Origin of the sequence: Serratia sp. 3ACOL1 (assembly GCF_003668775.1) — a bacterium.
GTDB classification, from domain to species: Bacteria; Pseudomonadota; Gammaproteobacteria; order Enterobacterales; family Enterobacteriaceae; genus Chania; species Chania fonticola.
In genome coordinates this window covers 5,128,595-5,359,280 of record NZ_CP033055.1, presented here as the reverse complement: position 1 = coordinate 5,359,280, position 230,686 = coordinate 5,128,595, and the positions used below count along the sequence as shown (strand labels likewise).

The window sequence follows — 230,686 nt, the reverse complement described above, 5'->3', positions numbered from 1 at the left end:
CGCTGAAACCCTGGTTTGATCTGCCGCGCCTGGTCGATCCCGAGTACAGCATCATCTTCGGCCACTGGGCATCACTGGAAGGCAGAGGCACGCCGGAAGGGATCATCGGTCTGGATACCGGCTGCTGTTGGGGCGGGGATTTGACCCTGCTACGTTGGGAAGACAAGCGCTACTTTACCCAGCCAAGCAACCGCCGTGATGCGATAGACGGCGCGGATACGTTGGCCGCTTCTTAAAACGACAATGGGCACCCAAGGGTGCCCATTTGATAACTAGCCCGCCTTAGCGACGTTCCAAAATCTCAAAACAGTAACCGTGCGAGTTCAGCGCGTCCGCATCGTGGAAGGCACTGAAAGAGGTTTCCCATTCGTCTGGCTCGTAATCGGGGAAGTAGGTATCTCCGCCCACTTCGGCATCGATATGGGTCAGATACATACGGGAAGCCCGTGGCAGGAACTGGCTATAAATGCTGCCACCGCCCATCACCATCACTTCTTCCACCTCGCCAGCCGCAGCCAAGGCCTCCTCCAGCGAAGTCACCCAAGTCACGCCAGGTTCTTTACCCGGCTGGCTGCTTAACACGATATTATGGCGGCCCGGCAAGGGGCGGCCAATCGACTCAAAGGTCTTGCGGCCCATAATCACCGGTTTATTTAACGTGTTACGTTTAAACCACGCCAAATCCTCCGGCAGGTGCCACGGCATGGCATTTTCCATACCAATAACACGATCCGCCGCCAAAGCAGCAATCAGGCTGATAATCATTGTTTAACCCTGTATAGGCAGCAAAATTGTTCACACTATACGTAAAGCCCCGGCCACCGTCGATAGACGAATCGAGCGATAGTCATATATCGGACGGCTCTGAAGATAAACTCCAATAATCCCAGATCCTTAGAAAAATCCCTAAACGCCGGGACGTTTACGATACAGCCACAGACCCGGTACCGACAGGCCGATCGACAAGGCTCCCACGATAAAACAGGCTTTGAGGAAGTTGGAGATCATCACCGACATCAGGGCTTCGCTGTAGCCCAAATGTGAAATCTCCACCACGCTGATCATTGCGGTATAGGCTGAAATACCGGGGAACATCGGGATCACCGCCGCAACGGTAAACACCTTGGGATGCGCCAGCAGCCAGCGTGACCAGTAAATACCGATGATACCGATCAGGATAGCGGCCAGGAACGAGCCCCACTCGATATTCATGCCGAAATGCATCATCAGCATTCGTGAACCGTGCCCCAGCGCCCCGAGCAGGGCACAGTAGCGCAGCGCTCGCACCGGCACATTGAACACCATGGCAAAGCCGAGCGCGGGTACCGCCGCCAACAGCATGTCCTGTAACAGCGCCCACAGCAGGCTCATGACCACCCCCGTAAATCCCACAGCGACATCGCCATCACCACGCCGATGCAGGTTGCCAACGTCAGCAAACTGGCCATCGCCCAACGGGCCAGGCCGGTATTCACGTGGCCTTTAAACATATCGGCTACCGCGTTGATCAGCGGGAAACCGGGCACCAGCAACAGCACGCTGGCCGCCATCGCCACGCTGGAGGTTTGATGGAAAAACGGCACGCGTAACAGCAGGCCGGAGACCGACGTGGCAACAAAGGCCGTCAGGCAAAAGTTGATCAGCGGATTCATATGGCGAGCGGTCAACATCTGGCGCACAAACATCGCCAGGCCGCTGGCCATAAAGGTGACCGCAAAAGCATCTGGCCCGCCGCCGTTGAGCATGCTGAAACAGCCACAGGACAACCCCACCATCAGCACCACCAGCCACCGCGGATAGCGCAGCGGACGGATCTTTTCAAAACGCCGAGCCACGTCATGGACATCGGCCAAATGGTGTTCCGCCAGGATCACAATGTGCTGCACCTCAGTCACCATTTGCATGTTGATCCCGCGATCGACGTTCTTCCGTGTGGTGGTCAGGCAGGCATCATTGCTGATGGTGGTCAGCACCACCGCGTTGGCCGAGATGGAGCTTTCTACACTATCCATGCCAAGCGCCAGGCCCAAGCGAGTCGAGAGTTGTTCCACCACCATGCTTTCCGCCCCGTGCTGTAGCAGCAGCAACGCACACTGAATACACAGACGGGTGATTTCACGCTGTTGCTGGTTTACACCGGGTATCTCTGCGGTTAATTCCTTTTTCATGTTGCTCAGTCACTTCCTCTTAATGAAGACCCATCATATAACCAGAGATTAGTGTAATAGGTTGATGCACGTCAGGAGGAGTGGCGTTATTATCAGCAGAATTAGGCCTTTTTCAGAGACTCGCTCATGCTTGAAACCTCATTGTTTGTCGCCGGTATTGCCACGCTCGGCATGCTTTCCCCCGGGCCAGACTTTTTTCTGGTGATTAAAAACGCGGCGCGCTATCCGCGCCTGGCAGCAATGATGACTGCGTTCGGCGTGATCTGCGGCGTGGCAACTCATATGTCTTACTGTGTCGCGGGTCTGGCGGTAGTGATCACCACCACGCCGTGGTTGTTCAACGTGCTGAAATACGCCGGTGCGGTGTACCTGATTTGGGTCGGCATTCAAGCCCTGTTGTCACGCGGGGGCAGCAAGATGAACGTCAGCAGCCTGCCGCAACAACAGGTCAGCCTGAAAAGCGCCTTTGTACAAGGTTACCTGTGCAATCTGCTCAACCCGAAAGCCACGCTGTTCTTCCTCGCGGTGTTTACCCAGGTATTGCAAATCAACTCCGGCCTGGGTGAAAAGCTGTGGTATGCCGGGATTATTTTCGGCCTTTCCGCCGTTTGGTGGCCGGTGCTGGTGTTTTTAATCCAAAGCGGGCCGGTGCGCCGTGGGCTGGAGAAAACCCAGAAGGTGGTCGATAAGCTGTTGGGCGGGATGTTAATCGCCTTGGGCATCAAAGTCGCGCTGAGCTGAAAAACCGGCGAGGGGTAACCCTCGTCAGGCAATTACCCTTTCGCTTCCACCACCTCTTCCTCCGGCGCTTTGCCATCAATACTGCCGCGCCAACCGGTTTGCGGCACCCGCGACAACCGCGTCTGATCCTGCTCGATAGCGGACGAAAGCATCTCTTTGGCCCGCTGCATGCTGGCGATGCGGAACTCGGTATCTTCGTAGTTCTCCAACGTATCTTCCAGCATCTTCACGTTATACCGCCGGAAGGTATCCGCTTTTTCACGGGCTTCGTAGGCGTCCAGCCCCAGCAGCTCGAGGGTTTCTCTGCCGATCAGTAACGAGCTTTCAAAGGTTTCCCGCGCAGGTTTTTCCACCCCCAACTGGCGCAGTTGATACCAGTGGTCCACATCGCGGGCACGCGCCACCACTTTCAGGTGTGGGAAATGGCGTTTGACCAGCGCCGTCAGTTGCAGGTTCGCCTCCACGTCGTCGATGGCGTTAATCAGGATTTTGGCATGTTCCGCTCCTGCCGCTTCCAACAGATCGGCCCGCGTCGCATCACCATAGAACACCTTGGTGCCAAATTTGCGCAGCGTTTCGATGTGGTCCGGATCGTGATCCAGTACTACGGTATGCACGCCGTTGGCCAGCAACATACGGCCCGCGATCTGGCCGAAACGGCCAAAACCGGCGATGATCACGCTGGCGTTCTCTTCGTCGATCACGTCTGCCGGGCGTTCGTCCTGCGGGGCATTCTTGGCCAGACGAGCGGCAACCACCAGCAGCAGCGGCGTGGCGGCCATCGAAAGTGCAACGGCCAACGTCAGCGATTTAGCCCATTCGAGTGGTAACACGCCCGCCATCTGCGCCGCACCAAAGATCACAAAGGCAAACTCACTGCCCTGCCCCAGCAAAATGGCGAACAGCCCGCGCTGACGCTTGGGTACCCCAAGCATTGGCGCAACCAGCCACAGCAACGCCGCCTTCAGCAGCATAAAGCCCAGCAGCAGCGAGGCAATCAGCAACGGGTGATGGAACAGCGTGCCAAAGTCGATCGACATCCCCACGCCGATAAAGAACAACCCAAGCAGCAGGCCTTTAAATGGCTGAATATCGCTTTCCAGCGCATGGCGGTATTCGGAACTGGCCAGCAACACGCCAGCCAGAAAAGCCCCCATCGCCATCGACAACCCGGCCATTTCCAACAGAATGCCAAAACCAAACACCAGGAACAGCGCCACGGCGCTGAAGACTTCACGCATGCCGGAACGCGCCACAAAGTGCAGCAAGGGTCGGGTCACATAGCGCCCCAACAGCACCACGACCGCCAGTGCTCCCACCACCTTGGCGGCAGAAAACACGAAGGCTCCCAGCGTGGTAGCCGCACCGCTACTGGCTAGCAGTGGGATCATCGCCACCAAAGGAATAGCGGCAATATCCTGGAACAACAGCACCGCAAACGAGCTGCGGCCAATCGGCGAAGGCGTCAGGTTACGCTCACTCATCGCCTGCATGGCAATTGCGGTGGAGGAAAGTGCCAACGTCAAGCCAATCAGCAAGGCGACCTGCCAATTCAGGCCGAGGAAATAGCAGAAGGCGCTCAGCACCAGGCCGCATCCCACCATCTGGATGCTCCCCCCGCCAAATACCGCTGCCCGCAGAGTCCACAACCGCCGGGGATCCAGTTCCAGCCCGATGATAAACAACATCAATACCACGCCGATTTCGGCAAAGGTCAGTATCGACTCCGGATCCGAAACCAGTTTCAGCCCCCAAGGGCCAATGACGCAACCCGCAATCAGGTAACCGAGTACCGATCCCAACCCCAGGCGTACGGCAATCGGCACCAACAGCCCGGCCGATCCCAGATAGATCAGCCCTTCAATCATCATCGAGTGATTATCCATTCACGGACTCCTGCTCTACTGCTTGCTCGCTGTGTTCCATCAGATACTGCACCAGCCGCTGGCGATAGGCTTCCCCGGCGGCGATCAAGGCCGGTTCGTTACAGGTGAAGGTGTTGTGCACGGCAAAATATGGCTGCCACTTCATACCGCAGTAAATCGCCGTGGCCTGTAGCGGCTGGCCCAGCGCGGCAAAGTTGGGGTAATCGCCCAAAACGAAATGCTGCTCATCTCCGCCACTAGTGACCGCCCACAGGCAGTCTTTCCCTACCAGGGCGTTGCCCTCGTGGCCATAGGCCCAGCCATGCTCCAGCACTTTGTCGATCCACAGTTTCAGCAGCGGCGGCAGGCTGTACCACTGCATCGGATGCTGTAAAACCACCATATCGGCCCGTTCCAGCGCCCTCTGCTCGGCATCGATATCGATATTAAAATCCGGATACAGTTCGTACAGCGCACGGACCTCCACGCCGGCAATGTCTTTTACCGCCTGTAGTAAACAGTGATTGGCATGGGAATGCCGGGGATAGGGATGGGCGTAAATAATCAGGATCATGCGGTTCTCACCGTGCTGTGTGGTCTATCAAGCATATATCTTGACGCTTTACGCAGGGATTAATAGCGGAAATTTTTATCGGGCCTATACAAATTGGCTGATGGAAATCGCGAAAACAACCTTGCTATCATGTGACCAACTCAACATTAGGAGGAAACGATTATGGCCAAAGGGAAATCCGTTAAAAAAAACGCCGCCAAAAAGCAGGGGCCGAAAAACCCGCGCCAACAGTTCAATTTCCACTGTCAGGCAATTAAGCAACAGCATTTACGGCTGGATACCTTACACCGACAGCAGACAGAACTGGTCACCCGTTTCCAGCAAGAACAGTTGCCTTTGGAAAAACAATTTGTCGATGCCGTTTATCAAAAGGCCGAGCGGTTACTTTCTTTTGTCGATAAAAAATCACTCTCAGCCTTGCAACGCGACAATCTCCTCAACTGGATCGGCGAAGATTTGATGTACCTGGAGGAATACCCGTTCGCGGATCATCTGGATATCCAGCCACTCCGGGAAAAATACCTCAACGCCTGTGCCACAATGGTGAACGATAAAGATCTGGATGAAGACGAACTCCAGCTTATGCGTAGCATGTTAGAGAGTCAGCTTCCCTTTGTGCAGGATATCTCAGACGAGGAGCTGCGGGATTTAGTCCGTGAGCCGCATAAATTCAAAGCCAAAACCGAGGAAGCGTTCGCCAATTCGGCCGCCAATGAAGACGAAGAATTTGCAGATGACAGAGACCCTTTCATTGACGAGATTGAAGAAGAAGCGCTTGCTGCCAGAGAGCAAAGGCAACAAGAAATCACCACCCTGTTCAGCGCTTCGGCAGCCAACCGCATGTATAAACAGCTCGCTAAGGTATTTCATCCTGACCGCGAAATGGATGAAACCATCAAGCAAGAAAAACATCATTTGATGGTGCAACTGGCGCAGGCCAAGCAAAACCACGATATCTGGACCATCATCAATCTGTATCAACAACATATTGATCCCAACGGCGGCTTCGAAGAGAAGGATCTGCCAGAAGTCAATCGGCTACTTGCCGAGCAGGTGATTACCCTGAAGTTCGATTATCGCCAAAAAGAGTATGGGAGCGATCCTATGACCGCACTGCTGTGGTCGAAATTTGGCGATGCCAAAACGCCTCAAGCACTGGATAAAAAACTGATCCGTCATGCCAATGAACTCAAAGCATTGCTGGCTGAAGAAAGTGAGGCGCTGGAAGAGCTGACTTCTCTGAAAGTGTTGAAGCAGCATCTGGCAAAGCGTGAGCAGGAAATGGAAGAGGACGAGATGAGCTTTATGGCACAGCTGTTCAAATAGCCGCAAAAATACCCGCCCTGGACCATCCAAGGCGGGCCGGCGTGGGTTAATCCCCGCTTCGCCCAGCACCACGGCGGTGCCGTGAGTCGCATCCAGCTCAAAGCCCTGCTTGAGCAGGCTGGCAGCTAAATCCACTACGCGAGCCTTATCCCCACCGCGCACCGACAGCAGCGTACGGCCTTTCTTCATGCCGGAGTTACTGCCCAGCATCGCCTTGGAGAAGGCTCCTGCTCTGTTGCTGGCTCGCTGTGTTCCATCAGATACTGCACCAGCCGCTGGCGATAGGCTTCCCCGGCGGCGATCAAGGCCGGTTCGTTACAGGTGAAGGTGTTGTGCACGGCAAAATATGGCTGCCACTTCACACCGCAGTAAATCGCCGTGGCCTGTAGCGGCTGGCCCACGATGCCCCCATCCCCTGTTCATCAGGATATGGGGGCAATATGGCATCACCGGCTTATGGTCATGATTGACTCAACGTGTTGATAATCTCAAACAAGCGGTCAATTTCCTGGCGGGTGTTGTAATGCATCAATCCGATCCGCACAACACCACCACGTTGCTCCAGACCCAGTTGGCGGATAAGCCCCAGCGCATAAAAATGCCCGTTGCCGACACAAATATTGTGCTCGCCCAGCGCTCTAGCAACCGATTCAGGCAGCACGTGCGCAAACGTCACGGCGAAAGTCGGGGTCCGGCTGTTGGCATCGGGCCGATCGATACCGTACAAACGCGCACCTTTGACTTGCCGTAGTTTATCCAGGAAATAAGCGCTGAGCGCTTCTTCATGTTGGCTGAGTTGGCTAAAGCTGTCTTGCAAGCGCTGCCGCAATGGCGCGCCCGCTTCTCCCCACTGAGCCAGGTATTCGATCGCAGCAGTCACCCCCGCGAGTCCCTCAAAACTCTGAGTCCCCGTCTCAAAACGCCCAGGGCCAAGATCGGTGGCCGGCTCGACCTTGTAAGGACGTAACGTTTGCAACCACGGCGCAGCCAGATAGGCAATCCCGACGTGTGGGCCAAAAAATTTATACGCGGAACACAGGAGTATGTCGCAACCCAGCGCCTGAACATCAATAAGGCGGTGTGGGGCATAGTGCACAGCATCTACATACACCAAAGCGCCAACCTGGTGCGCCGCCTCAACGATACGCTTTATATCCACGATCGAGCCTGTGGTATTTGACGCATAGGTGACAGCCACCAACCGGGTTTTGGCGTTAATGAGCGCACAAAGTTTATCGACGTCTAACGTACAATCCTGAGCGTTAACTGGAGCCTGATGGACAACGACCTGTTTATCGGCAGCGGCCTGTTGCCAGCTCGAAACGTTCGCATAGTGATCCAGAGCGGTGACGATCACCTCATCCCCCGCTTGCCAGTCCCGGCTGATAGCGCGGCTCAGTTGAAAAGTCAGTGAGGTCATGTTGGCGCCAAAGACAATATTGTCAGCCGAACCGGCATTCAAGAAGGCCCGAACAGACTCTCTGGCTTGTAACATCACTTGCTCAGTGGCTTTGCTGGAAAAGTAGTGTCCCCCCAGGTTGGCATTATGGTGACCCAAATAATCGACCATCTTGTCTAACACCGTGCGCGGAACCTGTGAGCCACCAGGGCCATCAAAGAACACCACGCTTTTTCCTTGATGCAGCTGATCCAGAGCGCTGAATTGCGCCCGGCTTTGTTCAGGCGTAAATGTCATACCACCCTCGCTGTCAGAACAAAAACATCCATATGCCCTTCTTTATCGGTCTCGACGGCACGGATTGGGCAGGCGTTATGCCACAACTTACTATCAGCAATCATGGCAACTTCACCATTTTCCAACACCTTACGGAAAAATGGCTCTTCGCGATTGCTGTTATAGAGCAGGATATCCCCTCCGACAATGTTATGCCTGTCGATACCGACTATCGCGATATGATCAAAACCATCACGATGGATGCCTTCCGGCGCCACCTGAGTTTCATCATAGGTGGTGGTAATGCGGATTTGGTGGATCTCTATTTCCTGGTTGTTCGGTAGAGCATTGCTTTCAACAAAGACCCCACACATTTCACGCATCCCCTCATTTTGCCAGGTTGTGGTCAGGAGCGGTTCGAACTGGCGGACAATATTGCCCTGAAAGCGGTTGATATCCTCAGATTGTACAAACTCATGTTTGCCCGTCTCTACGACCTTTCCATCCTGAAAACGCATGACAGAATAACGCCGCAGGCGGTACTTGCCATCTGCATGTTGGGTGTGGGGAAGCGTGTTGAATGAAGGAGCCAGTTGAGCAATCCCTTCCCGGCTAAGATGGGTGATCTGCAGGATGTTCTCGTGTTTGTTTAGCATGATGACACCTTATTGAACAGGTCCGTTTTACAACAGAAAATAACAGTAATCATCATTAAAAGTAGATAAAGATAATGGGATATCAAATTTGTCACCCCAAAAATATGACCTACCCCCATAAAATCAGCACAAGCCGCAAATCATCACTATTGGGTTGCTCCAGCAATAAAAAAGGCGCTGCAAAAGCAGCGCCTCAGTGGTAGCCAAGTTATTAACTTACTTGGTGATACGTGCGTGCAGTTCCTGTACCGAAGTCACCTGCTCGGTTGGATCTGCCTTCATCGCCATCGAGGTAGCAAAGCCACCGTTCATCGTGGTGTCGTAGTGCACTTTATACTGCAGCGCACTGCGGCGGATCAGCTTGGAGTCTTCAATCGCCTGACGCCCCGCCGTGGTATTAACGATGTAGGTGTACTCGCCGTTCTTGATGCGGTCCTGAATGTGCGGACGCCCTTCATGCACCTTGTTGACCAGGCGTGGGTTAATCCCCGCTTCGCCCAGCACCACTGCGGTGCCGTGGGTGGCATCCAGTTCAAAGCCCTGCTTGAGCAAGCTGGCAGCCAAATCCACTACGCGAGCCTTGTCCCCACTGCGAACCGACAGCAGCGCACGGCCTTTCTTCATGCCGGAGTTACTGCCTAACATCGCCTTGGAGAAGGCTTCGGCGAAGGTGCGGCCAACGCCCATCACTTCACCGGTCGAGCGCATTTCTGGCCCGAGGATCGGGTCAACGCCTGGGAATTTGTTGAACGGCAGCACCACTTCCTTGACCGAGTAGTACGGCGGGATAACCTCTTCGGTCACGCCCTGTTCGGCCAGCGATTTACCGGCCATCACGCGCGCCGCCACTTTCGCCAGCGGTACGCCGGTCGCCTTGGAAACGAACGGCACGGTACGTGCGGCGCGTGGGTTCACTTCGATCAGGTAGACTTCGTTGTTCTTCACCGCAAACTGCACGTTCATCAGACCACGGACCTGCAGTTCAAACGCCAGTTTTTCTACCTGCTGGCGCATCACGTCCTGGATCTCTTTGCTCAGCGTGTAGGCTGGCAGTGAACAAGCGGAGTCACCGGAGTGGACGCCAGCCTGTTCGATATGCTCCATGATGCCACCGATCAGCACGCGCTCGCCGTCACAGATAGCATCCACATCCACTTCTACCGCGTCGTCCAGGAAGCGGTCCAGCAGCACTGGCGCATCATTGGACACGCTAACCGCGTTCTGGAAGTAACGACGCAGGTCGATGTCGTCGTAAACGATCTCCATCGCACGGCCACCCAGTACGTAGGATGGGCGCACCACCAGCGGATAACCGATACCGGCCGCTTTCTCAACCGCCTGTTCGATGGTTGCCACAGTGGCGTTGGCCGGTTGCTTCAGGCCCAAGCGGTTAACCGCCTGCTGGAAACGTTCACGGTCTTCGGCACGGTCAATCGCATCCGGGCTGGTGCCGATAATCGGCACGCCTGCCGCTTCCAGCTCACGCGCCAGTTTCAACGGGGTTTGCCCGCCGTACTGCACGATCACGCCTTTTGGCTTCTCGATGCGCACGATTTCCAGCACATCTTCCAACGTCACCGGTTCGAAGTACAGGCGATCCGAGGTGTCGTAGTCGGTAGAGACGGTTTCCGGGTTACAGTTGACCATGATGGTCTCGTAGCCGTCTTCGCGCAGCGCCAACGAGGCGTGTACGCAGCAATAGTCGAACTCGATGCCCTGGCCGATACGGTTCGGGCCACCGCCCAAGATCATGATTTTCGGGCGATCGTTGGTCGGGTTGGATTCACACTCGTCTTCATAGGTGGAATACATGTAGGCGGTGTCGGTCGCAAATTCTGCCGCACAGGTGTCCACACGCTTGTAGACCGGGTGCATGTTGAAGCTGTGGCGCAGCTTGCGGATTTCGCTTTCCGCCACGCCAGCCAGCTTGGCCAGGCGCGCATCGGCAAAGCCTTTACGCTTGAGCGTGCGCAGGAAATCAGCGTTCAGGCCGTTGATGCCCGCTTCGGCAACCTGCTCTTCCAGACGCACCAGCTCTTCAATCTGCACCAGGAACCAGCGGTCGATGTTAGTCAGGTTGAACACGCCATCGACGGACAGACCGGCGCGGAAAGCATCGGCGATGTACCAGATGCGATCGGAACCCGCATCCTTCAGCTCACGGCGGATCTTGGTCAAGGCTTCCGGATCGTCCAGGCTCACTTTCGGATCAAACCCGGTCGCGCCCACTTCCAGGCCGCGCAGCGCTTTCTGCAATGACTCCTGCTGAGTGCGGCCAATCGCCATCACTTCGCCGACCGACTTCATCTGGGTGGTCAGGCGATCGTTGGCACCGGCAAACTTCTCGAAGTTGAAGCGCGGGATCTTGGTGACGACATAGTCGATGGACGGTTCAAAGGAGGCTGGCGTACGGCCACCGGTGATGTCATTCATCAGCTCATCGAGGGTGTAACCCACCGCCAGCTTGGCGGCGATCTTGGCAATCGGGAAGCCGGTCGCTTTCGAGGCCAGCGCCGATGAACGGGATACGCGTGGGTTCATTTCAATCACGATCAGGCGGCCGGTTTTCGGGTTCACCGAGAACTGCACGTTGGAGCCGCCGGTTTCCACCCCGATCTCACGCAGCACCGCCATCGAGGCGTTACGCATGATTTGGTATTCTTTGTCGGTCAGCGTTTGCGCTGGAGCCACCGTGATAGAGTCACCGGTATGGATACCCATCGCATCGATGTTTTCGATCGAGCAGACGATGATGCAGTTGTCATTCTTATCGCGCACCACCTCCATCTCGTACTCTTTCCAGCCGATCAGCGATTCGTCAATCAGCAGCTCTTTGGTCGGGGACAGATCCAGACCGCGCTCGCAGATCTCTTCGAACTCTTCGCGGTTATAGGCGATACCGCCACCGGTGCCGCCCATGGTAAATGACGGGCGGATAATGCATGGGAAGCCCACATCGGCAGCCACCGCCAATGCTTCTTCCATATTATGGGCGATGCCGGAACGCGCCGTGTCCAGGCCAATTTTCTTCATGGCGATATCGAAACGGCGGCGGTCTTCGGCTTTGTCGATGGCATCGGCGGTAGCGCCGATCATGGTGACGCCGAACTCGGCCAGTACGCCCTGACGTTCCAGCTCCAACGCACAGTTCAACGCGGTTTGCCCACCCATGGTTGGCAGCACCGCATCCGGGCGCTCTTTCTCGATGATTTTACGCACCACTTCCCAATGGATCGGCTCGATGTAGGTGGCATCGGCCATTTCCGGGTCGGTCATGATGGTGGCCGGGTTCGAGTTGACCAGTACGACGCGGTAACCTTCTTCACGCAGCGCCTTACACGCCTGGGCACCAGAGTAGTCAAATTCACACGCCTGGCCGATAACGATCGGGCCAGCGCCGAGGATCAGGATGCTTTTTATATCTGTACGTTTTGGCATGGCTTTTCTGGCTCCTGATTATTTGGCGTTGGTACGGTAAGTCTCAATCAGTTCGATAAAGTGATCGAACAGCGGCGCGGCATCGTGCGGGCCTGGGCTGGCTTCTGGGTGGCCCTGGAAGCTGAACGCGGCTTTATCGGTACGATGGATGCCCTGCACCGTGTGGTCGAACAGGGATTTATGCGTGACGCGCAACGTGCTCGGCAGATTATTTTCATCTACGGCAAAGCCATGGTTCTGCGCGGTGATCATCACGGTATTGTTATCCAGATCCTTCACCGGGTGGTTACCGCCGTGGTGGCCAAGCTTCATCTTCATGGTTTTGGCACCGCTGGCCAGCGCCAACAGTTGGTGGCCCAGGCAAATACCAAATACCGGGATATCGGTTTCCAGGAAGCGTTTGATGGCGGTAATGGCGTAATCGCATGGCTCCGGATCTCCAGGGCCGTTGGACAGGAAGATGCCGTCCGGATTCATTTTCAGCACGTCTTCCGCAGGGGTTTGCGCTGGCACCACGGTGAGGCGGCAGCCGCGATCCACCAGCATGCGCAGAATGTTACGCTTGGCGCCGTAATCGTAGGCCACTACATGGTAAGGCAGTTCGCCCGCAGGTTTAGCCTCCGGCAAATCGCCTTCCAGCGTCCAGCTCCCCTGTTGCCAGGCGTAAGCCTCTTTGGTGGTGACCTCTTTCGCCAGATCCATGCCTTTCAGGCCAGGGAAAGCCTTGGCTTTTTGCAGCGCCAGCTCGGCATCGGTGAGGTCGCCCGCGATGATGCAGCCGTTCTGTGCGCCTTTCTCACGCAGCAGGCGGGTCAGCTTGCGGGTATCGATATCGGCAATCGCCACAATGTTGTGACGCTTGAGGTAATCGGCCAGGCCCATTTCGTTGCGGTAGTTGCTGGCAATCAGTGGCAGGTCGCGGATGACAAGGCCTTGAGCATGAACAGCGGAGGATTCTGCGTCGGAATCATTGGTGCCGACATTGCCGATATGAGGATAAGTAAGAGTAACGATCTGGCGGGAGTAGGAAGGATCAGTGAGGATTTCTTGATAGCCGGTCATCGAGGTATTGAAGACCACTTCCCCCACTGCCGTACCTTCTGCCCCGATGGCCCGACCGTGGAATTGGGTTCCGTCTTCCAGAACCAATAGCGCTGACTTAATCAAAACACCCTCCGAGGAATAATCAATCACAATATTTGCATATTAATTCAGACTTCACGCCCTAAATCAATGCAAAAACCGCCCTCAAGGCCAATTTTTGGCAAATTGGGCGCATTTTAATGATGAGCGTCCCGCTTGTCTAGATAAAGCGCCATTTTTTCCATTATTTTTGCTGCCCTCAGGGTTTAAAGGGGGTCACAGGCACAAAAACACCAGCAAACTTGACCGAGTAAACGGTTGCGAGACACAGTGACAGAAAAAATGGCTTAAAACAGCTAAAATCGATGCGGGGAGCAATAAAGATGGCAGTAAAAACAGGAAATAGACCGGATAACATATAAAAATAATAGCCACACAATTAAAATCAATCGTAAGCTTCATTTTTGATGTTAAAAAAAAGGACAATAAAATTATTGTCCGATTATCATATCATTATGATCAACACAACCACATCACGATGGTGTTCATTAAAATTATAACTGGTCTAAACCGAGCACGTCACGCATATCAAACAGCCCATTATGCTGGTTTGAGATCCAGGATGCGGCACGCACCGCGCCATTGGCAAACGTCATCCGGCTTGAGGCTTTATGAGTGATCTCTACCCGCTCGCCAATATCGGCAAACATGGCGGTATGTTCACCCACAATATCCCCGGCACGAATGGTGGCAAAGCCGATGCTCTTTGGATCGCGCTCGCCGGTATAGCCCACGCGCTCGTAAACCGCGCACTCTTTCAAATCACGTCCCAAGGCACCGGCAATCGCCTCGCCCATGGCTAACGCCGTTCCTGAAGGGGCATCTACCTTGTGGCGGTGGTGAGCTTCCACAATTTCAATATCGGTATAATCGCCCATGACCTTGGCCGCTTTTTCCAGCAGCTTGAGCACCACGTTGACGCCCACGCTAAAGTTGGCGGCAAACACGATGCCAATCTGCTGTGCCGCGTCCTGGATCGCCGCTTTACCTGCATCATCAAAACCGGTGGTGCCGATCACCATGGCTTTGCCGTGGGCCACGCAAAACACCAGATGGGCCAGGGTGCCTTCCGGGCGGGTGAAGTCGATCAGGATATCGAAATCGCTGACAACCTTTTCCAGGTTATCGCTGACGGTGACGCCCAATGCACCAACGCCAGCCAGTTCGCCGGCATCGGTGCCAACCAGGCTAGAACCCGGGCGCTCCAACGCAGCCCCCAATACCACACCTTGTGCCTGCTGCACGGCCTGGATCAATTGGCGCCCCATGCGGCCACCGGAACCCGCAATCGCGATGCGGATTTGTGAATCAGTCATACTTCGCTCTCTTTTATGGTCAAAAGCCACTCCTCGGCTATGGATTCAGGGTAACTTCCCTACCCTATCACTACCAGAGGATTTGCTTACGGATTAGAAAATTATGATATGCCCGGTATGTTATCAGTAACGCTGTCAATTGATTAACAATCACCCGATTAGCGTCAACCTTCTGGTTTTACATAATCATGCACTATTTATGCATTACGATGAATGGCGTAAAGGGGGTTTCTGCAAGTTAAATAGCGGCTGTTATTATCGCGACACATAAAGCCCGAAGCAGAAGGTTAGCCGACCGTTGAGCGCATGGATGCGCGATTCGAGCCCCCAGGGACGGGTTTACGGCGTGTCGGCGTTCTGTATGGCTCCCACCTGTTACACCATTAATTACAGCTAGTTAAAATGCAAAACGGGGAACATGAAAGCTCCCCGTTCAAATAGATGACAAAGTGGTAATGTTGCAGGCTCTTAACGGGCGCAGCATGCAGCGCCCCTACGTAGCAACACTCAAGCCTGGGGTAAGAAAAACCATCAGTCGATCTGCTTGATATCCATGCGCAGTTCTTTCGGCACTTCAAACACGATGTTCTCTTCACGGCCGCTGAGCTCATGCACGTCCTTGCCGCCCAAAGCTTTCAAGCGGCTGATGACGTCCTGAACCAGCACGTCCGGCGCAGAGGCTCCAGCGGTGACGCCAATGTTGCTCGCATCTTTCAACCAGGATTCCTGAATGTCCGCCGCCGAGTCAATCAGATAGGCCGGTTTCCCCACACGCTGGGCAAGCTCGGCCAGGCGGTTGGAGTTGGAGGAGTTCTTCGACCCCACCACCAGCACCACATCGGCATCACCTGCCAAGCTGCGCACCGCTTCCTGACGGTTGGTGGTGGCATAGCAGATATCGTCCTTGCGCGGCCCGATAATGTCCGGGAAGCGCTTACGCAACGCATCGATCACGTCGGAAGTATCGTCTACCGATAAGGTAGTCTGGGTCATAAAGCACAGGTTATGCTCGTTCTTTACCTGCAATTGCCAGACATCTTCCGGCGACTCAACCAGGTACATGCCCCCCTGAGGGTTACTGTACTGACCCATGGTGCCTTCCACTTCCGGATGCCCGGCGTGGCCAATCAGGATCGCTTCGGTGCCCTTACGGCTGGCACGGGCCACTTCCATATGCACCTTGGTCACCAACGGACAGGTAGCATCGAACAACATGGTCAGATCGCGGGCTTTGGCCTCGGCACGAACTGCCTGTGAAACACCGTGGGCAGAGAAGATCAGGATCGAGCCATCCGGCACTTCCGAGATCTCTTCGATAAATACCGCACCGCGCTCACGCAGGCTTTCGACCACGTAGCGGTTATGTACCACTTCGTGACGGACGTAAATCGGCGCGCCATAAATCTCCAGCGCACGCTCTACGATGCTGATCGCACGATCAACCCCGGCGCAGAAGCCACGCGGGTTAGCCAGCAATATTTGCATGCGCTTCCTCCTGCTGCGGGTCGATCTCCAGCACTTCGATATCGAAGGTCACCGGATGCCCCGCCAACGGATGGTTGAAATCAACGGTGATCGAATCTTCAGCGACTTCACGCACCACTCCAGGCATTTCACTGCCGTCGATGGCGGTAAACAACATGATGGTGCCGACATCCGGTACGCCGGTTTCGTTGAAGTCGCGGCGTGAGAAGAACTGGATGAGATCCGGGTTCTCCGCACCGAACGCGGCTTCCGGTTGCAGGGTAAACGCACACTTGTCCCCAGCCCGCAGACCGATCAGTTGCTGTTCCAGCGGAGCAGACAGGCTGCCATCGCCCAGGCGGAACAGCGCTGGTTTGCCGTTGCCCTGGGTGGATTCCGCCGTCGTTCCATCTGCCAGTTTCAGCGTAAAATGCACCAGCACTGCGCTGTTGCCGTTAACCTGAGCCGTCATATTACTTACCTTCGCTGTTGACGCTTTTCTTCGCTGGCAAGAACCCTTCCAGCACGATCATGGCGGCACCGACGCAGATAAAGCTGTCCGCCAGATTGAAGGTCGGGTAATGCCAGTTGCCGATATAAAAGTCGATGAAATCGACCACAAAGCCATGCCACAGACGATCAAACAGGTTGCCGAGCGCACCGCCGATAATAAAGGCATAGGCGATATTGTTCAGCTTCTGCTGGGCACTGCTGCGATACATCATCACCAGCAGCACCACCACGATGGCGACCGCAATACCGGCAAAGAACCAGCGCTGCCAGCCACCGTGATCCGCCAGGAAACTGAACGCCGCGCCGTAGTTACGCGCGTAGTACAGGTTGATTGACGGGAACAACGGCTGGGTCTGGCCCAGCACGAAGTTACTCAGGATCCACTGTTTGCTGAAAAAATCCAGCGCCAGCACCACCACTACCAGCCATAACCAGCGCAAGCCGGTCGAACTTATCGGTCTACTCATCAGGCGCGTGTTCTCAAGCAAAGTTACGTTTTTCGCCGTCACCGGCTACGTTGGTCACACAGCGGCCGCAAAGTTCTGCGTGCTCCGCCACCTGGCCGACATCGGTGGTGTAATGCCAGCAGCGCGGGCACTTCTCACCATCCGCTTTGCTGAACGCAATTTTCAGCCCTTTCAACAGTTCGCTTTGCTGCGCATCTGCCGGAGCATCCGCAAACGGTGCTACGCTGGCCGAAGAGGTCAGCAACACAAAGCGCAGCTCGTCTTGCAGGCTGTTCAGACGCGCTGCCAGATCGCTATCGGCGTACAGCGTAACCGCCGCCTCCAACGAACCACCAATGTGCTTGTCTGCACGCGCCTGCTCCAGCACCTTGTTCACTTCGCCACGCACTTTCAGCAGATCGGCCCAGAACGCATCGTTCATGCCTTCACCTGCCGCCAGCCCGAACAGACCGTCATACCACTCTTCGGTAAACACGTACTGCGTACGCTCACCTGGCAGGAAGGCCCAGATTTCATCGGCGGTAAACGACATGATCGGCGCCATCCAACGTACCAGCGCTTCTGCAATGTGGAACAGAGCGGTCTGGCAGCTGCGGCGGGCAACGCTGTCGCTTTTCGCGGTGTACTGACGGTCTTTAATGATGTCCAGATAGAAGGAACCCATTTCTACCGAGCAGAACTGCATCAGGCGTTGCACCACTTCGTGGAAATCGTAGTTGGCATAGGCCTGCTCGATATCCTGCTGCGCGGCCATTGCACGACCTACGGCCCAGCGATCCAGCACCACCATCTCTTCCGGGGCCACGCAGTCAGTGCTCGGATCAAACCCGTTCAGGTTGGCCAGCAGGAAACGCGCGGTATTACGGATGCGGCGATAAGAATCGGCAGCACGCTTGAGGATTTCGTCGGAAACCGCAATCTCGCCGGTGTAGTCGGTAGACGCGACCCACAGACGCAGAATGTCGCCACCCAGCTTGTTCATCACGTCCTGCGGGCTGACGGTGTTGCCGATTGACTTGGACATTTTGCGGCCCTGACCATCGACGGTAAAGCCGTGGGTCAGCACTTCTTTGTAAGGCGCTTTGCCCTTCATGGCGGTCGAAATCATCAGCGATGACATGAACCAGCCACGATGTTGGTCGGAACCTTCCAGATACATGTCTGCAGAGTGGCCATTGAATTCTGGACGCACGTCAACCACGGAAGAATGGGTTGAACCTGAGTCGAACCAAACGTCCAGCGTATCTGGCACTTTCACATAATCGGCCGCTTCGGCACCGAGGATATCGGCAGCGTCCAGATCCCACCAGGCCTGGATCCCGTCCTGTTCAACACGCTTGGCCACTTCTTCCATTAGCTCTACGCTGCGTGGGTGAAGCTGCTCAGTGTCTTTGTGCACGAACAGGGACATTGGAACACCCCAGGTACGCTGACGTGAGATACACCAGTCTGGGCGGTTAGCCACCATGGTTTCGATACGCGCCTGGCCCCAATCCGGGATCCACTGTACGCCCTTGATCTCTTCCAGCGACTGCTTGCGCAGGCCCTTTTGATCCATGCTGATAAACCATTGCGGCGTGGCACGGAAGATGATCGGCGTTTTGTGGCGCCAGCAGCACGGGTAGCTGTGTTGCAGTTTTTCTACGTGCAGCAGAGCGCCCTTTTCACGCAGCAGCTCAACGATCAGATCGTTGGCCTTGAACACGAACTTGCCGTCCAGCGTTGGATAGGTGCCAGTCAGGTAGCAGCCGTTCGGGCCAACCGGATTGGCGACTTCCAGGCCGTATTTCTGGCCGATCACGAAGTCATCCGGGCCGTGGCCAGGTGCGGTATGTACGGCACCGGTACCGGCATCCAGCGTAACGTGATCGCCCAGGATCGCCGGCACGTCAAAACCCATAAACGGATGGGTAAAGCGCATCAGTTCCAGATCGCTGCCCTTGCAACTGCCCAGCACTTCCCAATGGGTGATGCCTGCGCGTTTCATCACGCTTTCTACCAGATCCGCTGCCAGGATCAGGCATTGGCCTTCAACCTGTACCAGATGGTAGCTGAATTCTGCATTCAGCGAGATCGCACGGTTGGCAGGCAGCGTCCACGGTGTGGTCGTCCAGATCACCAGTGACACCGGGCCATTCACGCTGGTTACGCCAAACTTGCTGGCCACCGCCGCCGCATCAACCGCGTGGAACGCAACGTCGATGGATGGCGAGGTTTTGTCGTAATATTCAACTTCAGCTTCCGCCAGGGAAGAACCGCAGTCCGTACACCAGTGCACCGGCTTGGCGCCTTTGAGCAGATGACCATTGCTGATGATCTTGCCCAACGCACGGATGATGTTGGCTTCGGTTTTAAAATTCATGGTCAGGTACGGATGATCCCAGTCACCCAGAACCCCCAGACGGATAAAGTCTTTCTTCTGGCCTTCAACCTGCTCGGCAGCATATTCACGGCATTTCTGGCGGAACTCTGCCGGTGTCAGTTTCTCACCCGGTTTGCCATACAGTTGCTCAACCTTCAGTTCGATAGGCAGACCGTGACAGTCCCAGCCTGGAACATAAGGCGAATCAAAGCCAGCCATCCCTTTTGACTTGATAATAATGTCTTTGAGGATCTTGTTTACCGAGTGACCAATGTGAATGCTGCCATTCGCATACGGAGGGCCGTCATGCAGAATGAAGGATTTCTTGCCCTTTTTGGCGGCACGAATGATCCCGTACAGATCCTGTTCATACCAACGTGCGAGCATGCCAGGTTCACGCTTGGCGAGATCGCCACGCATCGGGAACCCTGTTTCCGGCAAGTTCAGGGTATTCTTGTAGTCACTCATTAGATTCTCGATCTCGTTTCGGTTCGTAGATTAAGCCGGTGTCTGTAGCCCGAAGAACGTCCGGGCCGTCACCACATCATTGGCGATTTGCTGCTTTAGCGCATCGAGCGAAGCAAAACGCTGTTCATTGCGCAATTTTGCGCGCAGCACCACATCCAGGTGGCGCCCGTAAAGATCCATGGTTACGTCCAGCAGGTGCACTTCCAACTGCTGACGTACGCCTGCCACCGTAGGGCGGGTGCCGATATTGGCCACGCCCGGCAAAGGCTCGGGGCCCAGGCCATACACATCGACGGCATACACCCCTTTCACCGGGGCAACCAGGCGTTTGAGCGGCAGGTTGGCGGTTGGGAAACCAATGGTTCGCCCCAGTTCATCGCCATGCACTACGCGCCCGGAAATACTGTAAGGATGCCCCAGCAGGGTTTCTGCCAGTGGCAAATCATCATCACGCAGCGCATTGCGGATGGCGGTGCTGCTGATGCGCAGGTCGCCTTCACGGAAGCTTGGCGTGCTGACCACCTCAAAGCCGAATTCTTGCCCGGCAAGCTCTAACAGCGGGAAGTCCCCCTGGCGACCAGCACCAAAGCGGAAATCATCGCCCACCATCAGGAATTTTACGCCCAGCTTTTCGACCAGCAGCTCGGCAACGAATGCCTGAGCGGTATGGGCGGCAAAACGGGGATCAAACTTGACGCACAACAGGTAATCAACCCCGGCCTGCGTCAGGTATTTGGCTTTGTCACGTAAACGCGTGAGGCGGGCCGGAGCCTTATCCGCGGCAAACAGTTCCAGCGGCTGTGGCTCAAAGATCATGACGATGACGGGTAACCCCAGGCGCCGCCCTTCCTGCTTCAACTGCCCCAACAGCGCCTTGTGACCGCGATGGACGCCGTCAAAGTTGCCGATGGTGAGCACACAGCCACGGTGGCGTGCCCGGATATTATGGATGCCGCGAATTAGCTGCATAGCTGGCCCAACACAGTGGAAATCGGCGGATTATACCTTGTACAGCGGTCAAGGTTAACCCGCGATTGGTTCCTTTGATGTAATAGTCATACCATACCGGAGGATAATCGCCTTAACCACCGTTTATCTGGCCCAATGCGTGCTATATTAGCGCGCTGATAGCGAGCTTGGCTTCTGGCCGACGCTTGAAAGACGGGGGATAACCCACCAGGACCAACAGCTTGCAGACTGTGATGCAAATCACATGGCGATTTTTCTCGTGAAACACTGTATTCCCATGGCTGAAGCTGGTAAAATCCTGCGCCATCACAACGTAGCAAGTGCCGCCCGTACAAACGGCGCTTATTTGCACAAATCCATTGACAAACGAAGGCTAAAAGGGCATATTCCTCGGCCTTTGAATTGTCCTCAATATATATATTTGGGAGTTGGACCTTGGCTAATATCAAATCAGCTAAGAAACGCGCCATACAGTCTGAGAAACGTCGCAAGCATAACGCTAGCCGTCGCTCAATGGTGCGTACCTTCATTAAGAAGGTTGACGCAGCTATCGCAGCTGGCGACAAAGACGCAGCACAAAACGCATTCCTCGTAATGCAACCACTTGTGGATCGCCAGGCTGCTAAAGGCCTGATCCACAAAAACAAAGCAGCGCGTCATAAGTCAAACCTGACGGCGCGTATCAACGCAATGCAATAAGCATTACGTTGTGTGCTTGTTAAAAAAACCGGCCTCGGCCGGTTTTTTTACGCCTGGCGTTCAAGCCTACAGCGCGAACAACGCCGAGAAGTCCTTGTTGCATACCCGCTGTACCGCCGGGTGCTGGATCATTCGCTCGGCAAAAATGATGTAATACTCTTCCTGCACGCTATCGACACGCCCGATCTCCACCACGTCATCATCGCTATAGGTATCCAGCGCATACAGCGTTGGCGCCACGAAGATCGCATTATGGTACAGGCCGAAAGCCTTCATCAGGGCCGCATCGTCAAACTCCCCCAGTATTTCGACCTTGATACCTTGCGTGTTGAACCAGTTGAGCAGCTTGCGCCCCAGCATTGAACGCCTTCCCGGGATCAGCAAGCGGCGCTGTTCCAGACAGGCCGGAAACGGTAAATCGGGTATCGGCTGACGACAGAAGAAACTGACCCCACACTCGCCCAGCTTAAGCGAAAACAAGCCTTCCTGCTGGCTGGAGTCGACCGGGCAATCCGACAGGATCATATCCAGCTTATGCTGGCTCAGTTGCTCCAACAGCATCTCATGGGTTGATTCAAAACAGCGCAGGTGGATCTGCTCGTTGTCCACCACCGCCGTTTCCAAGACCTGGCTGACCAGACGTTTGGATAGCGCATCCGCGACGCCCACGTCAAACAGCAGGTTGGACTCCTTGCGGTAGTTGACGATATCCAGCATTTCCTGGCTGAGCATAAACATCTTGTCGGCATAGCGGAACACCAGTTGGCCTAGCTCGGAGGGTACCAGCCCGCGCCCCTGGCGTTTGAACAACTTACCGTTGAGCCGTTCTTCCAGTGCCTTGATTTGGCCGGTGATGGTCTGCGGCGTGAGGAACAGGGCTTCTGCCGCTCCCACGACCGACCCCTCCTTGCAGACCTGCCAGAAGTAATACAGATGGTTAAAGTTGATATGAGACATTCTCAAAACGTTCTCTCCTTAGGTTTCTCATCGGCAAACGGTCTGCCGTGATGAGCGACAAACTCCCTATCGTTAATTTCGGACAACGCAAAGTTATCTTTAATCCCAAGTGCAGCGTGGCTGACGAAGCCACGCTGCCGCTACTATTGTAATAGCCCTTCAGCAACGAGGGGTAAACACAAAGGTCATCGGCTGCGAGGCAAGCTCAAACGCAACAGGCCGTAACCTACTACCGCAGCGCTGGTCGATCCCAATAGTATGCCTAATTTGGCATAGGTACTGAGAGCCACATCCGCATCGGCGAAGGCCAATGAGGCAATAAAAATCGACATGGTGAAACCAATACCACAGAGCACGGCCACGGCAAACACCTGTTTAAAGCCGATATCCTGCGGCAAACGGGCAATCCCCAGCTTCACCGCCAGCCAGCAGAAGACGAAAATCCCCAGCGGCTTGCCAATAAACAGCCCGGCAGCAATCCCCAGCGGCAGCAGTGAAGTCAACCCGCTCAAAGACACCCCTTGCAACGAGACACCCGCGTTGGCAAAGGCGAACAGCGGCAGGATCAGGAAGGCGACCCAAGGGTGCAGCTCATGCTCCAGGGTTTCAGAGGGCGAAGGTTCACTCTTGGCGTTCAGCGGGATCATAAAGCCGACAATCACCCCCGCCAGCGTAGCGTGAACGCCTGACTTGAGGATCGCTACCCACAGCACCAATCCGACCATCATATAAAGCGAGGTCTTACCCACTCCCCGCCAGTTCATTAGCGCCAATACCGCAATCGCGGCAGCCGCAACACCCAGCGCCACCATCGAGACTTGATGGGTGTAGAACAACGCGATAATGATGATGACCCCAAGGTCATCGATAATCGCCAAGGCCAGCAGGAATACTTTCAGGCTGGTCGGCACCCGGTTGCCCAGTAAGGCCATCACCCCCAAGGCAAAGGCAATATCCGTTGCCGCCGGGATCGCCCAGCCCTGACGGGTCACTTCATCGGCACCGTTGAACAACAGATAGATCAGCGCCGGAGCCAGCATGCCGCCTAACGCGGCAATCGCCGGGAAGATAGCCTTCTCACGCCCAGCCAGGGAGCCTTGCAGCAGTTCACGTTTGACTTCAAGCCCCACCACCAGGAAGAAGATGGCCATTAAACCGTCGTTAATCCACAGCAGCAGCGGTTTGGCAATTTCCAGCGAGGCGATGCTGACCGCCACCGGTAAATTAAGGAAGGCCTGATACAGCCCCTGTACGGGGGTATTGGCCATGATCAAAGCCACCACGGCGGCAGCGATCAGAATAATGCCCCCAGCGGCTTCTTGACGCAGAAATTGACGAATAATAGTAGTCACAGTAAGTCGCTCCAAAATGCCCATCGTCTTTCAAGCTGCAACTCGAAATCCATAGGGCATAGATAATGGGGGCAAAGCGCCCCGGTTTCCAGACAATGAAACGAGTATAGTCGAGTAATCACCTCGAAAAAATCAGTTTATAAATGCAAAATAACTCGATAAAACCGATCTGTTTGAGCTGTATATCACACTTTTCATAGGGGCATTCAGGCAGCAAAAGATAAAAAAACCCCGGTTTGCTTAAACCGGGGTTTGAGGATTGATGCGCGGGGAACGTTGATTAACGAGTCAGGTCGTCAAAAAACTTTTTCACGCCGTCGAAGAAGCTTTTCGAACGCGGGCTGTTTTTATCCCCAGAAGGGCCACCCAGGCTCTCTTCCAGCTCTTTGAGCAGCTGCTTCTGCTTCTCGTTCAGACTCACCGGCGTTTCTACCACCACGCGGCACAGCAGGTCACCCTGGCTGCCACCCCGTACCGATTTCACCCCTTTGCCACGCATACGGAACAGTTTACCGGTCTGAGTTTCCGCCGGGACTTTCAGCTTGACGCGGCCATCCAGCGTTGGCACTTCAATCTCGCCACCCAAAGCAGCCATAGCAAAGTTGATCGGCACTTCACAGTAGAGGTTATTGCCTTCACGCTCAAAGATCGGGTGAGCACTCACCTGAACCTGAACGTACAGATCCCCTGCTGGCGCACCGTGTTCACCGGCTTCACCTTCACCCGACAGGCGGATGCGGTCGCCAGTATCTACGCCCGCCGGGATTTTCACCGACAGGGTTTTGGATTTCTCTACGCGACCGTGGCCGTGACATTTATTGCACGGATCCTTGATGATCTGACCACGCCCGTGGCAGTGCGGACAAGCCTGCTGCACGGTGAAGAACCCTTGGCGCATCTGCACCTGGCCCTGACCATGACAGGTCGGACAGGTTGCCGGCGAACTGCCCGGCTTGGCACCGTTGCCATGGCAGACATCACACTCTTCCAGCGTTGGAATACGGATCTCTTTGGTCACGCCACGCACGGCTTCTTCGAGCGTCAGATCCATGTTGTAACGCAAATCGGATCCACGGCTGGCACGTTGACGGCGTCCGCCACCAAAGATATCGCCAAACACGTCGCCAAAGATATCGCTGAAGTCGGCACCGCCGCCACCAAAGCCACCACCACCGCCCATACCACCTTGCTCAAAGGCCGCATGGCCGTATTGATCGTAGGCAGCACGTTTTTGATCGTCGGTCAGGATCTCGTAGGCTTCCTTGACCTCTTTAAACTGGCTTTCGGCGTCTTTTTCCTGATTACGATCAGGGTGATACTTCATCGCCAGGCGCTTATACGCCTTTTTGATTTCGCGCTCGTCTGCCGTCTTGGCAACGCCGAGCACCTCGTAATAATCTCTCTTCGCCATTATTTCTCTTACCCTTAACATGCGTGCACGGGCGTAGAGTTGCCTCGACGCCCGTGCTGGTTTCCGGTTACGGCCTGTGACCGCACCGTGCCCGCTTAAGGGCGATTATTTTTTGTCTTTAACTTCTTCAAACTCGGCGTCAACCACGTCGTCGTCTTTCTGCGCCGCGTTGTCTGCACCGGCATCAGCACCCTGTGCCTGCTGCGCTTGAGCCTGGGCCATTTCCATCAGTTTGCCGGAAACCTGCACCAGAGCCTGGGTTTTCGCTTCGATTTCGGCTTTATCTTCGCCTTTCACCGCCGCTTCCAGATCTTTCAGCGCGCTCTCGATAGCGGTTTTGTCTTCAGCTGGCAATTGCTCGCCCGCTTCTTCCAACTGCTTACGAGTACCGTGGATCAGGTGATCCGCCTGGTTACGAGTTTGCACCAGTTCTTCGAACTTACGGTCAGCTTCAGCGTTCACTTCGGCATCGCGTACCATTTTCTGGATTTCTTCTTCGTTCAGACCTGAAGACGCCTTGATGGTGATCTTCTGCTCACGGCCGGTGTTCTTGTCTTTCGCAGACACGTGCAGAATACCGTCGGCATCGATATCGAAGGTCACTTCGATCTGTGCCATACCGCGTGGTGCCGGCTGGATGCCGTCCAGGTTGAACTGGCCCAGTGACTTGTTGTCATTGGCACGTTTACGCTCACCCTGCAGCACATGGATGGTCACCGCTGCCTGGTTGTCTTCGGCAGTAGAGAACACCTGGCTGTGCTTGGTCGGGATAGTGGTGTTTTTGGTGATCAGCGGCGTCATTACGCTGCCCATGGTTTCGATACCCAGTGACAGTGGGGTAACGTCCAGCAGCAATACGTCTTTCACATCACCGGCCAACACACCGCCCTGAACCGCAGCACCAACGGCAACCGCTTCGTCCGGGTTAACGTCTTTACGTGGTTCTTTACCGAAGAAGTCAGCAACTTTCTTCTGAACCATAGGCATACGGGTCTGGCCACCGACCAGGATCACGTCCTGAATGTCAGAAACCGACAGGCCTGCATCTTTCAGTGCCACTTTCAGCGGCTCGATAGAACGAGCAACCAGATCTTCTACCAGCGACTCGAGTTTTGCACGGGTCACTTTGATGTTCATGTGTTTTGGACCGCTGCCATCTGCAGTGATGTACGGCAGGTTGACGTCGGTCTGTTGAGCGGAGGACAGCTCGATCTTGGCTTTTTCAGCGGCTTCTTTCAGACGCTGCATCGCCAACGGATCGTTGCGCAGATCCATGCCCTGCTCTTTCTTGAACTCTTCCACCAGATAGTTGATCAGGCGGCTGTCGAAGTCTTCACCACCCAGGTGGGTATCACCGTTGGTCGCCAGAACTTCGAAGGTTTTTTCACCGTCAACGTCGTCGATCTCAATGATTGAGATATCGAAAGTACCGCCACCCAGGTCATAAACCGCGATGGTACGGTTGCCCACTTCTTTGTCCAGGCCATAAGCCAGGGCCGCAGCAGTCGGTTCGTTGATGATACGTTTCACTTCCAGACCTGCGATACGGCCAGCATCTTTGGTCGCCTGACGCTGAGCATCGTTGAAGTAGGCAGGAACGGTGATAACCGCTTCAGTTACCGGCTCACCCAGGTAATCTTCCGCCGTTTTCTTCATTTTCTTCAGGACTTCCGCAGAGATCTGCGGAGGTGCCATTCTCTGGCCCTTCACTTCCAGCCAGGCGTCACCGTTATCGGCAGCGACGATGTTGTAAGGCATGATAGCCTTGTCACGCTGTGCTTCTTCATCCTGGAAGCGACGGCCAATCAGGCGCTTGATCGCAAACAGGGTGTTTTGTGGGTTGGTAACAGCCTGACGCTTAGCAGGCTGGCCAACCAGAATTTCACCATCCTGGGTATATGCGATGATTGAAGGAGTGGTGCGATCGCCTTCGGCATTCTCCAGCACGCGCGCCTTGCCACCATCCATAATTGCTACACAAGAGTTGGTTGTACCCAGGTCGATACCAATAATTTTGCCCATCTAAACATCTCCACTAATAAATTCATAATCGGTCAGGTTGCTAACTATATGCGGGCGTTTTTTTGCTTTTCAACTGCCCGGCATCTCAGTGTTACCCGCGGTCAGCAACTGCGGTTGCCAATAAGATGGGGCCATCCACACCAGCATCAAGGGGCAGGGCAAAAAAAATTTCGTTTTTATCCGCAGCAAGATCATTGTTTCCTGACGTGGGGATCATTATGATGCCGCGCGCTCTGATGGAAGTTATGGTTTTTTCGGCCATTCAGACCATTTATTAAATTACCTATCCATTTTCGTTACAATTCTGTTATCGCAGAGGACATATGCACTCCAACAAGTTGGCAAATCCCGGCCCCCTGGGTCTGATGGGCTTCGGGATGACTACCGTCTTGCTGAACCTGCACAACGCGGGCTTTTTCCCACTGACTTCCGTCATCATCAGTATGGGGATTTTCTTCGGTGGCATGGCTCAGATTTTTGCCGGTATTCTTGAGTTCAAGAAAGGCAACACCTTCGGCTTGACCGCCTTCACCTCTTACGGCTGCTTCTGGCTGAGTCTGGTAGGCATCCTGCTGCTGCCACGCATGGGCCTGGCAGAACCGACCGACGCGAACGTCCTCGGCATCTACCTTGCTCTGTGGGGCATCTTCACCCTGTTCATGTTCTTCGGCACGCTGCGCACCAACCGTGGGTTGCAGTTCGTGTTTGCCAGCCTGACCGTGCTGTTCGCACTGCTGGCCGTCGGCAACATCACCGGTAACCACGCGATCCTGACGTTCGCCGGTTACGAAGGCATCATCTGTGGCGCCAGCGCAATCTATCTGGCGATGGCTGAGGTGATCAACGAACAGTTGGGCCGCACCGTACTGCCAATTGGTCCGGTGGAAGCTCAGCAGGCAACGCCAGCTGCTGTCACTGCCTGATACCCGTCGTCTTTCAAACTGCAGCGTTGTTACCTGCACTTACTCACCCCAGTCACTTACCCAAAAGTAAGCTCCTGGGGATGAGTAAGCTTGTCGCCTAGCCGCAGCTTGAAATCCATAGGGTATATGATGAAAATAAAAAACCCCTGCGATGCTTAATCGCAGAGTTTTTTATTGGGCGAAAATCGCTTAGTTCAAGAGCGGTTTTTCACTGTTCAGGTCGCGACGCAGGTAGATCCCCAGCAGCAGGCCAAGCGTCGATAACGCCAGCATATAGTAAGCGGGCGCTAACGGGGTTAACTTCATGATCAGCGTGACAAATACCGGAGTTAAACCCCCAAAAATCGCGTATGCCACGTTGTAGGAGAACGAAATCCCGCTAAATCGCACTTCCGCCGGGAAAGCCCGCACCAGTACGTAAGGAACCGCGCCGACGATCCCCACGCTGAAGCCAACCAGCGCATAGGTGGCAAACAGCATTTCTGGATGTGTTGCCACCGACTGATAGAACAGCCAACTGCACCCTGCCAACAGCACACTGCCGACGATAAAGGTTTTGCTGGCGCCAAAGCGGTCCGCCGCCGAACCAGAAACGATGCAGCCAGCAAACAGCATGATGATCGCGATGCTGTTGGCTTGCAGTGACAACGCCGGGGCTATGGCAAACTGTTTTTGCAGGTAGGTTGGCGTCATCAGGATCACCACCACAATGCCTGCCGACAACAGCCAGGTCAGCAGCATCGAGACTGCGATCTCTTTGCGGTGATTCATCACCACCGATTTCAGCGGCAACTCTTCTGCCAGCGCCTTACGCGCCTGCATCTCGATAAAGATTGGGGTTTCCTGCAACCAGCGGCGTAGATACATGGCAAACAGGCCAAAAATACCGCCCAGGAAGAACGGAATACGCCAGCCACCGTCATGAATGGCCTGTTGGCTGAGCGTGGTATTGATAATCGTGGCCACCAGCGAGCCGAGCAGGATACCGGCTGTCAGGCCAGCAGTGAGCGTGCCACAGGCAAAACCAACGCGTTTGCGCGGCACATGCTCCGCCACAAATACCCAGGCACCAGGGACTTCACCACCGATCGCCGCGCCTTGCAGAACCCGCATCAACAGCAGCAGCAACGGTGCGGCGATGCCGATACTGGCGTAGGTGGGCAGCATCCCCATCGCCAGCGTCGGTAACGCCATCAGCAGGATGCTCAGGCTGAACATCTTTTTACGGCCCACCAGATCGCCGAAGTGCGCCATGATAATGCCGCCCAGTGGCCGAGCCAGATAGCCCGCCGCAAAGATACCGAAGGTCTGCACCTGGCGCAGCCACTCAGGCATATCCGCCGGGAAGAACAGATCGCCCATTACCGCGGCAAAGAAAACAAAAATGATGAAGTCATAAAACTCCAACGCACCGCCCAGGGCAGCCAACGTCAGAGTCTTATAATCTTGCCGGTTGAGCCGACGATTATTATCGTGATGCATAAGATACCGTTAGAGGAAACAGGAAAGACACAGAAAGCATAATGGCTGACTGTAAAAAGTTTCTTACTATAACGGCAAAATACTTTCACACCAGATGCGCTGAAGGTTATCCCGCAGATTGCTGAAATTTAGAGATTTATCTCGCGCCGCGCATTCTTGGGACGAAATGCTGCTACCACGGCCTCGTGGGTCTCTACATAAGGGCCTTCGAGCAGTTGGATGCAATAAGGCACGCTGGCAAAAATACCGTGCACCACCACCTTGCCTGCCTCGTCCTTCACCCCTTCCAGCGTTTCTTTAATCGATTTGGGTTGCCCCGGCAGGTTGATGATCAACGCCTGTTTACGGATCGCCCCAACCTGGCGTGAAAGAATTGCCGTTGGCACATAGTGTAGGCTGATTTGGCGCATTTGCTCGCCAAAACCAGGCATCACGCGATCGGCAATCGCCAACGTAGCATCGGGAGTGACGTCACGCCGGGACGGGCCGGTACCGCCGGTAGTCAGCACCAGATGGCAGCCCATTTCATCAACCAGCTCACACAACGTATGCTCAATCAACGTCTGCTCGTCTGGGATCAGCCGGGTCTCCAGGGTGAACGGCGTCGCCAAAGCGCTGCCCAACCACTCTTCCAGCGCCGGGATCCCTTTATCCTGATAAACGCCCCCTGAAGCGCGGTCCGAAATAGAAACCAAACCAATGCGTAATGTATCCATGTTTTACCTCTGTCTTTTGCCCCGGTTACCGAAGGGATATTAATGACGGGAGTATAGGGGGTTTGTCCGATGAGGTGGATATTCAGATATAAAAAAAGGTGGCCGAGGCCACCTTCTGCACGACTTTTCGTAATTACAGCAAGTCGGCGATCATTTTTTCCAGCTTGCCCTGGTCTACGGCAAACTTGCGGATACCGTCGGTCAGTTTCTCAACCGCCATTGGATCCTGGTTGTGCTGCCAGTAGAACTCAGGCTCGGTCAGCGGTGCCGGACGCGCTTTCACTTCGCCGGTATAAGACAGTTTACGCTCCAGTGCGCCTTCGCTCTCTGCCAGCTCTTTCAGCAGTGCAGGTGCGATAGTCAGACGATCGCAGCCCGCCAGTTCGATGATTTCACCGACGTTACGGAAGCTGGCGCCCATCACCACGGTTTCATAGCCGTGCTGCTTGTAGTACTGATAAATTTCGGACACCGAAACCACGCCCGGATCTTCGTGCGGGGCAAACTCTTTCTTGTCGCCATTGGCTTTGTACCAGTCAAGGATACGGCCAACGAACGGCGAGATCAGGTACACGCCAGCTTCGGCGCAGGCACGTGCCTGAGCGAAGGAGAACAGCAACGTCAGGTTACAGTTGATGCCTTCTTTTTCCAGACGCTTGGCAGCACGGATACCCTGCCAGGTGGAGGCCAGCTTGATCAGGATGCGATCGTTACTGATGCCCGCTTCGTTATACAGTTTGATCAGGCGCTTGGCTTTGGCAACGCTGGCTTCGGTATCATAAGACAGACGCGCGTCCACTTCGGTGGAAATGCGGCCCGGGACCAGTTTCAGGATCTCCAGACCAATGTTGACGGCCAGCTTGTCTGCGGCATCGGCAACCTGCTGATCGCGATCGCTGCTCTGCTCGCGCGCCCAGGCAATGGCTTCATCGATCAGTTTACGGTATTCAGGAATTTGCGCTGCGTTGAGGATCAGCGAAGGGTTGGTGGTGGCATCTTGCGGTTGATATAGCTTCATTGCAGCGATATCACCCGTATCCGCAACTACCGTAGTCAGCTGGCGTAGGGACGTTAATTTATCGGTCATGTTGGCATTATCTCATCGTTTGTGCATGAACTTTTGGCATCGTTCAACCATGCCTTGTCCTGATAATAACATGCACGTAGCCCGGCGCAAGGCAGGAAAATCACGCGCTGGCGGCGGTTGTTTTATCCTTGCACGAGCAACCGGTTACGCACCGATAATTCGCAATTACCGAAGCAATGCCACGGCATTAACGCGCTATCCCGCCTGGAAATTATGTTAAATTCCCGCCAGCTGTTTTATTCACCTAAAACCCAAAAGAAGGCTGTAATTCCCGTCAATGGGATGATTTTAGCCAAGTTCTTGTCGAGAACTGACTCAAGTTTTCCGAACCAAGGTCGAAGACCCTGAGGAGCAGTAATCTTAACAAGGAGAAACACGTGACGGATCTGATTAACTTTATCAATAACATCCTGTGGAGTTCAGTACTGATCTATTTGCTGTTGGGTGCCGGCATCTACTTCACCTTACGTACCCGCTTTATTCAAATTCGTCACTTCAACCATATGTTTTCCGTGCTGAAGAACAGCACCAAAAGCGACGGTGTGGGTATTTCATCCTTCCAGGCACTATGTACTTCTCTAGCCGCTCGTGTCGGCACCAACAACCTTACCGGCGTGGCGATAGCGCTTACGGCTGGCGGCCCCGGCGCCATCTTCTGGATGTGGGTGATCGCGTTTATCGGCATGGCGACCTCTTTCATTGAGAGCACCCTGGCGCAGCTCTACAAAACCAAAGACGATAACGGCCACTACCGTGGCGGCCCTGCTTACTATATGGAAAAAGGGTTGGGCATGCGCTGGATGGGTGTGATGTTCTCCATTTTCCTGCTGATCGCTTTCGGCCTGGTGTTCAATGCGGTACAGGCCAACTCCATCGCCCTGGCCAGCTCGGTGGCCTTCAACATCGACCCCATGTACGTCGGCATAGTGTTGGTGGTGCTGAGCGCCATGGTGATCTTCGGCGGTATCCGTTCCATCGCCCGCGTCGCAGAAAAAATCGTGCCGTTTATGGCCTTGGCTTACCTGCTACTGACGCTGTGGATCATCGGCCTGAATATCGAGCATATGCCAGCTATCCTGGCGTTGATCTTCAAAAGCGCTTTTGGCCTGCAGGAAGTCGCTGCCGGTACCCTGGGTTACGGGATCTCGCAGGCCATGACTCAGGGTATACAACGCGGGCTATTTTCTAACGAAGGCGGGATGGGGTCGGCCCCCAACGTGGCAGCTTCCGCTACCCCTTATCCGCCACACCCTGCCTCGCAGGGCTATGTGCAGATGCTTGGCGCATTTGTCGATACCATCGTCATCTGTAGCGCAACGGCAGCGATAATCTTGGCCTCTGGTGCACTGGATAGCCCCCCATCCGACATCAGCGGCATCGATCTGACCCAGCGGGCCATGGCCAGCGCCGTCGGTTCCTGGGGCGCGCCCTTTGTCGTGATTGCCGTATTCCTGTTTGCCTTTACCACTATCATTGCCAATTATGCCTATGCCGAGAACAACCTGATCTTCCTCAAGCACCACCATCCGACCAAACTGACGATTTTTCGCTGCTTTGCCTTGGGTATGGTGATGTTTGGCTCAATGGCAGAATTATCCACGGTGTGGAAAATGGCGGATATCTCGATGGCGCTGATGGCGATCACCAATCTGACCGCTATCTTGTTACTGTCCGACGTGGCCTTCAAATTGGCCAGGGATTACAACCACCAACGTTCACTCGGCAAGCTGCCCACCTTTGACATCAACCATTACCCGGAGCTGGGGTCGCAACTCGAACCGGGGATCTGGAAGCCGAGCAGGCAGCGTTAAACCTCCAGGGCGTGCGTAAAGTGCGCCCTATCACAGCCATACCTCCTGGTCTTGCGCGCTTTTTGCTACAGTAGCCACATGTTGATAAACAGGATGTGACCATGCTTATTATTATTTCACCTGCCAAAACCCTGGATTATGCAAGCCCGTTAGCCACCGAACGCTTTACCCAGCCCGAATTGTTGGATCAGTCGCAAAAGCTGATCAAAATCTGCCGTAAGCTGACCCCGGCGCAAATTTCCGGCCTGATGAGCATCAGCGATAAGCTCGCGGGCCTGAATGCCGCACGCTTTGGAGAATGGCAGCCTGACTTCACCCCGGACAATGCTCGTCAGGCGCTGTTGGCGTTTAAAGGCGACGTTTATACCGGCTTACAGGCGCAAGACTTCAGCGAAGAGGATTTCGACTTCGCACAGCAGCATCTGCGGATGCTCTCTGGCCTGTACGGGGTGCTGCGTCCGCTGGACCTGATGATGCCTTACCGGCTGGAGATGGGGATCAAGCTGGAGAACCCGAAGGGCAAAGACTTGTACAGCTTCTGGGGCGATCGGATCACCGCAAAACTGAATCAGGCCCTGGAGCAGCAAGGCGATGATGTGGTGGTGAACCTGGCTTCGGATGAATACTTCAAATCGGTAAAACCAGCCAAGCTGCACGGTTCGCTGATCAAACCGGTATTCCTGGACGAGAAAAACGGCAAGTACAAAGTCATCAGTTTCTACGCCAAGAAAGCGCGTGGGCTGATGAGCCGCTTTATCATCAAAAATCGCTTGGAGCGCAGAGAACAGCTGGTTGATTTCAATCTGGAAGGGTATGCCTTCGATGAGGCGGCTTCGGCGGGTAATGAGCTGGTGTTCAAACGCCCGGAGCAGTGAGAAATCCGTTCCCTCTCCCGACAAGGAGAGGGAACGGGTTTTGTCAGACTGGCAACGTCATCATGAATTGACGCAGCGCGGCAAAGTCCGCTGCCATGTTATGCGACAACAGCGGCAACTGTGCACGCACCGCCAAGGCCTGTGGCAGCGGTAACTCCTGGCCGAGGATCTCTTCGACGCTTTCCTTGAACTTGGCCGGATGTGCCGTGCCCAGGAACAGGCCAAACTCCCCTGCTTGCAGTTGATCGCGCAGAACGCGGTAGGCGATCGCCGCATGAGGCTCTGAAAGGTAGCCCAAAGCAGCCAACTCTTTCATGGTTTCCTTGGTGGTTTCATCACTCACCGCGCCATGAGCCAACTCCTTCAACTGCCAGATTTTACGGCGGAACAACTCTTCCACACGCGGCCAGTTATTCGGCTGGCTGACGTCCATCGCGTTGGATAACGTCGCCACAGTGGTGTTTGGTTCCCATTGGCCAGTAGTCAGGAAGCGTGGCACGGTGTCGTTAGCGTTGGTAGCGGCAATAAAGCGTTTCACCGGCAGCCCCAGGGATTTCGCCAGCAACCCGGCGGTCAAGTCACCAAAGTTGCCGCTTGGCACGGAAACCACCAACTGATTGCGGGCTTCCTGCGGCAGTTGCGCCACCGCTTCAAAGTAGTAGCAGATTTGCGCCAGCAGGCGGCTGATATTGATCGAGTTGGCCGAGTTAAGGTGTACCGCCTCTTTCAGCTCCTGATCGTCAAACGCCTGCTTGACCAACGCCTGGCAGGCGTCAAAGTCGCCATCGATAGCGATGGTGTGGATGTTGCCACCCAACGTGCAGAACAGCTTTTCCTGCAGCAAACTGATCTTGCCCTGTGGATAGAGGATCACCACGCGCACGTTTTTCAGGCCGTAGAAGGCATGAGCAACGGCAGCGCCGGTATCACCGGAGGTTGCAGTCAAGATGGTTACTGGCTGGTCGCCCGCGACTTCCGCCAGCATCTGCGCCATAAAGCGGCCGCCGAAGTCTTTGAACGCCAGCGTCGGGCCGTGGAACAGCTCCAGGCAGGCTACATCGCTCTCCACCTGCGCCACCGGGGCCGGGAACTCAAACGCGGCCTTCACTCGCTTGTACAGCGCCTCTTCGCCGATCTCGTCGCCAATAAAAGCGGACAGGATCTTGCTGCTACGAGTGACAAAGTCCATCTCCAGCAGCTTATCAATCTCGGTCAGTTCGAATTCTGGCAGTTCCAGCGGGAAAAACAGCCCTTGCTGCTTACCCAGGCCCTGTTTGATAGCCTGCGCGAAGCTGACCTGTTCGTTATGATCTTTCAGATTGTACAGTTTCATGCGTTATCCCAATAGTCGAGCGCCAGCGGTATCCAGGCGGCAAATATGAACAAAACCTTCGTCGTTTTGCAGGTAATGGTTGGTCAGCCAATCGGCCATGCGTTGCGCCGTTGCGCCGTCATCACAGACCGCAAACAGCGTCGGGCCGGAGCCGGAAATGCCGCAGGCCAAGGCACCGATATCCTGTGATGCTTTACGCGCTTCGGCAAAACCTGGCAACAGGCGGGTGCGATAAGGCTCGGCAATCACATCCTGCATCAGCTTGGCCGCCAGACGCGGTTGCTGAGTGTGGCAAGCGTGAATAAAGCCCGCCAGATAGCGGCCATGGCTGATACAGTCCTGGCGGCGGTATTGCGCGGGCAGAATGGCACGCGCCTCAGCGGTGGACACTTTGATGCCCGGATAGGCCATCACCCACAGCCAGTCTTTAAAGCCAGGCACTTCCTGGCTGATGATCCCTTCTTCTTCCAGCATCAGCTGCAAGCCGCCCAGATAGCACGGCGCAACGTTATCGTAATGCACGCTGCCGGAAATACGCCCTTCCAGCTCGCCCATCAGGGCCAGCAATTGCGTCTCGTTGAGCGGGCGATCGCAAAATTCGTTCATCGCCATCAGACCGGCCACCACCGAGCAAGCGCTGGAGCCTAGCCCGGAACCGATCGGCATGTTCTTCTCCAGCCGCATCGCTACCGGCACTTCACGGCCAATCGCCTGGCAGAAACGCTCCCAACACTGGTAAACAATGTTCTCTTTTGGATCGCTCGGCAGCTTGCTGACAAAACGCCCACCATTCTCCAGGCTGAAGCGGCTGGCCGCTTCTACGCTGACGCAATCCCCCAGCAGCGTGCCATCGATAGGGGAAACCGCAGCTCCCAGCACATCGAACCCGACGCTGACGTTACCAATTGAGGCCGGTGCATACACCTTAACCATATTAGACTCCCAACTTCCATGACAGTGTGCGCAACAGATCGGCAAATACCCCGGCCGCCGTCACATCATTACCGGCACCATAACCGCGCAGCACCAGCGGCAATGGCTGATAGTAACGGCTGTAGAAGGCCAGGGCGTTCTCACCATTCTTCACTTTATACAACGGATCGTTGCCATCTACCGCATCAATACGTACCAGGCAGCGGCCTTCTTCGATAGCCCCCACATAGCGCAGCACCTTACCTTCCGCGGCAGCAGCCGCCACACGGCGGTTAAATTCGGCATCCAACTCCGGCAGGCGGGCAATAAAGTTCTCCACATCACCGCTGGCATCGAACGACGGTGGTAACACCGATTCGACTTCAATATCGCTCAGTTCGAGCGCATAACCCGCTTCACGCGCCAGGATCAACAGCTTGCGAGCGACATCCATCCCCGAGAGATCGTCACGCGGATCTGGCTCGGTGTAACCAAGGGCCTTGGCCTGCAAGGTGGCCTCTGACAGCGACATTCCCTCATCCAGTTTACCGAAGATAAAGGACAGTGACCCCGACAGGATACCGGTGAAGCGCACCAGCTCATCGCCCGCATTGAGCAGGTTCTGCAGGTTTTCGATCACCGGCAGGCCCGCACCCACGTTGGTGTCATACAGGAATTTGCGGCGAGAACCGGCTGCGGCGGTGCGCAGTTGCTGGTAATAATTCATCGACGAGGTGTTGGCCTTCTTGTTTGGCGTTACCACGTGGAAACCATCGGCCAGGAAATCGGCATACTGATCGGCCACCGCCTGGCTGGAGGTACAGTCGACAATCACCGGATTGAGCAGGTGGCACTCTTTCACCAGGCGGATCAGGCGGCCCAGATTGAAAGGCTCTTTGGCTTCGGCCAGTTCGTCCCTCCAGCTTTCCAGCGAGATGCCGTGCACGTTGGTCAACATCGCCCTTGAGTTGGCAATGCCACAGATGCGCAGATCGATGTGTTTTTGCTTCAGCCAAGGCTGCTGACGATAAACCTGCTCGATCAGCGCCCCGCCGACGCCACCCACGCCAATCACAAACACTTCGATCACCTGATCGGTGTTGAACAGCATCTGATGGCTGACGCGCACGCCAGTGGTGGCGGAATCATTATCGACCACCACGGAGATTGAACGCTCGGAAGAGCCTTGAGCAATCGCCACGATATTGATGTTGGCGCGTGCCAGAGCAGAGAAGAAACGCGCAGAGATGCCACGCAGGGTGCGCATACCGTCGCCGACGACCGAGATGATTGCCAGGCGCTCCATAACGTCCAGCGGCTCCAGCACGCCGTCTTTCAGCTCCAGGTAGAATTCGTCTTCCAGGGCGCGACGAGCGCGTTGCAGCTCGCTCTGCGGCACACAGAAGCTGATGCTGTATTCGGAAGAGGACTGGGTGATCAATACCACCGAGATCCCGGCGCGTGACATCACGGCAAACACACGTGCCGCCATGCCAACCATGCCTTTCATACCTGGGCCGGACACGTTGATCATCGCCATATTGTTCAGATTGGTGATGCCTTTTACCGGCGTATCATCAGCCACGCTTTCGCCACCGATCAAGGTGCCGGGAGCTTGTGGGTTGGCGGTGTTTTTAATCAGGCAAGGGATTTGGAACTGGGCAATCGGGGTGATGGTACGCGGGTGGAGAACTTTAGCGCCGAAGTAAGAGAGCTCCATCGCCTCGCGGTAGGACATCGACTTCAATAATCGAGCATCCGGCACGGTACGCGGGTCGCAGGTATAAACCCCGTCCACATCGGTCCAGATCTCGCAGCAGTCGGCACGCAGGCAAGCGGCCAGCACGGCGGCGGAATAATCGGAGCCGTTGCGCCCCAGCACGACCAGTTCGCCTTTGTCGTTACCGGCAGTAAAGCCCGCCATCAGGACGATATGGTCAGAAGGAATAGCCGCTGCAGCGATACGCAGAGTGGACTCGGCAATATCTACGGTCGACTCCAGATAGTGGCCCTGAGCCAGCAGCTTCTCTACCGGGTTAATCACCGTCACCGGGTAGCCCTTGGCTTTGAAGACGCCTTCCATGATGGCAATAGAGAGCTTTTCACCCCGGCAGATGATGGCCGCATTGACGCTATCCGGGCATTGCCCCAACAACGCCACGCCATGCAGTACCTGTTTGAGCTGCGCGAACTCCTGCTCGACCAGTGCCTTCAGGCGATCGTACTCAAAGCCCGGCAGCTCCTTGGCCAAACCGCTGAGCAGGTCGGCAAAGATGCGCTCAGCGTCGCTCATGGTTGGCAGAATATCCTGGCCGGCTACCGTTTTTTCAATCATCGCCACCAGGTGATTGGTGATCTTGGCCGGTGCGGACAATACCGTGGCTACCTGTCCCTGGCGTGCATTGTTCTCCACGATATCGGCAACGCGCAGAAAACGTTCCGCATTCGCTACCGAGGTTCCACCAAATTTAAGCACTCGCATTTCTGTTATCTCCTGAATTTATGCCGAAAAAAAAGCCCGCACTGGTTAGGTGCGGGCTTTTTTCTTCTGTTTCCTGTACGCGTCAGCCCGCCCCGTTACCTGTGGTATCGGTGGTGGTAATAATTGTCGTATTCAGGCTGATGTTTCGCATTTTGTCTGTCTGTCTCTTTAGAATCTCTGTCCCCTCTATTGGTTAAAGCAATCGTCTGGCCAAGTCAAATTATTTCTTTGTTTTGCCTATTTACTGGACACAGTGGGATCTGCGCGATGAAGCCGATAAAAAAACAGAATTGCAGAACAAAAAATCATAAGAAAGCCGATCAAACAGTGAATAACACCAGCCAAACAACAGAAAACGCCTACATCACTTCGTCAGTTTTTTTTCAATATCATGCAGCAACCGGTGCAGCATGACGGTATCGCGCTGCTGCAAGACCCCGAGCCGCTGGTGTAACCAATCGCGCAATTTTTGGTCATTCGCCACGTCCAACGCCTGTAACAGACGATCTGCCCGTTGCCGCAACGCGTTGAGCTGCCCGGCATCGGCCAGAGGTTCCTGCACCGAGCTGACAGCCATTAACTGCGCCAGTTGATAGCAATACACCATCACCGCCTGGCCGAGGTTCAGCGAAGGATAATCGGCCACCATCGGGACGCCGGTCAGCAGATCGGCCAACTCCAGCTCTTCATTGGTCAAGCCCGAGTCTTCACGGCCAAACACCAGTGCAGCCTGATGCACCCATTGCTGGCGTTCCGCCAACTGCTCCGTCAGTTGCTGAGGGGTACAGTAATAATGGAAGCGTGCGCGGCTACGAGCGGTGGTCGCAACGGTAAAGTCCACATCTGCCAATGCCTGTTCCAGGGTAGAAAACGTCTGCACCGCATCCAGAATATCGCCAGCGCCGTGGGCGACCCAGCGGGCGGCGGGCTGCAGATGGGCCTCGCTGTCGACGATGCGCAACGAGGTGAAGCCCATGGTTTTCATAGCCCGCGCCGCTGCGCCAACATTTTCCGCCCGAGCGGGCGCGACTAACACGATATGAAGCTGCATCAAGACTCCGGAAAAATAAAGAGAATAGTTCTTTGACTGTTGGGATTTGTCTGATTATATTTACAAACGATTAACATCGCAAATAGTCTCTTGCTATAATATTATTAAATAGGCACTTCAACCTATAAAGCAGACGAAACAATCATAACTACAGGTTAACTTTTAATTTTCATTAAAAACAAAGCACTATATTTTCAAGCCAAACAGTTAGCTTTCAATTGTAACGCATCAGCCCCAACAAAGCTGAATCGTTCACAGAATTTGACGATCTGTGACTTAACTTGGCAGTTCTGTAAGTGTTTTTCACAAAACTGTTAACGTGCTACAATTGAATTTGATATATGTCAACAAAGCGTAGTTTTGTTAGGTGATGAATTCGGCACACACTGTTATATTGCTGTTAATAGGGTTAGGATATGCGCCGTTTTGGCATCATTCGGGGTGGTAAAATATAGCCCCCCCACCCAGCTAGCGATCTTGTTGACATTGATGGAAAGCGCATCAAGAACGAGTTTACGTACTGTAGTCGTTTGGTAATTGAGGGAACGTGAGCGGTATCTCTGCCCTCCATGGAAGAACACCGAGACTGCTGTACTTCCTATTTTCTATTTTGTTGGCAATTTTAGGTAGCAAATATGCAGACCCCGCACATTCTGATTGTCGAAGACGAGTTAGTCACTCGTAACACCCTGAAGAGCATTTTCGAGGCGGAAGGCTACATTGTTCATGAAGCCAATGACGGTGCAGAAATGCACAACATCCTGTCCGAAAATGATATCAATCTGGTTATCATGGATATCAACCTGCCAGGCAAGAACGGCCTGCTGCTGGCGCGTGAACTACGCGAACAAGCCAGCGTCGCGCTGATGTTCCTGACCGGTCGTGATAATGAAGTCGATAAAATCCTCGGCCTGGAAATCGGCGCCGATGACTATATCACCAAACCGTTCAACCCACGCGAACTGACCATCCGTGCGCGCAACCTGCTGTCACGCACCATGAATCTGGGTAGCGTCGGCGAAGAACGCAAACTGGTTGAGAGCTACAAGTTCAACGGTTGGGAGCTGGACATCAACAGCCGCTCTCTGATCGGCCCTGCTGGCGAGCAGTACAAACTGCCACGCAGCGAATTCCGCGCCATGCTGCACTTCTGTGAAAACCCGGGCAAGATCCAGTCCCGTGGTGAGTTGCTGAAGAAAATGACTGGCCGTGAGTTGAAGCCGCATGACCGTACCGTAGACGTGACCATCCGCCGTATTCGTAAACACTTCGAATCTACGCCGGACACGCCGGAAATCATTGCCACCATTCATGGTGAAGGTTACCGCTTCTGCGGCGATCTGGAAGAATAAGCCTGTCTTAACGTCACAGGTTAAAAAGGGTTCAGCTTGCTGAACCCTTTCAGACTGATGACGAACCCCATTATTTTGATGGGGTTCGTTGTTTTTAGCGACCGTAGGTCGCGATCGCGATATTTTCACACCACACTGCTTTTTGCTTTTTCTGAGTGCCTCTATGGGGCTCCTGTCCTTCCATAAGCCCTTTCAGCCACTTATAAACAGCATTAAGAAGCGCCAGCAGCGCCATCTTCTTCATATTTTGCGCTGTCGCCGCAAGCAGACACTGCATCTGCACTTTCGACAGACCGCGGAACCGCGCATATCGATGCCCATGGTGCTGTTTCGCATCCGCGAAGCTTCTTTCAACCGTTTCTTTGCGCCGCGCATACACCTTCTTGCCCCATTTCGTCAGTCGCAACCTGTTCGCTTCCTCTTTCGCCCCTTCCCATACGTGCCGCGTTATCGTTTTCTGTGCTTTGCTGTTCTGCGTGCATTGCCCTCTCTGCTCGCACCGCTGGCACACTGCCGGCTCTGAACGATAATGCCGATAGCCGTTGCGGTCCGTTGTGCCGTATATCAGGAGTTCCTCCGCCGGACACACATACACATCACGCGCCTCGTCATACCTGAAGTGCTTTTTCTGGAAGTCATTCAGCCCTTTGTGTGGCCTGCGATAACCCGGTACCAACGCGATACTCATCTCCTGCGTCAGATGGCACACCGCCGAGGTAAAATAACCCGCATCCACACCCACGGCGACCGTATCAAGGTTGAACCGCTCCACCTGCCGTGCCAGCCTGCCAATGAACGGCTGGCTATCGTGCACATTGCCCGGCGTGACATGGGTATCCATGATGATGCCGTGCTTGCCGTCCACCGTGCGGTGGTCCAGATAGAAGAAGCCCTTTGGCTTGTTGTCCCGGTGCATAAAGCCGCTTTCTGGGTCGGTGATGCTGACTTTGGTGTTTTTAACGGCGTCGTTTTTGGTTGTTTTTCTTGCGGCGGGCAGCGGCTTTTTTTCGCGTTTCTTCCTGTCGGCCTCCACGGCATCATTCAACTGTGTGAAGTATTCACTGACGCCTTCAGGGCGCAGTTCATTCACGGCCTTGCGCGGGTTGGCATCGGCTTTCAGGTGGGTGCTGTCGGTGTAGAGCACACGTCCGTTTGCCATCCCCTGACCCAGAGCCTGTAACACGATATGGTCAAAAATCTGCTGGAAGACATCGCTGTTGTTGAAGCGACGAATGCGGTTCTGGCTCAGGGTTGAGGCGTCGGGGACCTTCTCGGTCAGCCCCATACGCAGGAACCAGCGGTAAGCGACATTGACCTGGATTTCCTTGACCAGACGGCGCTCTGAGGGGACACCGAAGAGGTAGCCCAACAGCATCATTTTAATCAGGCGAACGGGGTCGATTGCGGGTCTGCCATTATCGGGGCAATAAAGGTGAGCAACGGCATCGCGGATAAATTCAAAATCAATGGCGGCATCGATTTTACGGACCAGATGGTCTTCGGGAACCAGTTCATCAAGGGTAATGGTTTCAAACTGGTACTGATGGGGAGAAGGTTCTTTGAGCATGGCAGTCAGTCCGTTTTTTGCACTGACCTTATTAGATCAAAGTCCTGGCCTCACGGCCAGGACTTTGTCATCAATCTGAAAGGGTTCAGCTTGCTGAACCCTTTTTTATTGAGACCAGACACGATGCCATCTGCGGCTCACAAAGTAGGGGCGCTGCTACGCCCGTCTGAATTATTTGGCTTCACCCCAAGGGATGATTGGCACCGCGCTCAGGGCATTTTTCGGTGAACCATCTACTACCCGATCGGAATAGCTCAAGTAGATCAGCGCATTGCGATTGGCATCATAAAAACGCACTACCTGCAGCTTTTTGAACACCAAAGAAGTGCGCTTCTGGAACACCACTGTTCCCTCCGTCTTGCCCTTTTTAATCTTGTCGCTCAGCTCGATCGGCCCAACCTGCTGGCAAGAAATGGCGGCATCCGAAGTATCCTCTGCCAGCCCTAACCCACCCTTTATCCCACCGGTTTTAGCACGGCTGATATAACAAGTTACATTTTTCACGTCGGGATCGTCGAACGCTTCAACCACAATTTTATGATCTGGACCAAACAGTTTGAATACCGTATCGACCGATCCTACCTGTTCCGCCTGCGCGCTATTAACCGTTGCGCAAACCAGACCGAACAAAAATATCCATCCTTTTTTCATTCACTTAACTCCAATAGAACAGCGTGTTAAATCACAGGGCTGCTAATAAGAACGCCGATGCTTCAGGTCACAGAAATGGGTTTTCCTCGGCCCAGGAAGCTCTTTTTAGCACAGAGAGCGAAAAAAATCTTTGGGAGTCGTGGAGGAAAAAAGTTGCTATTATGCGGCATCGTCATCGCTTAATGCCTGTTAACACCAGTTTCCCCCGCTTCCCGCAACGCATATCGCAAAAGCGCCGTATGTAATGCAACTGATTGATCAATAAGTCAGTGAGCATCAGGTATCAGCATGACAAATCAAACAGTTCGGGTTCCGAACCTGAAGCTCTACGAGGAAGATCTATGGATCAAGCCGGTATCATTCGTGATCTGCTTAGCTGGCTGGAAAGCCATTTGGACCAACCTTTGTCACTGGATAACGTGGCGGCAAAAGCGGGTTACTCTAAATGGCATCTGCAACGGATGTTTAAGGATATCACTGGGAACGCCATCGGGGCCTATATTCGGGCAAGAAGATTGTCCAAAGCCGCCGTCGCATTGCGCCTCACCAGTCGGCCTATTCTGGATATTGCTTTGCAGTATCGTTTCGACTCACAGCAGACCTTCACTCGCGCATTCAAAAAACAGTTTGCGCAAACCCCGGCGCTGTATCGCCGTTCAGAAGACTGGAACGCCTTCGGCATGTGCCCGCCAATACGTCTGGGCGCCTTTACGCTGCCACATCCAGAGTTTATCACGCTACCAGAGCTGGACCTGATCGGCCTGACGCAGAGTTACTCCTGTACGTTAGAGCAGATCTCCAACTTCCGCTCCGAGCTGCGTACCCAATTCTGGCAACAGTACCTGGGGCAGATAGAAACCCTGCCACCGGTGCTTTACGGCCTGCACCACTCGCGGCCAAGCCAGGAAAAAGACGACGAGCAGGAGGTGCTGTACACCACTGCCCTGGAGGCGCAACACATTCCGACCAAGGTGCAGGAAGGCCAGCCGATCACGCTGCAGGGCGGTGAATATGCCATGTTCAGCTATCAGGGGCCAGCATCCGGCCTGCAGGACTTTATCCTGATACTGTACGGCACTTGCCTGCCAGCATTGGAACTGACCCGCCGCAAAGGGCACGATATTGAGCGCTTCTATCCGCAAGGTGACCGGCGTCCGCCTCAGCCACCCAGCGAGATCCGTTGCGACTATCTGATCCCGATCCGCCGTTAGCGCTGTAGCTCATCCAACGCGGGCATGTCCAGATGCGAGATATCGCCCGCGCTTTCCACAATCCAGCCCGGAGCCAACCAGGGGCTTTGTTGATAGTCGACGCGTGACAACGAGCAGTTGCGCAAACGCAGACGGCGCTCGGCATAGGCCGGTAACCCTAATACCGTCCCGATCAGGCACCCCAGCGCAATGCCGTGGCTGACAATCAACGGCTTGCTGCCCTGCGGCAGTTTCAGGCACTCTGTCAGCGCCGCATGCATCCGCGTGGCCAACTCCGTCATAGATTCACCTTGAGGGATACGGCCGTCAGCAGTACCATCGACCATCTGTTTACGCCACAGCTCTTCCTGCGGTGTCAGGCTGTCGATCAAACGTTCTTCCAGAACGCCCATATGCAGCTCACGCAGCCGGGCATCTACCATAACGTCGCAACCGCAAGCGTCCGCAATGATTTGCGCGGTCTGACGGGTGCGGCCCAGATCGCTGGAAATCACGTGCGTCACGCCCTCACGGCTAACGCGTTTGCCAACCAGATGAGCCTGGTGAACGCCAGTGGCGGTTAATGGGCTGTCGGATTGGCCCTGAATGCGACGTGCTGCGTTCCATTCCGTTTCGCCGTGGCGAACGAGGTATACCTGTAACATTATGCTTTTCCGTTATACTGCGTGAAACTTGAGTTTATCTGTGGCTCGTGCCTTGCACTTCGCATAACTTGCCGCCATCAAAAATCATGGCAAGACACAGCCCCACTTTAAGGAAGCTAAAGCCGTTATGTATCATGTTATCGCTGCAACTACCAACCCGGCAAAGATCAGGGCTATTCAACTGGCTTTTGAAGATACCTTTGGCGCAGACCAATGCCGCATAGAATCGGTTGACGTCGCCAGCGGAGTTTCACTGCAACCCATTGGCAATACCGAAACCCGTACCGGCGCACGCCAGCGCGTGATGGAAGCGCGGCAGGTGCGGCCAGAAGCCGACTTTTGGGTCGGAGTCGAAGCCGGGATCGAAGAAAACATGACGTTCGCCTGGATGACGGTAGAAAACCCGACGACCCGTGGCGAATCGCGTTCTGCCAGCCTGATGCTGCCAGAATCAATTTTACAGGGTATTCGAGCTGGTCGCGAGTTAGGCGATGAAATGACCTTGATCACCGGCAATAGCGAAGTCAAACGTCAGGGGGGAGCGATCGGTATCTTTACTGACGGTCGGCTGAGCCGCACCAGCGTTTACCATCAGGCGCTGCTGCTGGCACTGGTGCCGTTCCACAATCCGATTTACCGCAGCCACAACAGCAATAATACGCCACAGCAATAAGCCACCGGGGTGATGGCTTCACCCCAGTAGTTGCTGTTCCAGCCACTGTTTCAGCGCTGGCGTTGCCATCTTCAGGCTGTTTGACCCTCTGGTGATGGTTGCGATACCTGCCCCGAGCTCATTCTTCAGCTCGCGCTGGCTCATTTCGCCACGCATCAGTTCCTGAATAATCCGCACCCGTGTGCCCAGCGCAGTACGCTCATCCGGCGTCAGCAGCAGTTGCATCAACGGTTGGTGTAAATCCTGATCGAACGAGCTTTGCAGCAGTTCGACAAAGCGCAGCCAATCTTCATTGCCTTGTTCTGAAAGAGCGGGGTCGTTTAGCGATAATTGCGTCATGCCAGCCACCATACTATTTAACTAGTACAGCAGCATAGCATACCGCGGGTAAGCGTCAAAATAGCTCTAGACGGGCGCAGCATGTGAACTGACCCCCAAATGTTGGACAAACATCTGACATTTGGAGGAGCAGTTCTGATGAAGTATTCACTTCAGTTCAAACTTGACGCGGTCCGGCACTATCTTGCCGGACTCGGCAGTCAAAAACAGACCGCCAAGACGTTTTCTATTGCCCATGTTCAACTTCGCAGATGGATTGCCGCTTATCAGCATCATGGGGAACAAGGGCTGCGGGTAGGACGCAAGCCACATTACACGCCTGACTTCAGGCTCTCTGTCGTTGAGTTCGCGCTTTCAAATCCACTCTCTTCAGCGACGATCGCCGCCAAATTCGATATTCCCTGTTACCTTACTGTGGAGCGTTGGATTAAACTCTATCAGGAGAACGGGGCTGAAGCCCTCAACCTGAATAAGCGAAGTCGCCAAATGCGTCAGCATCCCAAAACCCCCCATGCCGATAAATCGCCTGATGAGTTGACACCCGAAGAGATGCGGGAGGAAATCGAGTTTTTACGTGCACAGAATGCTTACATAAAAAAGTTGAGAGCCTTGATGCAACAGAAAGAAGCCCAGACTCGTCGAAAAGGGCAAAAATAATCAGTGCATTGAGGTCAGAACACCGTTTGGATGCTTTGCTGTGGGCCGGAAAACTGCCGCGCAGTACGTATTACTATTGTTGTAAAAGCCATCAAGCACCGGATAAGTATGGTGAAACCAAGCAGCAAATAATGGCTGTTTTTAACGAGCATAAAGGCCGTTACGGCTATCGCCGGGTGACCAGTGTTCTTCGAAAGATGGGGGCTGTGCTAAATCATAAAACCGTGCAAAAACTGATGGTTGAACTGCAATTGAAATCGCCCGTTCGCCGTAAAAAGTACCGTTCGTACAAGGGACATGTCGGTAAAGTGGCCCCGAATACCTTGCAGCGCGATTTTACCGCGCAAGGGCCTAACCAAAAGTGGGTGACCGATATCACGGAGTTCCGGGTCGCGGATGAAAAGCTGTATTTATCGCCGGTACTCGACTTGTTTAACGGTGAAATCATTGCCTATGAGATGTCCCGTAAACCGGTGTTCAGCCTGGTAAAAACGATGTTGAACAAGGCGCTGAGTACGCTAAAAACGGAAGAAAAGCCGTTGCTGCACAGTGACCAAGGTTGGCACTATCAGATGGCGGCTTATCAGCATCAGTTGCAGGAAAATGGGATAGAACAGAGCATGTCTCGCAAGGGGAACTGCCTGGATAATGCGGTAATGGAAAACTTCTTTGGCCATCTGAAAGCTGAACTGTATTATTTACACCGCTTTGAGAGTGTGGAACAGCTGTCTGAAGAGATAGACATGTACATAGATTACTACAATAACCGACGTATCAAGCAGAAGCTCAAAGGCCTGAGCCCTGTGGAATACAGAACGCAGGCCTTGATGGTTGCTTAATTTTAAACCGTCCAACTTCTTGGGGTCAGTTCACATGCAGCGCCCCTACGGCGAACTATTCAGCAACATTGCTACCTAGGTCCGATGTCGTTAACAAGCAATCACAACTGGCCGACAAGGTAGGGGCGCTGCATGCTGCGCCCGTTCAGATGGTCAATGTTAACAACAACGACTCTATTAAATTCAATAGCGTCTTTGCCACTCGGCATCCGTCAGCACCTTCGCTGGTCGATGCATGAAGTAACGATAAAACGCGTCATAGGCCAGCACGTTCTTCACGTAAGAACGGGTTTCCGAGAACGGAATGCTTTCCACAAACGCCACGGCATCCACCCGGCCATCGGTATTGCCTAACCAGGTATTCACCCGTGATGGGCCAGCGTTATAAGCCGCAGACGCAAGAATACGGTTGCGACCAAATTGCTGATACACCGACTCCAGATAGCTGGTGCCAATGGTGATATTGGTTTGCGGATCAAACAGCTGGCTCGGGCTGCTGTAGCCTGGGATGCCGAACAGATCCACCGTATGTTTCGCGGTGCGCGGCATGACCTGCATCAAACCTGCAGCCCCGACCGGCGACTGCGCTTTCGGGTTCCAGGCGCTCTCCTGGCGGGCTATCGCCATGGCATAGCTCGGCGTAATGCCTTTATCTTCGGTAGCACGGCGGAATTCCTGTGGCCAGGCCATCGGGAAACGTTCTTCAAGATGATCCCACAGTTTGCCAACAATGGTCGCCTGTACGCTCAGGTCGGCCCATTTCTGCTCAAAGGCATAGCGGGCCAGCGCTTCCTGCTCCGGACGGCTGCGGCTGGCAACAAATGAGCTCCACTCGCTGCGCGCCAGATTATCCATATTCCAGTACATCAGTTCACGCACCCGGGCAATCTCCGGGCCACTCACCAGATCGGTGCGCGGTTTTGCCGCCACGGCGACCATCACCGGATAAGGCACCTGCAGTTTTTGCGCCGCCACCATCGGGTAGAAACCGCGTTCGTTCATCAGGCTACGCAGTATCGCTTCCCCTTCGCTGCGTTTACCTTCATCGATCATGACACTGGCACGCCAGAAGCGCCATTCATCCTTGTTCCGCGATTCTTCAGGCAGGCGTGCCAGCCAGGTTTTCAGCCCCTGACGATCGCCCACGCCCAGCGCCATACGCACGCGGCGCTCCAGCAAGGCTGGCTGTTGGCTTCGCAGGATCACCTGATCGCGCCATTGGGTCTGCTCAAAGGTGGCATCATTACCCATCAACCGCCAGGCCACCTCTTCCTCCATTGCCAACTTCTCGCTTTCGCTCATTTTCTGCAGGCGGGCTAGCGTTGGGATCATGGCTCGAGCATTTTCTACGTCCTGACGAGCAAGACGGGCGAATACGATGGTGGTAGCCGAACGGGTAAAATCTGTCGGGCCGACGCTACGGGCGAAGGCTTCCAACGTGGCGGGATCGTTTTGCAACCGTACCAGCGCATCCCCCATGGTCTGATAATCGCTTGGCAGTTGGCGGTACAGGTAGTTCACCAGGCCGCTGTTGCCCTCTTTCAGCGCCAGCTTCATCCGCGCCAGCGTGTTCAACGGCGTTTGCTTACCGGCAGCCTGCCAGACGCTGAATAGCTTATCGCAGGAGCCTGGCAAGGTTTTACCGCTCATCCAGATATCATCGGCACCAGCCCAGGCAGCCTGCTGATCGCCGGTGGCCCACTTGGCGTAATAGAAATTACAGCGCGCCGCGACCGGTTTAGGCTCTTGCGGGCTGAAGGCCAGCAAGGTAGTCCAGTCTTGACGGCTCGCCAGCTCGTTCACAAAACGGGCAGAGAGCGATTTTGCGGGTGGCAACGTAGGATGCAACCGCAAAAATTGCTGGACCTGAGCCGCACTGGCCGTGCTGAGATCCTGCGTCAACTGGCGATATTCCAGATAAGGATACAGGGGGTAATCCTGCAGCGTTGGCATCAACTGCGCCACCACGTCCATCTGTTTACTGTCCCAGGCCTGCTTGATTTGCAGATAACGCTGGCGTTCGGCATCCAAAGAGTCTGCCAATGTTGCACCAGAAAATGCCGTCAGGCACAGGCCCACAGCCCACAACCGCCATTTGTCCACCTTGACCATACTTACTCTTTCCTCGCTGGGTTAGCTTGCCAGAACCGATCCACCCCGCTGCCGCGCCGCGTCAGCAGCCAACGGGCCAGTGGATCCTGCTCTGCGAGTGTCTCACACCCACCGTGGGAAACCACGCCGGGAACAAAACCGTGCCGCCACCATGGGCTGGCATCAGGTATTAATCATAGACAGCAAAAACGCGTATCCATTCATTACTTTATAACAAGTTTATCGACGGAGATGAAAACCACGCTGTCAGGCTATCGCGACAGACGGAAGAACAAGACGATGTTTTGAAAAATCACAGGATTATGGGGAATTTTTTCATCACACAATAACGCCGGTGTTCTATAGTTTTCTATGTAGGAGAGCGTTTTCCTATACAAAAAATGACATTACAGAGACATTAATACAGAAACATTTCCATACGGATTAAAACAATTCCTATTACTTTGTTTTTATTATCTCAGATCAAAAACTCAAGTTTGCGATTATTTACTATCACGCGGCAGATAATTGGCCAGCAGCTAACTGAAAATTATTACCATTCACGTCTGTGTGACAGAAAACAATGGAATATCAACCCGGCAAAAGGGCTGCCGACACAGATGGGGACTTAGATTCGAACGACTTTAAGGAGAGGCACTCAATGCCAAAACATTCCCCCACTGAATACCAAGAGCCGCCCAAGCCGGAAAAAGCCTGGTATCAATATGATATTGAACAAACGCTTCAGCATTTGAACGGCCAGCAACAAGGCCTGAGCGAGCAGGAAGCCGCCGAGCGGCTGAAGAAGTTTGGCCCCAACGCCCTGCCGGAGCAGGCAGGCAAAAGCGCCTTTATGCGCTTTATTGCCCACTTTAACGATGTGCTGATTTATATTCTGCTGGCCGCCGCCTTCCTCAAAGGCATTATGGGGCATTGGATTGATACGGTGGTTATTCTCGGCGTGGCCGTGATCAATGCCCTTATCGGCTTTGTGCAGGAAAACAGCGCAGAGAAATCGCTGAAAGGCATTAAGAATATGCTTTCCAGCCAAGCTATTGTGGTACGTGACGGAATTAACCACACCGTGAATGCGGAAGATTTGGTCCCGGGGGATATCGTATTATTGCGCCCTGGCGATAAAATTCCCGCCGACCTGCGGTTATTGGAATCTCACAACCTTCAGGTTGAAGAAGCCATCTTGACCGGCGAATCTACCGTGGTCTCGAAGCAAACCGACGCAATCCCTGATGAAGTGATGATTGGCGATCGTACCAATCTGTTGTTCTCCGGGACCACCATCAGCGCTGGGAATGCCAAGGGCGTGGTTATCGCAACTGGCGGCTATACCGAACTCGGCCACATCAGCGAGATGATCTCGACCGTTAAGACCCAGCGTACCCCGTTACTGCAACAGATGGATCGCCTGGGTAAAAACATCTTCATCCTGATCCTGGTGATGATGGTGTTGCTGTTCGTGTTTGCCTTCACGATGCGGGATATGCCGCTTGGTGAGCTGCTGGTAGCGCTGATCAGCCTGGCGGTGGCCTCAGTACCCGAAGGTCTGCCTGCCATCATTTCCATTATCCTGTCCCTGGGCGTGCAGTCGATGGCACGTAACCGCGCGATTATCCGCAAACTGCCTACGGTAGAAACCTTGGGCTCGATGACAGTGATCTGCTCGGACAAGACCGGCACGCTGACCATGAACGAAATGACGGCAAAAAACGTCATCATGGCTGACCATGCCTACCGTGTGGAAGGGGAAAGCTATGAACCGGTTGGTGGCATTTTCTTTGCCGACAGTAACAAACCAGCGCAAGTTCAAGATATCCCACCGTTAGCGCAGTTCATTACCGCGATCACCCTGTGTAACGACAGCCAGGTAAAGCAGGATGACAGCGGCCGCTGGGCGATCACAGGCAGCCCGACGGAAGGCGCACTGAAAGTGCTGGCGATGAAGGCAGGATTGGAGATCGGTGAAGCTCGCCAACTGGCTAAAATCCCGTTCGACTCCAGTTACAAATATATGGCGGTACGTAGCCAGGTAGCAGGCAAGAATCAGGTGTTCCTTACCGGCGCACCGGACGTGCTGTTCTCACTGTGCGAATTCGAACTGACCGATTCTGGCATCAAGCCCTTCCGCCGCGGCTACTGGGAAGCGGAGATGTCACGCTTTGCCGAGCAAGGTTTACGTATGGTGGCCGCCGCCAGTAAAACCACGCCAGACGGCGAAGTGGAGCTGGATCATGGCGATATCCGCCAGCAGATGGTGTTTATCGGCATCGCTGGCGTGATGGACCCACCGCGTCCTGAAGCGGTCGCCGCCATCGCCGAATGCCAGCAAGCGGGGATCCGCGTGAAGATGATCACCGGCGACCACCAAAAAACGGCCATGGCCATCGGGGCTATGCTGGGTATTGGTAATAGCCAGGATTCCATTACCGGCTCCCAGCTGGAACATATGGATGACCAGGCGTTGGCAGAAGCCGCCGTACGTTACGATATCTTTGCCCGTACCAGCCCGGAACATAAGCTGCGTCTGGTAAAAGCGCTGCAGGATAAAGGCGGCGTGGTAGGGATGACCGGCGACGGCGTCAACGATGCACCAGCGTTGAAACAGGCCGACGTCGGTATCGCCATGGGGATCAAAGGCACTGAGGTCACTAAAGAAGCCGCCGATATGGTGCTGACCGACGATAACTTCGCCACCATCGCCAGCGCGGTAAAAGAAGGCCGCCGCGTTTACGACAACCTGAAGAAAACCATCCTGTTCGTGCTGCCGACCAACCTGGCACAGGGCCTGCTGATCATCATCGCCATTCTGGCCGGTGCCATGCTGCCGCTGACGCCCATCCAGATCCTGTGGATGAACATGGCCACCTCCACCACCCTGTCCTTCGGCCTGGCCTACGAACCTGCCGAAAAAGGGCTGATGCACCGTAAACCGAGGGTGCCGGGCAGCAACGTGTTGGATCTGCACGCTATCTGGCGCATTGGCTTCGTCGGCGTGCTGATCGCTATCAGCGCCTTCGCACTGGAAGCTTGGATGGCACCACGCGGCTACAGCAGCGAGCTGATCCGTACCGTGTTACTGCAAACCCTGGTCACCGCACAGTGGGTTTACATGTTCAACTGCCGCACCGCAGACCGCTTCCCGCTCAACCGCCAGCTGTTCCTCAATAAGGGCCTGTGGTTGGTGAGTGGCGTACTGTTGCTGCTGCAGATGGCCATCATTTATCTGCCGTTTATGAACTCGCTGTTTGGCACCGCGCCGCTGCCGCTGTTCTATTGGGGAGTGACGCTGATGATAGCCATTGGGCTATTTCTTATCGTAGAAGTAGAAAAATGGGTGATTAACCGCATCAAAGCGAGCCGAAAAACGCTATTATAAGCGTGTAAGGAAACGCAACTTTCGCTAAAACGCCCGGCAAAATCTGCCGGGCGTTTTATAACGTTAAAAACACCTAGGAAAAATCTCATAAAACCGAGCATAAAGCGCACAACAAACGGCTCTTATAATACAATCCGCCTCCAAGACGGTCAGGTTATGCTTTTTGGGTAGTGCGATTGATTGTACGTGGCAAAGTTTTACCCTTTTCGACTAGGCTCAATTATTTAGTATCAGACTGCCGCGCCACCAAGCCGGCCGTAGGCAGGAATGGCAAATGAAGATGTCGATACAGGCCAGAAGGTTGGCTGCCAGGATACAGGGTTTATGTAGCAACCCGGTCCGATCGCGTCGCATGTTACCGATCCTGCTGCTGGCTATGTTGACGTTTCCCAGCTTGGCCGGGGCTGATACACAAGATCCCTACCAAAAACGTATTCATACCGTCACCACCGTGGTGGTGGGGATTATCAGCTATGCTCGCTGGCCCGCCAAACCTGATCCGATCCGCTTGTGCGTGACTGCGCCTGTGCAGTATGCCGAAGGTCTGTTCGACCCGGTATTGCTGACGGCACCGCAGCCAATCAAAACCCTGCGGATCGAGATAGATAATCCGCAATTGGCAACTAGCTGCGATGTAGTGTATTTGGGCGACGTTAATGCCGTTCAGAAACAAGATTTTTTCCACCGGATTTCGGGTCACTCGATCCTCAGCATCAGCGAAAAGGATATGGAATGTGCTGTTGGCAGTGCCTTTTGTTTGCAAATCAGCAACGATCAGGCGGGTTTTAAAGTGAATCTGGACTCACTGGCGCGCAGTGGCGTGCGAGTTCACCCTAACGTGCTGCAGTTGGCGCGTAAAAAGGGGCCGCCGCAATGAAACTGTTAGGTCAAAAAGGTTCGGCTACCTCTCGCCCTACGCTGGGCCAAGTACTGCAACGGATGAACCTGGGGCTGGCGCTGATCGCCGTCAGCGCTGCGGGGATCTTCCTGACGTTGTTAGCACTGTTTGCCCTGCGAGCCTATGCCAACCATAACCTGCATCTGATTGCCCGCTCGATCAGTTATACCGCTGAAGCCGCCGTGGTGTTTGAAGACCGCCCCGCCGCTCGCGAAGCGTTGATGCTGATCGCTTCCAACGAAGAAGTGTCGGAGGCCAAGATCCTGGATATGCAGGGGATCGCCTTGGCCAGTTGGAGCCACCCAGCGGATAGCCCATTACATGGCTTGGAACAGATGGTGGCCCGCTGGATCTTGCCGGAAGCGGTGGTTTTGCCCATCGCCCGTGAAGGCAAACAGATCGGCCTGGTCTGGCTGACCGGCAACGGCAGCAGTCTGCTGAAATTCTTGCTGCGCGGCATGGTAGGCATGATTGCCTGCCTGATGCTCAGTACGTTGTGCGCCCTGGTGCTTTCCCGCAGAATGCTCAGAGGGATCGTGACCTCCTTGGACGATATTACCAACGTTGCCCATACGGTACGCCGCGATCGGACTTTCGAACTGCGGGTGCCTTCAGCACCGATTGCCGAACTGCACGAACTGAGCTGTGATTTTAACGGCCTGCTGGATGAAATCGAAGCCTGGCAACAGCACCTGCAACAAGAAAATGACGCATTAACCCACCAAGCCACCCACGACAGCCTGACCGGGTTGCCAAACCGGGCCTTCTTTGAAGCTCAGTTGGGCCGCGCGCTGTCAGAGCTCGAACCCGATGAAAAGCTGGCGGTACTGTTTATCGACGGCAATCGTTTCAAGGAGGTGAACGATAACCATGGCCATGCTGCCGGTGATACCGTCTTGATCACCATCGCAGAGCGCCTGCGTAGCAGATTGCGCAAGCACGATCTGGTCGCCCGGATGGGGGGCGATGAATTCGCCATCCTGCTGGCACCGCTCAAAGACACCAACGATGTGCTGCCGATTGCCGACATCATCATCGAGTGTATGCAACAACCCATTGTGTTACCCAACAAGGAAAGAGTGATCGCCGCACTGAGTATCGGCATCGCGTTTTACCCTGAACATGCCTCTACCACTCAGGAACTGCTCAACGAAGCGGATGACGCCATGTACCGGGCAAAACACCTGTCCCACGGAGGCTGGCGGTTAGCGATGCGCAAATAGCGCCAGCACCGAGCCTCAAACAACCATAAAGAGAAAAATCAATGTTACAGCAAAATTTTAAACGGTCTTATTCCCTACTGGCGTTAGTGTTTATCACCTTGCTCACGCTGGCAGGCTGCCAGAGCAAACCACAGGGGCTGACGGCGGAACAGATCGCCTTACTGCAGGCGCAAGGGTTCAAACTGACCGATAACGGTTGGGAATTTGGCTTTTCCGACAAAGTGCTGTTCGGTAACAACGTCGGTAAATTGAGCCCGCAAAGTACCGAAATCGTCGAGAAGATGGGCAAGGCGCTGAAGAGCGTTGACATCGTGCAATTCCGCCTGGACGGCCATACCGATAACTACGGTGAGGACAGCTACAACGACCAGCTTTCACTGCGCCGCGCCAACGCCGTGGCCGATGTCCTGGCCGGTATCGGCATCCCGCGTGCCAATATAGAAACTCGCGGCATGGGTAAACGCCAACCGGTAGCCAGTAACGCCACCTCCAGCGGCCGCGCTGAAAACCGTCGCGTGGCGATCGTCGTCACCCCTTAAGAAACAGCAAAGTTCACCTAATGGTGGGCATTAGCGGTTATACTTGGCGATCGTCATAGGGGATCTGGGAACCGGTGCTGAAACGGGCTACACTCAGGCCGCCAGACAACCTATAAAAACTGATAGAGAGGCTCGGAGCAACGTGGCTCAATACGTCTATACCATGCACCGCGTCGGCAAAGTGGTTCCGCCGAAGCGTCATATTCTGAAAAACATTTCCCTGAGTTTCTTCCCTGGGGCCAAAATTGGCGTACTGGGCCTGAACGGTTCCGGTAAGTCTACCCTGCTGCGCATTATGGCCGGCATCGATACTGATATCGAAGGGGAAGCTCGCCCGCAACCGGGCATCAAGATCGGCTATCTGCCGCAGGAACCGCAGCTCAATATGGAGCACAGCGTCCGCGAATCGGTTGAAGAAGCGATGGCAGAAGTGGTCGGTGCCCTTAAGCGCCTTGATGAAGTGTACGCGCTGTACGCTGAAGAAGGGGCCGACTTCGACAAGCTGGCCGCTGAACAGGGTCGTCTGGAAGAGATCATTCAGGCTCACGATGGTCACAACCTCAACACCCAGTTGGAGCGTGCCGCCGATGCACTGCGCCTGCCGGAGTGGGATGCAAAAATCGCCAACCTGTCCGGTGGTGAGCGCCGCCGCGTAGCGCTGTGCCGCCTGCTGCTGGAAAAGCCAGACATGCTGCTGCTGGACGAACCGACCAACCACCTGGATGCCGAATCCGTGGCTTGGCTGGAACGCTTCCTGCACGACTTCGAAGGCACCGTAGTGGCGATCACCCACGACCGTTACTTCCTCGATAACGTGGCTGGCTGGATCCTGGAGCTGGACCGTGGTGAAGGTATTCCATGGGAAGGTAACTACTCTTCCTGGCTGGAGCAGAAAGACGCTCGTCTGGCACAAGAAGCCTCAACCGAAGCCGCTCGCCGCAAGTCGATCGAGAAAGAGCTGGAGTGGGTACGTCAGGGTGCCAAAGGCCGTCAGTCCAAGGGCAAAGCCCGTCTGGCACGCTTTGAAGAGCTTAACAGTACCGAATACCAGAAACGTAACGAAACCAACGAACTGTTTATCCCACCAGGCACTCGCTTGGGCGATAAAGTGGTTGAAGTTAACAATCTGCGTAAATCCTACGGCGACCGTCTGCTGATCGAAGATCTCACCTTCGCGGTACCTAAGGGGGCTATCGTTGGCATCATCGGCCCGAACGGCGCGGGTAAATCCACGCTGTTCCGTATGATGTCCGGCCAGGAACAGCCTGATTCCGGCAGCATCGTGCTGGGTGATACCGTCAAGCTGGCTTCGGTCGATCAGTTCCGCGACAGCATGGATAACTCCAAAACCGTGTGGGAAGAAGTTTCCGGCGGCCAGGACATCATGCGCGTGGGCAACACCGAAATGCCAAGCCGTGCCTACGTTGGCCGCTTTAACTTCAAGGGCGTCGATCAGGGCAAACGCGTGGGCGAACTGTCCGGTGGTGAGCGTGGCCGTCTGCATCTGGCCAAGCTGCTGCAGGTTGGCGGCAACGTGCTGCTGCTCGACGAACCTACCAACGACCTGGATATCGAAACCCTACGCGCGTTAGAAAACGCCCTGCTGGAGTTCCCGGGCTGTGCGATGGTGATCTCGCACGACCGTTGGTTCCTCGACCGTATTGCCACCCACATTCTGGACTACCAGGATGAAGGCAAGGTGGAGTTCTTCGAAGGCAACTTTACCGAATACGAAGAGTACAAAAAACGTACTCTTGGTGCCGATGCGCTGGAACCTCGTCGTATCAAGTACAAGAAAGTCACCAAGTAACATCAGGTTGGCTATCTCTCTCAAGCCCGCATTTTGCGGGCTTTTTGTTATCCCCAATCCAGTGCCTGCGCATAATCCACAAAGACCGGATGCTGGATCACCACATCAATAAAGCAGGCCAGAGCCGGAGAATTAAGCTTGCGGCTCGGGTAAACCAGATACAGTTCATTGCCTTCGGCCTGCCACTGCGGCAACACTTCCACCAATTGCTTTTGTGCGACCACTTCGCGGCTGAGAAACGCGGGCAGCAGCGTAATACCCGCCCCCAAAATGGCACATTCGCGCGCATATAACAGATTATCGGTGGTATGCCGCAGCGGCAATTGCCAACGGTAGTACTCTTCACCCCGGCGCAATATCCAGGCGGGCCAGGCGCGGTGAGCGATGCAAAGATGCTGCTGCAACTGCTGCGGATGCAGCAATGGCGGGTGTTGAGCCAGATACTCCGGTGCAGCCAACAAATAACGGGGAGCATGCCCCAGACGACGGCCAATCAACGAAGAATCCTGCGGCCTGCCGGTACGCAATGCCGCATCAAAGCCCTCCTGCACCATATCCACCATGGCATCCGATACTGACACTTCCAACGAGACATCCGGATATTGGCGCTGGAAATCTGCCGCCAGACGCGGAAGCAACGTCGCCCCCAGCCCGGCTGGCGTAGAGATGCGTAGACGGCCACTGGGGTTATCGCGTAAGCGCTGCAAGGCCAGATCGGCCCGTTCAGCAGCAGAGAGCATCTCCTGGCAATGTTCAAGATAGCGCTCACCGGCAAAGGTCAAATTTAACTGCCGGGTGGTACGGTTGAGCAAGCGCAGGCCAAGCTTCAACTCCAACTGGCTGACACGCTGGCTGACGCTGGATTTAGGCAGACCGGCACGTTTGGCTGCCGCAGTAAAACTGCCGCACTCTGCCACCAGCGCAAACAACGCCATATCCTGCAACTGCTTGAACATAATTGTTCACCTCAGACGAACACTTAGTTAGTTATTGTCCATCTTATCACTCTACTCCTCAGGGTCTACACTGGGACTATTCATGCGAAGGAGCACAATTATGTTAATCAAAGCCATTGCCGTCGATCCGAAAAATCCAGCCGGTTTTATCGAGATCGCTCCAGAAAAACCCGCACCGGGTCAATACGATCTGCTGGTGGAAGTGAAAGCCGTTTCCGTCAACCCGGTCGATACCAAGGTTCATGCTGGCCTGCAAAAGAATGGTTTGCAGCAGCCACGCATTCTCGGCTGGGATGCCAGCGGCGTGGTGCTCGAAGTGGGCAGCAGCGTCAGCGGGTTCAAACCCGGCGATGAGGTATGGTATGCCGGGGATATTACCCGTCCGGGCAGCAACAGCACCCATCAGCTGATTGACTCACGTATCGTGGCACATAAACCAGCCAGCCTGGACTGGGCACAAGCCGCCGCGATGCCGCTGACCGCGCTCACCGCGTGGGAAGCCCTGTTTGAACACCTGAATATTCAGCATGCGGCTGCCGGTAAAACGCTGTTGATCATCGGCGGTGCCGGTGGCGTGGGCTCGCTGGCGATCCCCCTGGCGGCACAGCGTAGCAAGGTGAAAGTCATCGCTACGGCCTCTCGCCCGGAATCAGCTGCATGGTGCCGCGAACGGGGTGCTGAACTGGTGGTGGATTACCGCGACCTGAAAGGCAACCTGGCTAAAGAAGGGATTGAGAGCGTGGATTATATCCTGTGCTTGAACGATACCGACGGCCACTGGCAAGCCATCAGCGATCTGGTCGCCCCGCTCGGCCATATCTGCACCATCGTCGAGAACAGCCAACCACTGGATCAAAATGCGCTGAAGCTGAAAAGCGCGGCGCTGCATTGGGAATTCATGTTTACCCGCAGCATGTTCACCACGCCGGATATTGCCCAGCAGGGAGAGATCCTCAAGCAGGTAGCGCAGTTGCTTGATGCAGGCAAGCTGACCACCACGCTGAGCGAAACGCTACAGGGGCTGACGGTGGACACGTTGACCGCCGCGCACGCCAAACTGTTGGATGGGCATATGCAGGGCAAGCTGGTGATAACTTACTAAGTTAGTGGGAGCGTCGATTTATCAGGTATTAATAAATTGCTATGGCCCCCTCACCCCAACCCTCTCCCACAGGGAGAGGGAGCTGATAGCCTCTGCTCGTTTGGAAGTGAAGAGAACATCTTGGCAAACTCGATCGCCTCCCCATCAAAGGTGAGCCACGACAATTTCAAACACACTCGATCGGTCCCCTCTCCCTGTGGGCTGTCTCTTATACACATCTCAAGTTGCGGTCAAATGGCCGTAATTTGAGAAACATAGCAGGCTGATTTTAAAGAGAATTTTTCCGAGCGCCCTATTGATGCGCTTGAAATAATTCCCATAAAAAACAGTAAGATGCCGAGTTGTGTATAAGAGACAGCCCTGTGGGAGGGGGAGTTATTAGCCCCCTGCTCTTTTGGAAGTAAAAAGATCATATCAGCAAATTCGATCGTCCCCTCGTCCAAGGTGAGTCACTACAATTTCAAACACACTCGATCGGTTCCCTCTCCCTTTGGGAGCTGTCTCTTATACACATCTCAAGTTGCGGTCAAATGGCCGTAATTTGAGAAACATAGCAGGCTGATTTTAAAGAGAATTTTTCCGAGTGCCCTATTGATTCGCTTGAAATAATTCCCATAAAAAACAGTAAGATGCCGAGTTGTGTATAAGAGACAGCTTTGGGAGGGGGAGTTATTAGCCCCTGCTCTTTTGAAAGTAAAAAGAACATCTCAGCAAATTCGATCGTCCCCTCGTCCAAGGTGAGTCACTACAATTTCAAACACACTCGATCGGTTCCCTCTCCCTTTGGGAGAGGGTTAGGGTGAGGGGCACAACATTAACCAATCTAAAACTTCACCAAGCGGCTGGCGTCCGCCGCTAGCAGTTGCTGAACCAGCTCGACACAGCGCAAGAAGCGCTCCTCGTAATCGCTCGACTCTACGTGAACATATTCGATGTTATTGGCGTGCAGCATCTCTTCCAACAAATACTGAAACGCCTTTCGATCGACCGGGCTACCCAAGCTACGCAAGCCGTCGGCCACCCAAGGAGTATTGTTCTCCAGCAGGATCACCAGATCGAAACGGTATTCGTCGATCAACGCCTGAACGAACGGATGCTCCCGCCCTTCATACTTTTTACAGAACGCCTGCGTAGTGACAAAGTCGGTGTCGATAAACGCCACTTTATTGGCGTATTTCACCGCAAAATCCACGTACTGGGCCTGCCCAAGCGCGATCTTGTCATAATCGGAATACTGCAACGCCATCTCGTCACCGCCCAGGTGGGAGAAGACGTAGTCACGGCCATATTCCCAGGCGCTGGTGGTGTTGAAGATGTTCGCCAGCTTGTTGACCAGCGTTGACTTACCGCTGGACTCACCGCCCAGGATCGCCACCGTGCGCACAAAGAACGGCTTCACTTCGGTCGGGATGTAGTCCCAATAGCGGAACGGATCCTGACGGATTTGGCTGCCGCTGATATTCATAAAGGAGCGTTCCGGATCCACCAGGATGGTTTCAATCCCCAGATGTTCGCGGTAACGGGGGGCATCCAGCTCTTCGCTGGAATAGATAAAGCTCGGGACGATGCCCTTTTGCTCCATAAAGCTCTTCATGCCGTTACTCCACACGTCCCAGCCGTGCGGGTAAGGCTCGATGCCCTTCTCGTCGAAAGAGTGAATATGGATATTTTTCTGGTATTTAAAGGTCTGCAACAGCCAGCGCAGACGATCGCTGACCGTCGGCTGCTGTGACATGGAGCTGTTCTCGAACAGCAACAGATCGCGCGGTTCATCGTGGCACAGGATCACATGCAGCTCGTCAACCTGGCTACAGGCGCGCTGGATCAGATAGATATGCCCGGTATGCAGCGGGTAAAATTTACCAAACACCACGCCAACTTTCTTCTCACGGCGCGGGAATTCCAGCCCCAGGAAACGGTGCAGGGCTTCCAGCTTCTGCGCGCTCGGGCTTTTGATTTTGTCGTTCAACAGCTGGCTGAGGTAGCCTTTGGTCATGCTACTGGCATCAGCCACCTGCTGTAAGGTACATCCCTGTTGCTTAATCGCTGCCTTGAGGTAATCGAACTGCCGCATAAACCCTCCCGTTTATTATGCTAAACAAAATAGCATATTCCGCGCAGCGGGCGGCAATTAATAAAACTGTTCCAGCACGTCCAGCGCATCCGCCAGCTTCTTGACACCGAACACCTGCATATTGGCCGGTGGTTTCTTCGGCACGTTGGCATGTGGCACGATCGCCCGCTTGAAACCGTGTTTGGCCGCTTCGGAAATACGCTCCTGGCCGCTAGGCACCGGGCGGATTTCCCCTGCCAGCCCCACTTCGCCAAACACCACCAGATCGTTCGGCAATGGGCGGTCTCGTAGGCTGGACACCAACGCCAGCAGCAACGCTAGATCGGCACTGGTTTCGCTAACCTTGACGCCGCCCACCACGTTGACAAAAACGTCTTGGTCGGACATCTGCAAGCCACCGTGACGATGCAGCACCGCCAGCAGGATCGCCAAACGATTCTGTTCCAGGCCCACCGCAACGCGGCGTGGGTTAGACATCATCGAGTGATCCACCAGCGCCTGGATCTCGACCAGCAGCGGCCTGGTGCCTTCCCAGACCACCATCACCGAACTGCCGGAGGTCACTTCATCACCCCGGCTGAGGAAGATGGCGGAAGGATTACTCACCTCACGCAGCCCCTGCTCGGTCATGGCGAACACGCCCAGCTCGTTGACCGCACCAAAACGGTTTTTATGGCTGCGCAGCGTACGGAAACGGGAATCGGCATCGCCATCCAGCAACACGGAACAGTCGATACAGTGTTCAAGGACTTTCGGCCCGGCCAGTGAACCATCTTTAGTGACGTGGCCAACCATCACGATCGCCACACCGCGAGTTTTGGCAAAGCGGGTGAGATAGGCCGCCGTTTCCCGCACCTGCGCCACGCTGCCTGGCGATGACTGGATATCCGCCATATGCATGACCTGGATCGAGTCGATCACCATCAGCCGCGGCTGCTCCTGCTCGGCGATCAGGCAGATCTGCTCGATGCTGGTTTCCGACAGCATGTTCAGGCCGCCAGTGGGCAATCCAAGACGATGGGCTCGCATCGCGACCTGTTGCAGCGACTCTTCACCCGTGACGTACAGGGTTTTCATCTGCTCGGCGAGTTTGCACAGCACCTGCAACAGTAGCGTACTTTTCCCCGCGCCGGGGTTGCCGCCAATCAGGATCGCACTGCCCGGCACCACGCCGCCGCCCAGTACGCGGTCAAACTCCAGAAAGCCGGTAGAGAAACGCGGCAACTCTTGCAGACTGATGTCCGAAAGCTTCTGCACCTTGCTGATACCGGCATCGCCCGCATAGCCGCTTAAACGCTCGCTACGGGCAGCGGAAGAGGAGACTGAAGCCAGGCGCACTTCTGTAATGGTGTTCCAGGCCTGACAGGCACTGCATTGCCCCTGCCAGCGAGGATAGTCAGCGCCGCATTCATTACAGACAAACGCCCGTTTTACTGCTTTTGCCACAACTTACCTCACATCGTGTTTCAAACTGCCGCAGAGCACACAGAGCACTCCCAGCAGATCGGCATGGCGGATCGAGACCTGCGCCTTCTCATAGACCTTAGGCTTCGCGTGATAGGCAATACCCAGCCCAGCCACCTGCATCATTTTCAAATCGTTGGCACCGTCGCCGATCGCCACGGTTTGCTGCGGTGGGATCCCCAGCTTCTCTGCCAGCGCCACCAAAGTATCGGCCTTGAATTGCGCATCCACGATCGGCCCCAGCACCTCACCGGTCAGTTTACCGTCGCGGATCTCCAGCTCATTGGCGGCCACGGCCACCAGCTTGAGCTTGTCACGCAGGTATTCGGCATAATAGGTAAAGCCGCCGGAGGCAATGGCGACGTGCCAGTCCAGCGCCTGCAGCTTGCGCACCAGGCTGGTCAACCCAGGCATCAACGGCAATTCGTCACGCACCTGTTTGAGGATATTGGCATCGGCCCCTTTCAGCGTACCCACGCGTTGGCGCAGGCTGGCGGTAAAATCGAGTTCGCCGCGCATCGCGCGTTCGGTCACTTCACTGACCTGCTCGCCTACCCCGGCCAACTTGGCGATTTCGTCGATGCACTCAATCTGGATCGCCGTCGAGTCCATATCCATCACCAACAGGCCCGGCTTGCGCAGGTTAGGGATTTTGCCCAATGGGGCAACGTCTAGCCCACTTTCGTTCGCCAACAGTTTGGCGCGCGCAGATAGCGTCCCCGCCAGGCGAACCACCTGATAATCTTCCACCGCCCAGGCCGTCACGATCACCATCGCGGCCCCTAGCTTGCGCTGGAACTGAGTAATACGCTCTTTATCCAGTTCTCTGCCATATAGTAGCCAACCGGTGTGGCCTGCCCGATAGTCCAGCGGCATGACTTCGTCACCGCTCAACGAAAGGGGCAACCCCGGCCATTGAGAGATCTCTGCGGGGAGATCGCAATAGGTCAGACTATTTGGCATCCTTAACTCCTGAATAACACTGCATGATAAAACGACGCATCAAGCTATCCTATCGCCATTGCTTCTGGCAACATATTACCCTATGAATCTCTAGTTGGCCGCTCTAGCGCATCCATGCGCTCGCGGTATTGGTACATCCCGGTACCGCACAGCCAGGTGGTCAATCGTGACTCCCGGATGACCGCCCTAAAGGAAGCCTAATGGCTAAAGCTAAACTGAAATTCCGCCTGCATCGCACCGCTATTATCCTGATTTGCCTGGCGTTGCTGGTGCTGTTGATGCAAGGTGCCTCCTATTTTAGCCTGAGCCACCAAATGGCGCGATCGGAACAGGTGGAAGAATTGGCACAAACCTTGACCAAGCAGGTGGCTTTTAGCCTGACTCCGCTGATGGATGGCGACAGCGACATAGACAATCAGCAGGTTGAGCGCATTCTCACGCAGCTGACCGATCACAGCCGTATTCTGGACGCCAGCGTCTACCAGTTGGACGGCACCCTGATCGCCCATTCCGGCGAGCAGATTAGCGTGCGCGATCGCCTGGCGCTGGATGGCAAACGTGCAGGCAGCTACTTCAACCACCAGCTCGTCGAGTCAATCCAGGGCAAAGATGGCCCGCTGGGCTTTATCCGCGTAACGCTGGATACTCACGTGCTGGCCACCGAATCCAAACAGGTGGATAACACCACCAACCTGCTGCGCCTGATGATCCTGCTGGCGCTGGCCATCGGCATTATTTTGGCCCGTACCCTATTGCAAGGCCGCCGCAGCCGCTGGCAGCAGTCGCCATACCTGCTAACCGCCAACACGCCGCTGGCAGAAGGCAACACGGTAGATGATGGTGATGACGAGAAACCGGCAGAGCAGGAAGAGACAAAGAAAGATTAAGCCAAGCGCTGAATACGATCGTTCAGCGCCTGAAGCTGTACCAGCATTTGAGCAGCAATGGCCCGGAACGATTCGCTGATTTGCGGATGTTGTGCCGTACGCTGCCAGAATTCAACCGCCATCAACTCGGCCTGCCGCCAAATGGGGCCGTTGACCTCATTGCCCAATCTGATTTCCACCGCTGTTTCTCGCATATTACCGCTATTGGCAGGGGCAAACGCCATCGGCAACATGTCATACAACGGAGCCAATACCATCGGCCACTGCTCCGTACGCAGGAACGATAGATTCCCCTGGTGCATATCGCTATTGGCGATCAGCCTGCCAAATGCCCAATACAGACCGATTGTTTTCCAGGTTTGATGATCGATGATCCCCTGCTGCAATAGCTTTTCCGCTGCGGTGACCCAGTTAGCCCCGCCGCTGCCGCTAAACTCGGCATCCAACGCCTCCAGTGAAACCAGAGCGACTCGCCCATGTTCACCAATACGGTCAAATCGTTCGATCTCCAAAAAACACTGTTGGTTATCGCCAAACAGCACCTTTGTCGGTGCGGAACACAATCCGGCCTCTGCAACCACTTGCAATGCCAATGACTCAGCGATCAGCAAATCGCTCCAGCGTTGCGCAATGGAGTTGTCCGGTACCGCACTGAACTTCACCAGCACATGACTACGGCGATTTCCCGACAGTTCGGCATAGGCAGTAAACTTGGGCTGCTCGCCACCTGCAGAAGAACCAATCAGTTCCCCCGCTAATGCGCGCGCAGACAGCGTAGCGTAATACTTGGCCTTGCCCGCCATCGGTACCGGGATTTCAGCCGCGCGCGTTAACCAACGCTGATAACTCTCTGCGCCCGGCAACAGATCGCCACTCATATCCTCACCATAATGACAAAGCGCTACCAGGCGCTGTTCTTCATTCCATTGCAGAACGTCTTCCGGCAACTTTAGCTGCCGTGCAACAGCTTTCCCCCAGGCGCGGCCAAGAAAACCTACCGGGCGCAGATCGTTCAGATACCAAGGCAAACCATCATACAACTGCCACTCACCGCTTTGTTCATCGAACACCGCGCAGCTGTCTGCCGGATATAGGGAATAGAGCGTGGCAAACAGATGCGCCTTACCCAGCTTATCGATTTGATACAGTGGGAAATACGACTCACCAGCCACCTCCCGCCTGAGCGCATAACGCGTGGATCTGCCTTTGTCGATGACCAGAACCGATCTTGCCAAATCGCGGATACGGCGCGACAGCGTGGGTTGGCTGATCCCCAATGCGGCAGTCAGTTCCCGGGAAGAAGCGGGTCCATTACGCAGGATTTTTTCGACTGTGCTCATCGCTGAATAGATTAGTGAATAGATAGATGAATAGAGTAATAGCGCTAATTAGCGGAAAGGTAAAGAATTAGCTAGAAAGGTTGGTATAAGGGTGAATAGATAAAATGGGGCGCAGCGTGCTGCGCCCGCGAGGTCATTACGCTTTGTCGCCCAGCAGGACAGATTCCAGCGCGATAACGATCATCTCGTTAAAGGTGGTCTGACGCTCGGCAGCGGTGGTCTGCTCGTGACGCAGGATATGGTCGGAAACGGTGCAGATGGTCAACGCCGTGCTACCGAACTCTTCATACAGCTCTGCGGCTACGCCGTAGATGCCTGCCGCTTCCATCTCTACGCCCAGGATGCCGTACTTCTTCATCACCTGGAACATATCCGGATCTGGCGTGTAGAACAGATCGGCGGAGAAGATGTTACCCACGCGTGCAGGGATGCCCTGAGCAGCCGCAGCGTCTACCGCATTACGCACCATGTCAAAATCCGCAATGGCCGCATAGTCGTGGCCTTTGAAGCGCATACGGTTAACCTGGGAATCGGTACAAGCCCCCATGCCGATCACCACATCACGCAGTTTGACGTCATCACGCACCGCGCCACAAGAGCCGACACGGATGATTTTCTTCACGCCAAACTCGGCAATCAGTTCACGCGCATAGATAGAGCAGGATGGGATGCCCATGCCGTGGCCCATTACCGAGATTTTACGACCTTTGTAGGTGCCGGTGAAACCCAACATGCCACGCACGTTGTTCACTTCCACCGCGCCTTCCAGGAAGGTTTCTGCGATATATTTTGCCCGCAGCGGATCCCCCGGCATCAGCACTACGTCAGCGAAATCACCCATCTCAGCATTAATATGTGGCGTTGCCATATTCACTTCCCTCAATTCATGGAAAAAAAAGACGCTGGCGTGAAGGCCAGCGTCATTAAAAGCGGTATTAAAGCATGGATTTGCCGTAATCCATCGGCGACACGCCAAAATAGCTGGCGACGGTCTGGCCGATGTCGGCGAAGGTTTCGCGATGCCCCAGAGAACCTGGTTTGACTTTCGGGCCATAGACCAAGACCGGGATATGCTCACGGGTGTGGTCGGTGCCTGGCCAGGTCGGGTCGCAGCCGTGGTCAGCGGTGAAGATGATGATGTCATCCCCTTTCACCAGCTTCAGCAGCTCTGGCAGGCGGCGGTCGAACAGCTCCAGCGCAGCAGCATAGCCAGCCACGTCACGGCGGTGGCCGTAGGAGGAGTCGAAATCAACAAAGTTGGTGAACACGATGGTGTTGTCACCGGCTTTTTCCATCTCGACCAGAGTGGCGTCGAACAGGGCGTCGATCCCGGTAGCTTTCACCTTCTTGGTGATCCCCACGTTGGCATAGATATCGGCAATCTTACCGATGGAAACCACTTCGCCACCCTTCTCATCAACCAGCTTTTTCAGCACGGTTGGAGCAGGGGGTTCCACGGCCAGATCGTGACGGTTACCGGTACGCTGGAACTCACCCGGCTTATTCCCCAGGAACGGACGGGCAATCACACGGCCGATGTTGTAGCCACCTTCGGTCAACTCTTCACGAGCGATCTCACACAGCTCGTACAGGCGATCCAGGCCGAAAGTTTCTTCATGGCAGGCAATCTGGAACACCGAGTCCGCAGAGGTGTAGAAAATCGGCTTGCCGGTTTTCATATGCTCTTCGCCCAGTTGATCCAGGATCACGGTACCGGATGAATGGCAGTTACCGAGGTAGCCCGGCAGGTTGGCACGCGCCACCAGCTTGTCCAGCAGTTCCTGCGGGAAGCTGTTGTGCTCGTCTGAGAAGTAGCCCCAGTCGAACAAGACTGGCACACCAGCAATTTCCCAGTGGCCTGATGGCGTATCTTTACCGGAGGAAAGCTCGCTGGCATGGGCGTAAGCACCAATGATTTCAGCGTCTTTATCCAACCCTTCCGGGAACTTGCCGGTCGATTCTTCCGCCGCTTTTCCCAGGCCCAGACGGCTCAGGTTTGGCAGGGTCAGCGGGCCGCTACGGCCCACGTTGGCTTCGCCACGCGCACAGGCAGCAGCAATATGGCCAAGGGTATCGGAACCTTCATCGCCAAAGCTTTTGGCATCTTCACTCGCGCCAATGCCGAATGAGTCTAATACCATAATAAACGTACGTTTCATCATACTCTCCTGCGTATTCACGCTGATACCCTGCGTCTTTCAAGCTACAGCGTTGTTGGCTGCGTGCGCTCACCCCAGTCACTTACTTAAGTAAGCTCCTGGGGATTCACGCACTTGCCGCCTAGCTGTAGCTCGAAATCCATTGGGTATAAACAGTCACAAAATTCAAAACTGCCATTGAACGTTTAAAAAATGTTATTGAGAGATGCGTTTGTAAACCACCGGCGTGACTTCTGGCGCTTTGTCGCCCAGAGCCATCGCGCTGCGTACCGCATCCGCCGCCTGCTGCCAGCTCTCTTCGTCGTTGGCATGGATCACCGCCAATGGACGCTGGGTATCGACAGTGTCGCCCAGACGGGCCACATCGGTCAGGCCCACGCTGTAGTCGATGCTGTCGGTCGCGCGACGACGGCCACCGCCCAGTGACACCACAGCCATACCCAGTGCACGGGTATCCATCGCAGTAATGATACCTGGTTTCTCGGCATAAACCGGCTTGGTTAACGTCGCGGCTGGCAGATAGCTGTCGTAACGCTCGATAAAATCGCTTGGGCCTTTCTGCGCCGCCACCATGCGGCCAAAGATTTCCGCCGCTTTGCCGTTATCCAGCACCGCCTGCAGTTTGGCACGCGCATCAGCATCGTCGGTGGCCAGGCCGCCAGACAGCAGCATTTCCACGCTCAACGCCATGGTCACTTCCAGCAGACGCGGATTGCGATATTCCCCGGTCAGGAAGCGTACCGCTTCACGCACTTCGACCGCATTACCAGCGCTGGAAGCCAGCACCTGGTTCATATCAGTCAGCAGCGCGGTAGTCTTGCAACCGGCACCATTCGCAACGCCCACGATCGCCTGCGCCAGATCGTCAGAAAGCTGGTAGGTCGGCATAAAGGCACCGCTGCCAACTTTCACGTCCATAACCAACGCATCCAGCCCTTCGGCCAGTTTCTTCGCCAGAATAGAGCCGGTGATCAGCGGAATGGAGTCGACGGTGGCAGTGATATCACGCGTCGCGTAGAAACGCTTGTCTGCCGGAGCCAGTGAACTGGTCTGGCCGATAATCGCCACGCCAACGTCTTTGATAATCTTACGGAACGCGTTGTCATCAGGGAAAATATCAAAGCCTGGGATCGCTTCCAGCTTGTCCAGCGTACCGCCAGTGTGACCCAGGCCACGGCCTGAAATCATCGGCACGTAGCCGCCACAGGCTGCCACCATCGGGCCAAGCATCAGCGAAGTCACGTCGCCCACGCCACCGGTGGAGTGTTTATCCACAATCGGGCCGTTCAGCGACAGGCTTTTCCAGTCCAGTACCGTGCCGGAATCACGCATTGCCATGGTCAGCGCAACGCGCTCAGGCATGGTCATGTCATGGAAATAGATGGTCATCGCCAGCGCAGCAATCTGCCCTTCTGACACCACGTTGTCACGAATGCCATTAATGAAGAAGCGGATTTCGGCTTCGCTCAACGGTTGCCCGTCACGTTTTTTACGGATTATTTCTTGTGCCAAGAACAAAGTAGCCCCCTGTTTTAGCTAAATAGAGTCATTCGATACGCCTGCGCGCTGCGTTAACGGGGCCGCTTGGCAGCCCCAACGCAACAAGACGTGAGAGAAAATCAGTAACCGTTACCAGCGGCTTGGGTGCTATGCCCCAGCGTGGTCAGCAGGCTGGCTAACAGGCTCGACGCGCCAAAGCGGAAGTGGCGCGCATCGGCCCAGTCTTCGCCCAGCAGACGCCCGGCAAGTTGCAGATACTGTTGAGCATCTTCTGCGGTACGCACGCCACCGGCTGGCTTGAAGCCAACGGTTTTGCCTACGCCCATATCACGGATCACGGTCATCATCAGCTCAGCGCTTTCCAGCGTGGCGTTGACCGGCACTTTACCGGTAGAGGTCTTGATAAAATCAGCCCCGGCCTTGATGGAGATCTCGGAGGCTTTACGGATCAGTTCCGCCTGCTTCAGCTCACCGGTTTCGATGATCACTTTCAGCAGCACGTTGGCAGCGGCGCAGGCCTGCTTGCACTGTTTGACCAGCTCAAACCCGACTTCCTCGTTACCGGCCATCAGGGCACGGTAAGGGAATACCACGTCAACTTCATCGGCACCGTAGGCGATGGCCGCACGGGTTTCTGCCACGGCGATGTCGATATCATCATTGCCATGCGGGAAGTTGGTGACGGTGGCGATACGGATATCTGGCGTCCCCTGCTCACGCAGCGTTTTGCGGGCAATCGGGATAAAACGCGGATAGATACAGATGGCGGCAGTATGGCCTGCCGGGCTGTTCGCCTGACGACACAACGCGATCACTTTCTCGTCGGTGTCATCTTCGTTCAGCGTGGTTAAATCCATCAGGTTCAGCGCACGTTGCGCTGCTGCGGTTAATTCGGTCATAAAACTCTCCAACTGAGCATTCTGATGTTGGCGAGCGGACTTGGTTCCTTGAAGATAGCGCGCGGGATAGTCTTCCCACGCCAGCAACTGAGATCCTTCTCACCGCACATAGCCCTTCGATTTTCGAATAGCCAGCCATCGCTATTTCAACACGATCACTCTGGCATATTTGTGTTCTGATTCACACTACACAGGATAGCACTGTAACAGGACTGAATTATATGTGAAGATCATCACAAAATAACGCGATATTGTTCACAAATTCACTAAAGAGACGGCGGTCATCAGGCGAATGCCCTTTTTGCAGGCAACCAGGCCCCTTCAGGAGCCTGGTTGTTGATACCAAGTATAGCTTACAACGCCAGGAAGAATCCGGCGATGGTGGCGCTCATCAGGTTAGATAAGGTACCGGCTGCCACCGCTTTCAACCCGAAGCGGGCAATATCGTGACGACGGCCTGGTGCCATGCTGCCTAGACCACCCAGCAGGATAGCTACGGAAGAGAGGTTGGCAAACCCGCACAGCGCAAAGGAGATGATCGCCTTGGTGTGCTGTGACAGCACCTGTAGCCCCTCAGCGGCCACCACGTCATCCGGACGCAGGTAAGCCCCAAAGTTCATGTAGGCCACGAATTCGTTAACGATCACCTTCTGGCCGATAAACGAACCCGCCACCATCGCCTCACTCCAAGGTACACCGATCAGGAAGGCGATTGGTGAGAACACCCAGCCCAGGATCAGCTCCAGTGACAGTTGCGGGAAATCGAACCAGCCACCAATACCGCCAAGAATACCGTTAAGCAGCGCGATCAGAGCGATAAATGCCAACAGCATCGCCCCCACGTTCAGCGCCAACTGCATACCGGATGCCGCACCAGAGGCAGCAGCGTCGATGACGTTGGCCGGGCGCTCGTCTTCGGCGATCAGCTTCATCGCATCGGCTCGGTCTTGGGTATTTTCGGTTTCCGGCACCATCAGTTTGGCAAATAACAGCCCACCCGGTGCAGCCATAAAGGAAGCGGCGATCAGGTATTCCAACGGTACGCCCATCTGGGCATAGCCCGCCAGCACGGAACCGGCTACCGAAGCCAGGCCGCCGCACATCACGGCAAACAGCTCCGACTGAGTCATGGTGGCGATATAAGGGCGCACCACCAGCGGCGCTTCGGTCTGCCCCACAAAAATATTGGCCGTGGCTGATAGCGACTCAGTCCGCGAAGTACCCAACAGCTTATGTAAACCACCGCCGAGGAGCTTGATCACCACCTGCATGATGCCCAGGTAATAGAGCACCGCAATCAGCGAGGAGAAGAACACAATCACCGGTAACACACGCAGGGCGAACACGAAGCCGCCACCGCCGAACACTTCAAACATTTTGTCGGAAACCAGGCCACCAAAGATGAAAGAGATACCCTCGTTACCGTAAGCGATGACGTTTGCCACCCCTTCCGACATGCCACCAAGAATACGTCGCCCGATCGGGACATAGAGCACCAGCGCGCCAATGCCAATCTGGATGATAAACGCGCCGAGTACGGTACGCAGTTTAATAGCGCGCCGGTTGCTGGAAAGCAGCACCGCAATGGCGATCAAGACCACCATACCGACCAGGCTCATGAAGAGTTGCATACGAGTATGTCCCTGTTGCGAAGAAGAAATGCCCCCGGCCCGCTGGATGAAGCGGGTTGCCCAAGGGCGATAATGGGACGCAATTATACTGAGCCAGGCGGGATGAGACTCGTTTTATGTCACAAATATATACAAGTGGAAGTAACTGAAAATCACACAGCGTGACTCAAGTCACATTTAAAGTGGAAGGGGGGATCCAATGCAAACAGGGATTGGCTATTTTGTTGTAGCTGTCCGGCAATGTCGTCGGCAGATTCAGGCCGCAGTTGGCAAAGTACCTGAAACACCTCCGCAGCCCGTTCGGGCCGGTTCGGCTGCCCTTGATAGCCCGCCAACGGCATGTCCGGCGCATCGGTTTCCAGCAGCAGCGAGGTCAACGGCAACTGCGCCATCACCTGGCGGGTCTTCTGCGCCCGTTCGTAGCTGATCGTGCCGCCAACGCCAATGTAATAACCCAGGCGAATAAAGGCCTGCGCCTGAGCCAGACTGCCAGCAAAGCCATGCACCACACCACGGCGCGGTACCTCGGTACGACGCAATGCGGCAGCTAACTGATCGTGGCTACGGCGGGAGTGCAGGATCACCGGCAGATCATACTGCTTTGCCAGCTTCAGCTGTGCCTTGAGCAACGCCTGTTGGCGTTCAAACTGCGGCTCGGCCATATACAGATCCAACCCAATCTCCCCCACCGCCACCAGCTTATGCGGCTTGCTTGCCAGGCAACCTGCCAGTTGTTCAAGCTGCTCATCATGGTGCTGGGCGATATACAGCGGGTGTAACCCCAGCGCGGCAAACAACGGAGTATGTTCGCGCGCCAGCTTGAGAATACGCACAAAGCGATCGGCCGTTACCGCTGGCACAATAATTTGCTGCACCCCGGCTTGCGCGGCCAATGCCAGGCTCGCCTGCTCATCCCCGCTGAAAGGCGGGAAATCAAAGTGGCAATGGGTATCCGTAAAGGCGTAACTCACAGCACATCTCCGTCACCTGGCAGGATGATTTTTGGTGGCGCTTCAGGCTGCACGGCATGGCCCTGCGGGTTAAGCACATCGGTAATAATCGGCGAAGGCATCCGTACGGTTTCCGGCTGGATCAGACGACGGGAAAGTGATGTTGTTACCGTCATGCCATCGTTCTTTTCCTGCTCCAGCAGCCAGTGGCCAACCGTCGCCAGGAAATAGCGTCCACAACGGCGGCCCAGATGATAATCGCGATTCAGCGCGGGCAAACGGCTGCCGAGCGCATTGCTCGCCAGCGGCTTAGGCGGGAATATTTCGAAGATGCGCAGTTTACCGGGGGGTTTTTCAATAAATTGCTGGATGCGCAAATAGCTCTGCTCATGATGCTGCAACACCCGCACCATTTGCTGCAGGCTGCTTTCACCCAGCCATTGCTCCATGCGTTTCATCCACTTCGGCGTATACACCATCTGTGAAGGCACGGTGCGGATCACCACAATGGTATCCGCCCCACGGCGATAGGCCTCTTCCACCGGGATGGCATCGCTGATGCCGCCATCCTGATAGCTGATGCCATCCAGCTCTACGCCCATACGGTAAAAACCGGGGATGGCGCTGGAGGCCTTGATGGCCGGTAACCAGCTATCCCGTGCAGCAGGCAGATAAACCGGCGTAAAGTCATCGCTGCGACAGGCACACATCAGAAATTCACGGCCATCAATCAGCTGCTTTTCCGCCACGTCAAAAGCCAGCGGCAGCTGTTGTGAGGTAATATCCAATAACCAGTCGAGATCGATAAGGTGTCCACCACGTACAAAGCGCAGCGGGTTAAAGAAATTGGCAGAGGTGGTGTAGCGGGTGATCACCCGCCGTGCGTATCCCATCTGGCCACAAACAAATGCCGAGAGGTTCTGCGCACCGGCAGAGGTGCCAATCATCAGATCAAAAGGGTTAAAGCGGGCGCGCTGGAATTCATCCAGTACGCCGGCGGTAAAGATACCGCGCTGTCCGCCGCCCTCACACACCAGCGCCATTTTACCGGGCCGGAATGGTTTATACGCCAGGGGTTCTATATTACCGAGCGTGATGGGTATTCTGTATCCCAACCCCGTATCCTCAATGTGGCCGTTTTCCCGAGGATACCTCTTCTTGCTCTCTTCCGTAATCTTCTTGTAATACGCCAGAGAGGCAGTCATTGCTCCCTGCCAGCCACAGGCCGTCATTGCCGGAAAACTCCGCCCATGCCTGCCAAACCTGGCCTTTCAGCTGTTTCCAACGGCCAACAATGATGTCGCTGTTCATGAACTGCCTCCTGGCGTTAAGGAAAGGAATCAAGCTTTGTTACAGTTTAGAGTGACGCTAAGGGCGCCGACGGCCGGTAAACAGGCTGACCAGGAACAGAATGATCCCTACCACGAACACTACTTTGGCGGCCCAGGCAGCAGTACCTGCCAATGAACCAAAACCCAGTGCTGCGGCGATCAATGCAATAACTAAAAATATAATGCCCCATCGAAACATAAGCCTCTCCTTACCATGGTGATAAAAATTTCGCGTTTGGCTCGCCCCTGCTGGGTGCGGCTTGAAACTGCGGATTATTCTATTTCTGGTAGTACATCCCAGGCGTTAGCCTGGGAGTTAACGCTTACTGTTACTGACGATTAAGGTTTTACCGCCAGATCGTTCTTGACGCTTTTCACGCCATCAATGGCTTTGGCAATACTTTCTGCACGGTCAGACTGCGCCTGGGTTTTCACCTCACCGGAAAGCTGTACCACACCATCGGTGGTTTCTACTTTCACGTTGCGTGAAGGCACGATGTCATCGGCCAGCAGTTTAGCTTTCAGTTCGCTGGTAGTCGCGGTGTCACCGGCATAGGATTTCACCGACTGGGTCGCTTGATCTTTCACGTGCAGCTTATCGCTGACGGATTTAACCCCTTCCACCCGGCCTGCAACGCTAACCGCTTGCTCAGCCTGAGCCTGAGTGGCGACAAAACCGCTCAACGTCACCACACCTTTTTCGGTTTCCACCGAGATGTCGGTACTTTTGATGGCTTTCTCGTCAACCAGCGCACTTTTAACTTTAGCCGTTATGCCGCTGTCATCCATATAGTTGTCGACTTTTTTCATGGAGCTATCGATTTTGGCACCAGTACTATCAACGACGCCTGATGCTTTGTTCATCATGGTCTCTTCAGCCAGGGCCGAACCACTAACCAGTACTGAACCCAAAACGACTGCCATCAGCGAATGTGCAAACTTGGTATTTTTCATCGATCTCTTCCTTCTTGTTGTAGAACCCCAAAATGCTGTGGGCTCTGGTGCCGCCAGAGTGCGGCTAACTCAAATGAATACTTCACGATCTCTATACAATCAAACGTTCACGACCGGACTATTGCTCTACGGTAAGTATACATGCAATGCCCGTGCCAAGTTAAAAACGCCGTTAAAAATCAACAACAAAAAAACAAATGAGCAACAATTAAGCGCAAAACCGTCGTCTATTGGAGACACATGGCCGTTGATTTGCGATCCACATCACTATCTTGTTGATATTACTAAGGTAGGACTGTCTCCGATCGGCAACACCACCGAATAACTCTCTAAAATATGTGGATACAATAGTGTTTTACGCTCAGATGCCGCTATGCACCCTGATAAATATAGACCATAGGCGAAAATTTGCCGCCAGATCGCGGAAAAATCTTGTTCGGTTTAGACGAAAGAATTAGTGAGAAGGGTTTAATAATTAGCAGGATGGGGGCTGAAGAAGGAAAACACAGGGCGCTTAGAAGCGCCCTGTTGACGAGATTAATGCTCGCGAGTTTTGCGGAACACCACTTCTGGGTAGCGTTCTTGCGTCAGATTGAGGTTAACCATGGTTGGTGCGATATACGACAGGTTGTTGCCACCGTCCAGCGCCAGGTTCAGCTCGCTCTTACGCTTGAACTCTTCGAATTTCTTCACGTCGTCGCACTCTACCCAACGGGCAGTGGAGACGTTCACCGATTCATACAGCGCTTCCACGTTGTATTCGCTCTTCAGACGGGCAACCACTACGTCAAACTGCAGCACACCCACCGCACCGACGATCAGATCGTTGTTGGCGATTGGGCGGAACACCTGCACCGCGCCCTCTTCCGACAACTGGACCAGCCCCTTCAGCAGCTGTTTCTGCTTGAGCGGATCGCGCAGGCGAATACGGCGGAACAGTTCTGGCGCAAAGTTCGGAATACCGGTGAACTTCATATCCTCACCCTGGGTGAAGGTATCGCCGATCTGAATGGTACCGTGGTTATGCAAGCCAATGATGTCGCCCGGGTAGGCTTCTTCAACGTGCGAGCGGTCACCGGCCATAAAGGTCAGCGCATCGGAGATCACCACGTCTTTGCCGGTACGAACCTGGCGCAGTTTCATGCCTTTCTCATAGCGGCCAGACACCACGCGCATAAACGCCACACGGTCGCGGTGTTTAGGATCCATGTTCGCCTGGATCTTGAACACGAAGCCGGTGAATTTCTCTTCGGCGGCGACCACTTCACGGGTATCGGTTTTACGCGGCATTGGCGCAGGCGCCCAGGCCACCAGCCCATCAAGCATATGATCGACACCGAAGTTACCCAAAGCGGTACCGAAGAACACCGGAGTCAGCTCGCCTGCCAGGAAGGCTTCCTGCTCAAATTCATGGGAAGCCCCTTGCACCAGTTCCAGCTCATCACGCAGCTGGGCGGCCAGATCTTCGCCTACGGCAGCATCGAGCTCCGGGTTGTTCAACCCTTTAACGATGCGCACTTCCTGAATGGTGTGGCCTTTACCGGTCTGGTACAGATAGGTTTCATCTTTATAGAGATGGTAAACCCCTTTGAACAACTTGCCGCAGCCGATCGGCCAGGTGATCGGCGAGCAGGCGATTTTCAGTTCGCGCTCAACTTCATCCATCACTTCCATCGGATCGCGGATGTCACGGTCAAGTTTGTTCATGAAGGTCAGGATCGGCGTATCACGCAGGCGGGTAACTTCCATCAGCTTGCGGGTACGATCTTCAACGCCTTTTGCGGCGTCGATGACCATCAGGCAGCAGTCCACCGCCGTCAGGGTACGGTAGGTATCTTCGGAGAAGTCTTCGTGCCCCGGGGTATCGAGCAGGTTAACCAGGCAGTCACGGTACGGGAACTGCATCACAGAGGTGGTGATCGAGATACCACGTTGTTTTTCCATCTCCATCCAGTCGGATTTGGCGTGCTGGCTGGAGCCACGGCCCTTTACCGTACCGGCGGTCTGGATAGCGTGTCCGAATAACAGCACCTTCTCGGTGATGGTGGTTTTACCCGCATCGGGGTGCGAGATAATGGCGAAAGTTCTTCTTTTCGCAACTTCGCGGGCGAATTCACTAGGAGACATGTTTTTCACGTTTCTATGGTTAGTCCGCCCTGCTCATCATCACAACGCGCCAATCGCGGCGCCAGGCAAAGCGGTAATAAAAAGATAGTAGCCGAGTATTTTCGCTGATTTACCAACCGGTGACAATCAATGGTTTCTTCGGCATAAGATAATGGCAGGCCAAATCGGCTGCACAAGGGAACTATAAGTCGCTACCCCAGCGGCAGCGCCATAACGATCGCGTCTTCGCGGCCACTGGCTGCGGGGTAATAATTGCGACGCACCGTGACTTCATTGAAGCCAAGGTCTTCGTAGAGTGCTATCGCACCGCTGTTGGAGGCTCGAACCTCCAGCCACAGAGTGACCACACCACGTGCTTCTAATTGCTCGATCACGGCAGTCAGCAAAGTGCGGCCAAAGCCCCGGCGCTGCCAGCTTGGATGGATGGCAATATTAAACAGCGTGGCTTCGTCCAGCACGATTTGGGTAATGGCAAAACCCGCCATTTGCCCTTCAGCTTCCAGTTTCAGGTTAAGGTAACGTTCGCCCTGATTGCTGGCTAGTGTCGCCTCGGTCCAGGGAAACGCATGGCTGGCTTGTTCAATCTTGAAGGCTGTGGCCAGATCGGCCGCTGTCAGGGTAGAAATGCTGTTCATGATGACAAATCTGCTGCCAGAGTGCGCGTTTCGCACTCGCATCTTGAGAAAGCTCGGCCAGCGCCGGGCTATGTAGCTGCGCGCCGGCCACCGCTAACGGCTCCGTGACGCCCAACCGCCAACTGTTGCACTCGGTATCTTGTGGCAGCATCGCTACCTGATCCGGTGTCAGGCCATAGGTTTGTGCCGCTGTCAGCCCCAGGCTGCGCAGAACGTCACAAAACAGCGGGTCGTTCTGGTCTGGCAATGCCTGCGCCACCACCAGCAGGCGCACGTTTGGGGGCACGCTTACCGCCACCTCCCCCTGCAACACTCCAGGGCGGCGTAATGTCCACTGCGTAATTCCCAGCTGTTGTAACAACCAGTCGCGTTTTGATGCCATGCCGATCCCCGTGTGTGACGCACCCTACCTGCCCTATGCCGCGCTATGCTAACAAACCCGCGCAGCCTGCGCTATTAACCGTTAACTATTCAAATTATCACCGCGGCCTATCCCCAATAGATTTCAAGCTGCGGCTAGGCGACAAGCGCCCTTATCCCCAGGAGCTTAGATTAACTAAGTGACTGGGGTAAGGGCGCGCAGGTAACAACGCTGCGGCTTGAAAGATGAAGGGGATAAAACCCGTCGAACATCTGGCCACAAACCTCTATAATCCCCAGCTAAATCTTGAGGAGCCGAAAACTGATGTCTGCATTAACCCCCGCCAGTGAAGTCATGCTGCGCCACAGTGATGAATTTATGGAACGCCGCGTGCTGTTTGCTGGCGATCTGCAGGATACCCTGCCGGCCCAATTCGAGGCCGCGGATGTGCGTGTCCACACCCAGCAATACCATCACTGGCAGTTACTGAACCGGACGATGGGAGAGCATGCACAGTTCGGCCTGACGGTCGATCCTGCCTTCGTCGCCGAGTGCGATACGCTGGTGTATTACTGGCCAAAGAGCAAGCAGGAAGCACAGTTCCAACTGTGCAATATCCTGGCCCTGCTGCCGGTTGGCGCAGAAATTTTTGTGGTCGGTGAAAACCGCAGCGGCGTGCGCAGCGCGGAACAAACCCTGGAAGGCCACGCCACGCTTGCCAAAATCGACAGCGCTCGCCGCTGTGGGTTGTATCATGGCCGCATTGATGTGCAGACCCAGTTTGATCTGGCCGACTGGTGGGAAAGCTATCAGTTGCACGATCTGGAAGTGAAGACGCTGCCGGGCGTGTTCAGCCGTGACGGCCTGGACGTTGGCAGTTCACTGCTGCTCTCCACGCTGGAAAAACACATGAAAGGCAAAGTGCTGGACGTGGGTTGTGGCGCTGGCGTAATGGCTTCGGTGCTGTCTAAACTGTCGCCGAAAATGAAGCTGACCCTCAGCGACGTCAACGCCGCTGCCGTAGAATCCAGCCGAGCAACACTGGCTGCCAACGGTATCGAAGGGGAAGTGATCGTCAGTAACGTCTACTCCGACATTACCGGCCGCTTTGACCTGATCATCTCCAACCCACCGTTCCATGACGGCCTGGCCACCAGCCTGACCGCCGCAGAAACGTTGATCCGCGGAGCGTTAAAACACTTGCCAATCGGTGGCCAACTGCGCATCGTCGCCAACGCCTTCCTGCCTTATCCGGATATTCTGGATGCCACCTTCGGTAGCCATGAAGTGTTGGCGCAGAATGGCCGCTTCAAGGTGTACAAAGCCACCGTGGCCCGCCAGCCACGCGATGCGAAGAAGAAAAGGTAACAAGCCCCTCACCCTAACCCTCTCCCACAGGGAGAGGGGATCGATCGTGCCACCATTTGACTACAGCACCCTACCTATACAGCAATGCTACTGAATAACGTCTGTACCTGAACACAGCTCCGTACCCGCCCCTCTCCCTCGCACAAGTGTTCCTGACACCTCCGATTTGTTCATCGGGAGAGGGTTGGGGTGAGGGGATATTGCTCGCCTTGACTGACAAACATTTCTCCCAAAGGTATGCCATCAGCCGTTAATCAACTCCATACCCACCGTTGTATAGCGTGCACCTGCCACGCCTGTCTGTGGGAATACCGCCTCGATCGCCGCCAGTTCCTGCTCGCTTAGCGTGATCTCCGCTGCCGCTACGTTCTCTTCCAGATAGCGCCGACGTTTGGTGCCAGGGATTGGGACAATGTTTTCCCCCTGCGCCATCACCCAGGCCAACGCCAGTTGCGACGGGGTCACGCCTTTCTGCCTGGCCAGTTCACTGACCTTGGTGACCAGCTCCAGATTGCGAGCAAAGTTTTCCCCCTGAAAACGTGGATTGTCGCGGCGGAAATCGTCTGCTGCCAAGTCCTCGATACTCTGGATCGCCCCGGTCAGGAAACCACGCCCAAGCGGGCTATAGGCGACAAAGCCAATGCCCAAACGTTGGCAAGCGGCCAGTTGCCCCTGCTCGGCATCCCTGCTCCACAAGGAATATTCAGTCTGCAACGCGGTGATCGGATGCACCTGGTGAGCGCGTTCCAACGTGGCAACCGAGGCTTCACTCAGACCAATATGACGGATCTTGCCCTCTTGGATCAGATCCGCCAGGGTGCCAACCACCTCTTCGATCGGCACCTTCGGATCGACCCGATGCTGGTAGTAAAGATCGATGGTTTCTACCCCCAGCCGCTGCAAGCTGCCTTCTACCGAGCGGCGGATATAGTCCGGTTTGCTGCTCACACCCCGCGCAGTGGGATCGGCCGGATCGCGCACAATACCGAACTTGGTGGCCAGAAATACCTGGTCGCGTTTGCCTTTGATCGCCTTGCCTATCAGTTGTTCATTGGTGTGCGGGCCGTACATATCTGCGGTGTCCAGCAGAGTCACCCCCAGTTCCAGGGCCCGATGCAGCGTGGCGATCGCTTCCTGCTCGTCATAACCGGTGGAGTAGAAATCGCTCATCCCCATGCAACCTAAACCCAGGGCTGAGACGAGGGGGCCATTAGTACCTAATTTGCGCTGTTGCATTGTGTGGTCCTTGTTGAACATGGATGTCGGAACAAAGTCTGGTTGTTTATGCCACAAAGATAAATAATGCAGATTGCACATCACTGTTCATAAATCACCAACAATGCGGGCGGCAAAATGGATCAGGTTCAGGCTATGCGCATCTTTACCCGGATCGTGGAACTAGGCAGCTTCAGCCGCGCGGCCGAACGGTTGCAGCTGCCGCGAGCCACGGTAAGCAACGTACTCAAACGCCTGGAACAGCGGCTTGGCGTCAGATTATTGGTGCGTACCACGCGCCAGGTACAGGTCACCGCCGAGGGGACGCTGTACTACCATCGTTGTCTGCACCTACTGGACGCCCTGGAAGAAGCAGATACCCTGTTCAGCCACCATAAGCTGCAACCCACCGGCAAGGTACGGATCGATATGCCCCATTCGCTGGCGCGGGAAATCGTCATCCCGGCGCTGGATGAGTTCTATCAGCGCTATCCAGAGATAGAAATTGCGCTGGGGGCCAACGACACCCACGTCGATCTGCTGCGCGAAGGGGTAGATTGCGTGCTGCGGGCTTGGGAGACCGAAGACGATACGCTGGTTGCCCGGCGGATTGCCCAACTGCCACAGCTCACCTGCGCCTCCCCCGATTATCTAAAAGCGTTTGGTACCCCACAATCGATCGACGAGCTGCAACATCATCGGGCGGTGGGCTATTTCTCATTGGTGAATAACCACAATTACCCGCTGGAATTTTGCCGTGATGGCCGCCTTGAGCTGCGCGAATTACCAGGCAGATTGAGCGTTAGCGGGGCCGATGCCTATACCAGTGCCTGTCGTTCCGGGTTGGGGCTGATCCAGGCGGCGCGTTATATCATCTCCCCCTGGTTGCAAAGTGGTGAACTGGTGGAAGTGCTGGCCGATACGCCACCACCGCCGATGCCGATCTACATCATGTATCCACCAGGCCGTTTCCTCGCGCCGCGTGTCAGGGTATTGATTGATTGGCTGATTACGTTGTTTGAAGGCCATAAAAACCACTGATATGCCGTTTTTTACAGCAAACGCCGCTAATCCAGGAAATAACTATTGACGTACCCGCCAAAATCTCTAGAATTCGCCTCCGTGGTAGCGTTACTCCGGTAGCGTATCTGGTATGCGAAGGTGGCGGAATTGGTAGACGCGCTAGCTTCAGGTGTTAGTGTCCTTACGGACGTGAGGGTTCAAGTCCCTCTCTTCGCACCAAATAACCACATGATTTATATTGCACAGCATCGAATGCGAAGGTGGCGGAATTGGTAGACGCGCTAGCTTCAGGTGTTAGTGTTCTTACGGACGTGAGGGTTCAAGTCCCTCTCTTCGCACCAAGCTGGTGATATAAATCGACATCAAAGCAACACATCAGACTGTGCGAAGGTGGCGGAATTGGTAGACGCGCTAGCTTCAGGTGTTAGTGTTCTTACGGACGTGAGGGTTCAAGTCCCTCTCTTCGCACCACTTGATGGGTTCTCTTCTAGCTGTTCCTGCATTAAAACTCACTGAATAAAACCAACACGCTCAGGCGTGATTTTGTCGTTTCAGTCAAAGCTGAAATGCAGGCTGATTGCGGCTAGGCCACCGGCTAAAGCCATGCAGGAAGGGAGCAGCAGGTAATGACGCCAGCGGCTGTTAAACAGCATCACCAGCGTGGCCAGCATGGCAACCACGATCAGAGTGCGCAGTTGCATCATATCCAGATCAATCAGCGCCAGAAATGGCATCAGGGCACAGGGCAGCAACACGCCCCAGGCGCTGGCAAGCCGATTCCCCAGGCACCAACTGATGCCCCACAATCCACAAGCGGTAACCATGGCAGCTAACATGATAACCCTACCTTTCAAGTGATAATGATAACCAATATCATATAACACTTTTTTTGGACCCGCACTCTTTTCAAGATCCAGCTGAACGCGGATGACAGCCTGCGCGAAAAATGTTAGTTTCATATAAGAAAATTCTTAACATTTATAGTCTGTTAATAATAACCAATTGGAATTATTCAGCAGGCATTGTCTAACATTTTTCCTTCGACCGGCCCCATTGGTAAAGAGTGATCCCCGTATGAACTCGCGTTCTTATCAGCAACTGCAAACCAGCAAACAGCGCTTATCCCTGTTTCTTTTCTTGTTGATGAATGCAGCCTCTGCCATTTTTACTTTATTCGTGCCCTTTAAAGAGACCCCGGCCTTAACGCTGCCGCTAATCTGCATTCCGGCGATTTGCCTGACGGCCATGCTATTTACGCTGTATTCGCCCCGCCACTACGTCCAAAGGCTCAACCTGCTCGCCATTATCCTTGGGCTGCTATGGGCGGCGCACATCTATTGTAAGAGCCAGCTTACCGCCAGTGACAACCACGGCTTCTTGCTGATCAGCCTGTTCAGTATTTTCTTTATCAGCGCGATCTCGCTGACGGATAACCTGCTGGCCTTCTGCCTGCACGCCGTTCCCTCGGCGCTGATAATCCTGTGGCTGGACGGCATGCATAACACCATGCGTATTCTGTTCACCACTCTGCTGCCGATCGTCGCCTTCTCGGTGCATCATTTGCTGTTGAAGCGCAGCGAAATGTTTACCCAACATCTGGTGGCCAACCTCTATCATGAACGGGATAAGTTCAGCGATCTGAGCATGATCGATCCGCTAACCGGCCTGTATAACCGCCGTGGGCTGGAGAGCAAACTGGATCAGTTGCTCTCGCCAACCTCGGGCAACCACTTTGTGCTGCTACTCGATATCGACCACTTCAAAGTCTACAACGATCGCTACGGCCATACCCTGGGCGATCAAGCACTGGTCCAAGTGGCAACGGCCATCCGCGATGCGGTGCGCTCAAGGGATATCGTGGTACGTTACGGCGGAGAAGAGTTTTTGGTACTGCTGACCAACGTCGGTGAAGACTACGCGGCCTATCTAGCAGAAAAGGTGCGCCAACGTGTACAGGAATTGACCATCACCCATCGTTTCCAAGCGCAGGAGACGACCAAGGTAACGTTAAGCGCCGGGATTTCTGCGCTGGATAAGCTGGATATCGACTCTGCGATCTGTGCGGCCGACGCTGCGCTGTACCGGGCCAAAAACAGTGGCCGCAATAATATTCAGCTAGCCCCCCACCCGCAGCCAGTAGCCTGATCCTTTCTCCTTCGCCGGAAGGGGAAAGGTGAAAAACTTTTACCTGTCGCCACTTTTACCACATGCCAATCGCTCCGTAGCGCATTACACTAGCGGACAACTTACGCCTTCCCTGCCACATTTTTATATGGAACACGACCGTTGAAGACCTCACTCTCCACGTTATTGCTGGCGCTTGGCCTGTGTGCCACGCCCTTGGCCAGCCAGGCGACCGACGCGCAGCTCACCTCACAGATTGTCGATCAGTATGCTGAACATATCTTCTACAACAGCGGCGCAACCGGCATGGCGCTAGTAGTTATCGATAATAATCAGGTGGTTAACCGCAGTTTTGGCGATACCAAACCGGGCAACGATCTGCGTCCACGGCCAGACTCCCTGATCCGCATCGCCTCCATCACCAAGCTGATGACCAGCGAAGTGATGGTCAAAATGGCGGCGGAAGGTAAGGTCAAACTCACCGATCCGCTGCGCAAATATGCTCCCAAAGGGGCCGTCGTCCCTGCCTACAATTCACGCCAGCCAATTACCTTGCTGAATCTGGCAACGCACACCAGCGCCCTGCCGCGTGAGCAACCCGGCAAGAAACCGCCAAAAACGCCGGTGTTTACCTGGCCCACCAAGGCACAGCGTTGGCAGTGGTTGTCTCATGCCACCATTACCGTGCCACCGGGCGTGCGGGCTGCCTACTCCAACCTAGCCTACGATCTCTTGGCCGATGCGTTGTCACGTGCCGCTGGCAAGCCTTATAACGCCTTGTTGCGTGAGAAAGTCACTGGCCCGCTGGGGATGGTTGATACCACACTGACGCCAAGCGCAGAGCAGTGCTCACGCCTGATGGTGGCAGCCTCTGGGCCAAGCGCCTGCCGCGATACTACAGCCGCCAGTGGCAGCGGTGGTGTTTACTCGACGCCGCGCGATATGCAGCGCTGGATGCAGCAGTTCCTCTCCTCCAACGTAAGCGGTTCGCGCAAGCCAACGGCCTTAACTGAACAAACCATGTATTTCCAGCGCAAAGATCTGACGTCACTGAAAGGCATGGATGTACCGGGTGAAGCCTCTGCTTTAGGGCTGGGCTGGGTCTATATGGCGCCGAAAGATGGCCTGCCAGGGATCATCCAGAAAACCGGCGGTGGCGGCGGCTTCATCACCTATATGGCGATGGTGCCGCAGCAAAATATCGGCGTGTTTGTAGTCGTTACCCGCTCGGAGTTGACCAAGTTCACCAATATGAGCGATCCGGTCAACCGGCTGGTCGCGGATTTGGTGGCCAACAAAGGCTGACCCGCTCCTGGTTACGATAGAACGTGTTGCGTTGCGCGATAGGCGGAAGGCGAACAGCCTTCCAGCCGATTGAAGAAGCGAGCGAAATAGGCGGGATCTTTGAACCCTAGGCTGTAGGCCGTTTCATGCACCGTGCAGGCGCTGAACAGCAGTAGCCGTTTGGCTTCACGCAACAGGCGATCGAAGATCAGCCGTTTGGGTGGCCGGTTGGCGAAGCGGCGGCACAGGTCGTTAAGCCGTGATTCCGTCACCCCCAGCGACTGGGCATATTCCGGCACCGACAGGTGATCGCGAAAACGCTCGTCCACCATCTTGTTAAAACGCTGGAACAGCTTCAGTTCGCCACGCACGCCGCTGGCGGCCTTGTCATCCAATGAGGTATTGCGCAGCATCAGCGTGAATACCGCCTGGGCCAGCAATGCCAACGTCTGCTCCCGCCCGGCCATCTTTTGGCTAAATTCGCGGGCGATCAGTTCCCAATAATGCCCAAGCGCCGCCAACTCCTGCGGCACTGCGGCCAGCGAAAGGCAAATCCCCGGCATATCCAGCGCCAGATTGCTGCCCGGATACAAGCGTTCCAGTAACGGCCAGATCAGTTCCTGGCGCACCGTTAACACGTGGCCGTCGCTGTCTGGTTCAGTGAAAAAGGCGTGTGGCACCGAAGGGGGCGTGAGGATAAACAGCGGGGCCTGCACCGAATAGTGCTGATCGTCCAGCTGCAGCTCTATCCTGCCGGTGGCCAGATAATGCAGTTGGAAGAAACGGTCGTGCCAGTGCACCTGCATATCCCGGCCAAAAAACGCTGCCAGCCCGGCAAAGGTTTCGTAGTGCACCTCATCAGCGGCGTAACGCGCGTCATACTCTTTGCCAATATCGATATTGGCGATAAAGCCGGTACTTTTCTGCACGTTGTCCTCCGGTGAAAATAAATTCCGATCCCCTACACCTAATTGTAGGGGCGCCGCATGCTGCGCCCGTTTAGCCGCATGCGGAACCTATCGCCAAGATTGTTTAAGGTGTGGCCCGTGGCCGCGAGTCCTTCATCGGGATGCGCCATACCAGCACGGCCCCGATAATCAACAACGCCGAGACAAAATAGAGCCCGGAGTTAAAGCTGCCGGTCACGTCCTTGAACCAGCCGATCAGCAACGGACTGACCGCCGAGCCGATGTTACCGGTGGCATTGATCACCGCGATCCCCACCGCTCGAGCTTCGAAGCTGATTGACTGATCCGGCGTGGTCCAGAAGATCGCCATCGCGGTAAACGAGCCGACCGACGCCATCACGATCCCCAACAGTTGAACCATGCTGTGGTTGGTCGCCGAAGCCAACAACCAACCCGCCGCGGCAAACAGATAAGGCAGCGCGGTATGGAACTTACGCTCCTGCAGGCGATCCGAACGTTTACTCCACCAGATCATACCGGCGATGGTACAGATTTGTGGGATCGCCGCCAGAAAACCGATCATGATGTTACTGCTGCTCTGGTTGAAGCTCTGCAAGATTTGCGGCGTCCAGATATTGATGGCGCTCAGGGTATTGGTGAGGCAGAAATAGGCCAGCGTATACATCAGCACCACCGGCGTCAGCACTTCACGCCACAGGCTGCGCTGTTGCAACGCCCGGTGGCTGCTTGGCCCTTCCGGCTGCACCAGTTGCAGCTTGTCGGCTTCCATCATCGCCTTCAGGCTGGCCTTCTCTTCGCTGGTCAGCCACTTGGCCTTGGCTGGCGTGTCGTCCAGATAGAACCACACCACCACGCCTAGGATCACCGAAGGGATCCCTTCCAGCATGAACAGCCATTGCCAGCCTTTCAGGTTCATCATGCCGTCCAGCGCCAGAATATAGCCGGACACCAACGAACCCACCGCCATCGTGACGGGCATGGCGATCATAAACAAAGCGTTGGCCCGGGCGCGGTAGAACGCCGGGAACCAGTAGGTGAGATACACCAGGATCCCTGGCAGGAAGCCCGCCTCGGTAATACCGACGATCATTCGCAGCACGTACAGGCTGGTTGGCCCAGTGGCGAACATGGTGCAGGTAGAGGCAATGCCCCATAGCACCATAATGGTAGCGATCCAACGCCGTGCTCCCACCCTGCTCAGCATCATGTTGCTGGGGATACCGAAGATCACATAGGTGACGTAAAACAGCGTTGCGGCCAGGCCGAACATGGTGGAGCTAAGACCAAGGTCCTGCTTCATGGTCAAACCGGCAAACCCGATGTTGATGCGGTCAAGGAACGAGAAAACAAACAACACAAATAAGAAAATAATCAGGCGCCGAAATAACTTTTTAATCACCGACTGCTCGGTGGCGGTTAACGCTTTATGTTGCTCTGCCGGGTTCAGCGGCTTGAGCGAATCGACGTTGCTCATGATGACTCCGATTAGTAAACGCCCTGGGATGATTGCTCCGCCGGTTTATCCTGTTTGAAACTGCTGAGCAGGGAGTCTGCCGCCCGCACCAGCAGGGTGGTATCCACGCCAACGGCAACAAACAACGCACCAGATGCCAGATAGTGCTGTGCCAGTTCCTGCTGTGCCATCAGGATGCCCGGAGCCTTGCCTGCGGCACGGATGCGGGCAATGGCATCGTCGATAGTGCGCTGCACTTCGGGATGCTGTGGATTACCGGCAAAGCCCATGTCGGCGCTCAGATCCGCCGGGCCGATAAAGACGCCGTCCACACCTTCCACTTCCAGAATGGCGTCCAGATTTTTCACCGCCTCGCGGGTTTCTATCTGCACCAGCACGCACATCTGGCTGTCGGCAAGCTGCAGGTAATTCGGCACCCGGTTCCAGCGCGAGGCGCGGGCCAGCGCGCTGCCAACCCCGCGAATACCGTTTGGTGGATAACGGGTAGCCCGCACCGCTTCCTGCGCCTGCTCGGCGTTTTGGATCATCGGGATCAACAGGGTTTGCGCACCGACGTCCAGCAGTTGTTTGATCAGCACCGGATCGTTCCAGGCCGGGCGCACCACCGGATGGCTGGCATAAGGTGCGACGGCCTGCAACTGCCCCAATACCGTTTGCACATTGTTGGGCGCGTGTTCGCCGTCGATCAGCAGCCAATCGAACCCGGCCCCGGCCAGCAGTTCCGCGCTGTAACTGCTGCACAGACCCAGCCACAGACCGATCTGCTGGCGTTTTTCCTGCAGGGCCTGTTTGAAATGATTAGTTAGCATGGTGTTTCTCCTTAGACAAACCGGCAGCTGATGCAGCCCATCGGGCCATAATCGGCATGGAAGGTATCGCCGCGCCGTGCTGCCACCGGGCGGGTAAAGGAACCGCCAAGAATGATCTGCCCAGCCTCCAGCTCCACGTCATACGGGGAAAGCTTGTTAGCCAACCAGGCCACGCCGTTGGCCGGGTGATTGAGCACCGCCGCCGCCACGCCAGACTCTTCAATCACGCCATTGCGATACAGCAAGGCACTGATCCAGCGCAGATCCAGCGCGTCCGGCTTGATCGGTCTGCCGCCCATCACCACACCGGCGTTAGCAGCATTGTCTGAAATGGTGTCGAACACCTTACGTGGCCGCTGGGTTTGCGGATCGACGTTATGGCTGCGAGCGTCGATGATCTCCAGCGCCGGGATCACATAGTCGGTAGCGTTATAGACATCAAACAGCGTGCAGTTCGGCCCGCGCAGCGGTTTCGCCAGCACAAACGCCAGCTCCACTTCGACGCGCGGCACGATAAAGCGATCGATCGGAATGTCGCTGCCATCGTTAAAGAACATGTCGTCCAGCAGCGCGCCGTAGTCCGGCTCGGTGATCTGCGAGCTGACCTGCATGGCGCGCGAGGTCAGCCCGATCTTATGCCCCTTTAGCGTGCGCCCTTCGGCGATCTTCAGCTCAACCCACTGGCGCTGGATAGCATAGGCATCTTCAATAGTGATCTCCGGATGATCCAGCGATAGCGCGCGGATCTGTTCCCGGCTCTGCTCAGCCTGATGCAGGCGCTGCACGGCTCGGCTCAGTACGTCTTTATCCAGCATTTACCACTCCTTGTTCAGTCCTTGCTAAACAGCGCATGGACATTGTTCTGCTTATAGTTGAGCACCGGATCCAGCTCTTCCATGGTGAAAGAGAGGGCCAGATAGCGCTTGGCCATCAGCGCGGCAAAGTGATCCTTAATCAGGATGAACAACATTTCGCCCACCTGTTGGCGGCTTTCCAGGCTGCGGCCGTGGCCAATCTTCAGCGTCATATGCACAAAGGCATAGTTCTGCTTGCCGTCGGCCATTTGCCAGGTATCCAACCAGATAGCGCGACTACGGATGCCCGCCAGCGGGAAGATGCCGGTTTCCGCCAGCGCGTGATTAACCTTGTCGAATAACCCGGGTAAATCCGCCTCCCGGCGGATGTTGTCGGTACATTCAGCGTAAAAATGGGGCATTGGGTATCCTCAGGCTTGAGGGGGAAGCGGGAATATGCCGTTGACCTGGCCGGTCCCGGAACTGGCAAACAGCGGGGTAACGAACTCCACCTTGCCCTGATACTTGTCCCAGCCCAGCAGGCCCAGCAACATCACGGTGTCGTGCATATTGCCTTCGCCGTAGCAGTAGTCGGCGTACTCCGGCAGCATTTCGCAGAACTCACGGAAGCGCCCTTCTTCCCACAGTTTCACTACCCGTTCGTCCATCTGCTGGTCGAACTGGCGGGTGTAGCTGTTCATGCCCTGCTCGGCACGCTGATCGTCGATAAAGCGGTGTGACAGCGAGCCGCTGGCCAATACCGCCACGGTGCCGTCGTATTTCTCAATCGCGGTTTTGATCGCTTCACCCAGGCGGCGGCTATCGGCAAAATCATGCACGGTGCAGAAAGCAGAAATGGAGATCACCTTGAAGTGGCGGTCGCTGTTCATGTAGCGCATGGGCACCAGCGTGCCGTATTCCAGCTCCAGGCTTGGGATCTCGTGCGCCTTGGCACGTACGCCAAGCTTGCGGGCTTCATCGGCAATCATCTGCCCCAGCTCCGGGTTGCCGTCGTATTCATAGGTCATGTCACGAATGAAGTGCGGCAGCTCGTTGCTGGTGTAAAGCCCTTTGAAATGCGAGTTGCAGTTGATGTGGTAGGCGCTGTTCACCAGCCAGTGGGTATCGAACACGATAATGGTGTCGACGCCCATTTCGCGGCAGCGGGCACTGATTTCTTTGTGACCATCAATGGCGGCCTGACGGCAGCCGTGATGTTCACCGGGTAATTCAGACAGGTACATCGAAGGAACGTGTGTAATCTTTGCGGCTAAAGCTAATTTACCCATATGTCCTCCTATTCCCTTTATCTTTCAGCCTGCGGCACAGCTGGCCGCAGGCTGATGTCTATCGGGTCTAGTCATTGGTTGTTGTTTTAAAGGGCACGGAGCTATCTCACACTCCCCAACGTGGGATCGGATGATCCCCCATGGAGATACAAACGTTTTTCATCTCGGCAAACACTTCGAAGCTGTACTCACCGCCTTCACGGCCGGTGCCAGAGGATTTCACCCCGCCAAACGGCTGGCGCAGATCGCGTACGTTCTGGGTGTTGACGAAAACCATACCCGCTTCAATATTGCGGGCCAGACGCAGTACTTTGCTGACATCCTGCGTCCAGATGTACGACGCCAGGCCGTACTCCACATCGTTGGCCATGCGCAGGCCGTCTTCTTCTGATTTGAACGGCAGGAGGCAGGCCACCGGCCCGAAGATCTCTTCCTGCGCGACACGCATATTGTTGTTAACATCGGCCAGCACCGTTGGGCGCAGGAAGTTGCCGTGGGTCAAACCGGCCGGTTTATCCGGGCCGCCAGCCAGCAAAGTGGCTCCTTCTTCGATGCCCAGGCGGATATAGCCAGAAACCTTTTCCCAGTGCTGCGGGCTGATTAAAGCGCCGACCTGGGTATTGGGATCCATCGGATCGCCTACGCGCAGGCGGTTGGCACGCTCGGCAAAGCGTTTAACAAATTCCGGATAAATGCTTTCTTGAATGAAGATGCGTGAACCCGCAGTGCAACGTTCACCGTTGATCGAGAAGATGGTGAACAGCGCCGCATCCAGCGCCCGCTCGATATCGGCATCCTCAAAGATCAGCACCGGTGATTTGCCGCCCAGTTCCATCGAGAATTTCTTCAGCCCGGCGCTTTCAATAATGCGGCGGCCAGTTGAAGTACCGCCGGTGAAGGACACCGCACGCACGTCTTTATGACGTACCAGAGCATCACCCGCCGTCGCGCCATAACCTTGCACTACGTTCAGCACCCCGGCAGGAATACCGGCTTCCAGCGCCAGTTCACCCAGGCGATCCGCCGTCAGTGGCGAAAGCTCGGACATTTTCAGCACCGCAGTGTTACCCAGTGCCAGGCAAGGCGCGGTTTTCCAGGTGGCGGTCATAAACGGCACGTTCCACGGCGAAACTAGCGCACACACGCCCACCGGCTGGATCAGCGTGTAGTTGAGCATCTTGTCGTCCACTGGGTAGGTGCGGCCATTCATCTGCTGGCAGATCTCGGCAAAGAACTCAAAGTTGTGCGAGGCGCGTGGGATCAGCACGTTTTTGGTCTGATGGATCGGTAACCCGGTGTCAGCAGTTTCCATCTCGGCAATCTGCGGCACGTTCTGGTCGATCAGCTCACCCAGGCGACGCATCAGGCGCGCACGCTCCTTCATCGGCGTATTGGCCCATTTCGGGAAAGCTTCTTTGGCTGCCGCTACCGCCTGATCGATTTCAAGCTGGCCACCGGACGCCACTTCCGCCAGCACCTCGCCGTTAGCCGGGTTAGTAGTGGTGAAATACTCTTTGCTGGCGACGTTCTTGCCGTTGATCCAATGGTTGATGGTTTTCATCCCTTGCTCTCCTCGTAATCTTTTTCACTGATGATGTGGTTAACCAAGCGGCCAATGCCTTCGATCTCCACCACAATTTCATCCCCGGGCTGCACGTCGGCCAGCCCTTTCGGCGTGCCGGTGGCGATCATGTCGCCAGGCTGCAACGTCATAAATTCACTCAGGTATTCAATCAGGTACGGGATGTCGAAAATCATGTCGGCAGTAGTGCCGCGCTGGCGCAGTTCACCGTTAACGTAGGTACTGAGCGTCAGGTTATGCGGATCCGCGACATCGTCACGATCGACAATGTAGGGGCCGATTGGCGTCAAGGTGTCGCGGCTTTTCACCCGCAGGTTGGGGCGGTAGTAGTTTTCCAGGTAGTCGCGGATGGCGTAGTCGTTGCACAAGGTGTAACCGGCCACGTAATCCATCGCCTGCTCGCGGCTGACGTTACGCGCGGTTTTACCGATCACCGCCACCAGCTCGGCTTCGTAGTGCATGTATTCCACCTGCGCTGGTCGCACGGAAACCTGACGGTGGCCGGTCAGGCTGTTTGGCCCTTTGAGGAACACCAAAGGCTCTTCCGGCGCTTTAAACTCCAGCTCGCTGGCGTGATCGGCATAGTTCAGGCCGAGGGCAAATATCGTGCCCTGCGCCGGTGGCAGCCATTCCACATCGTACTCATCGAGCTTGCTGCCATCGGGCAGGGTAACGCTTAACTGGTCGTCTACGGTGACGTTAACAATCTGGCCATGATGGCGGATACGAGCGTGTCTCATGGTTATTCTCCTGCCTGCGTCACGTGGTTGGTAAGGGTTGGCAAACCAGAGGCCCGCACCGTCACTTGGTCACCCGGCTTGATCTCAACCCGCTGGTGTGGCGTGCCAATCAGCACCGCATCCCCCGGTTGCAGGGTAATAAAGTCGCTGATGGCGGCAATCAGTTCCGGCACCGAACGCACCAGATCGGCCGTTGACCAACGATCCTGTTCCACGCCATTGATTTCGGTGATGATTTCCAGGTTGCTGGTGCTAGCCAGTGGAGCAACCTCTCCCAGCGGGCAGAAACCGTCGCGGCATTTAGCTTTGATTGCTGGGCGATAGAAGCTGGTTTCCGGCAGGCTGACGTCATTTGCCAAGGCGTAACCGGCCACATAATCAGCCACCTTATCCGCTACCACCTTGCGGGCGATGCTACCAATCACTACTGCCAGCGTTGCGCCACTTTGCACGGTTTCACCGGCCGGGAACGGAATGCTGCCACCGTTGGCAAGATAGGTATTGCGCGGTTTGATGAACCACACCGGCGTCTTGGGCGGCGTTTGGTAAGGGGCGGCGCGAAACGCCTGATCCCAGGCATCAAGCTGGCTGCGGTGGTTAAGTGCTACGGAAAATACGGTGCCTTTCATGCAGACTCCTTCTACGGATCGCCAATCATTAATATGTTAATGAATACTTTTATACGCTGTTCAGCATTTACGCAACGTTGTTAATTTAATTTGTGATCGTGATAACGAAATATTCACAAATTATGTACATTAGCGTTATTAATCAGCAAATTAACCTTTATTGCAGGATTTTTACGTGACGGATCGCGTTTTGCCGTTCTCCGCCGGTCAAAAATTGGCTACTATTAAGTTGTTAATAAAATTAAGCCAAGGCCATCGACATGCATGAATCGTTAACCATCGCCCTGTTGCAGGCGCGTGAAACCGCCATGGGGTTCTTCCGCCCGATCCTGAAAAGCCACAATCTGACGGAACAGCAATGGCGCATCATTCGCGTATTGGCCGATAACCGTTCCATTGAGTTTCACGAGTTAGCCGCAGAGACCTGCATCCTGCGCCCCAGCCTGACCGGCATCCTGTCGCGCATGGAGCGGGATAAGCTGATCTTTCGCCTCAAGCCGGTTAACGATCAGCGCAAGCTGTACGTGTCCCTGACGCAGCAGGGCCAGGAGCTGTATGAACTGGCACGCCACCAGGTGGAACAGGGTTATGGGGAGATTGAAGCGGCATTCTCGAAGCAGAAGATGGATCAGTTGATGACGTTGCTCGATGAGCTCATCCGCTTAGGGGATCAACAGGCTAACAACGTGGTTGCTCATAAATAGGGGCGCTGCTCGCAGCCCCCATCTGCACCTCGAGGGTTCCTCAGTTAATGACAGGTTGGGCTTCCGGCAATAGCGCACCTCCATCCACCACCAGCGTCTGGCCGGTGATATAACTCGCAGCCGGTGAGGCCAAAAAGACCATTGCGGCAGCGATATCCTCCGGCTCCCCCAACCTACCCAACGGTACCGCAGCGGCAATTGCCTGATTCAGCGATTCCCCACCCAGATTAGCCATCGCTGGCGTGCGGATCATCCCCGGCTCCACGCCGTTCACCGTGATCCCGTCACATGCCAGTTCCAATGCGGCGGCACGAATAAAGCCGTTAACCCCCGCCTTGGAAGCCGCATAGTGCGCCAACCCTGGGTAGGCAACTCTTGGTCCTGTGACCGACGAGGTCACCAGAATACGTCCGCCCCCCTGGCGCTTCATCCACGGCAACGCCGCCTGCGCCAGAAAGAAAGGGGCCATCAAATTGACGCTCAAGGTGCGTTGCAACAGCTCGGCATCAATCTGGTTAAACGGCCTTAGCGGAAAATAAGCGGCGTTGTGGATCACCACGTCCAGCCGTTGATGCTGCTGCGCTGTCTGTTCTACCAGCTCGGCGATCTGCCCTGCATCGGCCATATCACAGGCTGCGGCCTGCACTTGCCAACCCTGCTGGCACAGGCTTTCAGCCGCCTCCTGCGCCTTTTGCAGTTGTAGATCGGCCATCACCACCTTGGCCCCTAAACGAGCAAAGGCGCTGACGATCGCCAGCCCAATGCCCTGCGCACCGCCGGTCACCAGCACCACCTGCCCGGCAAACGCATCACTGGCATAAATCGCCGTCATCGGCTCAGGCCTTAGGATAATGCGTGGTGTTAAGGATCTGCGCGTGAGCGCCCACGGCAAAGTTGCTCAGGCTGCTGAAATCACTGCCCTGATAGCCGAGGATCTTGCCATCGGTGCGCATCTCTTGCAGATCGATCATCACTACGCCTAACGTCGGAATGATCTTTTCGCGCCAGACGAACAGGTACAGCTTCTCCGCCACTTTGACATAATGGCAGCGATCAACATCCGCCAGCCCTTTCTCGACCCCGTCCAAACACTGCCAGGCGTAGAAATTATTGTTCAGATAAATATGCTCGTAGCGCTCCGTCGGGCTGTAGGTATACATATTACGCATTCCAATCAGCTCGTCGGTAAACTGCGGCAACGGTGCATCGCTGTTATCCAGGCGGCCAAAGCGGAATTCGGCATTCACCGCAGTGAGCGGCAAACCCTGCTCCACCCGGCTAAAGGCGTCCAGCCGCGTCTGTGACTCATCCGGCAACTGACCATAAACGGCGGTAAAGTTGCCTTGCTGACGATCGCACACCAGCGTAATGCTGCCGTTGGCCCGCTGCGGATCGAGGAAATCGATAAACAGGATCCCCGGGCGGATGCTGGTGGCCCGGTAATCAACTCGTTGATCTCCCCAGAGCAGGGTTTGATCGTCGTTAAAGTGGCACCGTACCGTTTCACCTTCGGCAAAATGGAATGCCAGCGTGGTACCGGCCAAATCCTGCTGTGCCAGCGTATGGCTGTGAGGAGCGAAACCTTCCGCCAGTGCGCCAACCTGAATAAATACTGCTTCTGAACTCATGACAATCTCCTTACAGGGAAGTGAAAGCTAAGGTCGGCACATCGACAATGGTGGAGCCGCCATCGGCCACCAGCGTCGCGCCGGTAATAATTGACGCCTGCGTTGAGCAGAGAAAGCGACACACTTGGGCGATCTCCTGTGCACTGGCCGGGCGGCGCAGCGGCACGTCGCGACAGACGTGTTGATAGGCCTGCTCGAGCGTTAAGTTATGTGCCGCCATCAACGGCTGCATCTCTTCATCTGCCATCGGTGTGGTCACCCAGCCGGGGCAAACGGCGTTAGCACGCACGCCCTGTGGGCCATAATCACGGGCGATGGAACGCATCAGACCGATCAGCGCATGTTTAGCGGTGACATAGCCACACACCTCAGGCCCGGCGGCCAACGAGGCAATCGATGCGACAAACAGTAGATTGCCACCGCTTTTCACCAGCTCCGGCAAACAGGCCCGGGCGCTGGCAAACGCGCTATTGAGGTTACTGTCCAGCGCCTGTTGCCACTGGGCATCGGTGACTTCGGTGATACGGCCCAACCCCATTCCACCAGCGCTAGCGATCAGGCAGTCGATACGTCCGGCCTGCTGTAAAATCGCTGGCAGAATGTCGGTTTGCCAACTGGCTCCGTTGGCGGCGTCCCCAACTACGGCATGTGCCCCAATCTCTGAAGCCAAGGCGTTCAAGGGTTCGCGGCGGCGGCCAACAATAAAGACCTGGTCGCCCTCCTTCGTAAGCAACCGGGCACAGGCGGCACCGATGCCTGTACCACCGCCGGTGATCACCACCACTCTACTCATCACATTTCTCCATCAACTGGCTGACCATCAGGAAACTGCTCAGCAGCAAGCGCCGCTGCTCGGCTTCCAACCGCAGATAGCGGCGGCTGGCAGGCAAGCGGCTGACCACTTCGGAAGCGGCAAAATGCTCAATATCCAACTGCCAGCGGCCTTCTGTTATCGTGAGCGTGGCGTGGCGGAAATCGAGCTTGGCCAACGTATCGCCGATTTGCGGGTATTGCTGCAACGTGGCGATCAACTGCCGAGCGCCCTCATGTTTGGCCTTGGTGCGATAAATCACGCCTTTACGGCGCAGCCAGCCACCGGTGATGATGTTGAGCACCAGCGGTTCGGTAAAACGTGCGTTGCCCTGCAAGCGAAAACGATGGGTGACGATGTGCGCCAAAAACAGCGACTGCACCTGTTCGGCCACCTCTATCACTGGCCCTTGCGGCAGCGTGAGCCGTAACTGATTAACGGCAACGCGTTCACAGGCGTAAGGCTGCAAGTTCGCCGTCAACCGGTTGAGCGTGGTCCCCACTTGATAACCGGGAGGGTCACGCCGCCAATAACGATTAAGTGAGGGAAGTAAGCCGATCAAATTCCACCTCCGCAGCTTCTGCCTTGTTGAAGGCGCTCTCCAGCACCTCTTCTACCGGTACCGGTTTAAACGGATTGACCTTCTGCACGCACAGGGTCCAGAACAGCGCATAGGCGGAGGTCAGGCCGATCATGATGCCAAACGGGATGTAGACATCGCGTGGGTTCATGCCTGGTGGTGTGATGTAGAAAATCGCCAGCACGATACCGATACTGGAGACAATCTGCGGCAGCGGGAACCAAGGCGATTTATAGGCGCGTGGCAGATCCGGGCGGCGGATACGCAGGATCACCACAGAACAGGTGACTAGCAGATAAGCCACACCCCAGGCACAGACGGCGGCCAACACCATCGGCATGATGCGGTCCAGATTGCCCTGAATAGCGAAAGCATGAACACAGGGGATTAATACTGCGGCGGCAATCGCGACTACCGGAGTTTTAAAACGCGGGTGCAGATAAGCGAAGATGCGTGGCATAGCGCCATCCAGCACCATGCCGTAGATAATACGTGGCACCGCCGCCATCAGGGTGTTAATGGTGGCCGCCCCGGCCAACAACAGCCCGACGCCCAGCCAGTATTTACCGAAGTTACCCATGATCTGGCCAGCAAATGCCGGGATAGCCATTGGCGTATCCAGCAGATGCACGTTATTGGCCGCATCCACCACCACGTTTTCCACTTGATGGCTCAGTGCCGCACCGTATAACGCCATACACAGCGCCACGCCACACAGCCCAAGGGACATGGCGCGCGGGATCACACGGTGAGAGTGCTTAATTTCCGGGGCCATCGGCGTCACCAACTCGCAGCCGACGAACATAAACATCGCCATACCCACCAGACTGAACACCGCAAGGGGATCGCCGACATCCAGCGTGGTGCCAAACCAGCCTTCTAGCGGTACAGCATGCGGTAACAGCAACCCGGCGATCGAAAAGATCATCAAGGTGCTCCACATGCAGAACGTCAGCACGACCTCAGCCTTACCGAAGGCTTCGATGCCAAACGCATTCAGAATGCCGAAAATGATCACCAAGCCCACGCCGATCATCCACGAGCTGTTGTTGCTCTCCATCAGGGTGTTGAGATGTTCAAAGTTCACCAGCGCCATGATGCCGGAAAGAATGGTTTCGGCGGTGCCAGCAAAGATATGCACGATCAGGTAGGCAGACAGGGTGCCGGTAATGGCAAAAAAACGCCCCATGCCACAGGAGATATAGTCATACACCGAGCCGGTGGTGGGCAGGATCGCCGCCGCTTCGGAGAAGGTGGTGAGCTGGGCTTGCATCATGACAAAGGCGATCAGCATCGCCAGCGCGAAGGTGTCACCGCCGATACCAAAACCGCTGGTAACGGTGAGGATCACCGGGCTGGCCATGATCACCCCAACCGAACTGGCTAACGTGGTGGGGAACCCGACCTTGCCCCGTTCTAGCTGGGCACTGAGCCGCGACGACAGGTTCATGGTTATTTCCTCTTATAGTGGTTTTTACCCGGTGTTGTAGCCGCCAAGGGCGGTAATCTCACTATAGGAAGGAAAACAAAAGGCTGGCTATCGTCCTTAAGGACGAGAGAGGCAGAGGAGTTAATGGGAGAGTTGAGTTACTGGGCAAAAACGCTATCAACGAGAAATTACTTTAAATTCAGTAGTAACCGCTCGGCCCCTTTCATTAATGTGTTAATGAAACTGCTACTCACCACCTGTTGGATACCCCGCCACTCAGCATAGGGATGTTGTTATTAATGTATTTTATTGCAATCCGGCTCACGTTGTTAATATGTTTTCATTGTGTTGCATATTTGCTACACCTATGCTTGTATCGTTCACATATTGTCCAGATACCTTTGCAGGCGCCCTTCAGGGGACTGAGCGATCAACGGAGGAAAATGCATTTTGACAACCACATCATCCTTCATGCGTAACGACGCTTTTATCTCGAGCTGTCTGAATACCATTGCGCATCTGATCCCAGTTTCAGCCGGGGTTTTTTATCTGGTGGACCCGGACCTGCGGCCAGAACACTACATTCTTCATGGCATTAGCGATGATACCCATCAGCAATATCTGGATCATTTTCAACAGCTGGACCCGTTAAAACCGGCCAACTTCCACCAACAAGACATCCAGATGGTGAACATGACACCAGCGGCGATCGCCAATAACCGCCACTATTATCACGACTTTATGCTGCCCAATCGCATGCGTGACATGACGGAGATTTTTATCCGCCAGCGTAAGCGGATTATTGCCGGGGTTTCTCTGATCCGCGATACGCCGTTCACCGAATTGGAGCGCAGCCGCTTACGTGCGGTGCTGCCGCTGATCGAGTTGGCCACCCGCGATCTGCTGCCAGACAGTGAAGCCCAGTTGCTCACCGCCAAAGAGCAGGAGATCGTCAATATGGTGCGTGAAGGGGCCAGTAATAAGCGTATCGCCTTAAAGCTCGGTATCTCTCTATCGACGGTGAAAACCCATATGCGCAACATCTTTGCCAAAACCGCCGTGGTCAACCGCACCGAACTGGTCTCCAGCGGTTTTATTGCCTACGGCTGATCCTGACTAAAGCAGCAACAATCAACCATCCGCCAATGCTGGCGCGGCCTCCCCATGCTTAAAAAGCGTGGAGGGTAACGATTGACGAAACTCAAGGATAACGACGATGTCCAGTGATGCAGTTTCTGTGCCTTCTGCCGGGGCCTTGCTCCCCTGCCCACCCAGGCTGTTAACGGCGATTATCGTGTTTGCCGCCATCGCGCCAGGGATCCTGATGACCGCTCCCGCCGTCGCTGCCCAGTTAGCTAGCCAGTGGCACCTCACGCCTGGCCAGATCGGCCATCTGTTTTCCACCGAACTGGGAGCCATGAGCATCGCCACGCTGCCAGCCTGGTGGTGGATCAGCCGGATCAACTGGCGCAAGATCGCCACGCTGGCGGCGGTGGTGTTCCTGATCGGTAATCTGGCCTCGGCCATGGCCACTGATTTCAGCCTGCTATTGGTCTTGCGATTTATCGCTTCACTGGCCGGTGGCACGCTGATGATCCTCTGCATTTCTTGTGCGGCAGGTACCGCCAACCCCAGTCGAGTCTATGCCTTTTGGGTGCAGGGCCAACTGCTGCTAGGCGTGTTCGGCTTGCTGGCATTGCCCCCGCTGTTTGCTCATTTCGGCCTGATGGCGGTTTACCTGATCCTGGCGGCGATCATGCTGTGTTGCCTGCCGTTGCTGAGCGCGTTCCCCAGCGGCTTCCGCCATAGCTACAGCGCGGCCAGTCAGATGCCTCCAAGCCCCCCCATCTACAAACTGTTTGCCGTGCTGGCGGTATTAGCCTTTTACATCAGCTTGAGTGCGGTCTGGACTTTTATCGGCACTATCGCCGAAGCCGCGGGCCTTTCACCGGTGCACAGCGGGCAGGTGCTGGCCGCCGCCACCCTGTTTGGCATCATCGGCGCTGGCGGGGCGGCACTGGTTGGCGCAAGACGCAGCCACAAGCCGTTGTTGTGGATCGGCTACGGCCTGCTGATTGCCAGCGTCCTGCTGCTGAGCCGCAACCCGCTACTCATTCGTTTCACCCTCGCCGCCGTGATGTTCAAGTTTACCTGGACCTTTGTGCTGCCCTTTATTCTGGCGCGCGTTTCGGTGCTGGATAACAACGGCAAGCTGATGAACAGCATCAATCTGGTGATTGGCGGCGGCATGGCCATTGGCCCTACGTTGGCAGGTTATCTGATCGAATCTTCCGGCGGGATCAACGCATTGCTGATCGGCGCATTGAGCTGTGCGCTGCTGTCACTGCTGCTGATCTCGCTGGCTTCACCGCGCGCGCCGCGCCGTTTAACAGGAGTCATAAGGTGAAAAGAACAACCGGCTTTTTCTTCGATGAACGCTGTTTCTGGCATAGCACCGGCTTACATGCCACCACGCTGCCGGTGGGCGGCTGGGTGCAACCGCCATCTGGAGCCGGGCATGCCGAGTCGCCGGAAACCAAGCGGCGGATGAAAAACCTGATGGACGTTTCCGGCCTGTCGCGTCAGCTCAAGCTGCTGAGCGCCGAGCTGGCCGATGAGAAAGATTTACTGCGTATCCATCCGGCACATTACCTGCAGCGTTTCAAACAGCTGAGTGATAACGGCGGCGGCATGTTGGGGGAAGAGGCACCTTTGGGGCCAGGCAGCTATGAGATTGCCAAACTCTCCGCCGGGCTGGCCTGCGCTGCGGTCGAGGCGGTGCTGAAGGGCGAACTGGACAACGCCTATTCCCTCTCACGCCCGCCGGGCCATCACTGCCTGCCGGATCAATCGATGGGGTTCTGCTTCCTGGCTAATATTCCCATTGCCATCGAACGCGCCAAAGACCGCTTCGGGCTAGGCAAGGTGGCAGTGATCGACTGGGACGTGCACCACGGCAACGGTACCCAGCACATCTACTGGCAGCGCGACGACGTGCTGACCATCTCGTTGCATCAAGACGGCTGTTTCCCGGCGGGCTACGCCGGTGAACAAGATCGCGGTGAGGGAGCCGGAGCGGGTTACAACATCAATATTCCGCTGCTGGCCGGGGCCGGTGACGACGGCTATCAATACGCCATGCAGCAAATCGTCATTCCGGCACTGGAGCAGTTCAAGCCAGAGATGATCATCATCGCCTGCGGTTACGATGCCAACGCCATCGATCCACTGGCGCGGATGCAGTTACACAGCGACAGTTTCCGCGCTATGACCGCTCAGGTGCAAAGCGCTGCTGACAGGCTCTGTGGTGGCAAGCTGGTGATGGTGCATGAAGGGGGTTATGCCGAAGCCTATGTGCCGTTCTGCGGCCTGGCGGTAATGGAAGAGTTGAGCGGCATACGCACCGAGGTGCAGGACCCAATGCTGGAATTTATTCAGCAACAGCAACCTCGCGAGGCTTTCAACCAGTTCCAGCGTGCCGCTATCGACCAACTGGCACGCCAATTCGATTTATAGCTGTGTTCAGAGGCGTGGCAACCCACGCCTCTGACCTGTACTTATCGGATAAAACGGAAGGTTTTCGACTGGCAAGGAGCCAAGGTAGTGAAATCCCCTTCTACTATGCCTTGCTGTGGCAACGGTTGTTCATCCATCCCGGTTTCCAGCCATTCCTGCGCTGGAGCCGCCAACGTTAGTGCCCCACCGATCGACACCTGCTCTGAGGGGTTATACACGCGGATAATCAAAGCATCGGCATCCTCAGCCTTCTTCAACACACTCAGCACCGGGCCTGACTCAGGCATCGAAAGCAGGCTAAAGTGCAGCGGCGTGCGGAAGGCTGCCAGATTGAGCTTCATCGCATCAAACGGGATTTTGTTGTAACAGCGCACCGGTGTGACGTACGCCCGCGCCTGCTGCATCACGCCCGCCTGATGTGGATCTCCTGCAAAACCGAACAGGCTGAACCGGCAATGCAATTTGCCACGCATCTGGGAATCTGGCGTTGGCAGCTTGATACCGGATGGGCGACCCGGCCGCAACAGCAATTCTTCTTTACCCAACACGCCTACCGAACGGAACAGCGTCAGGGCAAAGGTATCGCGGCGCTCACCAACAATCTCGAACTCGCGCAGCCCCTCGGTAAACAACGCCAACCCATGCAGATCGTCATGCAGGGCGGCAAAATTCATCAGTTGCCACACCGGGATCGGCGCCTCTTTCCAGCCCTCTTGCTGCCAAACTGCCATGGCCGGATCGTCCACCGGACGAGTAATGCAGCCAAACTGGTTATCCGCCAGCACGCTTTCACTGGCGAACGGCGTTGGGATCAACACCCGTACGCGGTGATCGTCGGCCTGGTTATCCAGCCACATCTCAATATCGATCCGGCGGCTGTTGTGGGCTAACGTTACTTGGCACTGCACATCCAGATAACCGTCACTACGGCGCTCCGCCCGCTGTTGCAGGTTGGCTGGCAATGCCATACGCAGTTCCAGTGTGGCGATACTCTGCCAAGCCTCATGTTTGATTGAGGTAGCCACTGCGCTTTGCGTGGAATAGATCAACCACTCTTCACGGGAAGGCGAATAGTCATACTCATCGCCATCGTCGGAGCCATCCTCCAGTTGCAGCACCTGCTGATAGAGATAGCCGCTTTGTTTATCGGTAATATCCAACGTACCGTTGGCATTCAGGGCAATGCGGTAATACTCGTTTTCCAACAGTTCTGCCGGTTGCGACGCAGCTTGGCGTTGCTGGCCTGCCTGATTGGCATGAATATGCAAGGTGCAATATCCCATCGCGGGCAATGGCTGACAGAGTTGAATGTCGTACTCCATAAAGGGATCGTAGTTGCCGTAATGCACAATCTGGCGATCCACCAGCCCAGGATCGATCTCCCGCGCGGCGCGGATAAAATACTCCACCGGCTGGCCCTGTTCGTCCACCAGCGAGAACTGCTGGGCACGAATACGAATGGTGGTATTGATCATCTCTTCACGCGAGTAAGGCAGCAGGTTGAAGAACGTCAGTTTGTCGGCATCTGCGTGCTGTACCGGCATATTGTCGACGATCTTGCGCATATAGAAGCGCACCAGGTTTTCCGCCATGTCGTCCGCCAGAATAAAGCGCGTCATGATCTCCTGATGTACCTTGTCGCTACAGCAACAACCGATGCTGTCGTGGGCGTGGTTTTTCAGGATCTCTTTCCACATTTTCTCCAGCAGGCCGTGATGGTATTCAAAACCCAGCGACCAGGCGATCGCCGCCAACGGCTCGAGGATATTGACGATCTTATTCTCGATCTCGGCGTGGGCGATCTTGATATCCATGCGGGTAGACGAGATAGTGCGGTGCACGCGCATGTATTTACCGTCGTTAAATTCCCCCTTCAGCGTCGCCAAACGTTCACGACTGGCCTCGATCCGCTCAAAGACCTCTTCAAACCGGCTCATGACAAACTCGCGCTGCGGGTAAATCTCGCGCAGTTTGGCCATCACCTGGAAGATATTCTGTTGCAGCGGCATCTGATCGTGGCCGTTCGGCAACAGGATGTCCTTGGTAACCGAAGCGTTTTCCAGCACAGTGAAATAGCTGTCCAGCCGTTTACGCAGACCGGCTTCATCTTCTGGCAGGTATTTACCAATGGCGTAACCGAGCGGCAGCACCTGTGCCGCAACTTCGCTGCCGTCGTTGCTTTGCCACAGGAACTCGGTCTTGTCGGTGCCGTGACGCTCGGAGCAGCCGCGCCAGAACATGGCGCGCGTGATACCGAACCCGTTGAAAATATGCGGTAACTGCGAAGACATGCTGAAAGAGTCCGGCAGATAGCCGATCTTCATCGGTTCGCCAAAGGAGAGGCAGTCGCGCATGCCATACATCAGGTTGCGAACGATCGATTCCCCTGACACCACCATGGTATCGGTTTGGGTATACCACGGGCCGACGATCAGCTTGCCAGCCTGCACCAACGCTTTCACCCGCTCGTGATTTTCTGGCTTGATGGCGAAGTAGTCTTCCAGCACCGCCGTTTGCCCATCCAGCACATAGAAGCGGTACTCGGGATCGGTTTCCAGCCGGGTCAGGATCTCTTCCATGTTGTTGATCAGCAGGATGCGTGACTCCTCGGTGGTGAAATACCACTCACGATCCCAATGCATATGCGGCGTAATGTGAACACGTGATACAGCTTTCATAATCAATTCCTAAATAAGACAGCTAATTCGTCTGGAATTACTGCGGCTGAACGAGGGTGTATTTGCCCTGCTTCATCGCCTGACGGCGCCAAAGGATCAGCACCAATGTTGAGATCGCCGTGCCAAGCAGCGCCGCCCCCAGCCAGACGGCTGCCGACAGCAAGCCACCGAGGCCATTATCGTGCAGCAGGAACAGCGAGAAGATCCCCGCGCCCGGCGTCGACAGGCCAATCCCCATACCACCAACGATCGCACCAGTCACCAGCGATCCCACCAGGAAGGAACCGATCACCCGCACAGGATCTTCAATTGCCATCGGGATTGCCCCTTCGGTAATGCCTGCCAGGCCAAGCAACCAGGTCGATTTACCGGTTTCAATCTCGAACTGTTGGAACAGCCGTGGGGCCAGCAACGTTGAAGCGGTAACCGTAAAGGCCGAGACCATTTTGACCGCGCCAAAGATCGCATAAGGGCCGAACACACCGTTGGCCATCGCACCCAGGCAGAACGCATAGGCTGCCTTGTTCACCGGGCCGCCGAGGTCGAAAGAACACATAAAACCGAGGATCGCTCCCAGCACCAACGCGTTGGTACCAGACAGGCCGTTAAGCCAGGCGGTCAGGCTGTTGTTCAACCAGGCCACCGGCTCGCCGATCACAAACAGCATCAGGCTGCCCGCTACCAGCGTGCCAATCACCGGGTAAAGATAAAACGTCAGGAAACCGTTGAAGTTGGGGCTGAGGCGCACATGGTTTTTCACCCAGCGCATCAGATAGCCGGCGATCAGGCCGCCCACAATACCGCCAAGGAAGCCGGAACCAATCATGTTTGCCGCCAGCCCGGCCGCAAAACCTGGGCCAAGGGCCGGTTTATCCGCCAGCGAATATGCCGTGTAGGCCGCCAATACCGGCACCATCAAGATACCCAGCATGCCACCACCCAGCTTGCGGTACATCCACAGCCAGGAGTTCTCTTGATCGAACAGATGCTGCAGACCAAAGATTTGCGCCAGCAGTACCGAAACGGCCAACACCGTGCCACCCGCCACAATCAGCGGCACTGCAAAAGAGATCCCGCTGAGTAAGGCCTGTTTGAGTTCGGTCTTCACGCTACTTTTCTGCACCGGCACTTCGCTTTGCTGCACCCGCGCAGCACCGTTAGCGGATTGGCCCACAGCCAATGCCTGCTGCAAAATGCGTTCGGCGTGTTTGATTGGCTCGGCGACCGGCGTTTCGATACGGGGGATACCGTTGAAGCGCTCCACTTCTTTAATCGCGACTTCGGCTGCGAACACGCAGGCCGTCGCACTATTTAGCTGTTCCGCCGTCAGGCGGCCTTCGATCCCGTTGGCCCCTTGTTTCTCCACATACACGTTGATGCCGAGCTTGCGCCCCGCTTTCTCAAGATATTCCGCCGCCATATAGGTATGGGCGATACCGGCCGGGCAAGCGGTGACGCACACCACCGTAGGCCGCGAATCATCCTGCGGTTTGGGGGCAGATTCCGGCGTCCCTCCTGCCAACAGGGCCAACAGCTGTTCCGGAGTGCTGGCCTGTAACACTGCCGCGCGGATATCGTCATCCACCAGCGCCGTCGTCAGACTGGTCAGTAATTGCATATGCGTGGTACCGGCCTGCGCCTGCGGGATCGCCAGCAGGAAGATCAGGTTAACGCTTTCCGGCCCATCAATCCCTTCCCACTCCAACGGCGTATTCAGCGTGGCAACGGCAAATGCGGCTTCCTTTACCGCATCGCTTTTACCATGGGGCACCGCCAGCCCTTCACCCAGCGCGGTAGGGCCTTGCGCTTCCCGGGCAAAGACCTCGCGTAGAAAAGCCGCTTTGTCGCGTAATTTGCCTTGCGCATCTAGTTGGTCGGCAAGCAGATGAATGGCTTGATCGCGCTCCGCAAAGGCTACTTGCAGGTTTATCAGGCTGGGGTGGGTCAGGCTGCTCAGGTCCATCTTAATCCTCACGCTGAAGCCAGGGCGGCTCCGTCAATAAACAGGCGGCGATCATACCAACACAAGCCACACCAATTTGTGATCAATTTCAAATCAACGCCATTTTTGTATTAAATTTGCATTAATTCAATTTAAGGACAACTTAACGAGATATGGCGTTATTGGTTTGTTTATCCCTGGCCTAAGGCTAGAATGCGGGCAGCAGATCCAACAACCAGCCGGGGACACCAAAGCGTGAGCAAAAAGCCAATTTATCGCCAGATTGCGGATACCCTGCGCCAACAGGTTGCGGATGGTGAACTGAAACCCGGCGACGCGTTACCGACCGAGGCTTTACTGCGCGAAGAGTACAACGTCAGCCGGGTAACGGTGCGCCAGGCGTTGAAATTGCTGACCGAAGAGCAGGTGATTGAGAGCATTCAGGGCAGTGGCTGGTACGTCAAAGAAGAGAAGGTCAATTACGATATCTATCAGCTCACCAGCTTTTATGAAAAGTTGGCGGATCGCAACGTGGAAACCCACAGCGACGTGCTGATCTTTGAAGTCGCCAAGGCCAGCCCAACCATTGCCGAAGCATTGCACCTGACCACCGAAGACAAAGTGTATTACGTCAAACGGGTGCGTTATATCAAGCAAAAGCCGGTCACCCTGGAAGAGACCTGGATGCCGTTGGCGCTGTTCCCCGACCTCAGCTATGAAGTGATGCAGAAATCCAAATATCACTACATCGAACAGGTTAAAAAGCGGGTGATTGATCGTAGCGAGCAGGAGATCATCCCGGTAATGCCGAGTGAAGATGTGGTGAAGGCGTTAGGGATCGATCCGCAGAAACCAATCCTGGAGAAGGTCTCCACCGGTTTTCTCAACGACGGCACGGTGTTTGAGTTCAGCCGCAACTTCTTTAAAAGCGAAGATTACAAGTTCACCCTGGTAGCCAAGCGAACACGCTGAGTTTTTCCCATAAAAAAAGACGCCCGCAGGCGTCTTCTGAAACTGCAGACATTCCCCACCAAACTCACAAGGGGGCCCGTACGGCCCCCTACAAACTCCACAATATTGTCAAACTGAGATTGCCGCAGGCGTCTGTGCAATTTTTCTGTACAATAAACCATCAGAACTTGATTATCGTACTATGTACGAGTATTGTGAATGATATGGAGGCGTCGTAATGGAATACTTTGAGTTCATCGAAACCCCAGTTTTTAGCAGGCAACGCGAAACCCTATTAGACGATGATAGCTTTCGTGAGCTACAAACCCACCTGTTAAAATATCACGCAGACGGCGATACTATAAGTAAAACAGGCGGTTGCAAAAAAATCCGATGGAACCGTCCAGGCATGGGGAAACAAGGTGGTGTAAGAGTTATCTATTACGTCATCACCCGCAGCGGCAAGGTTTACCTGTTGATTGTTTATCCTAAAAACGCCAAAGACGACTTAACCGAAGCCGAGAAAGCGATACTTAAAGCGTTAACCGATAAACTGAATTACACGGTGCCGCACAAGGCATAGCACTTGCTTAGAGGTTGCAAAGTGGACAAAGAACTTTTTAACGATCTGGTCGAAAGCATGGAACAGATGGTCGCGATTGAAAAAGGCGAAATGCAGCCTGCTCGTGTCCATCGCCATCATATCCCCAACGTGAAATCACTACGCGAAGCCAGCGGCATGAAGCAGGAAGAGTTTGCGCAGGCGGTTGGAGTTAGTCCTTCCCTGGTGCAAAGTTGGGAACAAAATCGTCGAATACCCTCCGGCTCTTCACTCAAAATCTTGCTGATGATTGAGCGCCACCCCACCATTATTAACGATCTACTCGCCATCTAAATTCCATAAAAAAAGACGCCCGAGAGCGTCTTTTTTATCGCAATAGCAAAAATCAGTTCACTTTAACCGGCATACCGGAACGTGCCTTGATGGCCGCGTCCACGACGCTCTGGTCAACGGCTGGATCCATCAGCACTTTGCCAACTGGCGCGGTGATGGTGATTGGCACGGGTTCTTTCGACTTCAGCTCATCTTCGTTGGCAGACAGGGGGTTGTGCACTTCCAGGTAACGTGAACCGTCTGGCTCTACGGAAACCTTCACCGGCTCGTTGATGAACTGCACGCGAGTACCTACCGGTACGCTGTCGAACAGGTATTTGATGTCGTCAGCACGCAGACGCACACAGCCGTGGCTCACGCGCAGGCCGATACCGAAGTTGGCGTTGGTGCCATGGACCGCATACAGACGGCCAACATAGAGCGCGTACAGCCCCATCGGGTTATCCGGGCCTGCCGGGAATACGGCTGGCAGGATTTCACCATCGGCAGCGTACTCTTCGCGCATTTTAGCGGTTGGCGTCCAAGTTGGGCCAGCCTTCTTACGCTGTACGGTGGTAACCCAGTCCAGCGGAGTATCTTTACCCAGTTGGCCGATACCAATCGGCAGCACCACGACGGTCTTGGTGCCTTTCGGGTAGTAGTACAGACGCATTTCTGCGCTGTTGATGATGATGCCTTCACGCGGGGCGTCTGGCAGGATCAACTGCTGTGGAATGGTCAGCGTGCTGCCTGGCAGCGGCAGGAACGGGTCAACGCCAGGGTTAGCCTCCAGCATGTTGCTCAAGCCCATCTGGTATTGAGCCGCAAAGCTCTCCAGCGGCAGTTTGCTGTCTGCAGGCACGGTGATCTGAATATTTTCCCCAACCAGACGGCTGTCTTTGGCGGGCAAAGGGTATACAACGGCGAAGGCAGCCTGGCTGAATGCAACCAGAGCGGTAAACAGGGTTAATAACGCGCGAATGCTCATTTTCATCTTCGTAGTAAAGTGGTGGCCGCACTGGCTAAAAATGGTATGTGTTCTGCCCGGCCTGCTTTGACCGGATGCGCATTATATGTGCACTTGCCGCCAAGATGGAAACATTACTAACGCAAATACCTCACTTTTTTGTAGCCGGATATAGGGAATAGTGTCCTTTTGGTAAATTCCTACCCTAGCGTAGCCCACTGCCCTCTTCGCCACGGCGGATCGGGATAAGATATTCACAGCTGATCGCCGCCTGATCGTCACCGTAGCAAACGCCCAATGCCGGGGAAAAACGCTCAATATCCTGCCCTGGCCGCCGTACCGCATTCATCTGCGGAATGGCAGTGTCATACAGCCGGGCGATAAAGTTCTGTAGCCCTGCAACCTGCCCCTGATAGGCAAAGCGGGCATACTCCCCGGGTTCGATCGTCACCGTTTCACCTGCCGCCTCTTCCTCTGGCAGTGCCGCCGTATACACCATCTGTTGACGATCCCGCTGCCGGGTGTCTGCCTTCAGGCTCATCAGGCCATAGGCGACGGCGGGTAACCCGTGTTCCGGATGCAGCAAATGCCGCCAGGCATGTTGACGCAACAGCTTTTTCGAGGGCCCCAACTGCCCCAACGTGCAGCTACCCTGATGCGTATGGCCGACTAGTTTCATTGAAGGCAGCACAATAATCTCCGCTTCAGGCATTGGCTCGTTGGCCATATTCAACGGCGGTTGCAAGCCATAACTAGGCCAGTCCAGGCTCCGGCGATAGGCCGCTGGCGGTAAACCAAACTGTTTTTTAAACCCACGGGTGAAGGTCTGCTGGGAATCAAACTGGTATTTATCTGCGATACAGGCCACCGTGGCGCTGGTCAGGCGCAACTCACGCGCCGCCGCCGTCAACCTTCTGCGCCGGGCATAGGTCCCCAACACTTCACCGGTGTGCTGCTTGAACATCCGTTGCAGGTGCCATTTGGAATAGCCGGATTTGGCCGCGATGCTGTCCAGCGTCAAAGGCTGATCCAGGCTTTGCTCAATCCAGGCCAGAAGTTGACTAATGACATTTTCCTGGTGCATGGCCTCTCCTCTGCGTTGTCGGTCATGAGCGTGTTACCACAAAACACGCCAGTGGCGCTTACTCTAACGACGTTGGCGCTAGACCACATTGCACAATCAAGACATAATATTGCTCAAACACGCCAATATGATAATTATTCTCATGAAAGCCACCTGCCAGGATCCCAGACCCGATATCGATAACGTGCCACGCGCCATCTTCGCGGTTCAGGCATCAAGTGTGCAGAAAGACTGGGAATGCACCCATCATCGCCACCGCAAGGCACAATTGATTTACACGGTGCGCGGCATGATCCGCTGCGAAGTGGAAAATGGCCTGTGGCTGGTGCCGCCACAATGTGCCTTGTGGATGCCCAGTAACGTCAGCCACAACGCGCGGGCCACCAGCCAAAGCGAGTGCTATTGCCTGTTCGTTGAGCAGGACGCCATCCCTGGTTTGCCGCAAAACTGCTGCACCTTGACGGTGTCACCGTTGCTGCGAGAGTTGCTGTTGCAGGCCAGCCAGTTCGATATTCTCTACCCGGAAGAGGGCCCGGAAGGGCGTATTGCGCAGGTTTTGTTGGACCAACTGGCCGCAGCGCCGCTGGAGAACCTGCACCTGCCAGTGTCCAATGATGCCCGCATCCGCCAATTGACCGAGCAACTGCTGGCCAACCCGGCCGATAAATCCACTCTGGGCCAGTGGGCGCAACGCATTGGCATGAGCGAACGTTCGCTCAGCCGCACGCTGCAACAACAGATGGGCATGAGCTTTGGCCACTGGCGGCGGCAATTACATGTGATGCTGGCTCTGCAACGCTTAACGCAGGGAGAAAGCGTCCAGACCGTGGCGTTAGATCTCGGCTACGAGAGCGCCAGTGGCTTTGTCACCATGTTCCGTAAAGCAGTTGGTAAGCCCCCGGCCCGTTATTTGGCGGAAAAAGCCGCAGCAGATCAGGCAATTGCTGGTGCGATAAGGCTGTGAGCCCGCACTTCGACTGATCATGTTGCCAGCATCTGTTCTGGTCAATTCTTACACAACCTGCTATAACTGAGGATAGTTTGGTTAGAATGGTTAAAACGGTTAGCTTTAGCTAACGGGAGAAAAGAATGCTGGCCCGAGAAATCGACATCAACAGAGATGGCCTCAGGATCAGGAAAGATGGGCTGCAGATGGTCATCAGTAAAAGGAAAATGAAGGCGCAGAAGCCTTTCTTTCAGCTGAAAGTTGATATAGACAACTCAACGTCTCTCGGTGTGGTTGAAGAGCACCTGAAAATCATGTTGCAAACTCTCCGCCAGGTTAGAGAAGCTGAAAATGATCATGGCGACGTCTGCCACATCGACGAAACACGTTTTGAAGCCATGTTTCATAGCCTGGAGCAACAGATCAATCCGGATGACACTGCCCGGATAATTCTTCCGCGGGATACGCAAGAGCCCATCAACCACAGCGGGCTGGTTGATATTTCCAAGGTAGAGCGCGGTCGTGAGCATATCCTGGCAGCCAGCGAATGGCTCACGGCGGAGCAGATTTCCCATCTGGCAGGCTTTGCTACCGAGAATCCCTCGGCCCAGCCAAGCAAATGGAAAAGCCATCAACGCATATTTTCTTTGAAGAAAGGGGCAACACAACTCTTTCCCCGTTATGCGCTGGATGATAACTATCGCCCGCTTCCCGTTATGGCAGTGTTACTCGCCAGCTTTAAAAACCTGAAACACGGCTGGGGGCTTGCCCAGTGGTTCGCGACGTCAAACAACCTGTTGGCTGGCCGCCGTCCCATGGAGATGTTGCAGTCATATCCTGCCAATGTGATTGCGGCGGCGGAATATGAAGCGAAAAGGATTGTCGATGGAGCAGAACAAATTTAAACAGAAGGGTGAGCCCAAAAAGGGAGATTTTGGTTCACCCGTTTTTCTTGGCCGCAAGATAGCCGCCCCTGGCAAGACCCTGCGGGTAAGAATCGAAGTCATTCCCAAAGGCACGGTGTTACATCGCTGCCATGACGCGCAGTATCCCGGCGACAGTTTTAATCCTGGCAGAGTATTGCTCCCCAATGAATATGGAGCCCGTTTCAGCCCTATCAGAGATGCGGCTTTGGATCTGATCCCCACCATGTACCTGGCCAGCAGTTGCGAAGCCGCTATCGCGGAATCGGTTTTTCACGATGTAGTCGCCACCGGCAAAACAGAATTTTTCGACTTACGCCCATTTACCAAAATGCATTACATCCAGTTAAAACTAGAGCGGGATCTGAACGTCGTCAGTTGCCGAGCACAGGATTGTATCTATATGGGCATCGATCGCGATGAATTGATCGGCAGTACCCAGCTCGAATATTCACAAACCCGAGCCTGGTCGCAGGCTATTTATCAACAGCATCATAACGTTGACGGATTGAAGTGGTACTCAAAAAGAGATGACGACCATTTTGCCTTGGTCCTGTTTGGTGGCCAACGGGTCATGAATAGTGCACTCTCGATAACCGAACCCTCAAGCCGTCTCCTCAGCCATAAAACCATTGGCCAAATTATCCAAAAGACCGCCGAGCGTCTGGGCCTGATCCTGACCGAAGAGTAGACACTGGCCGGATATTCTCCTCCCTCGCTGATTGCCCTAAACGTGACAGTTATCGCCCCAAGCAACAAAAGTGCTCCCCTTCCGTAAGAATAATGATTATCATTCACAAATATAGTGAGCCGCATGCGATGACATGACCGGCCTGATTTTGCTTTCGATTCAATGTTGAGCCCAATTTAGCCGCCGAGCAGCAGCCCGGTGGTGACCTGTATTTTGATGAAATGGAGCTTTTATGAACGCTATGATGACCACCAGCCGTAAGTTTGGCGGACGTGCGGTTTACCCTCTGTTGCTTCTCAGCAGCCTGATGTTTTCTACCTCTGTGCTGGCACAGACAGAGACGGAACTGCTGCGTAAGCCGGTAGGTAAAGGCGCTTACGAGATGGTGTACAGCCAGGGCGAGAATGCGCTGTATCTGGCAACTTCACAGAGCCGCAAGCTGGATAAGGGCGGCATCGTCTATCGCCTAGACCCACAAACGCTGGATATCACGCAGATCATTCATAACGATATCAAACCGTTTGGTGCCGCCATCAATACCAAGACCGACACTCTCTATTTTGGTAACACCACCAGTAACTCACTGACCGCTATCGACGGTAAAACCGGCGAAGTGAAAGGCCGCCTGGTGCTGGACGCTCGTAAACGCTCTGATGCCGTGAAACCATTGGCCCCACGTGAACTGGTGGCAGACGCGACTACAGACACCGTCTATATCACCGGCCTGGGCGAGTCCAGCGTGGTTTGGGTTGTGGATGGCAAGGATCTGACCCTGCGCACCACCATCACCGAAACCGGTAAATACGGTACCGGTCTGGCGCTGGATGCAGCGGCAAGCCGCCTGTATGTGACCAATGCCGATGGCGAGTTGGTGACTATCGATACCAAAACCAACAAGGTGCTTTCACGTAAGAAACTGGATGAGTCTAAGGAACACTTCTTCCTGAATATCAGCCTGGATCCGGCAAACCATCGCGCGTTTATTACCGACTCCAAGCAGCCGCAGGTGCTGGTTGTTGATACCAACAACGGCAACATTCTGCAGAAGATCGACGTGCCGGAATCCCTGGCTGTGTTGTTTAACCCAGCGCGCAATGAAGTGTATGTCACTCATCGCAAAGAAGGCACCGTGAGCGTAATTGATGCCAAGAGTTACAAGCTGTTGGAAACCATCAAGACGCCAACGCATCCAAACAGCCTGGCACTGTCACCAGATGGTAAAACGCTGTACGTGAGCGTGAAACAGGCTTCAAGCCGTGAAAAAGAAGCGACCGATCCGGATGATGTGATCCGCATTGCGTTGAAGTAATAGCGTTATTCTCCCTCACCCTAACCCTCTCCCCAAGGAGAGGGAATCGAACGTGCTACAGTTTACGCTTGCGTTTGAACACCACAGCGCTGGGGTGGGGGAAGAATAGTCTCAACCAGGCTTTTTACCCTTTGGCTCCCGCTTCTCTCCCACTAATGTCAATCCACGTCAAGCTCCTTGACGAAGCTTATCACTTAATTTACCTGAGCTTATCTTGAGCCAGCGATCGCGATGTCCTACGGTATCGGTAGTTTGAATGGAAAGCTAACTGACCGTAAAAAGGATCAATGATCATGGTTAAGTCTTTGAGAAATCCGCTGATTGGTTTGCTGTGTTTGTCGACGGTTGGCTGTGCCAATATGACCAACGATGAGGTCGCGATCACCGGTGTGGTGATCGGGCTAGGTGCACTGGTCGCGCTGGCACTATTAAGCGATGGTGACGACAAGGATCATAAAGAACCTCCCCGTAAAGAGCATGGCGACAAAGGTGGCCATAAGGGTGGTAATAAGCATGGGTATGGGAAGGATCATGGGAAAGGTCATCCCGGACGCCGTTAATCCCTGGCAAAATCCGCAGACTCCCGAGACTACAGGCATTTATTCATCGGCTCGCCACCTAGGGGCGCTGCATATTATCGATGAGGGTAGGCAATAACCGATGTGCCAGGCATAGTAAGTGGCCCAACTAACACAATTAAGTTATGCCACAACGAGGCCCTGATGGCTGCCGTCAATCTCTGGACACGGGAACAGTTGCTGGTAGCTTTTACGCTATACAGCCAAATCCCTTTTGGTAAGTTGCACGCCAAAAACCCCGACATTATCCACTATGCTGGGTTAATCGGCCGCTCACCTTCCGCATTGGCAATGAAGTTAGTGAATATCGCCAGTCTGGATCCGTTTATCGTTAACTCTGGCCGGCGTGGGCTGACGGGAGCCTCCAAAGCCGATCAGGCGCTGTGGCAGGAAATGAACTTCGACAGTGAAACCTTTGAACAGCAGTGCCAATTGGCGATGACACAATTGGAACCACCAGTTATGGCATTGCATGACAGCGGCATGGAAGACTTCAGTGGCAGAGAAAGAACCACCATCATCAATGCGCGTGTTGGTCAGCAGCTGTTCCGCAAACGGGTGCTGGATGCGTATGAAAATCGCTGTTGCCTGACCGAACTGGAAGAACCGATGCTGCTGGTCGCCAGCCATATTCGCCCGTGGAAGCATACCGTTGAACATCGGCTCAACCCCAACAACGGCTTATGTCTGTCCAACCTGCACGATAAAGCGTTCGATCGCGGGTTAATCACCTTTAATGAACACCTTGAGCTGGTACTTTCACCGCGCCTTAAACAACTGAAAAGCGCCATCAGCGAAGAGAATTTCGCCAAATATGAAGGTCGCAGGCTGAGGCAACCGGTCGATTTCCCTCCGGATGCCAGCCAGCTGGCCTATCATCGGCAAAACATTTTTATCGCTAAAAACTGAAGAATTAAACGGGCGCAGCATGCAGCGCCCCTACGGTCGGACTGGGGAATACCTAGCCTGACAAATCCCAAACAACTCAACTCGTAGGGGCGCCGTATACTGCGCCCTTATATAATCAATGAGTTAACCATTTTTTTATATCCTCAGTGTTACCGGGGAGCCTTCCTTCTCCCCGGTTGATTACACCATCACCGTGCGATAAAGCAGTTCATCCAGCGATTTGTCGCTGCGGGCCGGGCTGTCGGGCAAGGCTTCCTGCCGGGCATCCGCCGTCAGTTCCTGCGCGATAAACGCGTGGATCCTTTCCCTACGTGGGCCGTACTCTGCCTCACCTGCGCGCCGTTTGGCCGCCAGTAATTCATGGATTTCCGCCAATAGCAGCGGATCCTCCACCGTGCCAGCCAACAGTTGGTCAAAACGCATCGGTGGCACGCCCTTGCCCGCTTCTATCCAGCGCACCGCCAGCAGAGGGCGCAGCACGTAGAAATATTTCTTCAGCCTTACCTGCTCCCCCTGCAGATAACCACGGAAGTTTTTCCTGGCCATCGACAGATAGTGCCAGCGCGCCCGCTGCGCGGAGAACCACTCCGGCACCACATCTCGCAACGCCGCGACGCTCTCGGGGGCTTCCTGATACACCACGGGTGAATCCAGCCACTCGATCAGCGTCGGGTTAGCCCGTTTCAGCAAGCCGAGCGCCTTACGCCATTCCCAGCCACAGACATCCAGCTCATGATCGATTGGCAGCTCTATCACATCCCTCTGCGCTTCTACCCGCAGATACCATTCCGGCGGGTGGACATACAAAAAGCGTACGTCGTAATCGCTGTCCGGCGAGGCAAAACCCCAACCACGGCTGCCAGATTCGCAGGCATAAAGCACCCGCACGTCATAACGTTTTTCTACCTCGCCCAGCACTTGTCGGACTCTTTCCCGCATGGCGCTGTCCACGCCGTTTAATTGCTGTTCCATCACGTTATCCTTTTACGCATACCACCTGCCGCAGGGTATGAACGATTTCCACCAGGGAGGACTGTGCCGCCATCACTGCATCGATATCTTTATAAGCCATTGGGATCTCATCGATCACCTCGCTGTCCTTACGGCATTCCACATGTTCGGTAGCCCGGATCTGGTCGGCCACGGTGAAGCGTTTTTTCGCCGCCGTACGGCTCATGGTGCGGCCTGCTCCATGGCTGCAAGAGCAGAAGCTCTCCTCGTTACCCAATCCGCGCACGATGAAGCTTTTCGCCCCCATCGAACCGGGGATGATCCCCATCTGCCCTTTCTGCGCAGACACGGCCCCTTTACGCGTCACCAACACCGGCTCACCAAAGTGCGTCTCACGTTGCACATAGTTATGGTGGCAGTTCACGGCCTCTTGCTGGGTGGTGAACGGTTTGGTCACGATACGCGACAGCGCCGCCAGCACGTGCTCCATCATCACTTCCCGGTTATGACGAGCAAAGTCCTGCGCCCAACCCACGGCTTCCATGTAATCGTCAAAATGCTGGCTGCCTTCTTCGAAATAGGCCAGGTTACGATCCGGCAGGTTAGCGATATGCTGTTGCATATCCTGCTGCGCCAGAGCAATAAACAGCGAACCGATGGCATTCCCCACGCCACGGGAACCGCTATGCAACATCACCCACACCTGCTGCGTTTCATCCAGGCAAACTTCGATAAAGTGGTTACCCGTTCCCAACGTTCCCAGATGCTGATAATTGTTGGTGTTGCGCAACCGCGGGTATTTATCGATCAGGCGGTTAAAGCGCGGAGCCAGTTCGGCCCAGTGGCGATCGACGGTTTGCGGCGGAGTGGTCCAACTCCCTTTATCTCTTTTTGAACGGGTTGAGCTACGCCCATGCGGCACCGCCTGTTCAATGGCGCTACGCAACCCAGCCAGGCTATCCGGCAGATCGGCGGCCACCAGCGAAGTACGCACCGCAATCATGCCGCAACCAATATCCACGCCAACGGCCGCCGGAATAATCGCGCCACGGGTAGGGATCACGCTACCAATGGTGGAGCCTTTACCCAAATGCACATCCGGCATCACCGCCAGATGTTTAAAAATAAACGGCATTTTTGCCGTATTCAGCAACTGCTCACGCGCTTCTGGCTCAACGGGCACGCCCTGTGTCCACATTTTGATTGGTGCGCTGTTAACCGGTGCCATCAACTCATAATTATTCTTCATTCTTTAGTCATCCTTTTTCTTTTGACGTAGTGGATATAGCGAAAGACGTGCCAACTCGGTAAAAAATCCTCATTAAAATCACAATGTATTGATTTTTAACTAATAAATAATTAATCACGGATAACTGGCGATGATGCCAATAAGACGGTATTTTATCTTTTAGGATAGTATTTTATCGCAAGGGATAATATGAAGCGCAGAGTCGTGATCGGAGTGCTGGGCACCACGCTGGATAAACGTGGCAAACGGGAAAACCGCTGGAGCAAGTGGCGGCCAACGGTAGGTCTGTGCCAGCAGCCCGAGCTGCCGATCGATCGCCTGGAGTTGCTGCATCAGCCACGCGATAAAGGCATGGCGCAGCAGGTGGCGGAAGATATCGTCGCGGTCTCGCCAGCCACTCAGGTGGTATTACAGGAAGTAGCACTCAAGGATCCCTGGGATTTGGAAGAGGTGTACAGCGCCTTTCTGGACTTCGCCAGCCGCTATCCGTTTGATACCGAGAACGAAGACTATCTGGTGCATATCACCACCGGCACGCACGTGGTACAGATCTGCTGGTTCCTGCTAACCGAGGCACGATACCTGCCTGCTCAACTACTGCAAACCGCCCCCGGTGACAAAAGCGATCGCCCATCCCCCCAAGGGATCTACTCGGTGATCGATCTGGATCTCAGCCGCTATACCGCCCTCACCAGCCGTTTTCTGCATGAACAACAGCGTTCGGTGTCGTTCCTCAAAGCCGGCATTGAAACGCGCAACGCCACCTTTAACACGCTGATCGACCAGATTGAACGCGTGGCCCTGCGCTCCAATGCGCCCATGTTGCTCACCGGCCCCACCGGAGCCGGGAAATCCTTTTTGGCGGAGCGTATCTACCAACTCCGGCATTCGCGCCATCTGGTGAAAGGCCGTTTTGTCGCGGTGAACTGTGCCACCCTGCGCGGCGATAACGCCATGTCGACCCTGTTCGGCCATGTCAAAGGGGCGTTCACCGGTGCGTTGCAGGCACGTTCAGGCCTGCTGCGTGAAGCCGACGGTGGCATGCTGTTCCTTGATGAGATCGCCGAGCTGGGGCTAGACGAACAGGCTATGTTACTGAAAGCCATCGAGGAAAAAACCTTCTTCCCCTTTGGTGCCGATAAAGAGGCCAGCAGCGACTTCCAACTGATTGCAGGCACCCACCGTGATATGCGCGACTGGATAGCCCAAGGCCGTTTCCGTGAGGATTTATACGCTCGTATCAATATGTGGACCTTCCCACTGCCTGGCCTGGCTGAGCGCCGCGAAGATATTGAGCCGAACATCGATTACGAGTTACAGCGCTTTGCCCGCAGCAACCAGACGCAGGTCCGTTTCGACAAAGACGCCAGGCAGCGTTACCTGGCTTTTGCCCGTTCCCCGCAGGCGGTCTGGCGCGGTAACTTCCGCGAACTGGGATCTTCCATCGCACGCATGGCAACGTTGGCAGAGCAAGGGCGCATCAACCTGCCGTTGGTCGATGAAGAGATAGACCGGCTGAAATCCCATTGGCAGGGGAATACCAGCGTGCCATTACCTGTCGAGCTTGCCGATATCGATTTGTTTGAGCAAAGCCAGTTGGAGACGGTGCTTAAAGTATGCCGATCTTCCACGTCACTTTCCGAAGCGGGTAGACAGCTGTTTGCCGTCTCGCGCCAGCAGAAAAAGCAACCCAATGATGCCGACCGGCTGCGTAAATACCTGGCGCGCTTTGGTCTGAATTGGGACGAGGTGCGAAATAGAGGCTGAATGGGCGCAGCATGAAGTGCCCCTTACATTGAGAGACGGGTGTTATAGTAATAGTTGTACATCGCGATTAAATTGGAATCTTCATGACCCAGCAGCATGTCGTTTTACTTGATGAACAAGGTCAACCCACCGGCGTGATGGAAAAATATGCGGCCCACCAGCGACAAACGCCCCTGCATCTGGCTTTCTCCTCCTGGATCTTCAACCCGCAGGGCGAGTTACTGATCACCCGTCGAGCACTGAGCAAAAAAGCCTGGCCCGGCGTTTGGACCAACTCAGTCTGTGGCCATCCGCAGTGGCAAGAGAGCGCCGAACACGCCATCGAGCAACGCTGTCTGTATGAAGTGGGCCTGAGCGTTGAACAGATCACCGCCGTCGCCCCCGACTTTCGCTACTGCGAGACCGACGCCTCCGGCATTATGGAAAACGAAATCTGCCCGGTTTACGCGGCATTGGCTTCGGGTGTCGTTGCAGCCAGAGCAGATGAAGTGATGGACTTCCACTGGGTGGATTTACCCGCGTTGATCGCAGCGGTAGCGGCAACCCCCTGGGCCTTCAGCCCTTGGATGGGACAGCAGTTGGCGAATGCCAAAACGGAGCAAAACCTGATCGCCTTCGCCACTCGCACTTCCACCTAAACCACTCACCCCGCCATTCCAACCGTTCACCAGCGTATAAAACCGCTGGCTGAAATTCAGATGTCTTTCCCTATCCAGCCTAGCAATGATGAGCTGTTCCTAAACCTGACCCTAACCAGGGGAAGACGCTACAGCTAAATGTCCGACATCTAAGAATCGGATTTATCACTCAATTTTTGCAGATAGGAAAAGGATACCTCATGAAACGCGAGGGAATTTTAAAACACCTCCCATGGATGCTGCTGGGGATACTCGGGGCTTCCTGCCTAGGTGTCATCGCATTGCGCCGTGGCGAAAGCATTAGTGCACTGTGGATCATCGTTGCTTCGGTCGCGGTCTACCTGGTGGCTTATCGCTACTACAGCCTCTACATCGCCACCAAGGTGATGCAGTTGGACGCCACCCGCGCCACACCGGCGGTGGTGAACAACGACGGTCTGAACTACGTCCCCACCAATAAAAACGTGCTGTTCGGCCACCACTTTGCGGCAATCGCCGGTGCAGGCCCGTTGGTTGGCCCCGTGTTGGCGGCACAGGTCGGCTATCTGCCCGGTACGCTGTGGCTGCTAGGCGGTGTGGTGTTGGCAGGGGCGGTACAGGACTTTATGGTGCTGTTCATCTCCTCACGCCGTAACGGTGCCTCATTGGGCGAGATCATCAAAAAGGAAATGGGTCCAATCCCAGGCACCATCGCGCTTTTTGGCTGCTTCCTGATCATGATCATCATCCTGGCGGTGCTGGCGTTGATCGTAGTGAAAGCCTTGGCCGAAAGCCCATGGGGCGTGTTCACCGTCTGTTCCACCGTGCCAATCGCGCTGTTTATGGGCGTGTATATGCGCTTCCTGCGCCCTGGCAAGGTGGGTGAAGTGTCGATCATCGGTATCGTGCTGTTGATCGCCTCCATCTGGTTCGGCGGCGTGATTGCCCACGACCCATACTGGGGCCCGGCGCTGACCTTTAAAGACACCACCATCACCTATACGCTGATTGGTTACGCCTTCGTTTCTGCCCTGCTTCCGGTATGGTTGATCCTGGCTCCACGTGACTATCTGGCCACCTTCCTGAAAATCGGCGTTATCGTCGGGCTGGCGATCGGTATCGTGATCCTCAACCCAGAGCTGAAAATGCCTGCGGTAACGCAGTTTGTGGACGGCACCGGCCCGGTCTGGAAAGGCACCCTGTTCCCGTTCCTGTTTATTACCATTGCCTGTGGTGCCGTTTCCGGCTTCCATGCGCTGATCGCTTCAGGTACCACACCGAAACTGCTGGCCAACGAAATGGACTCCCGCTATATCGGTTACGGCGCCATGCTGATGGAATCTTTCGTCGCCATCATGGCGCTGGTCGCGGCTTCCATCATCGAGCCTGGCCTGTACTTCGCCATGAACACCCCACCGGCAGCACTGGGCATTACCATGCCAGACCTGCACCGTCTGGGCACCGAAGATGCGCCGATGATCATGGCCTCTCTGCGTGATGTCTCCGCACATGCTGCCGCAACCGTCAGTTCCTGGGGCTTTGTGATTACCCCTGAGCAGATCCTGCAAACGGCCAAAGACATCGGCGAACCTTCGGTACTGAACCGTGCCGGTGGCGCACCAACTCTGGCAGTCGGTATCGCTCACGTGTTCCACCAGGTCATCCCTGGCGCAAACATGGGCTTCTGGTATCACTTCGGTATTCTGTTCGAAGCACTGTTCATCCTGACCGCACTGGATGCAGGTACCCGTTCCGGCCGCTTTATGCTGCAAGACTTGTTGGGTAACTTCGTGCCGTTCCTGAAGAAAACCGATTCGCTGGTGGCCGGTATTGCCGGTACTGCGGGCTGCGTTGGACTCTGGGGTTACCTGCTGTATCAAGGTGTGGTCGATCCATTGGGCGGCGTTAAGAGCCTGTGGCCGCTGTTCGGCATCTCTAACCAGATGTTGGCTGCGGTAGCACTGGTACTGAGCACCGTAGTATTGATCAAGATGAAGCGCACCAAGTACATCTGGGTGACCGTGATCCCAGCCGTTTGGCTGCTGATCTGTACCACCTACGCGATTTGCCTGAAGCTGTTCAGCGACAATCCGCAGTTGGAAGGCTTCTTCTACCAGGCCAGCCTGTACAGAAACAAAATCGCCGAGGGCAGTGCTGAACTGACCGCACAGCAGGTTGCCAACATGAACCATATCGTGGTGAACAACTACACCAACGCCGGTTTGAGCATCCTGTTCCTGCTGGTGGTGTATAGCATCATCTTCTTCGGTATTAAAACCGCCATGGCGGCGCACAAAAACCCGAAACGCACCGATCAGGAGACGCCATACGTGCCGGTTCCTGAGGGTGGCGTCAAAGTTTCGTCGCACCACTGATGGTGATTTGATCGATACCCTGCATAATATAGACAGAGTAAGGGCACCCTAAACGGTGCCCGTTTTGCCATCGTAGGGGCGCTGCATGCTGCGCCCGTTATGTAGGGTATTTTTTCTTTGGAGCAGACCCATGTTCGGAAACCTCGGCCAGGCGGGTAAATATCTCGGGCAAGCCGCACGCATGTTAGTGGGCGTGCCTGACTACGATACCTACGTCCAGCATATGAAAGACAACCATCCGGACAAACCGGTGATGACCTATAAAGAATTTTTCCGCGAACGCCAGGATGCCCGCTACGGTGGCGATGGCAAAGGCGGTATGCGCTGTTGCTAGTTAAGTAAGAACAAGGACCAGGCATGAAACCCATTGCAGTCACCATCCTGACGGGCTTTTTGGGCGCAGGCAAAACCACCCTGCTGCGCCATATTCTGAATGCAAACCACGGTTACAAGATTGCCGTCATCGAGAACGAATTCGGTGAAGTGCCGATTGATAACGCGCTGATTGGCGACCGCGCCAGCCGTATCACCACCCTCAGCAACGGCTGCATCTGTTGCAGCAAATCCAACGAACTGGCAGACGCGCTGCTGGATCTGCTGGATGGCGTCGATCAGGGGCAACTGGAGTTTGACCGGCTGATTATTGAATGCACCGGCATGGCCGATCCCGGCCCGATCACCCAGACCTTCTTCTCGCACGAAGTCATCGGCCAACGCTTCCTGCTGGATGGGATTATCACGCTGGTGGATGCGGTACATGCCGATCAGCAGTTGAACCAGTTCACTATCTCGCAGGCCCAGGTGGGTTATGCCGACCGCATCCTGCTGACCAAGACCGATGTGGCAACGGATAACGACGCGCTGATCCAGCGTTTACAACTGATGAACGCCCGCGCACCGGTATATAAAGTGACGCACGGCGATATCGATCTCAGCGTGCTGTTCGATATCGAAGGCTTTGTGCTTAACGATAAGCTCAACGTGGCAGCACCGGCCCCACTGTTCCGCCGTATCCCGCAGGCACAGAACAACATCCAGTCGATCGTGGTGTACCACGACCAGCCGCTGGAACTGATGCAGATTTCCGAAGTGATGGAAGGTTTATTGCTGAAATTCGCCGATAACCTGCTGCGCTACAAAGGGATTTTGTCGATCAAAGACGAACCGCGCCGCTTGTTGTTCCAGGGCGTGCAGCGTCTGTATAACGCCGACTGGGACCGTGAATGGTTGCCGGAAGAAGAGTGCAAAAGCACGATGGTGTTTATCGGCATCGAATTACCGGAAGATGAGATCCGCGCGGGGTTTGCTGCGCTGGGTTGATGAGTTGGGGGCGGTTTTGGGTGTTAGAACTGCAAAGTCGCCTTCCTTCCATGGAGTTATTACATAGATACAATGGAATCGCTCCCAATCTATTGTATATAAGTAATAAAATCGAGTAAGGATAGAGCAAAGACTTTAAGCTAGCCCTCATAATCTGCAAGTCTCTACCGCATTTTGCGATCACAATTCCAACCTATGGAACAACTTCTTGTAAATCCATCCAGTCTGTTTTTTGCACGGATTTATTGCGGTATTGTCTCCCTAATGAAAACGCCCTGTCATTTTCTTCAAGGCAATAAAAAGGTATATACTTAGTTAGTACCTTGATGAGGATTTATCTATGAGTAAACAGGCCGTTTTTACCATGAAGCTTGAAGCCGAACTCCGCGATACTTTTATGGCTGCCGCCGAGGCGGAGCATCGCCCAGCATCACAAGTTGTTCGTGAGCTTATGCGGCAATATATTGAACACCATGAGTATCGCCATTTTTTGGAAGAAAAAGTCAATGCAGCCCGTCACTCTATAGCAAACGGGGAGAGTGTTGAACATGAAGATGCCAAGGCTATTTTTGCAGCGCAAAGGGCAAAAAGTTCATTGGACAAAACAGGCGCTTGATGACAGCGAACAGTTTGGCCTAAAACAAGTCCATAGGCGATAAGCTAAAAATAGTGACTGGGCGAACCAATAGACAACCAAAAGGAACTCAGCATGATCGCCAGGCTTCAACGCGCTAACCCTCACCGTAGTACAACATTGGCCAGCCATCCTTTATCGCGCTTGTTGCTCTGCCTATGCCTGGCGTTCGGGGCCAATACGACGGTGCAAGCCGCCTCTTTCGACTGTGCCAAAGCCACCAGCGATGTCGAGCATAGCATCTGTAATAACCCGGATCTGAGCAGCCTAGACGGACAGCTGAGCGAAAATTACCAGGCGGCGATGGCAAGCCTGCCAGGGGATCAGGCCGACGCGTTACGCACCGAGCAACGTAGCTGGTTAAAGCAACGGGATGCCTGCAACGGTCAGGAAAGCTGCCTGAGCGATTTATTTAGCCAACGCGCTACCCAGTTGCAGAACACTTCCAAGCAGGCCGCCTCGGCGCTAGATAACATCATCGCCAGCATTCCGGCAGACCCAGCCGCTGCGGCACAGCAGTTGCAGCAGTATCGCGGCCCGCTGGCCTCCGCCTGGCTGATTTACCTGCATCAGTTTGCCCCCACCAGCAAGGTCACGGATACAGAGGTAGAAACCAGGCATCAAAGCGTGATCAAGGCGATGAACGACGACACATTCTCCCAGTCAGTGTTACATGATATCGAGAACGATCCCAAGACCGGCCATGATGTTGCGGTTTTGACGCTATTGCGTATGACCATTGAGCGAGCCGGGTATGAAAACGCCGATGGCCGCCCCTATGTGCACTGTTTTATCTTCAAGCAGCAGGGCGCAGCGGCTTATGAAGCCTTTGGGGCATTATATGGATCGTCTCGTGATTCACAGGCCCCCATTTGCTCACCGCAGGGAGATCTGTTCGAACGGCCAGCCTGGCAGCAACTTACTAAGTTAATAGAACCGATGATTGGCAAGGCCAGTGAAAATAGCGGCACCATTCGCTTTGCCAGCTATGCCGATTGGGCGATGTTCCGCCTGCGCGCCACCGTCTCTCCCGAGGATTTCCTTAAACCAAGTCAGAACACGCCAGCCACGGGCGATCCTGCACAGATAATCCGCAGTTGGTCTGATGATAAGGTTTGGCCGAAAGAACAACGCGAGCAGGTGCTTGTCGCCATTGAACCAGCACGTCTAGCAACCATGGGCTGGTTGCAAACCGAGAAGCATTTCTCGGCCAGCGATGCGGCCAAAGCCGCCGATGCGATAGTGAACACCTGGCTCAGTGACAGAATGGACTTTATCGGCGAGATGAGCGGGCCGGAGGACTGATAAGTACAGTGAGGCCCCTCACCCTAACCCTCTCCCAAAAGGCTGAGGAATCCCCACAAAAAAATGAAAGGCACGATGAAGTGTGATCTACTGGTTGCGCTAACAAAACAGAAGAGACCTCATCGTGCCTTTACAAACAGTTTGCCAGAAATTTTTCTCCGCGTCTTTACGTGGTATCCATTCCTTTCGGATCAATGTGCTTATCTCTATGACCATTGCACTTTGCAACGGCGCTGACTTGACGCTGACCAGTCTCGGCCGTTCGCTTCCAGGCAGGGCTCACGTCAAAAATAAAATTAAGCGTGTTGATCGGGCCCTCGGTAATACTGCTCTTCATCACGAGCTTCCCCTTATTCAACAGATGCTTACCCGGTCTATCACCTCACTGATGCCGTTCTGCGTTATTGCTGTCGACTGGAGCGGATGGCATGACAAAAACTGGCATCTGCTGCGAGCAAGCCTAATCTGTAATGGCCGTTCACTCCCTCTGATGAGCGAAGTGGTGCCCGCCTGGCTGGCACAAAACAGCCAGGTTCAGTGCGCCTTCCTTGACCGTCTCCACGCGGCCATTCCCGACGGAAAACCCGTCACAATAATCACGGATGCGGGCTTCAGAACTGACTGGTTCAGGCACATAAGCCAACTGGGCTGGTGTTTTACGGGCAGGGTCAGAGGGCTCGTCTGCTTCCAGTTGGAAGGAAGCACCCGCTGGATGAAAATCAGTGACTTGCAGGCGGAGAGCACCCCCATAAAAGTCGGTTACGGTGTACTTGCTCGTAAGCCGAGGATGCCTTGTTACGGTAGCTTTTATCTGCAAAAGCGCCCATCGGCGGGACGTCACGGAAAAGGCAGACGGTCAAAAACGGAGAAAGAGCATCGAAGTAGCGCTCAGGAACCGTGGTTGCTGTTCAGTAATGTTGAAGGCCTGGAGCCTCATCAGATAATGACCCTCTACAGTCGTCGGATGCAGATAGAGCAGAACTTCCGCGACGAAAAAAGTCCGCGCTTCGGATATGGGCTGAGACTAAGCCGCAGCCAGGGCTGGGGTCGCCTGGCGGTTCTGAGTGTAGTGGCAGCGATGGCCAGCCTGGTGATGTGGCTGACGGGGTATATGGCGGAAAAGAAACAACTTCATCGGCATTATCAGGCAAATAGTGAGAAAGGGAGGCGGATCCTGTCGTATCTGAGGCTTGCTGGTGAGGTCCTGAGAGACAGACCGGGAATAGTGAGACGGATGAATATAGTTAATATGCTGAAAAAGTTAGGGAATGAGTACAGTAATATGGTCATGGGATGCTGACCATATTACTGGGGATCACTCAGCCCAAAAGGAGAGGGGACCGAATGTGCCACGGATTAACTCCCACATCTGACCTCAATACCGAGAATGCTAAACAGCGAAGCATGCTGTGCCACAGGTTAACTTCTGCACCTGACTACAGCTCCGGACAGCTCCCTCTCCCTGTGGGAGAGGGTTGGGGTGAGGGGTCGAACGCCGCACTCAATGTTGCCCAATAAAGCTATCGGGCTTAAAACGCATCCTGCTGCAAGTAGCTCCAGGCATACTGCGCATACAACTCCGCGCCGGTCGCCATCACGTCTTCATCGATATTGAAGCAGCCGTGGTGGTGCGCCCAGTCGGTGCCTTTCTCTGGGTTGCCGCAGCCTAACAGAGCAAAGCAACCGGGGATATTTTCAATAAAGAAGCTGAAATCCTCACCGCCGGTCGTCGGTTTTTCGGCAAACAGCACCTCGTCGCCGAAGGCCGAACGCACTACCGATTGTGCCAACAACGCGCTGCGTTCCTCGTTGATCACCGGCAAGGTGCCGTATGTGTATTCCACCTGTGAGGTCGCGCCATAAATGGCCGCGGTATGCTCTGCGTAACGCTCAATCGCAGCCTTGATACGCTCACGTGCCTCGACGTTAAAGCAGCGCACCGTGCCATCCAGCACCGCATTTTCAGCAATCACGTTAAACCGGGTGCCAACTTCCATTTTGCCGATGGTAACGACTGCCGACTCTAACGGCGAAGTTTCACGGGAAACGATCGCCTGCACGTTCATCACGAAGGCCGAAGCAACGACCGCTGCATCCACACAGGCCTCTGGCATTGAGCCGTGACCGCCTCGCCCTTTGAACTTCACCTTCAGCAAATCCGCAGAAGCAAAAGTAGAGCCGACATTACAAGACACCTTGCCCGACGGGCTGGTAGTCCAGATATGCATGCCAAACGCGTTATCCACGCCCTCGATCGCGCCCTGCTTCACCATTTCACGCGCACCTTGAGCAATCTCTTCAGCAGGTTGGAAAATCAGCCGTACGTTGCCACGCAGGCTCTCACGGTTTTCATACAAGGCTTTCGCCGCCGTCAGTAGCATGGCAGTGTGGGCATCGTGCCCACAGGCGTGCATCTTCCCATCGGTTTGCGATTTATAACTTAATGAGTCGTTGAGTTCCTGTACCGGTAACGCATCCATATCGGCGCGAAGGGCCACGGTCTTGCCAGGCTGCCCACCGGTAATCTCGGCAATCACGCCCGTTGGCGTCGTCAGACGATAAGGAATACCGATCTCCTCCAGCGCTTGCGCCACCTTCTGGGTGGTGCGTACCTCTTCCCAAGGCAGTTCCGGGTGAGCATGCAGATCGCGACGGAACGCAATCATCGCCTCCACGTGGGCTTTAATGGATTGCGCGATAGCTTTATTAGTCATAACTGCTTGCCTCTGTGATCTCTTTTACCGTTTGAAAAATAACGTCGATGCCTTTCTGAATTTGCTCATAGTCGGTCCACTCGTCGGGATGATGGCTCAGGCCGTCCTTGCTAGGAACAAACACCAGTCCCACATCGGTGATCCCGGCAAAAATCATCGCATCATGCCCGGCTCCGCTGACCATGGTCCGGTGGCTCAGCCCCAGCGCTTCGCTGTGTTTTTGTAGCTGGCTGTGGATACCGCTGTGCAGACGCGTCGGCTCTACCAGCAACGGTTGTTCAATCTGGCAGGCGATCCCCGCCCCGGCCTGCTGTTGGATACAGGCTTTGGTTTGCTCAACCACCTGTTGCAGCTTATCCAATCGCTTGGAACGGATATCGACGGTGAAAATCACCTTGCTTGGTATCACGTTCGCCCCGTTAGGGAACACCTGAATTTTCCCCGTGGTGGCGACCGTTTCATCACCAGCCTCACGGGCAAAATCGCCAACGCGGGCGATCACCTGACTGGCGGCCACCAACGCATCATGGCGACGATCCATCGGCGTGGTGCCCGCATGCCCGGCCTTACCGGTGATGGTGACAACCAACTGAGTGATACCGACGATCACGTCTACCAGGCCAACGTCTAACCCTTCCTGTTCCAGCACCGGCCCTTGCTCAATATGCAGCTCGATAAACGCCTTGAGAGTTTGCGGCTCCCGCACCACGCTGGCCACCCGATCGGCATCAAAACCGACCTGCGCCATGCACTGTGCTGCCGATTGCCCCTGGCTATCCCGCAGGCGGTGCAACTCTGCGGCATCCACCTTACCTGCAATCGCACAGGAAGCCAGCAGGCCACGGCCAAAGCTAGCCCCTTCCTCTTCCACCAGCGCCACCACTTCTAGCGGGTAACGCGGCAATAACCGATGTTCCTGGAACAGCTTGGCCACTTCCAACCCCATCACCACTCCGGCGGGGCCGTCGAAAGCGCCACCGTTGGGCACCGAGTCAAAGTGGGAGCCGATCATCACGCTCGGCAATGCCGGGTCCTGCGCCTGACTCTTGCCGAAGATATTGCCGATGGCATCCTCACGTACGCTGAGGCCAGCCGCCTCCATCTGTGCCTTGATATAAGCCCGAGCCTGTTGGCCCTGCGGGCTGTAACTCATACGCGTCGTGCCTTCGCCCGGCGTAGCCGTAAACTCGGCCAGTTGTTCCAGGTGCTGCTGAATACGCAGCTGATTTGCATAGCTCATGACTTATCCTGCGATTGGGGTGATGTAACCGACCATAACGCCCGCCAACACCACGGAAACCATGGTCACGGAAATAAATCCGCCGACCAGCATCGGTGCCAGCATATGGTGTGTCAGGATCTCACGCTCTTTTTCGTCTTTGGTCAGCGCCGTTATCGCTTCGTTAGTGATGATGTAATCCGCCGGGAAGCCATACATCGCCGTAAGGGAGATCGCGAAGGCCATCTCCATGCTGACGCCAAGGAATTTACCCACGATCCACGAGACGATAAACATGCCCACCACTGCAACAGCGATCAGCACCAGCATCGGGAATACCAGCCGCAGCAGCATTTCCGGGGTTGCTCTATTCAGGGTGTCAAAGATAAACAGCATCAGCCCCATCACCGCAAATCCGAAGCCGTTGGCTTTCTGCAGCGGTTGTTTTTCCAGGAAGCCGATCGTGGCGGCCACGACACCAAACAGCAAACACAGCACGAACGGGCTTATGGCGACCACCGGGGCCAGCAGGTCTGATACCAGATAAGCCAGGTAGCCTACCAGCGCCAGGCGCAGGAACTTGAAGTAGCTGGTATTGTAATGGGCCGGGATCAGGCCAAACATACGCGGCATTTTTTCTTCCGCGCTGACCGTGGTTGGCATTTTATCGGCTGGCAATTGCGCGGCAGATTCGTGCCATTCGCCATTGCGATACTTTTTCAGCACGCGTTTGCCTTCCCGCTGCAGCATGATGGCGGTTAACGGATAACCGGCAAACCCTTGCATTACGTAGATCAGGATAGCAAATACCGAGAGATCGACCAGGCCCGCGCTGGCTGCCCCCTTCGACATGATCAACGCCGAAACGATGCCACCAACCAATGGGGGAATGGTCACGATGGCGGTGTTCATATCAAACATCAGCATGCAGGTCGCAAACACGGCGGCGATAATGCCAGCAATCCCCGACAGCGAGATCACAATGGTTTTCCATTGCCGCATCAGCTCAGGCACCGAGAGCAGCGTCCCCATGTTGGTGATCAGCAGATACATCAGCATCACCGCTACCGCCGGTGTGATACCAGCCAGGCTGACGATATCCTTCGGGAAAAACGTCCAGTAGCCGAACAGGAACAACACCGCACAGACAAATACAGAAGGGATCCAGGCTTTAGTACGCACGGATACCGCATCTCCCAGGTATAAAATCACCATTACAATCAAAAGCGCTAACATCTGTGACATAGAATATTTCCGTTCTTATATTTTTTAGAAATCCGTTTAGGATAGTTAAATCCACTAAGTTACAATCATAATGCAGTTAACAACTCTACTATCTTGGGCGGGGATAGCCGATTTTCAGAAGAAAACCTCAGAAAATGGGTCATTCTCATCAATTCCGATACTAAACAGCTATGGCTGGGGAATAAAGGGAAAACAAGAAAAAATCAGAAATAAATCTGCTCAGTGATCTCAATTTAGGCCGCAGAGGATCGCCCCGCTTGCACTCCCCAGGCAATTGTCAAAATGCGGTAATCCAATGAGGCGCCTCAATGCTTAACGGTTGCTTATAAATAACTTACCGTCAATAAATTGAGGGGAATGAGCAACGGCTGAATCTGCTGGTTCAGAGTGGTTAAATGTTTTATAACCCTATTTAGTGACCTTGAGTGGCAAACATTTTAAAAAGGACCTTGAGTTTGAAATATGCATCGGTGCCGTTAAATCAAAACCAAAATGGTTGGTTGAAACCTGACCTTCGCCCCACCGTTTACCCAACGCTGATCGGCGATACCGAGGCTGACTGGGTGGTCGTAGGCTGCGGCTTCGCCGGGATTTCCTTCGCAAGAAGGCTAGCCAGCCACGATCCTAAACTGAAGATCATCATCGTTGATGCGGCCTGTGCGGCTGAGAGTTCTTCGGCCAGAAATTCAGGGTTTATTATCGGCTTACCTCATAATATTGGCAGCTCTACGGCGGAGTTGAAAAAAGCCCAGTCGTATCGTTCTTTATTACAAGAAGGGATCAATCAATTAACCCAGCAAATTGAGCAACAAGGGATCGAATGCGAATGGGAGAATGCCGGCAAATATCACTGCCAGGTTGACGCCGCTAATCAGCGGGTGCTCAAAGAATATACCGACAATCTCGATGCCATGAGCGAGCCTTATCAAATATTGGATAAGGAAGCGCTGTATCGAAAATTGGGTACTCGTTTTTATAATAAGGGCATCTATACCCCAAGCTCGATCCTGGTTAATCCTGCCAGCCTGATCGTCGGCCTGGCAAATAATCTGCCGGACAACGTGACGATGTATAACCATACCCCGGTGATGGCGATCCGGCACGGTAACGTGACGCAGGTGGTCACCCCCTTTGGCACGATTAGAGCGGCCAACGTGATGTTAGCCACCAACGCCCTCTCCAGGGAGTTGGCTCCGGTCACCAGCCAGCAGGCGGCAATGGCCACCTTCGCCAGCATCACCGCGCCATTAACCGCAGAGCAACGCCAAAAGCTGCCAACCATGAGCAGTTGGGGGCTAACGCCGGTCAACGCGATCGCTGGAGCAACGGTGCGCTATACTCAGGATCACCGTTTCCTGATCCGCCAACATGTGACGCCAGCCTTGAACGGCCGGATCACCGCTGCGCAGACCTATCAGGCAACCCTGTTACATCAGCAGATTTTCAACAAGATTTACCCACAGCTGCGGGATGTGCCTCTGACCAGTACCTGGTCTGGCACCATCAGCGTCACCCGCAATGGTGCGCCGGTTTGGGGCGAATTAAAGAAAGGCATTTATACTGCCGGAGGTTGTAACGGCGCAGGCGTGTCCAAGCAAACCATTGCCGGGACGTTATTGGCAGACTATGTGCTGGGGATCGACCATCCGCTGATTGGCGCGATGCAGGAACTCGGTAAGGCAAATTACCTGCCGCCTTCGCCAGTACTGGATATTGCGATTGGCGTTTCTTTGATGAAAGAGCGCTACCTGGGGCGCAAGGAAGTCTAGCTTTGGTGGTGAACTGGGGTGGGGATCCTACTCCTGCCCCTGCTCGAAACACTGCTCCCCAAGACGCTGATACTTGTTGAAACCGATAATAAACTTGCGATTCTGCCCACGCAGATCGGCACCACGATAGCTTTCACCCGGCAACAGATTGAACACTTTGGCGGTGTCATCCTGCCCGTCGCAGCCCTGATGAATCATCACGCGGAAATAGGTATTGCCGGTGTTTTTCAACACCCCGGCCAGCGGTTCATAGTGATAAGTGAAACGCATCTTGCGCGGGCGAACGACCATGATGGTATCTAGCGCCATGGTCGGGGATACCAGCGGTGTCTTGTCTTCCCCCTGCATCTCCATTAAGTTGGCCGGGATCTCTTGGATCACTATGCGATAATAGCGCTCGCGCTCGTCCGCCGGGCCGCGATAGAAGATCTTGAAATATTCCCACGCCCCCGGCTCCAGTATTTTGCGCAGTGGGGTATAGAGCAGTTCGCCCTGTTCTAGCGGCTGAGGTTGTTCATCAACCCCCGGTTTGGCAATCCGATAGGCACCGATCACATACAGATTGGTCTCTTTGGTGTTGTTAACAAACTGGCGCGAGAAGAAGGTGCGATCGCTCTCCAGAGTAAATACTCCGGACGAGAGATAAACTGCCTGCACCGGAAACGCCAACATCAGCCCCGCTAGCCACCACCCTAGTCTTATCGTCATTTTCAATCCTAATGGATATCAGGGCCGGTCCAGACCGCCCTGACCCTTACCTCACCGGTGGCGCTGACAATCCCCATCCAATCCCGTCCATCCAGGGTCCACATCGAATTGCCCTCATTCATCGGGAAGCTGAGAGACAACTCGGTACGATAAAAGCTGCCGTCGTTTTGTGAGGGAACCGGCCAGGCGGTTCTTACCCAACGAGCCGCATTCAGGCTGATAGGTACATCATCACAGCTGGCACGCGTGCGGACCACTTGCCCAACGTTATCGGTATAAGCCAGATAGGCCGAGAACGGCACCCTAAGCTTACCGTCGGTGGAGGAAAAGACGCAGTACGGGCGCCCATTGACCTGCCCTGCCGGACCGTAAACCTGCGCGGTAATGCTATCAGCCTGCCTTGGGCCAGAGGTAGTCAAAATATAGTCGAACACGATCGGCGGTTCTGTGCTGCCGACTTTGCCTTCACGCTTGGGATTAAGTACCAAGTCCTTGGAGATAATGCTAATCCCATAATCGCGCGGAACCAGCAAGATAGTGTTCGAAGGTGAAAATTCGTAATATCCGGACTGCGGCGCCACCGTACTGGTGAACAGGAAAGTGAAGAAGTCCTTGCTGTGGCTCAGATCCACTCCCCGATCGATCAGGTTCTTCAGGAAGGTCTGCGATAAAAATACATAAATACCGCCGTTACCGGCTTTGATCAAATTCGCCGCGTTGGTCGTGGCGCTGTAGTTTACCCAACCACTGGCACCATCGGCACTCAGGCGAATGGTATTTGCCGCAGGCGTAAACCCAAGCGCAGCAGTGTTGAGCTTCATGTTCATGCGCATCGGCGAAAGGGTGCTCCCCTGCATCTGATAAGACACCAGCTTACAGATCGCGCCACTCAGTGAGCCAATATAGCCCACAGAGCAGAACTGAGAACCCGTTCCCATCACCGGATTGCCATTGCTGTCGATAAAAATTTCCTGCAGTGCGTTGGTAGATTCCAACCGCAAATTACCCGCTTTGGTGATGGTGAATTCATGGCTGGTCTGCGAGCCGCCTACGCTGACACAGCTTTGCCCTGCTGCAGGGTTGTAGTCCGTGCGGGTAGAGCAGAAACGGTATTTATAAATCTCCGTCAAGCCTACCGACACATTTTTAAAATACTCATAAGCCGAATCAGAGAAAATACCACGTCCATAACGCGCTTCGCCGTTGCTGGTGTTAACCTCCACGTGATAAACGCCATTATCGCCAATATAGCCCGGCAGATAACCGTTAGAGGGGCAAGCGCTACCATTATTCATACAGCGGTTACCGATAAATGGCCGAGCGATGGGAGAATCCTCCAACCAGATATCGGCGAACGAATTGGTCTGGATCAGCCCGGTATAGCCCATATAGCCCAAACTGCGTTGATCGCCTGACGCATATTTGGTAAACGCGTTGGCACCGCTGAAACGGGGATCGGTGCTCTGTGGCGTGATGAAGTACTCTCCATCCACCTGATTTTCGATAAAGAAATAACTGTTGCTCACGTTGGCCGCCTGGCTAGAGAAGGAAACCAACATCAGCACCCCAGCCCACTGGCAAATATTACGCAGTTTCATGTCAAACCCTTTGCTCATCGTTGTGCCAGAATGGTCTGCACGTTGCACACCACATCGCCGACCCACTTCACGCCCTTGGCCTTGGCCAAGTCCAGATCGACTTCGCAAATACCATGATCTGGCATGGTCAATGACACGCTCGGGTAGCGTTTATCAACGTCCATCTGGAAGGCGCCCGTCGCATCCGTAATGGTTTTACCGATGTGGTTACGCACAGAGGCATTGGCGATCGCCCGGCCATTTTCCATGGTCATACGGCCGAACACCGTCACTAACTGTTTCACTTCCGGCTCATAAACGGCGACGTTGCCCGGATACAGCGTGACGTTGCGGGTGCGCCCCTTGACGATGTCAAAGCTGTCCATCGAGTTTTTATCGTTCATCAGTTCAACCTTGTAGCTCGAGTACGGCGGCAACGGGATAAAGTTATTCGTACCGCTCAGCGGATAGCTGCGGCCATCGATCTGAGCCGACAGCACCGCATCGTCGATGAAACCGGTTTTTACCAACACCCCGGACTTCTCCTGAATACCGCTGGCGGCGAAGTTCTTATCGCTGTAGGCCACCGCACCTCGCGCAGTCAGGTTGCCATTGAGGCGATTGTTGTCCGGCCGTGAGAGCGACATCGTGCCCGCGCTGTATTTGGTATCGAAGGCGGCATAGCCAGAGGCCGAATAAGCGCTGTCACCGTTGTGCTTATCCTTGACCAGCTTGGCCAGGTTGAAACCGGCAGAGGTAAACGCCGAGTCATCGAAGCTCTTGTTGCCGGCCAGGTTGGCCCGCACGTTGCCATTGTTGGAAGACACACCGGTGCTTAACCAGGCGGCCAGCGGCAAAGAGAAGTCCAGCGAGATATAGCGCTGGTTGGTGCTATTGGACTGGTAATCATAGCGATAACGCTGGATACCGGCGCGTAGGTTGACCGTGCCATAACGCCCGGAGAATAGTGACGTTGAGTATTCCAGGTTGTTAGAGGTGCTGCGATCGCGCTTATCCACCGTACGGCTCAGCGTAAGCTGACCACCACGTTCAAAGAACCGGCTCAGGCTAAGGGTACCGCCATAGGAATAACTGTCAGACTCATAGACCGGCAACGCCTTACCGATATGGCTCTTCTCCCGGTTAGCCCACACGCTGCCGAAGCCTTTCGGTAGCATAAGGCTGGCGCTTAAAATATTGCGGTAACGCCCGCCCTGTGACAGCAACCCCTGCCAGCCCAAGCTCGCGAACTGGTTCACGTTGAGGTTGATCGAGGTTTCATTCACCACCTTCTTGTCGAAGGTATAGGTCGAGGTTTGCACCGCCAGGCCAAATATCGCCGGGACCGAGGCGATCTTGAGAATTTCCGGGATCGACATCGCCGCCGACGCCCCTGCCAGATAGGTTTCGTTGGTGGTACTGTCGTTGGTGCGGTTATTGCGGTTGTCGTAATTAACATATCCGCCATATAGCTGCCAGTTCAGTTCTTGCGCCACGCCATTACTGCCAGAGAAGGCTTTGTTGATCGTCTGGCGCATACGCGAATGGGTTTTGCCGTCGATCACCACTTCGACATCAACGTCATAAATCCCATACGGCAGGCGGCTGGTATCGACCTCAAAGCTGCCCATCGGGAAGTTCTGGATGTTCAACAGACGTCCCTGCCGGTAGATATGGACTTCACCCGCGCTAGGTAAGAATACGGTAATTGGCGTTAGCGAATATTGGGTATTCTGGATCTTGGTAGCAGACTTATTGCCATAGGTGACGCCATACACCTTGCTGGAGTTAAGTGCCGACAGGCTCCCCAACGATTGCAGGTTCCAGGTGTCAACCAAGCCAAATGCCAGACGGCGTCCGCTCATGTCCCGTTCATACATGGCACGGTAAAGCTGAGAATCCTGCTGAGACTCCCCAATACCGTAAAACGAGCCGTTCACATTGAAATGATGCTCCGCGAAGCCGAAGGTGTTATCCAGGGTCAGGTAGTTATTCGAGGTGTTCTCGCCCTTTTTTAACTGCGAGCGGTAAACACCGAGATCGTAATTCAGCACCGAACTGAAATTCGGCACCGAAGAGAGTCCCAGCAGACTCGTTCTTGGGATAATAGCGGTCCCTAAGCTTTTTTCACTCACGTCCAGCGTCAGGACAAATGAACGGATATTCAGGTTCAGATCGGCATCGGACGAAACGGCAATATGGGTATTTTGATCAAAGAAACGATCTTTCAGACCGCGGATCAATGTCTGGGTCGTTTCCGCCAACGTTGCCCCTTCAGACTCTTCCGCCAGCGTAATATCTCTTATCATCAGGCGGTCTTTTTCCAGCACCACCAGCGCATCCGCTACCTTTTGTTTTTCTTGTTGGTCGCCACCTTTGTAACGCAGCAGGACAGGAATGGTCATACCTTCGGTCAGCGCCTGACCAAATACCCCCGGGATAAGATAATTTCCTAAACGAACATCCTGTAGGTTTCTGGCGTTAGCCTGCATAGACATCAGAGCCGCAGCAATACATAGCGCTACAGCCTTGGTTCTTGTCCTTAAGATGAAATTATTACCCATTTGCTTCCCCAAATAGCCCCCTAATCCACACCTGGAAAAAATTCACGATGCAGGTAATGAGTAAAGAGGCTATTTCACGTTGATATAATCTTCGTTGTGCCAAATGCCAACGTTGAGTTTTTGATTATTAATATCAACAAATTTCAAATGCACGCCTAATCCCGGCATAACGTAATAACGCTCACGGCACCCTTTATTTTTCTCTTCACTGGTCTGTGGTTGCTTACAGGGGCCAAATGCCACCACGCGGAAAGAACTGTTTCCGGTGTTATAAACAACACCATCTCGGTATTGATAGTCGAACTTGTCCTTCCGTGGTGTGACGACCATAATGGTGCTTATGGTTGCCGAGGTGGTTGCCGAAGCGGCTTTTTTGGTCTTTGACAGCCCCTCTTCGGTAACCGGATTATCATTCCAGATTAAACGATAATAACGTTCCTTATCGTCCTTCGGCCCGGAATAGAAAACGCGGAAAACATCTTTACCCTTGCCGGGCAAAATCAGGTTGGATGGCGTGGCCATTATTTCCTGCTTGCTCTCCATTGGGATCACTTTGCCCCCTTCCATCGGGGAGGAAATACGCTCAACCCTCAGGCTGACCAGACGGGCATCATCCACAGTATTAATCACCTCCTTGGCGATAACGCTCTGGCCAGGGGAAATGATTGATGTAATCGCGCCAACGTTAATTGCACCGGCGTGAGTACAATAAAAGAGTGCTGAGCACATCAGCGTAGGAAACCATCTGTTCATCATGCGTTCCATAAGGATCGGGGCTATCCACCCCGATCCTGACTACGTTAAGACAACAAAATCACTTACAGCGTGGTGAAAGTACCGTCCCAAGTTGCTGTGAATTCAACGTTTACGTTGCCATCCCAGTAACCATCGGTCAGGTCTTTGAACGCAGTGTCAGTGCCGGCAACTGTTGCTTTAGCGATCTCAAAGGCGAACACGCCCTGAGTGCTGGTACGGTTAGCACCAGCATAAGCGCCTGGTACGGCCAGTGCAGACAGACCTGCGCTGATACCTGCAGAAGTATCGATCATCACCATCTCGCTGCTTTCAGACAGTGCTTTGCCGTTCCACTTAACGCCAACGGTCAGTGCAGAGTCATCGCTTGCGCGGCTCAGGGTGTTGGAGATGATTTTAGAGGTCAGTTTGAAATCACTCGCGCCAGACTGGCCAGCGATGGTGATATCGAACGCGCCGTCTTGAGAGTTAAAACGCTCCAGACCTTCTGCGTAATTAAAGGTCAGTGACTTTATCGGGGTAACAACCAGCATGCTGCTGGTATCTTTAATAGCTTTTGCATCCCAAGACGCTGTCGCGTTCGCAGTACGAGTGTCCGCATTAGCCAGATTAATTGTTCCCAACGCTGAAGCTGCAATCAAAGCCAGAGCTAACTTCTTCATAAAATTTCTTCCTTTATTTATATCAATTAATTTCCCGCCAATATTCACTGGCGTGGCACAATAAATGCGACACAAGGGCGCATTCGAAAACTAAATTTTCGAAAAGGTCCTACGGCAATTAAATAATAAAAACCCTGCGATATAAAAGCATCGCATATTTTATTTAGTTTCGATAACCATATGACAATAGGTAGTTATAGCTTATCTGACAGAAAGATAGGCCCGAGTGAAAATATCATTCATTTTAGTCAACCCCATCTTGCCCAAAATATTGTGGCGCAGGGCATAAACTGTTTTAGGACTAAGCCGCAACCTGTTGGCAAGATCACCCACGGTGACACCATGGATCAGAGTACGTAATAAACATATCTCACGCGAAGACAGCCTGACTTGCGATGTCGAAGAAACCTGCTCCCCGGCAATAACATGATCGATTTTAGCAAAAATATCACTGGATGCCCCCGTTCTCTGGATCACAGAATCAACCTGCCGAAACATGCTCTTATAGTAATTGGCCAAGGGTAACAGGTAACTATCGGTTACCAGCACAACGCGATTACAAGCGGAATACATTAGCCAGTCCTGATCCAGGAAAAGGCGCAGGTTAGCCAATTGAAAGTCAATAAATACGACTTTGAGTTGCTCTGGGGAAGTATTAACTGAGTCACAGTAGCCTACGATACCTTCATGGAAATACTTATTGGTATCAGGCCAGGTTAAAGGTCTTTTTGAGCGAGCACCGCCCCGTGGGGGATACCCACCATCTACTATCTTTAGCATAAGACTCCCTTCCTTTCTTCTTCATTTACCAACTCCATTACGCCGTTGGACAAGCAGAATACTATTTTCAAAAACTAAGTTATTTCCTAACTTTCAAAACAATATTAATGGCGAAAAACAATTATTCAAAATCGGTTAAAACGATCGCATAAGTACATATTCATCGCCAATACCTATCAAGTTGTTATTATCTATTCAAGAAGTAGCGAGGATTAATGGTATATATTTCAGTTCAAATAACAAATTAGGAGGCTTATAGTAAACTAAGAATATTCTCTATTTTTATCCTGATTTTAAAATAAGTCTTTTCTTATCACCTACTGACACAGCGGTAGAAAAAGGGTATTAACAAGTAAATAACTCGGAAGGGTAATCAAGAATATTTCCATACTGGGAACGGTAAAACGAGCTGCTTGACTCATTAGCCAGAATAGTCTGTTCTCACCCCATTTAGCAGACACGAAAATGCAACATAATGGCAACGGAATGGCTATTTAATGAACGACTCTAGGGTTGTTATTTGTGATTAACATCACTTTTTCATTAAAAATAAATCATTTCTATCTCAAACAAGCCCGTTTGAAGGCCATTTCAAGGCCTCCAGCCGGATGGTGAGGCCTCACTTTTCGGCTATCGGTGAAGCTCAAGCTTCGGGTCACCGTGACAACAATCTATGGGGCAACGCATAGAGCAGGCTTGAGGTTACGCTTTAATTTTTTCTGCACGCCAGCATGGCAGACCTGTTCCACCCAATGATATCAACAGCACGATTAGCGTCTTATAGCTGGCTGTAAAACAGCAATAACGTGGACTCAATATGGTTATATTGAGGTCCTACAAGAGTTTTCCGTTAGAAAAACAGGCTCGAAACTGATCAAATAATGATCAATTAATAGTGAATGACCAACGCAGCCCTGAGTAACTACCTCAGATAATGCCAAGAATTAGGAGCAAGAATATCAATGCAGATGCCGTGCCGCTGCAATGATCGACGTAAGGCAATACTAATCCTAGACCGAATAATGGTGATAGACAGCCAAAATCCAGCATAGAGCGCTTGCCTCAACCAAGAAAATAGCTTTAAGATAATGGCAGTAAAAATTTCCCTGGTGTTGGCCAATGTGGCAACCTGACCCAACGAGGTCAGGTTTTTTTTGCTATTTTATCGAAAATCGCAGGCAAGCCAGTATATTATCTGGCGTTCAATAACGGTTAGGTTAGTAGTGTTATTATTTCATATTTAGGTAATTTGATGCCTACATTATTCTCTGCTAGCCACGATAAAAAAATGCATTTAAAAATCATCTAGATAAACAAATAACGGAATTTGGCGATGCTGGCGCTTAATGACAGCAAATCCATCGATATAGAGGGTCAAATACCCCCTAACAAAGCCCGTTTGCAGATGCTGTTGGCTAACATCCACGAAAGGATCACCACCCGGCACCGGGAAACCGCGCGAAATAATCGCTACAACTTCAGCGCAGAAAAATATCCCTTGTCAACGCGGGAGAACGAAGTGTTCTATTGGGCCAGCATGGGGAAACCTACCAGGAAATTGCCATTATTTTAGACGTGAAGGCCCGTACTATAAAATTCCATATCGGCAATATTGTGAAAAAGATGGGTGTGACTAATGCCAAACATGCCATCAGGCTGGGGGCCGAGTGGCAGCTTGTCAAACCGATTACCCGCTGAGGCAACCATTCCCGCTTAACCCACCCGATGCTCCCTTTAACGCCTAAACGACACCGTCACCCGCTGTAGATGGCCAACCGGCTGTTTTGCAAACTGCCAGGTCCAGGCGGCGGCCAATGCGGCCTCATCATACAACGCAACGCCGCTGCTCGATGAGATCAGCACTAACTGCGGCTTCCCTTGGGCACTCACATCCAGGTCTATCACCACGGTTTTCTCCCCCGCCGCCTGTGGACCAACGTCCGGGAAGAACGGCAAGGTGCGCGTTGCTTGAGTGACACCGGCTTGTTCAAAGCTAACGCTGACTATGCCAGCAGAGTATTTCTTCTCCTGAGGCACTTCAGGCACCTGCAGTTCCAACGACCTAGGGAAAGGCATCGGCCTGATGGCGACCTTCTCAACCAACTGCGAGGATTGCTCTTGGGACATATATGCAGGTTGACTTGGGGCACCAGAGCCGGTTGAAATCATGTCCTGATAATTTTGGCTGACGCGCGCGCTCAGGATATCCAACCATCCGACGCGTTGATGCTGTAAATTCATCCCCAGCAGCAGCCGAAGCTTCAAAAACTCTAGCGCACGTTCCGATTGGCTCATAGTCTCAGAGTAGAGAGTAGACTGGGATGTCTCCGCTTGATGTAGCAGGCGCTGAGCATAAACCAGCGCCCCCACCAGCTTTTCCGGATCTTCATCGGCCCACGACAGCCCCCAGCCGTACCAGGCATCTGCCCGCTTGGGATCCATAGCAATCGCTCGCCCAAAATTGCGCCGTGCATCCCACAGTAAATGTGCCCACGGGTTACTCACGCCAGAAGACGCGGCCTTCTGCTTTTCAGCACTCTTGAGACGCATGCCGTAACTGAAATACAGCATTTGCTGGCGGGCCAGCAACAGTAACAACTCCGGGCTTTGGTTATATTTACCAACCAGGCTGTCTATTTTATTAATGGTGGTCGTGAAATAGTCGTCATTCAGCGTTTTCGGCATCAGCATTTTATTCAGCTCATAGACCTCATCCCGCTTCAGGCCAAAATTCCGTTTCCCTACCCAAACCGTACCATTCAACCTGCGGATCAACGCTTCTTGCTGGCGTAAACCGGCGTGGTCGTGGCGGGCTACCAGGTTCGCCAAGGTTGCGATATGTTGCTGCATAAGCTGTAAATACATGCTGGAGGTCAGCTCGGTATTCACAAAATCAAACGGTATAAAACGATGCTGAGGCTGATTGGAAGCAGGGAAACGCCAGCTGTACGCCAGCCTTATGGCGCTCAGATCCAGTTCGCGAGCGCCGCTGCTAACAAAGGGCAGGACAGAGACCGGTTCACCACGCTCATCGACATCAACGGATAACATCGTGGTGGCGTAATCTTTGTCTTTGCCGAAGACGCGTCGAACCCCGTCAGTCGACAGCCCGGCACGGCTGAATGGCTCCACGCTGGCAATGTGAATGGAGCTATCCGCAACAGGCTTACGGCCGCTCTCATCAGAAGACGCCGGTATCAGATTCTGATTGGCCAGCTCAACCACCGCCGGATCAAAAGGCTCTGCCGACCCCACCAGCAAGGTAGCTCGCGCCTGCAAGATATCCAGCTCACGTTTTTCTTTGGCTGGTAATGCGTCAATAAATTGCTTTAAGCGCCGATGGATGATTGGCTGATATTGCCCCTTCTTTTCCAACTGACCGGCGACTATCAACGCATTAGTCACCTGCTGGAGCCGCGGTGCAGGGGAGCCATATAGGGGGAGTTCGCTGTCGCCTACCAGCAGCGTGGCCAACGCCCAGCCCATCCAGGCATCCGCATCCCGAGGATTACTTTGAATAGCTGACTGAAAAATTTGGCTAATCGCACCAAACGACTCTGGCGCTATGCCTGACGTTGGCGTTATTGTCAGGCTAAACAGCCCCGTGGCCAGCCACAATTCGGCCTGATCGGGCATCCAGAGGGTGGCGTCTTTCATCTTGCTCAATGCACTGATTTCGGCTTGAGTATCCGGTTGTGGCGATTGCAGGGCAGCGGTCCACAGCTTGGTGATGTGCTCACTGTCCTGTGGCGAATAGCCGAGAGGCGGGAACTTTTCTCTATTCTTTTCCAGCGCGTTTAATACCCGCCATTCATCCAACTGCCCGGGGAAGCTCTGTATCAGTTCATCAAACTGTTGCCCGCGGTAGGCCGTAGCCTCTTTCCATTCACTCTGCTCAAGCTGATGCCCAACCAACCAACGGCGTTCAGCCTCTGGCGTGAGCGGCATATTGAGATAACTGAGCAGCAACAGCGATACTGCCGCCAGCGCCCCTCCGGCAGCATAGCTAAAGCTACGACGCCGGAACGCCACATACAGCATACCGCCCGTCATCAGGCTGCCAGCCAGCCATAAACCGGATAAGAAGCCGCGCTCGCGGCCATTTAACACCGCAGGCCAAAGCTGTGCGCCAATCCACTCAATCCCCTGCCATAACCCGGCAAGCGCGGCCATGATGAGCCAGGGGAGAAAGACCACCAGCAACACCAGCAACGTAATGACAAACTTGATAAAACCCGAAGACATCAGGGCTTACTCCGCACTATCGAGCTAAAAGCCCATTTGAATACCAACACTAGAACGAGGGCGATGCTGCAATAGATTATGCTCCTCACCCCCATAAACCACTGATCCTTCCAGGGCATGGATAAGAACGTTGAAAGCCCTATTTGTAAGCTGGTCAGGGAAGCAAACTGGCTGAACAACCAGGCGAACACCAACGGCAACAGCACGGCAAACGCGGTATGCAGCACAACGCCAGGGACAAACGCAGGCATCGTCAGTTTAAAACTGGGCGGTGGAGGTGTGGGTGCAGGGCGCGGAGGTGGCACATAAGCAGGCGCGAGCTGGCGCTGCGGAGCCTGCCGCTTGGCCGAACGAGCCGCTTGTAGCGCTTTCTGCATCTGCTTTTTACGCGTGCATTCCGGGCAAGCCAGGCCAGCAAAATGCTGATGGCGCTTATTTGCCTTACAGACAACGATCTTCTTCTGCGCCGGCAAGGCATAGGGCCGCAGTACGCTAGCCCATTCCCGTGCAGAAGGCCGTGACGCCGCCAGCGGGCCAAACGCCTTGTCAAACATCAGCCGCAGATCGTTCGGCAACAGGGTATGCATGCTTACTGGCGCAGGAGCCATTAATTTATTGGCGGTCAAGCCATAGGCATAACAGCCCGCGGCAATACGCCCAGGCAGATCGGTAGCAATCTTCGAGGACTGCGGGCGACCACTGTAGGGATGCAGCCCAAAGTTCAGCAACTGGAACAGGATCACCGCCAGCGCAAAACGGTCCTGCCACTCTTCCTGTTTCTCTGGCACCTTGCCGGTTTTCTGGAATTCAGGGGCCAGATACTCTGCGGTAAACTGCCCGGCAGGGAAGCGCTCGCCGCCCCCCTCAATGCTGAAACCATCGCAATCCAGCAGCGCAACGTACAGGCTTTCCCGATAAAAGCGCAGGTTAACCGGCTTCATATCGATAATGCGATGCTGCTGTTGATGCAACGCGGCAACCAGCGTGCAGAGGTTGGTGGCCAAGCTGACCTTCACCCCGATCCCGTCTGGTAATTTCGCCACCTCAGCCTGCCGAGGCTGCAGGATATATTCCAATTCGATACTGCGTTTGACATCCAACTCAGGCATGACAAAACCAACGAACTCACCCCGAGTATTCAACAGCGGCGAGGTTGGCCAGGCCAGTTGCACCAGCGAATCCTCGGCCAGGGCTATAGGCGGAATATCGGGCACGTGCTGAAGCATTGCCTGGATTTTGCGCTGATAGAGCGCTTTATCGATGCTGTCGTGATAGATTTTTGCGACGCTGCCAGGCTGCGAGGCAAGGTGATAAACGCTGCCCGCCCCGCCGCTTTTGATCAATGCCCCTAGCTGCAATGGCTGGCGCTTTTCGTTGTAAAAGACCTGGGATTTATTTTGAGCCATGGGGATTAACTGCGTAGCGCTATGAGCAGTGTTTTATCGTCGCCGGTGATTTCACTGGTACGCGGATCGCCCAACGTGGCCTGTAAGGCGGAGCTACCCGGCTCCTCTGCGGTCTGCTGTAAATAGCGGATCACCGGCCCCATAAACGGATCAAACAGCGCCTGCCCCGACTTATCTAACGCAAAGGGCTGCACGCCGTCTGACATTAATATCAGTTGGTCTACCGGCAAGCTCACAAAGGTGATACGTAAATGTTCACGCCAGTTTTCGCTGGTTAAAAACCACGTCTGGTTGGCATATTCCCCGTTTTCGGGCACGGACAGTTGCTCATCTCCGCTGGCGGCTCGCACCGCAGCCACCCCATCGCCAAGATGGATCAGGCAAACCTGCTGCTCGTCGATCCATGCCGCCACTAGCGTGCAGGCATAATCTTCCAGCTGGTTATTGGCCTCGGTCGCCAGAAAGTACAAATCCATGCGGATTTGTTCCAACATCTGCTGAATAAGCTCGGGCGTCAACGCCCCGGAGGGTTGCCATGATAGGCGCTCCACCAGTTGGCGAGAGACAAAGTCCGCCCCCGTTGCACTTTGGGATGCCGACCCCGCTCCATCACAAACGGCGGCGACCAGGCGCTCATCAACCACGGCCCAATGAAAAGCATCCTGGCACGGAATATCCCTTGCCAGATGTGCCGCACCGGTGGCCGATGCGGCATATACCTGCCATTTTTTCATATCACACCGGGACGTTGGACCAGCTATCGGTCGCTGGCAACTGTGCTTTTCCGCCCGGTACAGACTGGGAGACGACTTGCATGCTGGCGCTCAACCACAAGAACAGCTCGCGGAACTGCAAGCCACTCAGCCGTTTGACACCATTACTGCCATGCTGGCTAAAACGCCCCATGACTTCGGTTGAAGCATCTGCCACGCTAATCGGGAATACGGCGACTTTGTTGCTAGCCTCTGCCTGGCGGCACAGTTCGGCAACGCCTTCCCATTCATCGGTAGGCTGCCCGTCGGACATCAAGAATAACCAGGGGCGGGTATAGGAAATCCCGGCCTGCTTCAGGCGTTGTTTCTCTGCTTCGATCTCGTTCAATGCCAGCATGACCGCTTGCCCCATCGGAGTTGTGCCCCCGGCGGCCAGACGTGGCGCGACGAAATCCATGGCATCTGTCCAATCCCCGTGCAGTTTGCACTGGTCATAACCGCCGTATTCAATAATCAGCAGCCTGACCCGTTTGGCGGCAATCACATCGTCCTTCAATTCCTGCTCCAGCAGAGCAAGGCCTTGATTAAGCTGATCGATCGGCTCACCGCCCATACTACCTGAGCAGTCGAGCACCAAAATTAAAGGGGTTCTTTGATCGCTGTTGTTAATAAAAGCCACATCAGGGATACCACGATCCATGTTAAATCCTTGTTTATCAAAAGCATAAAAAATACACAACTCAATAAACATACCATAGCAGAAATAACCGAGAATGTGTCGTGGCTTTAGGCATTTAGGATTGTTACGTAGAGCTGCGCTCAATGCTGGCGGGCACGCTCTTCCCTATTTAATGAAATAACGAGGCTCTGTCTTGCCCAAGATATGTGTAGAAGCGATTGAATCCCTTCCCTTTTGCGAGCATGATCGCAATCACTTTCGCCGCCCGCCAGGATGCACCGATGAAAACCAGCCAGGAACTGCAAACCGCCATATCTCATCTGACCGTGTGGCGCAAAGGCGATCAGCGTGCACCACATAAGCCGTTACTGCTGCTGTACGTGCTATCCCAATATCAGCAAGGGCACGATCGGCTGTTCAATTACGGCGAAGAAATCCACGGCCCCTTGCTGGCATTACTCAATAGCTTCGGCCCACAGCGGCGTGACCATTACCCCACCATGCCGTTCTGGCGTTTACGCGGCGACGGGTTCTGGGAATTACAGAATGCGGAGCTTTGCAGCCCGCAGAAAGGCAGTAAAGAGCCACCGAAGCGAGAGATTATCGAACATGGAGTCAGCGGTGGCTTCGACGAAGAGAGCTACCAGCTGTTATGCAGCCAACCCGCTCTGATAGACAAACTTGCACAGCAAATTCTCTGTGAGCATTTCCCCGACAGCGTTCAAGAATTGATAGCCAACCGCTTGGACTTTCGGCTTGATGGGATACGTAAAGCACGCGACCCAGCATTCCGGCAAACGATCTTACGCGCCTATAACTATCAATGCGCGGTGTGCGGCTATAACCTGCAGCACGACACTACGCCCGTTGGCTTAGAGGCGGCGCATATCAAATGGAAGCAACACGGCGGCCCCTGCACCGTGACCAACGGATTAGCGCTATGCTCGTTGCACCACTCCGCATTTGATATGGGAGCTATCGGGCTCGACGACAGCATGAAACTGTTGGTTTCAGCAGGTGTGAACGGTACCCATATGATCGACCAATTGTTCTGGAACTTTGCTGGGAAGACGATTCGGTTGCCAAAGATCGCCGAACATTATCCTTTGGATACGTTTGTGGAGTGGCATCGGGGGCAGGTGTTTAAGGGGTGAGGCACATATTTAATCACCCAGCACTCACTCCAAATACCGATACCCCATCCCATGCACGGTGCGGATCAGCAACGGACTATTCGCATCGAGCTCAATGGTCTTGCGCAGCTTGGAGATATGCTGATCCAACGTGCGGCTGTTAGGCAGGAAGTCATAGCCCCAGGCGGCATCGAACAACATCTCGCGCGTGACGACCTTATTCTTGTGCTGATAGAGGCACTCCAGGATTTTCACCTCGCGTAGTGAAAGCTCCAACCTCGCCGTCTGGCGCAGAGCGCATAGCTCATTCGGGTACACTGTTAAGTCACCAAAGCAAAAGCTGACATCTGGCTGCGCGGTTTTGCTACGCAGGCAACGCCTGGCGATAGTTTTGATCCTGGCGCGGATCTCGTGAATGCCAAACGGCTTGCTGATGTAATCATCTGCTCCCAGCTCTAACCCGACCACTCGGTCGATCTCTTCATCCTTGGCGGACAAAAAGATAATCGGGATCTGCTCATCCTGTTTGCGGATCTCTCGGCATACCGCGTAACCATCCAGCTCCGGCATCATGATATCGAGGATGATAAAATCCGTTTTTTCCCGCTGATACATCTCCAGCGCCACTTTGCCATTCTCTGCGGCGATCAGGCTGTAGCCCTCACGGGAGAGCGCTTCTACCAATCCCTGGCGGATGTTCGTATCGTCTTCAACGACCAGTATTTTCATTACGACTTCCTGTAGTTAATGCGATTAGCGGTGGCGATTACCGCCTGACGCGGGCGATATCATCGGCTACAGCGCTGTGTTTTCCCCTCTCCCCAAAAAGGAGAGGGAGCTAGAGCGCGGTTGTTGTCAGGTATAGAAGTCACTCTGCGGCACTTATCCAAAAACAGCGGCTACGGTGCTGTAATCAGGTTACGTGCCAGCCGCAAGGTGAAGCGCACCCCAGGCGACTGCTGAGCCACCAGGATCTCCCCGCCCAGGCTGTGCGCCAACTGCTGGGCAATCGTCAGGCCAATGCCGGTGCCTGATACACCCTCGGTAATACCTGACTTCACCCGGTAAAAGGGCAGGAAAATCATCCTGAGCTCTTTCTCAGCGATACCGTCACCATAATCCCGCACGTGGATATCCACATTGTCCGCACTGCACTCCACCTGCACATCGACCTGTTTCCCGGCCGTGGCATACTTTTCCGCATTACTTAGCAGATTGTTGATAATCTGCGTCAGGCGATCGATATCACTCTGCACCACCACGTCTTCGCCTAACGAGAGGGAAATCGTCATCCCCTTGGCCTGATATGACAGAGTGAAAGTCTGAGTAATCTTCGCCAGCAGCGGGTTGAGGTCAATGGGCTGAATGTGCAGCTTCGGCTCGCGGGTAAAACTCAAAATGTTCTGGATCAGGCGCGATAGGCGCTGGCTCTCGCCGATAATCACGTCCAGGTAACGCAGTCCTTCATCATGCTGTTCGTCCAGCTCTTCTTTCAGCAACTCTGCATACAGCGTGATATTAGTCAGCGGCGTTTTCAGCTCGTGGGACACCTGGCTGACAAAACCCACCTGCTGGCGCGCCAGCCGTGCCGTCTGGGTGTATTCCCGATAGAGGCGGAAAATGATCAAGCCCATGATGGCCAGCATTAGCAGGATAAACGCCCCGCCCCACAGGTAGACCGCCGTAGTACTGGCCGCTTTGCCGTAATAGCTCACCTGCCAACCTGTAAGCGGATAAGGCAGGCTCTGTTCGGCCAACGGCTGCAGGTTTCCCAGCTCGACATACGGATTGCTTTGGTACAGCAGGCGTCCGTTCTCTACCAGCACCAGCGTGTCTTTGCCAAAATCGAAGTTAACCGCATTGATCACGTCCGATAGCAGTTTGATATAAGGAACCCGAAATCCGATGGTCTCGCTGCCGATAGTGCGCCAGTAGATCAACAGCGGCTCCTGCACCTCGCCGGTGATATACCAGCCGGATTGTGGGATAGCCATTTCGCTTTTTACGTTGTGGCCATACAGCAAGGAAGGATCGTTCACCAGCGGTGTAATGGCCTGAACCCAGGCGAGTTCTTTTTGGCTCAGCGGGCCGTTTTCGTTGGGGTACAACAACCGATTTTTCTGCAGGACAAACACGCCATCAATGTCGTGATCCTTCTCAACCAGCTCCTTGAGCGCCTGTTCGTTGGGTTGAATGTAGTCGGTGATCGCGTCCAGCCGCGTCGCTTTCTGCCGCAGAATATCCATAACGCTGTCGCTGGCTTGCGTAACGCGCGTTTGTGCCATGGTCTGGGATTGGTAATGGCGTAGCAACACTTCGTGCTCGAGGGTGCGCACTCCCAGATAGGCGATCAGGCTGAAGACCGCCACGGTGATGATGATAAAAACCGTCAAACTTCTGGAAGTACGCTGGCTCATTTGGCTCCCTGCTACTGGTTCTTCTGGGTTTTGATATTGTAGTTCTGTTCTTTCACTGCCTTACGGGTCGATTCCTTGCTGTCGCTCTCCATTTTACCCATCAGGTCTTTGTTCTTCTGCGCGCTGGCTTCGGCTTTTTGTCTGGCTGGAGCGGCACTGACGGGTAGGCTTTCCAAGGCTGCCGCATTAGCGCTAAACACCTGTTTGGCCTCTTCCATTTTACCTGCATCCATCAACTCTACCGCGCGCTCATTTTCAATCGCCGCCTTCTGAATGGCTGAATCCACCAGCACTTCATCAACCTGCGCGGCGCTCACGTCCTTAGCGGACTGGCTATAACGTACCGCCACCTTCTCATTGAAGGTATCGACCTGTTTGGTGCTCAGGTTGGCGTAACGCACGTTCACATCGGCCAGCGGTTTGCTCTGGGCGTTGCTGCCCTTGGCCGGGATCACTTCCAGCAGAACATATTTTTCCTGATTGGAATACAGCTGGTTCAGTTTCACGGTGACCGTATTACCGCTGATGCTGCCATCACGCCCCAACAGACGAACCGGCGTAACCTTATCGGCGGTTTTGATCACCACCACCACATCCTGCGCCACCACGGACATGGCGTCGTTAAACTCGTGGGCGAAGGTCTTTTCCAGATCGCTGGATTGCTCAACAAAGACATGGTTGCCATCGCTATAGCCCGCAATGGTGGTCATCAGATCTTCGTTATAACCATCACCAATGCCGATGGTAGTAATGGCGATACCTTTCTTGGCCGCCAGTTTAGCCAGCTCGGCCAGCTCACTGTTGGAGGTTGGCCCAACGTTGGCCTGCCCGTCGGAAAGCAACACAATGCGGTTCACCTGCTCTTTATCCAGATGCTTGCTCACCTGATCGATACCCTTGCTCACCCCGGCAAACAGCGCCGTCATCCCACGCGGTTCAATACTTTTGTTAATTTTATTAATCAGTTCTTTTGTATCTTTGACCTTGGTCGCCGGGATCACCACCTCAACCCCGGAGTCATAGGCAACGACCGAAAGCGTGTCATTACCGTTGAGCATGTTAACAGCGGCGATCGCCGCCTTTCTGGCGTTTTCGATACGATCGCCACTCATTGAGGTGGAGCGGTCGATGACCAACGCCAGATTGATCGGGCTACGTTTTTCCTGCGGCAGCGGATAGCCCACCAACGAGATTTTCAGGTAGTTTTTATCCTGGGTATTTTCCAACACCACTGGCGAGGCGACTTCAGACTTTACGACGACCTTGGGGGCAACCGGAGCGGCACTGGCACTCCATGGCAGCACAGACAGGGTGAATAACGCAAAAATACATTTCAGATCCATGGTGAAGCTCCTTGTCAAAAGAATCGAATCCATTCTTGCCCGTATCGGCCGGAGAGTTGTCTGTTATCTGTATAAAGATGTAAAAAATAGGTAAAAGTTGCCGTTGCCGCTCCCTCGGGTTCGCACTCGGTAAGAAACATATCACTTTTAAGCCCAGAGTGTCGCCTAAAATGCCCCACCCAACACCGGCTAAAACCAGTTTATTCCTATAATAAGGTTAGCGTAAATCTATTAAAAAGCATTATCATTCCTTTGTACCGGCATGCTCTTAATGAAACTTCACTGATGTTACCGGATGAACTTATCTCTATATATTCATTCACAGGTGACATTATGTTTAATATTTACAGCGTTAACTATGCTTCAATGAGCAATGAGAAATCTGAAGATCTCTTTATGTTAAGAAAAAATACTTTTAAAGACAGACTGCAATGGGCAGTCGACTGTTCGGACGGCAAGGAGGTCGATCAGTTTGATAATGACAAGACCAACTATATTTTTGGCGTGGAGAACGGCATGATTATATGCGGAACCAGGATGATAGACATGAAATACCAAAATATGTTGAACAGTACATTTTCCTCATTCTTTAACAATATCAACATTCCAGAAGGTAACTACATTGAATCCACGCGTTTCTTCGTGGATAAAGAAAGAACCCACTCGCTGTTAGGCCGTAAGTTTCCCGTCACTATGGCTTTGTTTCTCTCACTGATTAACTATGCGCAACAACATCATTATGATGGCATTCTTGCCGTTGCCAGCCATGCGATGATGCACATCATCAGAACCTCAGGTTGGAATGTCACCGTGTTGGAAACCGGTGTTTCCGAGAAAGATGAGCCGGTCTATCTGTTGCTCGGCCATGTCGACTCTGAGAGCCAGAGGAAGCTAAAAGCCAAGATATTCAGCAAGTACAGCACAGCGGACGAAACCAGGCTGAACGACTGGCCGCTGGCGGCTGAGCCTTCTTTGTAATCAACTAACCGGTTTAATCAGTTGAAGTTCCACACCTAGACGTATTGCATGCCGGGCATTTGCGACTCCCAGCTTTTTGACGATGTTGGACATATGAAACTTGACCGTACGCGTAGTGATCCCCAGGATCATCCCCGTCTCCTGATAGGTTTTGCCCACGCTGGCCCAGTAGAGGATTTCGTTTTCCCGTTCGGTAAATTGGGCGCTCTTTTCCGAGCGAGAGGCGTTTTTTTCCGACAGCGAATTCAGGGTTAGATAGATCTCATGCACTGACGCCAGTAAAACAGAGATGTCACCTTTATTCTTGATCAGCGTTTGGGTTAATTCCGCTCTGGTTTCAGGGGCAAGAATAAAAGATAACGTGACCAGGTTATTATTATAATCATGCAATACAAACGTATAGCCGTTATTCAGCCCAAATTTCCTTGCCCGCTCGAAGAGTTCGGAAAAATGAAACCCTCCCCCCGTCATTAGATTTTCATCCCAGGAAAAAGGCGTTAACCGGTTCAGCGCCGTGATCACCACCGGATCGGTATACTGTAAACCGTTAGCTTTATAATGCTCTACCCACTCACCAGGATAGTTGGTTACCCCAAAGATACAGGACATATCTTTTTTCGATAACACCACATACGCCCAGATAAATTCCCCGAGATCGTTTAATGTCGCTTCGAGGTGCGTTTTTATAATGTTACTGATATGTTCTTCGTTTTCCATTAACTGCTCGCCCCCGACAACATAAAATAATTTCCACCTGGCGAATATAGCAGATAAGGACGCCAGGCAGAAGGCTCCTGGCTTTCTGCCCAGGAGCGGTCCCACTCATAGCCAAGCATCTGTTATTCGAAGTACACCTCGGGGTTATCCGCGAGCGAAACGAAATTCTTGGTATTTTTGTCCAGCGTGCGGATCTCACCACTTTCGATGTCGTACACCCAGCCGTGCAGGCGTAGGGCGTTGTCGCGCAGACCAACGGCAACGGACGGGTGAGTCTTAATATTATTTAGCTGGGCTATAACGTTCTCTTCAACCATAGCGTTAACTTTGTCGATTTCGTTATCCCAGGTTTTCTTCTCTACCACCGCTTTTGCCGCGTCCGCATAGTGCAGCCAGTGGGCAACAGCAGGCATCGAGTCAAGGCACTGGCAAGAAGCTATAGCCTTCATGGCGCCGCAGTTCGAGTGGCCGCAAATCACGATATCAGTAACGCCTAACGCCACAACCGCGTATTCGATGGTCGCCGACACCCCACCCGGCTCCGGGCCAAAGGAAGGGACAATGTTGCCTGCGTTACGGATAACGAAAAGCTGCCCCGGCTCTTGCTGGGTCACCAACTCGGGTACCAGGCGGCTGTCAGAACACGAAATAAAAAGCGCTTTAGGGTTCTGGCTGGAGGCAAGGCTGCGGAAGAGCTCCTTACGCTGCGGGAAAATCTCTTTCTGGAAACTGAGGAAACCTTCAATAATATGTTGCATAGCACACTCTCTAGATCTGTAGTCTCAATAGTATGATAATCCTTGCTGGCTGAGCTGGAAAGCGGGCCAAACCTTAAGCTAGACGCCCCAGAGGTTCAGCGGGGTGCTTTTAGTCTGAGTAGGCTATCTGCAAGGAACATAAGAGCCCAGGTAACACAGACGTTGCATAAATGGACGATGCAGATACGGGGGTAGTGAATACGTACAAATCCCCTTCCCTCCTTCGAAGCAATTTGAAAAGTGCTAATATTCTGGCGTTTTAAACCATTTTTAGTAAAAATATTAGTATCACATGTCATCCCCTTGCTGCTTCATGTCAAAATTATGCTAATATTATGGCGTAATCAGTACTGAAAATATAAAATATTGACATTATGGCGAAAAAAACAGCACCATTACTTCCTACAACTAACCAGTTGCTGACTGATTTTGGTGAGCGGCTGAAACTTGCGCGTCTTCGGCGCAAACTAACGGCCAAACAGGTGGCAGAACGGGCTGGTATGTCGCCAATGACGCTACGTTCGCTTGAAGCCGGGGGGGCAGGCGTGACGATAGGTGCATATCTATCAGTCATGCAGGTGTTAGGGCTTGAAAGCGACCTGAATAAGTTGGCCGCCGAAGATCAACTAGGCCGCCAACTTCAGGATTCCCGGCTGATAAAGAACGAGATCGTTTTCACTTCCAAGGCAAAACCGAGTAAAGCACCAGCAGACAAAAAGCCGCGCCCTGAGGTTGCCCACAGGTACGAAGGATCAGATAAGCAGGCAGCTACAACAACGAAAGCTGGCTCCGTAGCAAACAATACGGCCCGCAGCACAACGTCGGCCGATCTGGCTGCCCTGCTAAAACCATTGAAGAAGTCAATCAAAGGGAGTTAACGATGGCGATGATCGGGGTGTATGCAGACTGGGATGGAATGCACGGGCCAAAGCGAATTGGCTTCCTGTATAGCCGACAAACTCGTACACGAGAGTTATTTGAATTTCAGTATGATCCTCTAGCACTGGCCGATCCCGACCTCAATCGTTTGCAACTTGATCCAGAAATTCTTTTATTCGAAGGTGCCCAGTACCCCACTCTCCCACGGGATAAATTCGGCATATTTGGCGACTCCAGTCCCGATCGCTGGGGCCGAATACTGATGAAGCGTCGCCTTGAACGGGATATTCGTGCCGGTATCCAAGCTGAAGGAACCAGGCTATACGAATCAAATTATCTCTTGGGTGTACATGATCTTTATCGAGTAGGAGCTCTACGCTACAAGCTTAATGATGAAGGTGAATTTCTTGATAACCGAGCTGACGAAGCGGCTCCTCCCTTTACCGAAATTCACGCTTTAGAAAGGGCAAGCCGCGCACTGGAAGATGATCCAGACAATACATCCCTACAGGGTCAGGAATGGTTGCGGATGCTCATTGCGCCAGGTGGCTCTCTAGGTGGGGCAAGGCCCAAAGCAAGTGTCGTGGACAAGCATGGCCATCTCTATATCGCAAAATTTCCCAGCACCAAAGATGATTACGATGTCGGCGGCTGGGAGATGGTGGCCAATGCTCTCGCCGTTGGCTGCGGGCTGAACGTCGCAACAGCTGAAGCGCATAAATATGCCAGCGATGACCACTGCTTTATGGTCCGTCGGTTCGACCGTACAGGATCCGGCCAGCGCCTTCATTTTGCTTCTGCCATGACAATGACCAGACATCAAGATGGTGATGATGCCTCTAGCGGCGCCAGTTATCTTGAACTTGCAGACGTTCTGATAAGACATGGCGCACAAACAAAAACCGACCTGCAAGAGCTCTGGTCAAGGATTGTTTTTAATATTCTTGTCTCTAACACCGATGATCACCTACGCAATCATGGTTTCATTTTGGTCCCTGGCAAAGGCTGGCGGCTTTCTGAAGCCTACGATATGAACCCCGTTCCCTGGTCTGACGGCCTAAAGCTTAATATCACAGAAGCAGATAATGCACTCGATCTCGAACTGGCACGTGAAGTCGCTGAATATTTCCGTTTGAGCTTGGCGCAGGCCGATGAAATTATTGAAAACTTTATGGGGATCGTGGCTCAATGGAGGACGATTGCTGATGGTTTGGGACTACCTCTTCGGGAGCAGGAACGAATGTCTGAAGCGTTTAGAGTTGCGAATGGTTAACCCTAGCAAACATACGACACCCAGCCTACTGTTCTACTAGAGTACTGAGCACTGGTTAGCAATGAAATCACTGAGTTTTTCCGTTCAATCAATCCGGTGGCAAAGCAAATTGCAGACGTTCGTACGTAAACCCTAAGTTGATGTTGATTGAATCAGGTTGACTAAAAAAATGCAGAAGTCTTGCGGGGACCGGACTTGCACATAATGATTAACCACCTGATTTTAAATAAATAAAAAATTAATTTTGTATATTATACCAACATTGATACCAATATATTAAATCATTGATTTTGGGACTAGAATCGGGGGAAACACTACTGGGGAAGATACCGATACCCGATCCTTCAACTCAGCCCCTCGACGCGCTAATAACCCGGTTTCATGCTGCTTTACTCCAGCGTACCAACACATTTATCGACAGTCGCCAAGCAGCAGGTAGACCAGCACCGCCGACACAAATCAGCCTGTTGTGGGGGGTTGAGAGCGATAGCGTTATCCCGATACTGTTGTTGTTGAACCAAGATACATTCTACAGCGTCCGCCATGATGCGACCTTACAGACGCAAGTTGGTGCTGTTGACGCCCTCATCAGCAACGCCTAGTCATCAGCCATCGGCCCGTCTAACGAGTGGGTGTAGGCTCTGCTGTTGGAAACCATTTGCATCCAGGTTTCCCGTGGTGAACCCAATACTTATCCGTCCCAGTATGCTGTGCTTAGCTACAACGCGATGCAGTTATCTTCAGTTGTACGCACTATCCAATAAACCACCGAGTATTAACCCGTTGCGTCACCCCGCTCGTTGACCTGTTTTCACTCATTTCCCTTCAATAGCACGACTTTATGCCCATATAGGGACGGATGTCCCCTGCGCGTAAAGTCGTGCGGAGAACCAACATGATGTACACAAAATCCTTTATGGCATTGGACGGCAATGAGCGCTTGACCAGGGCTAGAACTGCACAAACGGCACCTTACGACCGCTACCGTTGCCATCTTTGCGGCAGCGCTATGACGTTCCATCCGGAATATCACACGGAACGCCCCTGGTTTGAACATCTGCAGAACGCACTAATAGCCCGAGGCCGACAATGCCTCTACGTCAAGCCGGAGCGTGTAGAAATGCGGCGTATCAAGATGGTGCGTCGCCATATGCCGGATGCTCGACCGCTGGTTCGAAAAGCCGACTGGTTCTGTGTGGGTTGTAACACCCTTGCGACGCTGATGAAATGTGCAAATCTGGATCCCCAGGTGAAAGCCGATGTGAGGCACAGTCAGTTACGAAGAACGGTGGGAGGACTGGCAGCACATGTCGCGGTACGGTCCTGATACTGCGTCAGGTGCCAGAGCCATTATCAGGGGGAAAAACACTGCGTTACGTGTAACACCGGGATATACAGCATCAAAGAAACACGCTGGCAGGAAAATTATACCTGAATTTGTTTTTGTCAGTGGCATATCGATGACTTTGCGTAAACTAAAGCCATACTTGTTCAGGCATTAAGTTTCCGATAATACCTTGTCAGGTTTCAAGGCTGCTCCAAAAACAGCCATCTTCTCAACGTAGTGTACCAAGTTTCAATCGCTACAGGGAGCTACCTCCTGCAAATTGACTTCCGGATATCGTAGACCGTTGATAAAGTCACCGATGGGTAGGTTAAGGGAAACCAGCATGGTCGAACGTATTGATTACCCGATTGAAATTACAACTTCGTGGAAGTTAATGAAACGCCACGTCTTGCGCTGCAATGGACTGAGGTCTTAGAGGGATGCCGTCAGGTGCATGCAGCAAGTGCGGAGCGCCTGCGTATTGCTTTACTGAATGTGGACTATGCCACCAGTTTTGAGCTGCCCTTTCGTCGTTAACCATGTCCTTGAACACCTGTCTACAATGTCCCCGGTCTGTACACCCGATAGGTTGAGGGTTGATGATCTAAATTGGCATTATCTCACTGATTTTAGGAATTTTATTTCAGTACTGTAAGGTGTTTTTTAGGTTGGAGTAAATTCAATTACATCTGAGATTTTCAAATAATCTCGTAATGTTCGATGTGATATGTAATAACTCTCACGGGACTGATTTATGGACAAACACATTATATCAACATAGTTCTTTGTCTGTTAATATTTTTAGCTCGATTTGTAATGCACATGAGCATTACTATTTTTTCATGCTATTGAATCAAGGAATTGATGTGAGCTTACGTGAAATGAACCAAGCCGAAATTAAATGTGTATCTGGAGCTAATCGACTGGATTATACATCACCTGATGTAGAAAAAATTGTTATTGCGGGTTTCGATAAGCTGAAAGACTTAGCAATTGCATTAGATACTAGCCGTGACTGGCGTTACGTTGTAGCAACAGCGCCTTCTTTGCAAGAGTCGTTTTATACTTGGATTGAGTATATTGGTGGTAGTGGTCAGGGAACGGCTGCGTCTTGGGCTAAAAAGTACGCCTAACTATTGTTAGTGTTTTAACTATATAATTTTAATGGCGAACTTGTTCGCCATTTCTGCATTGTACGAGTCGTGAAGCAGATTTATTACACGATCAGCAAGCCTGCGTCACGACCCGTGATTGGTACTCAGTATATGACCGGTGAAGAGGCAATGATGTGGCGCTAATGCCACTTTCTTCGGTTGGACATTGTACGACCTCGTTTCTCTTCGTTTCAAAATAGTTTAAAAGCAGGTGTGGGATTTGATAACAAAGGGTCAGATGAGGTTTATCAACCATCAACTGGGTACTTCGGTGCCCATTTACTAACTTAAATCGAACCATTACTGGCGATCACCTTCAGATACCAGTAAAGCGATCTCTTTGTAGCTCTGGCTAAAGTGCCAATCCCTGATCATTACGATCCATATAGACGAAACCATAGTGCCCATTTATTTACGCTGCGCAAGCAAAGCCCCCTACTAGGGCAGTTACACCATCAAATCAGCACAACTATCCTAGTCTGAATAACGAGATTTATAGGTTGGTGAATCTCGGAATAGTCGCTTTCCATATTTGTAAAATCAACAAGAATGGTCATACACATCGAAATCAATTGTGAAACAAGAATCATTATCGTCAGAAATATATAAATCAATCTTAGACGACATAGAACCAAAAAGAACAAAAACCTTCTTATCGCTAATTTTTAAGAACATAATTCTATATTTATAGAGATATGGCTATATATTGATTTGAGCTGTCGGGGCTGTATCATTCCTCTCGTCAAGAAAGCACCTCTAGTTATCAGTGAGCCATGCATGCAGACATTTTTGGTGTGATTAAAAAAACCACTTATTTAACGGTTAAACTAAAGGACTATGAAATGAAAACTATCCCATCCGCAGCATTGGCAATTTCTCTGAGCTTATTCTCTGGGTATCCCATGGCAATCGATGACACTATCGAATTCATCGGGGATATTAACAACAACATCTGTGCTGTAAGTGTTAATGATGGTACAACAGTAAATGTGATTTCCGTACAGGTATCCAGCATGAAAAAACAATGATATAGCCGGTGGTGCTTCATTTTTTCTTAGTATTACACAAGATGAAAACTGCAATTTAACTGGGAAAACAGGTAGCGTTCGACTCACAACCATGAGAGGTACTTTTCAACTGGAGTAGCAAATACAGGTAAAGATGATACCAAAGCAAGCTTTATTATCAGTTACAAGTAGTTGATAAAGGCCACAAAATAAATCATAACTTTACCGACACTATGAAAATAGTATAACTGGTTGAATAACAACTCTCAAACTTAATGAGACAAGATAAAGCCTAAAGTGGAAAGCGCCCTTCCTCTTAATAGCATTATGAAAAACTGAAACTAGTTAATCTCATTTCAAATTAACTAGAAAATCGCGTGAAACCAAACAAAATCACATAATATACCATAAGGACGAAAATGAAAAAATAATAAAAATTCAAAATCAATGAAATTATACTATGCCTTTTTATTCGCAAACCAAATAAAAACACCATCTGTAATGTTAGTATTATTGCCAGAGAATAAAAACTCTACCTAAAGGAACGTAGGAGAATCATGATGCCAACTATTTACATCATAAATAATGCTGTAGAATTCAATGCCAAAGAAAGAACGTTAACCTCACTTGATGATTCGAGTAATAAAGTACTTCTGTATGTTCCTGCAGCACGCTGTTTGATGCTACTACTCAAAAACAGAGACATAATATTAGATAAAGACATCTTTTTTAACGAGGTATGGAACAAAAATGGTGTACATGTCACCGCAAACACTTTTTACCAAAATATATCTATACTCCGTAGGGGTTTTATAAAATTAGGCTTAGGAAATGAAGTTGTTAATACAATCCCCAGAAAAGGATTGCAACTGAGCAAGTTTCTAGATATTAAAGAAATAACTGAAGGAGATAAGGAAGAGAACAACCAAAAGCAACCACCTGAAATAAAAATTGAAAATCAGGTATCAATACAGAGGACTAATAAAACAAACAGATTAACATTGCTGTTTATTTTATTGACGGCTATTATTACGATATATTTCATAATTGAAGGCAACATGAAAAATCAAAGTGATTTTTTCATGAAGTATAAGTATGCGAAAAATATAGGAGAATGCAGGATTTATACTGATAACATGATGACAAAGGTCGATGAATCAGAGAAATACATAAGAATCAATGATAAATCTTGCAAAGAATACAAATTTAATTACTTGACAAGACACCAATTCTCGCAAAGAGTATCAATAATAAGATGTAACAAAGAAATTAGGGACGAAGACACTGATTGTATATCTGAATACCACATCATTACAACCCCAGACTAATAAACACCTGGGGTTCCTATAAGCCCGATTGAGATTGATATGAAGCACACCTTAAAATGACTACTAAAACATAAGGTTAGATAATGGTACATATTTTGAATACGCCTATCGCCGCAACTGTACCAAATAAAAACTCAAACAGCAACCAGGTTACAATCTAAGTATCTTGGAGAAAAGCTGAGTCACATTATCTACACCTAGCTTTCTCATGATTTTTATTTTATGAGCACTGATTGTTTTTACGCTCTTAGAACAATCTATAGCAATTTGCGAAATACTTCTACCACTCAACAAGTGGAATAATGTTTCTCTCTCCTTGATGGTAAGCAAGTTAAGATCATCAAGTTCCATCTTATTCTTTGAATTCAATATAGTTAGTATCTTCGGACTTAGTGTTTCATATCCTCTCAATGCCTTATCTAATTGTAATTCAATAATACCACACTCCTCTTGAGAGGAGATTATTGAACAACTATACTCACGAATAATTGGTGATATTTCATTTCGGTCAGTACATGAAGTAAAAATTATCACATCTGAAATTAACTCATTAACTTCAGATAAGAAATCACTTGTTGTATTAGTTGCTGAATTATCAACAACAGGAATATCACAAATGACCGAACTAACGGTATTTTTTTTAAGAAAAGCTAACAGCTCCACAGTGGTACTTGTAGAGTAATTAACACTCGCACCCAACCCAGCGAGAACCGATTTAATTCCTAACACTGTTATTGGACAATTATTCATTAAAGCTATACTAGTCATGCTTCGCACCGAGGCCTTATTTATATAATTACGTATAAAATGAAAATCTGTTTAACACACCGCCAAGAGCAGAAAACTCACTATTATTATTTATATTAAGTCGTTTCATTATACTTGTTTTTTGAGTAGATATGGTCTTTATGTTACGTCCATTTTTTTTAGCTATATCTGTAACTCTTTTACCTTCGAGCAAGTCGAAAACCAAGTTGGTTTCAGCCGGAGTCAATAACGCAGGTACCTTCCAGTCCATTTGCTCCAAAACATAAGGACCGAATCTTCTTTCTTTATTCATAATAGAAAAGAAAATATCAAGAAAAACGCTACTACTCTCTTTATAGAACATAACTCCATTGATGCCCAACGAGGCAATAAGTGCGTATAACTTGGCGTTTAAAACATCAGAGAATAATAAAACAGGTATACCTGAGCTCGATATTTTCCATGCCTTCTTTATAGAGTCCAACGTGTTACCACACTCTTTCGAAATGGATAGAATAACTAATGCAATCGTTCTGTCAGTTTCATTGCCAATATCCCACACGTTATTAATATTAACTACCGTATAATCCCCCCCATTAACCGACTCGAGTGTACTACGCACACCAAATGCATTGACTGGCGTCAAGTCAGTTAAAATAATATTTTTTTTAGATAAATTAAAAGCATTCATAAAACCACCAAGCGAGAATATAGAAATGCGTATCAAATACGCACCTAAATGTATGATATCGTATAGACCATCGTGCTATTGGCCGTGCCTGGAGTAACATTACCTTGCGTTTGATAATATCTTACTGAAAAAGGGATACTTATTTCTGATCCACTTACTGGGAATGAACCAATCTGCCAGGGAGTCCCAAGCTTAACTGGATTTTCGGTGCCGCCAAATAGTATTTGCAATGCCACACCTTGTGCATTATCGGTATTTGGAGACAATGACAACAATCCCGAAACTCCCCCACCCTGAGGGCTTGCACCATCCAATTGTAACATAATTTTAAAAGCACTCATTATTTCCGTATCACAGAGCAAACTAATATTAAACCCCTTAGATTTACTATTAGAACCGACACCAGAACCAAAACCACTCTTTTTATTTATGGTTGTTTTATCCAAAGAAACAGTGAAAGATGCTGGACCTTTTATCTTACAGGTTTCAGTTGTATAAACTACACTGTTAGGATTTTGCATTATGAATATTGCACTATCTGTAGGATATGCCGTAGCTCCTCCCATAGAAAAAAGGTCTACACTTTTTGCAATAATAGCTGATTGTGAACTGTTAGACGTTTTGATAATTTGAACGTCAACAGTAAACGTGTTTTTAGGCCAATATCCACTTGTTGACCCTCCTCCGACGGCTGTCTTGTCGTTAATTGAAACACCAGAGGAAATTGTTTGGGCAGCACTACCATTACTCCCATTAAAATTAACATTTAACGTTAACCCATATCCCAAAGCCTGAGAAAGATCTTTTCTCTTGAAATATATCACCTGCGCTTTGTCCGTAAGCTTATTTAAGCTACAGGATGTTGTAAACTCATATGTTTTACTGAAAAGCACGGTACCAATTGGTATTCCTGGCGTAACTTTTATTGCCGGCGTATCAATGCCAAGGGAAAACAGAGCATTCCTCCCGTCAGCCGCTCTGCAGACTAAATCCGCATAGACAGAAGTATTCCCCAAAAAAAACAAAATAATCACAAGAGATGCTCTTACGCATATCAATTTAAAATTTAACGTTTTCATTATTATTTTACACCGTTATTATTCATTAAAGATTTAATCCTAAAATTTAAAAAAGAAACCGCAGTAAAATCTTACAAGCACTTACTGTTAATGCTTAATATATTAGCCACCTTTGCTTTATCACCATTATTACTCTTCGGTACGCTAACCTTAAATGTACAGCGTTCTTGCTTCCCCTTCCCCCACGCAACGTTTAATTGAGATACTGCAACTGGTAAGCGGGCATAAATCGTGCCCCCCTGAGCAACAGTTCCAACAGTATTTCCTTTTTCGTCCCTTACTGCCGCGCCAAGAGGAAGTTCTTTCCCATTTGTACCAATATTTATCAGTACAGGACGCCCAACCGACGTGCGATATCTCAACCGGACAACCGATCCGGAACGTGGTATCACCTGTTGCCGCGTGTTTTGTAATTCCACATCCATAGGTAAGCCTTTTGGATCCAGAGAGATTTCATTCAAACGATAAGAGTTCAAATAAGGTACCAAAGCATTACCGCTATTATTGATAATAACACCCGAATACCCTTCAACTTTAGCACCTTCGGCATTAGGTGCGCTAATAATGGCTAATGTATCAGAGCTGTATGGGCTTGCAGTGATACTATCTGAAAGTACGACAACAGACCCTGTTGCCCCGGTTGAGACTGAACGATAATTTTTACCCTGACCATAGGATCCTTGCAAGGAACTGTAAGGCGAACGGTAAACCCCTGAAACACTCCCGGCGCTATTATTATTTTCATCTCTGCCGGCGGCCAGATTATAGTTAAACTGGTCATCACTCCCCAACATGCCATTAATACTTGCCTGGCTATTTAATCCGTTAGATGTACGGCCAAGATTCATATTCAGATTTGGTGAGTTTCCTCCTGAACCTAATGGAGCAGTGAAAGTGACTAAATACTGAGTTTCTTGATCGCCACCAACGTTTCTTAAGCGGTTTGCTGAGATTGAATAAGATAACCGCCCAAAATTATTGCTGTAACCAATTTGGTACTGCTTATCATTACCACTTTGATTCCAATAGTTCTGACTAAAACCACTGACATATAACTGCCCCAGACCTTCAGAGAAAGACTGACTTGCAGTTAGCGATAGTCTATTACGCGGGCGCTGAAGGGTTAAAGCCGCGTCATCATTATTATAACGATAATGGTCGCTAAACAGCATCGCATTTTTTAGATCCAGATAGCCAGATGATGAGAAACGATATGCAGCAATGGATACGCTACTGCCGGTTTCCGCAAACATCTTACTGAAAGTCGCTCTATAACTGCTACCCTGGTTCGTATTGCCTCCTGCTGAAGCTCTGGCATGAGTAACATCCAGGGCTAGCGCACCAAACTGGGTACCTATCGCTGCACCGACTAAACCAGCGCTATAATCTCCGGTTCCTAAAAAGCCCGTATAACCCGTTAAGCTATTTGCCAGCCCATGTTGGAGTGTTACTTGTGCAACTCTTGGCGTATAAGAGATATTTAAATCCCTGATAGTACCTATAGCAGCATTGTATTGTGTCATTCCAGGACGAAGTAGCTGCGGTACAGAAGCATAAGGAACGCTGAACGTAGTTTGACGCCCATCGGCTTCTGTGACTTTAACCTTTAAATCGCCACCATAGCCTGTTGGGTACAAATCATTAATTACGAAAGCCCCAGGCGGCACGGTCGTATCATAAAGGACTGCACCACTTTGTTCGATAGTGACGCGTGCGTTGGTCTGTGCAACTCCACGCACCACGGGTGCATAGCCTCGCTGGGAGTCGGGCAACATTTTATCGATGGTGTTAAGAGCAACACCGCGAAAACCAAATGTGTCGAACAGCTCACCTGAAGTAAATGCATCACCAACCGTTAATCTGGCTTTGAGCGGGGTTATATCATGCTCAACATAATTTCGTATGCTGTTATAGTCCCTACGATCATTTTTCTGCCAGGTTAAGGATCCGCTGTGACGAAACATCCAACCAGCCAGGTTATAACCGACGTTAGTGCCACCATAAAATGATTGAGACTCTTTGCCATTGGCTACTGATTCATAATAGTTCGTATTATAGCCTAATAATAGTGCATTAGCTCCGTCGTCCCACATGGCAGGATCAACAGAGCCGCGAGCCGTTTGCAGCAAGTCGGCCTGAGGTATTTGTATATCAAGACGCATTTCTGTACTGTCAAAATGAACTTTTGCCGCGGTAGTTAGCTTTCCCAGCTCATAATAGTCATCCGAGGAATTCAACTCATTGAAAGCCTTAGTGTTTAATGCACTCGATTTGATCCCAATTTTATTAAACAATCCCTTATTGATGAGAACCTTCGGTTTCCCCTCTATTAAAATGACGGGGACTGATTCCAGACCAATAAATTTCTCATTGAGATATGTCTCAGCTCGATATTCTCCTGGCTCTAACTGGTTGCCATACTCAAAACGCGCCACATCAACTTCATTACCAGCTGCCTGCATAAGGAAACCAGGGTCAAAAACGGCCTTCGCAGAACGACTCCCATCCTGAACCTCTTGAGCGATAACATTATGGGATTGAAGAGAAATCGCTGAAGTGATAGCAACCTTCCAAAAGCTGCCATTCACTTTTCTCACGCTTAAACAATCACGTATTATTATTAATAAACTTCTCATAATTATCACCCGGTAAAAATCCCTATTTCCATGGTAAAGAAAATAAAAATAAAGTTATCAATTTGATTATTTAATGGCTACTAAAACCCATTAATATAAGAATCGGATACCGCCACTCCGCCAAAATCGGTTATCGCCTTATAGGTTAGTTTACTACCAGCTAAAACCCCGGTAAGTGGAGCGCTTTTAAATACTTTAATTTCCCTAGGGGCTAGCATTTCACCTTCAGTAGTATTGATTTTTTTACCATTAACTGAAATTTCTACGCCTGCAATATTGACATAGTAGGCCGACGGGTTTTTACCCTGTAATTGCCTATCTTTAGTCAATGACCATTGTACATTCTTCAAGGCTTCACTGGCTCCGTCAGCATCAAGAGAGCCAGGTCTGAAGAATATTTTTATACGAGAACGTATGGCCATCTGAAGCGTATTTTGGCCTGAATTTGCATTCTTAGGTGGTATGTCTAATATATTCAGAAAATAAACCGACTCTTTATCCTCTGGTAAAGTGCCTCCAGTATAGCTGATGCGTAAGGTTTGACCTTTATTGGGTTCAATCCTGAAAACAGGAGGTATCAAAACAAAAGGCACCTTGATTTTATTTATTGGTGTATTAGTATTGCCGTCATCAATCCAGGCCTGTATTAAAGAGGGGAGTTCTCCATCATTTTTCAACTGAACTGTCACCTCCCTTTCACCCTGAGGATAAATAACTCTGGTACCAAGCGTAACTACGTTTGCGAAGACAGACTTAGATAGAACAATAATCGTCACAAACAACAATATATTAATACGGGAGAATGTTTTACTCATGGAATCCGCCGGGGAAATTAACTTTACTATTTTTACACTCAATTAAATAAAAACACAAGAAGTATAAAACCTCTTGTGTTTCAAAAGTATTATAAACTAATTACAGGTAGTTGATAGAATAGGTTACTGAAGTATCAACATCACCAGCTTCAACTTTACCGGTAGCAAAGTATTGGGCAGCATAAGTCAATGTGCCATTACCAGCAGTCAGTTTTACCATTTTACCCGTAGTCTGGGATGTATCACCCGCTTTCAATACTTTACCATCGGCATCCATCAGCTGAACCTGAACGTTGGCTGCAGTACCGTTGTTTTTCAGGTTACCGGTAATAGAATCCACGTTTGTACCGGCTTCGAAGAAGGCCAGAACAGAGTCAGCAGTACCGCTACAGTTGCTCAAAATCATGTTGAAATTAGTTGAACCAGCAACCTTGTTTTTCTCTGCAAGCAGATTAGCAGAGACTTTTGGCAGGTTTACGGTTGCATCTTTATTTGCACCATTAATGCTTACATTACAGGTTGAGCTGTCAATCAAGCCTTTGAAGGTGATGGTACCGTCTGATGCATTTGCGGTAGAAGCAAAGAAAGTCATAGCAGCGGTCAATGATGCAGCGATAATTGTTTTGTTCATAATTAATACCTTTTCCTTAAAGTTTTAATATAAACAGAAATATTAATATTCCTGTTATTTAAACGTAGAACACGTTTATTACTTGAGTTTATTTGCTACTGCGGCAACACCAAGGACACCTGCAAGTCCTGCTGATGCGGCACTAAATAAGGCAACTGCAGCAACAATACCCGCGGCTACTGTCATCCCAATACCAATAGCTTGCCCAATATGGCTACTACCGGATAAAGAACCATCAGGAACAAACCAAGACCCAGGTTCGCTAGGTTTGCTTGTTGAATGTGTTACCTTATTAATAAAACTCATAATATTAGACGGTGACCACCATGCTGCACCAGCAACCGCTTCAATTTCGTTAACGCTTAATTCGCGCATTACAATCGATCCTTAATGAACTTCATCACTCGAGTTTATTTTCGAATAAATGATGATAATACCGTGATCACCGAATTAATCATTGGGTACATAATGTTTCCGATGGCACCAGAAATGGTTTTACCTATAACTGTACCATTTAGTGGATTCTTTTCACTGCGCAGGAAATTATAGAACCCCTTGGCAGAATCCAAGAAATTAAATGCACCACCAGAAACGGTTGTTAATTCTGCTGTTTTAAGTTCTCGCATATTAAATTCTCTAAATCTCCCTGATGTATACCTATCACATCAAGGAGATTAATTATAATTTACTTAGACTTTAGGGAAAATAGAGCCCTGGCCTAGCCATTCTTCAGTTGAGGAGTTAACTGCTGAGATTGTTTTATCCCAGTCATTAGTGAAACCGTAGATAGCCCCCTGCATAGCGCCAAACACGCCACCCAGGACAACACCAACTAATGCACTGATAACACCAACACCAAGAATACCGCCAGTACTACCACCCGCAACACCTACTTTCATCATACCTGTAGTTGCAACACCGAAAGCACCTACTGCTGCTGCTGCAATACGAGAGAAGAAGCCAGCACCAGAAACCATTTCGACTTCCATGATGTTAAGTTCACGCATTTTTAAATCTCCATATTTAAGTTATTTTAGTTACAATTTTGATACTACACGATGTCGCTTTATGAAAAAGCCATAATAGATTAAAACCTGAAGCAGTTGTAATCCATGACCGCCATTATATGTGTATTTCCCATGAGGTATATCAGTAAAAATCCATACTGCCTGTTATTTAGCTAGAGAATCATCCATAAATGACTCATGGTTTTTATCATAGAATAACTCACTAACTTTCCCCTTATTTAATAGAAAAACGCGATCCGCACTGCGAATGGTTTCTGGCCTATGCGCAATGATCACTCGCGTTATCGGCATTGCTTTAATTTCCTGATTTATTAACCTTTCACGCTCGACATCAAGATGGCTTGAAGCTTCGTCTAGCACTAACAAATCAGGTTGCCTATAAAGAGCCCTGGCTAGCAACACCCGCTGATTCTGGCCACCAGATAAGGATGAGCCCATATCACCGACAAGACTCTGATATGCCATTGGCATAGCCATGATATCCTCATGAATTTGAGCTAATTGTGCAACTTTTTCAATCAAGGCCTGATCTGGTTTAGTATCAAAGAAACAAATATTATCAGCAATAGAACCCGCAAAAAGTATGTCATCTTGCATAACGCAACCAATACGCTCTCTGTGCAGTTGCATACCTTGTTTACGAATATCAATGCCGTCGACCTCGATACTACCAGCCTCGGGTTTCAATAAACCAAGCAACAACTTGGCCAACGTGGTTTTACCTTGCCCTGATGGCCCAATGATGGCGACCGACTCCCCCGGATTTATAGTGAAGGAACACTCATCAATCACCAGAGGTTCAGTCTCTGCATAACGGAAGCTCAATGCTTTAATATCAAGCCCAGGTCCAGGTGATTCACCATCTTGGGCTGGTACCGCAATTGTCGCTTCCATATCCTCTTCTTTATCGGTTAGTACAATGTCAGCCAATCGCTCACCATGTAGACGAAGCATTCTAAAGTCGATGAGAGCATCGATTAACCCTGATGCGCGCCCGATGAATTGATCGGCAAAACTGACAAATGCGGTTAACATCCCTACAGAGAAATTGCCATCAAGAACTTCTCTGGCGGCTAGCCAGATTAAAACAACCCTTCCGATCCCACTGATAACCCCCTGAAGGGCACTGAAACCAATAGATAAACGTTGAATTACAATCCCTTTGTTGGTTGTTTCAACGACGGCGTTTGCATAGGATGTTAAACGGACCTCTTGCTTATTATTAAGTTTTACAGCTTGTACACCACGAATAGATTCAAGCAATATTGATTGTGCACGTGCACCGGTAATAATTTGGTCTTCATTTGCCTGTCGGAACGGACGAAATGACACTAGGCGAATGATTGCATAAGCCACAAAAAGGCCTATAACAATCCACGTTAATGTGGTGTTATAAACAAACAGCAGTGCTAGCGTGGCGAAAGCCATGATGCCATCAAGTATGGTACTGATAAATCGACTCGTTAAGGTGCTTTGAATTGTACCAATTGACCCAAACCTGGAAACGATGTCTCCCACATGCCGTGTTTCGAAATACGCCATCGGCAAACCTAATAAACGAGAGAAAACGTTAGCAGTCCATTGAACACTGAGTAAACTCGAAAACCATGTCGTCACCCAGGAGCGTATGACAGAGATTGCGGTCTGCATAACAACTACGCATATGAATCCGATTCCCAGCAGAGTCAGTAAATCACGGTCTGCTGAAACCAGGACCTGATCCATGACCCATTGCATATAGAATGGCCCAAGGATTGCGAAGAGTTCCATCGCCACAGATAAAATAAAGATTTGGGCAAAAGCAGAACGGATGCCAATTACGCTACCAATCAGCGTAAGCATGGATACCGTCTGTTTTTCTTCGATCTTCTTAAAGTTTGCGGTGGGCATTAACTCAAGTGCAACCCCGGTGAAGCATCGGGATACTTCATCCATTGGTACATCACGGATCCCGCGAGCAGGGTCATGAATAGTGATCTTATTTTTGGATACACTCTTTAACACCACAAAGTGGTTTAACTCCCAGTGTAAGATACAAGGGCGGCGTAATTTGACTAATTCATCCATCTCAAGTCGTAATGCGCGTCCCGCCAGGCCTAGTTGATGTGCTACCAACATCACGTCAGCCAACGTTGCGCCTTTTAATGACGTTGAAAAACGTCTACGCAGAGTGACCAAATCAATAGAATGTCCGAAGTAGTTGGAAATCATCCCTATGCAGGCCAGCCCACACTCTGTGGCCTGGGTCTGTTGCATCATAGGTAAACGCCTGCCCCAGCCAAAATTTAGCGCATTTAAAAAACTCATTCCTAGTGTTCCTTTAAAAACTGAAAGTAATACTTATTTCTTCAACTCTATGAAGCAGAGCGTCGCCCTAATGCGTAAAGGGGTTCCAGAACCCATTCAATTAATCGACGGTTATCAATCAGGAAGTCAGCCTCAAGTGCAATACCTGGTTTAAGATGCTCTTTTTTTCCGTAGACAAGAATATCTTGCTTATCCAATTCGACGACTACGCGATAATGTTGTTCACGAACCTCATTATTCCCAGTCAAAGTAGCCACCTCCTGAGGAGACAGGGCCGTACGGGATACCTCAGCCACACGACCATACTGTTGGCCGAATTTTTGATAGGGATATGCCTGATAACGCAACACAACCCTCTGACCTGCTTGGATAAATCCAATTGAACGGCTACTAACCATCATTCTCGCCTGTAACTTGCCATTTTCTGGCAATAGGGAAACGACAGATTGCCCGGCATTGACAATTTGCCCTTGTTTGGTAAGAACTGCGCCAACAACACTATCTTGCGGGGCCTGTAAAACAACGGAGCGACGCGATTCGTTTTCTGCCAGTTGCTGATCTATGTTCGATAACTTGCTTTGCATATCATGCCGCTGATTCAATGCATTAAGCGGTTGTTCGCGTAACTGTTGATATGTCTGAGCAATCTGTTGCTGCAAATCCAACTGCTGCCGAGTGGTCTCCTGGAGACGAGTGTCCGTATCCAACAAATTGGTTTCCTGCTGCTCCACTTGAGTATTAGAGGCGTAACCTTCCTTTTGCATCTGTTGGATTTTATCGAGCTGAACGCGGGCAAGTTCTATCTGCCTTATACGCTGTTTTCGTTGCATCTCGGTTTGCTTAAGCTGAGATTGCAAAAGTGCCAAGCGCTCTTTAAGGCCGAGTATCGCCTCCTTATTGAGCGTATCCAATGCGGCTAGATCGGCTTGCAATCGGCTTCGCTGCATTTCCAATTGGTCCGCAACCATGTGGCGTGTCCGTCCAAGGGAAGTGGCAACTTCGGAGGATATCTCCATTAAAGGCTGCCCTTTATGAACGCTCTCCCCTTCAGTGACAGATAAGTTAACAACCGTTCCCGATACCGGGGGGGAAACAGTAAGTATTCCGCCTATCGGGAGTAACTCCCCCACGGCAGTTTCTCTTTTTGTATAACTTCCAAAAACGAAAAAAAGTGCTATTGAAACGGTAATCAAAGCTACAATACTAATGACAAGCCAGCGATACGGCGGGCAATAGAGCGCCACTGCCCCAATCATTTTTGTTCGGTTAGATTCCAGTGCTTCCTTTCTGAATAATGACTCACTCATTACAATTCATCCATTTTTTGTTTGTTGCCAGTATCTTTACTATAATCTGAACAATTAAATTCAGACAGTTGTTCATAATTGAGCCTTCCGGAAACATGGGACAACTCCAGTATAGATGTTAAGTATTTAAATCTAGCCTCTGATATAGCCCGAAGTGATTCATAATAATTTTGTTGAGCAGTTAGTTCATCGACAATAGTGCGCAGACCTAATTCGTGGCCATACTGTGTAGAGTTAACTTTATTCTTGGCAGAAATAGCAGCTTTTTGCTGCGCTCGCAATAATGCTAAGCCATTAGTGATCCCTAAATATGCCGACCGTGCATCTTGCTTTACCTTTCGTTGGGTATCTTGCAGGTTATTTTTGGCTTGTTCTCGTCGATATAATGCCTCCCTAGATTGAGATAATTGTCCTCCCCCCTGGAAAATTGGCATGGATACATTGATACCTACCATCGTGTTACGTGTCTTAGAGGTTGTGCCAAAAACCTCATCTAACGCATTTTCCCCTTCACCACGACTCCAGTTCCCTCCATATGAGCCCTGCAAGGAGACAACAGGCAGATGGGCACTCGTTGCCGCGAGTACATCGGTATCGGCCTTTTTTAGCTGAAACTGGGCAGTCCGCACGTCTAAGTTATTTTTTACTGCCTCATCCATCACAACTTTAAGATCGGTTGGAATATTCGAACTAACGCACGAGGAATTAATCGGCCTAATTTCATCCGCACTAAGGCCAGTCAAACGCTGATAGAGACCATTTGCAACTTCAAGGTCGTTACGATTAGCAATTTCTTTTGCCGAGGCTGCATCATAATTTGCCTGTGCTTCATCGACATCAGTACGTGTACTGTCACCTAGGCGCAGGGCTGCTTTAGCTTGTCCTAACTGCTTTCCAAAAGCCTGTGAGGCAGCACGCGTTGCTTGGAGCACTTCTCGCTGATATAGAACCTGGAAAAAAGCATCTGAAACATCGACAATCAGCTTTTGTTGTGCGGCATAAAACTCCACGTCAGCCATATCAGCAATCACCATTCCTTGCTTTAGTGCCGCAATTCTAGACATGTCAAATAAAGGTTGCGTAATGTTAAGTCCATAACTATGACGTTTGACTTCCGCACCATATGAAGCATGGGGTTGATCTTGTTTCGTATAACTTGATTCTACTCCAATACTGGGTAATAGACCTGCAACGCCTTGGTCAAACTTTTCATTACCTGCTTCTTTTGAGAAACGGGCTGCATTAATCCCTGCATCGTAAGTGGATGCCGCATTTACAGCCTCTTGCAAGGTTGTAGCATAAGCATGGCCTACAGATGAAAAAAGCAGTAACGCAATGATAGATTTATAATAATGTTCAAACATCTTCACACTCAATAATAATTAATAAATATTAAATCAAACCGTTTTCATACGCATATCGAATGAGATCGGTATTGGTAGATATACCCAACCGACGCATCGCGTTGTATTTTTGGGTTGAAATAGTGCTTATACTTCTATTCTGACGATCGGCAATTGATGCGAGCGTATAACCAGAAGAGAATAGTCGAATAACCTCAAGCTCTCTAGGTGTTAGCACCGGGCTTTTTTTAAGAAAGTAATCTTTCGGTCGAAGTATCTCATAAGCACTCGATGATAAAAATTTTTCATTATATTTCATCACATGATCGCATGCCCTGATAATTTCTTCTACGCTGTCAGCTTTACTGACAATAGCATCAACGCCATAATCCAAAGTTTTGCTAAGGATTGCGGAGTTCCTTTGAGAGGTCAAAAGGATCAATTTTACCCTTGGTGCCTCAGCATGGATCATCTTTATTTTTGAGAATCCATCTAACATCGCTTCATTGTGGTCGGATGCAAAATCAGTGATCGCGATATCAGTCGGGGCTTCTGACAACCTGGCTAACAAATCTTTCCCAGCATTTGATTTATACAGTAATTCATATGCATCCTGCTGTGAAAATATTGCCGACAAGGAGTTCAATACATGGGGGTGATCGTCGGATACGGCAACAGTTTTCTTTCTCATATACATCAAACTCTCATTATGAAAAAATGATTATTAACATACAAATGAGTAGTTAATTTCCCTAAATTACATACTGTCAAATTCTTCTCGATATAGTTGCAAACAAACGCAAATACCAGGAATTATCTTACTAACCAAAATCTACAGCATTAACACCAAGTTAAAAAAATGATTTCTCGCATTAAGTGATAGTTAAGATTGTTAAGATTTTTAAAACTGAGGGTTTCGTTCAAATTATGAGTCATAGCAGCTTTCCTGCATTGATTTTTGCACGCTTGTGCTTATGCGCTCCGCGGTTAATCGCCCATATAGCCCCTAGTTACTACAAAATAAAACAGCTAACAAACTGATTTTATTAGTTATTTTACAATTTCTGTTGAAAGATGAGTTAATAGATACAATGGATAGGGCATACTTTTCTATGAGGGCCACGGCGACTTTTCATACAACCCAATCTTTTTGCGAGCAAAACGCATAATTCGAGTTCATTATGTCAGTTTGTTAAATACAATACGCTTAGTGAAAGTTAAATGCTTAACCCTTAGCACTTCCGAGCTATAGCTGTTTCAGCCGTCGCAAGATATCATCCCGACTGTGAAAAGGCTTGACATCGCCAACAAACTCGCGGCAGACTCATAACGAATAGATAGGCCAAATACACTACCGGTTCTGCTGTTGTCTGTTTACCAAAGTCTGTGCTCAGGAGCCTTGTTGCCGACAAAGTTCCACGGTTAATCTACTTCGCAGATAACTACCACATCTGCATGAGCGACTGAGCGGCATGTTGTAGCGAAGATGCACATGTTATGAACACTCTCAGCAAAACTTTGGCTATCTGCGTCAAGAGTGAATCGCCAACGATTTTAGCGAAGCATAATTAATCTCAAAGTCAACAATTCATAATTTTACAAGGATAATGCAGTTGTCGCATATAATAATAAATTGACAATGGTTGGCTAAAAAGGTACGGGACAAGAATACAATCGCAAAAATTATGAAAAGTGAAAGTTATTTCCAGCAGAGCCCTTCATGTTGCGGTAGATGAAGTGTAATACTTCAGTAAAAAGACACCATACCTATATTTATCAGTAAGTTAAAAACACAACAATGCGTGTTCTTTTGGTATGGATTTATATGACTTATTATGGATTTTTTATGATTTTAAACTCACGCCAATTTAACCATAATGAGCCAATATCAAATGGTAGCAACCAATGTTTTAAAATTAGTTTGAAAAAGTTATCCTCTGATAGAGTCACTTTAACAAGGTTACTAAAAAAACTCAATTTAACCTAGGTCAGCTGGTACAGAGTTGAACGCATTTTGTAATCTATGAATAAATTTCCATTTTTAAAAAAATATTATTCTAGTTGATAGCATTTCGATGCGAATACAGAAGTAGAACTTCCCCCCCAGTTATCCTTGTCAGATTTACTCAAATAATATATAATGGCAGGAATAATCTGATGGGATTTTTAAGATGCATTACGAGATAGATGACAGCGTTGGTTTTGAGCCTGTAAGCGGGTTACTATGGCTCATTAGCACACCTGACAGTCGTATAACGTTACCTAGATTTGCATCTCAACTGTTGGAAATATTGATAATGAAGAACGATCAGTCCCTCAGTAGAGAGCATCTATTGGATATTATATGGCATAATAATGGCCTAACTGCATCAAGTAACAATCTTAATAATTATATATCTATTATTCGTCGCTCTCTTTCATCTATCGGATTGAATAATATAATCATTACCATTCCTAAGCATGGCTTTAGCTTTCATGCAAAAAACATCATTAAAGTTGAAACCCCACTTGTCATTTCACATGAAGAAATTACAGACATAAATAACACTCAAGATGAATGCGAACCACATTATATAGAAGCGCCGTTAGGAATATATAAAAGCAGAAGTGCCACGGTTAAACTGAAATGGATTTCGTTTATATCATGCTTGATAAGCTTGTTGTTAATTGCATTATATGCATATTACCCATATTACTTAGGCATGCCAAAGTCTGCAATGGAGAAATACCAAGGTAAATATGAAAATTGTGAGGTCTATGCAATCTGGAACGGACAGCGTACTTTTTATTCAATGGATAGTATATCTACTGAAATAAAAGATCTTGTTGATAAAAAAATAATAAGTTGCAGACTGGAGTCAAAGATATATTTATATAAAAGCTCTGCATCTGACGAACTTCCCTTTGCTTCACATAGAGTCGTAATTTCGCAATGTCCAAATGATAAGCAAGCTATATGCAGAAATGTTCATAAAGATATTATCAGTGACAATTGATAATACAACTTCACTGCAAAGATAAATTTTATATTTAACTGATAACCTCCTGTCTATTTTCATAAGAGTCGATAATAAATAAATCAAACCAAGTATATCATTTACATAACGGCATTGTAATCTGATTATTTTTCCACTTTGAGTAATATGAAACTCAGTACTACTTTACATCAGAAAAAGTTGATATTGTAATTAAAATGGATTTATTATGATTGGTAATAGAGTTTTCTTTGTATTGTTAAAACGAGTATCGCTGCGTATTAAAATTATTTGCGCTATTTTTCTTCTGTTCATCTTATTATTACCAATTACATTAAAATGCTTTAATAAAAACAAACCAATAATGTGTGACTCTAGCTTTATTATTTATAAAGATGATATATACATCAAACTATTTATTAAATACTACATATTTAGTGATGATGGCTTTGTTAATCTAACTGGAAGTATGTTTAAATCAGATAAATTTATAAGAAATATAAGCTTGAAAGTTATTTTTGATTATACAAGAAAAGGAAATAGCTTTTATTTACATTCTACAAATGTAGACTCATCATTGCTTAATGATCCTGACTCCATTCCAATTAAAAATTACCTACCTTTATTTTATCTAGTAAATAACACTAACTGGTCAATTGAAATATTAAAGCAGGAAGCTAATCACTTCATATTTCTCTCCGATAGCACACCATCATTTTTATGTTTTAATAGAAATTAATTCTATAGCATTAGTTTTCTATAGACTTATTTTTTTACGAGTTATTCAATGAATACAAAAAGTCTCTTTACTTTACACAAAAAATTTATCTGGATAACTAGATTTCCAGACATAAGTCACATTCTGAGAGTTATGGCTGAGAAACTCCAATACGGGGAGTGCTGTTAGTCACCTTCCCGCTAAGTGGGTATAACTTGATCAAACGCGATGCACTGCAACTGAAGAAACGTTAGATGATTAACCCATATCACAGAAATTTCAATACATATTATATGTAGTAGCAGCCAACATTTTTTGTTAAATCTCACGAAGTCGAAGTGTTTGCTCAGCATTGATTGAATTTTACAGTACTAAACACCATAAATATCAGCAAGATATGGATATTTGATATCTATGACATTTATTAATATAAGACTATTCCAATTTTCTATTTTCAATATATAATACTAATAGTCACCTCACTAAACTTCATTCTTATGGAATAATTCATGATTAAGATTGATCTCAAAGTCGTCTATTTCTCAGTGCCTATCATTACACTTATCATTGGCTCTCTTGCTACTTTTCTCATTCCAAAAAAAGCAACATTTTCGTGTGATAGTGATGTCTCATATTTTGAGAATGAACAGTTAAAACGTAGTTTACAGTTGTCTTTATATTTATTTAATGATAAAACCGGATCATTAGATTTATACGGGCATGTTAATGACGCGGCAAAAAAAACCACAACTAAAATAGCACGCAGATTAAACTTTAATTACATGGAACAAAATGGAATATTTTTTATAGAACATACCAGCACTGATAAATATAACAATGATAACACTGAGCAAGGTAAATTACCTGAATTCATTAGTAGTTCAAAGCAGATTGTCCACATAGAAAAGTTAAACTCAACTGACTATTTGATATATGACAAAGTATCACCAGCGTTTGTTTGTAGAAAGTCTTCCTCAAACTAATTCCTGGTAAAATCTTATTGCTTTTATTTACTGAGTCCAGGAAAAATTATTTTACCGGAGTGGTTTAACCTCCTGTCTTCGCGCACTACCGTAACTTTGTTGAATAAATCAAACTTCTGACGTCAATCAAGATAAGATCACCACGTTCCTTAGCCTGTAGCGATATCCATTGGCAAAACAAAAATTTGAAATCAACAACTGGGTGGCCAACAACAAGGATCTCATCAATCGTGGTTCGCTGACATTCTGGCTTGATGAGTCGGCCATCCAGACCTGGAACGACGAGCCAAAAACATCTTCACGAAGGCGCCCACAACATTATTCTGCGTTAGCTATTCCCACTGTACTGACGCTCAAACGCGTCTTTCGCCTCACGCCAGGTGCAGCTCAGGGCTTCATTGATTCCATTTTTACGCTAATGAAGCTCCCGCTTCGTTACCCGGATTATTCCTGCGTCAGCAGACGGGGCAAGTCCATCTGCACCCCGTTGAAAACCCTACGCGCGGCGAGATAGCCCATCTCGTTATCAACTCTACCGGATTGAAAGTTTCCGGTGAAGGCGAGTCGAAGGTGGCAAAAAATGACCAAGAAAAGCGCCACGTCTGGCGAAAACTGCACCTGGCTGTGAACGCCGATACTAAGATTATTGCCGGAGGATTTCCAACCATTTTTTGCCAGATGCTTTCCAACATATGGTCCCTACTTAGAGATTTTAGATTTTCAGCACTTAAAACATCAAGCAAGTTACTTGCAAATCGGAGTAAAGTAATAATTTCTTCAGGTGATTCAATAGCCCAAAGAGCCCCCTCAAGCGGCCTGAATGGTACAGTGTCATTGATCTCTTAGAACATTTTTATACCTAAGGCTTTGAATATAATTAGCAGTATAGCCATTCAGTGTTAAATAGGGATTATTTAGGCGACAGATGTACTACATGTTAACAGCTAAGAACATGATAAAAATCAACGCTCACCTCACTTGTAATAGAATTGTGCTCCCCACAGTTTCATCATCCCGAACACTATAGATCCCCTTATATATAACAGGGGTGATTTGCAAGTCGAAACTAAAGAGCCTGCCTTTCCCTGGAATGATTATCTCTGTTGTCGGCGTGACCTCCGCGACTATATTATTAAAGGTTTTTCCATTGATATCAGTTTTTTCAAAAACAGTGAAACCTTGGGAACCTTTACTTGTTGAAGATAAAGTCACTTTTAATTTACCATGTTCACCAAATCTAAAAGCAGATATTTCGGCATCACTGGAGGTAAAGTTTAGTGTAACCTGTTCAGGCTCATCACAGTTAATAATTACGGATGCAATTCTGGTACCAAGAGCAAAATTGGCGCCTGCGCTGTTTTTTGTTTGTATGTTGAGTTGACCGTAGTCCATATTAGGTGTACTGACGGATGTTGTACATTCCGCATACGCCGCAATAGGTAAAAAAACAAGCCCCATCTTCAACAAAAGATTAAAATTAAACACACGTGACAGCCATATCTTTATAGAGAACATTACCCTCTTCCTTATCTGTATTAAAATATGAAAACTTACATTGCTCCTTTGTATCAATATTCTGTGCGAACATCGTTGCATTCTGTGGAGCATTGCTTAAAAAAACCAGACCATCATCTACCACGCTTGCCAAAAAATTAAGGTTAGCATCGAGTAGAGAGCTTCCTTTAGGCAGTAACTTTCCGTCTGATAATGATATTTTAAACAGCATCTGATTGTTGCGAATAATATTATACCTTATCGTATCAACTGTTCCCCTGGCTAATGTTGACTCACGATGTCCATTAGCAATGTCGATGTTTTTGGGTAATGATTTCGTATCAACATCATAATAAGAGTGGCGATACGCTGGTATCGAAGAGACTACAGCTCTACCCTTAAAGTCAGTCCAGACATTACCATTTGGCGTAGTAATTTTTACGCCAGCTCTCTTTTCGTTTAATTCAATAATACCGAATGTTTCATCAATCGCGTTGGGTGAAAAAGTCATTCCATTCTGATGAAGCACTGCACCACCCTGTGTTGAGACTGAGTAGCTTGATGATTGCTGATTATCCCTACTGATGCTAGCCCCCACGGTCGTATAGTGAAGATTGGCGTTCACACCGCCCAACATAGTATTATTCGAACTAGAAAGATTACGTTCTGTTGAAAGACGATATGAAATTTCATCATTCATACTTCCGGCAAATTGGCTCCCAACCCTGCCATTATCGTTTGAGCTCCGATAATAACTATTCAGTTTGTTCTGCCCTAACGGAATGCTGAGGTTGATATTAACTTGCTTGTTTTTTTTTCCACCGTAGCCAGAACCATTGCTTCCGCTCATTGATACGGTTACTTTATCAAACCTTCGGTTCCAACGTAGCATGTTATAGGAATACGACCCCGCCAATCCATACTGCGTTGTTTTACTGTGCCCTAATGAGAAAGTGCCTAATTTCCAGGGCGTCCAGGCCAGGGAAACACTCATTTGTGTATCCTGCTTGTTGTTCACCTCGCCAGAAAATGCAGACTCTAGTAATGTACGGAAATTTGGCGTATTTTTGACCACTGCAACGCTTAATGAAACATTGTTTTCAGTCACATAGCTTGCCGTTAACCCAGCTTGAGCCCCTTTGAGATGTTGAGTATCATCATTTGATAACACCATACGCGCAGAGAGGCCTGTGCTGCGGAAAGGAACAGCATTGATATTCGATGCTATTGATCGGTATTTATCTGACGCTAACAGCCCCGCCTGAACGCTTAAACCTGAAGCAATGGCCCATTGATTCGACAATGTGAGCAGCTTAGGGGTGTCCCCTCCCTCTGTAGGGTGAGATATTCTACCTAGTGCCAATGAATAACCGGATGCTTTACTGACCATTGGGCGATTAATCGAACTGGCAGGAACGATGAAATGCTGCGTCTGCCCATCAGTTTCAACCACGGTCACATCCAAGTCAGCATTGGCATTTCTGACCGGTACATTGGGTAAGTTAATGGTACCAGCAGGAACCAGGGTAGTAAAAATCAACATGCCGAATTGCCTTACTTCAACACGTGCCTGATGGGTATTGGCAATACCTGTTATCGATGCACCATTTTCCCCCTGGGTATTTAATGCCTCTTCAGGCATTAGCTGAACCCCGCTTATTGAACTGACTTCAAATAAACCTGTTGCAACATCAATATCCCCGGCCTGAAAAATTTTATCAATAGCAGGAATATAACGCTGAGTATAGGCCGATAGCGTATCGGATTTAAGCCCCTCGTCAGTGCTCTGGAACTGTTGTTTGCCTCTAATGATCCAGTTATCAATGTTTATCCCGCTCCCCAGCGAGAGATAAGAATAGCGATACTTGCCCGATAGGTTAGTATTGCGGGAGGAAAAGAAGTCGTAGTTTATCAAGGCCGCAACGCCGCCAGATTTACCTTCTATTTTTTTATCATCTGACGCTAAATACTGATCCGTAACCACAATACTGATATCCAACTTATCAGGGTTATAGATGATCGTAAAGTTTGACGGGTCTCGTCTTTCAATGCCACAAAGATTGTCTGTGCCTGCATCTGCAAAAGTGTTTCGTAAGCTGTCTGGTAAATTCACCCCCAACTCAATTAATAACTTATGCGTAAAGCACAGCGCCCCTTCCCTATCAAAATTCACATTGAATGAGCCACGGAATTCTCCATTAACGCTGATGTCGACAACATTTTCACCCGAGGGGAAAACGTCCTTTCTTTCAAGCTGTTCAACTATGCTTGGATCGATGCCTCGGGATGCAAGGCCTTTCAGATCATATTCAACCGCATGGGAATACATTGGCAATAAAAGTCCAAAGACAAATATACGAGATTTATATTTTGGCCACATAAAATTTCTTTATAATCATGAATGAATAGAACATGAGATGGTCATATCACCGACAGTTCATTCATTATTAACGATTGGATTAGGCTTTAATAACCCATAAGAAACATGGTCAATCATAAAATAATCTACGAACACGGAAAATAATAATTATTACTAACGTGATATTGGCATCTCAAAGCTGCCGACTTCATAGCCATATTTAGACATGGTTTGTATCGTAACAGCGTCACTGCCACTCAATGTAGACTTGTCATCAAGGGTTAGCGTTAATTTCTCACCGGGTAAGATATATGCATTTTTAAGTGTGAGCTTTTTACCTGATGGTGCCACGCTGATATTCTGGTTTAATCTGACCACATAAGGACTCGGGTTGCTTACCTGTAATGATTCATTCACAACCGTCCACTTAAGATTTTTCCATGGTTCGGCCACAAGCGGTAATGCTTTAGGGTGAATAATGATCGGGATATCCTGCCGGATGTTGATCCCTATTTTATTACTGGCGGCATCACTTTTGGGAGGGATACCTTCAAAAATTACCCGTTTCATATATTCAGTTTTCAGCGGTAAATCACCGCTAACAATAAAACGCACACGCTGGGTTTTACCCGCGCCAACGCGAGTGACAGGCTGTGTAACCAGTAATTTTGGCTGTGTCTGTCTGGCATTGGGTAGGTCGTATACTTTCACATATAATAGCGCATCTTTATCGCTGGTGTTTTTTACGTTAATACTGCCACCGTCTTCGTCTACGAATACCATTGATGTTTCTGGTTTCATAATCACGGCCAACGACTGGAAAGACATACCAAAAATAACCAGGATGGTGAGTATTGTTTTAAAAAAAAGGGTTCTAGACATTGGAGGGCCTTATAAAATAATGCAGAAGCTAACAGCAGCTTCTGCATTCACTATCAAATTAGATTACTGGTAAACCACATCAAACGTTGCGTTGCCGTCTAGTTTAACGTCATCGATAGAACCCAGTGTATTTACTGGTGCAATCGAAGGAGTGATGTTCAAGCTTAAAGTGACGTTCTTCGCAACAACCGGGGTTTTTATCTCTAGATCACCCCATGACAAAAGTTCTGATCCATCATTTAGGAAGTATTGAGAAGCACCACTTGTCCATGAGACACCTTCAGTTAAAGAGTACAGAAAAGCATTTGGTGTGGCATTATCTACCAATGCAGTAGACGTTCGGGTTCCAACATTATAGCCACCGATAATTTTATCCGCCGCAGTCTTGCCGAGACTAAACCAACGGTTTTGGTTTTTGACGGCGCTTTCACCAATTGCTTCAGCCACCCCTTCGCTCGCCCCTTCAGCAATATCAGCACTGCGAATTGCAAACAGAGTCGGTGCCGTACAATCAACATTAAGCTTGGTTGTTTTGGTGGCCAGTTCGGTAGCGGTGGCTGCATTCAAGGTCGCGCTATTGATATCACCGTAATCGAGTACGGTATCACCATTGATGCTGATATCGCATGAACCCGGTTTGATAGTACCGATAACTTTAATAGAAGCCTGCTCTGCTGCCATTGCCGCAGTACTGGCAGCCATACCGATAACCAGAGCAACGGATACAGCGATTTTGTTTAAAGAAGCGTTCATTTTATAGTTCCATTATTTGATTGTGAAAGACGAAAATCATTTTGAATTTGCCTGACGTTGTACAGCACATCTCGTTTTGCTGTGACGACAATAATAGCTATTTTTCTTATGAATAAAACGATATGTTGATAAAGTTATATCTATAGATTTTTATGCTTACAAATTAGATGGGAATGGATTTATATGTTGTTTTTTAGTTTTTATAACCATGCGTTAAAGATCACTAAGCTTTGTTTAAAATCTGGTTTCCAGCAGGATAAGAACACCGCATTCCTGACGATATCCCGGTGTTCAGTGACAAAACCAAAATTCAAAAATTGGCTATTACCACCGTACTGATGCTCAAACGTTTTTTGTCTGACGCTGCTGGCCGCTCAGGGATTCATTGATTCTATTTTTATCTTAATTAAGCCTTAACTCCGCTGCCCAGATTATTCCTGCGTCAGCAGGCGAGCCAAATCCGTGAGCATACTTTCAAAAAACCCACGTGCAGGGAGATTACTCATCTGGTTACCGATCCCACCGGTTTAAAAGTCTTCGGTGAAGGCACGTGGAAGCTGAAAAACATGGCTACGCCGGGACAGAACCAAAAGCATTATCTGGCAGGTGCACTACTTTCGAATAAGATTATCTGTCCAAGAGTCGGATACGTTAGAAGCGCATGTCCAGTTCAATGAGCGGCATGTGGAAACGGGATTTATGGTCGGTACAGTAAGGCACCGTCATTCGAAAGAGGCGGCAACAGATATGCCTGACCTACAAAATTGCCGCGCCACATCTCGACTCTACCGGTTATTTTCACTAGTGTTTCCGACTGAAACGACTGCTGTATAAATCCATAGGGCTAAATACAAGCACCAAATAATAGATTACTGGGGGAACTCAATCAATTTTTAGCGTAATGCTCAATCGCCAAACATCACAAACCCTCACCGCAGGACTGACTAATGCTGACCATACCTCCCCCGTAATTATTGGATCCTCCGCACATATGCTTGCCTGATGACACATATCAACTTTGATTTCATATCTGATCAGGAATAATACCTTAGTTGACGTTTTTTTATCCACCGAACGACATTGATGGCTAAAAATGACAAAAAAATATGCAATGGCGGAAACCAACAACGCCTATATCCCTACTGACGCTGTTAGCCTTGTGAAACAGGTAACTACGTTGCTGGTAGTTTCGGCCTCCCATGGCACATTTCTAGGCTATCTAGGTAATCGACGTGCCACTGCATCATCTCCCGCCAGCCCTCGAGGTACAGGGCGTGGTTATAAGTACCCCGAATACTATTTTTGTCTACATACGCCAACTGGAGCTCAATCCTGGAAGTGTTAAAGTTTTTTCATGCCGGATGGTACTCATCACGCAGAGGAAACCATGGTCAATCACCGCCTAAGCGTGGCAAAATCAAATGGACTCCCCCCTTCTCCCTATTCACATCCAAGAAATCCGCCCACCACTGGAGCATCAACTTGCGCTCATCCAGATGCTCCGCCTTATGGATATAGGCTGCTCCCACAGAGTTACGTTCCATATGACTCATCTGCCACTCAACGGCATCCTTCGACCATAAACCCGACTCGATCAATGAACTACAGGCTATGGTTCTGAAACCGTGGCCGCAGACTTCAACCTTAGTGTCGTACCCCATTACACGTAGTGATTTGTTCACCGTATTTTCACTCATTGGCTTACGTGAGTCATGATCGCCAATAAAGATCAGTTCATGATTACCTCTAATATATTGTATTTACTTAAAAATGCTTAACGCTTGTCGAGAAAGTGGTACCAGATGAGGTGTTCGCATGTTTGAACCGCTCTGTACGGCATAACGCATCGCTGCTGAAGCCTTAAAGCCACTTCTAGACGTCCAGATAGCTCAATAGCTTTGTACGTTGAAGTCGGTTGACCTTGAGAGAGCTAATATAGCGAGAAAGGTGGGGAACTTCTGGATTTCAGGCACAAAAAAAGCCGCTCGAAGGCGACTTGATTTGCGTACTGACTAATGGTGCCGAAGGCCGGACTCGAACCGGCACGTATCTCTACGGTTGATTTTGAATCAACTGCGTCTACCGATTTCGCCACTTCGGCACTGAAGTAGTATGCGGAAAACGTGGGCATTATACCTTCCCACTTGCCTCGCGCAACACTTATCAAGCATTCAACGAGTTGAATGTTGAAAAAAACGTCATCCGTCGATTTTTTCGGCTTACTCTGCTTATTTATTACCCTGGACTTACCCAGTCAACGCGGCTAGAAGGTGTTGGAACAGTGGTGCAGGGCTCAAGCTATTAACGGGCGCAGCATGCAGCGCCCCTACGTTTTGCACCCGTTGAAGTTTGTCAGCATGCTGTCCGAGCCCGGCAATCCCCTCACCACCATCCTGCACTTTTTTGTTACACCTCACACTTTTCATCACAACCTTCTGTGACTCCCAATATCGCAAAATAAAAACACAACATATTGAATATAAATAATTTTATAACAATACATCCTGCCACTCCCCACCTCCCTTATGTGACAACCCTCGTTTATTTGTTAAATCAAATGATTGAATATTAATAACATAACAAAAAATAACAGCCACCCAGCGGCACCATCGCTACCGACCAGGAGTTGAGCATGATCCCATCGGAACGCCGCGATTTTATCTATCGCTATGTACATGAGTATCAGTTGGTCACCATCGTGGCCCTGGCCGAGTTAATGAGCGTTTCACATATGACCGTCAGGCGCGACATCCATCAACTGGAAGAAGAAGGCAAGGTGATTAGCGTCAGTGGCGGCGTGCGCCTGAGTGACGCGCTACGCCAGGAGCTGGCCTACAAAGAGAAGGCCCAACTGCACCATCGGCAAAAACGGGCCATCGGCAAATATGCCGCCGAGCTGGTCGAAGATGGCCAGGTGGTCTATCTGGACGCAGGTACCACCAGCTTCGAGATCGCTCGTCAGTTGGCCGAGCGCTTCAACCTGACCGTGGTCACCAACGATTTTTCTATTATCCAGCACTTGATGAACCGCCCACAGCTCAACCTGTTTCACACCGGCGGGCGAATCGATCAACGCAACTATTCCTGCGTCGGCAGCTGCGCCGCCATGCTATTGCGCACCTTGAATATCGACGTGGCCTTTATCAGCACCAGTTCCTGGGATCTGGAACATGGTCTGTCTACCCCACACGAGGAGAAAGTGCTGGTGAAACAGGCGCTGCTGGACGTGGCCCGGCGCAAGGTGCTGGTCTCCGACAGCAGTAAATACGGCAAGTACGGCATGTTTCGCGTCTGCTCACTGGCGGCGCTCGACGACATCATCTGCGATGCCGCCCTGCCGCAAGAAACGCAGCAACAACTCCAAGAGCGTGGCGTGCGGCTGCACAGCATCAACCTCTGATAACAACCCCTACAAAAAAAGGAATGTAACCATGAAGGTCATCATTACTGGCGGAGCAGGTTTTTTGGGTCAACGCTTGGCAACCGCGCTTCTGCGAGACAATACGCTACCTTTTGACGAACTGGTGCTGGCAGATATCCAACAGCCTAACGCCCCGCTAGCCGATCCGCGAGTTCGCTGCCTGGCGCTCGATCTCACTCAACCCGATGCCGCCGATCGGCTGATCGACAGCGATTGCAGCGTGCTGTTTCACCTGGCCGCCATCGTCAGCAGCCATGCGGAAAGCGATTTCGATCTCGGGATGCAGGTGAACTTTGACGCCACTCGCCAACTGTTGGAAGCCGCGCGCCGGAATGCCCCGGCAATGAAGTTTATCTTCACCAGCTCGCTGGCGGTGTTTGGCGGCCAGCTTCCAGCCACCGTCACCGATGAGTGCGCTGTGCAGCCACAATCCTCCTACGGTGCACAAAAGGCTCTGTGTGAACTGTTGATCAATGATTACGCCCGCAAAGGATTTGTCGATGCGCGGGTGCTGCGTCTGCCCACCATCAGCGTGCGCCCCGGCAAGCCGAATAAGGCAGCGTCCTCCTTTGCCAGCGGCATCATCCGTGAACCACTGCACGGGGAACATTCAGTCTGCCCGGTCTCCCCAGAGTTGACACTATGGCTGTCCAGCCCTGGCACCGTGGTACGCAACTTTATCCATGCCGCCACGTTGCCTGCCGCGCAGTTCGGCACCTCACGCATCGTCAACCTTCCCGGCATCAGCGTCACAGTAGAGCAGATGCTAGCCGCACTGGAGGAGGTGGCCGGTGAGCAGGCTCGCGCCAAGGTGAACTTTGTGCCGGACGAAGCCATCAATCGTATTGTTGCCAGTTGGCCGGGCAACTTCGATGTACAACGTGCATTGGCGTTGGGGTTCTGTGCCGATGAAAACTTCCAGCAGATCATCCGCGCCTTTATGCGCGATGAGATGCCGCAGGCCGGGAGCTGAATATGGCACTTTATACTCCCATCATTGGTTTGGCGGTGGCCGTGTTCGTACTGGTGTGGCTGGTATTACGCACGCGGGTTCATGCGCTGATCGCCATGCTGGCAGCGGCCTCCATCGCCGGTATCAGCGGCGGGCTGAGTGCCATGCAGACGGTAGATACCATCTCCAAAGGGTTTGGCAGCACGCTCGGCAGTATCGGGATTGTTATTGGTCTGGGGGTGATGATGGGCCGCGTGCTGGAAGTTTCCGGCGCGGCGGAGCAGATCGCCTTCAGCTTTATCAAGTGGCTGGGTAAAAAGCGTGAGGAGTGGGCGTTGGCGATCACCGGCTATATCGTCAGCATCCCGATTTTTGTCGATTCGGCCTTCGTCATCCTTTATCCGCTGGTCAAGGCGCTGGCCAAGAAGGGCAAACGCAATCTTCTGACACTCGGCGTAGCCTTGGCGGGTGGCCTGATCATTACCCATCATGCAGTGCCCCCAACACCGGGCCCATTAGGGGTGGCGGGGATCTTCGGCGTGGATATCGGCGCTATGATGCTGGCCGGACTGGTGTTAGCCATTCCCTGCGTGATCGGCATTGTGATCTATGCGCGCTGGCTCGGCACCTATTACCCGGATTTTACACCAGAAGACCAGGAAGATGAGCCGGAAGACCTACGGGCCGCCCACCAGCGCTATCTGGCTGAGAAAGAAGCCAAGGTGCTGCCAAGCTTAACGTTATCGCTGCTGCCAATCATCGCCCCCATCGTGCTGATTTTTATCAACGCGGTGAACAATATGCTGGCCAAGTCAGAAGGAATGGCCTGGCTGGGAGAAAGCCTGTGGGGGCAAGCCTTTGCCTTTCTCGGTGCACCGGTGATTGCATTGGCCATCAGCGTGCTGCTGGCGGTTTACACCCTGATGCCGAAGGTCGACAAGCACGAAACGCTGGAGCGGCTGGAGGAAGGCTTGCAGGCCGCCGGGATTATCTTGCTGGTGACCGGTGCCGGTGGCGCGCTTGGGGCAGTATTACGTGAAAGTGGCACCGGCACCTTGCTGGCGCAGCACGTCGCCAATCTGCCGCTGTCCCCGGTATTGATCCCGTTCTTTATCGCTACGCTGGTGCGCTTGATACAGGGTTCGGGCACTGTCGCCATGATCACCGCAGCCTCCATCTCAGCCCCTATCGTCAGCCAGTTGCCCGGCGTCAATATGCTCGCTGCCGCGCAGGCCGCCACCATGGGCGCGCTGTTCTTCAGCTACTTTAACGACAGCATGTTCTGGGTAGTCAACAGGATGATGGGGATTAAGGACGTGAAGCAGCAGATGATGGTCTGGTCAGTGCCCACTACTATAGCCTGGGCGATCAGCCTGGTCGGTATTTTGTTGCTGGACTGGATCTTGTAGCCCCTCACCCCGACCCTCTCCCACAGGGAGAGGGAGCCGTCCGAGCCACTTGTCAGCCTTAACGCCCCAGTTAGCTCCCAACCCCGATTAAGCTAGTAAAAACTTTCCTAATTTATTGATAACTAAAATAGTTTGACCTACCTATCATTATTCAGGATTGGTCAGACCTTTAGGGTTAGCGGATTGACCTCGATCAAAAATGACATACCGGCTGGTCGGTATGATCGCCGCATGAATACCCATGTGCATCGCAAAAAAGACCCGGAACGGCTGCAAGAGCAGCTGCTGGAAGCCGCCAGTATCATCGCCGCTAAAGATGGGATTGCCGCGCTGTCGCTAAACGCCGTCGCCAAGCAGGCTGGGGTCAGCAAGGGCGGGCTGCTGCACCACTTTCCCGGCAGGCAGGAGCTGATACATGCGCTGTTTATTCGCCTGCTGGCCGTGATGGATCGCGGCATTATGGCGCTGATGGCCGTGGACGATAACCCGCGCGGGCGCTTCTCCCGGGCCTACCTGATGTACCTGGCAGGCATCAGTGAAACCGACACCAGCCGTCAATTGGCCCTGCTGTCGCTGGCCATGCCGCATGAAATGGTGTTGCGTAAATGCTGGCGGGACTGGGTGCTGCAACATCTGGCCAACGCCGATGAACTGGATCGCAGCTACGTAGGTAATTTGGTGCGCTATGGTGCAGACGGCCTATGGCTTTCTGAACTTACGGAAGGAGTCACTATGACGCCGGAAGAGCGGCTTGCATTGGTGACGAGGCTGGCGGCAATGACCTTCGAGGAGCTTTAACCTCCGCGGTTTGCGGGCAGCCAATCACCCAGGGGCGATAATGAAATACAAAATTAATGCCTTTCTTATTTATGACGCCACCGAAGGTTCGCTAAAGCTGGACGATGGCGGCAAGTCAGATAGCCAGCTCACCATCACTGCCAACGCCCTGCTGTTCTTCATGATCCAGCATCCTGGCGTGATCAGCCGCGATACGGTGATGCAACGGGTCTGGGACGACAACGGGCTGATGTCCTCCAACAGCAACCTGAACCAGTACCTGAGCATCCTGCGCAAAGCCTTTCGCCGTTATGGCATTGAGAACGTGATCGTCACCGTGGCCCGTGGCAGGTTGGAAATAAATCCAGAGCTGACGATCGAGGTGATCGATGACTCCTTGTTGCATCCGGTAATACATGCCAGCGAACAGGAACCCTCTGCCGAGGTAGCTCCAGAACCAACGCCGGTAGCGGCGGCCACCAACAACAACGATCGCTACTGGGGTTATGCCGGAGCAATGATATCGCTGTTGGCCATCGCGCTGATCGGCTGGTCGTGGAGTAACAACGGCAGCCTGACCCCTCTCGTCTTCACCCCCGTCGCGCAGGAACCCATTGAGGTGTTATCCACCGACGCCATGATAAATCCAAGAATGCGCGAGAATTACCTGAAAAACTTTATTGCCGTCAAAGAAAAAAAGAACATAAAGTATGATAAAGACGAACGTTTTCTGTTCTTTTATGGTGATAAGCTGCAATCCAACGGGTTAGGCCGGACGTTTCTCGCACACTGCGCCAAACATCAAGATAATACATTCAGCTACTGCGATAACTATTTTTATTATTCATGGAAATAAATTATGAAAACAATGGGCTGGGGGAGAAGGCTGTTTGCCGTCTCTATCATATTGCTACTGGTCTCACTATTTATCACCGTTAAGCATAATGTTATCCAGCGCGATGATGTTTTAAATTGCTCAACCAAAGCCATTATGCACTTTGAAGATACCGTTACCGAATCCGTTAACGTCAATATTCACTTTAACTTTAATGTCAAAGGTAAAGGTTCCATCGTGGTGGAAGGATATTCAGACTCGGAGGCAGGCTGGCTTTATTTACAACGCTACGTACAGTTTGATTATACCAGCAAGCGTGTTTCCCCCGGAGCCCGCTATTATCAGATCAACCGCTGGGTGTCCAGCAAGTCCTCTATCGATCAATCTCCCGACGTGATCTTTGATTACTTTATGCGGGAAATGTCAGACAGCCACTACGGCCTACAATTGGCGATGGAGAAAATCAATGCCGACACCGTGCTGCTCAGTTCGATCAACTCCCCACTGTTTATCTGCGCGTTGAAACCCGGCAGCCAGTTAGAGTAACCCTCGTTCTCCAGAAAGCCTGTTTCCTCTTGTCATAAGCCTCTGGCCTGCCTCCCATTAGCCCTTACAATCCCCTAAAAACCCCCCTGATAGTCATAATGCCTGTCGGCTATTCGGCGATCGCTATTTCCCCTCACCCCAACCCTCTCCCCAAAAAGGAGAGGGAGCCAGTACGGAGCCGAAGTTAGGTACAGAGGCTAATCTGTGGCACGTTCAGTCCCCTCTCCCTACGGGAGAGGATTAGGGTGAGGGGAGATTGCCGACCTTAACAACTGCCCCAAAAAAACCTGCGCTACTCCACAGTCTGCAAGCCCCTCCGCTACCTAAAAAACCCATTTGAATACCATAGATTTAACATTATTTTCAGCCCTTAAGTGAATGCCAAAACCCGCCATTTCTTGCCAGGGAGCAGAACTATTATCGGGCTGATTATCAGAGCAAACAGATAAACAGAGGATAAATCGAGGCTTATTATCAGAACAAAAAACTAAATAGATATCGATTAATGAATTTATATTTTGAATAACCACCGGAGGGGTATAGTGCCCTTAGCCGTCGGAAACCTTGATCCCCTCATGGCCGAACGGCACAGCAGATGACAACTCATAAACCGGCTTTGTGGAGGAAACAACAATGGGTGATGCATTAGGCTTAATCGAAACCAAAGGGTTGGTGGCCTGTATTGAAGCGGCGGATGCCATGTGCAAGGCGGCCAACGTCGAACTGATCGGCTATGAAAACGTCGGTTCCGGCCTGGTCACCGCCATGGTGAAAGGTGACGTCGGTGCGGTAAAAGCCGCCGTCGATTCCGGCGTGGAATCCGCACAACGCGTGGGTGAAGTTGTGACTTCACTGGTTATCGCCCGCCCACACAACGACATCAACAAAATCGTGATTAAGCACAAAGCGTAAACAGCGCATCAAGGAGAACGGATCATGGGTGACGCATTAGGATTGATTGAAACCAAAGGGCTGGTGGCCTGTATTGAAGCCGCCGATGCGATGTGCAAAGCGGCCAACGTGGAGCTGATCGGCTATGAGAACGTCGGTTCCGGCCTGGTTACCGCGATGGTGAAAGGCGACGTGGGCGCGGTCAAGGCGGCAGTGGATTCCGGTATCGAATCGGCCAAACGCGTGGGTGAAGTGGTTACCTCACTGGTGATTGCCCGCCCGCATAACGATATCCAGAAAATCATCTCGCAGTACAAAATCACCGAATAACAAGGAATTCACTGATGAAAGATGCACTCGGATTGATCGAAACCAAAGGGTTGGTACCTGCTATCGAAGCCGCCGATGCCATGTGTAAGGCCGCCAATATTGAACTGATTGGCTATGAAAACGTCGGCTCCGGCCTGGTCACCGTAATGGTGAAAGGCGACGTGGGTGCCGTTAACGCGGCAGTGGAATCCGGTATTGAAGCCGCCAGCCGAATTGGCGAAGTGATTTCATCACGGGTTATTGCACGCCCACACAATGATATTGAGAAAATCGCCTCACAGCATAAGGCGTAATTCAGCCTGATTACCGGCGGTGGCAGATAAGTACTCTACCCGATTGCAGCAAGTAAAAAATTAAACTCCTATTCAGGGGAATAGACTAATGACCACATTAGATCCGGATTTACAATCCATTCAGCAGGCTCGCACGCTGATTAAAAATGCCAAACAGGCACAGTTGCTGTTTGCCAAATATTCACAGGAAAAGATCGACGGCATTATTAAAAATATTGCCAGCGAAGCGGCCAGGCATGCCGAAGAATTGGCAAAGATGGCCCATGAAGAAACCGGCTTCGGCAATTGGCAAGACAAGGTGTTAAAAAACATTTTCGCCTCTGAAAAAGTTTTTGAGCATATTAAAGATTTAAAAACCGTCGGTATTATTCGTGACGACCAGCAGAATAAAGTCATGGACGTGGGCGTCCCGTTAGGGGTTATTACCGCCCTGGTGCCGTCCACCAACCCAACCTCAACCATTTTCTATAAAACGCTGATCGCGCTGAAGGCCGGGAACGCCATTATTTTCTCCCCGCACCCTAATGCGCGCCAGTGCAGCCAGCGGGCGATTGAGATCGTCAAGCAGGCCGCGCTCCAGGCCGGTGCCCCAGCGGGTATCGTTGACGGCCTGACCCAGCTGACGCTGGAAGCCACCAAAGCCCTGATGCACAGCAAAGACGTCGCGCTGATCCTGGCTACCGGCGGCGAAGGCATGGTCCGTGCGGCCTATAGCTCCGGCACACCAACCATCAGCGGTGGCCCAGGCAATGGCCCGGCGTTTATCGAGCGCAGCGCCAATATCCAGCAGGCGGTGAAGGACATCATCACCAGCAAGACCTTCGATAATGGCGTGATCTGCGCCTCTGAGCAGTCGATCATCGTGGAAAAGTGCATCTATCAGGACGTACACCGCGAGTTGCTGGCCCAGGGCTGCTACTTCATGAACGACGATGAGTCTGCCCGCCTGGCCAATATCCTGTTACGCCCGAACGGCATGATTAATCCTGAAGTGGTGGGCAAGACCGCCATCTACCTCAGTGAACGCGCCGGGTTCTGCGTACCTGCGACCACCAGGGTGCTGATTTCGTTGCAAAACAGCGTCTCGCGTAAAAACCCTTACGCCCGTGAAAAACTCTGCCCGGTGCTGGGGCTGTACATCGAAGAAGACTGGATGAGCGCCTGTGACCGCGTGGTGGAACTACTCACCAACGAAGGTCTGGGGCATACGCTGGTCATCCACACCCAGAACCAACAGGTGATCCGCGAGTTTGCGCTGCAAAAACCGGTGCACCGCATCCTGATCAATACGCCCGCCGCGCTTGGAGGCATTGGCGCAACCACGAATCTTATACCTGCGTTAACGCTCGGTTGCGGTGCCGTTGGTGGCGGCTCCAGCTCGGACAACGTCGGCCCGATGAACCTGCTGAACGTACGTAAAGTCGGCTATGGCGTTCGTAGCATCGAGGATCTGCGCCAACCACAACCCGCAGCTCAGCCGTGCAGTGCGCCAACCAGCCATAGCACCAGCATCTTCGACGATAACCGCTTTGCAGCGCCAACGGCGGCGGTAGCCCCGCAGGCCGCACCGGCACCGCTGTATGCCCAGGGCGACGATCGTTTCGGGGCGGTCACCCGCGCAGTGGTTAACGCCGCAGCCAATGACATCACCGAAGAGAACGTCGAACGGATCATTACGGAAGTGCTTGGACGCCTGTCCCGGTAACACATCAACCAAGGGTGAAAACATGATCCTCGCAAAGGTAACCGGCCATGTGGTGGCCACGCAGAAAAGTGACGAACTACGCGGCAGCAACCTGCTGCTAGTCACAGCTCTGGGTGACGACCTGGAAGCCATCAAAGATCGTACCTACGTTGCCGTCGACAGTGTCGGTGCCGGTGAAAACGATCTGGTGTTGGTGGAAGAGTATTTCGCACTGAGTAAAGACCGCTACAAGGCCATGTCGATCGTTGCCATTGTCGAGAAGGTTCACCGGGAGCGTTAAGAGTAAGAGGAAGTAGGCATGAATGAGTTTCTGATTAAGCCAAAAATCCATTTCGGTGAGGATGCGCTGCTCGCGCTGAGCAGCCTGCCTGGACGCTCGGCGTTTTTGGTCACCGATCAGGCGATGGTGAAGTTTGGCTTGGCCGAGCGGGTGACCAGCCTGCTCCAACAGCAGCAGATCCGCTGTCGTCAGTATGACCAGGTGGCCTCAGACCCGGATATTTCCGCCATCGTCAGCGGCATGAAGCTGATGGATGACGACTACCCGGACCTGGTGATTGCCTTGGGTGGCGGCTCGGTCATCGATGCCGCCAAGGCGGTGATGTATGCGCTGTGGCATTGCCGTAAAGACAGCGGCCGTAGCAAGCCCTGTTTTGTCGCCATCCCCACCACCAGCGGCACCGGTTCCGAAGTCACCAGCTTCTCGGTGATCAAGTCCCGCAGCCAAAAGCTGGTGTTGGTGGACGAGTTCATGCTGCCCGACATCGCCATCCTCGATCCTCAGCTAGTGAAGTCGGTGCCGGCCAGCATTACCGCCGATACCGGGATGGATGTGCTGTGTCATGCCCTGGAGGCCTATGTCTCCCGCAAGGCCAGCGACTTCAGCGATGCGATGGCCGAAAAAGTGGTGCAGATGGTATTCGGCCACCTGCTGACCTGCTACCAACAGGGCAGCAATCTGCCTGCGCGGGAAAAAATGCATAACGCTTCATGCATGGCCGGGATGGCGTTCACCAACGCATCGTTGGGTATCACCCACAGCCTGGCGCACGCCCTCGGCGGCATGTTTGGCATCCCGCATGGCCGAGCCAATGCACTGCTGATGACATCGGTGGTCGCCTTCAATGCCGACGTTGACGGCAACTGCGACACCCCGGCCGCGCACAAGTATGCCGCCCTGGCACGCCTGTTGGGGCTACCAAGCACCTCGGTACGTGATGGCGTCAATAGTCTGTTGGTGGCTATCGAAACGCTGAAACAGGAAATGCAGCTACCGGCCAATCTGCAAGCCGCAGGGGTAGAGGAACACCGCTTCCAGGTTTGCCTTGGCGAACTGGCCACGCAGGCGCTGCACGACAGTTGCACGCCAACCAACCCGCGCGACGTTAACGCGGCAGATTTGGAGAAACTGTTCCGCCTCGCCTACAGCGGCGGCCCGGTACAGCTTCAATAACGCACTCATTACAGTCAACGGATTTTGCCAATTTGTGTGAAAGCCGCAGGACATCAGGAGAGATTTGAACATGGCCCATTATTCACTGACGCCACGCGTAAAACTGCTGGCAGAAAGACTCTTATCCCAAAACAGCACCATCAGCACCGAACGTGCCGCCATTCTGGAAACGCTGGGTGGCGATGTGGCTGGCATGCCGCAGTTGGTCAAGAATGCCAAGCTGTTCAATGAGCTGGTCAAGCAACTGCCCGGCTACATCGGCCCCGATGAGTTGATTATCGGCAGCCAATCCTCCACCCCGCGCGCCGCCGTGTTCCACAGCGAAAGCGAACTGCGCAGTCCTTCGGCCTTCACCGCATTTGGCCAGACCTCACCGGACTATCTGGCGGTGATCACCAAAGGGCTGTTCGCCATCGAAGCAGAAATGGAAGACCGCGCCAGAAGCATCGGCAGCGCCGTCAGCCGTTCTGGGCTGGACGAAGTCAACCAATGCCGCGCCATGATCTACGCCTGCAATGCAGCGATGCATCTGGCGCAGAAACTGGCTAGCAAAGCCGAAAACATGGCTGCGGTAGAAAACCATCCGTACCGCAAGGCGGAGCTACAAGAAGCAGCCGCCATGCTGAAGAAAGTCCCGGCTTACGGGGCCAGCAGCTTTAAAGAGGCTTGCCAGTCGTTCTACTTCTTCCAACTGGCACTGCACCTGGAAAACGGCAGCTACGCGGTTTACCCAGGCGGCTTCGACAAACTGCTGTACAGCTTCTATCAGCAAGACATCACCCGTGGCGTGCTGACGCCGGAGCAGGCTTATGAAATCGTCGAGTGCCTGTGGCTGAAGCTGTGTGAGCTTTCCGAAGTGCGCGCACCACGTGAGTTGGACGGCTACCCGATGTTTGACGCCATGCTGCACGGCGTGCGCCTCGACGATCCGGCATTGGTGATCAACGATCTGTCCGCCATGTTGCTGGCAGCCCGTAGCAACCTGATGACACTCAACAGCAACTTGCAGGTAAAACTGTTTGCTGGCCAGGCAGGTGCTCGCCCACAGTACAGTGCGCCATCGGCCCCGTTCGTGGCGGCCTCCGCGCAAGACGTGGCAACGCACAAACTGATGGAAGGGCTGACGCCGCGCCTGCAACGCCTGCGTGACAACTACCTCGATGCTCGCCCTAGCGTTTCTATCTATCGTGCCATCACCTTTACCGAAATGGCAAAAAACAACCCAGGTCTGCCAACCATTCTGCTGCGCGCCAAGTCTTTCCGTGCTGCCTGTGAAACCGCACCGCTCCTGATCCAGAAAGATGAGCTGATCGTCGGCCATCCGTGCGGAAAACCGCGTGCAGGGGCGTTCTCACCAGATATCGCCTGGCGCTGGGTGCGTGACGAGCTGGATACCATGGGCACCCGCCCGCAGGATCCGTTCGTTATCTCCGAGGCCGACAAGAAGACGATCCGTGAAGAGATCGTACCGTTCTGGGAAGGCCGTTCGCTCGATGAGATCTGTGAAGCGCAGTACCGCGAAGCGGGCGTTTGGGCCTTCAGCGGCGAAACCTTTGTCAGCGACCTCTCCTACCACCAGATTAACGGCGGCGGCGACACCTGCCCAGGCTACGACATCCTGCTGTTCACCAAAGGGATGAACGGCATCAAGGCCGATGCCCAGCAGCACCTCGCGGCGCTGAGCATGGAAAACCCGGCGGATATCGACAAGATCTACTTCTACAAAGCGGCCATTGAAACCTGTGACGGCGTGGTGGCCTACGCCAAACGTATCGCCGACAAGGCCCGTGAACTGGCTGCCGTTGAGCAAGATCCGGCACGCCGTGCGGAACTGCTGACCATCGCAGAAACCAACGAGAACGTCCCTGCCAACCCACCGAAGACCCTGCAAGAAGCGCTGCAAAGCATCTGGACGGTAGAGTCACTGTTTGAAGTGGAAGAAAACCAGACCGGGCTGTCGCTGGGCCGTCTGGATCAGTATTGCTACCCGATGTACCAGGCCGATATCGAATCTGGCCGCCTGACGCAGGAACAGGCGTTGGAACTGTTGCAGGCCTTCATCATCAAGTGTGCCGAACTGATGTGGATGTCCAGCGAACTGGGCGCCAAGTACTTCGCCGGTTACCAGCCGTTTATCAACCTGACCATCGGCGGGCAGAAACGCAGTGGCGGTGATGCCTGTAACGACCTGACCTATCTGATCATGGACGCCGTGCGCTTCGTCAAAGTGTACCAGCCGTCGCTGGCCTGCCGTATCCATAACCAGTCACCGCAGAAGTACATGGAGAAGATCGTTGACGTGGTGAAAGCGGGTATGGGCTTCCCGGCCTGCCACTTTGATGATTCCCACATCAAGATGATGCTGCGCAAGGGCTTTGACTTTGAAGATGCGCGCGACTACTGCCTGATGGGCTGCGTAGAGCCGCAAAAATCCGGCCGCATCTATCAGTGGACCTCCACCGGTTATACCCAGTGGCCGATCGCCATCGAGTTCGTGCTCAACCGTGGCCGCATGGTGCTGTTCGACAGCTATCAAGGCTTGGATACCGGTGAGCTGAGCACCCTGAAAACCTACGAAGAGTTCGACAATGCGGTGAAGGCGCAGATCGCGCACATCGTCAAACTGTCGGCTATCGGTACCGTGATCAGCCAGCGTGTGCACCGCGATGTAGCACCAAAACCGCTGATGTCGCTGCTGGTGGAAGGCTGTATGGAACAGGGTAAAGACGTGGCCGCCGGTGGCGCGGTGATCAACCACGGCCCAGGGCTGATCTTCTCCGGCCTGGCGACCTATGTCGACTCCATGGCCGCGATCCGCAAGCTGGTGTATCAGGATGGCAAATACACCCTGGAGCAGATCCGTGACGCGCTGCTGGCCAACTTTGAAGGCTTTGAACAGCTGCGCCGCGACTGTCTGAATGCGCCGAAGTACGGCAATGACGATGACACGGTCGATCAGTACGCGCTGGACATCACCGAGTGGACCGAGCGCGAGTGCCGCAAGTACAAGATGCTCTACTCCACGCTGAGCCACGGCACCCTGTCGATTTCCAACAACACGCCGATCGGTGAACTGACCGCCGCAACGCCAAACGGCCGCTTGGCCTGGATGCCACTCTCCGACGGGATCAGCCCGACGCAGGGCGCAGACAAACAGGGCCCAACCGCCATCATCAAGTCCGTCAGCAAGATGAACGTGGAAACCATGAACATCGGCATGGTGCACAACTTCAAGTTCCTCAAAGGGCTGCTCGATACCCCGGAAGGCAAGAACGGACTGATCACCCTGCTGCGTACCGCGTCCATTCTGGGCAACGGCCAGATGCAGTTCAGCTACGTGGATAACGAAGTGCTGAAACAGGCGCAGGTGGAGCCAGAGAAATATCGCGACCTGATCGTCCGTGTGGCCGGTTACAGCGCCTACTTCGTCGAGCTATGCAAAGAAGTGCAGGACGAAATCATCAGCCGTACCGTTATTGAGAAGTTCTGACTTTAGCCTTGGATAAGACAAGGATGTCTTATCCCATCAGCCTTCGAAGAAAGGGGAAAATAGTATGGATAACACACTGGAGAAAAAGGGTCGGATTTTCAATATCCAGAAATACTCGATCTATGACGGAGACGGTATTCGCACCCTGATTTTTTTCAAAGGTTGTAACATCCTCTGCGCCTGGTGCGCCAACCCCGAGGGGCTCACCAGCAATTTCCAGGTGATGTATTCACATGATAAGTGCGTTGACTGTGGGCAATGTGTCAGCGTCTGCCCGGTGGGGATCCACTCCCAGATCCAGAATGCACAAGGCGATCTCAAGCACCATCTCGATCGCAACATAGACTGCATCGGTTGCCGCAAGTGCGAAGAGGTCTGCATCTCTGGCGCGCTGGACATCATGGGTAAGGACGTCACGGTGCAGGAGTTGATGGATATCATCCTGCAGGACGTCGATTTCTATCATGCCTCTGGCGGTGGCGTCACCCTGGGCGGTGGCGAGCTGAGCCTGCAAACCGACTTTGCGGCCGCGCTGCTGACCGAATGCAAAAAACAGATGATCAACACCGCCATCGAAACCAATGGCACCACCACTTTAGCCAATTATGAAAAGCTGGCGACCTGCACCGATATGTTCCTGTTCGATATCAAGCATATCGATAGCGCACGGCATAAAGCGTTGTTTGGCGTCGGCAACGAAGGCGTAAAAAGAAACCTGGAGCGCCTGGTGGAACTGGGCAGCCATATCGTGGTGCGCATGCCTTTGGTACGCGGCTATAACGATTCTTATGATGCCATCACCGGTGCCATTGACTATGTCATGGCCCTGGCACGCAAAGGCAATATCAGCCGCATCGACGTTTTGCCTTATCACCAACTGGGTAAAAACAAATACCAGCGGCTCGACATGATCTATCCGGTCAAAGACGACCCAAGTTACAGCAATGAAGAACTGGACCAACTGGCGGCTTTTTTCCAGCGCTTTGACTTTGATATCCGCCTGGTAAGGCACTAAGGAGATTGAGATGAACTTAAGCCTGGGAGTGATTGAAACCTATGGCCTGACCGCCGCGATCCACGCGGCCGATGCGGCCTGTAAATCCGCTGCGGTAACGGTGCTGGGATACAAGAAGATTGGTTCCGGCCTGGTTAGCGTGTTCTTTGCCGGGGAAATCAGCGCGGTGAAAACCGCCATCGACAGCGGTGTGGCAGTGATCAAACAACCGGCGTTTATCAAAGGCCAGTTGGTGATTGCCCGCCCGGAAAAACAGGTTGTCGCGCTGCTGACCGGGCTGAAAGGCAAGGAGCTTACGTCGCCAGCGACCAAAGTACAGCAAGAAACGCCTGCGCCAGTAGCAGAGGTGGCCGCCCCGCAGGCAGAGGCCGCAGCACCGGTAGTCGAAGCCCCTGTTGCCGACAACAAGCCCGCCCGCACCGGCGGCAAGAAAGAGTCTAAATAACCGTACAGCTTCTGAGATCGGGTAGGAATAACAGTATGTTTAATGAGTCGTTACTGGAAAGGATCCGCCATAACCTGGCAGAGAACTATTCTTCTCCCACCGGCATCGCCATCCCGGTTGGGGTTTCAAACCGGCATGTCCATCTGTCGCAGCAGGATATTGAAACGCTGTTTGGTGCCGGTTATCAGCTGACGCCATGCAAAGAGCTACGCCAGCCTGGGCAGTTCGCCGCGAAAGAGTGCGTGATGATCGTCGGCCCGAAAGGCTCGCTCTCCAAGGTGCGGGTGTTGGGGCCAGCACGTGATTGCACTCAGTTGGAAATCTCCAAGGCGGACTGCTTTACCCTGGGGCTGAAGGCTCCGGTACGCGAATCCGGTAATCTGAACGCCTCCGGTGACGCCATGCTGGCTGGCCCGGCGGGCTACGTTTCGCTGCATTCACAGGTGATTTGTGCCCAGCGCCATATCCATATGAATCCGCAGGATGCCGCCAGACTGGGCGTGCAGAACGGGCAGAAGGTGCGGGTGAAAGCGGCAGGGGTGCGTGGGCTGATCTTTGACGAAGTCATCGTGCGGATCAAAGCCAGCTTTGCGCTGGAACTGCACATTGATACCGATGAAGCCAACGCCGCCGGGCTGGCTTCCGGTGACAACGTGGTTATCGTTCCCTAAGGCGGCAAATATGATGCAGCGTGAAGTCATCGACAAGTTGGTCAATGAAGTGCTCTTACGGATGCGGCCACGGGCGTTGGTGCTGTTAACCGCAGCGGATGGCTACCACGAGATTATTCGCGCGCGCTTGCAGCACTGCCAGGCGTTCTCGCCGGTGATCCTGTTTAGCGATAATGCCCGGCAGTTTCACGCAGAAACAGATTGGAGCCAACTTGGGCCAATAACTTCGCTGGCGGAAATCAGCCAAACCGGCGCGCTGGATAGTATTGCGCGAGTATTAATCCCTTTTCTCGATTTCGCGACGGCGGCGGAAGTGGCCAACGGTTTATTACAGTCTGACGCTGCCCGGTTTATTCATCTGGCTCGCATGAGCGGCAGGCCAATAATGGCACTGGATTATAACTGCAACCCGACCAGCGAATTAAATCAGCTGAAAGGCCTGAGCCGCGCAGGGGAAAACGCCCCCCAGGCAGATTATCTGCCGAAGCTGGCGGCACAAGGCATTGAGCTCTGTACGTTGGATCGGATGTTATCGGCCCAGCCCGCAGCTACGGAGCCGTTGGCAGCGCCGCCACAAGCCTATGTAACGCTTAGCGAACTCAAGCGGCTCAATGGTCGTTCACCACCGGGAGCCAAGCTGACCGATTTGGCATTGGAATATAGCCGAGGAAAAAAATAACCAAACTTCAAAATTTTACTTTATATCAATAATTATTTATCAGGAGCGAACTCTATGTCTACCAAGGCAAAAGCATGGGTATGGATGTTATTGGTCATCTTCTCCGAGACCTCGGCCACCTCTACCTTAAAAATGTTTGATAACAGCGAAGGTACCACCAAGACGTTATTACTCGGCTTGATCGTCGTGTTGTATTGCGTTTGTTATTACTCATTATCCAACGCAGTGAAATACATTCCTGTCGGCCTGGCTTACGCCACCTGGTCAGGCACCGGGATTTTACTGGTCTCAAGCCTGGGCATGGTGTTTTACGGCCAGCACCCTGATATGCCAGCCATTATCGGCATGATCGTGATTGCCAGCGGCATCGTGATCATGAACCTCTTCTCCAAAATGGGCTCCTCCGAAGAATAAGGGTATCAACTATGTTTAATATTGGCTTCTTGTGGCTGGCTCTGTCGATCGGTTCAGAAATCACCGGGACCTCGATGATTAAAAAAACCAACAACTTTAAAAAGCTGGGGCCTTCGGTGCTGGTGATTAGCGCTTACTGCCTGTGCTATTTTGCCCTGACCAAGGCGATGGGGTTTATCCCGGTGGGCGTCGCCTACTCGCTGTGGTGCGGCTTTGGCATCGTCGGGGTGACCTTCGTTTCCATGCTGCTCTACAAGCAGAAACCGGATCTCCCTGCCATCTTCGCCATGGCGCTGATCATCAGCGGTGGCGTCATTATGAACATCTTCTCGCAGATGTAAGCTTTCAGGCTCTACCAGATAAGGCGCAGCGGCAACGTTGCGCTTTTTTGTTGGCTGGGGAAATCTCCCTTCAAGCTCGCACCAATCTGCCTCCCCTCACCCCAACCCTCTCCCCAAAAAGGAGAGGGAGCCAGTCCTGAGTGCGTAGTTAGCCCGTGCAGCTTCGGAAAGAAGGGAGTAAGAACAAGAAAGGCACGGTAGTACGCAAAGCAATCAACGAACTTGGTCGGTCCTTCTCCCTTTGGAAGAGGGTGCCATTCAGGAGTTGTGTTCAGATGCAGAGGTTGCTCTCTAACAGAAGAGATTCTGAGGACGAATGCCGTAGCCAAGTTATAGCACGGTCAGTCCCCTCTCCTTTTGGGAGAGGGTTAGGGTGAGGGGAACAGCCAGCTATTTCCGCTTCAGCAGCAGCACAAGGCTAATTAACAGGAACAGCAAGCTTGGCAACAGGGCACCCAGAATTGGCGGCATGCTGTACACCATGCTCAGCGGGCCGAAGATCTGATCCAGCACGTAGAACAGGAAGCCGAAGCTGATACCGATCACCACTCGCACGCCCATTGGCACGCTACGCAGCGGGCCAAAGATAAACGACAGCGCCATCAGCATCATCACCGCCACCGACAGCGGCGAGAAGATCTTGCTCCACATATTCAGCTGGTAACGGCTAGCCTCCTGGCCACTCTGCTTGAGGTACTTCACATAGTTGTGCAAGCCGCTGATGGAAAGCGAGTCCGGATCCAACGCCACCACGCCCAGCTTGTCCGGCGTCAGGTTGGTTTTCCACACCCCGGTTAGCGTCTGGGTACTGGTGACCTGATTCGGATTGGTCAAATCGGAGGTATCCACCTGCGAAAGCTGCCACGCGCCATCTTCAAAATCTGCGGTACCGGCATAGCGGACCGTCTCTAACCGACGCTGATCGTTGAAGTGGTAAATGTTGACGCCAGCCAGCTCTTTTTCACCCGCCACCCGTTCGATGTAGATAAAGTCATTGCCGTCCTTCGCCCACAGGCCGCTCTTGGTAGAGAGCAGCGAGCCACCATACATCTGCTGCGCACGATAGTTACGCGCCATCTGTTCGCCCTGCGGTGCCACCCATTCGCCGATTGCCATTGTCAGCAAGACCAGCGGAATAGCGGTTTTCATCACCGAACCGGCAATCTGCAGCCGGGTGAAGCCAGAAGCCTGCATCACCACCAGTTCGCTACGCGTAGCCAAGGTGCCCAAACCGAGCAATGCCCCTAGCAACGCCGCCATCGGGAAGAAGATCTCAATATCCTTTGGTACGCTGAGCAGGGTATACACCCCCGCGCCAAATGCCGAGTATTCACCCTGCCCGACTTTACGCAGTTGATCGACGAACTTGATGATGCCGGAAAGCGAAACCAGCATGAACAGCGTCATCATGATGGTGTTGAAAATCGTTTTACCGATATAACGGTCCAGTACACCAAACATCAGGCCGCTCCTCTCAGGCGTGCACGCAGTTTGCGCATCGGCACGGTATCCCACAGGTTAAGTGCCAGAGCAATCGCGAAGTACGCCAGGTTCACCAGCCACATCCACACCAGCGGATCCAGCTTGCCCTTACCGGCATTGGAACGCAGCGAGGTCTGCAACAGGAAGAAGATCAGATACAGCAGCATCGCTGGCAACATGCTCAACACACGGCCTTGGCGCGGGTTGACCACGCTAAGCGGCACCACCAGCAGCGCCATCAGCACCACAGAAACGACCAGCGTCAGACGCCAGTGGAATTCGGCGCGCGCATCCGGTTCATTCGATTCCCACAGTGTGCGCATCGACATCTGCTCGGACTGGGTATTATCGATAGTGACCGACTGATGGCCGATAACCGCTTTATAGTCGGTGAAGTCGGTAATGCGGAAATCACGCAGCAGCGCGGTGCCTTCAAACCGGGTGCCTTTGTCCAGCGTGACAACCTGCGATCCATCGCGGCCCTGATTGATCATTCCATGCTCGGCCACCACCACCGAAGGGCGTTGGTTACCGTTCGGGCGTAGCTGCGCCAGGAACACGTCGTTGAAGGTGTTGCCCTTTACGCTACCGACAAACAGCACGGCGTTACCATCCTGTGAGGGCTGGAACTGCCCTTCAGCCAGCCCGGCAATGCTGGGGTTGGCTTTGGCTTCGGCAATCACTTCGTCCTGATGGCTGGCCGCCCATGGCCCGACCCAGAAGACGTTTACCGCAGCCACCGCCGAGGTAAAGATCGCCAACACCATAGCGGCAATGATCAGGGTCCGTTTCCCCAGACCGCAGGCGTGCATAACGGTGATTTCGCTTTCAGTATACAACCGACCAAGCGTCATCAAGAGGCCAAGAAACAGGCTTAAGGGCAAGATTAGCTGCGCCATCTTCGGCACACCCAATGCAAGCAGGGATAAGACTAAATTTGTCGGGATATTGCCGTCTACCGCATCACCTAACACCCTGACCAGGTTCTGACAAAAGAAGATCAGAAGCAGGATAAACAGGATGGCAATTTGGCTCTTCAGCGTTTCCCGTACCAGATATCTAATGATGATCACGCTTATTACGCCTGTGAAAACTTGTCTTTTTGCAGGAAAATCGATAGTTTCATCGCTAATCCGCCATTTTTTCTCATCATGTGGCAACCTTCACAGCTAAAATAGTATTAGAACATCAAGCTGTTTGGTCATCCTATAGGAACAGACCTATAGTAGCCAAAACAGAACGTTTACGCCGTTCAGGTTAACCTAGTTAGTTAACTCAATGACGGAAGATCTTGGCGGAGTAGGTCATTCTAGCCGTAGCTTTCGCCGTTGTCTTTAAGATTCAGGAGAGTGCATGGAGTTCAGTGTAAAAAGCGGTAGCCCGGAAAAACAGCGCAGCGCCTGTATTGTAGTAGGTGTTTTCGAACCACGCCGCCTGTCACCTATCGCAGAACAGCTCGACAAAATCAGTGATGGTTATATCAGCGCACTACTGCGCCGGGGCGAACTGGAAGGCAAAGTCGGGCAGACGTTACTGCTGCACCATGTGCCGAACATTCTCTCCGAACGCATCCTGCTGATTGGCTGTGGCAAAGAGCGCGAGCTCGATGAACGCCAGTACAAGCAGGTGATCCAGAAAACCATCAATACCCTTAACGACACCGGTTCCATGGAGGCCGTCTGCTTCCTGACCGAGCTGCACGTCAAAGGCCGCAATACTTACTGGAAGGTGCGCCAGGCGGTAGAAACTGCCAAAGAAACGCTCTACACCTTCGATCAGTTGAAGAGCAACAAGGTGGAGCCACGTCGCCCGCTGCGTAAAATGGTGTTCAACGTGCCAACCCGCCGCGAACTGACCAGCGGTGAACGTGCCATCCAGCACGGCCTGGCCGTGGCTTCCGGCATCAAGGCCGCCAAAGATCTCGGCAATATGCCACCAAACATCTGTAACGCCGGTTATCTGGCCTCACAGGCACGTCAGTTGGCAGACGCCTTCAGCACCCACATCACCACCCGCGTCATCGGCGAACAGCAGATGAAAGAGCTGGGGATGAACGCCTATCTGGCGGTCGGTGCCGGTTCGCAAAATGAATCGCTGATGTCGGTGATGGAATATAAGGGAAATCCTAACCCGGACGCTAAGCCGATCGTGCTGGTAGGCAAAGGGCTGACCTTCGACTCCGGCGGCATCTCGATCAAACCGGCCGACGGCATGGACGAGATGAAATACGACATGTGCGGTGCGGCAACCGTGTACGGCGTCATGCGTGTGGTGGCGGAGCTCAACCTGCCGCTGAACGTGATCGGCGTGCTGGCTGGCTGTGAAAACATGCCGGGCGGACGTGCCTATCGCCCAGGCGATGTGTTGACCACCATGTCGGGCCAGACGGTAGAAGTGCTGAACACCGACGCCGAAGGCCGCCTGGTGCTATGCGATACCCTCACCTATGTGGAACGCTTCGAGCCAGAGCTGGTGATTGATATCGCCACCCTGACCGGTGCCTGTGTGATCGCACTGGGCCACCACATCACCGGCCTGATGTCGAACCACAACCCGCTGGCTCACGAACTGATCGGCGCTTCCGAGCAATCGGGTGACCGTGCGTGGCGCTTGCCGATGAGCGATGAGTATTACGAGCAGTTGGATTCCAACTTTGCGGATATGGCCAACATCGGCGGCCGCCCAGGTGGTGCCATCACCGCCGCGTGCTTCCTTTCACGCTTTACCCGCAAGTACAGCTGGGCGCACCTGGACATCGCCGGTACCGCCTGGCGCTCCGGCAAGGCCAAAGGAGCCACTGGCCGCCCGGTAGCCCTGCTGGCGCAGTTCCTGCTCAATCGTGCTGGTCTAAACGGCGACGATTAAATCCGCGCGGTAATTCAGGTATAATCACCGAGGGCACAGCACGCTGTGCCCTTACATTTTTTGGCCACGGTGAATTGAATCATGAAACAGGCAACGTTCTACCTTCTTGAACACGCAGAACCCGCTGGTGCGCTCAGTGCACACGAGGCTGTGGCCTGTGCCGTTGCCGCCGAAAGATGGCGCGCTGGCAAGCGGGTGCTGATCGCCTGTGAAAGCCAGGAGCAGGCCCAGCGGCTTGACGAAGCCCTGTGGCAACGTGAGCCACACCAATTTGTGCCGCATAATCTCGCAGGCGAAGGGCCAAACTTTGGCGCCCCGGTCGAGCTGTGCTGGCCAGGTAAACGCGGCAATGCCCCGCGCGATCTGCTGATCGCCCTGCTGCCGCAGTTTGCAGATTTTGCTACTGCTTTCCATGAAGTGGTAGACTTCGTCCCTTACGAAGACACCTTGAAACAGTTGGCGCGCGAACGTTACAAAGCCTATCGCAGCGTCGGCTTCCATTTGACCACGGCCACGCCGCCAACTAACTGAACCTTGAAATAAAAATGGAAAAGACCAACACCGATCTCGATACCGCCTATGACCCAACCCAGATCGAACAGAAGCTGTACGATCACTGGGAAAGCCAGGGCTATTTCAAACCGAATGGCGATACCAGCCAGGAAAGTTTCTGCATCATGATCCCGCCGCCGAACGTTACCGGCAGCCTGCATATGGGCCACGCGTTCCAGCAGACCATCATGGACACCATGACCCGCTACCAGCGCATGCAGGGTAAAAATACCCTGTGGCAAGCCGGTACCGACCATGCCGGTATCGCGACCCAGATGGTGGTTGAGCGCAAGATCGCCGCAGAAGAAAATAAAACTCGCCATGATTATGGCCGCGATGCGTTCATCGATAAAATCTGGCAGTGGAAGGACGAGTCCGGCGGCACCATCACCCGCCAGATGCGCCGTCTGGGCAACTCCGTGGATTGGGAGCGCGAGCGCTTCACCATGGATGAAGGCCTGTCCAACGCGGTGAAAGAAGTGTTTGTCCGCCTGTACAAAGAAGACCTGATCTACCGTGGCAAACGCCTGGTGAACTGGGATCCAAAACTGCGCACCGCCATCTCCGATCTGGAAGTGGAAAACCGCGAGTCCAAAGGTTCCATGTGGCACCTGCGCTATCCTCTGGCCGATGGGGCAAAAACGGCGGAAGGCAAAGACTACCTGGTGGTTGCCACCACCCGTCCGGAAACCGTGCTGGGTGATACCGGCGTAGCGGTAAACCCGGAAGATCCACGCTACAAGGATCTGATTGGCAAAGAGATCATTCTGCCATTGGTGGGCCGCCGCATCCGCATCGTGGGTGACGAGCACGCCGATATGGAGAAAGGCACCGGCTGCGTGAAAATCACCCCGGCGCACGACTTCAACGACTATGAGGTGGGTAAGCGTCACGGCCTGCCGATGATCAACATCCTGAGCTTCGACGGTGACATCCTCGAAGTGGCCGAGGTGTTCGACACCCTGGGCGAAGCCAGCACCGCCTACAGCGGCGAGCTGCCAGCGCAGTTCCGTGGCCTGGAGCGTTTCGCTGCTCGTAAAGCCGTGGTTGCCGCCTTTGACGAACTCGGCCTGCTGGAAGAGATCAAACCTCACGATCTGACCGTACCTTACGGCGACCGTGGCGGCGTGGTTATCGAGCCAATGCTGACCGACCAATGGTACGTGCGTACCGCACCGCTGGCGAAAGTCGCGGTTGAAGCGGTTGAGCAAGGTGAGATCCAGTTCGTGCCTAAGCAGTACGAAAACATGTACTTCAGCTGGATGCGCGATATCCAGGACTGGTGTATCTCCCGTCAGCTGTGGTGGGGTCACCGCATCCCGGCCTGGTACGACGCCGAAGGCAAAGTCTACGTTGGCCGCACCGAAGAAGAAGTGCGCCGCGAAAACAACCTGGGTGCCGACGTGGCACTGAATCAGGACGAAGACGTGCTGGATACCTGGTTCTCCTCCGGCCTGTGGACCTTCTCGACCTTGGGTTGGCCAGAGCAGACCCCGGATCTGAAGACCTTCCACCCGACCAGTGTGCTGGTCAGCGGCTTCGACATCATCTTCTTCTGGATTGCCCGCATGATCATGCTGACCATGCACTTCGTCAAAGATGAAAACGGCAAACCACAGGTTCCGTTCAAAACCGTATACATGACCGGCCTGATCCGCGACGACGAAGGGCAGAAGATGTCCAAGTCGAAGGGTAACGTCATCGATCCGCTGGATATGGTTGACGGTATCTCGCTGGAAGACCTGCTGGAAAAACGTACCGGCAACATGATGCAGCCGCAGCTGGCAGAGAAAATCCGCAAGCGCACCGAGAAGCAGTTCCCGAACGGCATCGAACCGCACGGCACCGACGCCCTGCGCTTTACCCTGGCAGCACTGGCCTCCACCGGCCGTGACATCAACTGGGATATGAAGCGCCTGGAAGGCTACCGCAACTTCTGTAACAAGCTGTGGAACGCCAGCCGCTTTGTACTGATGAACACCGAAGCGCACGACTGCGGCTTCAACGGTGGCGAAATGCAGCTCTCCTTGGCCGATCGCTGGATCCTGGCAGAATTCAACCGCACGGTGAAAGCCTACCGTGAGGCGCTGGACACCTATCGCTTCGATATCGCAGCGAGCATCCTGTACGAATTCACCTGGAACCAGTTCTGCGACTGGTATCTGGAATTGACCAAACCGGTCGTGATCAACGGCAGCGAAGCGGAACAGCGTGGCACACGTAATACGCTGATCACCGTGCTGGAAGCGTTGCTGCGCCTGGCGCACCCAATCATTCCATTTATCACCGAAACCATCTGGCAGCGCGTCAAGCCTCTGACCGGTGAAACCGCAGACACCATCATGCTGCAGCCGTTCCCGGCCTTCGACGCCGCGCTGGAAGACCAGCAGGCATTGAACGATCTGGAGTGGATCAAGCAGGCGATCATCGCGGTGCGTAACATCCGTGCCGAGATGAACATTGCGCCAAGCAAACAGCTGGAAGTGCTGCTGCGTAACGCCAACGGTGATGCCCAACGTCGTGTGCAGGAAAACCAGAGCTTTATCGAACGCCTGGCGCGCCTGAGCTCGATCACCCTGCTGCCTGCAGGCGAGAAAGGCCCGGTTTCAGTCACCAAGCTGGTCGACGGTGCCGAACTGCTGATCCCGATGGCAGGCTTTATCGACAAGGATGCGGAAATCGCGCGCCTGTCGAAAGAGATGGGCAAGCTGGATGGTGAGATTGCGTCTATCGAAGGCAAGCTGTCCAACGAAGGCTTTGTGGCTCGCGCACCGGAAGCGGTGGTGGCCAAAGAGCGTGAGCGTCTGGCAGCCTGCAAAGAAGGCAAACTGAAGCTACAGGAACAGCAGGCGACTATCGCCGCACTGTAATTCTGCAAACTACCGATCAAAAACAGCGGGTGATTTTTCCCCGCTGTTTTTTTATCGGCATTGCCAAGAGCCAGGCTTAAGTGTTATTACAAAGTATTATTGATGCGGTGCATTCCGTAATAACAACGAAATTCCGGGTCCCCTCAGGTTCCCTTTGATGGTGAGTGTAAACATGACAACAGCCACCCCAGTGCGCCTTCTGGTGCGCCCAATCACGGCCGACGATAATGCCGCTATTGCTCACGTCATTCGCGAAGTCTCCGCCGAGCATGGCCTGACGGCGGATAAAGGCTATACCGTTTCCGATCCCAATCTGGACGCTTTATACCAACTCTATAGCCAACCGCGCAGTGCCTACTGGGTGGTGGAGATAGACGGTCAGATTGCCGGTGGTGGTGGCGTTGCGCCGCTGCAGGGCGGTGAGATCGACGTTTGCGAATTACAGAAAATGTATTTCCTGCCGGTGCTGCGTGGCAAAGGTTTGGCAAAACGCCTGGCGCTGCAGGCGCTGGAGTTTGCCCGCCAGCAGGGGTTCGGCCGTTGTTATCTGGAAACGACCGCCACGTTGCAGCAGGCGATCGGTCTGTATGAACATCTTGGTTTTGAGCATATCGACTGTGCCATGGGCAATACCGGCCACGGCGACTGCGAAGTCACCATGCTGAAGACGCTTTAACCGCCGCAATGGCACCTCACCCTAACCCTCTCCCACAGGGAGAGGGGACCGAATGTGCCACAATTTAATTACGGTATACACCCTCGATATCCCCCTGTTACCAATTAACTTCTTTACCTGACAACTGCGCCTATCGGCTCCCTCTCCTTGGGGAGAGGGTTGGGGTGAGGGAGAGAACACATCACTCACACAAAAATTATTAACATCAACATTATTCAAAAATTCGCACTGTAATTTTATATTTCAAACAGTTAAACTGATGCTCAGTTCTGTAATGTAAATTTATTGTGATATTCATTAATAAATTAACGATCGTAAATTGACCTCCCCTTCCTCTGAGTTACTCTGCCATGACAGTCTCCAACCATCACGCACAGGGAACGGTCATGTCAGAAAATAACTTCGATTACATCATTGTTGGCGCAGGCTCGGCGGGTTGCGTGCTGGCAGCCCAACTCATCCGCCGTACTCAGGCCCGCATCCTGCTGCTGGAAGCCGGTGGCGACGACAATAATCTGTTTATCAAAATGCCCGCCGGGGTCGCCAAGATCATCGCCAAAAAAAGCTGGCCGTATGAAACCGAGCCAGAGCCGCACGCCAATAACCGCCGCATGCAAATCGCCCAGGGCAAGGTGCTGGGTGGCAGTAGCTCGGTCAACGGGATGATCTATCTGCGTGGCCAACCGCAGGATTACGACGGCTGGGCGCAACAGTATGGCTGTACCGGCTGGAGCTATCAGGACGTACTGCCCTATTTTAAACGCGCAGAAGCCAATGAAAGCCTGGCGGATGAATATCACGGCACCGAAGGGTTGTTGCCCGTCAGCGAGAACCGTTATCGCCATCCACTCAGCATGGCATTTATCCGCGCGGGCCAGGAGTTGGACCTGCCCTATCGCAACGACTTTAATGGCGCTAGCCAACACGGCGTAGGGTTCTACCAAACCACCACCCACAATGGAGAACGCGCCAGCACCTCCCGCACCTATCTGCAAGCCGTGCGCGATAACTCGCGGCTAGTGGTGAAACTCAACGCGCTGGTGCATCGCGTCACGTTCGAAAACAACGTGGCAACTGGAGTGGTCTACAGCCTGAACGGTGGCAATGAGATCGTCGCCCACGCCAGCCAGGAAGTGATCCTCAGCGCCGGGGCGATTGGCTCACCGAAGATCCTGATGCTGTCCGGCATTGGTCCGCGCGAACATCTGGAGCAGTTGGGTATTACGCCGCTGGCCGATCTGCCGGTGGGCAAAAACTTCCACGATCACCTGCATATGTCGATTAACGTCAGCACCCGTGAACCTGTCAGCCTGTTCGGTGCCGATCGGGGCTTGCAGGCGCTGCGCCACGGTGCCGAGTGGCTGGCGTTTCGCAGCGGCGTCTTGACCTCTAACGTACTGGAGGGTGCCGCCTTTGCAGACTCCCTGGGCAATGGCAGGCCAGACGTACAGGTGCATTTCCTGCCGATACTGGACAGTTGGGACGACGTGCCCGGCGAACCGCTACCGGCGATCCACGGCATGTCGCTCAAGGTCGGCTATCTGCAACCCAAAGCGCGTGGTCAGGTGCAGCTACGTAGCCGCAACCCTGCCGATCCGGTCAAGCTCCAGGCCAACTACCTTGGTCATCCAGACGATCTGGCGGGCAGCATTCGCGCGGTGAAATTTGGCCTGCGCTTCCTGGAAACCACCTCTCTCAAGCCGCTGATTAAAGATCTGCTGATGCCACAACCGGCGTGGGTGAACGATGAGGCGCAGATGGAGGAGTTTGTGCGTAACTTCTGCAAGACCGTCTATCACCCGGTGGGCAGTTGCCGTATGGGGCAAAATACGGAGGACTCGGTGACCGACTTGCAGCTACGAGTGCATGGCTTTGAACGCCTGCGGGTGGTCGACTGTTCGGTGATGCCGCAGGTCACCAGCGGCAACACCAATGCCCCAACCATTATGCTGGCCGAGAAGGCGGTGGATTTGATATTAGGGGAAATGCTGTAATCCCCTCACGCCACCGGCACGCCGCTGTGGAAGCGGAACTCGGTGTCCGGTGAACGGATCAGTTCCGCCTCCAACTGGCCAAAAAACGCCACGCGTTCGCTGATATCGCCGCCGGCAATCTGCTCTGCCAGCGTCAGGTAATCCTGGTAATGGCGGGCTTCAGAACGCAGCAGCGAGACGTAAAACCGGTTCAGCTCATCGTCCAGGAACGGGGCCAGCTTGGCGAAGCGTTCGCAGGAGCGGGCCTCGATATACGCGCCGCAGATCAGCTTATCGATCAGAGTGGCCGGATCGTGAGTGCGCACCTCGCGGATCACGCTTTTGGCATAGCGGCTGGCGGTGATCTTTCTATAAGGGATCTGTCGAGCCTGCATGATCTCCAGCACCTGCGAGAAGTGATGCAGCTCTTCTTTGATCAACAACACCATTTTGTCGACCAGATCCTGGCCATAGGCCGAGCCATTCTTCGGTAGGATCTTCCTGGTAAACGCGCTCTGACGGAACAGCTCTTCTGGTACTTCCTGCGCCTCGTGCACAAACGCCTCATAGGGCCTCAGCAGCGCCAACAGGGCATCGCCACTCTCTTTATCGGCCACATAGCGGCGGATCAGCCACATGCCGGTCTGCGCCGCTTTCAGCTCGCATACCAGGTGGTCGGTCAGCAACAGTGGCAGGTTTTCCGGGCGATGGGCCGCTTCGATCCATCCATCCGGGGTTTCACAGTGCAGGAAGTTTAAAATCGGGGATAACAGAGATTGGTATTTCATCGGGTTCTATCAGGGGCCAGCTTGCGCCAGCCCGCAGGATTTAATTAATGACGTTTGCCGTCGTCGTCTTCATCGATAAAGTCGCCGTCTTCTTCTTCGTCGTCGCCTTCTTCACCGTTCGGATCTTCATAGTAGGTGCCCCAACCGTCGTAATTGACACCGCATTTTTCTGCCAGTGCCACCAGTTGTTCTACCTGGCTGTCGATCAGCTCGGCATTCAGCGCAACTTCGCTGATCACGTCACAGCACATCACCATGGAGCCATCTTCCACTTCCAGCTCTTCGGCATCGGTCACTTCGTAGCCCAGCTTGAAGGCTTCCACGGCGGCCTGCTCCAAAACTTCAAACTTTTCGGCAGAGAAATGGTGCTCGATAGTGTAGAGCGCATCCGGATCGCTGCCGTCTTCCAGCAGTTCTTCGATGATCAGGCGGGTTTCTTCACGTTGTTCTTCCAGCAATTCGCGGTTTGCCATGCCTCTATCCTCAATAAAATGGGCTTCGTTACTTCTATTTTCACACACCGCTGTCACCGCTGCCACGATAAACGTGAAAGATTTCTGCTTCGGGGTTGAAATTGAATATTCATACATATAAAGTGAATTTAAATTCAATCAAAACGATAGGGATTTACGGAGATGAGCCAGATGAACCCGTTCTACAGTCGTCACTTTTTGAGATTAATGGATTTTACCCCCAGTGAGATCCAGTCTTTGCTGCAGTTGGCCGCCGATTTGAAGCAGGCCAAAAAGCAAGGCCAGGAAACCCGCCATCTGCAAGGCAAGAACATTGCGCTCATCTTCGAAAAAGACTCCACCCGTACCCGATGCTCTTTCGAAGTTGCCGCATTCGATCAGGGCGCTCAGGTGACCTACCTTGGCCCAAGCGGCAGCCAGATCGGCCACAAAGAGTCGATGAAAGACACCGCCCGCGTGCTGGGCCGGATGTACGACGGTATTCAATATCGCGGTTTTGGCCAGTGCCTGGTGGAAACCTTGGCAGAACACGCTGGCGTGCCAGTCTGGAATGGCCTGACCAATGAGTTCCACCCAACTCAGTTGCTGGCAGATCTGCTCACCGTGCGTGAACACCTGCCGGGGAAAGCGTTGAGCGAGGTGAAATTCGCCTACATTGGCGATGCACGTAACAATATGGGCAACACCCTGTTGGAAGCCGCCGCGCTGGTGGGCATGGACCTGCGGTTGGTCGCGCCGAAGGCCTGTTGGCCGCAAGCCGAGCTGGTTGCAGAATGCCAGGCGCTGGCACAGCAGACCGGCGGTAAAATCACCCTGACGGAAGATATTGCCGAAGGCGTGCAAGGTGCCGATTTCCTGTATACCGACGTTTGGGTCTCGATGGGAGAAGCCAAAGAAGTCTGGCAGGAGCGGATTGCCCTGCTCAGGCCGTATCAGGTGAATATGGCGATGGTGAAACTGACCGGCAACCCACAGGTGAAGTTCCTGCACTGCCTGCCAGCATTCCATGACGATCAAACCACGTTGGGTAAACAGATGGCCGAGCAGTATGGTATGCACGGCGGTATGGAAGTGACCAACGAGGTGTTCGAGTCGGAGCACAGCATCGTGTTTGATCAGGCAGAGAACCGCCTGCACACTATCAAGGCAGTGATGGTCGCCACGCTGAGCAAAACCCTGTAAATCGCTCTCTCCAAAAACCCTTCTTATAGAAGGGTTCAGATTGCTGACAAAGTGGCAATATTGCTGAATTGGTCGGGATCTACCTATACCAGTATTTTCTAACCCATTGATTATCAAGACGGGCGCAGCATGCAGCGCCCCTACATTGTAAGCCCGGTGAGGGTTTGTCAGCAGTCTCGTTTATTCTGGTTAATCCCCCCTTCTGGCTCTATAGTCTTTTTCGTTATTGTTAATAACTTATTGGCCTTTGCCTGTTTTTTACCAACGTTCTACCGTGGCATTCTGGCGGCGGAAATGCCGTAAAAAACTAATGAGAACAACCTCTTCTCCGTTCTGGTTTACCGGCACATTTAAGGGAAAACGTCTATGAAAGCCAAAGTCTTGCCGCTGTTTATTCTTGCCGCCCTCTCCACCACTGCACTGGCCGCCACGCCGCCGAATACGCTGGTGGTGGTGCAGTCACTGGATGATATTGTCAGCCTGGATCCGGCGGAGGCCAATGAGCTTTCCAGCATTCAGACCGTGCCCAGCCTCTATCAGCGTCTGGTGCAGGCCGATCGTGATAATCCGGCCAAGGTGATCCCGGTACTGGCGGAAAGCTGGCAGGATGATGCCGCCGCCAAGACCCTGACGGTCAAGCTGCGCCCACAGGCAGCGTTTTCCTCCGGTAACCCGCTGACCGCCGACGACGTGATTTTCTCTTATACCCGCGCGGTAAAGATGAACAAGTCACCGGCGTTTATCCTCAACGTGCTCGGCTGGCAGCCGGACAATATCGAACAGCAGTTGAAAAAGATCGACGACCATACCGTGCAACTAAGCTGGACGGCAGACGTCAGCCCGGCGGTTGCCCTGAATATCCTCTCGACGCCGATCGCCTCAATCGTCGACAGTAAAGCCGTGCAGCCCAACGTGAAGAGTGATGACTTTGGCAATGCCTGGTTGAAGATGCACTCTGCGGGCAGCGGCCCGTTCAAGATGCGGGTTTACCAGCCGCATCAGGCGATCGTGCTGGACGCCAACCCAACCTCACCGGGCGATAAGCCACTGCTGAGCAACATCATCATCAAGAACGTGCCAGACCCAAGCGCGCGCCGCCTGCTGATCCAGCAAGGGGATGCCGACGTGGCGCGTGAACTCGGCCCAGATCAAACCGCCGCGCTGAAAAGCCAGGCGGGTGTGAAGGTGCTGGAAATCCCTTCCGCCGAGCAAAACTATCTGGTGTTCAACACCGGTAATACCGCCAACCCGCTGCTGAAGAACCCGGCCTTCTGGGAGGCGGCCCGCTATCTGGTGGATTATCAGGGCATCACCAAAGATCTGCTGAAAGGGCAATACTTCGTCCATCAAAGCTTCCTGCCGGTCGGCCTGCCGGGGGCGCTGGAAGATAACCCGTTCAGCTTCGATCCGGCCAAAGCCAAGGCGATCCTGGAAAAAGCCGGGATCACCAACGCCAGCCTGACGCTGGACGTGGAAAACAAACCGCCGTTTATCACCATAGCTCAGTCGCTACAGGCCAGCTTTGCCCAAGGTGGCGTGAAGCTCGATCTGTTGCCTGCCGCCGGTAGCCAGGTCTATGCCCGCGTACGCGCCAAGCAGCATCAGGCAGCGATCCGCCTATGGATCCCGGATTACTTCGATGCGCACTCTAACGCCAGCGCCTTCGCCTATAACGATGACAAAAGCAGCACGGTAGCCGGGCTGAACAGTTGGCAGATCCCTGAGTTGAGCAAACAAACGCTGGCAGCAGTCGCAGAGGCCGATCCAGCCAAACGCACCGCGCTCTATACCGCCATGCAGCAGGAATTACAGCGTAGCTCGCCGTATGTGTTTATCGATCAGGCCAAAACGCAGGTGGTGCTGCGCGATAACGTCAAAGGCTATCAACAGGGCCTGAATGCGGATATGGTCTATTACGATCGCGTTAGCAAATAATCAGGATTGTCATGTCGGTAGCAATAAAATCCACGCCGGTAAGTAGTTCCCGGCGTCGTCTTTGGAGATTGGCGCAGGGGCTACTCACGCTGGCGCTGACCCTGTTCGGCCTGTTGTTGATCACCTTCTTACTGTCTGCGCTGTCGCCAGTAGATCGCGTGTTGCAGATCGTCGGCGATCACGCCAGCGCTGCCACCTATGAGCAGGTAAAACAGCAGCTTGGCCTGGATCGCTCTTTGCCGGTGCAGTTCTGGCACTATCTGGAGCGACTGGCCCATGGCGATCTCGGCACCGCCAGCGCCACCGGCCAGCCAGTGTTGCTGGATTTGCTGCATGCCTTCCCGGCCACGTTGGAATTGGCCACGCTGTCGTTGGTGATTGGTGCCCCGCTCGGCGTGCTGGCAGGCGTCTTGTGTGCGCGTTTTGCCGGCAGCAAGCTGGATATCGGCGTACGTTTTATTACCCTGCTCGGTAACTCGGTACCCATCTTCTGGCTGGGGCTGCTGATGCTGTTGCTGTTCTACGCCAAGCTACAGTGGAGCGCCGGGCCGGGGCGGTTAGACGATATCTACCAATACACCGTGGAGGCCAAAACCGGCTTCGCGCTGATTGATACCTGGCTTTCCGGCGATGCAGGAGCCGTGCGCAATGCGTTGGCACATCTGGTGCTGCCGGTCTGCCTGCTGGCTTATTATTCGTTAGCCAGCATTACCCGCCTGACTCGTTCCGCCTGCCTGAGCGAACTGAATAAAGAGTACATCACCCTGGCGCGCGCCAAAGGGGCCAGCGAGATGCGCATCATGTTCCGCCACGTACTGCCCAATATCAGCGGTACCCTGCTGACGGTGATCGCCCTAGCTTATACCAGCATGCTGGAGGGGGCGGTTCTGACCGAAACCGTGTTCTCCTGGCCAGGCATTGGCCGCTATCTGACCACTGCGCTATTTGCCGGGGACACCACCGCCATTATGGGCGGCACGCTGCTGATCGGCCTGTGCTTTGTAATTATCAACAATCTCACCGACCTGCTGGTGCGCTTGCTCGATCCGAGGGCGCGCCAATGACCATGACGCTACTTAAACGTTCGCCTTCCGCCACCTGCGGAGCCACCATTCTGCTGTTACTGGTGTTGATAGCGCTGTTCGCGCCTTGGTTGGCACCTGTTGATCCCAACTGGCAAAACGCCGCCAACCGCTTATTACCGCCGGGGGCTGGCCACTGGCTTGGCACCGACAGCTATGGCCGCGACGTGCTTTCACGCCTGATCTACGGCACCCGGCCAACCCTTGGGCTGGTGCTGCTGGTCACGGCCATCACCCTGCCGCTCGGCCTGCTGATTGGTGTACTATCCGGCTATTACGGCGGCTGGCTGGAGCGAGTGCTGATGCGCTTTACCGACGTGGTCATGTCGATGCCACGGCTGATCCTGGCCTTCGCCTTTGTGGCGATGCTCGGCCCTGGGCTGGTTAATGGCGCGCTGGCGTTAGCACTCACCACCTGGCCCGCCTATGCCCGCCAGGCCAGAGCCGAGATCCAACTGCTGCGTAAAAGCGACTACCTGGCCGCCGCCGAGATGATGGGCATTCAGGGGCCGCGCCTGCTGTGGGGCCATATTCTGCCCATGTGCCTACCCTCTGCCGTCGTTCGCCTGGCTTTGGATCTGGCGGGGATTATTCTGGCCGCTGCCGGTCTGGGATTCTTGGGGCTGGGTGCCCGACCGCCGATGGCGGAATGGGGATCGATGGTAGCCGACGGGATGCAAGTGATCTTCGATCAGTGGTGGATCGCCGCGATCCCTGGCTGCGCGATCCTGATCAGCAGCCTGGCGTTTAACCTGCTGGGCGACGGCCTGCGCGACTTACTGGATCCGCATCATGACTGAACCACTGCTGGCAGCACAGAACCTGAGTATCGAATTTAACGGCCACAAAGTGGTGGATAGCCTTTCTTTCAGCATTGGCCGGGAGAAAGTGGCGCTGGTGGGGGAATCCGGCTCTGGCAAATCCATGACCGCCCGCGCCCTGATGGGGCTGGTGCGTAAGCCGGGCATCGTCACCGCCGATAAGCTGCACTATCGTGAGACCAATTTACTGAAGCTTCAGCCACGCCAATGGAACGAGGTACGCGGCGCCAAAATTGCCATGGTGCTGCAAGATCCGCGCTACGCATTGAATCCAGTGCGCAGCATTGGTAAGCAGATTGAAGAATCCCTGGTGCTGCATAACGCACTGACCCGGGCCGATCGCCATGAGCGGGTGCTGAACTCACTGGCCGCCGTCGGCTTACCGGAGAGCCTGTATCACAGCTACCCCGGCCAGCTTTCCGGCGGTATGGGGCAACGCGCGATGTTGGCGATTGCGCTGGTCAACGATCCGCAACTGCTGATTGCCGATGAGCCAACCTCGGCGCTGGATGCCAGATTGCGTAATCAGATCCTCGATCTGATCGTCGAACAAACCACGCGCCGTAACATGGGGCTGTTGCTGATCAGCCACGATCTGCCGCTGGTGGCCGAGCGTTGCGATCGGGTGTTGGTGATGTATCAGGGAAAACTGGTGGATCAGGGGATCGCGGCCAACCTGCCGCTAGCGACCCATCCTTACACCCGCACGCTGTGGGCCTGCCGTCCTAATGCCAGCACCTACGGCCAGGATCTGCCGGTGCTGGATCGCAGCATCGATTTTACCCGGAGTGAACATGGCGCTGATTGAAATTGAAAATTTGCAGGTCAGCTTCCCGCAGGGCAACGGCCATAAGATCGCCGTGGAGTCAGTGAGCTTTGCCGTTGAGGCGGGGGAAACCTTCAGCCTGATTGGCGCTTCCGGCTGTGGCAAGTCCACCGTGCTGCGCGTGCTGGCCGGTTTGCAACGTGAATGGCGTGGCGAAATACGGTTGCTCGGTCAGACCTTGCAACCACTGCAACGCTTCACCGGCCAGTTACGCCGCGACGTGCAGATGGTGTTTCAAGATCCTTACGCTTCGCTGCACCCGCAGCACCAGATTACCCGTACGCTGGGTGAACCGTTAAAGATCCACGGTGAAAAACACATTACGGCGCGGATTGACGAAGCCTTGAGGCAGGTAGGGCTGAGCGCGGCCACGGCACAGCGTTATCCCCACCAGCTTTCCGGCGGCCAGCGCCAGCGCGTCGCTATCGCCCGTGCCTTGCTGCTGCGGCCTAAGCTTCTGCTATTGGATGAACCCACCTCGGCACTGGATATGTCGGTGCAGGCGGAGATCCTCAACCTGCTCAACCACCTGAAACGCGAGCATGGCATGACCTATCTGCTGGTCAGCCACGACGGTGACGTGATCGCCCATATGTCCGAACGCGCCGCCCTGATGGAGAACGGCCACATCGTGCAGCATTACGACCGGGATGCCTTACAGGCCGGTGAGCATATGCGGGATTAAGCGCTACCGGCAACATGCTCAAACAACCAGACACCGAGTTCTACTCGCAGCGGTAATCTCCAAGCCAATCGATTGCGAAATCGCAAAAAGTGGTGTTTTTACCCTTGCAGAGAAAAAAAGCGCGAGTATAATGCGCGACAATTTGCCAGGAGAAAGCATGAAAAACGACCTTTGTTTTGTTCGCCACACTCGACAAAACCGCCAGCCAATCGGCGGGCAACTGCCGTTATTTCCCCTGTTGCATGAACCATCATTTAAAGCCCCTCGTTGAGGGGCTTTTTTTTGTCCAAAGCATTGCTATTACATTGAAAAGCCCCGCGCCAAGGGCACGAGTCGAGGAGAGTGAACATGGCCAATCCGCTGTATCGCAAGAACATCATCTCTATTAACGATCTCAGCCGTGAAGATCTGGAGCTGGTGCTCAGCACCGCCGCCAGCCTGAAAGCTAACCCGCAGCCGGAGCTGCTCAAACACCTGGTGATCGCCAGTTGCTTCTTTGAAGCGTCTACGCGTACCCGCCTGTCGTTTGAGACCGCCATCCAGCGCCTGGGGGCTTCGGTGGTCGGCTTCTCCGACAGCAGCAACACCTCCCTCGGCAAAAAGGGCGAAACGCTGGCCGATACCATCTCGGTGATCAGCACCTATGTTGATGCCATCGTAATGCGTCATCCGCAGGAAGGCGCCTCCCGTCTGGCCGCTGAATTCTCTGGCGGTATCCCGGTGTTGAATGCCGGTGACGGCTCGAACCAGCACCCGACCCAAACGCTGCTGGATCTGTTCACCATCCAGGAAACCCAGGGTCGCCTGAGCAATATCAATATCGCCATGGTCGGCGACCTGAAATATGGCCGCACCGTGCACTCACTCACCCAGGCACTGGCAAAATACGAAGGGAACCACTTCTTCTTCATCGCACCAGATGCCCTGGCGATGCCGAGCTATATCCTGAAGATGCTGGACGAAAAAGGCATCTCTTACAGCCGCCACAACAGCATTGAAGAAGTGGTGCCGGAACTGGATATTCTGTATATGACCCGCGTGCAGAAAGAGCGCCTGGACCCGTCCGAATACGCCAACGTGAAGGCGCAGTTCATCCTGCGGGCTTCCGATCTGGCCGGTGCCCGTGACAACATGAAAGTGCTACATCCGCTGCCGCGCATCGATGAGATTGCCATTGAGGTGGACAAGACACCGTATGCCCACTATTTCCAACAGGCAGGCAACGGTATTTACGCCCGTCAGGCGCTGTTGGCACTGGTTTTAAACGCAGATTTGGCTCTTTAAGGGGGAACCGTCATGACTCACGATAACAAACTCCAGGTTGAAGCGATCAAGTGCGGCACGGTGATCGACCATATTCCGGCGCAAATCGGCTTTAAGCTGCTCTCGCTGTTCAAACTGACCGCCACCGATCAGCGCATCACCATCGGCCTGAACCTGCCCTCCAAAGAGCTGGGCCGCAAGGATTTGATCAAGATCGAGAACACCTTCCTGACCGAGCAGCAGGCCAACCAGTTGGCGATGTACGCGCCCAAGGCTACGGTCAACCGTATCGATAACTATGAAGTGGTGCGCAAACTGACGCTCAGCCTACCGGATCATATCGACGGCGTGCTGACCTGCCCGAACAGCAACTGCATCAGCCGCAGCGAACCGGTGGCATCCAGTTTCAGCGTCAAATCCCATGCAGGGGAAGTGCACCTCAAGTGCCGTTACTGCGAGAAAGAGTTCGATCATCAGGTGGTGTTACAGACCGACTAAAATCCTCCGTTTTACCAGGGTATGCCGCTGTTAATCTGGCGGGTACCCTTTATAATGGTGCGTCGTAGGGCGCTGCATGCTGCGTCCATGTGAGTTTACGGCGGGTCGACTCGCCGTTTGAACAACAACAGGATATCAGGAGAAAAAATGTCACGTAATATCAGCACTGAACTCGCGCCAGCCGCCATTGGTCCTTACGTGCAGGGCGTTGACCTGGGCAGCATGATCATCACTTCCGGCCAGATCCCGGTCGATCCAAAAACCGGTGCCGTACCCGATGATGTTGCCGATCAAGCGCGTCAGTCATTGGCCAACGTGAAGGCGATCGTGGAAGCCGCAGGCCTGAAAGTGGGCGACATCGTTAAAACCACCGTTTTCGTCAAAGATCTCAACGATTTCGCTACCGTTAACGCGGCCTATGAAGCGTTCTTCACCGAGCACAACGCCTCGTTCCCAGCGCGTTCTTGCGTTGAAGTAGCACGTTTGCCAAAAGACGTGAAAATCGAGATCGAAGCCATCGCCGTTCGCCGTTAATCGGCAACCCGGTGCGATCGAATACGGCCAGCCTTTGCTGGCCGTTTGTTTTTTCGTCATCATCAATCTGAAACATTCATCCGCAAAATCACTCTCGTTCAAAGCCACGAGTTAGATGGGTTCTACAAGCTCGCCAAATGTTCTGGTTTTACCAAGATGCGTTCTCCCTCACCCCAACCCTCTCCCCCAAGGAGAGGGAGCCAGTTCAGTGCTGTTGTCAGGTGTAGGAGTCAATCTGTGACATGTTCCGTCCCCTTCACAAGGAGAGGGAGCCAGATCGATGTTGTAGTCGAGTGTGGGAGTCAAATTGTGGCTCGTTCAGAGCTGTCGCTAGTCGGACACAAAGCCCAATCGGTGGCACGGTAGGTCCCCTCTCCCTGTGGGAGAGGGTTAGGGTGATGGGTCACTTCAGACGCGCAAAGCCCGCCTCCAGATCGGCGATCAGGTCGTCAATGTTCTCAAAACCAATATGAACGCGCACTAACGTGCCGGTAAAGTCCACCTTGGCCGCCGGGCGGATTTCGTTCAATTCTTCCGGCTGGTTGGCCAGGATCAGCGATTCAAACCCGCCCCATGAATAGGCCATGCTGAAGTGCTCAAAATGGTCCAGATAGTGGGCAACCTGCTCATTGGTCAGCCGTGCCTTCAGCACAAAAGAGAATAGCCCGCAGCTGCCGCTGAAATCCCGCTGGAAGAATTCATGCCCTTTACAAGAAGGCAGCGCCGGATGGTTAACCCGCTCCACCTCTGGCCGCGCCGCCAACCATTGGGCAATGGCAATGCTGCTGATCTCATGTTGCTTGAGGCGGACACCCAATGTTCTCAGGCCACGGCTGCCATTATAGGCGGTATCCGCATCGGCCATTTGCCCCATCAAGTAGGAATTCTCACGCAGTTGGTCCCAGCATCGTGCGTTCGACACGGCGGTACCCAGCATCGCGTCGGAATGGCCGATGATATATTTGGTTCCAGCCTGAATAGAGATATCCACATCAAAATCCAGAGCCTTGAACAGAATGCCCGCCGCCCAGGTGTTATCAATCATGATGACAATCTCTGGATTCACCGCACGAGCAGCCTTCACCATCGCCGGTACGTCCTGAACTTCCATGGTGATAGAGCTTGGGGACTCCAGGAACAGCACTTTGGTATTAGGCTTGATCAGCTCGGCAATCCCGGCACCGATCAGCGGATCGTAATAGGTGGTTGCCACGCCCAGCTTGCTCAGGATCTTGTTGCAGAAATCCTGCGTCGGCTCATAGGCGGCCCCTGTCATCAGGATATGGTCGCCACTGGCAACAAACGCCAGGATAGCATTGGTGACGGCGGCGGCCCCGCAAGGGTAAAGCGAACAGCCTACCCCGCCTTCCAGTTCTGCCATCGCATCCTGGAATGAGAAATGCGTCAGGGTGCCGCGACGCCCGTAGAATAACTCCCCTTTGGCACGGTTGGCAGTGGCAAACTTTTTGGCCTTCACCGTATCGAAAGTTAAGGAAGAGGCGCGTTGGATCACCGGGTTGACCGATCCTTGAGTGAATCGAGGCTTACGGCCAGCGGTGACCAGGGCGGTTTCTATCTTTTTAGATGTCATAACAATTTGCCTACTTTTATCGTTAATCAAAAATAAGAGGGCTATGTAGCGGCCCTTACGCGATTTTTTCTGCTACATCCGTAAGACTTGCGTTTTCAGAGACCGGCTGCGGCTTTTTGCCCGCAAAGCGCTCAACAATTTGTGCGGCGTTCAGATCGTGGATCACGTTGATCAGCGTGGCCGGAGCGTCGGTTATAGTGCCCAGCACCACCAGCATCGGGATAGTTTCCAACGGCAGCCCCAACGTGGTGACAATGAAGATCTCGCCCAGGAAAGCCCCGCCGGGAACGCCACCGACGATAATTGCCGACAGCACGGAAATCAGCATCGTCAGGAAGAAGGTCTCCATCGTGAAGTCCAACCCCAGTACCGCGAAGATAAACACGATCTTCAGGGCCGCAATCATCGCCACGCCGCCCTTATTCAGGTTTACCAGCAGCGGCAGGGAGATGTCCACGATTTCCGGATTAATCCCCATCGCTTTGGCCGCGCGGATATTGGCAGGCAAGGTGCCCAGAGAGGAGCAGGTGCCCAATGCGGTGGCCGAAGGCTCGATGGCGTTACGCCAGAAGGCACGTATCGCAGGCACGCCGCCGCCAATCCAGGAGTAGAAGATGGAACCAAAAACGTAGTACAGCAGCGTCGCGGCAAAGAACAGACCGATGGCTCTGGCAAAGGTGACCAGCAACTGCGAGTCTTGGCTGGCCATGGTGGAGGCAAAATAGCAGCCCAGCCCGACTGGCGCGCCCTTCATGATGATAGAGACAATCTTCATGATGATGGTGTTGAGATCGTTGAGCGAGTTTGACACCCGCTTGCCCTGCTCACCCGACTGGCCGATGGCGATGCCGGCAATCACGGACATGATAATCAGCGCCAGAATGTTGGATTTGGACAGCAGCCCGACGAAGTCGTTGGTGGTCACCATGCTGACAAAATCCATGCCCCCACCACCGGCATTAAACTTCTCCGCCAGTTCAATGGTGACGCCCTGCGCAGGGTTGAATAAGGTGGCCAGGCCGACGATACCGGCCGCAGGTATCAGCGCCATCACAATGGAAACGGTAAAAATCACCCCCATGATGCGCCCGAGCTTTTTCAGGTCGGTCATGCCGGCGATCGAGGACATCACGCTGACACTGACCAACGGTACGATGATCATAAACAGCAGATTGAGGAATATCTTACCGATTGCCTGTAATTTCAACGCAATATCGGGGGCGTATATACCGACGATCCCCCGAGCGTTAAGGCAAATAACAGAATAAAAGATGACTTGTAGGGTTCTAGACGTTTCCACATATTCAGTTCCTTATTATTATCTTTTTTGTTCATGTGACTTATGTCACTTTTTTATTTTTCTCAACAATAGTATGTGACTTGTGTGAGACAGGTCACCCCCTTGGTGTTTGGTTGTGATCTGGTACAGTACAGCGTATTCTGCGATTAATAATGGCATCTTGTTTCCAGCGATGTAATAGCGCATTCGTACCGTTTAAAGAAATCACTCGTGAATTAAAGGAAAAAATGAGCAGCCCAGCGTCGTTAAAGCAACTGGAAGTTCTGGTCAAGATTGTGGAATGTGGTGGGCTGTCGGAGGCTGCCGCACACCTGAACGTCTCACCCTCGGCGGTCAGCAAGAGCCTGGCGCAGCTGGAAAGTCAGTTGGGCACCACCTTAATAAAGAGAACCACACGCAGCTTTACGCTCACCGAACCTGGACAATACTTATACAATCGTGCAACGCAACTGTTGCTTGATTTTAATGAATCACTCAACACCACCGCCGGTTACTATAATCACCCCAACGGTGAATTACGGATCACCTGCTCGATGGCTTTTGGTTATTCCCATTTGGCAACGTTGGCGAATCATTTTCGTGAGCGTTGTCCTGATGTTGATTTATATATTAACCTTAATGACAACTTTGTTAATCTTAATGAAACCAACTTTGATATCGCATTGCGCATTTCTTCGGAACCGCCTGTTAATTACGCAATGCGTAAATTAGCCACGGTGAATTGGGCCTATTGCGCCAGCCCAAAATATCTCGAAAAGTACGGTACGCCGCATTCCATTCAGGATTTAAGCCATCATCAGTGCCTGATTTACCCTGGTTTGACCCCGGTATGGAAGACTATTGATGAGCAGGGCGTCGCCCACCACTTGAAGACACGCACCCCGATCCAGGCCAACAGCAGCCTGGTGTTGCTGAAATCGGTGCTGGAAAATCAAGGCATTGCCTATCTGCCAACCTACCTGTTGGGCGATTTAATTGAGCAAGGCGCCTTGGTTCCGCTAGCGCTGGACGGCACACTGACCCACCCGACCCACGGCCTGTATGCCCTGTATTTCCCCAGCCGCTACAGCAACCCCAAGGTACGTGCCTTTATCGATTTTCTGCTGGAGCAGCTACAGCCGGTGCCCATCTGGGATAGCTGGTTGGCGCAGTCTTAACCACGCCATCCCCTGCCCGGTTAGCGCACCGCAACTGCGCGCAACAGCGTTTCCAGCGGGTACACCGCCGCAATCACCACTTCATCCCGGATCTGTGCTGCCGCGTCCAGCTGTTGCTGGGCCTGTTCCGCCTCCGCGTTACTCAAAGGCTTCCCTTGCTGATAGCGTTCCAACAGCATCAAGCCCAGATCGGCCAACGCGCTGACATCCTGTACCACCGGCGCCAAGTCCTTCATCACCACGTTACCGGCTATCACCTGCTTCACCGGTGCACCGTTACGTTGCCAGCGTTGTAGACGTTCACGGATCGCCTCTGCCGCTGCGCGATGGTTCTTGTCTTTGAGCAGCAACGCCACTTGCTTATCGAGATCGCGCACTGCCGAACTTTCCGGTGGGATGGCATCGGCAAAGCGGTTCAACGGCTCAAACTGGTGGTAATTACCTGCCTTGAACTTCAGGTGCTGACGGGTGTAATACTGCCCCGGCTCCACCGCTTCGGCCAAGACCTGCAATGGAGTGATATCCACGCTGTTAGCCAAACGGGTAAACTCACGCGCCGTTTCGGCGTGCTGTTGCAGGCCGACAGACACCACCGACCAGGCATCTATCGCCGCCAGGCGTTGGTACATATTGTCCTCATTGGTCACATCCTTGGCTGACCACATACGCTCCGCCACGGCAAAGGTTCTTGGCCACAGCTTGAGATCGAGCACCGGTGCGCGGATGTTTTCCGCCCAGAAGGCGGCTTCGCCCCCCAGAATATTGGCCTGATGCTGCTCATCCGGTACCACCGGCATCACGCCCGCCGGGATCGCCGTCAATTTACTGCCACTGGTTGGGTAGCGCACGTTGCCCACCAGCGTATAACCGCTCAGTTGATCTTGTTGCAAGGTGAA

The 230,686-nt window shown here is 52.9% G+C and carries 205 protein-coding genes, 4 tRNA genes, 10 pseudogenes and 1 other annotated feature (2 of these 220 cut by a window edge); of the genes and pseudogenes, 98 read left to right on the top strand and 121 right to left on the bottom strand.

Annotated features, from left to right (window positions below; translation table 11 throughout):
* Positions 1-236: the final stretch of a bis(5'-nucleosyl)-tetraphosphatase (symmetrical) ApaH gene (apaH, locus tag D9980_RS24360; RefSeq protein WP_024483558.1), read on the top strand. It extends 616 nt beyond the left edge of the window; only the last 236 of its 852 coding nucleotides appear in the window; its start codon lies off the left edge, out of view; it ends in the stop codon at positions 234-236.
* Positions 237-282: 46 nt separating this feature from the next.
* On the opposite strand, the gene folA is transcribed toward apaH, so the two are convergent.
* The 3 genes from folA to D9980_RS24345 form a co-directional block, all read right to left on the bottom strand.
* Positions 283-765, bottom strand: a complete 483-nt coding sequence (folA, locus tag D9980_RS24355; RefSeq protein ID WP_024483559.1) for a type 3 dihydrofolate reductase — start codon at positions 763-765, stop codon at positions 283-285.
* A 141-nt stretch (positions 766-906) separates the two neighbouring features.
* Positions 907-1,371 (bottom strand): threonine/serine exporter, encoded by a 465-nt coding sequence (locus D9980_RS24350; RefSeq protein ID WP_024483560.1) that lies wholly within the window; start codon positions 1,369-1,371, stop codon positions 907-909.
* The gene (locus tag D9980_RS24345) at positions 1,368-2,168 is read right to left on the bottom strand and encodes a threonine/serine exporter ThrE family protein (RefSeq protein ID WP_024527198.1); all 801 of its coding nucleotides are present in this window, start codon (positions 2,166-2,168) and stop codon (positions 1,368-1,370) included. Before D9980_RS24345 ends, D9980_RS24350 begins: the two co-directional genes overlap by 4 nt.
* Before the next feature lie 126 nt (positions 2,169-2,294).
* Here D9980_RS24345 and D9980_RS24340 point away from each other — a divergent pair, with 126 nt between their 5' ends.
* A complete protein-coding gene (locus D9980_RS24340; RefSeq protein WP_021179269.1) occupies positions 2,295-2,909 on the top strand; it encodes a LysE family translocator in 615 nt (204 codons plus the stop codon).
* A gap of 32 nt (positions 2,910-2,941) precedes the next feature.
* On the opposite strand, the gene kefC is transcribed toward D9980_RS24340, so the two are convergent.
* Together kefC and kefF are read right to left on the bottom strand one after the other, a co-directional pair.
* The gene (gene kefC / locus D9980_RS24335) at positions 2,942-4,795 is read right to left on the bottom strand and encodes a glutathione-regulated potassium-efflux system protein KefC (protein ID WP_024483563.1); all 1,854 of its coding nucleotides are present in this window, start codon (positions 4,793-4,795) and stop codon (positions 2,942-2,944) included.
* Positions 4,788-5,348, bottom strand: coding sequence for a glutathione-regulated potassium-efflux system oxidoreductase KefF (gene kefF / locus D9980_RS24330; protein ID WP_121608672.1), 561 nt, complete (start codon positions 5,346-5,348; stop codon positions 4,788-4,790). Before kefF ends, kefC begins: the two co-directional genes overlap by 8 nt.
* Before the next feature lie 162 nt (positions 5,349-5,510).
* On the opposite strand from kefF, the gene D9980_RS26790 reads away from it, so the two are divergent.
* Entirely contained in the window at positions 5,511-6,674 is a 1,164-nt protein-coding gene (locus tag D9980_RS26790; protein WP_162304325.1) for a hypothetical protein, read from the top strand.
* A gap of 39 nt (positions 6,675-6,713) precedes the next feature.
* Here the strand turns inward: D9980_RS26790 and D9980_RS27380 are convergent.
* From D9980_RS27380 to ribF, 12 genes and pseudogenes are all read right to left on the bottom strand, one after another.
* Positions 6,714-6,905 (bottom strand): annotated as a pseudogene (locus D9980_RS27380) (hypothetical protein); the annotation flags it as partial.
* Positions 6,860-7,078: pseudogene (locus tag D9980_RS24315) on the bottom strand (hypothetical protein); the annotation flags it as partial. The pseudogenes D9980_RS24315 and D9980_RS27380, both read right to left, overlap by 46 nt.
* Before the next feature lie 56 nt (positions 7,079-7,134).
* Positions 7,135-8,370, bottom strand: a complete 1,236-nt coding sequence (locus tag D9980_RS24310; RefSeq protein ID WP_121608670.1) for a cysteine desulfurase-like protein — start codon at positions 8,368-8,370, stop codon at positions 7,135-7,137.
* Positions 8,367-9,005 (bottom strand): 2OG-Fe dioxygenase family protein, encoded by a 639-nt coding sequence (locus D9980_RS24305; RefSeq protein WP_121608669.1) that lies wholly within the window; start codon positions 9,003-9,005, stop codon positions 8,367-8,369. Before D9980_RS24305 ends, D9980_RS24310 begins: the two co-directional genes overlap by 4 nt.
* 216 nt (positions 9,006-9,221) lie before the next feature.
* Positions 9,222-12,443, bottom strand: coding sequence for a carbamoyl-phosphate synthase large subunit (carB, locus tag D9980_RS24300; protein WP_024483568.1), 3,222 nt, complete (start codon positions 12,441-12,443; stop codon positions 9,222-9,224).
* Positions 12,444-12,461: 18 nt separating this feature from the next.
* Positions 12,462-13,610 (bottom strand): glutamine-hydrolyzing carbamoyl-phosphate synthase small subunit, encoded by a 1,149-nt coding sequence (gene carA / locus D9980_RS24295; RefSeq protein ID WP_037411486.1) that lies wholly within the window; start codon positions 13,608-13,610, stop codon positions 12,462-12,464.
* A gap of 470 nt (positions 13,611-14,080) precedes the next feature.
* Complete coding sequence (gene dapB, locus D9980_RS24290; RefSeq protein ID WP_121608668.1) at positions 14,081-14,902, bottom strand: 4-hydroxy-tetrahydrodipicolinate reductase; 822 nt, start codon at positions 14,900-14,902, stop codon at positions 14,081-14,083.
* Between the two features lie 531 nt (positions 14,903-15,433).
* Positions 15,434-16,387, bottom strand: a complete 954-nt coding sequence (gene ispH / locus D9980_RS24285) for a 4-hydroxy-3-methylbut-2-enyl diphosphate reductase (protein ID WP_121608667.1) — start codon at positions 16,385-16,387, stop codon at positions 15,434-15,436.
* Complete coding sequence (gene fkpB / locus D9980_RS24280) at positions 16,368-16,838, bottom strand: FKBP-type peptidyl-prolyl cis-trans isomerase (RefSeq protein WP_024483572.1); 471 nt, start codon at positions 16,836-16,838, stop codon at positions 16,368-16,370. The genes ispH and fkpB overlap by 20 nt, the downstream gene beginning before the upstream one ends.
* A gap of 1 nt (position 16,839) precedes the next feature.
* Positions 16,840-17,346 carry a signal peptidase II gene (lspA, locus tag D9980_RS24275; RefSeq protein ID WP_024527207.1) on the bottom strand — a complete coding sequence of 169 codons (507 nt, stop codon included), beginning with the start codon at positions 17,344-17,346 and terminating at the stop codon, positions 16,840-16,842.
* 13 nt (positions 17,347-17,359) lie between these two features.
* Positions 17,360-20,176, bottom strand: coding sequence for an isoleucine--tRNA ligase (gene ileS, locus D9980_RS24270; RefSeq protein WP_121608666.1), 2,817 nt, complete (start codon positions 20,174-20,176; stop codon positions 17,360-17,362).
* 30 nt (positions 20,177-20,206) lie between these two features.
* Entirely contained in the window at positions 20,207-21,145 is a 939-nt protein-coding gene (ribF, locus tag D9980_RS24265) for a bifunctional riboflavin kinase/FAD synthetase (RefSeq protein ID WP_121608665.1), read from the bottom strand.
* A gap of 435 nt (positions 21,146-21,580) precedes the next feature.
* On the opposite strand from ribF, the gene rpsT reads away from it, so the two are divergent.
* On the top strand, positions 21,581-21,844 hold the full coding sequence (gene rpsT, locus D9980_RS24255; RefSeq protein WP_024483576.1) for a 30S ribosomal protein S20: 264 nt from the start codon (positions 21,581-21,583) through the stop codon (positions 21,842-21,844).
* A gap of 66 nt (positions 21,845-21,910) precedes the next feature.
* On the opposite strand, the gene nhaR is transcribed toward rpsT, so the two are convergent.
* From nhaR to D9980_RS26785, 5 genes are all read right to left on the bottom strand, one after another.
* A complete protein-coding gene (gene nhaR / locus D9980_RS24250) occupies positions 21,911-22,807 on the bottom strand; it encodes a transcriptional activator NhaR (RefSeq protein WP_024527211.1) in 897 nt (298 codons plus the stop codon).
* 179 nt (positions 22,808-22,986) lie between these two features.
* Complete coding sequence (nhaA, locus tag D9980_RS24245) at positions 22,987-24,153, bottom strand: Na+/H+ antiporter NhaA (protein ID WP_121608664.1); 1,167 nt, start codon at positions 24,151-24,153, stop codon at positions 22,987-22,989.
* Between the two features lie 280 nt (positions 24,154-24,433).
* Positions 24,434-25,564 (bottom strand): molecular chaperone DnaJ, encoded by a 1,131-nt coding sequence (gene dnaJ / locus D9980_RS24240; RefSeq protein WP_121608663.1) that lies wholly within the window; start codon positions 25,562-25,564, stop codon positions 24,434-24,436.
* 105 nt (positions 25,565-25,669) lie between these two features.
* Positions 25,670-27,586, bottom strand: a complete 1,917-nt coding sequence (gene dnaK, locus D9980_RS24235) for a molecular chaperone DnaK (RefSeq protein ID WP_024483579.1) — start codon at positions 27,584-27,586, stop codon at positions 25,670-25,672.
* 91 nt (positions 27,587-27,677) lie between these two features.
* Entirely contained in the window at positions 27,678-27,848 is a 171-nt protein-coding gene (locus tag D9980_RS26785; RefSeq protein ID WP_162304324.1) for a hypothetical protein, read from the bottom strand.
* Between the two features lie 61 nt (positions 27,849-27,909).
* Between D9980_RS26785 and satP the strand changes: the two genes are divergently transcribed.
* Positions 27,910-28,509, top strand: a complete 600-nt coding sequence (satP, locus tag D9980_RS24230) for an acetate uptake transporter (protein ID WP_071682148.1) — start codon at positions 27,910-27,912, stop codon at positions 28,507-28,509.
* Between the two features lie 189 nt (positions 28,510-28,698).
* On the opposite strand, the gene D9980_RS24225 is transcribed toward satP, so the two are convergent.
* The 3 genes from D9980_RS24225 to tal form a co-directional block, all read right to left on the bottom strand.
* Positions 28,699-29,991, bottom strand: a complete 1,293-nt coding sequence (locus D9980_RS24225) for an MFS transporter (protein WP_121608662.1) — start codon at positions 29,989-29,991, stop codon at positions 28,699-28,701.
* Positions 29,992-30,119: 128 nt separating this feature from the next.
* Positions 30,120-30,707 (bottom strand): molybdopterin adenylyltransferase, encoded by a 588-nt coding sequence (mog, locus tag D9980_RS24220; protein WP_024483581.1) that lies wholly within the window; start codon positions 30,705-30,707, stop codon positions 30,120-30,122.
* A 133-nt stretch (positions 30,708-30,840) separates the two neighbouring features.
* Complete coding sequence (gene tal / locus D9980_RS24215) at positions 30,841-31,794, bottom strand: transaldolase (protein WP_121608661.1); 954 nt, start codon at positions 31,792-31,794, stop codon at positions 30,841-30,843.
* A 377-nt stretch (positions 31,795-32,171) separates the two neighbouring features.
* Here tal and D9980_RS24210 point away from each other — a divergent pair, with 377 nt between their 5' ends.
* Together D9980_RS24210 and yaaA are read left to right on the top strand one after the other, a co-directional pair.
* Positions 32,172-33,605 (top strand): sodium:alanine symporter family protein, encoded by a 1,434-nt coding sequence (locus tag D9980_RS24210; protein WP_121608660.1) that lies wholly within the window; start codon positions 32,172-32,174, stop codon positions 33,603-33,605.
* 101 nt (positions 33,606-33,706) lie between these two features.
* Positions 33,707-34,480: a peroxide stress protein YaaA gene (gene yaaA, locus D9980_RS24205; protein ID WP_024483584.1), complete on the top strand. Its 774-nt coding sequence runs from the start codon at positions 33,707-33,709 to the stop codon at positions 34,478-34,480.
* 43 nt (positions 34,481-34,523) lie between these two features.
* On the opposite strand, the gene thrC is transcribed toward yaaA, so the two are convergent.
* The 6 genes and pseudogenes from thrC to D9980_RS27375 form a co-directional block, all read right to left on the bottom strand.
* Positions 34,524-35,813, bottom strand: coding sequence for a threonine synthase (thrC, locus tag D9980_RS24200; RefSeq protein WP_121608659.1), 1,290 nt, complete (start codon positions 35,811-35,813; stop codon positions 34,524-34,526).
* 3 nt (positions 35,814-35,816) lie between these two features.
* Positions 35,817-36,746, bottom strand: coding sequence for a homoserine kinase (thrB, locus tag D9980_RS24195; RefSeq protein WP_021179245.1), 930 nt, complete (start codon positions 36,744-36,746; stop codon positions 35,817-35,819).
* A gap of 1 nt (position 36,747) precedes the next feature.
* Positions 36,748-39,207, bottom strand: coding sequence for a bifunctional aspartate kinase/homoserine dehydrogenase I (thrA, locus tag D9980_RS24190; protein ID WP_024483586.1), 2,460 nt, complete (start codon positions 39,205-39,207; stop codon positions 36,748-36,750).
* A gap of 25 nt (positions 39,208-39,232) precedes the next feature.
* Positions 39,233-39,351: a sequence feature (Thr leader region), on the bottom strand.
* Positions 39,290-39,358: a thr operon leader peptide gene (thrL, locus tag D9980_RS24185; RefSeq protein WP_071998276.1), complete on the bottom strand. Its 69-nt coding sequence runs from the start codon at positions 39,356-39,358 to the stop codon at positions 39,290-39,292. (Overlaps the previous feature by 62 nt.)
* 213 nt (positions 39,359-39,571) lie before the next feature.
* A complete protein-coding gene (locus D9980_RS24180) occupies positions 39,572-40,258 on the bottom strand; it encodes a tRNA/rRNA methyltransferase (protein WP_121608658.1) in 687 nt (228 codons plus the stop codon).
* A 389-nt stretch (positions 40,259-40,647) separates the two neighbouring features.
* Positions 40,648-40,785 (bottom strand): annotated as a pseudogene (locus tag D9980_RS27375) (hypothetical protein); the annotation flags it as partial.
* A gap of 108 nt (positions 40,786-40,893) precedes the next feature.
* Here D9980_RS27375 and arcA point away from each other — a divergent pair.
* Complete coding sequence (arcA, locus tag D9980_RS24170) at positions 40,894-41,610, top strand: two-component system response regulator ArcA (protein ID WP_024483588.1); 717 nt, start codon at positions 40,894-40,896, stop codon at positions 41,608-41,610.
* A 94-nt stretch (positions 41,611-41,704) separates the two neighbouring features.
* On the opposite strand, the gene D9980_RS24165 is transcribed toward arcA, so the two are convergent.
* Both D9980_RS24165 and creA read right to left on the bottom strand, forming a co-directional pair.
* Positions 41,705-43,177 (bottom strand): IS1182 family transposase, encoded by a 1,473-nt coding sequence (locus D9980_RS24165; protein ID WP_238393656.1) that lies wholly within the window; start codon positions 43,175-43,177, stop codon positions 41,705-41,707.
* 171 nt (positions 43,178-43,348) lie between these two features.
* Positions 43,349-43,828: a protein CreA gene (gene creA, locus D9980_RS24160; RefSeq protein WP_121608656.1), complete on the bottom strand. Its 480-nt coding sequence runs from the start codon at positions 43,826-43,828 to the stop codon at positions 43,349-43,351.
* 341 nt (positions 43,829-44,169) lie between these two features.
* On the opposite strand from creA, the gene robA reads away from it, so the two are divergent.
* A complete protein-coding gene (robA, locus tag D9980_RS24155) occupies positions 44,170-45,039 on the top strand; it encodes an MDR efflux pump AcrAB transcriptional activator RobA (RefSeq protein WP_121608655.1) in 870 nt (289 codons plus the stop codon).
* Here the strand turns inward: robA and gpmB are convergent.
* Entirely contained in the window at positions 45,036-45,683 is a 648-nt protein-coding gene (gpmB, locus tag D9980_RS24150) for a 2,3-diphosphoglycerate-dependent phosphoglycerate mutase GpmB (protein WP_021179239.1), read from the bottom strand. The two genes, robA and gpmB, sit on opposite strands and share 4 nt — an antisense overlap.
* 127 nt (positions 45,684-45,810) lie before the next feature.
* Between gpmB and yjjX the strand changes: the two genes are divergently transcribed.
* Entirely contained in the window at positions 45,811-46,356 is a 546-nt protein-coding gene (gene yjjX / locus D9980_RS24145; protein WP_065683575.1) for an inosine/xanthosine triphosphatase, read from the top strand.
* A gap of 18 nt (positions 46,357-46,374) precedes the next feature.
* Here yjjX and trpR read toward each other — a convergent pair whose 3' ends face one another.
* Positions 46,375-46,695 carry a trp operon repressor gene (trpR, locus tag D9980_RS24140; protein WP_029987425.1) on the bottom strand — a complete coding sequence of 107 codons (321 nt, stop codon included), beginning with the start codon at positions 46,693-46,695 and terminating at the stop codon, positions 46,375-46,377.
* A 135-nt stretch (positions 46,696-46,830) separates the two neighbouring features.
* On the opposite strand from trpR, the gene D9980_RS24135 reads away from it, so the two are divergent.
* Positions 46,831-48,191 (top strand): IS3 family transposase gene (locus D9980_RS24135; protein WP_370454336.1). Its coding sequence is split into 2 segments (ribosomal slippage): positions 46,831-47,346 and positions 47,349-48,191, totalling 1,359 coding nucleotides; the frame shifts between segments, so codons are not numbered across the junction.
* Between the two features lie 183 nt (positions 48,192-48,374).
* On the opposite strand, the gene sltY is transcribed toward D9980_RS24135, so the two are convergent.
* Positions 48,375-50,294 (bottom strand): murein transglycosylase, encoded by a 1,920-nt coding sequence (gene sltY / locus D9980_RS24130; RefSeq protein ID WP_024483590.1) that lies wholly within the window; start codon positions 50,292-50,294, stop codon positions 48,375-48,377.
* A gap of 649 nt (positions 50,295-50,943) precedes the next feature.
* Between sltY and D9980_RS24125 the strand changes: the two genes are divergently transcribed.
* The 5 genes from D9980_RS24125 (at position 50,944) to ettA (ending at position 58,143) form a co-directional block, all read left to right on the top strand.
* Entirely contained in the window at positions 50,944-53,673 is a 2,730-nt protein-coding gene (locus D9980_RS24125) for a cation-transporting P-type ATPase (protein ID WP_046808061.1), read from the top strand.
* A gap of 274 nt (positions 53,674-53,947) precedes the next feature.
* Positions 53,948-54,550 carry a YfiR family protein gene (locus D9980_RS24120; protein ID WP_121608654.1) on the top strand — a complete coding sequence of 201 codons (603 nt, stop codon included), beginning with the start codon at positions 53,948-53,950 and terminating at the stop codon, positions 54,548-54,550.
* Positions 54,547-55,794, top strand: a complete 1,248-nt coding sequence (locus tag D9980_RS24115) for a diguanylate cyclase domain-containing protein (RefSeq protein WP_024483592.1) — start codon at positions 54,547-54,549, stop codon at positions 55,792-55,794. The genes D9980_RS24120 and D9980_RS24115 overlap by 4 nt, the downstream gene beginning before the upstream one ends.
* A 41-nt stretch (positions 55,795-55,835) precedes the next feature.
* Complete coding sequence (locus tag D9980_RS24110; protein ID WP_024483593.1) at positions 55,836-56,333, top strand: OmpA family protein; 498 nt, start codon at positions 55,836-55,838, stop codon at positions 56,331-56,333.
* A 142-nt stretch (positions 56,334-56,475) separates the two neighbouring features.
* Positions 56,476-58,143 (top strand): energy-dependent translational throttle protein EttA, encoded by a 1,668-nt coding sequence (gene ettA / locus D9980_RS24105; RefSeq protein ID WP_021179229.1) that lies wholly within the window; start codon positions 56,476-56,478, stop codon positions 58,141-58,143.
* A gap of 47 nt (positions 58,144-58,190) precedes the next feature.
* On the opposite strand, the gene D9980_RS24100 is transcribed toward ettA, so the two are convergent.
* Entirely contained in the window at positions 58,191-59,099 is a 909-nt protein-coding gene (locus tag D9980_RS24100) for a LysR family transcriptional regulator (RefSeq protein ID WP_037411494.1), read from the bottom strand.
* Positions 59,100-59,199: 100 nt separating this feature from the next.
* On the opposite strand from D9980_RS24100, the gene D9980_RS24095 reads away from it, so the two are divergent.
* Positions 59,200-60,201: a zinc-binding alcohol dehydrogenase family protein gene (locus D9980_RS24095; RefSeq protein ID WP_121608653.1), complete on the top strand. Its 1,002-nt coding sequence runs from the start codon at positions 59,200-59,202 to the stop codon at positions 60,199-60,201.
* An 823-nt stretch (positions 60,202-61,024) separates the two neighbouring features.
* Here D9980_RS24095 and nadR read toward each other — a convergent pair.
* The 3 genes from nadR to serB are packed head-to-tail and all read right to left on the bottom strand — an operon-like array spanning position 61,025 to position 64,702.
* Positions 61,025-62,275 carry a multifunctional transcriptional regulator/nicotinamide-nucleotide adenylyltransferase/ribosylnicotinamide kinase NadR gene (nadR, locus tag D9980_RS24090; protein ID WP_024485513.1) on the bottom strand — a complete coding sequence of 417 codons (1,251 nt, stop codon included), beginning with the start codon at positions 62,273-62,275 and terminating at the stop codon, positions 61,025-61,027.
* Between the two features lie 57 nt (positions 62,276-62,332).
* Complete coding sequence (gene radA / locus D9980_RS24085; protein ID WP_021808023.1) at positions 62,333-63,721, bottom strand: DNA repair protein RadA; 1,389 nt, start codon at positions 63,719-63,721, stop codon at positions 62,333-62,335.
* A gap of 3 nt (positions 63,722-63,724) precedes the next feature.
* Complete coding sequence (serB, locus tag D9980_RS24080; RefSeq protein WP_121608652.1) at positions 63,725-64,702, bottom strand: phosphoserine phosphatase; 978 nt, start codon at positions 64,700-64,702, stop codon at positions 63,725-63,727.
* Between the two features lie 200 nt (positions 64,703-64,902).
* On the opposite strand from serB, the gene D9980_RS24075 reads away from it, so the two are divergent.
* Positions 64,903-65,589 carry a YtjB family periplasmic protein gene (locus D9980_RS24075; protein ID WP_021179224.1) on the top strand — a complete coding sequence of 229 codons (687 nt, stop codon included), beginning with the start codon at positions 64,903-64,905 and terminating at the stop codon, positions 65,587-65,589.
* Here D9980_RS24075 and yjjJ read toward each other — a convergent pair.
* The 14 genes from yjjJ to D9980_RS24005 form a co-directional block, all read right to left on the bottom strand.
* Complete coding sequence (gene yjjJ, locus D9980_RS24070; protein WP_121608651.1) at positions 65,586-66,929, bottom strand: type II toxin-antitoxin system HipA family toxin YjjJ; 1,344 nt, start codon at positions 66,927-66,929, stop codon at positions 65,586-65,588. The two genes, D9980_RS24075 and yjjJ, sit on opposite strands and share 4 nt — an antisense overlap.
* 136 nt (positions 66,930-67,065) lie before the next feature.
* Positions 67,066-67,797: a purine-nucleoside phosphorylase gene (gene deoD, locus D9980_RS24065; protein WP_021179222.1), complete on the bottom strand. Its 732-nt coding sequence runs from the start codon at positions 67,795-67,797 to the stop codon at positions 67,066-67,068.
* A gap of 67 nt (positions 67,798-67,864) precedes the next feature.
* Positions 67,865-69,088, bottom strand: coding sequence for a phosphopentomutase (deoB, locus tag D9980_RS24060; RefSeq protein WP_024485509.1), 1,224 nt, complete (start codon positions 69,086-69,088; stop codon positions 67,865-67,867).
* A 195-nt stretch (positions 69,089-69,283) separates the two neighbouring features.
* A complete protein-coding gene (gene deoA / locus D9980_RS24055) occupies positions 69,284-70,606 on the bottom strand; it encodes a thymidine phosphorylase (RefSeq protein WP_121608650.1) in 1,323 nt (440 codons plus the stop codon).
* A gap of 101 nt (positions 70,607-70,707) precedes the next feature.
* Positions 70,708-71,487: a deoxyribose-phosphate aldolase gene (gene deoC / locus D9980_RS24050; protein ID WP_037376682.1), complete on the bottom strand. Its 780-nt coding sequence runs from the start codon at positions 71,485-71,487 to the stop codon at positions 70,708-70,710.
* A 353-nt stretch (positions 71,488-71,840) separates the two neighbouring features.
* Positions 71,841-73,106: a NupC/NupG family nucleoside CNT transporter gene (locus D9980_RS24045; protein ID WP_024485506.1), complete on the bottom strand. Its 1,266-nt coding sequence runs from the start codon at positions 73,104-73,106 to the stop codon at positions 71,841-71,843.
* A 164-nt stretch (positions 73,107-73,270) separates the two neighbouring features.
* On the bottom strand, positions 73,271-74,089 hold the full coding sequence (locus tag D9980_RS24040) for a TatD family hydrolase (RefSeq protein WP_121608649.1): 819 nt from the start codon (positions 74,087-74,089) through the stop codon (positions 73,271-73,273).
* Entirely contained in the window at positions 74,086-75,183 is a 1,098-nt protein-coding gene (locus tag D9980_RS24035; RefSeq protein WP_024485504.1) for a patatin family protein, read from the bottom strand. The genes D9980_RS24040 and D9980_RS24035 overlap by 4 nt, the downstream gene beginning before the upstream one ends.
* Before the next feature lie 10 nt (positions 75,184-75,193).
* Positions 75,194-75,379, bottom strand: coding sequence for a CsbD family protein (locus D9980_RS24030; protein ID WP_024485503.1), 186 nt, complete (start codon positions 75,377-75,379; stop codon positions 75,194-75,196).
* Between the two features lie 57 nt (positions 75,380-75,436).
* Positions 75,437-75,598 (bottom strand): DUF1328 domain-containing protein, encoded by a 162-nt coding sequence (locus tag D9980_RS24025; protein ID WP_004933089.1) that lies wholly within the window; start codon positions 75,596-75,598, stop codon positions 75,437-75,439.
* 140 nt (positions 75,599-75,738) lie between these two features.
* On the bottom strand, positions 75,739-76,353 hold the full coding sequence (gene osmY, locus D9980_RS24020) for a molecular chaperone OsmY (protein WP_024485502.1): 615 nt from the start codon (positions 76,351-76,353) through the stop codon (positions 75,739-75,741).
* 537 nt (positions 76,354-76,890) lie between these two features.
* The gene (gene prfC, locus D9980_RS24015) at positions 76,891-78,480 is read right to left on the bottom strand and encodes a peptide chain release factor 3 (RefSeq protein WP_021808015.1); all 1,590 of its coding nucleotides are present in this window, start codon (positions 78,478-78,480) and stop codon (positions 76,891-76,893) included.
* 191 nt (positions 78,481-78,671) lie between these two features.
* A complete protein-coding gene (gene rimI / locus D9980_RS24010; RefSeq protein WP_121608648.1) occupies positions 78,672-79,115 on the bottom strand; it encodes a ribosomal protein S18-alanine N-acetyltransferase in 444 nt (147 codons plus the stop codon).
* Positions 79,060-79,497: a DNA polymerase III subunit psi gene (locus D9980_RS24005; protein WP_024485500.1), complete on the bottom strand. Its 438-nt coding sequence runs from the start codon at positions 79,495-79,497 to the stop codon at positions 79,060-79,062. The genes rimI and D9980_RS24005 overlap by 56 nt, the downstream gene beginning before the upstream one ends.
* 303 nt (positions 79,498-79,800) lie before the next feature.
* Between D9980_RS24005 and rsmC the strand changes: the two genes are divergently transcribed.
* Positions 79,801-80,844, top strand: coding sequence for a 16S rRNA (guanine(1207)-N(2))-methyltransferase RsmC (gene rsmC / locus D9980_RS24000; protein ID WP_065683642.1), 1,044 nt, complete (start codon positions 79,801-79,803; stop codon positions 80,842-80,844).
* Between the two features lie 243 nt (positions 80,845-81,087).
* On the opposite strand, the gene D9980_RS23995 is transcribed toward rsmC, so the two are convergent.
* Positions 81,088-82,080: an aldo/keto reductase gene (locus D9980_RS23995; protein WP_121608647.1), complete on the bottom strand. Its 993-nt coding sequence runs from the start codon at positions 82,078-82,080 to the stop codon at positions 81,088-81,090.
* A gap of 117 nt (positions 82,081-82,197) precedes the next feature.
* On the opposite strand from D9980_RS23995, the gene D9980_RS23990 reads away from it, so the two are divergent.
* The 4 genes from D9980_RS23990 to D9980_RS23975 all read left to right on the top strand — a co-directional run bounded on the left by D9980_RS23990 (position 82,198) and on the right by D9980_RS23975 (position 83,553).
* Positions 82,198-83,100, top strand: coding sequence for a LysR family transcriptional regulator (locus D9980_RS23990; RefSeq protein ID WP_121608646.1), 903 nt, complete (start codon positions 82,198-82,200; stop codon positions 83,098-83,100).
* A 114-nt stretch (positions 83,101-83,214) separates the two neighbouring features.
* Positions 83,215-83,301: transfer RNA gene (locus D9980_RS23985), tRNA-Leu, on the top strand.
* A 35-nt stretch (positions 83,302-83,336) separates the two neighbouring features.
* A tRNA-Leu gene (locus tag D9980_RS23980) sits at positions 83,337-83,423 on the top strand.
* Positions 83,424-83,466: 43 nt separating this feature from the next.
* A tRNA-Leu gene (locus tag D9980_RS23975) sits at positions 83,467-83,553 on the top strand.
* Positions 83,554-83,633: 80 nt separating this feature from the next.
* Here the strand turns inward: D9980_RS23975 and D9980_RS23970 are convergent.
* Entirely contained in the window at positions 83,634-83,918 is a 285-nt protein-coding gene (locus D9980_RS23970; RefSeq protein ID WP_121609080.1) for a DUF1435 domain-containing protein, read from the bottom strand.
* Positions 83,919-84,156: 238 nt separating this feature from the next.
* On the opposite strand from D9980_RS23970, the gene D9980_RS23965 reads away from it, so the two are divergent.
* The gene (locus D9980_RS23965; protein ID WP_121608645.1) at positions 84,157-85,227 is read left to right on the top strand and encodes a GGDEF domain-containing protein; all 1,071 of its coding nucleotides are present in this window, start codon (positions 84,157-84,159) and stop codon (positions 85,225-85,227) included.
* 141 nt (positions 85,228-85,368) lie between these two features.
* Entirely contained in the window at positions 85,369-86,511 is a 1,143-nt protein-coding gene (ampH, locus tag D9980_RS23960; protein ID WP_121608644.1) for a D-alanyl-D-alanine-carboxypeptidase/endopeptidase AmpH, read from the top strand.
* Positions 86,512-86,522: 11 nt separating this feature from the next.
* Here ampH and hpaA read toward each other — a convergent pair whose 3' ends face one another.
* From hpaA to D9980_RS23915, 9 genes are all read right to left on the bottom strand, one after another.
* Positions 86,523-87,419 (bottom strand): 4-hydroxyphenylacetate catabolism regulatory protein HpaA, encoded by an 897-nt coding sequence (gene hpaA / locus D9980_RS23955; protein WP_024485495.1) that lies wholly within the window; start codon positions 87,417-87,419, stop codon positions 86,523-86,525.
* Positions 87,420-87,522: 103 nt separating this feature from the next.
* Entirely contained in the window at positions 87,523-88,893 is a 1,371-nt protein-coding gene (hpaX, locus tag D9980_RS23950; RefSeq protein WP_121608643.1) for a 4-hydroxyphenylacetate permease, read from the bottom strand.
* Between the two features lie 11 nt (positions 88,894-88,904).
* Positions 88,905-89,702 carry a 4-hydroxy-2-oxoheptanedioate aldolase gene (gene hpaI, locus D9980_RS23945; RefSeq protein WP_121608642.1) on the bottom strand — a complete coding sequence of 266 codons (798 nt, stop codon included), beginning with the start codon at positions 89,700-89,702 and terminating at the stop codon, positions 88,905-88,907.
* Between the two features lie 11 nt (positions 89,703-89,713).
* Positions 89,714-90,517, bottom strand: a complete 804-nt coding sequence (gene hpaH, locus D9980_RS23940; RefSeq protein WP_021808005.1) for a 2-oxo-hept-4-ene-1,7-dioate hydratase — start codon at positions 90,515-90,517, stop codon at positions 89,714-89,716.
* Positions 90,518-90,531: 14 nt separating this feature from the next.
* Positions 90,532-90,918 carry a 5-carboxymethyl-2-hydroxymuconate Delta-isomerase gene (locus tag D9980_RS23935; protein WP_024485492.1) on the bottom strand — a complete coding sequence of 129 codons (387 nt, stop codon included), beginning with the start codon at positions 90,916-90,918 and terminating at the stop codon, positions 90,532-90,534.
* A 9-nt stretch (positions 90,919-90,927) separates the two neighbouring features.
* Positions 90,928-91,785 (bottom strand): 3,4-dihydroxyphenylacetate 2,3-dioxygenase, encoded by an 858-nt coding sequence (hpaD, locus tag D9980_RS23930; RefSeq protein WP_121608641.1) that lies wholly within the window; start codon positions 91,783-91,785, stop codon positions 90,928-90,930.
* A gap of 106 nt (positions 91,786-91,891) precedes the next feature.
* Positions 91,892-93,346: a 5-carboxymethyl-2-hydroxymuconate semialdehyde dehydrogenase gene (gene hpaE / locus D9980_RS23925; protein ID WP_024485490.1), complete on the bottom strand. Its 1,455-nt coding sequence runs from the start codon at positions 93,344-93,346 to the stop codon at positions 91,892-91,894.
* Positions 93,343-94,107: a fumarylacetoacetate hydrolase family protein gene (locus D9980_RS23920; protein ID WP_024485489.1), complete on the bottom strand. Its 765-nt coding sequence runs from the start codon at positions 94,105-94,107 to the stop codon at positions 93,343-93,345. The genes hpaE and D9980_RS23920 overlap by 4 nt, the downstream gene beginning before the upstream one ends.
* A 2-nt stretch (positions 94,108-94,109) precedes the next feature.
* Positions 94,110-94,736, bottom strand: coding sequence for a fumarylacetoacetate hydrolase family protein (locus tag D9980_RS23915; protein ID WP_121608640.1), 627 nt, complete (start codon positions 94,734-94,736; stop codon positions 94,110-94,112).
* Positions 94,737-94,996: 260 nt separating this feature from the next.
* Here D9980_RS23915 and hpaR point away from each other — a divergent pair, with 260 nt between their 5' ends.
* Complete coding sequence (gene hpaR / locus D9980_RS23910; protein ID WP_021808000.1) at positions 94,997-95,440, top strand: homoprotocatechuate degradation operon regulator HpaR; 444 nt, start codon at positions 94,997-94,999, stop codon at positions 95,438-95,440.
* Positions 95,441-95,480: 40 nt separating this feature from the next.
* Here the strand turns inward: hpaR and D9980_RS23905 are convergent, their stop codons facing one another.
* Genes D9980_RS23905 through D9980_RS23885 form a run of 5 tightly spaced genes read right to left on the bottom strand, consistent with a single transcriptional unit; the run spans position 95,481 to position 99,909 of the window.
* A complete protein-coding gene (locus D9980_RS23905; protein WP_121608639.1) occupies positions 95,481-96,272 on the bottom strand; it encodes an SDR family oxidoreductase in 792 nt (263 codons plus the stop codon).
* Between the two features lie 4 nt (positions 96,273-96,276).
* Positions 96,277-97,068, bottom strand: a complete 792-nt coding sequence (locus D9980_RS23900; RefSeq protein ID WP_121608638.1) for a MoaF C-terminal domain-containing protein — start codon at positions 97,066-97,068, stop codon at positions 96,277-96,279.
* 10 nt (positions 97,069-97,078) lie between these two features.
* Positions 97,079-97,861 (bottom strand): SDR family NAD(P)-dependent oxidoreductase, encoded by a 783-nt coding sequence (locus D9980_RS23895; RefSeq protein WP_121608637.1) that lies wholly within the window; start codon positions 97,859-97,861, stop codon positions 97,079-97,081.
* Positions 97,854-98,441, bottom strand: coding sequence for a DUF3156 family protein (locus D9980_RS23890; protein ID WP_121608636.1), 588 nt, complete (start codon positions 98,439-98,441; stop codon positions 97,854-97,856). The genes D9980_RS23895 and D9980_RS23890 overlap by 8 nt, the downstream gene beginning before the upstream one ends.
* On the bottom strand, positions 98,416-99,909 hold the full coding sequence (locus tag D9980_RS23885) for an APC family permease (protein WP_121608635.1): 1,494 nt from the start codon (positions 99,907-99,909) through the stop codon (positions 98,416-98,418). Before D9980_RS23885 ends, D9980_RS23890 begins: the two co-directional genes overlap by 26 nt.
* A 429-nt stretch (positions 99,910-100,338) precedes the next feature.
* Between D9980_RS23885 and D9980_RS23880 the strand changes: the two genes are divergently transcribed.
* From D9980_RS23880 to D9980_RS23870, 3 genes are all read left to right on the top strand, one after another.
* Positions 100,339-100,998, top strand: a complete 660-nt coding sequence (locus D9980_RS23880; RefSeq protein ID WP_121608634.1) for a LuxR family transcriptional regulator — start codon at positions 100,339-100,341, stop codon at positions 100,996-100,998.
* Between the two features lie 106 nt (positions 100,999-101,104).
* Positions 101,105-102,295: an MFS transporter gene (locus tag D9980_RS23875; protein WP_121608633.1), complete on the top strand. Its 1,191-nt coding sequence runs from the start codon at positions 101,105-101,107 to the stop codon at positions 102,293-102,295.
* Positions 102,292-103,404, top strand: coding sequence for a class II histone deacetylase (locus tag D9980_RS23870; RefSeq protein WP_121608632.1), 1,113 nt, complete (start codon positions 102,292-102,294; stop codon positions 103,402-103,404). The genes D9980_RS23875 and D9980_RS23870 overlap by 4 nt, the downstream gene beginning before the upstream one ends.
* A gap of 41 nt (positions 103,405-103,445) precedes the next feature.
* On the opposite strand, the gene mngB is transcribed toward D9980_RS23870, so the two are convergent.
* Complete coding sequence (gene mngB / locus D9980_RS23865; protein WP_121608631.1) at positions 103,446-106,082, bottom strand: mannosylglycerate hydrolase; 2,637 nt, start codon at positions 106,080-106,082, stop codon at positions 103,446-103,448.
* A gap of 37 nt (positions 106,083-106,119) precedes the next feature.
* The gene (gene mngA, locus D9980_RS23860; RefSeq protein WP_121608630.1) at positions 106,120-108,045 is read right to left on the bottom strand and encodes a PTS 2-O-a-mannosyl-D-glycerate transporter subunit IIABC; all 1,926 of its coding nucleotides are present in this window, start codon (positions 108,043-108,045) and stop codon (positions 106,120-106,122) included.
* Between the two features lie 234 nt (positions 108,046-108,279).
* On the opposite strand from mngA, the gene D9980_RS23855 reads away from it, so the two are divergent.
* The 3 genes from D9980_RS23855 (at position 108,280) to nadS (ending at position 109,870) form a co-directional block, all read left to right on the top strand.
* Positions 108,280-108,996, top strand: coding sequence for a GntR family transcriptional regulator (locus D9980_RS23855; protein ID WP_071682471.1), 717 nt, complete (start codon positions 108,280-108,282; stop codon positions 108,994-108,996).
* 217 nt (positions 108,997-109,213) lie between these two features.
* The gene (locus D9980_RS23850) at positions 109,214-109,558 is read left to right on the top strand and encodes a type II toxin-antitoxin system RelE/ParE family toxin (RefSeq protein WP_121608629.1); all 345 of its coding nucleotides are present in this window, start codon (positions 109,214-109,216) and stop codon (positions 109,556-109,558) included.
* 21 nt (positions 109,559-109,579) lie between these two features.
* The gene (nadS, locus tag D9980_RS23845; RefSeq protein WP_121608628.1) at positions 109,580-109,870 is read left to right on the top strand and encodes a NadS family protein; all 291 of its coding nucleotides are present in this window, start codon (positions 109,580-109,582) and stop codon (positions 109,868-109,870) included.
* Between the two features lie 52 nt (positions 109,871-109,922).
* Here nadS and D9980_RS23840 read toward each other — a convergent pair whose 3' ends face one another.
* Both D9980_RS23840 and D9980_RS23835 read right to left on the bottom strand, forming a co-directional pair.
* Positions 109,923-110,843 carry a L,D-transpeptidase family protein gene (locus tag D9980_RS23840; RefSeq protein ID WP_024485479.1) on the bottom strand — a complete coding sequence of 307 codons (921 nt, stop codon included), beginning with the start codon at positions 110,841-110,843 and terminating at the stop codon, positions 109,923-109,925.
* A 178-nt stretch (positions 110,844-111,021) separates the two neighbouring features.
* Positions 111,022-111,900 (bottom strand): helix-turn-helix domain-containing protein, encoded by an 879-nt coding sequence (locus D9980_RS23835; RefSeq protein ID WP_121608627.1) that lies wholly within the window; start codon positions 111,898-111,900, stop codon positions 111,022-111,024.
* A 142-nt stretch (positions 111,901-112,042) separates the two neighbouring features.
* On the opposite strand from D9980_RS23835, the gene D9980_RS23830 reads away from it, so the two are divergent.
* The 6 genes from D9980_RS23830 to D9980_RS23805 all read left to right on the top strand — a co-directional run bounded on the left by D9980_RS23830 (position 112,043) and on the right by D9980_RS23805 (position 117,256).
* Positions 112,043-112,864, top strand: coding sequence for a helix-turn-helix domain-containing protein (locus D9980_RS23830; RefSeq protein ID WP_121608626.1), 822 nt, complete (start codon positions 112,043-112,045; stop codon positions 112,862-112,864).
* Between the two features lie 125 nt (positions 112,865-112,989).
* Positions 112,990-113,751, top strand: a complete 762-nt coding sequence (locus tag D9980_RS23825) for a hypothetical protein (protein WP_121608625.1) — start codon at positions 112,990-112,992, stop codon at positions 113,749-113,751.
* Entirely contained in the window at positions 113,732-114,460 is a 729-nt protein-coding gene (locus D9980_RS23820; protein ID WP_162304323.1) for an RES family NAD+ phosphorylase, read from the top strand. Before D9980_RS23825 ends, D9980_RS23820 begins: the two co-directional genes overlap by 20 nt.
* A gap of 232 nt (positions 114,461-114,692) precedes the next feature.
* Positions 114,693-115,769, top strand: a complete 1,077-nt coding sequence (locus D9980_RS23815) for a YncE family protein (RefSeq protein WP_121608623.1) — start codon at positions 114,693-114,695, stop codon at positions 115,767-115,769.
* A 293-nt stretch (positions 115,770-116,062) separates the two neighbouring features.
* Positions 116,063-116,329 carry a hypothetical protein gene (locus D9980_RS23810; RefSeq protein ID WP_162304322.1) on the top strand — a complete coding sequence of 89 codons (267 nt, stop codon included), beginning with the start codon at positions 116,063-116,065 and terminating at the stop codon, positions 116,327-116,329.
* Between the two features lie 162 nt (positions 116,330-116,491).
* Complete coding sequence (locus D9980_RS23805) at positions 116,492-117,256, top strand: HNH endonuclease (protein ID WP_024485472.1); 765 nt, start codon at positions 116,492-116,494, stop codon at positions 117,254-117,256.
* 180 nt (positions 117,257-117,436) lie between these two features.
* Here D9980_RS23805 and D9980_RS23800 read toward each other — a convergent pair whose 3' ends face one another.
* The gene (locus D9980_RS23800) at positions 117,437-118,228 is read right to left on the bottom strand and encodes a nucleotidyltransferase domain-containing protein (RefSeq protein WP_121608621.1); all 792 of its coding nucleotides are present in this window, start codon (positions 118,226-118,228) and stop codon (positions 117,437-117,439) included.
* A gap of 4 nt (positions 118,229-118,232) precedes the next feature.
* Complete coding sequence (locus D9980_RS23795) at positions 118,233-119,456, bottom strand: RtcB family protein (protein ID WP_121608620.1); 1,224 nt, start codon at positions 119,454-119,456, stop codon at positions 118,233-118,235.
* Positions 119,457-119,645: 189 nt separating this feature from the next.
* On the opposite strand from D9980_RS23795, the gene rtcR reads away from it, so the two are divergent.
* The 8 genes from rtcR to D9980_RS23755 all read left to right on the top strand — a co-directional run bounded on the left by rtcR (position 119,646) and on the right by D9980_RS23755 (position 128,774).
* Positions 119,646-121,223, top strand: a complete 1,578-nt coding sequence (gene rtcR, locus D9980_RS23790; RefSeq protein WP_121608619.1) for an RNA repair transcriptional activator RtcR — start codon at positions 119,646-119,648, stop codon at positions 121,221-121,223.
* An 83-nt stretch (positions 121,224-121,306) separates the two neighbouring features.
* Positions 121,307-121,861, top strand: coding sequence for an isopentenyl-diphosphate Delta-isomerase (idi, locus tag D9980_RS23785; protein ID WP_121608618.1), 555 nt, complete (start codon positions 121,307-121,309; stop codon positions 121,859-121,861).
* A gap of 200 nt (positions 121,862-122,061) precedes the next feature.
* Entirely contained in the window at positions 122,062-124,215 is a 2,154-nt protein-coding gene (locus tag D9980_RS23780) for a carbon starvation CstA family protein (protein WP_121608617.1), read from the top strand.
* A gap of 130 nt (positions 124,216-124,345) precedes the next feature.
* Positions 124,346-124,549 (top strand): YbdD/YjiX family protein, encoded by a 204-nt coding sequence (locus D9980_RS23775; RefSeq protein WP_021179159.1) that lies wholly within the window; start codon positions 124,346-124,348, stop codon positions 124,547-124,549.
* Between the two features lie 23 nt (positions 124,550-124,572).
* Positions 124,573-125,535: a GTPase gene (gene yjiA, locus D9980_RS23770; protein ID WP_121608616.1), complete on the top strand. Its 963-nt coding sequence runs from the start codon at positions 124,573-124,575 to the stop codon at positions 125,533-125,535.
* Positions 125,536-125,875: 340 nt separating this feature from the next.
* On the top strand, positions 125,876-126,151 hold the full coding sequence (locus D9980_RS23765) for an antitoxin of toxin-antitoxin stability system (protein WP_121608615.1): 276 nt from the start codon (positions 125,876-125,878) through the stop codon (positions 126,149-126,151).
* A gap of 93 nt (positions 126,152-126,244) precedes the next feature.
* Positions 126,245-127,474 carry a lysozyme inhibitor LprI family protein gene (locus D9980_RS23760; RefSeq protein ID WP_121608614.1) on the top strand — a complete coding sequence of 410 codons (1,230 nt, stop codon included), beginning with the start codon at positions 126,245-126,247 and terminating at the stop codon, positions 127,472-127,474.
* A 124-nt stretch (positions 127,475-127,598) separates the two neighbouring features.
* Complete coding sequence (locus D9980_RS23755) at positions 127,599-128,774, top strand: IS4 family transposase (protein WP_121608613.1); 1,176 nt, start codon at positions 127,599-127,601, stop codon at positions 128,772-128,774.
* A 229-nt stretch (positions 128,775-129,003) separates the two neighbouring features.
* On the opposite strand, the gene D9980_RS23750 is transcribed toward D9980_RS23755, so the two are convergent.
* From D9980_RS23750 to D9980_RS23740, 3 genes are read right to left on the bottom strand one after another with little or no spacing between them, the layout of a single operon-like run.
* Positions 129,004-130,188, bottom strand: a complete 1,185-nt coding sequence (locus D9980_RS23750; protein ID WP_121608612.1) for an amidohydrolase — start codon at positions 130,186-130,188, stop codon at positions 129,004-129,006.
* On the bottom strand, positions 130,181-131,428 hold the full coding sequence (locus D9980_RS23745; RefSeq protein ID WP_024530865.1) for a Zn-dependent hydrolase: 1,248 nt from the start codon (positions 131,426-131,428) through the stop codon (positions 130,181-130,183). The genes D9980_RS23750 and D9980_RS23745 overlap by 8 nt, the downstream gene beginning before the upstream one ends.
* Positions 131,429-131,431: 3 nt before the next feature.
* Complete coding sequence (locus D9980_RS23740) at positions 131,432-132,652, bottom strand: hypothetical protein (protein ID WP_121608611.1); 1,221 nt, start codon at positions 132,650-132,652, stop codon at positions 131,432-131,434.
* A gap of 455 nt (positions 132,653-133,107) precedes the next feature.
* Between D9980_RS23740 and D9980_RS23735 the strand changes: the two genes are divergently transcribed.
* A complete protein-coding gene (locus D9980_RS23735) occupies positions 133,108-134,421 on the top strand; it encodes an FAD-binding oxidoreductase (RefSeq protein WP_121608610.1) in 1,314 nt (437 codons plus the stop codon).
* 27 nt (positions 134,422-134,448) lie between these two features.
* Here the strand turns inward: D9980_RS23735 and D9980_RS23730 are convergent, their stop codons facing one another.
* The 6 genes from D9980_RS23730 to D9980_RS23705 all read right to left on the bottom strand — a co-directional run bounded on the left by D9980_RS23730 (position 134,449) and on the right by D9980_RS23705 (position 141,465).
* Positions 134,449-135,129, bottom strand: a complete 681-nt coding sequence (locus D9980_RS23730) for a hypothetical protein (RefSeq protein ID WP_162304321.1) — start codon at positions 135,127-135,129, stop codon at positions 134,449-134,451.
* Positions 135,130-135,137: 8 nt separating this feature from the next.
* The gene (locus D9980_RS23725; protein WP_121609078.1) at positions 135,138-136,727 is read right to left on the bottom strand and encodes a fimbrial protein; all 1,590 of its coding nucleotides are present in this window, start codon (positions 136,725-136,727) and stop codon (positions 135,138-135,140) included.
* A gap of 14 nt (positions 136,728-136,741) precedes the next feature.
* Positions 136,742-139,204 carry a CS1-pili formation C-terminal domain-containing protein gene (locus tag D9980_RS23720; protein WP_121608609.1) on the bottom strand — a complete coding sequence of 821 codons (2,463 nt, stop codon included), beginning with the start codon at positions 139,202-139,204 and terminating at the stop codon, positions 136,742-136,744.
* A gap of 135 nt (positions 139,205-139,339) precedes the next feature.
* Entirely contained in the window at positions 139,340-140,023 is a 684-nt protein-coding gene (locus D9980_RS23715; RefSeq protein WP_121609077.1) for a hypothetical protein, read from the bottom strand.
* A 65-nt stretch (positions 140,024-140,088) separates the two neighbouring features.
* A complete protein-coding gene (locus tag D9980_RS23710) occupies positions 140,089-140,685 on the bottom strand; it encodes a common pilus major fimbrillin subunit EcpA (RefSeq protein WP_121608608.1) in 597 nt (198 codons plus the stop codon).
* 201 nt (positions 140,686-140,886) lie between these two features.
* Positions 140,887-141,465 (bottom strand): LuxR C-terminal-related transcriptional regulator, encoded by a 579-nt coding sequence (locus D9980_RS23705; RefSeq protein WP_121608607.1) that lies wholly within the window; start codon positions 141,463-141,465, stop codon positions 140,887-140,889.
* 1,333 nt (positions 141,466-142,798) lie between these two features.
* Between D9980_RS23705 and D9980_RS26780 the strand changes: the two genes are divergently transcribed.
* Both D9980_RS26780 and D9980_RS27370 read left to right on the top strand, forming a co-directional pair.
* Positions 142,799-143,038 carry a hypothetical protein gene (locus tag D9980_RS26780; protein WP_162304212.1) on the top strand — a complete coding sequence of 80 codons (240 nt, stop codon included), beginning with the start codon at positions 142,799-142,801 and terminating at the stop codon, positions 143,036-143,038.
* A 2-nt stretch (positions 143,039-143,040) separates the two neighbouring features.
* Entirely contained in the window at positions 143,041-143,163 is a 123-nt protein-coding gene (locus D9980_RS27370) for a LuxR C-terminal-related transcriptional regulator (protein ID WP_370454360.1), read from the top strand.
* Positions 143,164-143,199: 36 nt separating this feature from the next.
* Here D9980_RS27370 and D9980_RS23695 read toward each other — a convergent pair whose 3' ends face one another.
* Genes D9980_RS23695 through D9980_RS23680 form a run of 4 tightly spaced genes read right to left on the bottom strand, consistent with a single transcriptional unit; the run spans position 143,200 to position 148,529 of the window.
* Positions 143,200-145,710, bottom strand: coding sequence for an energy transducer TonB (locus D9980_RS23695; RefSeq protein ID WP_121608605.1), 2,511 nt, complete (start codon positions 145,708-145,710; stop codon positions 143,200-143,202).
* Positions 145,710-147,116 (bottom strand): DNA-binding protein, encoded by a 1,407-nt coding sequence (locus D9980_RS23690; protein WP_121608604.1) that lies wholly within the window; start codon positions 147,114-147,116, stop codon positions 145,710-145,712. The genes D9980_RS23695 and D9980_RS23690 overlap by 1 nt, the downstream gene beginning before the upstream one ends.
* A 5-nt stretch (positions 147,117-147,121) precedes the next feature.
* Complete coding sequence (locus D9980_RS23685; RefSeq protein ID WP_121608603.1) at positions 147,122-147,850, bottom strand: PP2C family serine/threonine-protein phosphatase; 729 nt, start codon at positions 147,848-147,850, stop codon at positions 147,122-147,124.
* Between the two features lies 1 nt (position 147,851).
* Positions 147,852-148,529 (bottom strand): VWA domain-containing protein, encoded by a 678-nt coding sequence (locus D9980_RS23680; protein WP_024484732.1) that lies wholly within the window; start codon positions 148,527-148,529, stop codon positions 147,852-147,854.
* Between the two features lie 260 nt (positions 148,530-148,789).
* Here D9980_RS23680 and D9980_RS23675 point away from each other — a divergent pair, with 260 nt between their 5' ends.
* The gene (locus D9980_RS23675) at positions 148,790-149,662 is read left to right on the top strand and encodes a phosphorothioated DNA-binding restriction endonuclease (protein ID WP_121608602.1); all 873 of its coding nucleotides are present in this window, start codon (positions 148,790-148,792) and stop codon (positions 149,660-149,662) included.
* A gap of 24 nt (positions 149,663-149,686) precedes the next feature.
* Here D9980_RS23675 and D9980_RS23670 read toward each other — a convergent pair whose 3' ends face one another.
* From D9980_RS23670 to D9980_RS23660, 3 genes are all read right to left on the bottom strand, one after another.
* Entirely contained in the window at positions 149,687-150,370 is a 684-nt protein-coding gene (locus D9980_RS23670) for a response regulator transcription factor (RefSeq protein WP_121608601.1), read from the bottom strand.
* A gap of 170 nt (positions 150,371-150,540) precedes the next feature.
* Positions 150,541-152,058 (bottom strand): sensor histidine kinase KdpD, encoded by a 1,518-nt coding sequence (locus D9980_RS23665; RefSeq protein ID WP_121608600.1) that lies wholly within the window; start codon positions 152,056-152,058, stop codon positions 150,541-150,543.
* A gap of 11 nt (positions 152,059-152,069) precedes the next feature.
* The gene (locus D9980_RS23660; RefSeq protein WP_121608599.1) at positions 152,070-153,401 is read right to left on the bottom strand and encodes a VWA domain-containing protein; all 1,332 of its coding nucleotides are present in this window, start codon (positions 153,399-153,401) and stop codon (positions 152,070-152,072) included.
* A gap of 333 nt (positions 153,402-153,734) precedes the next feature.
* Here D9980_RS23660 and D9980_RS23655 point away from each other — a divergent pair, with 333 nt between their 5' ends.
* On the top strand, positions 153,735-154,379 hold the full coding sequence (locus D9980_RS23655; protein WP_121608598.1) for an acyl-homoserine-lactone synthase: 645 nt from the start codon (positions 153,735-153,737) through the stop codon (positions 154,377-154,379).
* Here the strand turns inward: D9980_RS23655 and D9980_RS23650 are convergent, their stop codons facing one another.
* Positions 154,380-155,096, bottom strand: a complete 717-nt coding sequence (locus D9980_RS23650; RefSeq protein ID WP_021179139.1) for a LuxR family transcriptional regulator — start codon at positions 155,094-155,096, stop codon at positions 154,380-154,382. It lies immediately after the preceding gene.
* A 122-nt stretch (positions 155,097-155,218) separates the two neighbouring features.
* Positions 155,219-155,854, bottom strand: coding sequence for a carbonic anhydrase (locus D9980_RS23645; RefSeq protein ID WP_121608597.1), 636 nt, complete (start codon positions 155,852-155,854; stop codon positions 155,219-155,221).
* A 374-nt stretch (positions 155,855-156,228) separates the two neighbouring features.
* Here D9980_RS23645 and D9980_RS23640 point away from each other — a divergent pair, with 374 nt between their 5' ends.
* The 8 genes and pseudogenes from D9980_RS23640 to D9980_RS23600 all read left to right on the top strand — a co-directional run bounded on the left by D9980_RS23640 (position 156,229) and on the right by D9980_RS23600 (position 162,822).
* Positions 156,229-156,732, top strand: coding sequence for a helix-turn-helix domain-containing protein (locus tag D9980_RS23640; protein WP_121608596.1), 504 nt, complete (start codon positions 156,229-156,231; stop codon positions 156,730-156,732).
* A 2-nt stretch (positions 156,733-156,734) separates the two neighbouring features.
* Positions 156,735-158,006: a type II toxin-antitoxin system HipA family toxin gene (locus D9980_RS23635; RefSeq protein WP_121608595.1), complete on the top strand. Its 1,272-nt coding sequence runs from the start codon at positions 156,735-156,737 to the stop codon at positions 158,004-158,006.
* Positions 158,007-158,904: 898 nt separating this feature from the next.
* The gene (locus tag D9980_RS23630; RefSeq protein WP_202914003.1) at positions 158,905-159,333 is read left to right on the top strand and encodes a putative zinc ribbon protein; all 429 of its coding nucleotides are present in this window, start codon (positions 158,905-158,907) and stop codon (positions 159,331-159,333) included.
* A gap of 33 nt (positions 159,334-159,366) precedes the next feature.
* Positions 159,367-159,441 (top strand): annotated as a pseudogene (locus tag D9980_RS27365) (hypothetical protein); the annotation flags it as partial.
* Positions 159,442-159,676: 235 nt separating this feature from the next.
* Positions 159,677-159,864: pseudogene (locus D9980_RS27135) on the top strand (DNA-binding protein); the annotation flags it as partial.
* 335 nt (positions 159,865-160,199) lie between these two features.
* Complete coding sequence (locus D9980_RS23615; protein ID WP_162304318.1) at positions 160,200-160,466, top strand: hypothetical protein; 267 nt, start codon at positions 160,200-160,202, stop codon at positions 160,464-160,466.
* Positions 160,467-161,329: 863 nt separating this feature from the next.
* Positions 161,330-161,515, top strand: a complete 186-nt coding sequence (locus D9980_RS23605) for a hypothetical protein (RefSeq protein WP_162304317.1) — start codon at positions 161,330-161,332, stop codon at positions 161,513-161,515.
* Between the two features lie 536 nt (positions 161,516-162,051).
* Positions 162,052-162,822 carry a hypothetical protein gene (locus D9980_RS23600; protein WP_121608591.1) on the top strand — a complete coding sequence of 257 codons (771 nt, stop codon included), beginning with the start codon at positions 162,052-162,054 and terminating at the stop codon, positions 162,820-162,822.
* 150 nt (positions 162,823-162,972) lie between these two features.
* Here D9980_RS23600 and D9980_RS23595 read toward each other — a convergent pair whose 3' ends face one another.
* From D9980_RS23595 to D9980_RS23545, 13 genes are all read right to left on the bottom strand, one after another.
* The gene (locus D9980_RS23595) at positions 162,973-163,590 is read right to left on the bottom strand and encodes a LuxR C-terminal-related transcriptional regulator (protein WP_121608590.1); all 618 of its coding nucleotides are present in this window, start codon (positions 163,588-163,590) and stop codon (positions 162,973-162,975) included.
* Positions 163,591-163,618: 28 nt separating this feature from the next.
* Entirely contained in the window at positions 163,619-164,260 is a 642-nt protein-coding gene (locus D9980_RS23590) for a LuxR C-terminal-related transcriptional regulator (RefSeq protein WP_121608589.1), read from the bottom strand.
* Positions 164,261-164,304: 44 nt separating this feature from the next.
* A complete protein-coding gene (locus D9980_RS23585) occupies positions 164,305-165,339 on the bottom strand; it encodes a fimbrial protein (RefSeq protein ID WP_121608588.1) in 1,035 nt (344 codons plus the stop codon).
* A gap of 71 nt (positions 165,340-165,410) precedes the next feature.
* Complete coding sequence (locus D9980_RS23580) at positions 165,411-167,975, bottom strand: fimbria/pilus outer membrane usher protein (protein ID WP_121608587.1); 2,565 nt, start codon at positions 167,973-167,975, stop codon at positions 165,411-165,413.
* 80 nt (positions 167,976-168,055) lie between these two features.
* A complete protein-coding gene (locus D9980_RS23575) occupies positions 168,056-168,790 on the bottom strand; it encodes a fimbria/pilus periplasmic chaperone (protein WP_121608586.1) in 735 nt (244 codons plus the stop codon).
* Positions 168,791-168,890: 100 nt separating this feature from the next.
* Positions 168,891-169,421, bottom strand: a complete 531-nt coding sequence (locus D9980_RS23570; protein ID WP_121608585.1) for a fimbrial protein — start codon at positions 169,419-169,421, stop codon at positions 168,891-168,893.
* Between the two features lie 78 nt (positions 169,422-169,499).
* A complete protein-coding gene (locus tag D9980_RS26775; RefSeq protein ID WP_162304316.1) occupies positions 169,500-169,796 on the bottom strand; it encodes a hypothetical protein in 297 nt (98 codons plus the stop codon).
* 35 nt (positions 169,797-169,831) lie between these two features.
* Positions 169,832-170,047: a hypothetical protein gene (locus tag D9980_RS26770; protein ID WP_162304315.1), complete on the bottom strand. Its 216-nt coding sequence runs from the start codon at positions 170,045-170,047 to the stop codon at positions 169,832-169,834.
* Between the two features lie 63 nt (positions 170,048-170,110).
* On the bottom strand, positions 170,111-170,428 hold the full coding sequence (locus tag D9980_RS23565) for a hypothetical protein (RefSeq protein WP_121608584.1): 318 nt from the start codon (positions 170,426-170,428) through the stop codon (positions 170,111-170,113).
* 165 nt (positions 170,429-170,593) lie between these two features.
* Positions 170,594-172,756 (bottom strand): peptidase domain-containing ABC transporter, encoded by a 2,163-nt coding sequence (locus D9980_RS23560; protein WP_121608583.1) that lies wholly within the window; start codon positions 172,754-172,756, stop codon positions 170,594-170,596.
* Positions 172,757-172,803: 47 nt separating this feature from the next.
* Positions 172,804-174,063 (bottom strand): HlyD family secretion protein, encoded by a 1,260-nt coding sequence (locus tag D9980_RS23555; RefSeq protein WP_121608582.1) that lies wholly within the window; start codon positions 174,061-174,063, stop codon positions 172,804-172,806.
* Entirely contained in the window at positions 174,063-175,427 is a 1,365-nt protein-coding gene (locus D9980_RS23550; RefSeq protein WP_121608581.1) for a TolC family outer membrane protein, read from the bottom strand. Before D9980_RS23550 ends, D9980_RS23555 begins: the two co-directional genes overlap by 1 nt.
* Positions 175,428-175,455: 28 nt before the next feature.
* Positions 175,456-176,097 (bottom strand): response regulator transcription factor, encoded by a 642-nt coding sequence (locus D9980_RS23545; protein ID WP_230326732.1) that lies wholly within the window; start codon positions 176,095-176,097, stop codon positions 175,456-175,458.
* A 1,606-nt stretch (positions 176,098-177,703) separates the two neighbouring features.
* Here D9980_RS23545 and D9980_RS23540 point away from each other — a divergent pair.
* From D9980_RS23540 to D9980_RS23530, 4 genes and pseudogenes are all read left to right on the top strand, one after another.
* Positions 177,704-178,402, top strand: a complete 699-nt coding sequence (locus tag D9980_RS23540; protein ID WP_238393664.1) for a winged helix-turn-helix domain-containing protein — start codon at positions 177,704-177,706, stop codon at positions 178,400-178,402.
* 208 nt (positions 178,403-178,610) lie between these two features.
* Positions 178,611-179,120, top strand: coding sequence for a hypothetical protein (locus D9980_RS26765; protein ID WP_162304314.1), 510 nt, complete (start codon positions 178,611-178,613; stop codon positions 179,118-179,120).
* A 488-nt stretch (positions 179,121-179,608) separates the two neighbouring features.
* Entirely contained in the window at positions 179,609-180,082 is a 474-nt protein-coding gene (locus tag D9980_RS23535) for a hypothetical protein (RefSeq protein WP_121608578.1), read from the top strand.
* A gap of 169 nt (positions 180,083-180,251) precedes the next feature.
* Positions 180,252-180,721 (top strand): annotated as a pseudogene (locus D9980_RS23530) (IS5 family transposase); the annotation flags it as partial.
* A 330-nt stretch (positions 180,722-181,051) separates the two neighbouring features.
* On the opposite strand, the gene D9980_RS23525 reads toward D9980_RS23530, so the two are convergent.
* The 4 genes from D9980_RS23525 to D9980_RS23510 all read right to left on the bottom strand — a co-directional run bounded on the left by D9980_RS23525 (position 181,052) and on the right by D9980_RS23510 (position 185,570).
* On the bottom strand, positions 181,052-181,597 hold the full coding sequence (locus tag D9980_RS23525) for a hypothetical protein (RefSeq protein WP_121608577.1): 546 nt from the start codon (positions 181,595-181,597) through the stop codon (positions 181,052-181,054).
* A complete protein-coding gene (locus tag D9980_RS23520; protein ID WP_121608576.1) occupies positions 181,560-183,956 on the bottom strand; it encodes a fimbria/pilus outer membrane usher protein in 2,397 nt (798 codons plus the stop codon). The genes D9980_RS23525 and D9980_RS23520 overlap by 38 nt, the downstream gene beginning before the upstream one ends.
* A 153-nt stretch (positions 183,957-184,109) precedes the next feature.
* Positions 184,110-184,817, bottom strand: a complete 708-nt coding sequence (locus D9980_RS23515) for a fimbria/pilus chaperone family protein (protein WP_121608575.1) — start codon at positions 184,815-184,817, stop codon at positions 184,110-184,112.
* 63 nt (positions 184,818-184,880) lie between these two features.
* Positions 184,881-185,570, bottom strand: a complete 690-nt coding sequence (locus D9980_RS23510) for a DUF1120 domain-containing protein (RefSeq protein ID WP_121608574.1) — start codon at positions 185,568-185,570, stop codon at positions 184,881-184,883.
* Positions 185,571-185,887: 317 nt separating this feature from the next.
* On the opposite strand from D9980_RS23510, the pseudogene D9980_RS27125 reads away from it, so the two are divergent.
* Positions 185,888-186,205 (top strand): annotated as a pseudogene (locus D9980_RS27125) (transposase); the annotation flags it as partial.
* 537 nt (positions 186,206-186,742) lie between these two features.
* Here D9980_RS27125 and D9980_RS23495 read toward each other — a convergent pair.
* The 3 genes and pseudogenes from D9980_RS23495 to D9980_RS23485 form a co-directional block, all read right to left on the bottom strand.
* A pseudogene (locus D9980_RS23495) lies at positions 186,743-186,973 on the bottom strand (integrase); the annotation flags it as partial.
* A gap of 1 nt (position 186,974) precedes the next feature.
* Positions 186,975-187,402: pseudogene (locus D9980_RS23490) on the bottom strand (tyrosine-type recombinase/integrase); the annotation flags it as partial.
* A gap of 184 nt (positions 187,403-187,586) precedes the next feature.
* Positions 187,587-187,671, bottom strand: a tRNA-Leu gene (locus D9980_RS23485).
* Between the two features lie 531 nt (positions 187,672-188,202).
* Here D9980_RS23485 and D9980_RS23475 point away from each other — a divergent pair.
* The 19 genes from D9980_RS23475 to D9980_RS23385 all read left to right on the top strand — a co-directional run bounded on the left by D9980_RS23475 (position 188,203) and on the right by D9980_RS23385 (position 205,237).
* Positions 188,203-188,970, top strand: coding sequence for a DeoR/GlpR family DNA-binding transcription regulator (locus D9980_RS23475; protein ID WP_121608572.1), 768 nt, complete (start codon positions 188,203-188,205; stop codon positions 188,968-188,970).
* 31 nt (positions 188,971-189,001) lie between these two features.
* Positions 189,002-189,964 (top strand): D-erythronate dehydrogenase, encoded by a 963-nt coding sequence (gene denD / locus D9980_RS23470; protein ID WP_121608571.1) that lies wholly within the window; start codon positions 189,002-189,004, stop codon positions 189,962-189,964.
* Between the two features lie 2 nt (positions 189,965-189,966).
* The gene (locus tag D9980_RS23465; RefSeq protein WP_121608570.1) at positions 189,967-191,352 is read left to right on the top strand and encodes a GntP family permease; all 1,386 of its coding nucleotides are present in this window, start codon (positions 189,967-189,969) and stop codon (positions 191,350-191,352) included.
* Between the two features lie 231 nt (positions 191,353-191,583).
* On the top strand, positions 191,584-192,150 hold the full coding sequence (locus D9980_RS23460) for a TetR/AcrR family transcriptional regulator (RefSeq protein ID WP_024484717.1): 567 nt from the start codon (positions 191,584-191,586) through the stop codon (positions 192,148-192,150).
* Between the two features lie 40 nt (positions 192,151-192,190).
* Entirely contained in the window at positions 192,191-192,985 is a 795-nt protein-coding gene (locus tag D9980_RS23455) for a winged helix-turn-helix domain-containing protein (protein WP_121608569.1), read from the top strand.
* Between the two features lie 3 nt (positions 192,986-192,988).
* The gene (locus tag D9980_RS23450; protein ID WP_024484715.1) at positions 192,989-193,510 is read left to right on the top strand and encodes a FidL-like protein; all 522 of its coding nucleotides are present in this window, start codon (positions 192,989-192,991) and stop codon (positions 193,508-193,510) included.
* Between the two features lie 633 nt (positions 193,511-194,143).
* A complete protein-coding gene (locus D9980_RS23445; protein ID WP_004249182.1) occupies positions 194,144-194,422 on the top strand; it encodes a BMC domain-containing protein in 279 nt (92 codons plus the stop codon).
* Positions 194,423-194,446: 24 nt separating this feature from the next.
* Positions 194,447-194,731 (top strand): BMC domain-containing protein, encoded by a 285-nt coding sequence (locus tag D9980_RS23440; protein WP_021807825.1) that lies wholly within the window; start codon positions 194,447-194,449, stop codon positions 194,729-194,731.
* A 14-nt stretch (positions 194,732-194,745) separates the two neighbouring features.
* A complete protein-coding gene (locus D9980_RS23435) occupies positions 194,746-195,024 on the top strand; it encodes a BMC domain-containing protein (protein ID WP_021179127.1) in 279 nt (92 codons plus the stop codon).
* An 88-nt stretch (positions 195,025-195,112) separates the two neighbouring features.
* On the top strand, positions 195,113-196,729 hold the full coding sequence (locus D9980_RS23430; protein WP_121608568.1) for an acetaldehyde dehydrogenase (acetylating): 1,617 nt from the start codon (positions 195,113-195,115) through the stop codon (positions 196,727-196,729).
* Between the two features lie 22 nt (positions 196,730-196,751).
* On the top strand, positions 196,752-197,009 hold the full coding sequence (locus tag D9980_RS23425; RefSeq protein WP_021179125.1) for a EutN/CcmL family microcompartment protein: 258 nt from the start codon (positions 196,752-196,754) through the stop codon (positions 197,007-197,009).
* Between the two features lie 18 nt (positions 197,010-197,027).
* Positions 197,028-198,182, top strand: a complete 1,155-nt coding sequence (locus D9980_RS23420) for a 1-propanol dehydrogenase PduQ (RefSeq protein ID WP_024484713.1) — start codon at positions 197,028-197,030, stop codon at positions 198,180-198,182.
* A gap of 70 nt (positions 198,183-198,252) precedes the next feature.
* Positions 198,253-201,672 (top strand): choline trimethylamine-lyase, encoded by a 3,420-nt coding sequence (gene cutC, locus D9980_RS23415; RefSeq protein ID WP_121608567.1) that lies wholly within the window; start codon positions 198,253-198,255, stop codon positions 201,670-201,672.
* Positions 201,673-201,736: 64 nt separating this feature from the next.
* A complete protein-coding gene (cutD, locus tag D9980_RS23410) occupies positions 201,737-202,687 on the top strand; it encodes a choline TMA-lyase-activating enzyme (protein WP_121608566.1) in 951 nt (316 codons plus the stop codon).
* A gap of 10 nt (positions 202,688-202,697) precedes the next feature.
* Positions 202,698-203,132: a BMC domain-containing protein gene (locus D9980_RS23405; RefSeq protein WP_121608565.1), complete on the top strand. Its 435-nt coding sequence runs from the start codon at positions 202,698-202,700 to the stop codon at positions 203,130-203,132.
* Positions 203,133-203,167: 35 nt separating this feature from the next.
* The gene (locus D9980_RS23400; RefSeq protein WP_024484709.1) at positions 203,168-203,803 is read left to right on the top strand and encodes a phosphate propanoyltransferase; all 636 of its coding nucleotides are present in this window, start codon (positions 203,168-203,170) and stop codon (positions 203,801-203,803) included.
* Positions 203,804-203,813: 10 nt separating this feature from the next.
* Positions 203,814-204,482, top strand: coding sequence for a hypothetical protein (locus D9980_RS23395; RefSeq protein ID WP_121608564.1), 669 nt, complete (start codon positions 203,814-203,816; stop codon positions 204,480-204,482).
* Between the two features lie 54 nt (positions 204,483-204,536).
* Positions 204,537-204,896 carry a multidrug efflux SMR transporter gene (locus tag D9980_RS23390; protein ID WP_024529409.1) on the top strand — a complete coding sequence of 120 codons (360 nt, stop codon included), beginning with the start codon at positions 204,537-204,539 and terminating at the stop codon, positions 204,894-204,896.
* Positions 204,897-204,907: 11 nt separating this feature from the next.
* Entirely contained in the window at positions 204,908-205,237 is a 330-nt protein-coding gene (locus D9980_RS23385; protein ID WP_121608563.1) for a multidrug efflux SMR transporter, read from the top strand.
* A gap of 390 nt (positions 205,238-205,627) precedes the next feature.
* Here the strand turns inward: D9980_RS23385 and lptG are convergent, their stop codons facing one another.
* Positions 205,628-206,698, bottom strand: a complete 1,071-nt coding sequence (gene lptG, locus D9980_RS23380) for an LPS export ABC transporter permease LptG (RefSeq protein ID WP_121608562.1) — start codon at positions 206,696-206,698, stop codon at positions 205,628-205,630.
* Positions 206,698-207,792 carry an LPS export ABC transporter permease LptF gene (gene lptF, locus D9980_RS23375; protein ID WP_021807814.1) on the bottom strand — a complete coding sequence of 365 codons (1,095 nt, stop codon included), beginning with the start codon at positions 207,790-207,792 and terminating at the stop codon, positions 206,698-206,700. The genes lptG and lptF overlap by 1 nt, the downstream gene beginning before the upstream one ends.
* Positions 207,793-208,072: 280 nt before the next feature.
* On the opposite strand from lptF, the gene pepA reads away from it, so the two are divergent.
* The 5 genes from pepA to D9980_RS23350 all read left to right on the top strand — a co-directional run bounded on the left by pepA (position 208,073) and on the right by D9980_RS23350 (position 215,676).
* The gene (gene pepA, locus D9980_RS23370) at positions 208,073-209,584 is read left to right on the top strand and encodes a leucyl aminopeptidase (protein ID WP_024486368.1); all 1,512 of its coding nucleotides are present in this window, start codon (positions 208,073-208,075) and stop codon (positions 209,582-209,584) included.
* Between the two features lie 81 nt (positions 209,585-209,665).
* On the top strand, positions 209,666-210,115 hold the full coding sequence (locus D9980_RS23365) for a DNA polymerase III subunit chi (RefSeq protein ID WP_021179113.1): 450 nt from the start codon (positions 209,666-209,668) through the stop codon (positions 210,113-210,115).
* Between the two features lie 14 nt (positions 210,116-210,129).
* On the top strand, positions 210,130-213,006 hold the full coding sequence (locus D9980_RS23360; protein ID WP_121608561.1) for a valine--tRNA ligase: 2,877 nt from the start codon (positions 210,130-210,132) through the stop codon (positions 213,004-213,006).
* Between the two features lie 172 nt (positions 213,007-213,178).
* Positions 213,179-213,682: a GNAT family N-acetyltransferase gene (locus tag D9980_RS23355; RefSeq protein ID WP_121608560.1), complete on the top strand. Its 504-nt coding sequence runs from the start codon at positions 213,179-213,181 to the stop codon at positions 213,680-213,682.
* A gap of 386 nt (positions 213,683-214,068) precedes the next feature.
* A complete protein-coding gene (locus tag D9980_RS23350) occupies positions 214,069-215,676 on the top strand; it encodes a GMC family oxidoreductase (RefSeq protein WP_121608559.1) in 1,608 nt (535 codons plus the stop codon).
* Positions 215,677-215,681: 5 nt separating this feature from the next.
* Here D9980_RS23350 and miaE read toward each other — a convergent pair whose 3' ends face one another.
* A complete protein-coding gene (miaE, locus tag D9980_RS23345) occupies positions 215,682-216,443 on the bottom strand; it encodes a tRNA isopentenyl-2-thiomethyl-A-37 hydroxylase MiaE (RefSeq protein ID WP_121608558.1) in 762 nt (253 codons plus the stop codon).
* A 44-nt stretch (positions 216,444-216,487) separates the two neighbouring features.
* On the bottom strand, positions 216,488-216,916 hold the full coding sequence (rraB, locus tag D9980_RS23340; protein ID WP_024485836.1) for a ribonuclease E inhibitor RraB: 429 nt from the start codon (positions 216,914-216,916) through the stop codon (positions 216,488-216,490).
* Positions 216,917-217,078: 162 nt separating this feature from the next.
* Between rraB and argF the strand changes: the two genes are divergently transcribed.
* The 9 genes from argF to ridA all read left to right on the top strand — a co-directional run bounded on the left by argF (position 217,079) and on the right by ridA (position 225,742).
* The gene (argF, locus tag D9980_RS23335) at positions 217,079-218,098 is read left to right on the top strand and encodes an ornithine carbamoyltransferase (RefSeq protein ID WP_024485837.1); all 1,020 of its coding nucleotides are present in this window, start codon (positions 217,079-217,081) and stop codon (positions 218,096-218,098) included.
* A 366-nt stretch (positions 218,099-218,464) separates the two neighbouring features.
* On the top strand, positions 218,465-220,033 hold the full coding sequence (locus D9980_RS23330) for an ABC transporter substrate-binding protein (protein WP_121608557.1): 1,569 nt from the start codon (positions 218,465-218,467) through the stop codon (positions 220,031-220,033).
* An 11-nt stretch (positions 220,034-220,044) separates the two neighbouring features.
* The gene (locus D9980_RS23325) at positions 220,045-221,097 is read left to right on the top strand and encodes an ABC transporter permease (protein ID WP_121608556.1); all 1,053 of its coding nucleotides are present in this window, start codon (positions 220,045-220,047) and stop codon (positions 221,095-221,097) included.
* The gene (locus D9980_RS23320; RefSeq protein WP_024483417.1) at positions 221,094-221,915 is read left to right on the top strand and encodes an ABC transporter permease; all 822 of its coding nucleotides are present in this window, start codon (positions 221,094-221,096) and stop codon (positions 221,913-221,915) included. Before D9980_RS23325 ends, D9980_RS23320 begins: the two co-directional genes overlap by 4 nt.
* Complete coding sequence (locus tag D9980_RS23315) at positions 221,908-222,744, top strand: ABC transporter ATP-binding protein (protein WP_121608555.1); 837 nt, start codon at positions 221,908-221,910, stop codon at positions 222,742-222,744. The genes D9980_RS23320 and D9980_RS23315 overlap by 8 nt, the downstream gene beginning before the upstream one ends.
* The gene (locus D9980_RS23310; protein WP_121608554.1) at positions 222,731-223,447 is read left to right on the top strand and encodes an ABC transporter ATP-binding protein; all 717 of its coding nucleotides are present in this window, start codon (positions 222,731-222,733) and stop codon (positions 223,445-223,447) included. The genes D9980_RS23315 and D9980_RS23310 overlap by 14 nt, the downstream gene beginning before the upstream one ends.
* Before the next feature lie 348 nt (positions 223,448-223,795).
* A complete protein-coding gene (gene pyrB / locus D9980_RS23305; RefSeq protein WP_024483414.1) occupies positions 223,796-224,731 on the top strand; it encodes an aspartate carbamoyltransferase in 936 nt (311 codons plus the stop codon).
* A gap of 12 nt (positions 224,732-224,743) precedes the next feature.
* The gene (gene pyrI / locus D9980_RS23300) at positions 224,744-225,208 is read left to right on the top strand and encodes an aspartate carbamoyltransferase regulatory subunit (RefSeq protein ID WP_021807800.1); all 465 of its coding nucleotides are present in this window, start codon (positions 224,744-224,746) and stop codon (positions 225,206-225,208) included.
* Positions 225,209-225,355: 147 nt separating this feature from the next.
* Positions 225,356-225,742, top strand: a complete 387-nt coding sequence (gene ridA / locus D9980_RS23295; RefSeq protein ID WP_024483413.1) for a 2-iminobutanoate/2-iminopropanoate deaminase — start codon at positions 225,356-225,358, stop codon at positions 225,740-225,742.
* Positions 225,743-226,145: 403 nt separating this feature from the next.
* Here ridA and metC read toward each other — a convergent pair whose 3' ends face one another.
* Together metC and D9980_RS23285 are read right to left on the bottom strand one after the other, a co-directional pair.
* Complete coding sequence (gene metC, locus D9980_RS23290) at positions 226,146-227,333, bottom strand: cystathionine beta-lyase (RefSeq protein ID WP_121608553.1); 1,188 nt, start codon at positions 227,331-227,333, stop codon at positions 226,146-226,148.
* A gap of 55 nt (positions 227,334-227,388) precedes the next feature.
* Positions 227,389-228,635 (bottom strand): annotated as a pseudogene (locus D9980_RS23285) (dicarboxylate/amino acid:cation symporter).
* A gap of 225 nt (positions 228,636-228,860) precedes the next feature.
* Here D9980_RS23285 and D9980_RS23280 point away from each other — a divergent pair.
* The gene (locus tag D9980_RS23280) at positions 228,861-229,790 is read left to right on the top strand and encodes a LysR family transcriptional regulator (protein WP_121608552.1); all 930 of its coding nucleotides are present in this window, start codon (positions 228,861-228,863) and stop codon (positions 229,788-229,790) included.
* Positions 229,791-229,810: 20 nt separating this feature from the next.
* On the opposite strand, the gene D9980_RS23275 is transcribed toward D9980_RS23280, so the two are convergent.
* Positions 229,811-230,686, bottom strand: the final stretch of a protein-coding gene (locus D9980_RS23275) for a beta-N-acetylhexosaminidase (protein ID WP_121608551.1). Its footprint extends 1,518 nt past the window's final position; 876 of the gene's 2,394 nt are visible here — the last part of the coding sequence; its start codon lies beyond the right edge, outside the window; its stop codon occupies positions 229,811-229,813.

Bases quoted from the DNA above. Each gene is read 5' to 3' on its own strand.
- folA (WP_024483559.1), bottom strand. From the start codon at position 765: ATGATTATCAGCCTGATTGCTGCTTTGGCGGCGGATCGTGTTATTGGT.
- D9980_RS24350 (WP_024483560.1), bottom strand. From the start codon at position 1,371: ATGAGCCTGCTGTGGGCGCTGTTACAGGACATGCTGTTGGCGGCGGTA.
- D9980_RS24345 (WP_024527198.1), bottom strand. From the start codon at position 2,168: ATGAAAAAGGAATTAACCGCAGAGATACCCGGTGTAAACCAGCAACAG.
- D9980_RS24340 (WP_021179269.1), top strand. From the start codon at position 2,295: ATGCTTGAAACCTCATTGTTTGTCGCCGGTATTGCCACGCTCGGCATG.
- kefC (WP_024483563.1), bottom strand. From the start codon at position 4,795: ATGGATAATCACTCGATGATGATTGAAGGGCTGATCTATCTGGGATCG.
- kefF (WP_121608672.1), bottom strand. From the start codon at position 5,348: ATGATCCTGATTATTTACGCCCATCCCTATCCCCGGCATTCCCATGCC.
- D9980_RS26790 (WP_162304325.1), top strand. From the start codon at position 5,511: ATGGCCAAAGGGAAATCCGTTAAAAAAAACGCCGCCAAAAAGCAGGGG.
- D9980_RS24310 (WP_121608670.1), bottom strand. From the start codon at position 8,370: ATGACATTTACGCCTGAACAAAGCCGGGCGCAATTCAGCGCTCTGGAT.
- D9980_RS24305 (WP_121608669.1), bottom strand. From the start codon at position 9,005: ATGCTAAACAAACACGAGAACATCCTGCAGATCACCCATCTTAGCCGG.
- carB (WP_024483568.1), bottom strand. From the start codon at position 12,443: ATGCCAAAACGTACAGATATAAAAAGCATCCTGATCCTCGGCGCTGGC.
- dapB (WP_121608668.1), bottom strand. From the start codon at position 14,902: ATGACTGATTCACAAATCCGCATCGCGATTGCGGGTTCCGGTGGCCGC.
- ispH (WP_121608667.1), bottom strand. From the start codon at position 16,387: ATGCAAATATTGCTGGCTAACCCGCGTGGCTTCTGCGCCGGGGTTGAT.
- fkpB (WP_024483572.1), bottom strand. From the start codon at position 16,838: ATGACGGCTCAGGTTAACGGCAACAGCGCAGTGCTGGTGCATTTTACG.
- lspA (WP_024527207.1), bottom strand. From the start codon at position 17,346: ATGAGTAGACCGATAAGTTCGACCGGCTTGCGCTGGTTATGGCTGGTA.
- ileS (WP_121608666.1), bottom strand. From the start codon at position 20,176: ATGAGTGACTACAAGAATACCCTGAACTTGCCGGAAACAGGGTTCCCG.
- ribF (WP_121608665.1), bottom strand. From the start codon at position 21,145: ATGCAGCTAATTCGCGGCATCCATAATATCCGGGCACGCCACCGTGGC.
- dnaJ (WP_121608663.1), bottom strand. From the start codon at position 25,564: ATGGCGAAGAGAGATTATTACGAGGTGCTCGGCGTTGCCAAGACGGCA.
- dnaK (WP_024483579.1), bottom strand. From the start codon at position 27,586: ATGGGCAAAATTATTGGTATCGACCTGGGTACAACCAACTCTTGTGTA.
- D9980_RS26785 (WP_162304324.1), bottom strand. From the start codon at position 27,848: ATGGCCGAAAAAACCATAACTTCCATCAGAGCGCGCGGCATCATAATG.
- satP (WP_071682148.1), top strand. From the start codon at position 27,910: ATGCACTCCAACAAGTTGGCAAATCCCGGCCCCCTGGGTCTGATGGGC.
- D9980_RS24225 (WP_121608662.1), bottom strand. From the start codon at position 29,991: ATGCATCACGATAATAATCGTCGGCTCAACCGGCAAGATTATAAGACT.
- mog (WP_024483581.1), bottom strand. From the start codon at position 30,707: ATGGATACATTACGCATTGGTTTGGTTTCTATTTCGGACCGCGCTTCA.
- tal (WP_121608661.1), bottom strand. From the start codon at position 31,794: ATGACCGATAAATTAACGTCCCTACGCCAGCTGACTACGGTAGTTGCG.
- yaaA (WP_024483584.1), top strand. From the start codon at position 33,707: ATGCTTATTATTATTTCACCTGCCAAAACCCTGGATTATGCAAGCCCG.
- thrC (WP_121608659.1), bottom strand. From the start codon at position 35,813: ATGAAACTGTACAATCTGAAAGATCATAACGAACAGGTCAGCTTCGCG.
- thrB (WP_021179245.1), bottom strand. From the start codon at position 36,746: ATGGTTAAGGTGTATGCACCGGCCTCAATTGGTAACGTCAGCGTCGGG.
- thrA (WP_024483586.1), bottom strand. From the start codon at position 39,207: ATGCGAGTGCTTAAATTTGGTGGAACCTCGGTAGCGAATGCGGAACGT.
- D9980_RS24180 (WP_121608658.1), bottom strand. From the start codon at position 40,258: ATGCAGCTTCATATCGTGTTAGTCGCGCCCGCTCGGGCGGAAAATGTT.
- arcA (WP_024483588.1), top strand. From the start codon at position 40,894: ATGCAGACCCCGCACATTCTGATTGTCGAAGACGAGTTAGTCACTCGT.
- D9980_RS24165 (WP_238393656.1), bottom strand. From the start codon at position 43,177: ATGCTCAAAGAACCTTCTCCCCATCAGTACCAGTTTGAAACCATTACC.
- creA (WP_121608656.1), bottom strand. From the start codon at position 43,828: ATGAAAAAAGGATGGATATTTTTGTTCGGTCTGGTTTGCGCAACGGTT.
- robA (WP_121608655.1), top strand. From the start codon at position 44,170: ATGGATCAAGCCGGTATCATTCGTGATCTGCTTAGCTGGCTGGAAAGC.
- gpmB (WP_021179239.1), bottom strand. From the start codon at position 45,683: ATGTTACAGGTATACCTCGTTCGCCACGGCGAAACGGAATGGAACGCA.
- yjjX (WP_065683575.1), top strand. From the start codon at position 45,811: ATGTATCATGTTATCGCTGCAACTACCAACCCGGCAAAGATCAGGGCT.
- trpR (WP_029987425.1), bottom strand. From the start codon at position 46,695: ATGACGCAATTATCGCTAAACGACCCCGCTCTTTCAGAACAAGGCAAT.
- D9980_RS24125 (WP_046808061.1), top strand. From the start codon at position 50,944: ATGCCAAAACATTCCCCCACTGAATACCAAGAGCCGCCCAAGCCGGAA.
- D9980_RS24120 (WP_121608654.1), top strand. From the start codon at position 53,948: ATGAAGATGTCGATACAGGCCAGAAGGTTGGCTGCCAGGATACAGGGT.
- D9980_RS24115 (WP_024483592.1), top strand. From the start codon at position 54,547: ATGAAACTGTTAGGTCAAAAAGGTTCGGCTACCTCTCGCCCTACGCTG.
- D9980_RS24110 (WP_024483593.1), top strand. From the start codon at position 55,836: ATGTTACAGCAAAATTTTAAACGGTCTTATTCCCTACTGGCGTTAGTG.
- D9980_RS24100 (WP_037411494.1), bottom strand. From the start codon at position 59,099: ATGTTCAAGCAGTTGCAGGATATGGCGTTGTTTGCGCTGGTGGCAGAG.
- D9980_RS24095 (WP_121608653.1), top strand. From the start codon at position 59,200: ATGTTAATCAAAGCCATTGCCGTCGATCCGAAAAATCCAGCCGGTTTT.
- nadR (WP_024485513.1), bottom strand. From the start codon at position 62,275: ATGCGGCAGTTCGATTACCTCAAGGCAGCGATTAAGCAACAGGGATGT.
- serB (WP_121608652.1), bottom strand. From the start codon at position 64,702: ATGCCAAATAGTCTGACCTATTGCGATCTCCCCGCAGAGATCTCTCAA.
- D9980_RS24075 (WP_021179224.1), top strand. From the start codon at position 64,903: ATGGCTAAAGCTAAACTGAAATTCCGCCTGCATCGCACCGCTATTATC.
- yjjJ (WP_121608651.1), bottom strand. From the start codon at position 66,929: ATGAGCACAGTCGAAAAAATCCTGCGTAATGGACCCGCTTCTTCCCGG.
- deoD (WP_021179222.1), bottom strand. From the start codon at position 67,797: ATGGCAACGCCACATATTAATGCTGAGATGGGTGATTTCGCTGACGTA.
- deoB (WP_024485509.1), bottom strand. From the start codon at position 69,088: ATGAAACGTACGTTTATTATGGTATTAGACTCATTCGGCATTGGCGCG.
- deoC (WP_037376682.1), bottom strand. From the start codon at position 71,487: ATGACCGAATTAACCGCAGCAGCGCAACGTGCGCTGAACCTGATGGAT.
- D9980_RS24045 (WP_024485506.1), bottom strand. From the start codon at position 73,106: ATGAGCCTGGTCGGTATGGTGGTCTTGATCGCCATTGCGGTGCTGCTT.
- D9980_RS24030 (WP_024485503.1), bottom strand. From the start codon at position 75,379: ATGAACAGCGACATCATTGTTGGCCGTTGGAAACAGCTGAAAGGCCAG.
- D9980_RS24025 (WP_004933089.1), bottom strand. From the start codon at position 75,598: ATGTTTCGATGGGGCATTATATTTTTAGTTATTGCATTGATCGCCGCA.
- osmY (WP_024485502.1), bottom strand. From the start codon at position 76,353: ATGAAAAATACCAAGTTTGCACATTCGCTGATGGCAGTCGTTTTGGGT.
- prfC (WP_021808015.1), bottom strand. From the start codon at position 78,480: ATGTCTCCTAGTGAATTCGCCCGCGAAGTTGCGAAAAGAAGAACTTTC.
- rimI (WP_121608648.1), bottom strand. From the start codon at position 79,115: ATGAACAGCATTTCTACCCTGACAGCGGCCGATCTGGCCACAGCCTTC.
- D9980_RS24005 (WP_024485500.1), bottom strand. From the start codon at position 79,497: ATGGCATCAAAACGCGACTGGTTGTTACAACAGCTGGGAATTACGCAG.
- rsmC (WP_065683642.1), top strand. From the start codon at position 79,801: ATGTCTGCATTAACCCCCGCCAGTGAAGTCATGCTGCGCCACAGTGAT.
- D9980_RS23995 (WP_121608647.1), bottom strand. From the start codon at position 82,080: ATGCAACAGCGCAAATTAGGTACTAATGGCCCCCTCGTCTCAGCCCTG.
- D9980_RS23990 (WP_121608646.1), top strand. From the start codon at position 82,198: ATGGATCAGGTTCAGGCTATGCGCATCTTTACCCGGATCGTGGAACTA.
- D9980_RS23970 (WP_121609080.1), bottom strand. From the start codon at position 83,918: ATGTTAGCTGCCATGGTTACCGCTTGTGGATTGTGGGGCATCAGTTGG.
- D9980_RS23965 (WP_121608645.1), top strand. From the start codon at position 84,157: ATGAACTCGCGTTCTTATCAGCAACTGCAAACCAGCAAACAGCGCTTA.
- hpaX (WP_121608643.1), bottom strand. From the start codon at position 88,893: ATGAGCAACGTCGATTCGCTCAAGCCGCTGAACCCGGCAGAGCAACAT.
- hpaI (WP_121608642.1), bottom strand. From the start codon at position 89,702: ATGCTAACTAATCATTTCAAACAGGCCCTGCAGGAAAAACGCCAGCAG.
- hpaH (WP_021808005.1), bottom strand. From the start codon at position 90,517: ATGCTGGATAAAGACGTACTGAGCCGAGCCGTGCAGCGCCTGCATCAG.
- D9980_RS23935 (WP_024485492.1), bottom strand. From the start codon at position 90,918: ATGCCCCATTTTTACGCTGAATGTACCGACAACATCCGCCGGGAGGCG.
- hpaD (WP_121608641.1), bottom strand. From the start codon at position 91,785: ATGGGTAAATTAGCTTTAGCCGCAAAGATTACACACGTTCCTTCGATG.
- hpaE (WP_024485490.1), bottom strand. From the start codon at position 93,346: ATGAAAACCATCAACCATTGGATCAACGGCAAGAACGTCGCCAGCAAA.
- D9980_RS23920 (WP_024485489.1), bottom strand. From the start codon at position 94,107: ATGAGACACGCTCGTATCCGCCATCATGGCCAGATTGTTAACGTCACC.
- D9980_RS23915 (WP_121608640.1), bottom strand. From the start codon at position 94,736: ATGAAAGGCACCGTATTTTCCGTAGCACTTAACCACCGCAGCCAGCTT.
- hpaR (WP_021808000.1), top strand. From the start codon at position 94,997: ATGCATGAATCGTTAACCATCGCCCTGTTGCAGGCGCGTGAAACCGCC.
- D9980_RS23905 (WP_121608639.1), bottom strand. From the start codon at position 96,272: ATGACGGCGATTTATGCCAGTGATGCGTTTGCCGGGCAGGTGGTGCTG.
- D9980_RS23900 (WP_121608638.1), bottom strand. From the start codon at position 97,068: ATGAGTTCAGAAGCAGTATTTATTCAGGTTGGCGCACTGGCGGAAGGT.
- D9980_RS23895 (WP_121608637.1), bottom strand. From the start codon at position 97,861: ATGAGTAGAGTGGTGGTGATCACCGGCGGTGGTACAGGCATCGGTGCC.
- D9980_RS23885 (WP_121608635.1), bottom strand. From the start codon at position 99,909: ATGAACCTGTCGTCGCGGCTCAGTGCCCAGCTAGAACGGGGCAAGGTC.
- D9980_RS23875 (WP_121608633.1), top strand. From the start codon at position 101,105: ATGTCCAGTGATGCAGTTTCTGTGCCTTCTGCCGGGGCCTTGCTCCCC.
- mngB (WP_121608631.1), bottom strand. From the start codon at position 106,082: ATGAAAGCTGTATCACGTGTTCACATTACGCCGCATATGCATTGGGAT.
- mngA (WP_121608630.1), bottom strand. From the start codon at position 108,045: ATGGACCTGAGCAGCCTGACCCACCCCAGCCTGATAAACCTGCAAGTA.
- D9980_RS23850 (WP_121608629.1), top strand. From the start codon at position 109,214: ATGGAATACTTTGAGTTCATCGAAACCCCAGTTTTTAGCAGGCAACGC.
- D9980_RS23840 (WP_024485479.1), bottom strand. From the start codon at position 110,843: ATGAAAATGAGCATTCGCGCGTTATTAACCCTGTTTACCGCTCTGGTT.
- D9980_RS23835 (WP_121608627.1), bottom strand. From the start codon at position 111,900: ATGCACCAGGAAAATGTCATTAGTCAACTTCTGGCCTGGATTGAGCAA.
- D9980_RS23830 (WP_121608626.1), top strand. From the start codon at position 112,043: ATGAAAGCCACCTGCCAGGATCCCAGACCCGATATCGATAACGTGCCA.
- D9980_RS23825 (WP_121608625.1), top strand. From the start codon at position 112,990: ATGCTGGCCCGAGAAATCGACATCAACAGAGATGGCCTCAGGATCAGG.
- D9980_RS23820 (WP_162304323.1), top strand. From the start codon at position 113,732: ATGGAGCAGAACAAATTTAAACAGAAGGGTGAGCCCAAAAAGGGAGAT.
- D9980_RS23815 (WP_121608623.1), top strand. From the start codon at position 114,693: ATGAACGCTATGATGACCACCAGCCGTAAGTTTGGCGGACGTGCGGTT.
- D9980_RS23810 (WP_162304322.1), top strand. From the start codon at position 116,063: ATGGTTAAGTCTTTGAGAAATCCGCTGATTGGTTTGCTGTGTTTGTCG.
- D9980_RS23805 (WP_024485472.1), top strand. From the start codon at position 116,492: ATGGCTGCCGTCAATCTCTGGACACGGGAACAGTTGCTGGTAGCTTTT.
- D9980_RS23800 (WP_121608621.1), bottom strand. From the start codon at position 118,228: ATGGAACAGCAATTAAACGGCGTGGACAGCGCCATGCGGGAAAGAGTC.
- D9980_RS23795 (WP_121608620.1), bottom strand. From the start codon at position 119,456: ATGAAGAATAATTATGAGTTGATGGCACCGGTTAACAGCGCACCAATC.
- rtcR (WP_121608619.1), top strand. From the start codon at position 119,646: ATGAAGCGCAGAGTCGTGATCGGAGTGCTGGGCACCACGCTGGATAAA.
- idi (WP_121608618.1), top strand. From the start codon at position 121,307: ATGACCCAGCAGCATGTCGTTTTACTTGATGAACAAGGTCAACCCACC.
- D9980_RS23780 (WP_121608617.1), top strand. From the start codon at position 122,062: ATGAAACGCGAGGGAATTTTAAAACACCTCCCATGGATGCTGCTGGGG.
- D9980_RS23775 (WP_021179159.1), top strand. From the start codon at position 124,346: ATGTTCGGAAACCTCGGCCAGGCGGGTAAATATCTCGGGCAAGCCGCA.
- yjiA (WP_121608616.1), top strand. From the start codon at position 124,573: ATGAAACCCATTGCAGTCACCATCCTGACGGGCTTTTTGGGCGCAGGC.
- D9980_RS23765 (WP_121608615.1), top strand. From the start codon at position 125,876: ATGAGTAAACAGGCCGTTTTTACCATGAAGCTTGAAGCCGAACTCCGC.
- D9980_RS23760 (WP_121608614.1), top strand. From the start codon at position 126,245: ATGATCGCCAGGCTTCAACGCGCTAACCCTCACCGTAGTACAACATTG.
- D9980_RS23750 (WP_121608612.1), bottom strand. From the start codon at position 130,188: ATGACTAATAAAGCTATCGCGCAATCCATTAAAGCCCACGTGGAGGCG.
- D9980_RS23745 (WP_024530865.1), bottom strand. From the start codon at position 131,428: ATGAGCTATGCAAATCAGCTGCGTATTCAGCAGCACCTGGAACAACTG.
- D9980_RS23740 (WP_121608611.1), bottom strand. From the start codon at position 132,652: ATGTCACAGATGTTAGCGCTTTTGATTGTAATGGTGATTTTATACCTG.
- D9980_RS23730 (WP_162304321.1), bottom strand. From the start codon at position 135,129: ATGACGATAAGACTAGGGTGGTGGCTAGCGGGGCTGATGTTGGCGTTT.
- D9980_RS23725 (WP_121609078.1), bottom strand. From the start codon at position 136,727: ATGAAACTGCGTAATATTTGCCAGTGGGCTGGGGTGCTGATGTTGGTT.
- D9980_RS23720 (WP_121608609.1), bottom strand. From the start codon at position 139,204: ATGTCTATGCAGGCTAACGCCAGAAACCTACAGGATGTTCGTTTAGGA.
- D9980_RS23715 (WP_121609077.1), bottom strand. From the start codon at position 140,023: ATGAACAGATGGTTTCCTACGCTGATGTGCTCAGCACTCTTTTATTGT.
- D9980_RS23710 (WP_121608608.1), bottom strand. From the start codon at position 140,685: ATGAAGAAGTTAGCTCTGGCTTTGATTGCAGCTTCAGCGTTGGGAACA.
- D9980_RS23705 (WP_121608607.1), bottom strand. From the start codon at position 141,465: ATGCTAAAGATAGTAGATGGTGGGTATCCCCCACGGGGCGGTGCTCGC.
- D9980_RS26780 (WP_162304212.1), top strand. From the start codon at position 142,799: ATGCTGGCGCTTAATGACAGCAAATCCATCGATATAGAGGGTCAAATA.
- D9980_RS23695 (WP_121608605.1), bottom strand. From the start codon at position 145,710: ATGTCTTCGGGTTTTATCAAGTTTGTCATTACGTTGCTGGTGTTGCTG.
- D9980_RS23690 (WP_121608604.1), bottom strand. From the start codon at position 147,116: ATGGCTCAAAATAAATCCCAGGTCTTTTACAACGAAAAGCGCCAGCCA.
- D9980_RS23685 (WP_121608603.1), bottom strand. From the start codon at position 147,850: ATGAAAAAATGGCAGGTATATGCCGCATCGGCCACCGGTGCGGCACAT.
- D9980_RS23680 (WP_024484732.1), bottom strand. From the start codon at position 148,529: ATGGATCGTGGTATCCCTGATGTGGCTTTTATTAACAACAGCGATCAA.
- D9980_RS23675 (WP_121608602.1), top strand. From the start codon at position 148,790: ATGAAAACCAGCCAGGAACTGCAAACCGCCATATCTCATCTGACCGTG.
- D9980_RS23670 (WP_121608601.1), bottom strand. From the start codon at position 150,370: ATGAAAATACTGGTCGTTGAAGACGATACGAACATCCGCCAGGGATTG.
- D9980_RS23665 (WP_121608600.1), bottom strand. From the start codon at position 152,058: ATGAGCCAGCGTACTTCCAGAAGTTTGACGGTTTTTATCATCATCACC.
- D9980_RS23660 (WP_121608599.1), bottom strand. From the start codon at position 153,401: ATGGATCTGAAATGTATTTTTGCGTTATTCACCCTGTCTGTGCTGCCA.
- D9980_RS23655 (WP_121608598.1), top strand. From the start codon at position 153,735: ATGTTTAATATTTACAGCGTTAACTATGCTTCAATGAGCAATGAGAAA.
- D9980_RS23650 (WP_021179139.1), bottom strand. From the start codon at position 155,096: ATGGAAAACGAAGAACATATCAGTAACATTATAAAAACGCACCTCGAA.
- D9980_RS23645 (WP_121608597.1), bottom strand. From the start codon at position 155,854: ATGCAACATATTATTGAAGGTTTCCTCAGTTTCCAGAAAGAGATTTTC.
- D9980_RS23640 (WP_121608596.1), top strand. From the start codon at position 156,229: ATGGCGAAAAAAACAGCACCATTACTTCCTACAACTAACCAGTTGCTG.
- D9980_RS23635 (WP_121608595.1), top strand. From the start codon at position 156,735: ATGGCGATGATCGGGGTGTATGCAGACTGGGATGGAATGCACGGGCCA.
- D9980_RS23630 (WP_202914003.1), top strand. From the start codon at position 158,905: ATGTACACAAAATCCTTTATGGCATTGGACGGCAATGAGCGCTTGACC.
- D9980_RS23605 (WP_162304317.1), top strand. From the start codon at position 161,330: ATGAAAACTATCCCATCCGCAGCATTGGCAATTTCTCTGAGCTTATTC.
- D9980_RS23600 (WP_121608591.1), top strand. From the start codon at position 162,052: ATGATGCCAACTATTTACATCATAAATAATGCTGTAGAATTCAATGCC.
- D9980_RS23595 (WP_121608590.1), bottom strand. From the start codon at position 163,590: ATGACTAGTATAGCTTTAATGAATAATTGTCCAATAACAGTGTTAGGA.
- D9980_RS23590 (WP_121608589.1), bottom strand. From the start codon at position 164,260: ATGAATGCTTTTAATTTATCTAAAAAAAATATTATTTTAACTGACTTG.
- D9980_RS23585 (WP_121608588.1), bottom strand. From the start codon at position 165,339: ATGAAAACGTTAAATTTTAAATTGATATGCGTAAGAGCATCTCTTGTG.
- D9980_RS23580 (WP_121608587.1), bottom strand. From the start codon at position 167,975: ATGAGAAGTTTATTAATAATAATACGTGATTGTTTAAGCGTGAGAAAA.
- D9980_RS23575 (WP_121608586.1), bottom strand. From the start codon at position 168,790: ATGAGTAAAACATTCTCCCGTATTAATATATTGTTGTTTGTGACGATT.
- D9980_RS23570 (WP_121608585.1), bottom strand. From the start codon at position 169,421: ATGAACAAAACAATTATCGCTGCATCATTGACCGCTGCTATGACTTTC.
- D9980_RS26775 (WP_162304316.1), bottom strand. From the start codon at position 169,796: ATGCGCGAATTAAGCGTTAACGAAATTGAAGCGGTTGCTGGTGCAGCA.
- D9980_RS26770 (WP_162304315.1), bottom strand. From the start codon at position 170,047: ATGCGAGAACTTAAAACAGCAGAATTAACAACCGTTTCTGGTGGTGCA.
- D9980_RS23565 (WP_121608584.1), bottom strand. From the start codon at position 170,428: ATGCGTGAACTTAACATCATGGAAGTCGAAATGGTTTCTGGTGCTGGC.
- D9980_RS23560 (WP_121608583.1), bottom strand. From the start codon at position 172,756: ATGAGTTTTTTAAATGCGCTAAATTTTGGCTGGGGCAGGCGTTTACCT.
- D9980_RS23555 (WP_121608582.1), bottom strand. From the start codon at position 174,063: ATGAGTGAGTCATTATTCAGAAAGGAAGCACTGGAATCTAACCGAACA.
- D9980_RS23550 (WP_121608581.1), bottom strand. From the start codon at position 175,427: ATGTTTGAACATTATTATAAATCTATCATTGCGTTACTGCTTTTTTCA.
- D9980_RS23545 (WP_230326732.1), bottom strand. From the start codon at position 176,097: ATGAGAAAGAAAACTGTTGCCGTATCCGACGATCACCCCCATGTATTG.
- D9980_RS23540 (WP_238393664.1), top strand. From the start codon at position 177,704: ATGAAGAACGATCAGTCCCTCAGTAGAGAGCATCTATTGGATATTATA.
- D9980_RS26765 (WP_162304314.1), top strand. From the start codon at position 178,611: ATGATTGGTAATAGAGTTTTCTTTGTATTGTTAAAACGAGTATCGCTG.
- D9980_RS23535 (WP_121608578.1), top strand. From the start codon at position 179,609: ATGATTAAGATTGATCTCAAAGTCGTCTATTTCTCAGTGCCTATCATT.
- D9980_RS23525 (WP_121608577.1), bottom strand. From the start codon at position 181,597: ATGTTCTCTATAAAGATATGGCTGTCACGTGTGTTTAATTTTAATCTT.
- D9980_RS23520 (WP_121608576.1), bottom strand. From the start codon at position 183,956: ATGTGGCCAAAATATAAATCTCGTATATTTGTCTTTGGACTTTTATTG.
- D9980_RS23515 (WP_121608575.1), bottom strand. From the start codon at position 184,817: ATGTCTAGAACCCTTTTTTTTAAAACAATACTCACCATCCTGGTTATT.
- D9980_RS23510 (WP_121608574.1), bottom strand. From the start codon at position 185,570: ATGAACGCTTCTTTAAACAAAATCGCTGTATCCGTTGCTCTGGTTATC.
- D9980_RS23475 (WP_121608572.1), top strand. From the start codon at position 188,203: ATGATCCCATCGGAACGCCGCGATTTTATCTATCGCTATGTACATGAG.
- denD (WP_121608571.1), top strand. From the start codon at position 189,002: ATGAAGGTCATCATTACTGGCGGAGCAGGTTTTTTGGGTCAACGCTTG.
- D9980_RS23465 (WP_121608570.1), top strand. From the start codon at position 189,967: ATGGCACTTTATACTCCCATCATTGGTTTGGCGGTGGCCGTGTTCGTA.
- D9980_RS23460 (WP_024484717.1), top strand. From the start codon at position 191,584: ATGAATACCCATGTGCATCGCAAAAAAGACCCGGAACGGCTGCAAGAG.
- D9980_RS23455 (WP_121608569.1), top strand. From the start codon at position 192,191: ATGAAATACAAAATTAATGCCTTTCTTATTTATGACGCCACCGAAGGT.
- D9980_RS23450 (WP_024484715.1), top strand. From the start codon at position 192,989: ATGAAAACAATGGGCTGGGGGAGAAGGCTGTTTGCCGTCTCTATCATA.
- D9980_RS23445 (WP_004249182.1), top strand. From the start codon at position 194,144: ATGGGTGATGCATTAGGCTTAATCGAAACCAAAGGGTTGGTGGCCTGT.
- D9980_RS23440 (WP_021807825.1), top strand. From the start codon at position 194,447: ATGGGTGACGCATTAGGATTGATTGAAACCAAAGGGCTGGTGGCCTGT.
- D9980_RS23435 (WP_021179127.1), top strand. From the start codon at position 194,746: ATGAAAGATGCACTCGGATTGATCGAAACCAAAGGGTTGGTACCTGCT.
- D9980_RS23430 (WP_121608568.1), top strand. From the start codon at position 195,113: ATGACCACATTAGATCCGGATTTACAATCCATTCAGCAGGCTCGCACG.
- D9980_RS23425 (WP_021179125.1), top strand. From the start codon at position 196,752: ATGATCCTCGCAAAGGTAACCGGCCATGTGGTGGCCACGCAGAAAAGT.
- D9980_RS23420 (WP_024484713.1), top strand. From the start codon at position 197,028: ATGAATGAGTTTCTGATTAAGCCAAAAATCCATTTCGGTGAGGATGCG.
- cutC (WP_121608567.1), top strand. From the start codon at position 198,253: ATGGCCCATTATTCACTGACGCCACGCGTAAAACTGCTGGCAGAAAGA.
- cutD (WP_121608566.1), top strand. From the start codon at position 201,737: ATGGATAACACACTGGAGAAAAAGGGTCGGATTTTCAATATCCAGAAA.
- D9980_RS23405 (WP_121608565.1), top strand. From the start codon at position 202,698: ATGAACTTAAGCCTGGGAGTGATTGAAACCTATGGCCTGACCGCCGCG.
- D9980_RS23400 (WP_024484709.1), top strand. From the start codon at position 203,168: ATGTTTAATGAGTCGTTACTGGAAAGGATCCGCCATAACCTGGCAGAG.
- D9980_RS23395 (WP_121608564.1), top strand. From the start codon at position 203,814: ATGATGCAGCGTGAAGTCATCGACAAGTTGGTCAATGAAGTGCTCTTA.
- D9980_RS23390 (WP_024529409.1), top strand. From the start codon at position 204,537: ATGTCTACCAAGGCAAAAGCATGGGTATGGATGTTATTGGTCATCTTC.
- D9980_RS23385 (WP_121608563.1), top strand. From the start codon at position 204,908: ATGTTTAATATTGGCTTCTTGTGGCTGGCTCTGTCGATCGGTTCAGAA.
- lptG (WP_121608562.1), bottom strand. From the start codon at position 206,698: ATGTTTGGTGTACTGGACCGTTATATCGGTAAAACGATTTTCAACACC.
- pepA (WP_024486368.1), top strand. From the start codon at position 208,073: ATGGAGTTCAGTGTAAAAAGCGGTAGCCCGGAAAAACAGCGCAGCGCC.
- D9980_RS23365 (WP_021179113.1), top strand. From the start codon at position 209,666: ATGAAACAGGCAACGTTCTACCTTCTTGAACACGCAGAACCCGCTGGT.
- D9980_RS23360 (WP_121608561.1), top strand. From the start codon at position 210,130: ATGGAAAAGACCAACACCGATCTCGATACCGCCTATGACCCAACCCAG.
- D9980_RS23355 (WP_121608560.1), top strand. From the start codon at position 213,179: ATGACAACAGCCACCCCAGTGCGCCTTCTGGTGCGCCCAATCACGGCC.
- D9980_RS23350 (WP_121608559.1), top strand. From the start codon at position 214,069: ATGTCAGAAAATAACTTCGATTACATCATTGTTGGCGCAGGCTCGGCG.
- miaE (WP_121608558.1), bottom strand. From the start codon at position 216,443: ATGAAATACCAATCTCTGTTATCCCCGATTTTAAACTTCCTGCACTGT.
- rraB (WP_024485836.1), bottom strand. From the start codon at position 216,916: ATGGCAAACCGCGAATTGCTGGAAGAACAACGTGAAGAAACCCGCCTG.
- argF (WP_024485837.1), top strand. From the start codon at position 217,079: ATGAGCCAGATGAACCCGTTCTACAGTCGTCACTTTTTGAGATTAATG.
- D9980_RS23330 (WP_121608557.1), top strand. From the start codon at position 218,465: ATGAAAGCCAAAGTCTTGCCGCTGTTTATTCTTGCCGCCCTCTCCACC.
- D9980_RS23325 (WP_121608556.1), top strand. From the start codon at position 220,045: ATGTCGGTAGCAATAAAATCCACGCCGGTAAGTAGTTCCCGGCGTCGT.
- D9980_RS23320 (WP_024483417.1), top strand. From the start codon at position 221,094: ATGACCATGACGCTACTTAAACGTTCGCCTTCCGCCACCTGCGGAGCC.
- D9980_RS23315 (WP_121608555.1), top strand. From the start codon at position 221,908: ATGACTGAACCACTGCTGGCAGCACAGAACCTGAGTATCGAATTTAAC.
- D9980_RS23310 (WP_121608554.1), top strand. From the start codon at position 222,731: ATGGCGCTGATTGAAATTGAAAATTTGCAGGTCAGCTTCCCGCAGGGC.
- pyrB (WP_024483414.1), top strand. From the start codon at position 223,796: ATGGCCAATCCGCTGTATCGCAAGAACATCATCTCTATTAACGATCTC.
- pyrI (WP_021807800.1), top strand. From the start codon at position 224,744: ATGACTCACGATAACAAACTCCAGGTTGAAGCGATCAAGTGCGGCACG.
- ridA (WP_024483413.1), top strand. From the start codon at position 225,356: ATGTCACGTAATATCAGCACTGAACTCGCGCCAGCCGCCATTGGTCCT.
- metC (WP_121608553.1), bottom strand. From the start codon at position 227,333: ATGACATCTAAAAAGATAGAAACCGCCCTGGTCACCGCTGGCCGTAAG.
- D9980_RS23280 (WP_121608552.1), top strand. From the start codon at position 228,861: ATGAGCAGCCCAGCGTCGTTAAAGCAACTGGAAGTTCTGGTCAAGATT.